This is a genomic window from Enterobacter chengduensis (genome assembly GCF_001984825.2).
In the GTDB taxonomy this organism is placed as follows: Bacteria; Pseudomonadota; Gammaproteobacteria; order Enterobacterales; family Enterobacteriaceae; genus Enterobacter; species Enterobacter chengduensis.
Window position 1 is genome coordinate 1,087,749 of the sequence record NZ_CP043318.1, and the last position, 222,026, is coordinate 1,309,774.

General features: G+C 55.1%; 235 protein-coding genes, 1 other RNA gene and 11 pseudogenes (2 of these 247 cut by a window edge). 141 read left to right on the forward strand and 106 right to left on the reverse strand.

The genetic code is table 11. The annotated features are described in order from the left end of the window. The 37 genes from FY206_RS05270 to FY206_RS05455 all read left to right on the forward strand — a co-directional run. Nucleotides 1-278: the 3' end of a methyltransferase domain-containing protein gene (locus tag FY206_RS05270; protein WP_077064302.1), read on the forward strand. 337 nt of this gene lie to the left of the window's left edge; only the last 278 of its 615 coding nucleotides appear in the window; the start codon falls outside the window, past its left edge; the stop codon is at nt 276-278. A gap of 116 nt (nt 279-394) precedes the next feature. Further along, nucleotides 395-793, forward strand: a complete 399-nt coding sequence (locus tag FY206_RS05275) for a putative holin (protein ID WP_032666047.1) — start codon at nt 395-397, stop codon at nt 791-793. Further along, nucleotides 790-1,065 (forward strand): phage holin family protein, encoded by a 276-nt coding sequence (locus FY206_RS05280; protein ID WP_063217305.1) that lies wholly within the window; start codon nt 790-792, stop codon nt 1,063-1,065. Before FY206_RS05275 ends, FY206_RS05280 begins: the two co-directional genes overlap by 4 nt. Beyond that, nucleotides 1,066-1,680 (forward strand): glycoside hydrolase family 19 protein, encoded by a 615-nt coding sequence (locus tag FY206_RS05285; protein WP_031275085.1) that lies wholly within the window; start codon nt 1,066-1,068, stop codon nt 1,678-1,680. 207 nt (nt 1,681-1,887) lie between these two features. After that, nucleotides 1,888-2,232, forward strand: a complete 345-nt coding sequence (gene lysC, locus FY206_RS25520) for an Rz1-like lysis system protein LysC (RefSeq protein ID WP_421632439.1) — start codon at nt 1,888-1,890, stop codon at nt 2,230-2,232. Beyond that, on the forward strand, nt 2,213-2,398 hold the full coding sequence (locus FY206_RS05300; protein ID WP_077064299.1) for a hypothetical protein: 186 nt from the start codon (nt 2,213-2,215) through the stop codon (nt 2,396-2,398). The genes lysC and FY206_RS05300 overlap by 20 nt, the downstream gene beginning before the upstream one ends. A gap of 54 nt (nt 2,399-2,452) precedes the next feature. Continuing rightward, nucleotides 2,453-3,073 (forward strand): putative metallopeptidase, encoded by a 621-nt coding sequence (locus tag FY206_RS05305; RefSeq protein ID WP_077064298.1) that lies wholly within the window; start codon nt 2,453-2,455, stop codon nt 3,071-3,073. A gap of 31 nt (nt 3,074-3,104) precedes the next feature. Beyond that, nucleotides 3,105-3,578 (forward strand): DUF2280 domain-containing protein, encoded by a 474-nt coding sequence (locus FY206_RS05310; protein ID WP_000729396.1) that lies wholly within the window; start codon nt 3,105-3,107, stop codon nt 3,576-3,578. Nucleotides 3,579-3,580: 2 nt separating this feature from the next. Continuing rightward, nucleotides 3,581-5,203 carry a TerL protein gene (locus FY206_RS05315; RefSeq protein WP_063217301.1) on the forward strand — a complete coding sequence of 541 codons (1,623 nt, stop codon included), beginning with the start codon at nt 3,581-3,583 and terminating at the stop codon, nt 5,201-5,203. Further along, nucleotides 5,203-6,672, forward strand: coding sequence for a DUF1073 domain-containing protein (locus FY206_RS05320; protein WP_077064297.1), 1,470 nt, complete (start codon nt 5,203-5,205; stop codon nt 6,670-6,672). Before FY206_RS05315 ends, FY206_RS05320 begins: the two co-directional genes overlap by 1 nt. Before the next feature lie 13 nt (nt 6,673-6,685). Continuing rightward, the gene (locus FY206_RS05325) at nt 6,686-7,294 is read left to right on the forward strand and encodes a phage head morphogenesis protein (RefSeq protein WP_001435593.1); all 609 of its coding nucleotides are present in this window, start codon (nt 6,686-6,688) and stop codon (nt 7,292-7,294) included. A gap of 14 nt (nt 7,295-7,308) precedes the next feature. Then, nucleotides 7,309-8,541 carry a DUF2213 domain-containing protein gene (locus FY206_RS05330; RefSeq protein WP_077064296.1) on the forward strand — a complete coding sequence of 411 codons (1,233 nt, stop codon included), beginning with the start codon at nt 7,309-7,311 and terminating at the stop codon, nt 8,539-8,541. Between the two features lie 4 nt (nt 8,542-8,545). Further along, the gene (locus FY206_RS05335; RefSeq protein ID WP_077064295.1) at nt 8,546-9,049 is read left to right on the forward strand and encodes a structural cement protein Gp24; all 504 of its coding nucleotides are present in this window, start codon (nt 8,546-8,548) and stop codon (nt 9,047-9,049) included. An 11-nt stretch (nt 9,050-9,060) separates the two neighbouring features. Further along, on the forward strand, nt 9,061-10,002 hold the full coding sequence (locus tag FY206_RS05340) for a DUF2184 domain-containing protein (protein WP_044702584.1): 942 nt from the start codon (nt 9,061-9,063) through the stop codon (nt 10,000-10,002). 41 nt (nt 10,003-10,043) lie between these two features. Next, nucleotides 10,044-10,433 carry an STY1053 family phage-associated protein gene (locus FY206_RS05345; RefSeq protein ID WP_077064294.1) on the forward strand — a complete coding sequence of 130 codons (390 nt, stop codon included), beginning with the start codon at nt 10,044-10,046 and terminating at the stop codon, nt 10,431-10,433. Continuing rightward, entirely contained in the window at nt 10,399-10,806 is a 408-nt protein-coding gene (locus FY206_RS05350; RefSeq protein WP_077064293.1) for a DUF4054 domain-containing protein, read from the forward strand. The genes FY206_RS05345 and FY206_RS05350 overlap by 35 nt, the downstream gene beginning before the upstream one ends. After that, the gene (locus tag FY206_RS05355; RefSeq protein ID WP_077064292.1) at nt 10,803-11,357 is read left to right on the forward strand and encodes a hypothetical protein; all 555 of its coding nucleotides are present in this window, start codon (nt 10,803-10,805) and stop codon (nt 11,355-11,357) included. Before FY206_RS05350 ends, FY206_RS05355 begins: the two co-directional genes overlap by 4 nt. Continuing rightward, nucleotides 11,344-11,733, forward strand: coding sequence for a head-tail adaptor (locus FY206_RS05360; RefSeq protein ID WP_077064291.1), 390 nt, complete (start codon nt 11,344-11,346; stop codon nt 11,731-11,733). The genes FY206_RS05355 and FY206_RS05360 overlap by 14 nt, the downstream gene beginning before the upstream one ends. Next, on the forward strand, nt 11,723-12,271 hold the full coding sequence (locus tag FY206_RS05365) for a phage neck terminator protein (RefSeq protein WP_421632438.1): 549 nt from the start codon (nt 11,723-11,725) through the stop codon (nt 12,269-12,271). Before FY206_RS05360 ends, FY206_RS05365 begins: the two co-directional genes overlap by 11 nt. A gap of 3 nt (nt 12,272-12,274) precedes the next feature. Next, nucleotides 12,275-13,435, forward strand: coding sequence for a DUF3383 family protein (locus FY206_RS05370; RefSeq protein ID WP_077064289.1), 1,161 nt, complete (start codon nt 12,275-12,277; stop codon nt 13,433-13,435). Nucleotides 13,436-13,445: 10 nt separating this feature from the next. Beyond that, nucleotides 13,446-13,886, forward strand: a complete 441-nt coding sequence (locus FY206_RS05375) for a DUF3277 family protein (protein ID WP_000257257.1) — start codon at nt 13,446-13,448, stop codon at nt 13,884-13,886. Between the two features lie 3 nt (nt 13,887-13,889). Further along, nucleotides 13,890-14,315 (forward strand): phage tail assembly chaperone, encoded by a 426-nt coding sequence (locus tag FY206_RS05380; RefSeq protein WP_000393957.1) that lies wholly within the window; start codon nt 13,890-13,892, stop codon nt 14,313-14,315. Between the two features lie 59 nt (nt 14,316-14,374). Further along, the gene (locus tag FY206_RS25525) at nt 14,375-14,503 is read left to right on the forward strand and encodes a DUF6889 family protein (protein ID WP_085980100.1); all 129 of its coding nucleotides are present in this window, start codon (nt 14,375-14,377) and stop codon (nt 14,501-14,503) included. After that, complete coding sequence (locus tag FY206_RS05390) at nt 14,493-16,574, forward strand: transglycosylase SLT domain-containing protein (protein WP_077064288.1); 2,082 nt, start codon at nt 14,493-14,495, stop codon at nt 16,572-16,574. The genes FY206_RS25525 and FY206_RS05390 overlap by 11 nt, the downstream gene beginning before the upstream one ends. Then, nucleotides 16,574-17,176: a phage baseplate protein gene (locus FY206_RS05395; protein ID WP_077064287.1), complete on the forward strand. Its 603-nt coding sequence runs from the start codon at nt 16,574-16,576 to the stop codon at nt 17,174-17,176. Before FY206_RS05390 ends, FY206_RS05395 begins: the two co-directional genes overlap by 1 nt. A gap of 1 nt (nt 17,177) precedes the next feature. Beyond that, complete coding sequence (locus FY206_RS05400; protein ID WP_001160174.1) at nt 17,178-17,483, forward strand: phage baseplate plug family protein; 306 nt, start codon at nt 17,178-17,180, stop codon at nt 17,481-17,483. 2 nt (nt 17,484-17,485) lie between these two features. Then, a complete protein-coding gene (locus tag FY206_RS05405) occupies nt 17,486-18,550 on the forward strand; it encodes a hypothetical protein (RefSeq protein WP_077064286.1) in 1,065 nt (354 codons plus the stop codon). After that, a complete protein-coding gene (locus tag FY206_RS05410; protein WP_059365109.1) occupies nt 18,550-18,918 on the forward strand; it encodes a hypothetical protein in 369 nt (122 codons plus the stop codon). Before FY206_RS05405 ends, FY206_RS05410 begins: the two co-directional genes overlap by 1 nt. Next, on the forward strand, nt 18,918-19,355 hold the full coding sequence (locus FY206_RS05415) for a hypothetical protein (RefSeq protein ID WP_131825683.1): 438 nt from the start codon (nt 18,918-18,920) through the stop codon (nt 19,353-19,355). Before FY206_RS05410 ends, FY206_RS05415 begins: the two co-directional genes overlap by 1 nt. A 34-nt stretch (nt 19,356-19,389) precedes the next feature. Next, complete coding sequence (locus FY206_RS05420) at nt 19,390-20,130, forward strand: phage baseplate assembly protein V (RefSeq protein WP_077064327.1); 741 nt, start codon at nt 19,390-19,392, stop codon at nt 20,128-20,130. Further along, nucleotides 20,130-20,483: a contractile injection system sheath initiator gene (locus tag FY206_RS05425; RefSeq protein ID WP_016239889.1), complete on the forward strand. Its 354-nt coding sequence runs from the start codon at nt 20,130-20,132 to the stop codon at nt 20,481-20,483. Before FY206_RS05420 ends, FY206_RS05425 begins: the two co-directional genes overlap by 1 nt. After that, complete coding sequence (locus FY206_RS05430) at nt 20,484-21,683, forward strand: baseplate J/gp47 family protein (protein ID WP_077064285.1); 1,200 nt, start codon at nt 20,484-20,486, stop codon at nt 21,681-21,683. It abuts the gene before it with no gap. Beyond that, nucleotides 21,680-22,360 (forward strand): baseplate wedge 1 family protein, encoded by a 681-nt coding sequence (locus FY206_RS05435; RefSeq protein ID WP_077064284.1) that lies wholly within the window; start codon nt 21,680-21,682, stop codon nt 22,358-22,360. The genes FY206_RS05430 and FY206_RS05435 overlap by 4 nt, the downstream gene beginning before the upstream one ends. After that, the gene (locus FY206_RS05440; protein WP_243144151.1) at nt 22,342-23,481 is read left to right on the forward strand and encodes a phage tail protein; all 1,140 of its coding nucleotides are present in this window, start codon (nt 22,342-22,344) and stop codon (nt 23,479-23,481) included. The genes FY206_RS05435 and FY206_RS05440 overlap by 19 nt, the downstream gene beginning before the upstream one ends. Then, nucleotides 23,481-24,071, forward strand: a complete 591-nt coding sequence (locus tag FY206_RS05445; RefSeq protein WP_077064283.1) for a tail fiber assembly protein — start codon at nt 23,481-23,483, stop codon at nt 24,069-24,071. Before FY206_RS05440 ends, FY206_RS05445 begins: the two co-directional genes overlap by 1 nt. A gap of 347 nt (nt 24,072-24,418) precedes the next feature. Then, nucleotides 24,419-25,624, forward strand: coding sequence for a tyrosine-type recombinase/integrase (locus tag FY206_RS05450; protein ID WP_077064282.1), 1,206 nt, complete (start codon nt 24,419-24,421; stop codon nt 25,622-25,624). A gap of 225 nt (nt 25,625-25,849) precedes the next feature. Beyond that, on the forward strand, nt 25,850-26,785 hold the full coding sequence (locus FY206_RS05455; RefSeq protein WP_023303127.1) for a hypothetical protein: 936 nt from the start codon (nt 25,850-25,852) through the stop codon (nt 26,783-26,785). A gap of 75 nt (nt 26,786-26,860) precedes the next feature. Here FY206_RS05455 and FY206_RS05460 read toward each other — a convergent pair whose 3' ends face one another. The 3 genes from FY206_RS05460 to FY206_RS05470 are packed head-to-tail and all read right to left on the reverse strand — an operon-like array spanning nt 26,861 to nt 29,768. Then, nucleotides 26,861-28,564 (reverse strand): DUF2326 domain-containing protein, encoded by a 1,704-nt coding sequence (locus FY206_RS05460; protein WP_023303128.1) that lies wholly within the window; start codon nt 28,562-28,564, stop codon nt 26,861-26,863. Then, on the reverse strand, nt 28,565-28,858 hold the full coding sequence (locus FY206_RS25805; protein WP_023303129.1) for an ABC-three component system middle component 6: 294 nt from the start codon (nt 28,856-28,858) through the stop codon (nt 28,565-28,567). It abuts the gene before it with no gap. After that, complete coding sequence (locus FY206_RS05470) at nt 28,821-29,768, reverse strand: ABC-three component system protein (RefSeq protein ID WP_077064325.1); 948 nt, start codon at nt 29,766-29,768, stop codon at nt 28,821-28,823. The genes FY206_RS25805 and FY206_RS05470 overlap by 38 nt, the downstream gene beginning before the upstream one ends. Before the next feature lie 85 nt (nt 29,769-29,853). Here FY206_RS05470 and arsR point away from each other — a divergent pair. Then, nucleotides 29,854-30,108 (forward strand): annotated as a pseudogene (gene arsR / locus FY206_RS05475) (As(III)-sensing metalloregulatory transcriptional repressor ArsR); the annotation flags it as partial. A 140-nt stretch (nt 30,109-30,248) separates the two neighbouring features. Here the strand turns inward: arsR and FY206_RS05480 are convergent. From FY206_RS05480 to FY206_RS05540, 13 genes are all read right to left on the reverse strand, one after another. Further along, nucleotides 30,249-30,689, reverse strand: coding sequence for a YgiW/YdeI family stress tolerance OB fold protein (locus tag FY206_RS05480; RefSeq protein WP_135702047.1), 441 nt, complete (start codon nt 30,687-30,689; stop codon nt 30,249-30,251). Between the two features lie 162 nt (nt 30,690-30,851). After that, nucleotides 30,852-31,988 (reverse strand): nickel/cobalt efflux protein RcnA, encoded by a 1,137-nt coding sequence (locus tag FY206_RS05485; RefSeq protein WP_023303132.1) that lies wholly within the window; start codon nt 31,986-31,988, stop codon nt 30,852-30,854. 12 nt (nt 31,989-32,000) lie between these two features. Next, complete coding sequence (locus tag FY206_RS05490; protein WP_023303133.1) at nt 32,001-32,270, reverse strand: metal-sensing transcriptional repressor; 270 nt, start codon at nt 32,268-32,270, stop codon at nt 32,001-32,003. A gap of 104 nt (nt 32,271-32,374) precedes the next feature. After that, nucleotides 32,375-33,661 (reverse strand): MFS transporter, encoded by a 1,287-nt coding sequence (gene ncrA / locus FY206_RS05495; RefSeq protein WP_023303134.1) that lies wholly within the window; start codon nt 33,659-33,661, stop codon nt 32,375-32,377. Between the two features lie 235 nt (nt 33,662-33,896). Continuing rightward, complete coding sequence (locus FY206_RS05500; RefSeq protein ID WP_023303135.1) at nt 33,897-34,655, reverse strand: hypothetical protein; 759 nt, start codon at nt 34,653-34,655, stop codon at nt 33,897-33,899. Nucleotides 34,656-34,708: 53 nt separating this feature from the next. Beyond that, nucleotides 34,709-35,629, reverse strand: a complete 921-nt coding sequence (locus FY206_RS05505; protein ID WP_023303136.1) for a class I SAM-dependent methyltransferase — start codon at nt 35,627-35,629, stop codon at nt 34,709-34,711. A gap of 63 nt (nt 35,630-35,692) precedes the next feature. Further along, nucleotides 35,693-36,055 (reverse strand): hypothetical protein, encoded by a 363-nt coding sequence (locus FY206_RS05510; protein ID WP_223826472.1) that lies wholly within the window; start codon nt 36,053-36,055, stop codon nt 35,693-35,695. A gap of 149 nt (nt 36,056-36,204) precedes the next feature. Next, nucleotides 36,205-36,894 (reverse strand): hypothetical protein, encoded by a 690-nt coding sequence (locus FY206_RS05515; protein WP_023303138.1) that lies wholly within the window; start codon nt 36,892-36,894, stop codon nt 36,205-36,207. Nucleotides 36,895-36,907: 13 nt separating this feature from the next. Then, nucleotides 36,908-37,645, reverse strand: a complete 738-nt coding sequence (locus FY206_RS05520; RefSeq protein ID WP_023303139.1) for a HupE/UreJ family protein — start codon at nt 37,643-37,645, stop codon at nt 36,908-36,910. Nucleotides 37,646-37,689: 44 nt separating this feature from the next. Further along, nucleotides 37,690-38,067 (reverse strand): hypothetical protein, encoded by a 378-nt coding sequence (locus FY206_RS05525; protein WP_223259293.1) that lies wholly within the window; start codon nt 38,065-38,067, stop codon nt 37,690-37,692. A gap of 140 nt (nt 38,068-38,207) precedes the next feature. Next, the gene (locus FY206_RS05530) at nt 38,208-38,603 is read right to left on the reverse strand and encodes a putative zinc ribbon protein (protein WP_080297790.1); all 396 of its coding nucleotides are present in this window, start codon (nt 38,601-38,603) and stop codon (nt 38,208-38,210) included. A gap of 99 nt (nt 38,604-38,702) precedes the next feature. Beyond that, the gene (locus FY206_RS05535) at nt 38,703-39,347 is read right to left on the reverse strand and encodes an inovirus Gp2 family protein (RefSeq protein ID WP_023303141.1); all 645 of its coding nucleotides are present in this window, start codon (nt 39,345-39,347) and stop codon (nt 38,703-38,705) included. 357 nt (nt 39,348-39,704) lie between these two features. Beyond that, nucleotides 39,705-39,941 carry a helix-turn-helix transcriptional regulator gene (locus FY206_RS05540; RefSeq protein WP_023303142.1) on the reverse strand — a complete coding sequence of 79 codons (237 nt, stop codon included), beginning with the start codon at nt 39,939-39,941 and terminating at the stop codon, nt 39,705-39,707. A 429-nt stretch (nt 39,942-40,370) separates the two neighbouring features. Between FY206_RS05540 and FY206_RS05545 the strand changes: the two genes are divergently transcribed. The 7 genes from FY206_RS05545 (at nt 40,371) to FY206_RS05580 (ending at nt 46,052) form a co-directional block, all read left to right on the forward strand. Further along, a complete protein-coding gene (locus FY206_RS05545) occupies nt 40,371-41,636 on the forward strand; it encodes a hypothetical protein (RefSeq protein ID WP_077064281.1) in 1,266 nt (421 codons plus the stop codon). Between the two features lie 308 nt (nt 41,637-41,944). Further along, nucleotides 41,945-42,379, forward strand: a complete 435-nt coding sequence (locus tag FY206_RS05550; protein ID WP_048212526.1) for a hypothetical protein — start codon at nt 41,945-41,947, stop codon at nt 42,377-42,379. A 58-nt stretch (nt 42,380-42,437) separates the two neighbouring features. Then, the gene (locus FY206_RS05555; protein ID WP_023303145.1) at nt 42,438-43,277 is read left to right on the forward strand and encodes a hypothetical protein; all 840 of its coding nucleotides are present in this window, start codon (nt 42,438-42,440) and stop codon (nt 43,275-43,277) included. A 689-nt stretch (nt 43,278-43,966) separates the two neighbouring features. Further along, entirely contained in the window at nt 43,967-44,788 is an 822-nt protein-coding gene (locus FY206_RS05565; protein WP_023303146.1) for a DUF932 domain-containing protein, read from the forward strand. 65 nt (nt 44,789-44,853) lie between these two features. Beyond that, the gene (radC, locus tag FY206_RS05570) at nt 44,854-45,324 is read left to right on the forward strand and encodes a RadC family protein (protein WP_023303147.1); all 471 of its coding nucleotides are present in this window, start codon (nt 44,854-44,856) and stop codon (nt 45,322-45,324) included. A gap of 12 nt (nt 45,325-45,336) precedes the next feature. Beyond that, entirely contained in the window at nt 45,337-45,663 is a 327-nt protein-coding gene (locus FY206_RS05575) for a type IV toxin-antitoxin system YeeU family antitoxin (protein ID WP_023303148.1), read from the forward strand. A gap of 20 nt (nt 45,664-45,683) precedes the next feature. After that, entirely contained in the window at nt 45,684-46,052 is a 369-nt protein-coding gene (locus tag FY206_RS05580) for a TA system toxin CbtA family protein (protein WP_023303149.1), read from the forward strand. A 578-nt stretch (nt 46,053-46,630) separates the two neighbouring features. On the opposite strand, the gene ykfI is transcribed toward FY206_RS05580, so the two are convergent. From ykfI to FY206_RS25535, 15 genes and pseudogenes are all read right to left on the reverse strand, one after another. Then, nucleotides 46,631-46,972, reverse strand: coding sequence for a type IV toxin-antitoxin system toxin YkfI (gene ykfI, locus FY206_RS05590; RefSeq protein WP_000854680.1), 342 nt, complete (start codon nt 46,970-46,972; stop codon nt 46,631-46,633). A gap of 20 nt (nt 46,973-46,992) precedes the next feature. Further along, on the reverse strand, nt 46,993-47,310 hold the full coding sequence (gene yafW, locus FY206_RS05595; protein ID WP_023336793.1) for a type IV toxin-antitoxin system antitoxin YafW: 318 nt from the start codon (nt 47,308-47,310) through the stop codon (nt 46,993-46,995). 18 nt (nt 47,311-47,328) lie between these two features. Continuing rightward, nucleotides 47,329-47,550, reverse strand: coding sequence for a DUF987 domain-containing protein (locus tag FY206_RS05600; RefSeq protein ID WP_000691994.1), 222 nt, complete (start codon nt 47,548-47,550; stop codon nt 47,329-47,331). A gap of 8 nt (nt 47,551-47,558) precedes the next feature. Then, nucleotides 47,559-48,035: a JAB domain-containing protein gene (locus FY206_RS05605; protein WP_023336794.1), complete on the reverse strand. Its 477-nt coding sequence runs from the start codon at nt 48,033-48,035 to the stop codon at nt 47,559-47,561. 15 nt (nt 48,036-48,050) lie between these two features. After that, on the reverse strand, nt 48,051-48,509 hold the full coding sequence (locus tag FY206_RS05610) for an antirestriction protein (RefSeq protein WP_000211838.1): 459 nt from the start codon (nt 48,507-48,509) through the stop codon (nt 48,051-48,053). A 97-nt stretch (nt 48,510-48,606) separates the two neighbouring features. Next, entirely contained in the window at nt 48,607-48,846 is a 240-nt protein-coding gene (locus FY206_RS05615) for a DUF905 domain-containing protein (RefSeq protein WP_000194654.1), read from the reverse strand. 76 nt (nt 48,847-48,922) lie between these two features. Beyond that, a complete protein-coding gene (gene ykfB / locus FY206_RS05620; RefSeq protein WP_001581459.1) occupies nt 48,923-49,390 on the reverse strand; it encodes a protein YkfB in 468 nt (155 codons plus the stop codon). Nucleotides 49,391-49,413: 23 nt separating this feature from the next. Beyond that, on the reverse strand, nt 49,414-49,857 hold the full coding sequence (locus FY206_RS05625; protein ID WP_000824223.1) for a YfjS/YafY family lipoprotein: 444 nt from the start codon (nt 49,855-49,857) through the stop codon (nt 49,414-49,416). Beyond that, nucleotides 49,857-50,093 (reverse strand): protein YpjK, encoded by a 237-nt coding sequence (gene ypjK, locus FY206_RS05630; protein ID WP_001144031.1) that lies wholly within the window; start codon nt 50,091-50,093, stop codon nt 49,857-49,859. The genes FY206_RS05625 and ypjK overlap by 1 nt, the downstream gene beginning before the upstream one ends. A gap of 40 nt (nt 50,094-50,133) precedes the next feature. Further along, nucleotides 50,134-50,835, reverse strand: coding sequence for a DeoR family transcriptional regulator (locus FY206_RS05635; RefSeq protein WP_006812588.1), 702 nt, complete (start codon nt 50,833-50,835; stop codon nt 50,134-50,136). A 216-nt stretch (nt 50,836-51,051) separates the two neighbouring features. Further along, nucleotides 51,052-51,873, reverse strand: a complete 822-nt coding sequence (locus FY206_RS05640; protein WP_000197389.1) for a DUF932 domain-containing protein — start codon at nt 51,871-51,873, stop codon at nt 51,052-51,054. Between the two features lie 91 nt (nt 51,874-51,964). After that, a complete protein-coding gene (locus tag FY206_RS05645; RefSeq protein WP_001065553.1) occupies nt 51,965-52,828 on the reverse strand; it encodes a GTPase family protein in 864 nt (287 codons plus the stop codon). A 154-nt stretch (nt 52,829-52,982) separates the two neighbouring features. After that, a pseudogene (locus FY206_RS05650) lies at nt 52,983-53,564 on the reverse strand (IS3 family transposase); the annotation flags it as partial. Beyond that, nucleotides 53,522-53,950: a hypothetical protein gene (locus FY206_RS25530; protein WP_032638336.1), complete on the reverse strand. Its 429-nt coding sequence runs from the start codon at nt 53,948-53,950 to the stop codon at nt 53,522-53,524. The gene FY206_RS25530 and the pseudogene FY206_RS05650, both read right to left, overlap by 43 nt. A gap of 48 nt (nt 53,951-53,998) precedes the next feature. Further along, a pseudogene (locus FY206_RS25535) lies at nt 53,999-54,216 on the reverse strand (PadR family transcriptional regulator); the annotation flags it as partial. Between the two features lie 239 nt (nt 54,217-54,455). Between FY206_RS25535 and FY206_RS05660 the strand changes: the two are divergent. After that, nucleotides 54,456-55,226, forward strand: coding sequence for a siderophore-interacting protein (locus FY206_RS05660; protein ID WP_007372176.1), 771 nt, complete (start codon nt 54,456-54,458; stop codon nt 55,224-55,226). A 103-nt stretch (nt 55,227-55,329) separates the two neighbouring features. Here the strand turns inward: FY206_RS05660 and FY206_RS05665 are convergent, their stop codons facing one another. From FY206_RS05665 to dhaK, 4 genes are all read right to left on the reverse strand, one after another. Beyond that, a complete protein-coding gene (locus tag FY206_RS05665; RefSeq protein WP_007372177.1) occupies nt 55,330-56,979 on the reverse strand; it encodes a glycerone kinase in 1,650 nt (549 codons plus the stop codon). A gap of 74 nt (nt 56,980-57,053) precedes the next feature. Continuing rightward, a complete protein-coding gene (gene dhaM / locus FY206_RS05670; RefSeq protein ID WP_023336797.1) occupies nt 57,054-58,472 on the reverse strand; it encodes a dihydroxyacetone kinase phosphoryl donor subunit DhaM in 1,419 nt (472 codons plus the stop codon). Between the two features lie 10 nt (nt 58,473-58,482). After that, a complete protein-coding gene (dhaL, locus tag FY206_RS05675) occupies nt 58,483-59,115 on the reverse strand; it encodes a dihydroxyacetone kinase subunit DhaL (RefSeq protein WP_023336798.1) in 633 nt (210 codons plus the stop codon). Nucleotides 59,116-59,125: 10 nt separating this feature from the next. Beyond that, nucleotides 59,126-60,196 (reverse strand): dihydroxyacetone kinase subunit DhaK, encoded by a 1,071-nt coding sequence (gene dhaK / locus FY206_RS05680; RefSeq protein WP_020077889.1) that lies wholly within the window; start codon nt 60,194-60,196, stop codon nt 59,126-59,128. Nucleotides 60,197-60,751: 555 nt separating this feature from the next. Between dhaK and FY206_RS05685 the strand changes: the two genes are divergently transcribed. Both FY206_RS05685 and dhaR read left to right on the forward strand, forming a co-directional pair. Beyond that, on the forward strand, nt 60,752-61,849 hold the full coding sequence (locus tag FY206_RS05685) for a glycerol dehydrogenase (protein WP_023336799.1): 1,098 nt from the start codon (nt 60,752-60,754) through the stop codon (nt 61,847-61,849). A gap of 101 nt (nt 61,850-61,950) precedes the next feature. Continuing rightward, a complete protein-coding gene (dhaR, locus tag FY206_RS05690) occupies nt 61,951-63,876 on the forward strand; it encodes a dihydroxyacetone kinase operon transcriptional regulator DhaR (RefSeq protein ID WP_023336800.1) in 1,926 nt (641 codons plus the stop codon). Here dhaR and FY206_RS05695 read toward each other — a convergent pair. Genes FY206_RS05695 through FY206_RS05710 form a run of 4 tightly spaced genes read right to left on the reverse strand, consistent with a single transcriptional unit; the run spans nt 63,854 to nt 66,372 of the window. Then, nucleotides 63,854-64,384 carry a cob(I)yrinic acid a,c-diamide adenosyltransferase gene (locus FY206_RS05695; protein WP_004210508.1) on the reverse strand — a complete coding sequence of 177 codons (531 nt, stop codon included), beginning with the start codon at nt 64,382-64,384 and terminating at the stop codon, nt 63,854-63,856. The genes dhaR and FY206_RS05695 overlap by 23 nt on opposite strands. Continuing rightward, the gene (locus FY206_RS05700; RefSeq protein WP_002917678.1) at nt 64,385-64,738 is read right to left on the reverse strand and encodes a glycerol dehydratase reactivase beta/small subunit family protein; all 354 of its coding nucleotides are present in this window, start codon (nt 64,736-64,738) and stop codon (nt 64,385-64,387) included. Nucleotides 64,739-64,758: 20 nt separating this feature from the next. Beyond that, a complete protein-coding gene (dhaT, locus tag FY206_RS05705; RefSeq protein ID WP_023336801.1) occupies nt 64,759-65,922 on the reverse strand; it encodes a 1,3-propanediol dehydrogenase in 1,164 nt (387 codons plus the stop codon). 21 nt (nt 65,923-65,943) lie between these two features. Continuing rightward, complete coding sequence (locus FY206_RS05710) at nt 65,944-66,372, reverse strand: GlcG/HbpS family heme-binding protein (protein WP_014599267.1); 429 nt, start codon at nt 66,370-66,372, stop codon at nt 65,944-65,946. A 413-nt stretch (nt 66,373-66,785) separates the two neighbouring features. On the opposite strand from FY206_RS05710, the gene FY206_RS05715 reads away from it, so the two are divergent. The 5 genes from FY206_RS05715 to FY206_RS05735 are packed head-to-tail and all read left to right on the forward strand — an operon-like array spanning nt 66,786 to nt 72,171. Continuing rightward, nucleotides 66,786-68,453 (forward strand): propanediol/glycerol family dehydratase large subunit, encoded by a 1,668-nt coding sequence (locus FY206_RS05715; protein WP_002917676.1) that lies wholly within the window; start codon nt 66,786-66,788, stop codon nt 68,451-68,453. Nucleotides 68,454-68,465: 12 nt separating this feature from the next. Then, complete coding sequence (locus FY206_RS05720; protein ID WP_002917672.1) at nt 68,466-69,050, forward strand: propanediol/glycerol family dehydratase medium subunit; 585 nt, start codon at nt 68,466-68,468, stop codon at nt 69,048-69,050. A gap of 2 nt (nt 69,051-69,052) precedes the next feature. Beyond that, nucleotides 69,053-69,478 carry a glycerol dehydratase small subunit DhaB3 gene (locus FY206_RS05725; RefSeq protein WP_002917670.1) on the forward strand — a complete coding sequence of 142 codons (426 nt, stop codon included), beginning with the start codon at nt 69,053-69,055 and terminating at the stop codon, nt 69,476-69,478. 12 nt (nt 69,479-69,490) lie between these two features. Continuing rightward, nucleotides 69,491-71,314, forward strand: coding sequence for a diol dehydratase reactivase subunit alpha (locus FY206_RS05730; protein ID WP_002917661.1), 1,824 nt, complete (start codon nt 69,491-69,493; stop codon nt 71,312-71,314). Nucleotides 71,315-71,367: 53 nt separating this feature from the next. Then, on the forward strand, nt 71,368-72,171 hold the full coding sequence (locus FY206_RS05735; RefSeq protein ID WP_023336802.1) for an MIP/aquaporin family protein: 804 nt from the start codon (nt 71,368-71,370) through the stop codon (nt 72,169-72,171). A 51-nt stretch (nt 72,172-72,222) separates the two neighbouring features. Here FY206_RS05735 and hdeB read toward each other — a convergent pair whose 3' ends face one another. Then, nucleotides 72,223-72,552 carry an acid-activated periplasmic chaperone HdeB gene (gene hdeB, locus FY206_RS05740; RefSeq protein WP_032642469.1) on the reverse strand — a complete coding sequence of 110 codons (330 nt, stop codon included), beginning with the start codon at nt 72,550-72,552 and terminating at the stop codon, nt 72,223-72,225. Between the two features lie 34 nt (nt 72,553-72,586). On the opposite strand from hdeB, the pseudogene FY206_RS05745 reads away from it, so the two are divergent. Both FY206_RS05745 and FY206_RS25760 read left to right on the forward strand, forming a co-directional pair. Continuing rightward, nucleotides 72,587-73,567: pseudogene (locus FY206_RS05745) on the forward strand (IS5-like element ISKpn26 family transposase). After that, nucleotides 73,549-73,803, forward strand: a complete 255-nt coding sequence (locus FY206_RS25760) for a hypothetical protein (RefSeq protein ID WP_305955147.1) — start codon at nt 73,549-73,551, stop codon at nt 73,801-73,803. Before FY206_RS05745 ends, FY206_RS25760 begins: the two are co-directional and overlap by 19 nt. Here the strand turns inward: FY206_RS25760 and FY206_RS05750 are convergent. Further along, nucleotides 73,705-73,950 (reverse strand): annotated as a pseudogene (locus FY206_RS05750) (dihydrodipicolinate synthase family protein); the annotation flags it as partial. The gene FY206_RS25760 and the pseudogene FY206_RS05750 sit on opposite strands and share 99 nt — an antisense overlap. Nucleotides 73,951-73,970: 20 nt before the next feature. Beyond that, nucleotides 73,971-74,666: a B3/B4 domain-containing protein gene (locus tag FY206_RS05755; protein WP_023336806.1), complete on the reverse strand. Its 696-nt coding sequence runs from the start codon at nt 74,664-74,666 to the stop codon at nt 73,971-73,973. Between the two features lie 43 nt (nt 74,667-74,709). On the opposite strand from FY206_RS05755, the gene FY206_RS05760 reads away from it, so the two are divergent. Then, complete coding sequence (locus FY206_RS05760) at nt 74,710-75,312, forward strand: helix-turn-helix domain-containing protein (RefSeq protein ID WP_001581470.1); 603 nt, start codon at nt 74,710-74,712, stop codon at nt 75,310-75,312. Nucleotides 75,313-75,374: 62 nt separating this feature from the next. Beyond that, nucleotides 75,375-75,820: pseudogene (locus FY206_RS25455) on the forward strand (GNAT family N-acetyltransferase); the annotation flags it as partial. A gap of 568 nt (nt 75,821-76,388) precedes the next feature. On the opposite strand, the gene FY206_RS05770 reads toward FY206_RS25455, so the two are convergent. The 5 genes and pseudogenes from FY206_RS05770 to FY206_RS05795 form a co-directional block, all read right to left on the reverse strand. Beyond that, nucleotides 76,389-77,009 carry an inovirus Gp2 family protein gene (locus FY206_RS05770; RefSeq protein ID WP_023336807.1) on the reverse strand — a complete coding sequence of 207 codons (621 nt, stop codon included), beginning with the start codon at nt 77,007-77,009 and terminating at the stop codon, nt 76,389-76,391. Nucleotides 77,010-77,471: 462 nt separating this feature from the next. Next, nucleotides 77,472-78,236: a hypothetical protein gene (locus tag FY206_RS05780; protein WP_006809977.1), complete on the reverse strand. Its 765-nt coding sequence runs from the start codon at nt 78,234-78,236 to the stop codon at nt 77,472-77,474. 135 nt (nt 78,237-78,371) lie between these two features. After that, complete coding sequence (locus FY206_RS05785; RefSeq protein WP_003847740.1) at nt 78,372-78,593, reverse strand: helix-turn-helix domain-containing protein; 222 nt, start codon at nt 78,591-78,593, stop codon at nt 78,372-78,374. Further along, nucleotides 78,590-79,039 (reverse strand): hypothetical protein, encoded by a 450-nt coding sequence (locus FY206_RS05790; protein ID WP_124053099.1) that lies wholly within the window; start codon nt 79,037-79,039, stop codon nt 78,590-78,592. The genes FY206_RS05785 and FY206_RS05790 overlap by 4 nt, the downstream gene beginning before the upstream one ends. 105 nt (nt 79,040-79,144) lie before the next feature. Further along, nucleotides 79,145-80,544: pseudogene (locus FY206_RS05795) on the reverse strand (tyrosine-type recombinase/integrase). 309 nt (nt 80,545-80,853) lie between these two features. Here FY206_RS05795 and FY206_RS05800 point away from each other — a divergent pair. Next, nucleotides 80,854-81,201, forward strand: a pseudogene (locus FY206_RS05800) (Arm DNA-binding domain-containing protein); the annotation flags it as partial. Between the two features lies 1 nt (nt 81,202). Here the strand turns inward: FY206_RS05800 and FY206_RS05805 are convergent. Further along, nucleotides 81,203-81,421 (reverse strand): annotated as a pseudogene (locus FY206_RS05805) (ATP-dependent helicase); the annotation flags it as partial. 32 nt (nt 81,422-81,453) lie between these two features. Between FY206_RS05805 and FY206_RS05810 the strand changes: the two are divergent. Then, complete coding sequence (locus FY206_RS05810) at nt 81,454-81,768, forward strand: hypothetical protein (protein ID WP_045889991.1); 315 nt, start codon at nt 81,454-81,456, stop codon at nt 81,766-81,768. On the opposite strand, the gene FY206_RS05815 is transcribed toward FY206_RS05810, so the two are convergent. The 7 genes and pseudogenes from FY206_RS05815 to FY206_RS05845 form a co-directional block, all read right to left on the reverse strand. Continuing rightward, nucleotides 81,765-82,034, reverse strand: coding sequence for a PDDEXK family nuclease (locus tag FY206_RS05815; RefSeq protein WP_032638351.1), 270 nt, complete (start codon nt 82,032-82,034; stop codon nt 81,765-81,767). The two genes, FY206_RS05810 and FY206_RS05815, sit on opposite strands and share 4 nt — an antisense overlap. Further along, on the reverse strand, nt 82,034-82,516 hold the full coding sequence (locus tag FY206_RS05820; RefSeq protein WP_032638353.1) for a class I SAM-dependent methyltransferase: 483 nt from the start codon (nt 82,514-82,516) through the stop codon (nt 82,034-82,036). The genes FY206_RS05815 and FY206_RS05820 overlap by 1 nt, the downstream gene beginning before the upstream one ends. Further along, entirely contained in the window at nt 82,506-82,727 is a 222-nt protein-coding gene (locus FY206_RS05825) for an ANR family transcriptional regulator (protein WP_077064280.1), read from the reverse strand. Before FY206_RS05825 ends, FY206_RS05820 begins: the two co-directional genes overlap by 11 nt. A 10-nt stretch (nt 82,728-82,737) precedes the next feature. After that, nucleotides 82,738-82,935, reverse strand: a complete 198-nt coding sequence (locus FY206_RS05830; RefSeq protein ID WP_032638357.1) for a hypothetical protein — start codon at nt 82,933-82,935, stop codon at nt 82,738-82,740. Continuing rightward, the gene (locus FY206_RS05835) at nt 82,932-83,144 is read right to left on the reverse strand and encodes a hypothetical protein (RefSeq protein WP_032638359.1); all 213 of its coding nucleotides are present in this window, start codon (nt 83,142-83,144) and stop codon (nt 82,932-82,934) included. Before FY206_RS05835 ends, FY206_RS05830 begins: the two co-directional genes overlap by 4 nt. Nucleotides 83,145-83,149: 5 nt before the next feature. Then, a pseudogene (locus FY206_RS05840) lies at nt 83,150-85,215 on the reverse strand (DNA polymerase). Nucleotides 85,216-85,218: 3 nt separating this feature from the next. Continuing rightward, nucleotides 85,219-85,407, reverse strand: coding sequence for a hypothetical protein (locus tag FY206_RS05845; RefSeq protein WP_032638360.1), 189 nt, complete (start codon nt 85,405-85,407; stop codon nt 85,219-85,221). Here FY206_RS05845 and FY206_RS05850 point away from each other — a divergent pair. Further along, complete coding sequence (locus FY206_RS05850; RefSeq protein WP_045889989.1) at nt 85,406-86,092, forward strand: DUF4145 domain-containing protein; 687 nt, start codon at nt 85,406-85,408, stop codon at nt 86,090-86,092. The two genes, FY206_RS05845 and FY206_RS05850, sit on opposite strands and share 2 nt — an antisense overlap. Nucleotides 86,093-86,134: 42 nt before the next feature. On the opposite strand, the gene FY206_RS05855 is transcribed toward FY206_RS05850, so the two are convergent. Together FY206_RS05855 and FY206_RS05860 are read right to left on the reverse strand one after the other, a co-directional pair. Beyond that, the gene (locus tag FY206_RS05855) at nt 86,135-86,683 is read right to left on the reverse strand and encodes a DUF2815 family protein (RefSeq protein WP_032638362.1); all 549 of its coding nucleotides are present in this window, start codon (nt 86,681-86,683) and stop codon (nt 86,135-86,137) included. 14 nt (nt 86,684-86,697) lie between these two features. Beyond that, a pseudogene (locus FY206_RS05860) lies at nt 86,698-87,069 on the reverse strand (DUF2800 domain-containing protein); the annotation flags it as partial. A gap of 46 nt (nt 87,070-87,115) precedes the next feature. Between FY206_RS05860 and FY206_RS05865 the strand changes: the two are divergent. The 5 genes from FY206_RS05865 (at nt 87,116) to FY206_RS25765 (ending at nt 89,837) form a co-directional block, all read left to right on the forward strand. Then, nucleotides 87,116-87,355: a hypothetical protein gene (locus FY206_RS05865; protein ID WP_032638364.1), complete on the forward strand. Its 240-nt coding sequence runs from the start codon at nt 87,116-87,118 to the stop codon at nt 87,353-87,355. Beyond that, entirely contained in the window at nt 87,355-87,672 is a 318-nt protein-coding gene (locus tag FY206_RS05870; protein ID WP_032638367.1) for a S24/S26 family peptidase, read from the forward strand. The genes FY206_RS05865 and FY206_RS05870 overlap by 1 nt, the downstream gene beginning before the upstream one ends. Nucleotides 87,673-88,218: 546 nt before the next feature. Next, complete coding sequence (locus tag FY206_RS05875) at nt 88,219-89,283, forward strand: hypothetical protein (protein WP_045889987.1); 1,065 nt, start codon at nt 88,219-88,221, stop codon at nt 89,281-89,283. Then, nucleotides 89,280-89,579 (forward strand): DUF6966 domain-containing protein, encoded by a 300-nt coding sequence (locus FY206_RS05880; protein ID WP_025912594.1) that lies wholly within the window; start codon nt 89,280-89,282, stop codon nt 89,577-89,579. Before FY206_RS05875 ends, FY206_RS05880 begins: the two co-directional genes overlap by 4 nt. Nucleotides 89,580-89,660: 81 nt before the next feature. After that, nucleotides 89,661-89,837 (forward strand): thermonuclease family protein, encoded by a 177-nt coding sequence (locus FY206_RS25765; protein WP_322934276.1) that lies wholly within the window; start codon nt 89,661-89,663, stop codon nt 89,835-89,837. Nucleotides 89,838-89,907: 70 nt separating this feature from the next. Here the strand turns inward: FY206_RS25765 and catA are convergent, their stop codons facing one another. From catA to FY206_RS05905, 5 genes are all read right to left on the reverse strand, one after another. Continuing rightward, nucleotides 89,908-90,585 (reverse strand): type A chloramphenicol O-acetyltransferase, encoded by a 678-nt coding sequence (catA, locus tag FY206_RS05885; protein ID WP_032638369.1) that lies wholly within the window; start codon nt 90,583-90,585, stop codon nt 89,908-89,910. 63 nt (nt 90,586-90,648) lie between these two features. Further along, a complete protein-coding gene (locus FY206_RS05890; protein WP_032638371.1) occupies nt 90,649-92,580 on the reverse strand; it encodes a putative bifunctional diguanylate cyclase/phosphodiesterase in 1,932 nt (643 codons plus the stop codon). Between the two features lie 17 nt (nt 92,581-92,597). Continuing rightward, entirely contained in the window at nt 92,598-93,092 is a 495-nt protein-coding gene (locus FY206_RS05895; protein WP_032638373.1) for a putative pterin-binding protein, read from the reverse strand. Nucleotides 93,093-93,474: 382 nt separating this feature from the next. Further along, nucleotides 93,475-95,259: a diguanylate cyclase gene (locus tag FY206_RS05900; RefSeq protein WP_032638375.1), complete on the reverse strand. Its 1,785-nt coding sequence runs from the start codon at nt 95,257-95,259 to the stop codon at nt 93,475-93,477. A gap of 119 nt (nt 95,260-95,378) precedes the next feature. Next, nucleotides 95,379-96,488 (reverse strand): AI-2E family transporter, encoded by a 1,110-nt coding sequence (locus tag FY206_RS05905; protein ID WP_032638376.1) that lies wholly within the window; start codon nt 96,486-96,488, stop codon nt 95,379-95,381. Nucleotides 96,489-96,852: 364 nt separating this feature from the next. Here FY206_RS05905 and mmuP point away from each other — a divergent pair, with 364 nt between their 5' ends. From mmuP to tauD, 7 genes are all read left to right on the forward strand, one after another. Continuing rightward, a complete protein-coding gene (gene mmuP / locus FY206_RS05910) occupies nt 96,853-98,253 on the forward strand; it encodes an S-methylmethionine permease (protein ID WP_032638378.1) in 1,401 nt (466 codons plus the stop codon). Next, on the forward strand, nt 98,240-99,172 hold the full coding sequence (gene mmuM / locus FY206_RS05915; protein WP_032638380.1) for a homocysteine S-methyltransferase: 933 nt from the start codon (nt 98,240-98,242) through the stop codon (nt 99,170-99,172). Before mmuP ends, mmuM begins: the two co-directional genes overlap by 14 nt. A 232-nt stretch (nt 99,173-99,404) precedes the next feature. Then, nucleotides 99,405-100,547 (forward strand): IS481 family transposase, encoded by a 1,143-nt coding sequence (locus FY206_RS05920; RefSeq protein ID WP_032638743.1) that lies wholly within the window; start codon nt 99,405-99,407, stop codon nt 100,545-100,547. Nucleotides 100,548-100,921: 374 nt separating this feature from the next. Then, nucleotides 100,922-101,884, forward strand: a complete 963-nt coding sequence (gene tauA, locus FY206_RS05925) for a taurine ABC transporter substrate-binding protein (RefSeq protein ID WP_032638382.1) — start codon at nt 100,922-100,924, stop codon at nt 101,882-101,884. Nucleotides 101,885-101,894: 10 nt separating this feature from the next. Next, complete coding sequence (tauB, locus tag FY206_RS05930) at nt 101,895-102,662, forward strand: taurine ABC transporter ATP-binding subunit (RefSeq protein WP_032638384.1); 768 nt, start codon at nt 101,895-101,897, stop codon at nt 102,660-102,662. Further along, nucleotides 102,659-103,486 (forward strand): taurine ABC transporter permease TauC, encoded by an 828-nt coding sequence (gene tauC / locus FY206_RS05935; protein WP_032638387.1) that lies wholly within the window; start codon nt 102,659-102,661, stop codon nt 103,484-103,486. Before tauB ends, tauC begins: the two co-directional genes overlap by 4 nt. Further along, a complete protein-coding gene (tauD, locus tag FY206_RS05940) occupies nt 103,483-104,334 on the forward strand; it encodes a taurine dioxygenase (protein ID WP_032638389.1) in 852 nt (283 codons plus the stop codon). Before tauC ends, tauD begins: the two co-directional genes overlap by 4 nt. 55 nt (nt 104,335-104,389) lie before the next feature. Here the strand turns inward: tauD and olsF are convergent, their stop codons facing one another. The 3 genes from olsF to ampH all read right to left on the reverse strand — a co-directional run bounded on the left by olsF (nt 104,390) and on the right by ampH (nt 108,475). Then, complete coding sequence (olsF, locus tag FY206_RS05945) at nt 104,390-106,105, reverse strand: bifunctional ornithine lipid synthase OlsF (protein WP_032638392.1); 1,716 nt, start codon at nt 106,103-106,105, stop codon at nt 104,390-104,392. A 72-nt stretch (nt 106,106-106,177) separates the two neighbouring features. Continuing rightward, entirely contained in the window at nt 106,178-107,152 is a 975-nt protein-coding gene (hemB, locus tag FY206_RS05950) for a porphobilinogen synthase (protein ID WP_032638394.1), read from the reverse strand. Nucleotides 107,153-107,314: 162 nt separating this feature from the next. Next, nucleotides 107,315-108,475 carry a D-alanyl-D-alanine-carboxypeptidase/endopeptidase AmpH gene (gene ampH / locus FY206_RS05955; RefSeq protein WP_032638396.1) on the reverse strand — a complete coding sequence of 387 codons (1,161 nt, stop codon included), beginning with the start codon at nt 108,473-108,475 and terminating at the stop codon, nt 107,315-107,317. 382 nt (nt 108,476-108,857) lie between these two features. Here ampH and sbmA point away from each other — a divergent pair, with 382 nt between their 5' ends. Together sbmA and FY206_RS05965 are read left to right on the forward strand one after the other, a co-directional pair. Continuing rightward, complete coding sequence (gene sbmA / locus FY206_RS05960) at nt 108,858-110,078, forward strand: peptide antibiotic transporter SbmA (protein ID WP_032638398.1); 1,221 nt, start codon at nt 108,858-108,860, stop codon at nt 110,076-110,078. A 14-nt stretch (nt 110,079-110,092) separates the two neighbouring features. Further along, entirely contained in the window at nt 110,093-111,190 is a 1,098-nt protein-coding gene (locus FY206_RS05965) for a DUF1615 domain-containing protein (protein ID WP_077064115.1), read from the forward strand. On the opposite strand, the gene FY206_RS05970 is transcribed toward FY206_RS05965, so the two are convergent. Then, nucleotides 111,187-111,486, reverse strand: coding sequence for a DUF2755 family protein (locus tag FY206_RS05970; protein WP_032638402.1), 300 nt, complete (start codon nt 111,484-111,486; stop codon nt 111,187-111,189). The two genes, FY206_RS05965 and FY206_RS05970, sit on opposite strands and share 4 nt — an antisense overlap. Nucleotides 111,487-111,734: 248 nt before the next feature. Here FY206_RS05970 and FY206_RS05975 point away from each other — a divergent pair, with 248 nt between their 5' ends. Continuing rightward, nucleotides 111,735-111,971, forward strand: coding sequence for a DUF2754 domain-containing protein (locus tag FY206_RS05975; protein WP_032638404.1), 237 nt, complete (start codon nt 111,735-111,737; stop codon nt 111,969-111,971). On the opposite strand, the gene ddlA is transcribed toward FY206_RS05975, so the two are convergent. Beyond that, nucleotides 111,968-113,068, reverse strand: coding sequence for a D-alanine--D-alanine ligase (gene ddlA, locus FY206_RS05980; RefSeq protein ID WP_032638406.1), 1,101 nt, complete (start codon nt 113,066-113,068; stop codon nt 111,968-111,970). The two genes, FY206_RS05975 and ddlA, sit on opposite strands and share 4 nt — an antisense overlap. Before the next feature lie 103 nt (nt 113,069-113,171). Here ddlA and FY206_RS05985 point away from each other — a divergent pair, with 103 nt between their 5' ends. From FY206_RS05985 to adrA, 6 genes are all read left to right on the forward strand, one after another. Further along, a complete protein-coding gene (locus FY206_RS05985) occupies nt 113,172-113,855 on the forward strand; it encodes an extensin-like domain-containing protein (RefSeq protein WP_032638408.1) in 684 nt (227 codons plus the stop codon). A gap of 168 nt (nt 113,856-114,023) precedes the next feature. Continuing rightward, the gene (locus FY206_RS05990) at nt 114,024-115,238 is read left to right on the forward strand and encodes a multidrug efflux MFS transporter (RefSeq protein ID WP_032638409.1); all 1,215 of its coding nucleotides are present in this window, start codon (nt 114,024-114,026) and stop codon (nt 115,236-115,238) included. A 210-nt stretch (nt 115,239-115,448) separates the two neighbouring features. Next, nucleotides 115,449-115,709, forward strand: coding sequence for an anti-adapter protein IraP (iraP, locus tag FY206_RS05995; protein WP_032638411.1), 261 nt, complete (start codon nt 115,449-115,451; stop codon nt 115,707-115,709). A 99-nt stretch (nt 115,710-115,808) separates the two neighbouring features. Then, nucleotides 115,809-117,224, forward strand: a complete 1,416-nt coding sequence (gene phoA, locus FY206_RS06000) for an alkaline phosphatase (RefSeq protein ID WP_032638413.1) — start codon at nt 115,809-115,811, stop codon at nt 117,222-117,224. Nucleotides 117,225-117,313: 89 nt separating this feature from the next. Beyond that, the gene (psiF, locus tag FY206_RS06005; protein ID WP_032638416.1) at nt 117,314-117,634 is read left to right on the forward strand and encodes a phosphate starvation-inducible protein PsiF; all 321 of its coding nucleotides are present in this window, start codon (nt 117,314-117,316) and stop codon (nt 117,632-117,634) included. A 103-nt stretch (nt 117,635-117,737) separates the two neighbouring features. After that, nucleotides 117,738-118,841: a diguanylate cyclase AdrA gene (gene adrA, locus FY206_RS06010; protein WP_032638418.1), complete on the forward strand. Its 1,104-nt coding sequence runs from the start codon at nt 117,738-117,740 to the stop codon at nt 118,839-118,841. A gap of 14 nt (nt 118,842-118,855) precedes the next feature. Here the strand turns inward: adrA and proC are convergent, their stop codons facing one another. Next, on the reverse strand, nt 118,856-119,665 hold the full coding sequence (gene proC, locus FY206_RS06015; RefSeq protein WP_032638420.1) for a pyrroline-5-carboxylate reductase: 810 nt from the start codon (nt 119,663-119,665) through the stop codon (nt 118,856-118,858). Between the two features lie 97 nt (nt 119,666-119,762). Here proC and FY206_RS06020 point away from each other — a divergent pair, with 97 nt between their 5' ends. The 5 genes from FY206_RS06020 (at nt 119,763) to ppnP (ending at nt 122,400) form a co-directional block, all read left to right on the forward strand. Then, nucleotides 119,763-120,221 (forward strand): YaiI/YqxD family protein, encoded by a 459-nt coding sequence (locus tag FY206_RS06020; protein ID WP_010428006.1) that lies wholly within the window; start codon nt 119,763-119,765, stop codon nt 120,219-120,221. A gap of 144 nt (nt 120,222-120,365) precedes the next feature. Next, entirely contained in the window at nt 120,366-120,890 is a 525-nt protein-coding gene (aroL, locus tag FY206_RS06025; protein WP_032638422.1) for a shikimate kinase AroL, read from the forward strand. A gap of 44 nt (nt 120,891-120,934) precedes the next feature. Next, the gene (gene yaiA, locus FY206_RS06030; RefSeq protein WP_032638425.1) at nt 120,935-121,126 is read left to right on the forward strand and encodes a protein YaiA; all 192 of its coding nucleotides are present in this window, start codon (nt 120,935-120,937) and stop codon (nt 121,124-121,126) included. A 237-nt stretch (nt 121,127-121,363) separates the two neighbouring features. Beyond that, nucleotides 121,364-122,041 (forward strand): AroM family protein, encoded by a 678-nt coding sequence (locus tag FY206_RS06035; RefSeq protein ID WP_032638427.1) that lies wholly within the window; start codon nt 121,364-121,366, stop codon nt 122,039-122,041. Nucleotides 122,042-122,112: 71 nt separating this feature from the next. Continuing rightward, a complete protein-coding gene (ppnP, locus tag FY206_RS06040) occupies nt 122,113-122,400 on the forward strand; it encodes a pyrimidine/purine nucleoside phosphorylase (protein ID WP_025756214.1) in 288 nt (95 codons plus the stop codon). A 47-nt stretch (nt 122,401-122,447) separates the two neighbouring features. Here ppnP and rdgC read toward each other — a convergent pair whose 3' ends face one another. After that, entirely contained in the window at nt 122,448-123,362 is a 915-nt protein-coding gene (gene rdgC / locus FY206_RS06045) for a recombination-associated protein RdgC (RefSeq protein ID WP_032638429.1), read from the reverse strand. A gap of 123 nt (nt 123,363-123,485) precedes the next feature. On the opposite strand from rdgC, the gene mak reads away from it, so the two are divergent. Further along, complete coding sequence (mak, locus tag FY206_RS06050; protein ID WP_032638431.1) at nt 123,486-124,391, forward strand: fructokinase; 906 nt, start codon at nt 123,486-123,488, stop codon at nt 124,389-124,391. Nucleotides 124,392-124,488: 97 nt separating this feature from the next. Here the strand turns inward: mak and sbcC are convergent, their stop codons facing one another. Together sbcC and sbcD are read right to left on the reverse strand one after the other, a co-directional pair. Further along, on the reverse strand, nt 124,489-127,620 hold the full coding sequence (sbcC, locus tag FY206_RS06055; RefSeq protein WP_032638433.1) for an exonuclease subunit SbcC: 3,132 nt from the start codon (nt 127,618-127,620) through the stop codon (nt 124,489-124,491). Next, a complete protein-coding gene (sbcD, locus tag FY206_RS06060) occupies nt 127,617-128,822 on the reverse strand; it encodes an exonuclease subunit SbcD (RefSeq protein WP_032638435.1) in 1,206 nt (401 codons plus the stop codon). The genes sbcC and sbcD overlap by 4 nt, the downstream gene beginning before the upstream one ends. A gap of 187 nt (nt 128,823-129,009) precedes the next feature. Here sbcD and phoB point away from each other — a divergent pair, with 187 nt between their 5' ends. The 7 genes from phoB (at nt 129,010) to FY206_RS06095 (ending at nt 140,269) form a co-directional block, all read left to right on the forward strand. Continuing rightward, on the forward strand, nt 129,010-129,699 hold the full coding sequence (gene phoB, locus FY206_RS06065; RefSeq protein ID WP_008503265.1) for a phosphate response regulator transcription factor PhoB: 690 nt from the start codon (nt 129,010-129,012) through the stop codon (nt 129,697-129,699). A gap of 21 nt (nt 129,700-129,720) precedes the next feature. Then, the gene (gene phoR, locus FY206_RS06070; RefSeq protein ID WP_032638437.1) at nt 129,721-131,016 is read left to right on the forward strand and encodes a phosphate regulon sensor histidine kinase PhoR; all 1,296 of its coding nucleotides are present in this window, start codon (nt 129,721-129,723) and stop codon (nt 131,014-131,016) included. Between the two features lie 409 nt (nt 131,017-131,425). Further along, complete coding sequence (gene brnQ / locus FY206_RS06075) at nt 131,426-132,745, forward strand: branched-chain amino acid transporter carrier protein BrnQ (RefSeq protein ID WP_032638439.1); 1,320 nt, start codon at nt 131,426-131,428, stop codon at nt 132,743-132,745. 81 nt (nt 132,746-132,826) lie between these two features. Then, on the forward strand, nt 132,827-134,200 hold the full coding sequence (gene proY, locus FY206_RS06080) for a proline-specific permease ProY (protein WP_032638441.1): 1,374 nt from the start codon (nt 132,827-132,829) through the stop codon (nt 134,198-134,200). Between the two features lie 161 nt (nt 134,201-134,361). Further along, entirely contained in the window at nt 134,362-136,179 is a 1,818-nt protein-coding gene (malZ, locus tag FY206_RS06085; RefSeq protein ID WP_032638443.1) for a maltodextrin glucosidase, read from the forward strand. 86 nt (nt 136,180-136,265) lie between these two features. Continuing rightward, the gene (locus FY206_RS06090) at nt 136,266-138,887 is read left to right on the forward strand and encodes a DUF2339 domain-containing protein (RefSeq protein ID WP_077064114.1); all 2,622 of its coding nucleotides are present in this window, start codon (nt 136,266-136,268) and stop codon (nt 138,885-138,887) included. Continuing rightward, a complete protein-coding gene (locus FY206_RS06095) occupies nt 138,884-140,269 on the forward strand; it encodes a DUF3999 domain-containing protein (protein ID WP_032638447.1) in 1,386 nt (461 codons plus the stop codon). Before FY206_RS06090 ends, FY206_RS06095 begins: the two co-directional genes overlap by 4 nt. Nucleotides 140,270-140,312: 43 nt before the next feature. Here the strand turns inward: FY206_RS06095 and FY206_RS06100 are convergent, their stop codons facing one another. Both FY206_RS06100 and acpH read right to left on the reverse strand, forming a co-directional pair. After that, nucleotides 140,313-140,915 carry a peroxiredoxin gene (locus tag FY206_RS06100; protein WP_013095829.1) on the reverse strand — a complete coding sequence of 201 codons (603 nt, stop codon included), beginning with the start codon at nt 140,913-140,915 and terminating at the stop codon, nt 140,313-140,315. Nucleotides 140,916-141,042: 127 nt separating this feature from the next. After that, entirely contained in the window at nt 141,043-141,624 is a 582-nt protein-coding gene (gene acpH, locus FY206_RS06105; RefSeq protein ID WP_032638448.1) for an ACP phosphodiesterase, read from the reverse strand. A gap of 92 nt (nt 141,625-141,716) precedes the next feature. Between acpH and queA the strand changes: the two genes are divergently transcribed. From queA to FY206_RS06140, 7 genes are all read left to right on the forward strand, one after another. After that, nucleotides 141,717-142,787 (forward strand): tRNA preQ1(34) S-adenosylmethionine ribosyltransferase-isomerase QueA, encoded by a 1,071-nt coding sequence (gene queA / locus FY206_RS06110; RefSeq protein WP_032638450.1) that lies wholly within the window; start codon nt 141,717-141,719, stop codon nt 142,785-142,787. Nucleotides 142,788-142,840: 53 nt separating this feature from the next. Further along, the gene (gene tgt, locus FY206_RS06115) at nt 142,841-143,968 is read left to right on the forward strand and encodes a tRNA guanosine(34) transglycosylase Tgt (protein ID WP_003859110.1); all 1,128 of its coding nucleotides are present in this window, start codon (nt 142,841-142,843) and stop codon (nt 143,966-143,968) included. A gap of 22 nt (nt 143,969-143,990) precedes the next feature. Continuing rightward, the gene (gene yajC / locus FY206_RS06120; RefSeq protein WP_003859109.1) at nt 143,991-144,323 is read left to right on the forward strand and encodes a preprotein translocase subunit YajC; all 333 of its coding nucleotides are present in this window, start codon (nt 143,991-143,993) and stop codon (nt 144,321-144,323) included. A 27-nt stretch (nt 144,324-144,350) separates the two neighbouring features. After that, on the forward strand, nt 144,351-146,198 hold the full coding sequence (gene secD, locus FY206_RS06125; RefSeq protein WP_072001190.1) for a protein translocase subunit SecD: 1,848 nt from the start codon (nt 144,351-144,353) through the stop codon (nt 146,196-146,198). A 10-nt stretch (nt 146,199-146,208) separates the two neighbouring features. After that, nucleotides 146,209-147,180, forward strand: a complete 972-nt coding sequence (secF, locus tag FY206_RS06130) for a protein translocase subunit SecF (RefSeq protein ID WP_032638454.1) — start codon at nt 146,209-146,211, stop codon at nt 147,178-147,180. Nucleotides 147,181-147,322: 142 nt separating this feature from the next. Beyond that, complete coding sequence (locus tag FY206_RS06135) at nt 147,323-147,688, forward strand: VOC family protein (RefSeq protein ID WP_032638455.1); 366 nt, start codon at nt 147,323-147,325, stop codon at nt 147,686-147,688. Nucleotides 147,689-147,702: 14 nt separating this feature from the next. After that, nucleotides 147,703-148,383 carry a helix-turn-helix transcriptional regulator gene (locus FY206_RS06140; RefSeq protein ID WP_032638457.1) on the forward strand — a complete coding sequence of 227 codons (681 nt, stop codon included), beginning with the start codon at nt 147,703-147,705 and terminating at the stop codon, nt 148,381-148,383. Nucleotides 148,384-148,503: 120 nt separating this feature from the next. Here the strand turns inward: FY206_RS06140 and FY206_RS06145 are convergent, their stop codons facing one another. Continuing rightward, the gene (locus FY206_RS06145) at nt 148,504-149,388 is read right to left on the reverse strand and encodes a nucleoside-specific channel-forming protein Tsx (protein WP_032642482.1); all 885 of its coding nucleotides are present in this window, start codon (nt 149,386-149,388) and stop codon (nt 148,504-148,506) included. 270 nt (nt 149,389-149,658) lie between these two features. Further along, entirely contained in the window at nt 149,659-150,198 is a 540-nt protein-coding gene (locus FY206_RS06150; RefSeq protein WP_032642483.1) for a SadB/YajI family lipoprotein, read from the reverse strand. Between the two features lie 152 nt (nt 150,199-150,350). Here FY206_RS06150 and nrdR point away from each other — a divergent pair, with 152 nt between their 5' ends. The 5 genes from nrdR (at nt 150,351) to thiL (ending at nt 153,956) form a co-directional block, all read left to right on the forward strand. Next, on the forward strand, nt 150,351-150,800 hold the full coding sequence (gene nrdR, locus FY206_RS06155) for a transcriptional regulator NrdR (protein ID WP_008503337.1): 450 nt from the start codon (nt 150,351-150,353) through the stop codon (nt 150,798-150,800). Nucleotides 150,801-150,804: 4 nt separating this feature from the next. Then, nucleotides 150,805-151,908 (forward strand): bifunctional diaminohydroxyphosphoribosylaminopyrimidine deaminase/5-amino-6-(5-phosphoribosylamino)uracil reductase RibD, encoded by a 1,104-nt coding sequence (gene ribD, locus FY206_RS06160; protein WP_032638459.1) that lies wholly within the window; start codon nt 150,805-150,807, stop codon nt 151,906-151,908. Nucleotides 151,909-151,995: 87 nt separating this feature from the next. After that, nucleotides 151,996-152,466, forward strand: coding sequence for a 6,7-dimethyl-8-ribityllumazine synthase (gene ribH, locus FY206_RS06165; RefSeq protein WP_006176874.1), 471 nt, complete (start codon nt 151,996-151,998; stop codon nt 152,464-152,466). Nucleotides 152,467-152,487: 21 nt separating this feature from the next. Beyond that, nucleotides 152,488-152,907 (forward strand): transcription antitermination factor NusB, encoded by a 420-nt coding sequence (nusB, locus tag FY206_RS06170; RefSeq protein WP_006809908.1) that lies wholly within the window; start codon nt 152,488-152,490, stop codon nt 152,905-152,907. A 77-nt stretch (nt 152,908-152,984) separates the two neighbouring features. Beyond that, entirely contained in the window at nt 152,985-153,956 is a 972-nt protein-coding gene (gene thiL, locus FY206_RS06175) for a thiamine-phosphate kinase (RefSeq protein WP_032638461.1), read from the forward strand. A gap of 62 nt (nt 153,957-154,018) precedes the next feature. Here thiL and FY206_RS06180 read toward each other — a convergent pair whose 3' ends face one another. The 4 genes from FY206_RS06180 to xseB all read right to left on the reverse strand — a co-directional run bounded on the left by FY206_RS06180 (nt 154,019) and on the right by xseB (nt 158,087). Next, nucleotides 154,019-154,993 (reverse strand): aldo/keto reductase, encoded by a 975-nt coding sequence (locus FY206_RS06180; RefSeq protein WP_032638463.1) that lies wholly within the window; start codon nt 154,991-154,993, stop codon nt 154,019-154,021. A 64-nt stretch (nt 154,994-155,057) separates the two neighbouring features. After that, nucleotides 155,058-156,920, reverse strand: a complete 1,863-nt coding sequence (gene dxs, locus FY206_RS06185; protein ID WP_032638465.1) for a 1-deoxy-D-xylulose-5-phosphate synthase — start codon at nt 156,918-156,920, stop codon at nt 155,058-155,060. Between the two features lie 24 nt (nt 156,921-156,944). After that, nucleotides 156,945-157,844, reverse strand: a complete 900-nt coding sequence (gene ispA / locus FY206_RS06190; protein ID WP_032638467.1) for a (2E,6E)-farnesyl diphosphate synthase — start codon at nt 157,842-157,844, stop codon at nt 156,945-156,947. Beyond that, nucleotides 157,845-158,087, reverse strand: a complete 243-nt coding sequence (gene xseB, locus FY206_RS06195; protein ID WP_008503331.1) for an exodeoxyribonuclease VII small subunit — start codon at nt 158,085-158,087, stop codon at nt 157,845-157,847. It abuts the gene before it with no gap. Nucleotides 158,088-158,278: 191 nt separating this feature from the next. Here xseB and thiI point away from each other — a divergent pair, with 191 nt between their 5' ends. Next, complete coding sequence (gene thiI, locus FY206_RS06200) at nt 158,279-159,727, forward strand: tRNA uracil 4-sulfurtransferase ThiI (RefSeq protein ID WP_077064112.1); 1,449 nt, start codon at nt 158,279-158,281, stop codon at nt 159,725-159,727. Between the two features lie 67 nt (nt 159,728-159,794). On the opposite strand, the gene yajL is transcribed toward thiI, so the two are convergent. Then, nucleotides 159,795-160,385 carry a protein deglycase YajL gene (gene yajL / locus FY206_RS06205; protein ID WP_032638471.1) on the reverse strand — a complete coding sequence of 197 codons (591 nt, stop codon included), beginning with the start codon at nt 160,383-160,385 and terminating at the stop codon, nt 159,795-159,797. Next, complete coding sequence (gene panE / locus FY206_RS06210) at nt 160,348-161,259, reverse strand: 2-dehydropantoate 2-reductase (protein WP_032638473.1); 912 nt, start codon at nt 161,257-161,259, stop codon at nt 160,348-160,350. The genes yajL and panE overlap by 38 nt, the downstream gene beginning before the upstream one ends. Nucleotides 161,260-161,380: 121 nt before the next feature. Here panE and FY206_RS06215 point away from each other — a divergent pair, with 121 nt between their 5' ends. After that, nucleotides 161,381-161,872, forward strand: coding sequence for a YajQ family cyclic di-GMP-binding protein (locus tag FY206_RS06215; protein ID WP_023334701.1), 492 nt, complete (start codon nt 161,381-161,383; stop codon nt 161,870-161,872). 31 nt (nt 161,873-161,903) lie between these two features. On the opposite strand, the gene FY206_RS06220 is transcribed toward FY206_RS06215, so the two are convergent. The 8 genes from FY206_RS06220 to FY206_RS06255 form a co-directional block, all read right to left on the reverse strand. Continuing rightward, nucleotides 161,904-163,265, reverse strand: a complete 1,362-nt coding sequence (locus FY206_RS06220) for an MFS transporter (protein WP_032638475.1) — start codon at nt 163,263-163,265, stop codon at nt 161,904-161,906. 149 nt (nt 163,266-163,414) lie between these two features. Next, on the reverse strand, nt 163,415-164,302 hold the full coding sequence (gene cyoE, locus FY206_RS06225) for a heme o synthase (protein ID WP_013095848.1): 888 nt from the start codon (nt 164,300-164,302) through the stop codon (nt 163,415-163,417). Between the two features lie 11 nt (nt 164,303-164,313). Continuing rightward, nucleotides 164,314-164,640, reverse strand: a complete 327-nt coding sequence (locus FY206_RS06230; protein WP_006176899.1) for a cytochrome o ubiquinol oxidase subunit IV — start codon at nt 164,638-164,640, stop codon at nt 164,314-164,316. Beyond that, entirely contained in the window at nt 164,640-165,254 is a 615-nt protein-coding gene (locus tag FY206_RS06235) for a cytochrome o ubiquinol oxidase subunit III (protein ID WP_008503324.1), read from the reverse strand. Before FY206_RS06235 ends, FY206_RS06230 begins: the two co-directional genes overlap by 1 nt. Beyond that, nucleotides 165,244-167,235, reverse strand: coding sequence for a cytochrome o ubiquinol oxidase subunit I (gene cyoB / locus FY206_RS06240; RefSeq protein WP_014168864.1), 1,992 nt, complete (start codon nt 167,233-167,235; stop codon nt 165,244-165,246). The genes FY206_RS06235 and cyoB overlap by 11 nt, the downstream gene beginning before the upstream one ends. 16 nt (nt 167,236-167,251) lie before the next feature. Beyond that, the gene (gene cyoA, locus FY206_RS06245) at nt 167,252-168,199 is read right to left on the reverse strand and encodes a cytochrome o ubiquinol oxidase subunit II (protein WP_014882770.1); all 948 of its coding nucleotides are present in this window, start codon (nt 168,197-168,199) and stop codon (nt 167,252-167,254) included. 478 nt (nt 168,200-168,677) lie between these two features. Further along, nucleotides 168,678-170,153, reverse strand: a complete 1,476-nt coding sequence (gene ampG, locus FY206_RS06250; protein ID WP_045889971.1) for a muropeptide MFS transporter AmpG — start codon at nt 170,151-170,153, stop codon at nt 168,678-168,680. A 45-nt stretch (nt 170,154-170,198) separates the two neighbouring features. After that, nucleotides 170,199-170,777, reverse strand: a complete 579-nt coding sequence (locus FY206_RS06255; protein WP_028017643.1) for a lipoprotein — start codon at nt 170,775-170,777, stop codon at nt 170,199-170,201. A gap of 305 nt (nt 170,778-171,082) precedes the next feature. On the opposite strand from FY206_RS06255, the gene bolA reads away from it, so the two are divergent. The 11 genes from bolA to FY206_RS06320 all read left to right on the forward strand — a co-directional run bounded on the left by bolA (nt 171,083) and on the right by FY206_RS06320 (nt 182,159). Continuing rightward, the gene (bolA, locus tag FY206_RS06260; protein ID WP_013095855.1) at nt 171,083-171,400 is read left to right on the forward strand and encodes a transcriptional regulator BolA; all 318 of its coding nucleotides are present in this window, start codon (nt 171,083-171,085) and stop codon (nt 171,398-171,400) included. 330 nt (nt 171,401-171,730) lie between these two features. Next, nucleotides 171,731-173,029, forward strand: a complete 1,299-nt coding sequence (tig, locus tag FY206_RS06270) for a trigger factor (RefSeq protein ID WP_032638481.1) — start codon at nt 171,731-171,733, stop codon at nt 173,027-173,029. A 260-nt stretch (nt 173,030-173,289) separates the two neighbouring features. Next, nucleotides 173,290-173,913 (forward strand): ATP-dependent Clp endopeptidase proteolytic subunit ClpP, encoded by a 624-nt coding sequence (clpP, locus tag FY206_RS06275; RefSeq protein ID WP_008503317.1) that lies wholly within the window; start codon nt 173,290-173,292, stop codon nt 173,911-173,913. 126 nt (nt 173,914-174,039) lie between these two features. Continuing rightward, nucleotides 174,040-175,314: an ATP-dependent protease ATP-binding subunit ClpX gene (gene clpX / locus FY206_RS06280; protein ID WP_032638483.1), complete on the forward strand. Its 1,275-nt coding sequence runs from the start codon at nt 174,040-174,042 to the stop codon at nt 175,312-175,314. A 182-nt stretch (nt 175,315-175,496) separates the two neighbouring features. Beyond that, on the forward strand, nt 175,497-177,851 hold the full coding sequence (gene lon / locus FY206_RS06285) for an endopeptidase La (protein WP_023334706.1): 2,355 nt from the start codon (nt 175,497-175,499) through the stop codon (nt 177,849-177,851). 210 nt (nt 177,852-178,061) lie between these two features. Continuing rightward, nucleotides 178,062-178,334 (forward strand): nucleoid-associated protein HU-beta, encoded by a 273-nt coding sequence (gene hupB, locus FY206_RS06290; RefSeq protein ID WP_002444653.1) that lies wholly within the window; start codon nt 178,062-178,064, stop codon nt 178,332-178,334. 212 nt (nt 178,335-178,546) lie between these two features. After that, the gene (ppiD, locus tag FY206_RS06295; RefSeq protein WP_032638484.1) at nt 178,547-180,418 is read left to right on the forward strand and encodes a peptidylprolyl isomerase; all 1,872 of its coding nucleotides are present in this window, start codon (nt 178,547-178,549) and stop codon (nt 180,416-180,418) included. Nucleotides 180,419-180,566: 148 nt separating this feature from the next. Next, nucleotides 180,567-180,947 (forward strand): helix-hairpin-helix domain-containing protein, encoded by a 381-nt coding sequence (locus FY206_RS06305; RefSeq protein ID WP_032638486.1) that lies wholly within the window; start codon nt 180,567-180,569, stop codon nt 180,945-180,947. A 99-nt stretch (nt 180,948-181,046) separates the two neighbouring features. After that, nucleotides 181,047-181,445, forward strand: a complete 399-nt coding sequence (locus FY206_RS06310) for a YbgC/FadM family acyl-CoA thioesterase (RefSeq protein ID WP_024906822.1) — start codon at nt 181,047-181,049, stop codon at nt 181,443-181,445. A gap of 47 nt (nt 181,446-181,492) precedes the next feature. After that, the gene (locus FY206_RS06315; RefSeq protein ID WP_077064111.1) at nt 181,493-181,858 is read left to right on the forward strand and encodes a type II toxin-antitoxin system RelE/ParE family toxin; all 366 of its coding nucleotides are present in this window, start codon (nt 181,493-181,495) and stop codon (nt 181,856-181,858) included. Beyond that, nucleotides 181,830-182,159 carry an addiction module antidote protein gene (locus FY206_RS06320; RefSeq protein ID WP_032638493.1) on the forward strand — a complete coding sequence of 110 codons (330 nt, stop codon included), beginning with the start codon at nt 181,830-181,832 and terminating at the stop codon, nt 182,157-182,159. The genes FY206_RS06315 and FY206_RS06320 overlap by 29 nt, the downstream gene beginning before the upstream one ends. Nucleotides 182,160-182,161: 2 nt before the next feature. On the opposite strand, the gene queC is transcribed toward FY206_RS06320, so the two are convergent. Both queC and FY206_RS06330 read right to left on the reverse strand, forming a co-directional pair. After that, on the reverse strand, nt 182,162-182,857 hold the full coding sequence (queC, locus tag FY206_RS06325) for a 7-cyano-7-deazaguanine synthase QueC (protein ID WP_032638496.1): 696 nt from the start codon (nt 182,855-182,857) through the stop codon (nt 182,162-182,164). A 66-nt stretch (nt 182,858-182,923) separates the two neighbouring features. Then, nucleotides 182,924-184,624, reverse strand: a complete 1,701-nt coding sequence (locus FY206_RS06330) for an SgrR family transcriptional regulator (protein WP_032638498.1) — start codon at nt 184,622-184,624, stop codon at nt 182,924-182,926. A gap of 101 nt (nt 184,625-184,725) precedes the next feature. Between FY206_RS06330 and cof the strand changes: the two genes are divergently transcribed. Beyond that, nucleotides 184,726-185,544, forward strand: coding sequence for an HMP-PP phosphatase (gene cof, locus FY206_RS06335; protein ID WP_032638500.1), 819 nt, complete (start codon nt 184,726-184,728; stop codon nt 185,542-185,544). 41 nt (nt 185,545-185,585) lie between these two features. Here the strand turns inward: cof and FY206_RS06340 are convergent, their stop codons facing one another. Then, entirely contained in the window at nt 185,586-186,632 is a 1,047-nt protein-coding gene (locus tag FY206_RS06340; RefSeq protein ID WP_032638502.1) for a PLP-dependent cysteine synthase family protein, read from the reverse strand. 115 nt (nt 186,633-186,747) lie between these two features. On the opposite strand from FY206_RS06340, the gene FY206_RS06345 reads away from it, so the two are divergent. The 5 genes from FY206_RS06345 to amtB all read left to right on the forward strand — a co-directional run bounded on the left by FY206_RS06345 (nt 186,748) and on the right by amtB (nt 192,667). Continuing rightward, nucleotides 186,748-187,206 carry an Lrp/AsnC family transcriptional regulator gene (locus FY206_RS06345; protein WP_032638504.1) on the forward strand — a complete coding sequence of 153 codons (459 nt, stop codon included), beginning with the start codon at nt 186,748-186,750 and terminating at the stop codon, nt 187,204-187,206. A 30-nt stretch (nt 187,207-187,236) separates the two neighbouring features. Further along, nucleotides 187,237-189,009, forward strand: coding sequence for a SmdA family multidrug ABC transporter permease/ATP-binding protein (locus tag FY206_RS06350; protein ID WP_032638506.1), 1,773 nt, complete (start codon nt 187,237-187,239; stop codon nt 189,007-189,009). After that, entirely contained in the window at nt 189,002-190,783 is a 1,782-nt protein-coding gene (locus FY206_RS06355) for a SmdB family multidrug efflux ABC transporter permease/ATP-binding protein (RefSeq protein ID WP_032638508.1), read from the forward strand. The genes FY206_RS06350 and FY206_RS06355 overlap by 8 nt, the downstream gene beginning before the upstream one ends. A 220-nt stretch (nt 190,784-191,003) precedes the next feature. After that, nucleotides 191,004-191,342, forward strand: coding sequence for a P-II family nitrogen regulator (gene glnK / locus FY206_RS06360; protein ID WP_008503304.1), 339 nt, complete (start codon nt 191,004-191,006; stop codon nt 191,340-191,342). A gap of 35 nt (nt 191,343-191,377) precedes the next feature. Next, nucleotides 191,378-192,667 carry an ammonium transporter AmtB gene (gene amtB, locus FY206_RS06365; protein WP_032638510.1) on the forward strand — a complete coding sequence of 430 codons (1,290 nt, stop codon included), beginning with the start codon at nt 191,378-191,380 and terminating at the stop codon, nt 192,665-192,667. A 95-nt stretch (nt 192,668-192,762) separates the two neighbouring features. Here the strand turns inward: amtB and tesB are convergent, their stop codons facing one another. Continuing rightward, the gene (tesB, locus tag FY206_RS06370) at nt 192,763-193,623 is read right to left on the reverse strand and encodes an acyl-CoA thioesterase II (RefSeq protein ID WP_032638513.1); all 861 of its coding nucleotides are present in this window, start codon (nt 193,621-193,623) and stop codon (nt 192,763-192,765) included. A 203-nt stretch (nt 193,624-193,826) separates the two neighbouring features. On the opposite strand from tesB, the gene FY206_RS06375 reads away from it, so the two are divergent. After that, nucleotides 193,827-194,354 carry a YbaY family lipoprotein gene (locus FY206_RS06375; protein ID WP_032638515.1) on the forward strand — a complete coding sequence of 176 codons (528 nt, stop codon included), beginning with the start codon at nt 193,827-193,829 and terminating at the stop codon, nt 194,352-194,354. Between the two features lie 34 nt (nt 194,355-194,388). Here the strand turns inward: FY206_RS06375 and FY206_RS06380 are convergent, their stop codons facing one another. Then, complete coding sequence (locus tag FY206_RS06380; RefSeq protein ID WP_032638518.1) at nt 194,389-194,700, reverse strand: MGMT family protein; 312 nt, start codon at nt 194,698-194,700, stop codon at nt 194,389-194,391. A gap of 169 nt (nt 194,701-194,869) precedes the next feature. On the opposite strand from FY206_RS06380, the gene ffs reads away from it, so the two are divergent. The 3 genes from ffs to FY206_RS06395 all read left to right on the forward strand — a co-directional run bounded on the left by ffs (nt 194,870) and on the right by FY206_RS06395 (nt 195,691). Beyond that, nucleotides 194,870-194,966: signal recognition particle sRNA small type (ffs, locus tag FY206_RS06385), an RNA gene on the forward strand. 261 nt (nt 194,967-195,227) lie between these two features. Further along, nucleotides 195,228-195,479 carry a hypothetical protein gene (locus tag FY206_RS06390; protein WP_032638522.1) on the forward strand — a complete coding sequence of 84 codons (252 nt, stop codon included), beginning with the start codon at nt 195,228-195,230 and terminating at the stop codon, nt 195,477-195,479. Next, a complete protein-coding gene (locus tag FY206_RS06395; RefSeq protein WP_008503298.1) occupies nt 195,476-195,691 on the forward strand; it encodes a hypothetical protein in 216 nt (71 codons plus the stop codon). Before FY206_RS06390 ends, FY206_RS06395 begins: the two co-directional genes overlap by 4 nt. An 84-nt stretch (nt 195,692-195,775) precedes the next feature. On the opposite strand, the gene yczR is transcribed toward FY206_RS06395, so the two are convergent. Next, nucleotides 195,776-197,197, reverse strand: coding sequence for a MocR-like transcription factor YczR (gene yczR, locus FY206_RS06400; RefSeq protein ID WP_077064110.1), 1,422 nt, complete (start codon nt 197,195-197,197; stop codon nt 195,776-195,778). Nucleotides 197,198-197,283: 86 nt separating this feature from the next. On the opposite strand from yczR, the gene yczE reads away from it, so the two are divergent. The 3 genes from yczE to FY206_RS06415 all read left to right on the forward strand — a co-directional run bounded on the left by yczE (nt 197,284) and on the right by FY206_RS06415 (nt 202,236). Then, entirely contained in the window at nt 197,284-197,895 is a 612-nt protein-coding gene (gene yczE, locus FY206_RS06405; RefSeq protein WP_032638525.1) for a membrane protein YczE, read from the forward strand. Nucleotides 197,896-197,971: 76 nt separating this feature from the next. Then, complete coding sequence (locus tag FY206_RS06410; protein ID WP_032642485.1) at nt 197,972-199,042, forward strand: LacI family DNA-binding transcriptional regulator; 1,071 nt, start codon at nt 197,972-197,974, stop codon at nt 199,040-199,042. 104 nt (nt 199,043-199,146) lie between these two features. After that, nucleotides 199,147-202,236 carry a beta-galactosidase gene (locus tag FY206_RS06415; RefSeq protein WP_032638527.1) on the forward strand — a complete coding sequence of 1,030 codons (3,090 nt, stop codon included), beginning with the start codon at nt 199,147-199,149 and terminating at the stop codon, nt 202,234-202,236. A gap of 38 nt (nt 202,237-202,274) precedes the next feature. On the opposite strand, the gene FY206_RS06420 is transcribed toward FY206_RS06415, so the two are convergent. After that, on the reverse strand, nt 202,275-203,102 hold the full coding sequence (locus FY206_RS06420; RefSeq protein ID WP_032638529.1) for a nickel/cobalt efflux protein RcnA: 828 nt from the start codon (nt 203,100-203,102) through the stop codon (nt 202,275-202,277). A 133-nt stretch (nt 203,103-203,235) separates the two neighbouring features. Between FY206_RS06420 and FY206_RS06425 the strand changes: the two genes are divergently transcribed. After that, nucleotides 203,236-203,508, forward strand: a complete 273-nt coding sequence (locus FY206_RS06425; protein ID WP_020885193.1) for a metal/formaldehyde-sensitive transcriptional repressor — start codon at nt 203,236-203,238, stop codon at nt 203,506-203,508. Here the strand turns inward: FY206_RS06425 and FY206_RS06430 are convergent. After that, on the reverse strand, nt 203,501-205,066 hold the full coding sequence (locus FY206_RS06430) for an EAL domain-containing protein (RefSeq protein ID WP_032638532.1): 1,566 nt from the start codon (nt 205,064-205,066) through the stop codon (nt 203,501-203,503). The two genes, FY206_RS06425 and FY206_RS06430, sit on opposite strands and share 8 nt — an antisense overlap. Nucleotides 205,067-205,285: 219 nt before the next feature. Here FY206_RS06430 and FY206_RS06435 point away from each other — a divergent pair, with 219 nt between their 5' ends. Both FY206_RS06435 and ykgO read left to right on the forward strand, forming a co-directional pair. Then, nucleotides 205,286-205,546, forward strand: coding sequence for a type B 50S ribosomal protein L31 (locus FY206_RS06435; protein ID WP_032638534.1), 261 nt, complete (start codon nt 205,286-205,288; stop codon nt 205,544-205,546). A 2-nt stretch (nt 205,547-205,548) separates the two neighbouring features. After that, on the forward strand, nt 205,549-205,689 hold the full coding sequence (ykgO, locus tag FY206_RS06440; RefSeq protein WP_003859006.1) for a type B 50S ribosomal protein L36: 141 nt from the start codon (nt 205,549-205,551) through the stop codon (nt 205,687-205,689). Here ykgO and FY206_RS06445 read toward each other — a convergent pair. Then, a complete protein-coding gene (locus FY206_RS06445) occupies nt 205,686-206,396 on the reverse strand; it encodes a GNAT family N-acetyltransferase (protein ID WP_032638536.1) in 711 nt (236 codons plus the stop codon). The genes ykgO and FY206_RS06445 overlap by 4 nt on opposite strands. Nucleotides 206,397-206,497: 101 nt before the next feature. Here FY206_RS06445 and pdxR point away from each other — a divergent pair, with 101 nt between their 5' ends. Further along, complete coding sequence (gene pdxR, locus FY206_RS06450; RefSeq protein WP_032638538.1) at nt 206,498-207,958, forward strand: MocR-like pyridoxine biosynthesis transcription factor PdxR; 1,461 nt, start codon at nt 206,498-206,500, stop codon at nt 207,956-207,958. Here the strand turns inward: pdxR and FY206_RS06455 are convergent. The 6 genes from FY206_RS06455 to acrA form a co-directional block, all read right to left on the reverse strand. Further along, nucleotides 207,930-208,397 carry a YlaC family protein gene (locus FY206_RS06455; RefSeq protein WP_032638540.1) on the reverse strand — a complete coding sequence of 156 codons (468 nt, stop codon included), beginning with the start codon at nt 208,395-208,397 and terminating at the stop codon, nt 207,930-207,932. The two genes, pdxR and FY206_RS06455, sit on opposite strands and share 29 nt — an antisense overlap. A gap of 117 nt (nt 208,398-208,514) precedes the next feature. Continuing rightward, entirely contained in the window at nt 208,515-209,066 is a 552-nt protein-coding gene (gene maa, locus FY206_RS06460; RefSeq protein WP_032638542.1) for a maltose O-acetyltransferase, read from the reverse strand. A 206-nt stretch (nt 209,067-209,272) separates the two neighbouring features. Next, nucleotides 209,273-209,491: an HHA domain-containing protein gene (locus FY206_RS06465; RefSeq protein ID WP_008499287.1), complete on the reverse strand. Its 219-nt coding sequence runs from the start codon at nt 209,489-209,491 to the stop codon at nt 209,273-209,275. 27 nt (nt 209,492-209,518) lie between these two features. After that, nucleotides 209,519-209,893 (reverse strand): Hha toxicity modulator TomB, encoded by a 375-nt coding sequence (gene tomB, locus FY206_RS06470; RefSeq protein WP_020885187.1) that lies wholly within the window; start codon nt 209,891-209,893, stop codon nt 209,519-209,521. A gap of 510 nt (nt 209,894-210,403) precedes the next feature. After that, complete coding sequence (gene acrB / locus FY206_RS06475) at nt 210,404-213,550, reverse strand: multidrug efflux RND transporter permease subunit AcrB (protein ID WP_077064109.1); 3,147 nt, start codon at nt 213,548-213,550, stop codon at nt 210,404-210,406. Nucleotides 213,551-213,572: 22 nt separating this feature from the next. Next, nucleotides 213,573-214,766, reverse strand: a complete 1,194-nt coding sequence (acrA, locus tag FY206_RS06480) for a multidrug efflux RND transporter periplasmic adaptor subunit AcrA (RefSeq protein WP_023310601.1) — start codon at nt 214,764-214,766, stop codon at nt 213,573-213,575. 140 nt (nt 214,767-214,906) lie between these two features. Between acrA and acrR the strand changes: the two genes are divergently transcribed. After that, on the forward strand, nt 214,907-215,560 hold the full coding sequence (gene acrR / locus FY206_RS06485; RefSeq protein ID WP_032638545.1) for a multidrug efflux transporter transcriptional repressor AcrR: 654 nt from the start codon (nt 214,907-214,909) through the stop codon (nt 215,558-215,560). Nucleotides 215,561-215,673: 113 nt separating this feature from the next. After that, nucleotides 215,674-219,030 (forward strand): mechanosensitive channel MscK, encoded by a 3,357-nt coding sequence (gene mscK / locus FY206_RS06490; protein WP_077064108.1) that lies wholly within the window; start codon nt 215,674-215,676, stop codon nt 219,028-219,030. 38 nt (nt 219,031-219,068) lie between these two features. Here mscK and rsmS read toward each other — a convergent pair whose 3' ends face one another. Both rsmS and priC read right to left on the reverse strand, forming a co-directional pair. Next, nucleotides 219,069-219,242 (reverse strand): pleiotropic regulatory protein RsmS, encoded by a 174-nt coding sequence (gene rsmS, locus FY206_RS06495; protein WP_032638549.1) that lies wholly within the window; start codon nt 219,240-219,242, stop codon nt 219,069-219,071. A 14-nt stretch (nt 219,243-219,256) separates the two neighbouring features. Then, nucleotides 219,257-219,784: a primosomal replication protein N'' gene (priC, locus tag FY206_RS06500; protein ID WP_032638551.1), complete on the reverse strand. Its 528-nt coding sequence runs from the start codon at nt 219,782-219,784 to the stop codon at nt 219,257-219,259. 50 nt (nt 219,785-219,834) lie between these two features. Here priC and FY206_RS06505 point away from each other — a divergent pair, with 50 nt between their 5' ends. From FY206_RS06505 to dnaX, 3 genes are all read left to right on the forward strand, one after another. Next, nucleotides 219,835-220,212 (forward strand): DUF454 family protein, encoded by a 378-nt coding sequence (locus tag FY206_RS06505; protein ID WP_032638552.1) that lies wholly within the window; start codon nt 219,835-219,837, stop codon nt 220,210-220,212. 152 nt (nt 220,213-220,364) lie between these two features. Continuing rightward, nucleotides 220,365-220,916: an adenine phosphoribosyltransferase gene (gene apt, locus FY206_RS06510; RefSeq protein ID WP_032638554.1), complete on the forward strand. Its 552-nt coding sequence runs from the start codon at nt 220,365-220,367 to the stop codon at nt 220,914-220,916. Between the two features lie 87 nt (nt 220,917-221,003). Continuing rightward, nucleotides 221,004-222,026, forward strand: the 5' portion of a protein-coding gene (dnaX, locus tag FY206_RS06515) for a DNA polymerase III subunit gamma/tau (RefSeq protein WP_032638556.1). 906 nt of this gene lie beyond the right edge of the window; the window shows 1,023 of its 1,929 coding nt (coding positions 1-1,023); its start codon is at nt 221,004-221,006; its stop codon lies beyond the right edge, outside the window.

A 222,026-nucleotide genomic window follows, 5' to 3' on the forward strand; every position in this document is an offset into this window, starting at 1 on the left:
CGCTGACGATGTGGGATGTACTGGAGCACATCGACGAGCCGGAGCTGGCGGTACAGCAGGCTACAGAGTTTGTTTTCGTGTCGATCCCCATTTTTACCGATGCCGGAGACATTCTTCGCTCGCACCATTTCAGGAAGAACGAGCACATCTGGTATTTCACTGACGATGGTATTAAGCGCTGGTTTGCTGAGCAGGGCTTTGAATGCGTGGAACACAACAATATCGAGTGTGAGCTCGGGCGCAAGGGTGTTGGCACTTACGCTTTCAGGCGTACTTGAGTTAACCCTCATTCTGCCCGCTTCGGCGGGCCTCTTTTTCAGGCTACGGGAATCATCCTCGACGTGCTTTGTGTTAAATCCAGCCCGATAGCCTGAACCCTACACACGGAAATCATATGTCTGATCCATTAACTGTAGCTGGTGGGTTTGCTGCCGGGACTGTGGGGGTGACGCTTGCCACTCTATTTCCCGAAGCCACTCCCGGCGTAATGCTTTTCTCCCTCGGAGGTGCTGCGCTCTATGTGTTGACGTCTGAGCCGCACCAGATATGGAAACAGGCGGTATTCGCGATTATTTCGTTTCTTGGCGGCGTCTCGTTCGCGGTGCCTATGGCGACCATCATGGCTGGCGTTATTAACTCTGCACTGAGTTTGCTGACACCACCAGTGACCATCGAAGTATCACCAAATATCGGCGCGCTGGTCGCCGCATCCATTTCGGTCGCTATCCTCCTTCGCATTTTGTCCAAATCCAAAAACGGGAGCCTTCCCGGACTGGATGGGGGTGATGAATGACATGGGATTCGCTGATGCTTCACGCAAACGCAGTGGTTTGCCTGCTGATAATGTTCCGTCTGATGTTCTTCAATAAGACGGGGAAAGCGTATCGGCTTGGCGTCTCATTGTTTGCGTACCTGATTATTCTTTCAGCCGGATATACCGCATTCCGGATTATCCATGGCGATTACGTACAGGTCGACCCTGGTGAATTCATGCTGAATGCGACTGTTTGCGTTGCGGTATGGGTGGCTGGCGGGAATCTGGCAAAATTTGTGAGAGCAACATAGATGAATCAATCTCAATTTCAAATGGCGGCTGGTATCAGCGCCGGGTTGGCTGCGCGCTGGTTTCAGCCAGTAGATGCGGCGATGAAAGAATTTGGCATTACAGCACCTGCGGATCAGGCCATGTTCATCGCTCAGGTAGGTCATGAGTCTGGTGGCTTTAGCGCTGTAGTTGAAAATTTGAACTACACGCCATCGGCGCTGGTGGCGACCTTCGGAAAGAGGATCACACAGCAGCAGGCTGATGCGCTTGGCAGAACAACCGAACACGCAGCCCGCCAGGATGCCATCGCCAATCTGGTGTATAGCAACCGCCTGGGTAACAAAGCGCCCGGCGACGGCTGGAAATATCGCGGCAGAGGGTTAATTCAAATCACTGGCCTCGACAATTATCGCACCTGCGGGGCGGCGCTGAAGTTAGACCTCGTTACTTCACCTGAACAGCTCGAACAGGAACTTCAGGCAGCACGCTCTGCCGCCTGGTTCTACACATCCAAAGGGTGCATGGCCTACGGTGCCGATATTACTCGTGTTACGCGCATCATTAACGGCGGCCTGAATGGCATTGATGACCGCAAGATCCGCTACAACAAAGCGCGGGCGGCGCTGCTGGTATGAAAATGAGTTATTGGGTGCTCATTGTGACGTTTATCGCCTGTATTGCAGGCGGTCTTGTCTGGTCAGCGGATCACTATCATGGAAAGTTTCTGGAGGAACAGCGTCGCGCTGACGATGCAGAACAGCGTGCTGATTCCTCTGAGACCATCACCGCGAATGTCCTGCGCACCGTGGCAATAACGAACATCATTCTGGAGACAAACCAACATGCCAAGCAGCAGATCGCACTGGAGTCACAGAGAGCCGAGAACGATATCAAAGCTGCTGTTGCGGATGATGATTGTGCTGTTCGTGTTGTGCCTGCTGGCGCAGTTAAGCGGATGCACGAATACGCGAATGGTCTACGTTCCGGTTCCGGTAGTTCCGTTACCAGCCAGCCTGACGGCTGAAACACCCCAGCCAGATTTACCCGACCCGTTTACGTGGGGAGCAAGTCTTAACCTGAATGTCGCGTTGCTGTCAGCGCTGGCGCAGTGCAACAGGGATAAGGCTGATATCAGGACTTTCGAGAACAACAGGGCAGCACAAACCGATGGCACGATTAAACGTTGAAGTTATCCCACCAGACAGCGAGGCGCTGAACGGGATTTTTGCAGAGATTGAGCGCAAATATGCGCTTCAGCCGCTGACGCGAAAAGTAATTGATGAAATGCAACGCGAAGCGACGCGCCTTGTACGGCGAATGATAACCACAAAGGTTACGTTCGTCCGGGACTGACATTACAGAAGCCCTTCACTGAGGGGCTTCGATAATGGAGCACTGGAATTATTCATGAACAGACCACACCCACCAGCGCATTTTACGATGCCACCTGACCCGAAGCCGTACATCAGCATAATGCCCGCCAGTGACGTTGGCGAGTGGATGAATCAGCACATCCTGAGCGATGAGGGTGATCTCTACAACCCTGACCACCAGCATTTGCTTGAAGCGGATCTGTGCTTTCTCTGGGCATCGAACGCTTTCGAGAAGAAAGGGCGCTCCGTGCTGGGGCAGGCGGAAGAAGTGGCAATGCGGGCAGGAGGCTGGCAGAAAGCGCGGATGGAGCAGCAGATGTATGAGTGGTTCGGCAGGGTGCCGCAGTTCATCATCACGCTGGCCGCCGATTACTGCTCGCAATGTTCCGATCTGGAATTCTGCGCGCTGATAGAGCACGAGCTTTATCACATCTGCCAGGCGACAGATGAATTTGGCGCGCCGAAGTTCACGCAGGAAGGGCAGCCAAAGCTGAAGCTGCGCGGCCATGACGTGGAAGAGTTTGTGGGCGTGGTTCGCCGTTACGGTGCAAGCCGGGACGTGCAGGAAATGATTGATGCGGCGAATCAGCCAGCGGAGGTTGCTCATCTCGATATTGCCAGAGCGTGCGGGACGTGCATGCTGCGACTGGCTTAAATACTGGACTGTATAAGACGAATGGTGATTTATGGCTGCATTAAAACCTGATGTGAAAGCCTTCATCATTCAATCGCTTGCGTGCTATGACACGCCATCGCAGGTGGTCGAGGCTGTCCAAAAAGAATTCGGGATCAAGATCACCCGCCAGCAGGCTGAATCTCACGACCCCACGAAGGCCAGCGGTAAGACGCTCGCCAAGAAGTGGATCGAGATGTTCCACGCTACGCGCGAACGGTTCCTGACCGAAACCAGCGACATTCCGATCGCGAACAAATCCTATCGCCTCCGCGTGCTTGACCGCATGGCAACCAAAACCGAGGGGATGAAAAACTTCTCCCTGACGGCGCAGCTGATTGAACAGGCCGCGAAAGAGGTTGGCGACGCTTACACCAATAAGCTGAAGGTTGAAAGCACTGGCAAGGATGGCGGCCCGATCAAGACCGAGACGACCAACCTCACCGCAGATCAGGCCGCAGAGCTTTACCGCAAGATGATGGGGTGATCATGCCTCTACCGTTTGAATTCGATTTCAGGAACCCTGATTACCAGATGGTTTTTGAATGGCGGATGGAACGCCTACAGCGCATTCGCCAGAACCCCGAAATGCTGCCAGCGCTAAAGCAGTTTTACCGCACCAACCCCGCCCAGTTCATCATCGACTGGGGCATGACGACAGACCCGCGAAACATCGATTATGGCCTGCCGGTCACCATCCCTTTTCTGCTGTTCCCGAAACAGGAAGAGTGGATTCACTGGATCATGGAGCGGCGCGAACGGCTGGAGAACGGCATCACCGAAAAGAGCCGCGAAATGGGGCTCAGCTGGACGGCGATCGGGCTGGCTTGTTCGCTCTGCCTGTTCAACAAAGAAATGGTTATTGGCTTCGGATCCCGTAAAGAGGAATACGTCGACAGCACCGGTGACCCGAAAGCGCTGTTCTGGAAGGCGCGCAAGTTCGTGGAAACGCTGCCCGTTGAGTTTCGCGGTTCGTGGGACGAGAAGAAGCACGCACCGTACATGCGCGTTGAGTTTCCCGATACTGGCGCGGTCATCAAAGGTGAGGCTGGCGACAATATCGGTCGTGGTGACCGTACCACGCTCTACCTGGTGGATGAGGCTGCATTCCTCCAGCGTCCTCTGTTGATTGACGCGGCGCTGTCGCAAACCACCCGCTGCCGTATCGACCTGAGTTCGGTTAACGGCATGGCGAACCCGTTCGCGCAGAAGCGTCACGGCGGGAAGATACCGGTATTCACATTCCACTGGCGAAACGACCCGCGCAAGGATGAAGAGTGGTATCGCAGGGAATGCGAGAAAATCGACAATCCGGTGGTGGTGGCGCAGGAACTTGACCTGAACTACAGCGCATCAGCGGAAGGCGTCCTGATCCCGTCCGACTGGGTACAGGCTGCCGTCGACGCGCATATCAAGCTGGGCATCCAGCCAACGGGCAAACGGCTTGGCGCGATGGACGTCGCCGACGAAGGCCGGGACAAAAACGCCTTTTCGACCCGTCACGGCTTCCTCCTGGAGAACGTCCGGGAATGGTCCGGCGTGGGCAGCGACATTTACCAGTCCGTTGAGAAGGTCTTCGGCTTTTGCGAACAGGACAACCTCGAAGAGTTTCGCTTCGACGAAGACGGTCTGGGCGCTGGCGTTCGCGGCGATGCGCGCGCCATCAACGAACTGCGTAATGCTGCGCGCCGACCGTCAATACTCGCTACACCGTTTCGCGGTAGCGGCGCGGTGTTTGATCCGGACGACGAAGCGGTGCGCGGTGACAACGGACAGGCCGCCCGACTGAATAAGGACTTCTTCGCTAATGCCAAGGCCCAGAGCTGGTGGCGGTTACGCAAGCTTTTCCAGAATACCTATCGCGCCGTGGTTGAGGGCATGGCCTACAACCCGGACGAAATCATCTCAATCAGCAGCGCCATGGCGAGCAAAGACAAACTCATCATCGAGCTGTCGCAGCCGACCTACTCCATTAACGGCGTGGGGAAAATCGTTGTTGATAAACAGCCTGACGGCACCAAGTCGCCGAACCTCGCCGACTCGGTGATGATCAGCTACGCGCCAATGAATTCAGCCCTGAACATCTGGGAGCTGCTAGGGAGACAGGCCTGATGGCACGAAACAAGCAAGCCTCTCAGCGAACGGCGCAGGCCACCGCTGATGGCTATGAGAACTTTGTCGCCCGCGTGGGGATGCAGACGCCTAACCAGCATTCAGCATCGACCTACCGGGCGAACTTCACCAGCCGCAACCGCATGCTGGTGGAATGGTCCTATCGTTCGTCCTGGATCATCGGCGAGGCGGTCGACGCTATCCCGGACGATATGACCCGAAAAGGCATTCGCATCACCTCGGAGATTGACGCCAAAGACCGTGGCACCCTGGAAGCGCAGCTGGATGAGTTGCAGATCTGGGATGCGCTGAACGACGTGCTGAAATGGTCGCGCCTCTACGGCGGCGCGGTCGGCTTCATCATGATCGAGGGGCAGGCACCAATGACCCCGCTGCGGCTCGAAACCATTGGAGAAGGCAAGTTTAAGGGCATTCTCCCGCTCGACCGCTGGATGATTAACCCGGTCCTGACCCGCCGCATTAAAGAGATGGGGCCGGATCTCGGCAAACCTGAGTTTTACGACGTGGTGACCACTGCCACGGGCATTCCAGCCTGGCGCATCCATCACAGCCGCCTGATTCGCTTCGACGGGGTGACACTGCCATTCCAGCAGAAGATGACCGAAAACGAATGGGGAATGTCGGTTGTAGAGCGTATCTGGGATCGGCTTACTGCGTTCGACAGCGCCACTGTCGGCGCGGCGCAGTTGGTCTACAAAGCGCATCTGCGTACCTACAAAGTGAAAAAGCTCCGTGAGCTTATTGCGCTGGGTGGTCCCGCGTTCGAAGCGCTGCTGAAGAACATCGATCTGATTCGCCAGTTCCAGAGCAATGAAGGCATGACGCTGATGGATTCCGAAGATACTTTCGAAACCCACCAGTACAGCTTCAGTGGTCTGGATGACATTCTTTCGCAGTTCGCTGAGCAGATCAGCGGTGCCGTTGGTATCCCGCTGGTACGCCTGTTCGGTCAGTCCCCGAAAGGCTTCTCAACTGGTGACGCAGACCTCGCCAACTATTACGACCGGGTGAGCTCGTTGCAGGAACGCCGCTTACGGCTGCCGATGCGCCGGATACTGGACATTATGCACCGCTCGGAACTAGGTAAGCCGCTGCCGGACGATTTCACGTTTGAGTTTAACCCGCTATGGCAAATGTCTGACGTTGACCGCTCAACGGTGGCCGTAAACACCACCAACGCGATCAGCACCGCGCTGGGCGACGGATTGATGACGCGTAAGGCGGCAATGACCGACCTGCGCGAAAACTCTGACGTCACTGGCATCGGAGCATCCATTACCGACGAGGATATCGAGAATGCCGAAGACGAAGCGCCGCCAGGCATCGGCGAACTTGGCGACAAACCGCCAGAGTCGCCAGGCGGAGATCCGATATCGAACGAGCCTACGGCAGATAGCGCGGGCGGTCGGGGATATCGTAAATGGTCGCTACGATGGTTCAAACGATAGCGTCACCGAAATAATGGATGCGCTGGAGCGCTACAGCGAAATCATCACCCCCTGGGCGACGAAGGTTGCTGAGAACTTTACCGCCGACATTGCGCGCCAGAATGAAAAGCAGTGGCGTCAGCACAGCCGGAACATCAGCGCAGAGCTGCGCAATATGGTCGACCGCGCCCCGGTAGGCCAGGTGATGAAATCCATCGTCGCCGAGCAAATTAAGTACATCAAATCGCTGCCTCTTGAGGCCGCCGATCGGGTGTATGACATTCAGAACAAGGCCATCGAGGCCGTTGTGACTGGTGGCCGCGCTGAGCCATTCGCGAAAGAGATAGCTGCGTCCGGTGACGTGTCACGCTCACGAGCGAACCTTATCGCCCGTACCGAGCTTGGACGCGCAACCGGCGCGCTGGATCAGGCGCGTGCGCTGTCAATCGGCTCGAATGGTTATATCTGGCGTACAGCCGAAGATGGCGACGTCCGGCATTCTCATCGGGAGATGGAAGGTAAATTTGTCGAATGGGGCCGACCCCCAACGCTTGACGGCATGACCGGTCACGCTGGCGAGCTCCCGAACTGCCGCTGTTACAAAGAGATCGTCTTCCCCAACCCTCATTCTTATCTCGCCTGAATCGCAGGTAAACCATGAAATATTTTTTCAATACCCGGCTGGGGGAAACCCGCTATCAGCTGGCTGACAGCTCTCTGTTGTGCAAAGACGTGCCGATAGGTCGAACGGGTAAGCAGCTCTACGGCGCTGCCGATCTGCCAAACCTCAAACCCGACAAACTCGGTGAGATAGTCGTAACGCGCTCTCCTGAGCAGGTATTCCATCCGGCCACGCTCGCCTCATTCGAAGGGATGAGCATCACGATCCTGCATCCTGAAGATGAAAACGGGAATGTGCGGCTGGTAAATCCCGAGAACTGGAAAGAGCTTGCTGTCGGGCATCTTCAGAACGTGCGGCGCGGGACTGGTAACCAGTCTGATTTGATGCTGGCTGACCTTATCGTCAAAGACGAAAGCGCCATTCAGCTTATCGAAGATGGCCTGCGCGAAGTGTCGTGCGGCTATGACGCGGAGTACGAGCAGACCGATCCAGGTAAAGCCGAGCAGGTCGATATTACCGGAAACCATGTGGCTCTTGTCCCTAAAGGCAGAGCCGGAAATCGTTGTGCAATTGGAGACAGAGACACAATGGCAAATCAAAAGAAAAGCTGGTGGACCCGCATGCGCACGGCCATCAAAACGGGTGACGCTGACACCATGAACGAACTGCTGGACTCTGCGCCAGCGGCTGTAACGGGTGATGAAGGGGATCTGCCGAGCGGCGTTAACCTCAACATTAACCTTTCACCGCAGCAACCATTGCCGGACAAAAAGCCGGAAATGGGCGGAGAGCCAACCGGCGACGGCGAGGACGATATCAAGACCTTGCTCAAAGCCCTGCTGGCTAAGCTGGAAGGAAATGCGACGGGCGATAACGACAATAAGCCTGACGAAAAAGACAAAAAAGATCCGACCGGCGACGGCGAGGACGACGAAGAGGAAACCACTATTACCGGTGACTCTGCCTATCGTGCCGAGGTTATCGTCCCGGGTATCGATCTGAGCCGTAAGGTGAAACCGACCGCGTTCAAACGTGATGTGCTGGCTGCCGCTGACAAAACACTGGTTCGCCAGGTTGTCGGTGATGCGGATATCCGCAAATTGCCCAAGCAATCGGTAGATATGGCGTTTAACGCCGTGTCAGAGATTGCCAAAGGGCGAAACACCCGCACCACCACGGGCGATGCACAACGCCAAAATATGGGCATGACCAGCATCGCTTCCCTGAACAAACAAAACGCCGACTTCTGGTCTAACCGCAAAGGATAATCCAATGACTGCATATCTGTACCGGATGCCTGTTGGCATTGCCGGGGCTATCTCTCGCCCGCAGGACTTAACCGTCGAACCGGTGATCCTTAAATCCGATAACGCCTTCGCTGCCTATGGTCTGGCTGGCAAATACGACGCTGACGGCTTTTTCGTGCCGCTGGCGGACGGTGACACCGCCGACAAGGTGAAGGGTATCTACGTTCGTCCGTATCCGACCACATCGCAGCCAGACATGGTTCGCCAGGTGGGGACGGATAAGAACTTCCCGGGCGATGCCATGAAGCGTGGCTACATGACCGTTAACCTCGGATCTGGCTTCGATGCCAGCACCATCAAAAAAGGCGCGCCTGTCTACGTGGTTGTTTCGCTCGATTCGACCATTGACGTGCCGCTGGGCGGCTTCATGTCCACGTCCGTCAGTGGCAAAAACGTGGCGCTGACCAACGCCGAATTCACAGGGGCCGGTGACGCTAACGGCAATGCAGAAATCTCCTGGAAGATTTAAGGAACAGACGAATGATTACTTTTGATCAGGCAACCGTTGATAGCTCTGGTGCCTTTCTCATCGGGGAGCTGGAGCGACTCGACCAGACGCTGAACCTGCCGCTGGTGGGTTACACCTGGACCCGCGATATTCAGCTGCGTGAAGACGTTTCTATCGCGGATGACATTTCCAGCTGGACTAACACCAGCTTTGGCGCTGCGGGTACTGGCGCAAATCCGAACGGTAAAAACTGGGTAGGCAAAGATTCCACTGCTATTGCTGGCGTGAACGTTGATATCGGCAAAGACGGCAATCCGCTGAACCTCTGGGGCATGGAACTGGGATGGACCGTTGTAGAGCTGGCAGCAGCTCAGCAGGTAGGCCGCCCGATTGATACTCAGAAATACGACGGTATGCAGCTCAAATGGCAGATGGACAACGACGAGCAGGTTTACATCGGTGATGATGCGCTCGGCCTGAAAGGTCTGGCAAACCTCATCGGTGTGACGCTGAACAATGCGCCGAAGACCTGGGCGAACTCCACCAACGACGAGATCCTCGATAGCGTGAACAGCATTCTGTCGAATGCCTGGGCTGCTTCCGGCTACTCCGTCGTGCCTTCAGATCTGCGCATTCCGCCAGAGCAGTATTCACTGCTGGCAAGCCGTAAGGTTTCCGAAGCGGGTAACCAGTCACTGCTGACCTATCTGGCCGTGAACACTATCGCTTTCCACCAGAACGGCGTTCCGCTGGAAATCAAAGCGGTCAAATGGCTGAAAGGGCGCGGGGTTGGCGGTAAAGACCGTATGGTCGCCTACACCAACGACAAGAAATACGTGCGCTATCCGCTGGTGCCGTTGCAGAGCGTTCCTATCCAGTATCGCGGTCTGTACCAGATTGCGACCTACTACGGCAAGCTCGGTGCGGTTGAGCCAGTGTACAAAGAAACCCTGTCCTACGTGGACGGTATCTGATAACCAGAACGGCCCCGAAAGGGGCCAGAAGGAAACTGAAAATGGCGAAAGAAAAGCTGGTTACCATCCATGTTCACACTCCGTTTACGCTGACGCTCGGCGATCAGTCAAAACAGGAGTTTGGCCGGGGACGGCATAACGTGCCGGAAGAGGTCGCGTCGCACTGGTTCACCCAGGCGCACTCTGAGCTTTCCGAAAGCGTGATTAGCGACACCGATGATCTGCAATCCATTATCGACAGCCTGCAAGCGCAGATTGCTGACAAAGATAAGCAGATTGTCGATAAAGATCAGTTGATCGCCGATCTGAAAGAAGCGCTGCTCAAGCTGCAAGAGCAGAACGACAGCCTGCAAGCGCAGATTGCTGCCGCCCAGACTGGCGGTAATGGGGCGAAAGATGCCAAAGAATCAAAGTCTGCCAACAGTAAGTGATTTTCGCCGCGACTTCCCGCAGTTTGCTGACCCTGCCAAATATCCCGACGCCCAAATCCAGTTTCGTCTGAATCTGGCCGATGTGCTGCTGAGCGAAAACGTCACCGGCAAAGAGTTGTTTCCGTACTTTGCCGAGTTGTTCGTGGCGCACTATATGACGCTCTGGGCGGCAGACAGCCGGGCAATGCTGGTTGGTGGCCCGGGCGGTTCAACCAATGGTGTTCAATCCTCCAAGTCCGTTGACAAGGTAAGCGTCAGCTATGACACCAGCGCGACGCTAAACCCTGACGCAGGCTTCTGGAATAACACCAGATATGGCGCTGAATTTTATCAGCTGATCACGATGTTCGGTGCGGGCGGTCGCCAGCTATGAGTTTCAAAAGCGGTGTAACAACGAGGGTGGATAACGCTCAGGCCATCCTGGATGCGCTCAGGTCGCTAACCAAAAAGGATGTGTTGGTCGGTATCCCTTCGGAAGACAGCGAGCGTGAAGATGTTCCGTTTGGTAATGCCGGGATCGGTTACGTCAACGAATACGGCTCACCAGCGCAAAACATCCCCCCACGCCCGCACCTGATCCCAGGCGTTAAATCGGTAGAGGAACAGACGGTGCCGCAGCTAAAAGCAGCGGCGCAGGCTGCGCTTGATGGAAATGCGGCGGGTGCGGAAAGGGCGCTCAACCGCGCCGGAACGCTGGCCGCTAATGGCGTCAGGCGTTACATGACTATTACCGGCTTTACACCGCTTGCTGATAGCACCGTTGAAGCCCGTGCGCGTCGAGGGCGTAAAGGGGCGAAAGCGGAGCTTGCCCGACGCGCTGCTGGCGAGTCCCCCGGAACCGATCTGGTGAAACCGCTAATCGACACCGGGCAATATCGCAGAGCCATTACCCATGTTGTGAGGGATAAAGATGCCGACTCTTGATGTAACAGACGTGCTTTTTGACCCCGATTTTTGCGACTTTAACCTGTGGGTAACACGTCGCGCGCAAACGGTGGACGATGACGGGATCGGCAGCGACAGCGAAGTTAAAACGCAGTTTGCCGGAGTTGTTACCGTTGACCGCTCTCTTGAAAACCGCCGCATGCAGGCCGGTCAGGTTATCAGCGGGGCGATTCTTATCGTGACGACTGAGCGACTCACGCAGGGGCAGACTGGCCGTGATGCCGATATCGTGACGTATCAGAACCGTGATTATCGTGTGACGTTCGTCGACCCGTATACCGCTTACGGTGCTGGCTTCGTCCAGGCGCATTGTGAATTACTGCCGTTTGATGGGGGAACTCCCGTTGAGCAATAACACCAGCACAGAGCGCGGCTGGCTGACACCCACCAGCGGCGATCCGGATTATGACGAAGCGCTCGACAGGCTGTTAAGCCAGTGGATGCGCAACGTTTCCGGCTTGCCTGCTGGGATGGTTCGCCCGCGCTGGCAGAAAGACCAGCCGCCACTGCCACCCGTTGAAACGAACTGGTGCGCGTTCGGCGTTACCGGATGGCCCATTGATAACAGTCCTGCATTCACCAGGAAGACCGATGAGGGCGCTCAGCTCTGGCGACATGAAACGTTCGAGTGCATGGCGTCGTTCTATGGTCCGGCTGGTATGTCTTATGCGTCCCGTTTTCGCGATGGCATATCTGTCCCGCAAAATAACGCTGAGCTGAACGCGCTCGGTTTATCCCTGGGCGACTATACCGGTCTGACCCCTTTCCCCGAGCTTATCAACCAGCAATGGGTTCGCCGCTACGACATGACGGTGCGCCTGCGCCGGAAGGTTGTGCGCGAGTACGGCATCAAATCGCTGGTGGAAGCGCCAGTCACCTTTTTTGGAGAATAAACTATGACGCAGGGCTTACCTGTATCCAACGTTGTAAACGTTGATGTGATCATCTCGCCGAAAGCGGCTACTGGTCGTAACTTCGGCGCGCTGCTGATCCTCGGTTCTTCCACTGTCATTCCGGTGCAGGAGCGCGTTCGCCTCTATGCGTCCGTTGAGGACATTGGCGAGGACTTCGGAGTCGACAGCCCGGAATATGAAGCGGCGCAGGTTTTCTTCAGCCAGTCGCCGAAGCCGACGCAGGTTTATGTTGGCCGCTGGGCGAAGACGCTGACTTCTTCCGAAGGTGGAAGCGTGGAAACCATTGTGCAAGCTGTTAATGCCTGCCTGCAATATACCAACTGGTATGGGCTGGTTGTCGCTGATGAAGTTGCTGATGGCGGTGATGTGCTTGATGCTGACGACGTGATTGAGGTTGCTAAACTCATCGAAGCGTCCAGTCTTAGCCGCATTTTCGGGGTAACATCTGCCGACGCCGAGATTATCAGCACGACTTCGACGACCGATGTTGCGTCGAAATTAAAGGCTGGCAAGTATGCCCGTACCTTTATTCAATATTCCACCAGCAGCCCTTATGCAGCTGTTTCAGCTTTTGGTCGCGCCTTTACTGTCAATTTCAACGGCAGCAATACCACCATTACCCTGAAATTCAAACAGGAACCAAGTGTAACCTACGAAACGCTGACGGTAGGACAGGCGGCGGCTGTGGATGCGAAGAATGCGAACGTGTTCGTGTACTACGCCAACGACACGGCGATCCTGCAACAGGGTGTCATGGCGAACGGTGACTTCTTCGACGAGCGCCACGGGCTCGACTGGTTGCAGAACTACGTTCAGACCAACCTCTATAACCTGCTTTACACCAGCACCACCAAAATTCCGCAGACTGATGCCGGTGTGACCCGTCTGCTTTCCAACGTTGAACAGTCCATGGATCAGTCCGTCACGAACGGTCTGGTAGCGGCTGGCGTGTGGAATGGTGGACCTATCGGACAGCTGAATTCAGGCGATACGCTGACCAAAGGTTATTACGTGTATGCGCAACCTCTGTCAGAACAGGCGCAGGCCGACCGAGAAGCTCGCAAAGCACCGTTAATTCAGGTGGCCTGTAAGCTGGCTGGCGCAGTTCATTATGCCGATGTGCAGATCAACGTGGTTCGCTAAGGAGCGATAAATGGCAACTTATTCTTTTCTCGATGTAACCGCGTCGCTCACCGGGCCGACCGGCGTTATCGATCTTGGTCAGGGTTCTGCGAACTCTGAGGAAGGTATCACCCAGACCATGGGCGGCAACAAGAACACCATGACCATTGGTGCCGATGGCGAAGTGATGCACAGCCTGCACGCCGATAAGTCAGGCACCATTACGGTGACGCTGCTGAAAACCTCCCCGGTGAACAAGAAGCTGTCTCTGGCGTATAACGCGCAAAGCCAGTCCTCTGCCACCTGGGGCAATAACGTGATCGTCATTCGCAACACGGCATCGGGTGATATTTCTACTGCGCGTTCGTGTGCATTCCAGAAACAGCCTGATTTCAATAACGCCAAAGAGGGTGGAACTGTCGCCTGGGTATTCGATTGCGGCAAGATTGACCAGCTGCTCGGGGAGTTTTAACGCATGGAATTCGAAATTAAAGGCGTGAAATATCGCACCGCAAAGCTCAGCGTTTTCGAACAGCTGAAGGTGTCCCGCAAGCTGTTGCCGGTGCTGGCCGGGATGGTTTCTGACTTCCGGAGCGTTCAGGAGAAGATCAGCAGCAAAGACACCGAAGGCGCGATGGCTACCATCCTGCCAAAAATTGCCAATGCTGTGTCCGATCTGAGCGATGGCGACGTGGACGCGATCCTGTTCCCCTGCCTTTCCGTCGTTTCACGCGAGCATATGAAAGGCTGGGTGCCAGTCTGCCAGCATGGCGAAATGGCGTTTGACGATATCGACCTGCTGACCATGCTGCAACTGGTGGCGCGGGTGGTCGCCGACTCGCTGGGAAATTTTTTGCAAGGACTCCCTACCAGCGAGACGCCCACCCCGCCAGCGGAATAACCTTCAACAGCCTGCCGGGCGGTGAAGATTTTATTCTTCGTCCGGCTCTTGCCTTCCATATTGACCAGAAAGACCTTAACAGCGGTGCGGTAGACCTCTGCCGCATCGCGCTTCTCAATGACTACCTCGACATGCGCGAGGATAACGACGCCCGGGTAGATAAATGGAGAGCGGCCAATGAGCGGTAACGCAGATACGATTAAAGATTTCCTTGTTTCGCTGGGATTCGATATCGATCAGGCTGGCGCTAATAAGTTTGAAGCCGTGCTGAAAGGCGTTACCGCGAACGTTCTGAAGGTCGGCGCGGTGGTGGAAGGCGCAGCGCTGAGCATTGTCGGATTTACCACCCAGATCGCGAATGGTCTGGATAAAATTTACTGGGCATCCCAACGGACGGGGGCCAGCGTCCAGGGCATCAAAGCGCTGGGCTATGCCGCATCGCAAAGCGGTGCCAGCGCTGAGTCGGCCATGTCCTCCCTCGAAGGGCTGGCCGGTTTCATGCGTAGCAATCCGGGGGCGGAAGGGTTTCTGAACCGTCTGGGTGTCCAGACCCGTGATGCCAGCGGAAAGATGCGTGATACTGCGGCCATTTTTACTGGCGTTGGGCAAAAGCTCAACAACATGCCGTATTACCGCGCGAAGCAATACGCGCAGATGCTCGGCATCGATGAAAACACGCTGATGGCGATGCGGCGCGGCATGAATGGCTTTACCGCCGATTACCAGTCGATGCTGCAAAAGACGGGTTTCAACGCTGATAAAGCGGCTGTTCAGTCCAACAAATTCATGACCTCCATGCGCGGGCTTACGTCGCTGTTCGGCATTATGCGGGACAAGATCGGCTCAAATCTCGCTGGTGGTCTGGCTGGTTCGCTGGACAGCCTGCGGCGGCGCATCCTCGACAATTTCCCGAAGATTGAAGAGACGCTGACAAAAGTTATTAAGGGCGTGATCTGGCTTGCAAACGCCTTCACACGAATGGCGTGGCGGGTGATACAGGCTGCTGGTTCTGTCATTGAATGGTGGAAAAAGCTGGACGATGGCAGCAAAAAGTTCCTGATGACCATCGGCGCAATCCTCATCGCCTGGCGTTTGCTCAATGCTGCATTTCTGAAATCCCCTATCGGCCTGATCACCACGTTGATTCTGGCGATCGGATTACTCTATGACGATTACCAGACGTGGAAAGAGGGCGGTAAAAGCCTGATTGACTGGTCTAAGTGGCAGCCAGAGATTGAGCAGGCAAAAAAGGTATTTAAATGGTTACGCGATAAGTTTCTGGAGCTCAAGGACAACCTGGGCGGCTGGAAAAATACGCTCACCATCCTGTTTGGCTTTCTGGCCGGTGCGAAGCTGGTCTCCATGCTCACGGGGATCGGGCGACTTGTCGCCGGATTTATGGGCCTCGGTAAGGCAATTGGCGGCTCTATTGGTGGGTTGGGTAAGCTGGCGCAGGGGATCGCGCAGCTGGCAATCAAGAATCCCTGGTTGCTTATGTTCATTCCTGCCAACAATACGCCGACCACCAGCGAAGAAATGGCGTCGATTGGCGGTATAGGTAGCAATATCGTACCTGAAAGGCAGCAGGCATATGAGGCGCTGAGAAAGGAAAACCCCGGCAAAGACTTTTTCACTGATGAGCAAATCCAGCGAAAAATTCAGGATATGGGACTGGAGCCAGAGCAGCGAGCGCAGTCTGTTAAGCGACCTCAGGCGACAGCCCAGGGCAAGGTATTGCTCGACTGGATGGGGCCAATGTTCAATAAACTGGAGTCGCTTTATCAGCTGCCAGCTGGCCTGTTGAAAAGCGTGGCGATCACCGAGTCGGGTGGTAACCAGTTCGCCATGTCCGGCGCAGGCGCGAAAGGACTGTTTCAGTTTATGGATGGCACGGCGCGCGACATGGGCCTGCGTGGGAATGATGTATTCGACCCGGAAAAGTCAGCTCAGGCAGCCGCTAAGTACCTCAGCCAGCTGTTGCGGCAGAACGGAGGAGACCTTAGCAAAGCACTGGCATCTTATAACTGGGGGATCGGCAACGTTCAGCGTTATGGAATGGGGCTAATGCCGCAGGAAACGCGCAACTACATTCCGAAAGTAATGAGCAATATGCCCACCAGCGCCCCGGTGATTCAGCAGGAAACGAATATTAACATCCACGGCGTTTCCGATCCGCGCGAGGCTGCCCGTTTGACTGTTGACCGTCAAAAGGGCGTGAATTCACAGTTAACCCAGCAACTCCCCGCAGGACCGAGATAATGGATATTTTATCAGCGATTTTTCGCCAGCAATCCCGGCGAATTGGCCTGCTGATCCCCAGCGTGGTCGTCTCCGAAAAGCATTCTGATGCGCTCGAAATTACTGAGCATCCGGTGGAGAAGCCAACAACGAATAGCGCCTCGGGTTTCATCGCCGATCATGCCTATAAGCGCCCCAGCGAAGTCACAATGGAATGCGGCTTCGCTGGGGGCGGTTCGTTGCTGGACTTCATTGATACATCTTCAATCGGCCTCAGTGCCGGACTGAGCCCGAAAGAGATCTATCAGCAACTGCTGGATCTCCAGTCCTCTCGGGTGCCGTTCGATGTAGTGACCGGAAAGCGGGTGTACAGCAATATGCTGGTGCGCGCCATCGAAGTGACAACGGACAAAACCAGCGAGAACGTGCTGAACTGCACGCTTACCCTGCGTGAAGTGATCATGTCGCAAACGCAGAGCGTTAGCGTTGCTGATAAATCAGATATGCAGGATGGCGTCAGCACATCGGCGGTGCAAAATTCCGGGACGAAATCCACTACACCACCAAACGAATCATTGCTGAGCCAGCTGGGCGGAAGCGTTACATCAGCATTCGGGGGATGATATGCAGTTTAACGAAATACCGCTTTCTCCTGACAATCAGCAGTTCCGCGTTTTGCTGGGCAATACCACGTATACGCTCAGGATCATCTGGCGCGATGCGGCTGGCTGGATCATGGACGTGATGGATAGCGGCGGCGCTGCGCTTCTTTCTGGCGTACCTCTCCTGACCGGCGTGAACCTATTACGACAATATCCACAGCTTGGCATTGATGGCGCGCTGGTGGTGGCGACCGATAAGGGCGCACCAGACGAGCCAACCAAAACCAACCTCGGCACATACAGCCACCTCATTTTCGTACAGGAGTAGAAATGTCACTTAACTGGATGCGCCATTTTGAGCTGCAACTGTTGGACCAGAACGGGCAGGGCGTTTCCCTGTCTGACTTTAAGGTCACGTTCCAGATCGAGTGGGCAGACACGCGCTGGCCGCGCGTGGCTAACGTGAAAGTCTATAACCTTTCACCCACCACTACTAATAAGATCCTTGGGCAGGAGTTTGCCAAAATTCGCATTATTGCCGGGTATGACGGCATAGCGCCGGATGTTGATGCGAGCCAGGTTGGTGTCGCCCGTGAGATTTCACCAGACCAGATAGGGCAGGTGAATGGTCAGAACTACGGCCTGATCTTTGACGGTGATATTCGCTTCACCGTCACCGGGAAGGACAACATTACGGATTCCTGGGTACTTATTCAGGCCATTGGTGACCACGAAGCGTTCCTTTACGCGACTACCATCACCACGCTTGCAGCCGGTTATACTGTTGCCGACCTGCATCGGGCGACGATGCAGGATTTCAACGCGTTCGGCGTGACGCAGGGCATTACCGGCGACTTTCCTGATACCGTGTTTCCTCGTGGCCGCGCGATTTATTCATCCACCCGTAATGTGATGGATAACATTGCTGCGCAGTGTAAAGCGACATGGCAACTGGTGGATGGTCAGGTTCAGATGGTGCCGGAGGACAAATACATTCACGAAGCCATTGTGCTGAATGCCGATACTGGTCTGATCGGTATGCCACAACAGACGATGGGCGGCGGCGTAAACGTGCGGTGTCTGATAAACCCCAACATCCGCATTAATGGCCTTATCCAGCTCGATCAGGCTTCGGTGTACCGTACCGCACTCGGTAATAGTGAGATAGCGCAGTCGCCCGGGCGCATCACTGAAACGGAAGAGAACGGCAACCGCGTGCTCACAGGCACTACGTCACAGGCTGCCAGCATTGCGACAGATGGCGTTTATATCGTCAAAGCTATCGACTATACTGGCGACACCAGAGGTCAGGCGTGGTACATGGATTTAATGTGTTTTGCGCGTGGAGCTTCTACCCTGATTAATGATTCGACTTTGATGAAAACGGGTGCCTAATGAAAAGGATAATCTCAGGAATATTTTCTGGCTTAATTTGCTTAACAGCTGTTGCTGGTGCAAATGCAGCAGGAAAAGTCTATATGAAGTGCGGTGATTTCACTTTCTCAACGAGTGGTACTAATGACGGCTTTCCTCGCATAAATGGAGCAAAGCCCGAGTATCAGAAATTGACATTTCTGAAACAAAAAGAAGACTACGATAATATAAAAATGGATTGGCGTATGGCCACAAACCAACCGGGGAGATGGGTTGGTCTTGAGTACATCAAGCGAAACGGAAAAGCTATCCTCAATGCTCAGTGGCTGCAAGCCAGCATGGACGCACCAAGACAATATGCAACTTATGATTGCGTAAAGGTTAAATAATGGAACCTGCATATATTATTATTTTATTCGTAATTGCTTTTGCATTTGTTAAATATTTAAAATTTAAAAAGCGCAGAAATGAAGACGCAATTATTAAATCATACAATCGAAATAAACGGGTTGCTTACCAAAAATCAAAGCCAGCAAATGGGAGGCGTCGAAGTAAAGAAGAAATTGAGAAGGATAACGCGCGCTATGCTGAACACCTCGCCGAAAACAGCCGTCGTCACTCCGAGGCAGAGAGGATAAAGCAATCTCGCTTGGGTATTAAACGTTATATTTGGCGCTCCTGCGAGGATGGTGACGAGTGTGCAGAATGCGCTAAAAATAATGGGAAAACATTTTCGTGGAGTAAGCCGCCTAAAAGTGGTCATCCCGGGGAGGGAAAGTGTTGTCCTGATGGTCGCTGTAGATGTTATCCAGAAGCAAAATTATAACCCGCAACTGAGCGGGTTTTTTTATGGGGTTTTTATGCCAATTCCAACTCAATCACAGATTGGCGGTGAGCAGCAGACCGCGCAGGCCATTGCCGATTCGGTGTCTACCCAGATGCGCGTAGCGATGCCTGGCATCATTCAGTCGTTCGATCCTGACGCTGTTACCTGCACTGTAGAGGTGGCGCTTCGCGGTGTTGTTGGCGATGGCTCCACCGAATTAAAACCGCTGGTGGATGTGCCGGTCATCTTCCCGCGCGGTGGCGGTTGCACGCTGACCTTCCCAGTTAAAGAGGGCGATGAGTGCCTGCTGATCTTTGCCGACCGTTGCATCGATTTCTGGTGGCAGAGCGGCGGCGTTCAGGAGACCGTCGACCCGCGCCAGCATGATTTATCTGATGCGTTCGCCATCGTTGGCCCGCAGTCTCAGGCACAGAAAATCATCGGTATCAGTACCAGCGCCGCGCAACTGCGCACCGATGATGGCGCGGCGTTCGTAGAGGTCGCAGCAGGACATAACATCACCGTTAAAACACTAGGCCAGCTTACGGCTACGGCTGAGGGTGGAACGACAATTACATCCCCGACCATAACGCTGAACGGCAACGTAACGATTAACGGCAACCTGTCTCAGGGAATGGGTGAAAGTGGCGGTACTGCGACGATGCTTGGGCCGGTGACGGTAACAAATGACGTAAAAGCTTCTGGTGTCAGTGTCGCCACGCATAAACATGGTGGAGTACAAACTGGCGGGGGAACTACTGGGGGGCCGCAATAATGCGATACCGTCGCGAAGATGCTGACGGCGATTACACTTTCGGGCAGGGTGATGACACCTTCCTTATCGACAGTCCGGAGTGTGTCGCCCAGGCCGTAAAAACTCGGTTTGAGCTGTGGCGCGGTCAGTGGTTTCTCGATCTGACGGAAGGAACGCCGTATGTTCAGTCAGTGCTTGGTAAACAGCGATCTGACGTCTATATCCTGGCTATACGCGAACGCATACAGGACACGCCGGGCGTTCTGTCGATTCTTTCCTTCGATACCAATTATGACGGCACCAGCCGCCGCGTCACCTTCACTTCCTCCATTGACACAATCTACGGCCAGACGACTGTAACAAGCGAGGCATAAATGGCTTTGAACCTCGACACGCTGGGGCTATCGGCAACGGTAACCGCCCAGGGGATTAGTGCGCCTGATTACCAGACAATCCTTGATACACTGACCAGCTATTTCAGGCAGATTTACGGTAGTGATGCCTACCTCGAACCAGACAGCAAAGATGGGCAAATGGTTGCGCTGGTGGCTCTTGCCGTGCATGACGCTAACAATACCGCTATCGAGATCTATAACTCGTTTTCACCGACGACAGCGCAGGCCGCAGCGCTTAGCAGCAATGTGAAAATTAACGGGATCACGCGAAAAGTCGCAACAAACTCTACTGCCGATCTGCTGTTGACCGGTGCAGCAGGCACGACTATCACAAATGGCTCCGCACGGGATAAAAACGGCATTATCTGGAATTTTCCCGCGAGTGTAGCGATCGGCGTTGATGGTACTGTGCTGGTGACGGCTACATGTGCGAATGGTGGTTCTGTTGCGGCTTTAGCCGGGACAATCACCACCATTAACACACCGACTCGCGGCTGGGTATCAGTTACAAACCCAGCTGCGGCTACAGTCGGTTCACCTGCTGAAACCGACGCAGAACTACGCATCAGGCAGGGGCAAAGCGTCGCTCTGCCATCACTCACACCGTTTGAAGGTGTCGACGGTGCGATCGCCAACGTTGCAGGCGTGACACGTCACAAGCTCTACGAGAATGATACTGGCACAACCGACAGCAACGGGCTGCCGCCTCATTCCATTTCCGCCATCGTTGATGGAGGTGATGTTACCGAGATAGCCCAGACAATCCGGGGGAACAAAGGGCAGGGAACGGCAACTTACGGGACAACCTCTGTAACTGTACCGGACACCTACGGCAATCCACATGTGATCAGCTTTTCGCGGTCTACTGATGTCCCGATTTATGGGCATATCACCCTGAAAGCCTTTACGGGCTACACGTCGCAAATTGGCGTACAGATTCAGCAGGCCGTCGCGGATTATATCAACGGGCTGACCATCGGCGACGATGTGCTGCTGAGCAGGATTTATTCTCCGGCGAACCTCGGCGTAGTGAGTGGCGGCAATGCGCGCTACTACGACATACAGGAGCTGCTGATTGGAAAATCAGCCGGTAGCGTAGCGGCGGCAAACATCATTATCGCCTACAACGAATCCGCGTCGTGTAAACCCGAAAACATTGTTCTAACGGTGACGTCATGAGCAAGTACACGGACTTAATCACCAACTACCATGCCACAAAACCGAAATACTTTGATCACATCGACCTGAGCACGCGGCCACTGATTGATATCACTGGTGCCACCTGGAGGCTGGTAAGCGCATTCGATATTGATACCGCTGTCGGCGTCCAACTCGATACGCTCGGCCTCTGGATTGGCCGCAGTCGCATCGTCGGCCAGCCGATAAGCGGCGTTTATTTCAGCTGGGACACTGACGGGCTCGGATATGACCAGGGCGTATGGCAAGGCCCGTATGATCCAGATGCAGGATATACCACGCTGAGCGATACAACCTATCGCATCGTTCTTAAGGCAAAAATCGCTATCAACAACTGGGATGGCCGCAATGATTCGCTGCCACCCATCCTTGACGCTGCAACTGCTGGCTCTGGCCTCAAGATGCAAATCGTCGATAACCAGGACATGACGATCTCGGTCTGGGTATTTCCCGAGACTGACATTTCTGATGTGTCTCTCGAACTGATCGCCGCCATCAAACAGGGCTATCTCACCATTAAAGCAGCTGGCGTATGGGCCGGTGACATTGAAACGCCTTCGGTAGAAACACCCTCAGAAGGCACTAAATTCTTTGGTTTCGACATGGAAAATGAATATATCGCCGGATTAGATGATGGCGCATGGGGGAAATTACTGTAATGGCTAAAAATGACTTTAAATCTTTCGCGACAGCAGCAAATGCTAACGTGATGGCCCAGGCTGACTGGGAAGCGCTTCCGGCCCTGCTCTCTGGTTTCACCGCAGGTAAGGCAGCCAGCGCAGAAGTAAATAAAGCAATTCGGCAGGCCAGCTTTATCGCGTCAGCGCTGGCGCAGTACACCGCCAACAAAAGTGGGCAGGATGTGCTTGATGATGCTGATTTGAATGGGTTCATTACTAAAATGACAACCGCGTTCGGTAAGGATTTCCAGGCGCTTGATGCAACACTGACAGCACTTGCCGGCCTCGCTACAGGAGCTAACAAGCTTCCGTATTTCACAGGGACGGACACTGTATCACAGACGGATCTTACTTCAGTAGGGCGCGATATTATCGGGCAGACAGACCTGACTTCTCTTATTAGTTACCTCAGTTTGCAGGCTTTCGTTTCTTCACCATCTTCTGTTGCCAACGCGTTCTCGAGCGTTCATTCCCCGGATGATAGTAAGTATTTAGTTATTGCTAATAATGGAGACTGGGGTGCGCAGGACGAAAGCGGGAATGGCATACCTTTGCCCATTAACCGGGGAGGTACTGGGGACGCTACGACAGCGGGCGCACGCGATAATCTCGGCCTATCTGCTGGTCTGCCGCCAATCGGCATTCCTTTCTTCTGGCCGTCTGCTGCTATGCCTAACACCGTCATGCCTGAATGGTCTGACATGGTGTTTTTGAAGTTTAACGGGGCGACGTTCTCCGCAGCTACTTATCCAAAACTTGCGTTAGTTTGGCCAGGCCTGAAATTAACCGAGTCACGTGGGGAGTTCGTGCGTATTTGGGATGATGGACGCGGTGTTGACGGCGGAAGGACACTTTTAAGCGCCCAGGGTGATGCTCAGCAGGCAATTACAGGTCAGTTTGTAGATGTGGCAATGGGTGTGAACGCATCGGCGTCTGGTGCATTTGAAATGACGCAACTGATTCCAACTGGTTTAACTGCGGGTCAAGCAAGCGACTTCAACCAAAAAAATATCTATTTTGACTCTTCAAAAGTTAACCGCACCGCCGCAGAAAACCGTCCCCGCAACATCGCATTTAACCTGTTAGTAAGGGCAAAATAATGAAACCTGTTTTTGATAAAAATGGTCTGGCTACAGAACCGGGCGAAATTCGCTGTTTTTATTACGATCCCGATACCGGGGAATATACCGGCTGGTCTGATGAATACATTAACCCTGGTGTAAGCATGCCTGGGCATTCAACAGACATTGACCCCGGTGATGAAGTTGCGGGAAAAGTAGCCGTATATAAAAATGTAACCTGGAGTCAGGAAGAAGACCACAGGGGCGAGATTGTTTACTCAACCACTGATGGAATGAAATCCACCATTGATTATATTGGCTCTGTACATGATGGTTACACTACCACCGAGCCTTCAGGCCCGTATGATAAATGGGATGGTGAGAAGTGGGTAACGGATACTGATGCTCAGCACGCAGCTGATGTTAAAGCTGCGGATCAGCAAAAGGCCGCATTGCTGACAGAAGCAAAAGAGACAATCAGCTTCTGGCAGACTGAGCTACAGTTAGGCATTATCAGCGATGAAGATAAAGCCAGCCTGATCGCCTGGATGAACTACATCAAAGCGGTACAGGCGGTGGACACGTCGAAAGCGCCGGATATCACCTGGCCGACGCCACCAGCGGCTTAATCTCATTTTGGCGATGTGCCAGATTTGTGTCATACATGGTAAATCGCCTTCCTCTTTCTTACATCATGTGCCATTGAGTTGCCTGATGTGAATGCGGCAATGTGTATGCAAAACAGCTAGTTAAATGTGATTCTACTAATTCGTAATGCGAAGGTCGTAGGTTCGACTCCTATTATCGGCACCATTTCAAACTCTTCTCAAGTCTACCGAAATCAACTTAAAGCCCGTATAATGCGGTTTCTAGCCCGTATCTTATCTCCTGTTATCAACTGGACTCAACCGGAATCAAGTTACAGTTGGGGGCATAAGTGGGGGCATTCTGTGTTCGGTCCAGGGAGATGCCCCCAATGAAGCTAAATGCACGGCAGGTAGACGCCGCTAAACCCAGAGAGAAGGCCTACAAGCTGGCAGATGGTGCTGGCTTGTATCTTGAGGTTGTTCCCTCTGGTTCCAGATATTGGCGGATGAAGTATCGCTTCAATGGAAAAGAGAAGCGTATGGCTTTTGGTGTCTATCCAGCAGTGTCCCTTGCACAAGCGAGGGCACTACGAGATGAAGCCAAGAAAAAACTGGCCGAGGGTATCGATCCATCGTTTGCTAAGAAAGAAGAAAAGTTGGTTCGCGATGTCCAGCTCAATAATACGTTTCAGGCAGTGGCGCTTGAATGGCACGGAACGAAGGTGAGCCGATGGTCAGAAGGGTATGCTTCTGACATTATCGAAGCCTTCAATAAAGATATTTTCCCCTATATCGGCCAGCAGCCGGTGAATGATATCAAACCTTTGGTTCTGCTGAAAGTGCTACGTCGAATGGAAAACCGTGGCGCGACAGAGAAGGCCAAGAAGGTTCGCCAGCGCTGCAGCGAAGTTTTTCGTTACGCCATCGTCACCGGTCGTGCGGAATACAATCCTGCAGCGGATCTAACCAGCGCGATGTCAGGGCATGAATCGAAGCATTATCCCTTCCTTACTGTTGAGGAGTTACCAGACTTCTTTAAAGCTCTCGCAGGCTATACAGGAAGCCCGTTAGTTGTTCTTGCAGCACGTCTGCTGATTCTTACGGGAGTACGCACCGGTGAGCTCCGAGGTGCTTTCTGGAGTGAGTTTGATCTTGAAAAAGCGGTGTGGGAAATTCCTGCCGAACGAATGAAAATGAAGCGGCCCCATCTTGTGCCTCTCTCTACCCAAGCGCTGGAAATCGTACAGCAACTCAAAGTTATGTCAGGGCAATATCCGCTGGTGTTCCCAGGGCGTAATGATCCCCGCAAGTCGATGAGCGAAGCGAGTATTAATCAGGTATTCAAACGGATTGGGTATACGGGGAAGGTAACGGGGCATGGTTTCCGTCACACGATGAGTACGATTTTGCACGAGGAAGGGTTCAATACGGCATGGATCGAAACCCAGCTTGCGCATGTTGATAAGAACGCGATTCGAGGGACGTATAACCATGCGTTGTATCTAGAAGGGCGAAGGGAGATGATGCAGTGGTATGCAGATTTCATCGGTCAAGTAGGCAAATTCCAGCTAACCCCTAGCTTATGCAGCTATTAGCTTGATTGCTTGATAGAGTGGTAAGGGGCAAGTAGAGCCTCTTCTCATCGAAGAGGCTGAACCAACGTGAGTTTATTTTTTGCCTTCGAAGTTAATGCTTTACGCAAATTTTTTGTTGTACCGTAGGATGTGAAGATCTGCGGAGGTTAGAGATGAAAATCATGCTATGTTAGTCACTGAGGAGTGAGTCAAAATGTTATAACTTTTTCAAAGAGGCGTTGTATCGTGAAAGTTGTCTTTAATGTTAATGGTAAAAAAGTCCCGCTCGAATCTCTGCAATATATAAGTAAAGCAAATCAACTTGAAGTTATGCGGAATTGGTTTTTTGAAAATTTCGAAGATCCCGCAAACTCTTGTCCGTATGAATCCCGTGAAGGCGGATATGCTTACATTTATGGTGGCCCATACGAAGCAAGTGAAGAGTTGCAAGCGATGTTTGAAGGGTACGTGAAATTTGATTATATCCAAGAACTAGTTAATGATTTACAAGAACAGTGCTACGAGTGGTCAGGTAATTCAAATAATATTAATGATTGGTACGACGAAGACTTGTACGATGCTGTTACATCTTCCGAACAACCCTTTTCTAAGTTCGTTGAAAGCATTGATGGAATAAAAATGCTGGCTAAAGGCGAATTTAAAGATAAGCAAAAAGAACATCTGCTTAGCATCTTATACATTAACGTCATTACAGCTTTGGAAACTCTTTATGTTGAGTTGTTTATTAACTCCATAGATAAAAATGACTCATACCTTAAAGATTTCATAGAAAAAGGTAAGACGGAATTTAAGGTAAGTAAAGAAATATTGGCTTTGCCATTCAAAGGAGAATCTATTGAAAACATGAGGGCGGAATTGATTAAAGCAATCAAAGAACATCTGATTAGTGCAAGTTGGCATAGTACAAACAAAGTTGTAGGTCGTTATAAAGCTACATTTGATATTAATGTACATAAAGAGTGGCCAATAGATGCGATAGAAATAGCTACACAAAAGCGTAATCATTTAGTCCATCGTGGCGGAAAAGATAAAGAAGGTAATTCGGTAGTGATCACCGAACAAGATTTAGAAATGTTGCTGGATCACGCACAAGCTCTTGGAGAAAAATTGTTTGATAGCCTTGGTGTGGCATTACAGAAAAAAGATGAGAGTGAATTTTGAGTCTCGAGGTCGGTTAATACTGCTACCGATAACGAGCAAGCAACTGATACTCGGCAGGCAGTGCCTGCCTGAGGATTACTTTTTACTTCCAAATTGAATGCCGAGAAGTTTATTCTCTGCTTTATCACCACGAAGAGTAAGGACAATTTTTGATTTCAGTTCTAACATTTCGATTTCAGATAAAGTTGTTTCCATAGCATTAAAGTTTTCAGTATTTAAAGATGCTATATATTGCTTTCCGCTTCGTTTTAATGACTGATTGACAAAAGAGAACCATCTTGCGCGAACACCTGGATCTATATCGGCAAAAAGACGATTATCATGCCATAGCATATCCATGGCATGGTTTTCGCCACATGTAAATACTAACCAGTCAAAGCATAATATCCTAGCATCATTGATCCCATCCGAATCATCACCCTCGATTTGGATGCTTAGATCATAACGGATTTTGTTGTCACCAGTATTAACATCTAAAACTATTCCTGCTGGTACCCTCGGGTACATTATTTCTGCGAGTTCAGCAAAAAATTTATCATATTCTGAAAGAGGATTTGTAGAAGCATAGTTCACCGCTAATCTGTCTTGTTCAACTTTTCTTTCTCTTAGATTTTGAGCTTTCTTTTGAAGGTTAATAGAGAAATTTAAATAATCATGCAGCCTTTCTTTTTCTTCTTTAAATTCAGCCAGTTGTCTCGCTATGACTGCGTATTCATCAAATGCTTTCTTGCCTTGCAGGGATTCCAAATATGAATCACGTAATGCCGAAATATCATTAATGTCAATTTTAAGAGATTCAATTTCTAACAAAAGTTTTATTTTATCATTTTCAAGTCTTTTCTTTCTGTTAAAAGATAATGATTTGTGAAAATTTTCAACTGACTCAAAATGGGCCAATGTTTCTGGCTTGAAAATCTCTTGTAAGCCATTGTACAGTTCAAGAAGATCTTCTCTTGAAATATCAGGGTGTGATAATAAAGTTTTTTCTATATTACTAACTTTAAATTCAGCTATATTTTTATTTTTTTCAACTTCTCGTAATTTTATAGTTAAACTGTTTGTTTCATTCTCAATAGCTCTGTATTGCTCGTGAACTTGAAATGTATTAAGTTCATCTTGCAGTCTTGGGATCTCTCTTTCTAGCCATTCATAGCGTACTTTAGGTTGAGAGCCTGCTCTAAACATGTCTTTAAGAATATCATCGTCTTGCCAATTTTTTAGGGATTGACTTACTTTATCCAGTTCTTGCTTATTATTTCTTTTGGATAATATTAAATTATGATCTATGCCGAGAAGAAATGCGGTGCGAAGCAATGCTTCAAAGTCTTGCTCCTTTTTTGTCCTAGTTGGACTGATGCAGTCATCTCTGGTATATCGCGAAAAACGCTTAAATAAAGATCTAAATGATAAATACGGAATGTTATTCTCAAGATTAAATATCCCTATTTTGTCTAATAGATCTTTAAATGCTTTTAGAGATATTGTTTTGTCATTTAATAATAATTTTTTCCCATTTCCCGTTCTAGATATTAAGTATTCAACTCCATTATGAGAAAAAAGTAACGAGAACCACCAATCTGGAACTGCTGAAGTTAATTTTTTATCAGCATTAGCGCCTAAGCAATGTTGAACGAGGCCGAGAATAAGTGTCTTGCCGACTCCGTTACTACTGCCTTCTTTTTCTTTAGAGCTATCACCAATAATCAACGTTAGCCCTGTGTCATTGAAATGCACTGGATGAAAGGTTGGCTGATCGCAAGTTAAGCGAATTAACTTCATTTAACTTTCCTTATTTTGTAATTTGTCATCAATGCTGCATATTGGCATTATTCTGTTTTCGTTATCTAGCATTATTTGTTTGATGCAAAAAAGAATGTCTACGGCAAGCATAAATTGTGTAAAAGAGGGCGTGATTATCGTTGATTTATTTTTTCGCTCTACTTTTGTCCATAGTTCTTCTATGGATACCGGTCCATCAATTAACGAACGGGTGTATCCTGCAATCGCAATTAGGGAGTTACTAAACCTAACATGCTTATGTGGCAGAAGCATTGCTTGGATGTTCATAAGCATCACATGTCTCAAAATATTTAGCTAAAATTAACTCTGCTGCAAATCGATAACTCGCGACCGCACTTGTGGTAACTTGAGGGGGAAGGAGTTTATCTATCATCCAAGTGTATCTTAAATCTGCATAATTGTGGTTATCTTCAGTTATCGCCAATTTGCTTTTTGCATAAGTTTCTTTAACTTCTTGAGCTATAGTTTGTTCAAGACCGCTATCAACAGAATCTAAAAATTCATTTATCAAATATAGTTGATAACTAAAAGATTCCAGCCTGCTCTTTATTGGTTTTGTAATACCATTTATTTTTATTTTATCTTCGAAGTCCGGGGCGGTTTCACTTAAAAAATTTATGGGTGAAGAAGATTTTTGTGCTAAAAAAGTCAACACTTCGCCAACAGCTCGACTATCTGTAAAATCCAAATCAACCTCAGGAATGAAACCTACAATATCTTGCTTTTCACCCTCAGATAATGACATAAATTTTTGAAGGAGCTCCATCCCGCCCATTGCACCTGCGTGATTAAGACTTTTACTGATTGCAAGCGAATTTAATGAAAGTCCAACAGGTGCTGGAATACCCTTAAAATAATCATTCATTACAAAAGTATATTTTGATACTTTCCCCCATTTGGCGACTAATTTATCAAAGTCGCCAATCGATTTATTAACAGCTTCTAGCTCTTTGGTTTGATTTGAAGGTTTAGGCCCATAAATTTGGAAGTAATGAGCTTCATGAGCAATCCACCCATCATTCCCGCCATCTCCCCAGTTTCCCCAAGGGGAAACAGCTTGAAAGCCAGGAGTTGCGTATTGCATAACCTTCGAAAAGAGCGCCTGAAAACTGTCTCCCATACATTCGTGTACTTTTAACCGAAAGAACTGTCTGTAGAGGTAATCTTGCTGTGTCGAACTCATTTTCCTCTCATCCATGATGAACACTCTTAGTGATAATATCCTCTCATTCATTGTTGTAAACCTATGATTAGCAAAATTGGAGATGATTTCACTTTGCACGGCGCTGGAACAGTCGCAGCCTAAGATCTCTCGTCATCTGGCGATGCTTCGGGAAAGTGGCCTATTGCTGGATCGCAAGCAGGGCAAGTGGGTTCACTACCGCTTATCTCCGCATATTTCTTCTTGGGCTGCTCAGGTAATTGAGCAGGCTTGGTTAAGCCAACAGGACGACGTACAGGCCATCGCCCGTAAGCTGGCATCAGCAAACTGCTCGGGTAGCAGTAAGGCTGTTTGTATTTAAAAAATTTGCCTGTACATATGTGTTTATTCAAATGTGAGGTATTAGAATGAAAGCGTTAATGGTATTTGAACTGGCATATGCTGCTATAAAGATAGCGTTCCATCGACCCGTTGAACTCACAGTTCTAATGACTCTTCACATTAAGGCTTTTTAATCACTTCAACATTAACGCTCGTGGTGCCATTCTCACGGCTTATCTGCCCGCTCACCCGCACCAGATCCTGCGCATCGAAGTGCTGCCCGTTCCAGACTTTCTGCGGAATACGAACTTTGATGGTTCCGGTTGGATCGCGGAAGGTGTACCACTCTTCCTGCTGCTGGCTGATGACATTGCCTTCCAGCGTGATCCACGCCCCTTCGTGCATTGACGACACGGCCTGAATGCGGCTTTGACTGTTTTCCTGCTGAACCTTATGACCGGCATACATGCGCTCAGTGGCGACTGGATCTTTCTCTGCGGAGAAACCGCCTTGCGCTGCCAGGGCTGGAATGGCGATGGATGAAGCGAGCAATACGCCGGTGACGTTGACGAACTGGCGACGAATATGACTGAAGTATTGTTTTTGCATAGCAGGTTCCATTTATGATTTCACATCCTCCCAGGGGGGATAACTTAATCATAAATGAGCGTCTATAAAAGCTCAATTGCTATCCCCTGCGGGGGGATAAAAATGTGACAGGCTTCAGAGATAAAAAAACCCACCGGTCGGTGGGTTCAGGCATGTGGCTTTTACAAGAGAAAATCAGCGGGTAACGCCGATCCAGCCATGGTAGCCCATGTAAATGCCGACAAGGGCAATCAGTACGCTTGAGAAGTATGGGGCTCGGCGTGCCAGAGTATCCAGACCGCTCCAGCGTTTGGTTGCCTGGCGAACGCTAAACGCCGCCGCTGCACCCACAGAAACCAGCGTAATCGCCAGGCCGATACTGAAACACAGTACCAGTGCAGCGCCGAGCGTAAATTCCTTCACCTGGATGCACAGCAGCAGAACGGTGATGGCCGCCGGGCAAGGAATGAGTCCACCGGTTAGCCCAAACAGGATAATCTGCCCTGTGGTTACGCTGCGATTGGCAAAACGTTTTTTGATGTCGTTAGCATGGGCTTTTTCGTGAGCGTCCTGGTATTCGCGGGAATTAACATCCAGCCCCTCCAGCGCGGAGTGGTCATGGTCGTGACCGTGCTCATGCTCGCGAAACTCCACATCATAATCGTGTACATGCCCACGATGGCCTAAAGACAGGCGCACATCGAAACTGTGTGGCTCAGGGATTGCCAGGACTGATTCCATAAACCCGTCTTTTTCAACGAAGTCGAAAACCTGAGAATACGTTCCAGTCCCCCGCCTTGTGGCCACAGAGATATTGCTGGCTTCCCATTTCCTGCCGCTGAGTGTGCGTAAACGCCAGTGAGGCGGTTGCCCTTCCTCGAAAATAGAGAGTTCAACGCTGCCGTGGCCGGTATCGATTATGCGGGTTTCGTCATGTTCGTGATGGCCGTGGCCATGTTCCTCTTCCTGCTCCATTTTCCACAGTTTTTCACCGCGCCAGGTGCGCCAGAACATCCATGCCGCCGTGACAAGAATGATGATGGCTGAAATCAGCTGGAACCAGGGTTCAGCGGACTCGGCGGTGAATTTCTGACTGATGTACATCCCGCCCATAGCAATGAGCCAGACCACAGACGTATGAGAAATGGTCGCGGCAAGCCCCAGTAATACGGCTTGTTTCACCGTTCCCCTGATAGCCACAATAAACGCGGCCATCATCGTTTTGGAGTGTCCCGGCTCCAGTCCGTGAAGCGCACCCAGCAGGATCGCACTGGGGATGAACAGCCAGGCATTCGCCACGCCTTGCTGTAAAAGAGCAGAAAAATCAGTCATGTTTCGCTTGCCTTAAAGATATTTAGTTATCTCTTTAAATTCGCTAAGCGTGTTATCAGACTCACTGTGGTCGGCATGAAGGGCGTCCTCCAGGCAGTGATCCAGATGGTCATGAATTAAGGTACGCTTCGCATTCGTTATCGCCTTTTCCACTGCGTGCAGTTGCTGGGCGATATCCAGACAGGCTCTTTCATCTTCGAGCATCTGGATGGTACTTTTCAGGTGCCCTGCGGCACGTTTAAGTCTTTTAATAATGTCAGGGTGTGATGCGTGAACGGTCATGATTTATCCTCTCCAGGTGGAGGGGATAAGATAATGTGTATCAACGCCAGGGTCACACTTTTTATCGGCTTATCCTCTCCTGATTCTTTGTCTTTTTGGGTTAATTACTTATCTTTCTTCGGCCATGACGGATGTTCATCGTCGATGACGAAATCATGCTCATGGGTTGTGTCTGAATCGGTATGACGGTGAATCTGAGCGTAAGCTTCATGCTCAGGACGCCAGATCAGTACGGCGGCAAGCAGCGACAGCACGGCCACAATAGTCAGGGCGACAAACGAAGCCTGTGTTCCCCATGTGGCACCTACCCACCCGGCCAGCGGATAAGTGACCAGCCAGCAGGAATGCGACAGTGCAAACTGGGCAGCAAACAGCGCAGGTCTGTCTTCAGCCGTTGATGAGCGGCGCAGCAGGCGACCACTTGGCGTCTGAGAAAGCGAATAGCCCACACCCAGCAGCGCCCACAGCACAACCAGCGTGACGTAATCCTTCAGGAAAATACCCAGCCCAAGTCCAATCACTAAAAGCGCGGTCCCCACAAGCATCGGCATGCGGTCGCTCATTTTGTCGAGGAGTTTTGGGAGAACCAGCGCCGACACCATGGAACCCACACCGAAGAAGGCCAGAGCAATGGCGGTAGATCGCTGTGAGAAACCAAAATCAGCCTGAACCAGAACAACGGTGTTGACGATAACCATCGCGCTCGCCGCTGCTACGGCCATGTTGAGTGCCAGCAGGCCACGCAGTCTTGGTGTTTTCAGGAAGATACGCATGCCTCGCGTCGTTTTGTCATAGATGCTGCGTTTAACCGTTAACGCTTTCATCTTTGGTAATGTGACGGAAACAACCAAAGCCGCAGAGGCGAGGAACCCGACCGCCGTCCCGGCAAACAGATTGTGGAAGCTCATGACCGTCAGCAGCGCCGCCGCCAGCATTGGGCTGATAACGCTTTCCAGATCGTAGGCCAGACGCGACAAAGACAGCGCCCGCGTATATTCGCGTTCGTCAGGAAGAATATCCGGGATAGTTGCCTGGAAGGTTGGCGTGAACGCCGCCGAGGCAGACTGAAGTACGAAGATCAGAATATAGATTTCCCAGATCTGGGTGACGAACGGCAGCGCAATAGCCACCAGAGCGCGAACCAGATCCAACGTCACCAGCATAGTGCGACGCGGGAATTTGTCGGCAAAGGCTGCCGCCACCGGCGCAACCAGAATATAGGCGCTCATCTTGATCGCCAGCGCGGTACCCAGCACAGCACCGGCCCTGTCTCCGGCGAGATCATAAGCTAACAGACCCAGCGCGACGGTCGCCAGACCGGTGCCGATAAGGGCGATAACCTGTGCCATAAACAGGTGGCGATAGGTACGATTAGATAGAATATTGAGCATCAGGAATTCTCTTGGCTTAAATTTATATCCCCCTGGGGGGGATATTGAAAGCATAGAGCGACCTGAAAAAAATGACAAGCATTATCCTGGTGGGGAGGATAGGAAGTTGACCAATCATCTGATATTTAGAATAAAAAAAGCTTCAGGTATCCCAGCGTTATACCTGAAGCAGCATAAAGAGTGTCGAAGGTGTTATCACCGCTTCCTTGCGAAGCCCCTTCTGACGAGAAAGGTGTTAACTCAGAAGTCCCAGGCAGGTTTTCAGACTCAGCCGCGTGGCTTCAACATCGCTATGGACGATGGTGCACCAGTCATCACGGTTAGCCCGAACGTCGTCCAGCCAGCTATTCAGCGCCTGATTGAAGGCCATGGTTTTCTCGCGCTGAGGCCAGCTCATCTGGTTAGCGCTGTAAATATCCTGACCGGGCTGTGGCATCTGTACGGTTTGCTGCGTCGACATCCGGGAGGTCACCGACCAGGTATCAGAGTTGCCATCCCAGGAAGGCATCACCGGGAAGCCCGCGCCGCGCAGGGCGATATCCCAGGTGGCATCAAACAGGCAGGTTTTCCCGTTTAACTCAAAAGTTACTGTGTCATGAAATCCCTGGGTTTGCGGCAAAATAGCCAGTATTTCCGGAGGAACGGGTAAATCAGCCCAGTCAAACTGCACCAGTTTTCTCTTCGCCGTAATCCCACCGGCAACCAGCAATCGTTCGGCCGCGGCGGCTTTATGACGACAGTCGCCAAAACCCTGCTCAAACAGGCTCATGCTTTGGTTATTCCATGACCCAAGCTGATAGGGCACGCGCCTGACCAGTTCAAAAATGGCTCTCCGCAGTTCCGTTGAGCCCGGCTGAAGCCCGAGCGACTGCAAAATCCAGCCCGGCGTTATCGTCTCCTTAGCAGTGCGGCGAGCAATAATTCTTTGCCATGTATCACTGACTTTTTCGGCCAGAGAGGCTGCCAGGGTTTCCCCCGGCAGTAATGTTGTCATCAGCAACGCTCCTGTGGTGGTGAGAAAATGTCTGCGCGTCAACATATCGGGCGTTACACCTCCACGCTGCGACGAAGTGCCGACATAACCAGTGATTCACAGACCACTTCATCGTCCTGTTCCCGGTTTACGCCGGGGAAAACCATTTGACTCACTGGGGATGAACGAAGCCGGTGATAACGGGCAATCGCGCCATTCATTCCGCCCATTTGCTTACGTCTGACCAGCCGCAGTCCGTGCTCCCACGCGACTTCATCCATCGCGCTCGCCAGAACAGGATCATGGTTGAAGATTAAGACGCCATCCCCTTTCAGCAGACGGGCTGCGCTGCGAAGGAACGTTGTGTAGTCCTGCTCGAAATAGGCTGCGGCCTGGGAATAAATAATATCGACCCCACCGGCCTGAACGCCGCGATTTTCCAGTGCGCAGAGACCGGCTGCCGTCACGTAGGGATGCTCAGTCACCCCCTTTGGCAGCGATTCGTGCCATGGCGTGAGATTGGTGAAATGCAGGAATGCACTCTCCCCAAGCTGCTCCCTGAAACTCTGGGCAAGCCCGGAAATCGTCGCCTGATGGCTGGTCGCTTCTTCAGCACGAAAACCTGCCCAGGCAGCACCAATTTCAAGGAAGGTGACGGTACCGTTTTTGTGGTGAATATTTTTCGCATGGTGGGCAATGTCGAACCCAATTTCTCGCGCCAGACGAAAAGAACCACCGCTGGAGGTCCAGGGACCATCGAAACCAAAAGCAAGAATAGCTTTCAGCATCGAACCCGTTTCTTTGTGCATCATTTTCAGGAACGGAATGACCTTACGCCGCGAAGGAACAGGGACGTTCGGACGCAGTTTTTTGGCCTGGAGATCGCGATTCACGCCCATGCACAGTGTCTGCCAGTGCAGAGGGTTAATGCGATAATTAAGTTCAGTAAAATTACGCGCAATCTCACGACGCGCCTGTATGGAGTCTGTGTACATAGCTTCTCCGCTAAATCTGAAGTTGGTAAACGCCAGGCAGCAAACTGCTACCGGCAACAGCGATCAGATCTTGCGGGTGCTTGGAGGGCGGTAAATTATGTCCGTAGCCTTAACCGGGCTGCGAAGATCGGCGAGCGGCAACCATCTGTCTGCTATAGGAGAGAGGGTGATCTCCACAGAGGGCGGCTGCTGAGGGGTTTCATGGAAATGGTCTGTCTGATGATGGCCTGCGTGACCAGACTGAGGGATATCCGAGTCGTGGGAGTGATCCTGCACTGTCATGGTGACTTCTGCATCATGCAGATTCATCTCGTAACCTGTCAGGCCGTTGGTACCGTGTGACGCAAACGTGCCCATCGACGACATCATCATGCCAACGGCCATGATGACAATCATCAGAATATAACGGGGTGAACGTTTAAACATCAGGTACATCGCTGAGTGCTTCTCTCAATGGACAGTGACAACGGTTTAAAAATATTAGCATCCCCCTGGGGGGGATGTAAGAGGCTGGAGTGTAAAGTCTTGTATTGCCGAAGTGTGTAAAAAGGCCCGCATAATGCGGGCCTGATTAATCAGATTACGCGCTTAATGCTCTGGTATTCGCCATTGGTATCAAGCTGGATAGTAATCGTTTGTGAACCACGATTTCGCCAGAACCAGCCGTGCTTACCGTCAAAGGCGGCCTGCAACACACCATCCCTTGAGGTTATCTGCCGGTCCTTACCATAGCCGTGGTAAAACCCTTTCGGTGCGTTAACCGGATCGCCGTGTGCATCCACGTTGACAGGTCCAGAGCTTGTCCACTGGTAAGTCACCCGGGCATCCTTACGCATTTCCATCTTAACTTCAGCCGCCTCATTCGGTTTCAGAGTAATTAACAGCTGATTGCGCTGAGAACCGGCAGTTGGGGCTTCTGGCGCACGAGTTGTCGCCGGAACGCTCAGCTCCGGATAGTTGTTTTGCGTGATTGTCGGCGGGTTATCCGGCACCGGACGTTCATTCACCGGAGTGGTTGACTGTCCCCACTGGCTCGTACTCGCCTGTTTGTCCGTGGCGGCTTCCTCCGCCAGCTGCGTTTTGATTTCGCCCATCTGTTTAAGGCCCAGCAGACGGCCAACGCCCGTTGGATCGATACCGTATTCTGAAGGCATCACGATGGTTATCAGCAGCGTCAAAGCGACGATAGCCGCCAGAATAGTGGACTGCATCAGCTTCATCGCAGACGGCAGCTCTGCGCGGGTCGGTAAATCGGTGTTATACATTCTCTTTTCTCCCTCAGGCTAAAATGTAGCCACAAATCTGGTAACTCATTAACAGGAAACCGGCGCTCATCATCACTACGTTGGCGGTGTAGGCATGGCGGAAAAAGCTCGCCGTCTGCCGCCAGTAACTCATGATGATAAGGATGGCGCTCAGCGCCAGAAGCTGACCTATCTCGACCCCGACATTGAAGGCAATCAGGTTGACGAAAAGGCCATCGGGGGAAATTTCGAACTCCTTGATTTTGGTCGCCAGGCCAAAGCCATGGAAGAAACCAAAGATAAGCGTAGCCATCTTCGTATTAGGCTGAAAGCCAAACCAGCGCTGGAATGCGCCAAGGTTATCAAGGGCTTTGTAGACCACGGACAGTCCGATAATGGCATCAATGAGATAGGCGCTGACGCTGATATCAAAGAACGTACCAATAAGCAGCGTCGTGGAGTGCCCGATAGCAAACAGGCTGACGTACAGCCCGATATCACGCATTTTGTAGAGAAAGAAAATCACGCCGAACAGAAATAGCAGATGATCGTAGCCGGTGACCATGTGCTTCGCGCCAAGGTAGATAAACGGGATGATGTTAATCCCGGTGATTTCCTGAATGTACCCTTTGTCGCCTTCGGCTACGCCATGTGCGGCCGCACCCTGGCTGTAGAAAAGCAATAACAATAAGAAAAACAGACAAGCCGAACGCGCCTGAGTCGAAAACAGGCCACCGCTCAACCGGCCTTGTAAATTAAGGCAGGTGTTCATACAAAATCCTTACAGTTTGAATAATAACGAATTAACAGCAGTTATTACGCAGACAGGGATCTCGGAGGGCGTTCGGGGGTGGCCTGTGGCATTCGCAGAATTTGTTCTGAACTCAGTGCAAACGTCGCGCGCATACCTGCGTTCCAGGCCTGCAAGGCAGTCAGAGTGAAGAGCTTGTTCAGATCGTGGGAATGATCGGCATTGAGGTGATGCACATTACCGTGCGAGTGGAACAGTAGCGGATCGTGTTCATTCAGCGGCTCATCGCTGTCGTGCTGATGCTCACTGACAGACGTTGTATCCTGAACGTTATACATAGCCTGTGGTTTTGCCATAAGCGAACTGCTCAGCACGGCAACAGCCATGATGATAAGCACGATTCTGGAAATGACTTCACGGCTAAAAAACACAGTCAACGACATCCTGGTGATACAAGGTAACAACGTGCGTAATGTATCTGTTTTGCTGACCGCATTTCAATAGGTCTTTTGGAGCCGGATGTTGTTTTAATAATTACTTGGCATAACTTCCGCTTTTTGGCGTCAAGCAATCGATACAGCTCTTACACATCAGTTGCATAGATCCAGTCAGCACATTGAGGACATATCTTCTCTCCATGCCAACAAACATGGCACCAGCAGCATCGCCATTGCCTTATCTTCGTGTTGGTAGGTCGAATGGGCTTTTCCGAAGTTGGGATGATTTTTAGCGAGGTTTGCTCTGGTGCTGTTTGTAGCTTGTTAAATCGACATGTTTTGAGCCGAGCAACATTGTTGATATGTCCCGGTAGGTGCACAAACGTTTTTGTAGATGTCAGTGGATCAACTTGAACGCCGATCTGCAGTTTGCAGTAAATACAATACATTGAATCAAAATCAACCTGTTGAACAGATTCTGGTGTAACCCATTCGCCCTTTGCGGTGACGGCATGAGTGGCTAAAACGAAGTAATTCATCATGAACTCCGGAGAAAAATAAAAAAGCCAGCATGGTTAGCTGGCTTTGTGTTTGGTTGAGAGATGTGGCTGGCGGTAACACCCTGACCAGCCCCTGTTCGATCAAGACTGGCTACAGCCAAATGACCGTTCCTCATTGCTGTATACTTTCGTACGTTCCTTTGCCAGATAGCTAAGGCGGTACATTAAACCGTTATATGACTCAGAGTAGGCTGGAGGATTATTGATATTCAGGTGATAACAGGGATTATCAGGGAAGTGAATCAGCGTTAAATATTCAGTAGCTAAAGGTAGCTTTAAAGCGCTCAACCATGCAGCCTGAATCATAGAGGCCACGTTATAATCATTCCCCGTATAATCACCGAGACCGAGAAAGGCATCCTTATTGAGGAATAACACCACATGCCAGTGTGGTTTATCACTTTTATCTTTATCAATTTCTTTAACCCAGGCGTAGCGTAAATGGCACGGATAGACTCTCATGCCATTTTTACTTTTGTTCTTCAGGAATATCTGTATACGGGCATCAAGTGCTTCAATAAAACGGGACATGAGTCCTTTATTCATATCGATGATGCAAGAAATGCTATCACCGGTATCTTTATAATTGGGTACATGAAGGTCAACACGAATGGCTGTTGTTCTTGGATGTTCACGCACAGCGTTATGAATGACATTCGACAATCGATGTAAGTAATGAGTGTTGAATGGTGCATGGTTCATATTGAGTGTATAGATATTATTCATTGTTTCTTTTCTCAGAATGAAGAGCATCATTGCTGATGCCATAATGTTTTAAAGGATGGGAGTGATATCACTTCAGATTGTTAGAGTGTAGATGCCATGTTTAACTGATAAACGTATCGGACATATATCACTGATGTGATATTAATGAAGTTTATGTGGTAATTATTGTTGCTTATTTTAGTGTGATACTTGGTGTTGATGTTTATATTACGCATGTATAGCAGGTATGTACTGATGAGTATATATTACCATACCAACACAACTGGTGTATTAAACGACCGCTGAATTCCAGGAGATATTCACATTCTATATTTAGAATTCACTCCGAAGTTAGCTGGTTTTTCATAAGGAAAGGGCTTACTTGTTTTCCTCATTAAAGATTACAATAGAACCAGAACGCGATAATTTAATCCTCTCCTCGATCCACTCTTTTACTTCACTTTCAATCCAGCGGGAGCTGCGACCAAACTTCACCGGCTTTGGAAACTTACCTTCATGCACCAGCTTATAAAACCATTTATCAGATAACCCTGTCAGTTCAGTAATGAACTGCATGCTAACGAATTTATCTTCGTGAATATTAATAGTGCTCATGACATGTTTCCGTAATTTATCAGGAGGACACCGGTCGGCATCCTTTCATGTCATTGGTCGCGTATGTACGATTTTACATTCCCAGTGATCTGGGCAGCATTTGAAAAGCTGCAACCTTTTACTGCAGATGCTCAGAAGTCACCCTGTCGTCACACTTTGATAAACTGGAAGCAGAAATCCATGCTGAAATCACATCCATAAATATGGTAAAAGCCCTGACGTTACGAGACTTACAGGCCAGTCATGTACTACATTTTTTACTACATAAAAAACTACGTTTATAGCTATGAAAATAACTAGTTTTCACTCTTCTTTTTTGACTATTTTTATACCTGACCTTATGATGATTGAAATTTAATCGAAACGTATTACAGGACGTAACTTGTGGAAAATTCACTGCACAGTGCAATAATAAATAACAGGAGGGCCATGAGATTATTCTTGTGGTATCTATCTGATCAGGATCTGGCCATACTGACCAATAAACTGGCATCAACTAAAAACATTTACAATGCAGATGACATATTTGGCAGTAATATTGAAATCGCTGAAGAGGCAATTAATCAGGCTGTGCGACTGATAAAATATAATGAGGTTAAGAGGATCTACACAATAGATTTTAATGAGTTTAAATCACTCCAGATACCCACATCTGAATTTTCTTGGGTAAAAAAATCACCTGATGCTTGCTACTTCACATGGCTGTTTATCAAAAGCCAGATACACGATTCATTCAAATTGCTTGAGTTGGACGTTTTTATAGTTGGTAGAATAAGGAACCAACGCTATCCCAATATACATGATTCCCTTTACAATAAACTGGAACTGGATGCTTACCCTGTCGATAATAAAGAGCGTCTATCAGTTATAGAGGATTTTTTTGACCGTGCACCTGCGACCCTTAAAGCCAGGCTCGATCTGATGCGCCAGATTCGTAACAAGTGGGAGGAAATTTATCCTTCGAGTATAAATTTCCCTCTTTCACCAAAAAGCAAGAAAAAATGCGACTGGGCATGGAAATACATTCAGAAAGATAGAAGTCGAATGAATACCCGGAGAAAAGACCGTGAGGGGCATTATACAGGAGAAACCAATCCGGCACCTTTTACTAACAGCAGTATGCTGTCCATGCTGAGGCCGTCAGGCTCCTTTGAAAAATACATGGCTGTTAAGTTTTATTTTTTGTTCATTTATTTGTTTTTAAAAGATGAACTATTTATGCAACGTTTTAAAAAGGCATGGCAGGTACATCAGTACAGAGCAACTTCTGATACCAGAGAAAGAAAAGCATCTTTGCGTGCCCGGATAAAGAATAAAACATCCGCGCCCAATCCCGTTTCTGAACCATTTACAGTCACAACACTTACCGAGCTTGCTACTATCAGTAACATGTCCTTCATACCGGAAATACAGTCCTATAGCCAATATGCTCCGGTCAATGAAATAACGGAAAAGGAAGAAAAGGACTGTCAAACTCATAATGCAACGGTACTGCACGCCTCTCCTACTGATAATTCCAGCGATGGCCAGGTTACGCATATTTCCATTGGGGAAGCTCTGAAACGTATGGGGAAATTACCTCGCAGTGATGAACACTCAGCACCGATGCCAGATAAAAATCCGGGCTCAACCTCAAAAAAAATCTGGACGAGGTTGCAAAAAGCGATGATGGAAGGTGACAAGGACGAAGACTGAGCATCCCCGCGTTCTGACGCATCCCATTTTTTTTCAGACCTGTATTACCACGGTGAGATCATTCCGGACAGATTCTGGAGTGTCTCACCGCATTGATCTGCAACACCGATCGATACTTCAAATAATGATAGTCACTACCTATCGATAGTGAATTATTGATCGTTATTTGCATAGATAATAACGATCAATTCCTGGTAACTGATCAGTAATAACGATTATCCCGCCCCGGACAAAATGCATACGATCGAATGGCCCTTTGTACTACAAAAGGCCATTTTTCGTTTGTAAAACAATAGTAAGGAATTTCTATGTTGAAGATCACATCTGTACTTCTTTTCGGTGCAACATTGTTTAGCTGTGTTGTGCACGCCATGGGCCAGGAGCAGCAATGGGGCAACTGGTTTGGCACTGTCAATGCGATGGAGTTTGAACTTAACGCCGACAATAGCGCCGGAGAACGTATGACGATCACCTGCCGGGACAGCAATTTGATAGTGAGCTACAGCGGGTCTGATAAGGAGCCAATGGATATACCAGATAATGGACAAGAATCCATGGGAATCAATATCAACGCTGTTCATTACCCGCTAGATGAGACGGCTTTTATAGCGCTCAAAAACACAGGCAACCATGGGCAAATTGAAATCACCCGGATGAATAAACCCGTATCTCACCCGTTCAAAACCGCAGGGCTCAGGGACGCTCTGTCGGACCTCAACTGGGAAGACTGCATCAGCCATTAATCACCCCTTCCAGTAACTCATGCTCCCACATTGTTAATCATCAGTAAGGATATCTTTTATGGCGACATTCATTTCACGCCTGGTTTTAGTCTGCACCCTTTCGCTCCCGGCATTCAGCTCTGCTATCACTATTCAGGGGAACATTCATCCTGAGCGCTATACCTTCTTTCTGACAGAAAAAGGCGGCGAAATGCTGCGGGACATGAACAACGAGGCCGTGAACGTAAAACATAGCGGAAAGGCCAGTGCTTCGGTTGATGCGCAAAATAAGGCTGCGGCTGCAAACATATCGCCCCTGCTGTACCCGGGTGCACCGCTGGAGCAAAACTTTATCCGCTACGACGGTAAGCCAGTGAAAGCTCTGACCTGCCTTATTACCACCCGCACCATGCCGGGCCAAAATAAAGACTATGCATGGGAGGAAACTTACTGCCTGGATGAAACTGGTGCAGCCTACATTGGCACTAAAGGCTGGCCGTCTCGTACTATTTTCAGTAAGAGCTGTGCAGTGGGCGCTGCTGACTGCCCTGTTTACCTGAGCATGAACAACGACCCGCCAACCATGCGTAACGACGCTGTTCAATATGTTCCTTACAGCCGCGAGCGCGTAAGTGGGCAGACAGGACGTAGCCCTGAGCCAAAACTAACGACGACTGAAACCGTCGCTGAGCAGGACGGTTATGTAGTGAGTTTTGTTAAAGCCAGCAACTGTGCAGACAATAAACTGATTGTGAAAAATAAAAACTCAGGGAAAACTGCTGCAATTGCAGGATTAAATGGTTGCACTTTTGATCCGAAGAATAATGCAGTAATTATCTTCCCTCTAAATGAATACGTCGGCGTTTACAGTGGTCCCACAAACGCTTCTGAGGAAATAGCTTCCGTCGATCTCCCCTAATTATTTACCCGGTCCGGTATACGCTACCCGCGATACCGGACGTATTATGGACAGTCCTATGAAATACCCGAAATTCCCTGACGATATAGATACACAATCACTGGATCTGACCTGGCCCGTTGTTTTTAGCGTTGCAGGACTCACTCTGCTAAGGAGTAAGTCGGTCGTATGCCAAACATTGGGAGCCAGCCTGATGACCCTTAGCCTGATAAGGCTCATAAAAAAACTCGCCACTCTTGCCTGAAAAAGCCCCTATCTGGCAACACGGTTTGTGTGCAAGCTCCTGGATCACACGTACTATCGCCTTCCGACGTTCACCTGAAAGCTAATTCTCGACAAAAGCTGAAGCGCTCCTTTATCAAAGGGCTGGCTGCAATAGCAGAGGACAGAATTAATGATGATGCCTTTGTTTTATCGGTGTGCAGCAAAGCGTATGAACGCTTGCCTCTGATCATAAGGCGAGTCGTGAAGTACGAATGGTGTCTTCGATACTTCCAGTACAGTAAACCCTTTATTCTGCAGCGATTACAACATTACCAGATCGACAAGCTAACTCCGCCGACATTACCTGACAGTGAACTGTCGCCACAGCAAGACCAGCCACCAGCTTCTCCCTGAATAATTTATCTTCCATCCGAAGCCACTCCAGTGGAGTGGCTTTTTTATGCCCATTTTTAAAGGAATTAACTATGACACGTTTAGCCAGCCGCTTTGGTGCAGTCAACCTTGTACGTCGTGACCGCCCATTAACCCGCGACGAACTGGCCCATTATGTGCCAAGCGTCTTCAGCGAAGAAAAGCATGAATCCCGGAGCGAACGCTACACCTACATTCCCACTATTACTTTGCTGAATAACCTTCAACGTGAAGGGTTTCGTCCGTTCTTTGCCTGCCAGACCCGCGTCCGGGATGAAAGTAAACGAGAGCACACGAAACACATGCTTCGTCTGCGCCGGGAAGGACAAATTACCGGCAAACAGGTGCCAGAAATTATCCTGTTGAACAGCCATGATGGTTCCAGCTCTTACCAGATGCTGCCGGGGTTATTTCGTGCCGTATGCCAGAACGGGCTGGTATGCGGGGAGAGTTTCGGTGAGGTGCGGGTGCCGCACAAAGGCAACGTAGTCGAGAAAGTCATTGAAGGAGCCTACGAAGTACTGGGGATATTTGACCGCGTAGAAGAGAAACGCGATGCCATGCAGTCGCTTTTGTTGCCGCCACCCGCACAGCAGGCAATGGCGAAAGCAGCATTAACCTATCGCTTTGGTGAAGAGCATCAACCGGTGACGGAATCGCAGATACTTTCGCCACGTCGCTGGCAGGACGAGAGCAACGACCTGTGGACCACTTACCAGCGTATTCAGGAAAACCTGATTAAAGGTGGTCTTTCGGGGCGCACGATCAGCGGTAAGCGTGCTCATACCCGTTCGGTAAACGGTATCGACGGAGATGTGAAGCTCAATCGTGCTCTGTGGGTGATGGCCGAGAATATGTTGCATCTCGCGTCATGAAACTTTTTATCATTCTTCAGGCCCCGCTAAAAAACCAGCGGGGCCTTTTGTTTTAAGGAACCATTATGTCTGTATCCAATTTATCGCCGGTGTTTCCGGTAAACGAGCAGCGCGTAATGCGAAGGGCATTACGACTGGTTGAGAAATACCTGCGTCAACCGAGTGAGTCATTTACCTCCACCAGCCTCACAAAAACCTGGCTGCAACTGCAGATGGCGCACCTGGAGAGGGAAGTCTTCATCGTGATGTATCTCGATAATCAACACTGCCTGCTGGGACGAGAAACACTGTTTACCGGCACGCTCAGCCATACCGAAGTGCATCCCCGCGAAGTGGTTAAATCAGCCCTGAGACATAACGCTGCTGCGGTCATTCTGGCTCACAACCACCCGTCTGGTACGACAGAAATCAGCCAGCAGGATAAACATATTACTCAGAGGATTATGAAAGCGCTGGCACTGGTGGAAGTGCGCGTGCTGGATCATCTTGTAATCGGAAACGAGGTGGTGTCTTTTGCTGAACTTAGTTTGCTTTAAAGGAAGGTTTTCATGTCATTAATACCAGCCCATGAATGGGGGATAAAAAGCGATATTGTTCCACGGCTTGGAGTCAGATTAGTTCAGGAAGGCAACCGGCTGCACTATCTGGCTGACCGGGCTAGTATCACCGGTAAGTTCAGTGACGCCGAATGCCTGAAGTTGGATATCGTATTTCCGCATTTTATCCGTCAGATGGAATCGATGCTGACCACTGGTGAAATGAATTCTCGCCATGCCCACTGTGTCACTCTGTACCACAACGGTTTCACCTGCGAAGCCGATACCCTTGGTAGTTGCGGCTACGTATACATCGCCATTTATCCCACTCAACGCTAACAAATTTCACGAGAGCAAACATGAAAAATCTACCTGCTACAATTTCGCGGGCGGCGAAGCCCTGCCTGTCGCCCGTTGCAGTCTGGCAAATGTTACTTACTCGTCTGCTTGAACAGCACTATGGTCTGACACTGAACGACACGCCGTTCAGTGATGAAACTGTAATTAAGGAACATATTGATGCTGGGATTATCCTGGCCGATGCAGTCAACTTCCTGGTAGATAAGTACGAACTGGTTCGCATTGATCGCAGAGGATTTAGCTCACAGGGACAAGTACCATATTTGACCGTGACAGATATCCTTCATGCCAGAAGAGCATGTGGATTAATGAAAAGTTGCTCTTATCGGGAAGTAAGTAATATTGTTCTTAGTCATTCGCGGCAGTGAGGGGGTCTTCAAGAGCCGAGAAGATTTGCACGGTTTGTGAAGAAACTGGTGAGATTGGCGACTCAATGAAAACCTCATCGAGTCGCATGAAAAACAAGGTGGGGGCACAAAAGGGGGCATTTATAAAGATGAAACAAGAAAATATGTATATTTATCAATGGTTGGATGGGTTGTGTTATGTTCCTATTATCGCACCATTAAAATCAAATTGTTACGTAAGATCTTATCATTCTCCCACCAAAAAATTATCTTAATGTAACAGCTGGTGTAAGTAAATTCTATCAACGAAGATCAATCTTATCTACTGACCAAAAAGGCCTGATAGGGCTTCGCTCACTATACATCCTTGGCTGCAGGTTTAGTTGTACACCACTCCTAAATTTAATGTGTTGGCAATGTGTTCAATAAAGCTCGAACAAATTAGCTCATTATGATCGGTTAATACTTCAACTTCTGGTTGCATGATTGTTTGTCCGTAAAAAGATAACGCGCCTGCCGGGTAGTAGCAGGCGCATTACGCAATAGGTAAACAAGGGAGGAAGTTCAGAAATGTAAATCGGGAAGGTTGTACGCAATGTTCATCGTACTACGTTGTTACGGCTTTGCCGCAACAAGCCAGTTGCCTGCCGCGCTCGCAGAATGTCTGCAGCCCGGAGATAAGGAGATTGTTCCTGCCAGCTAAATCCCTTCCTGTCGATACGAACCAGCTCGTATTTTTCTACCAGAAAATTCACGGCATCGGCTAGGGTGATACCGGCATCGATGTGTTCCTTAATCACAGCCTCGTTGCAGAATGGCGTGTCGTTTATTGTCAGACCATAGTGCTGTTCCAGCAGACGTGTCAGTAACATTTGCCAGACAGCCACGGGTGACAGGCAGGGCTTCACCGCCCGCTGAGTTGTTGCAGGTAAAGTTTTCATGTTTGCTCTCGTGTAGGTAATTAACGCTGAGTGGGGTAAATGGCGATGTATACGTAGCCGCAACTGCCAAGGGTGTCGGCTTCGCAGGTAAAATCGTTGTGGTACAGGGTAACGCAGTGGGCATGGTGGGGGCTGAGTTCACCGGTGGTCAGCATCGATTCCATCTGGCGGATAAAGTGCGGGAATGTTTCATCCAGCTTCCGGCATTCGATGTCACTGAACTTGCCGGTGATGCTGGCCCGGTCAGCCAGATAATGCAGTCGGTTGCCTTCCTGCACCAGACGGGCTCCCAGGCGCAGTGTAATCTCCCGCTGCAGGCCCCTGGTAGGGTTGCTCATTACAGTTCTCCACTATTGTCAGTTCAGGGTGATGCTCATCAGGCAGGTATAGGGCCCATTGCGGTCCTGGCGGCGTTCGGCGTATACCGCGAGGACTCCGGCGATATCCGGAACGTCCCTGCCGGTGTAATGACAGACGCTACCGTGCCACTGGTATTTGCCGGTGCAGTAGCGAAAGATTCGGGACTCAGGATGCTGGCGGTATATCGTCATTGCCCTGCGTTTACTGATAATTTTCATGTAATACCTCAAAGCAGACCGTGTTCTGCGAACGAATAGATTTGCCTGCCACCGACAATCAGATGGTCAGGGACACGGATATCCACCAGCTGAAGCACCTGAAACAGTCGCTGCGTGAGGGTTTTGTCGGCCTGGCTAGGTGTCGTCTCGCCGGAAGGATGGTTATGCGCGAGTATCACCGCCGCCGCGTTGAAGTGCAGAGCACGTTTGACCACCTCCCGGGGATGCACCTCGGTGCGGTTAATCGTGCCGGTGAAGAGCGTTTCATGGGCAATCAACTGATTCTGGTTGTCCAGATACAACACCCGGAACTCTTCCCGCTCAAGCGCGGCCATATGCAGTCGCAGCCATTCACGTACGGCGTGGGTAGAGGTGAAGGCTACGCCGGGCTCATGCAGGTGGCGGTCCAGAGCCCTGAGCGCCCGCTGAATGAGACGCCGGTCCTGTGGCGTCATCTCGCCGGGTAAAAAGGAAAGCTGTTTCATCTGTTGCTCCTTCGGTCAGTCGATAATACGCAGAATGGCGTGAGCCTCTGGATGTTGCATGGCATACTCCCGCAGGCGGTAATAGTGTGCGGTCATCGCGTCACATTCTGTACGGCAGGCATGGTGGCTATACGCAATCAGGCAGACAGCAATACCTGCTGCTTCTGCACTCATTTGGGCATCGTTACCGTTCAGGCAGTTAAACAGACGCCATGTCTCATCGTTGTCAGGCTCGGGGGACATAAATGCGCCGCCATTGCTGAGGGTGTAGAACGACCAGATACCACCGCTGTAGCCCTCACAGAAGCGGTCCATCCAGGCGAAGATATGCGGCTCCAGGAGTAGCCACTGCGGGATAGCGCCAAAGTACTGTGGCCAGAAATCGATACGCTGTTCATCGGGGACCGGCGTGACGGTCAGTTCAAATTCGGGTTGGTTAGCGGGTGCGAGGTCGTGCTGCGTCTGTGTTGTCATGGGTATGTCTCCGTCAATAAAAACGCCAGCGGCGATGGCTGGCGTATGGGGATATAAAGTGTGTTCGGGGAGGTGAATGCGGGTAAATGCTTCGCGATCAGCGGGTGGCCGTGTCTGTACGGATGCCTGAGGTGCGGATATAGCGGTTAAGACCTTCACCGGCATCCGGCTCAAAGTTCCATGCCCGCCAGACCATCCGGCCTTCAGTATCACGAACCACCAGACGGAAGTGACTGCCCTGGTCGTCTTCGAGTGTGATATTGCTGTACGTGGTAGTGACCGCTTGCGCTTGTCTCCGGGTGAAAGGCCCCGGTGGCAGCAACACGGATTGGGTCATTTTCGGGCTCCTGATAAAAGAAAACCCCGGCAGCCTGCTAGCTGTCGGGGTGGATTTGCTGGGGAAGATACTACTATCAGTCGTTGCTGCAGTCTCCGAGAGTGGACAGAACTTTCTCAGCGTTCTTCCGGTCCGCAGTGAAGGTCCCTGCTTTGTGGTCATTGACGTAGACGTCGAACTGCCCGGCCTCAGAGATATTGCTGATGAAGTCAAACCAGGCGTTATCGCCGTTACGCCAGCCCAGGCTGGACGGAATAATGTACTGCTGGTGATCCATCACTACGGTGATAGTAGTGTCGTCATCGTGCGAACTGACCATCTTGTCATCGGCAAGGGTAAGAAAGACTGAATGCTGATAAAAACCATTCTGGTCCGGGTTACCTGTGCAGTTGATGGTAAACGTCTTCCCGCTGGCTTCGGTCACACTGTATTCCGTATTGCCCTGACCGTAACCCTGCTGCCAGAACCCCGGGATAGCAGAGGCATTAAAGCTCGCGAGCAGTACACCCACCAGCACAAACCGACTTAGTGAACGTATTGTCATTTCTGTTTCCTTTATCGTTGTTTTTATTCCTGATTGTCAGGGTTCGAGGGTATCAGTAGCTGCCCCATCAGTTTGCCGTCATGGGCGTACTCAAAGTATTTTTCTTTGGTATACGGGTCCGTCACCTCCTGGTATTCCAGTTTGATGTTATCGGCAATACACAGCGCATTCATCAGTGGCTGGACGGTTTTTTCCTGCATATCCACGAGGTAGTAGTAACTGCCATCCTCGCAGCCATCGGGCGACTGGCGGGTACGTAAAACCTGCAAGGTGGGACCGGATAAGTAGTCAACCTGTGACCATTCTTCGCTGACATCATCCTGGTGGCTGACCACATCACTGAAACGCGGTGGGGTGAGGTCCTTAAATTTACTGATGGCCTTCAGGTCATCACTTCTGTCATCGCATGCGATGAGAAACAGAGTGGTGGCAACCAGCGCCAGCAGAGGCAGTGTTTTACGTTTCATTATTTTTTTCCTGAAATCAGACGAACCACTTTGGCAAAGACATAAATGCCCACGAAAATACCCACCGGCACGCCGACGAACGGTGTTAGCGCGACACTGGCAGCACCGGCTGCGCCACCTCCCGTCAGCAGTGCGGCAACAGTGGCAAGGGTCAGGGCCGCGAGACTGTCGGACACCCCGGTTTTGTTCAGAATGATGACGATGACAACAATGGCGATAATGGCAATAACGGGCATAGGGCTCCTCCCTGTTGCCGGGTTGATAACAACGCTTGCGCTATTCTGGTGAGCTGTTGGCCGGAACAAACGTAAGCAGTGACTGCTGGATAAAGCGAAAATGGGGTAAGGACTGAATAAAGCCCGGGTCTTCAACAAGACGACACAGACTGTCGTTACGCCGGAAAGTCTCCTGCAGGGGCTGAACCAGATGGATTTCATCCAGGGAGAATACGGCGATATGTCCGTCGTGCTCTGCCACCAGATACCAGGCCTGCTGGTGGATAAGTAACCGGCAGGGAGCCAGCCGCTCACAGCGCTGCCCCTCGGCAATCAGAGTCACCCGCCTGCGCCCGGTAATGGCCTGAATCAGTCGCCAGAAAGACAATGCGCCTGATGGCGAAGGAGCCGGACTGGCGGGTGCGATTACGCAGGGAGACTCATCGCACATCAGCAGTGCGTTTACCAGACGACGGTCAAAGCCAGGGAAAAGACCGGCCATCCCGCTGCGGTGGGCAAAGATAAGCACGTCGGGCACCATCTGCGTCTCACTGCCCGCAGTGCGTAAGCGGCAATATCCGGACTGATACTCCAGGTCCAGATACATCAGCCGCTCACGAAAATCACGCCGCAGCGTGCGCACCGACACACCAAACTCAGCGGCAAGCTTACGCACACTCAGCGTTTCCCCTGCCACCAGACGGCTGATTATCAGTGACAGCCTGACAGCCAGCCGGTCATGGCGGCGTTCTGCCTGTGTCATGAGACGTTCTCCGTGAAAGTTAACTGACTGAAAATGATGTGATTACTTTAAAGAGGGGGTCGGACAGGGTATGGACACCACAGAAACTATTTTTCATTTCTGCAAAAGCCAGAGGCAGCGGGGGTTACAGGCCTTCCCTCGGTGAGTGAGGACCGTCAGCACGGTGCGATGCGGACAGGTGGTGTCCGATATTAACAAAGCAGCAACATTAAACGGTCACTGCAGTTGCGTGAGCAGGGCTTCCGCCATCACCCACAGTGCCCGGTTAAGTTTCACGTCCCCGTCGATACCGCGAACGGCACGGGTATGTGACCGTCCTCCTTTGGCATTACGGCCACTGAGCCCGCCCTTAATCAGGTTCTCCTGAATACGCTGGTACGTGGTCCACAGGTCATTGCTCTCATCCTGCCAGCGGCGAGGGGAGAGGATCTGCGATTCAGTCACCGGCTGGTGGTCTTCACCAAAGCGGTATGTGAGGGCGGCTTTTGCCAGTGCCTGCTGTGCCGGGGGTGGCAACAGCAACGACTGCATGGCATCCCGTTTCTCCTCCACCCGGTCAAAAATCCCCAGCACCTCATACGCGCCTTCAATCACCTGACTCACCACGTCCCCCTTGTGTGGCACCCGCACCTCGCCAAACGACTCACCGCAGACGAGCCCGTTCTGACAAACCGCACGAAATAGTCCCGGCAACATCTGATACGAACTGGTTCCATCGTGAGAGTTGAGTAGAATAATTTCCGGCACCTGTTTACCGGTGATCTGCCCTTCCCGCCGCAGACGCAGCATATGCTTTGTATGTTCACGACGACCCGGGTCACGCACTCGGGTCTGACAGGCAAAGAATGGCTGGAAGCCTTCTCGCTGTAGGCTGTCGAGCAGGGAGATGGTGGGTATATAGGTATAACGCTCACTACGGGACTCGTGTTTGTCCTCACTGAATACACTGGGCACTACGCGAAACAGCTCTTCACGGGTTAACGGACGGTCGCGACGGATAAGGTTTGCTGCGCCAAAGCGCGAAGCCAGACGGGTCATAAGCAGACTCCTCATAACGGGAAAACAAATAAAAGGGATCCCCGTCGCATCGGCGACAGGGGCAGGGAAGTAACAGGGATGGGTTAAATACTCAGAAGAAGAAATCCCAGACGGCGCGGGCCACTGACACCACCGTGGTGCGCACGGCCTGAATGACGGCCCGCACCGGGGCGGGTATCAGGGGAAAGGCACTGATGCTATCGAGTACGGCCCCGACGGTTTCACCAAAATCGCTACGAGCCTGTTCCCGGACTACCGTCGTGCGAAAGGAAGGATGGAGTTGCGACACCACCGGGCTGGTGGCCTCACGTGGCAGGCACTTAATCATCCGCTCGGCCATCACCTTAAGCCCCCATTGTAGACGGACCGACACAGCACACACCGGATGGACGGGCTGGAACAGCTCATGCAGCAGGCAGATTTTGCGGCTGATATTCTGCTTCTGCGCCGTGGACAACTGTCCCCCACCGCTGGTAGGTTCGGCCTTATCCGACTGGCTGATAACAAACAGCACCTTATGCCGGTATACCTCTCCAATCACCTGATGATAAAAATGTTCATCCACCGTCAGCGCCCGGTCATCGGCCTTAATCAGCCACAGTACCAGGTCGAGGCGAGGAAGCTGTTCGCGGTACAGCGCAGCATACTCGGTATCGCGAGCGCCACTTTCGCCCACGCCGGGCAGATCCATCAGCGTTATATAGCGGTCGCCGACTTGCAGGCGAAAGCGCAGTGGCTCACGTGTACAGGCCGCCACATCGCTGACCGGTGATATATCTCCGGCAAACAGGGCATTGCACAGACTGCTCTTCCCAACACCGGTTTTACCCATAATGCCGATCACTGGCTCGTAGTTAGTTAACTGGTTAATTTGCTGCAGAAGCCGCTCTGATACCCATTGCGGCAGATCAGCAAGCGATTGCTGAAACGACTTCAAACCTTCAGAATTATTCATCACTACTCCTCTGAAAAATAATAAAAAACGGTAGAATCGTGAGATTCCGCCGTTAATTGCGTATGTTCAGAGTGATGATATATATCTGAAGATTTTTTCAATCCTCTGCGCTTGAGGCAGCTGCGCGACTGCTGGCTGAATCGCCACGGATAATTTAGACACTTCCGAGCCGTTGATAATACTGGTTTTCATATTCTGTCGGTGACATCTGATCGCTGGAACCATGCCGACGCTTACTGTTATAAAACATTTCGATGTAATCAAAAATATCGCTGCGGGCTTCTTCCCGCGTTCCGTAGATCTTTTTCTTTATCCGTTCGCGTTTCAACAACTGGAAAAAGCTTTCTGCAACCGCATTATCATGGCAATTACCGCGACGGCTCATACTGCCCTCCAGCCCGTGTGATTTCAGGAACGACTGCCACTCATAGCTTGTGTACTGACTGCCTTGATCAGAATGAACCAGCACCTGCTTTTGAGGATTACGTCGCCACACGGCCATCAGAAGTGCATTCAGGACAATATCCTTTGTCATCCGGGGCTGCATTGACCAGCCAATAACTTTGCGCGAGAACAGGTCAACAACAACAGTCAGATACAGCCAGCCTTCGTGAGTCCGGATGTAGGTGATGTCCGTTACCCAACGCTCATCCGGTGCTTCCGGGTTGAACTGCCGCTGGAGCCTGTTGGGCGTCACGATGCTGGTTTCACCCTTACGTGCCCGTGGGCTACGGTATCAATGGCTTCAATGAATGGGGTTGCTTGGTCTACATCTAGCAGTAGACCGTACGCATCGGTCACTTCCCATCCTTTAGTAGGTATTTTTTCAATACGTTCGCCGCGCGCACCCGCGCGTAGCCATAGCAACGGCGCAATGCGAACAAAGGCCAAGTTGTGGCTAACCGACTTCTCAGCTTCGTAGGTCAGAGTGAAAAACTCGGCATTTTCCTCAAAACCGTCAGACATTGGGAACTCGTCTGTAAACCTATAATTGCCCTTAATCGGTTGTTCATTCGGCGTTTTGCCTGTGATAGCAGCTTGTACACGTGGTTTGGTGATATAATCACAGATCCCCCACTTTTCCCAATCAGGATCTCCAGGCCTTAAGCCCTGTTCGCGCAATTTTTTCTGTTCGTCGGCAGCGACTTCGTTGTTAGTGACGGAGATGCACTGGCGACGACCACCACCTCCGCCGCGACCGTGGCGGCGTCCGCACCCTGTTCGTGGTGATGTTCCTGGTGACAGCCTGCGTGGCGATGCTCTTCACTTTTGCAGCAGCCTGCATGGTGCTCACTGTGGCGGCTTTCGTGGTGATGTCCTTCACCCTTGCAGCAGCCTTCGTGTTGGTGCTCTGTATGTTTACAGCAACCTTCATGATGGTTTTGCATCATCGTCTCCTGATGTTATTTAGATATATCTAATTTATATCTAAAGTTTATCGACTTGCAAGTCTATAAAATAATTTTTGTTTAATTTGATGATTATTAATGGTTTTTATGGATTGCTGATAGCTGTTTAATCTCAAGCTGACTATATCAAAAAAGTGCTTGCAATCTTTTTGATTAGCAATCATTATCATTTAAAAATAAATTTAGATATATCGTATTATCTTCACGAAGGCGAAAAAATGACAAAAAACACCTCACGCTACCCACAGCGCGTGCGTAACGAACTACGTTTTCGCGAATTAACCGTGCTGCGCGTTGAGCGTATCGGCCAGGCGTTCCAGCGGATCGTGCTGGGGGGCGAGGCGCTGGATGGCTTTGTTTCACAAGGTTTTGACGACCACACCAAACTGTTTTTCCCGCAGGCGGGCAGCGTATTTACGCCGCCGGAAGTGACCGACGAAGGCATTAACTGGGGCGAGGGCGTGCGCCCGGCGACCCGCGACTACACGCCGCTGTACGATGCCGAACGCCACGAGCTGGCTTACGATTTTTATATCCACGATGGCGGTATTGCCAGCCGCTGGGCGCTGGAAGCCAACATCGGCGATAAGCTGGTGATCGGCGGGCCGCGCGGCTCGCTGGTGGTGCCGGAAGATTACGCCTGGCAGCTTTATGTCTGTGACGAGTCGGGCATGCCGGCGCTGCGCCGTCGCCTGCTGGGATTACGTCAGCTGCCGGTGACGCCGCAGGTGACGGCCATCGTCACCGTCGCGGATGCTTCGTATAAAGATTATCTGGCGGATCTCGACGGCTTTAATATCGAATGGGTGGTAGGCCACAACCCGGCGTTCGTCGCCGAGCGGCTGGCTCAGGTCAAGGTGCCGTCAGAAGATTATTTTATCTGGCTGACCGGAGAAGGCGGCGTGGTGAAATCGCTGCTGGCGCGCTTTGAGGAGCCGAGTATCGATCAGCAACTGGTGCGTTCGCAGGCGTACTGGCATAGCAAATAATCGGCAGTGTGGTAAACCCGGATGGCGGCGCGTTGCGCCTTCTCCGGGCTACCTTTCAATGGTGTTATGTCGCCCCGGTAAGCGCAGCGCCACCGGGTGAGGCTTAGCGTTCCGCCAGCGCCTTAAACACCATCGCCACCGCGTGGGCGCCGGGGTCCATATTGCCGAGCAGGCTCTCGCTATTGAGATAGGAGGCGCGTCCGGCGCCGGCTTTGCTCGACTGGCAGGTGCGATCCGCGCCGGCCTGCGCCGCGGCGAAAGCGGCCTGCAGATTATCCGGTTCGGCCAGCAGCGCCGCCAGCGCCGGCTGTAGAGCGTCAATCATCGTCCGGTCGCCCTCATCGGCGCCGCCGTAAAATTTCATCTGCCCCAGACCGGCGTTCAGCGCTTCCGCCATGCTGGCGCCTTGCTCCAGCTTCTGCCCGGCGGCGGTGAAGAAAATCGACATCAATACGCCGCTGGAGCCGCCCATCACCACCGTCAGGCGTTCGCCAATTAGCGCGAACAGCGTGGGTAAATCATTGAGCGGCAGTTGCTGGCGTTGCAATAGAGCGGCAATCTCACGCGCGCCAGCGGCGAAAGTGGAGCCGGTATCGCCGTCGCCCACTTTGGCGTCAAGCGCGTTGAGATGGGTTTCGAGGCCGGAGAGGGTGCTGGTCACCTGCGCCACGTAATCGCCCACCTGCGGGTTGGCCGATGGCGTAAAGGCGACGCGTGCGCTGGCGAGCGCGGACGGCATGATATTAACAGCCCGCGGCTGCACCGGCTTCTGCCAACTGGCGGTTTCGACATCCGACAGCAGCGCCTTTTCAATGCTCTCTTCCAGCACGATAGTGGTCAGCGAGAAGCCTTTCATATCCAGCGCCGTTACCAGCGAAGCCGGGCCAATCAACCAGTCAACGCGCGCATGGAGTGGGGTGTTGGCCAGCTCGCGGGTCAGAATCGCCATCTCGGCCACCGACACGCCGCCGAGATTATTGAGCATCACCGCCAGGCGGCCGGTTTCAGGTAGGGCGGCGGTCAGCTTCTCTACCATAATCTGCATGATTTCCGCGCTGTTATGGGTCGCGATCGTCGAGGCTCCCGGTTCGCCGTGGATGCCCATCCCCAGCTCGGCGTGGCCGGGCTGATGGCGCGGCGCGCTTTCCGCTTCCTGCGGCAGGTGACAGCTGGCCAGCGCCACCCCGATGCTGGCGGTATGGTTGGCGGCGTATTGCGCTTCACGCAGGACGGTGGCGAGGTTGAAGCCGCGCTCGGCGAAATAGCCCGCCACCTTATGCACAAGAATAGTCCCGGCGATACCGCGCGGCTGTTTGTTATCCGGCAGCGAAATATCGTCGCCGACGATCAGCATCTCTACGTTATAGCCAAGACGGCGCGCTTTCTCCGCCGCGAGGCCGAAGTTAAGCCGATCGCCGGTGTAGTTTTTAACGATCAGCAGACAGCCCGCCTCGCCGGTCACCGCCTGAATCGCGGTGAGTACCGCATCGACGCTCGGCGAGGCGAACAGATCGCCGCAGACCGCGGCGGTCAGCATGCCTTTACCAATAAAGCCGACGTGCGCCGGTTCGTGTCCTGAACCGCCGCCGGAAATCACCGCCACGTTGTTTTTATTCAGATCGCGGCGTACCACTACACGGATCGCCGGGTCGCTCTCCAGGCGGGCGAGGTTGTTCCACGGGCTGGCAATAATGGTTCCCTCGATCACGTCGTTAACGAGGCTGGCGCGCTGGTTAAAAAAGAATTGAGACATAGTGGTTCCTGATCAGTAAGCGAAAACTCACCCTCCGGAGGCGGGCCCCCGGAGTGGTAACGGTCAAAGTGGATTTAGCGACGAATAAGACGTTGCAGACGCATATCGAGCGTGATGGCTTCGCCAGGCTGAATATCATTCAGCGCTTCGCCCTGCTGGCATAGCCAGGCGATCCCCGCCGCGCGGGCGATAATCGCGCCGTGGGCCTGTTCGCTGCCGTCGCGCAGGCACAGGCCGGTGACCTTGCTGGCATCCAGTTGGAGTACAGTCGAGGGATAAATATTGTCGGCGATAATAATCGTCGGCTCACTGGCGAATGGCAGCGTCTCCTTAATACCCTGCAGATGGCGCAGCGTGCGCTGCAGAATATCGTCGACATCGATATAACGGGCCTGCAGATAGGCGTCATCCAGCTGACGATACTGCTGGCTGAGCTCCATCAGCACTTGATGCCACGCCCATTCCGCCGAGCACTGTTCGGTGAGCAGGCGATCGTTGGCGGCATCAAACAGATCTTCATCGTCGAGCAAGGTGTGATGACCGGCGAAGATCGCCGCGATATCGGCGTTAAATTTGTGTTCCGCCAGCTCGGTGAGCGCATTGAGATCGGCCAGCGTCTGGTCGATCGCCTGGCGCAGGCGCTGCTGCTCGCGGGCGATGTCGGCGGCGGCGGGGAGCGCCGGTTGGATCGGCGCCTGCGGATAAAGCATCGCGGCGCCTTCAACACGCGCAGGTATGGCGGGTTCCGCTGTCGGCTGCGCCTCCGGCGACTCGCCGAAGTTATCGGCGGCCAGCGCCTGAAACGCCGCCAGCGCCGCATCGGCGTCCGGACCGCGGGCCAGCAGGCGCAGCTTATCGTGGCGGCGCACCTGTAGCAGAGCGATTTGATTCAGACTGTCCGGGGTGACGCATTTGCCGTTTTTCTCCAGCACCAGGTCGGCGTTAAAACCCGCCAGCGCGGCGACCAGCTTTGATGCCGGACGCACGTGCAGGCCGTTGTGATTGTTAATAATGACTGAAACCGATTTAGCATCGCCGTCGTCAGCAAGCGTTGGGGCGGCGGCGTCAGGCGTGTGCGAAGGTAAACCCAGCTGAACCCGCTTGGCTTCCAGGGCGTTCATGGCATCGGCGATAACTTTGTCGATCCCGGCGCCGGAGGCGGCGCTGACGGTGGCCGCCAGCGTCCCTTCGACCAGCGGCGCGGCGCACAGCCGCACCTTTGCCGCCATCGCCGGATCGAGCAGATCGAGGGCGGTTTCGGCGCTGAGCAGGGCGCTGCCGATATCCATCATCACCAGAACATGGTCGGTATCGGCGACGGATTCGATCGCCTCCATGACTTTAATCGGATCGGTGCCGATCGGGCTGTCGGGATCGTCGATCCCGGCGGCGATCGCCAGCTTACAGCCATCGTTCATTAACATCTGCCGGGCCAGTTCTCCGACACCTTCGCCCAGCCGGGCGCTATGAGAAACAATAACCAGGTTTACCATCGCGATTTCCTTACTCTTTGGCGGCGGCAGCCAGCATCTGAACCATAAACAGCACCGAGGTCGCGCCGGGATCCTGATGCCCGATGCTGCGCTCGCCGAGATAGCTGGCGCGGCCTTTACGCGCCTGCATGGTGATGGTGGCGTGGGCGGCGCGCTCGGCCACTTCGCAGGCGGCATCCAGCGCGGCAGGGATAGACAGATGTTGCTCGCTGGAATGACGCAGGGATTCCACCACCGGCAGCCAGACGTCGCACATCGTCTTATCGCCCGGCTCCGCTTTACCACGGTTGACGACGCCGTCCGCGCCTTCGCGGATCATCTGATAAAGCTCGTCGAGGGTCAGGCTCTGATGCGCCTGGGTGACCTGGGCGGCGCGGATAAAGAAGGTGCCGAACAGCGGGCCGCTGGCGCCGCCGACGTTGGAAAGCAGCGCCATCCCGGTATTCTTGAGAATAAAACCGATGTCTTTATCGGCGATCGACGGCAGCTTTTCGACCACTTTGCTGAAGCCGCGATGCATATTGAGGCCGTGGTCGGCGTCGCCGATCTCTTTATCAAGGCCGGTGAGAAAATCGCTCTGTTTGGTGAAAATGTCGCCACAGCGGTACAGCCAGTCGACGATTTGCGTTCTGTTCAGTGACATGTCGTGCTCCTTATTTTCCCCAGTTCAGCGCTGGGGTATGGACCGGGGCGTCCCATAACGCCAGCGTGTCATCATCCGCTTTCAGCAGGGTGATGGAGAAACCCGCCATATCCAGCGAGGTGCAGTAGCTGCCGATGAGGTTGCGTTCAATCACAATGCCGGACGCTTCGCAGCGCTGGGCAAGGCGGTTGTAAACGCCGTACAGTTCGGAAAGCGGGGTGGCGCCGAGGTTATTGACCAGCGCGATAACCCGATCGCCGTTTTGCAGCGCGGTTTTGCTCTGTTTCACTTCCTGCCACGCTCCCTTGACGTTATCCCACTGGCGCAGCGTGCGGCTGTATGCGCCGTTTTCCAGCAGGGTATCGAACATCTCATCGACGGTTTGGTCGAGCGAGCTGAAGCGGCGGCGGTCGATACCCGGCTCGCCATGGATGCCGACGCCGAACTCCATCTCATCATCTTTCAGGGTAAAGGAGGGCTGTCCGGCGGCCGGTACGGTGCAGGCGCCCAGCGCGATGCCAATCGAGTGACCAAGGTTATTTAAACGGCGGCCCAGTTCAGCGCAGGCTTCCAGCGAGTCGCCGCGTTCGGCGGCGGCGCCGACCAGTTTTTCAATCAGCACGGTATTGGCGACGCCGCGGCGTCCGGCGGTATAGAGGCTGTCTTTTACCGCCACGTCGTCATCCACCACGACGGTGGTAACCTTAACGCCACTTTCGTGCAGCAGCTCGGTGGCGGTCTCAAAATTCAGGATGTCGCCGGTATAGTTTTTGATAATCAGCAGGACGCCTTCGCCGCCGTCAATCTGCATCGCGCATTCGAACATTTTGTCCGGCGTCGGCGAGGTGAAAATTTCCCCCGGACAGGCGCCGGAGAGCATGCCCTGGCCGATGTAGCCGCAGTGCATCGGTTCGTGTCCGCTGCCGCCGCCGGAGAGCAGCGCCACTTTGCCGGCGACCGGTGCATCAGCGCGGGTGACATAGACCGGGTCCTGGTGCAGCGTCAGTTCAGGATGCGCCTTCGCCAGGCCGATAAGCTGTTCACTCAGTACATCTTCCACACGGTTAATCAGTTTTTTCATTGTTTATGCTCCGTAGGGTAGGGGGAGGTCGCCTGTCTATAAGGGTAGCCCGGCGATGTAGTGATTCTGGCTGAGCGGGCGCAAAATAAAATGCCGTCAAAATTGATTCCATAACGGAACGTAGAAAAGAATTTTTGTTCCTTTATGGAACATTAATTGCCGATAAACAGGAGAAATGCGAGCCAGCGCTAATAATTTGTCCGTTTTTTTCTGCTATCAGAAATGGGGCAAGGATGATTTTTTTCGCCATTGTGCCGCATTGAGGCAATTTTCTGCGTTAAAGAGGGGAGACGATAGCGGCTTTTTTGCCAAAATGATCCGATCGCGATCGCAATCCCATCGCTTTCTCAGTCACATTGTTTCAATGTGAAACGCATTATTTTTTTATCTGTTTCAGAACAGAACAAAAAGGGAAAAATTTTTTTCGCCGCGGCTCGCCCTACAGTGGATGCATCGCTCCGGCAGCGTGGCTGTAAGCGCCATTGATATCAGGCGCCGCGGCATGACGGCCTGGGCTCACGTGTCAACATACGCACTTATTTGAGGGTGAAAGAAATGCTAAAAGTTATTCAATCTCCAGCCAAATATCTCCAGGGACCTGATGCCGCCATGCTGTTTGGCGAATACGCTAAAAACCTGGCCGACAGCTTTTTTGTTATCGCCGATGACTTCGTGATGAAGTTGGCGGGCGACAAAGTATTGAACGGCCTGCATAGCCACAATATTAGCTGCCATGCGGAACGGTTTAACGGCGAGTGCAGCCATGCGGAAATCAACCGCCTGATCGCCATTCTTAAGCAGCACGGCTGCCGCGGCGTGGTGGGTATCGGCGGCGGGAAAACCCTCGATACCGCGAAGGCGATCGGCTATTATCAGAAGCTGCCGGTGGTGGTGATCCCGACAATTGCCTCAACCGATGCGCCGACCAGCGCGCTGTCGGTTATCTACACCGAGGCGGGCGAGTTTGAAGAGTATCTGATCTACCCGAAAAACCCGGATATGGTGGTGATGGACACGGCGATTATCGCCAAAGCGCCGGTACGCTTGCTGGTGGCCGGGATGGGCGATGCGCTCTCCACCTGGTTTGAAGCCAAGGCCTGCTTCGATGCGCGAGCCACCAGCATGGCGGGCGGGCAGTCCACGGCGGCGGCCTTGAGCCTGGCGCGCCTGTGCTATGATACGCTGCTGGCTGAAGGCGAAAAAGCACGCCTGGCGGCTCAGGCTGGAGTGGTGACCGATGCGCTGGAGCGTATTGTCGAAGCCAACACCTATCTGAGCGGTATCGGTTTTGAGAGCAGCGGCCTGGCCGGCGCGCACGCGATTCACAACGGTTTCACCATCCTTGAAGAGTGCCACCATCTGTATCACGGTGAGAAAGTGGCCTTCGGTACCCTGGCGCAGCTGGTGCTACAGAACAGCCCGATGGACGAGATTGAAACGGTGCTGGGCTTCTGCCAGCGCGTCGGCCTGCCGGTGACGCTCGCGCAGATGGGCGTCAAAGAGGGGATCGACGAGAAAATCGCCGCGGTGGCGAAAGCCACCTGCGCGGAAGGGGAAACCATCCATAATATGCCGTTTGCGGTGACCCCGGAGAGCGTCCATGCCGCTATCCTCACCGCCGATCTGTTAGGCCAGCAGTGGCTGGCGCGTTAATTCGCGGTGGCTAAACCGCTGGCCCAGGTCAGCGGTTTTTCTTTCTCCCCTCCGGCAGTCGCTGCCGGAGGGGTTCTCTATGGTACAACGCGGAAAAGGATATGACTGTTCAGACTCAGGAAACCGGGAAGGTGGTCTCTTCCGTCATCGCCCAGTCATGGCACCGCTGCAGCAAGTTTATGCAGCGCGAAACCTGGCAAACGCCGCACCAGGCCCAGGGCCTGACCTTCGACTCCATCTGTCGGCGTAAAACCGCGCTGCTGACCATCGGCCAGGCGGCGCTGGAAGACGCCTGGGAGTTTATGGACGGCCGCCCCTGCGCGCTGTTTATTCTTGATGAGTCTGCCTGCATCCTGAGCCGTTGCGGCGAGCCGCAAACCCTGGCCCAGCTGGCTGCCCTGGGATTTCGCGACGGCAGCTATTGTGCGGAGAGCATTATCGGCACCTGCGCGCTGTCGCTGGCCGCGATGCAGGGCCAGCCGATCAACACCGCCGGCGATCGGCATTTTAAGCAGGCGCTACAGCCATGGAGTTTTTGCTCGACGCCGGTGTTTGATAACCACGGGCGGCTGTTCGGCTCTATCTCGCTTTGCTGTCTGGTCGAGCACCAGTCCAGCGCCGACCTCTCCCTGACGCTGGCCATCGCCCGCGAGGTGGGTAACTCCCTGCTTACCGACAGCCTGCTGGCGGAATCCAACCGTCACCTCAATCAGATGTACGGCCTGCTGGAGAGCATGGACGATGGGGTGATGGCGTGGAACGAACAGGGCGTGCTGCAGTTTCTCAATGTTCAGGCGGCGAGACTGCTGCATCTTGATGCTCAGGCCAGCCAGGGGAAAAATATCGCCGATCTGGTGACCCTCCCGGCGCTGCTGCGCCGCGCCATCAAACACGCCCGTGGCCTGAATCACGTCGAAGTCACCTTTGAAAGTCAGCATCAGTTTGTCGATGCGGTGATCACCTTAAAACCGATTGTCGAGGCGCAAGGCAACAGTTTTATTCTGCTGCTGCACCCGGTGGAGCAGATGCGGCAGCTGATGACCAGCCAGCTCGGTAAAGTGAGCCACACCTTTGAGCAGATGTCTGCCGACGATCCGGAAACCCGACGCCTGATCCACTTTGGCCGCCAGGCGGCGCGCGGTGGCTTCCCGGTGCTGCTGTGCGGCGAAGAGGGGGTTGGGAAAGAGCTGCTGAGCCAGGCTATCCACAATGAAAGCGAACGGGCGGGCGGCCCCTACATCGCCGTCAACTGCCAGCTATATGCCGACAGCGTGCTGGGCCAGGACTTTATGGGCAGCGCCCCTACCGACGATGAAAATGGTCGCCTGAGCCGCCTTGAGCTCGCCAACGGCGGCACCCTGTTTCTGGAAAAGATCGAGTATCTGGCGCCGGAGCTGCAGTCGGCCCTGCTGCAGGTGATTAAGCAGGGCGTGCTCACCCGCCTCGACGCCCGGCGCCTGATCCCGGTGGATGTGAAGGTGATTGCCACCACCACCGTCGATCTGGCCAATCTGGTGGAACAGAACCGCTTTAGCCGCCAGCTGTACTATGCGCTGCACTCCTTTGAGATCGTCATCCCGCCGCTGCGCGCCCGACGCAACAGTATTCCGTCGCTGGTGCATAACCGGTTGAAGAGCCTGGAGAAGCGTTTCTCTTCGCGACTGAAAGTGGACGATGACGCGCTGGCGCAGCTGGTGGCCTACTCATGGCCGGGGAATGATTTTGAGCTCAACAGCGTCATTGAGAATATCGCCATCAGCAGCGACAACGGCCACATTCGCCTGAGTAATCTGCCGGAATATCTCTTTTCCGAGCGGCCGGGCGGGGATAGCGCGTCATCGCTGCTGCCGGCCAGCCTGACCTTTAGCGCCATCGAAAAGGAAGCTATTATTCACGCCGCCCGGGTGACCAGCGGGCGGGTGCAGGAGATGTCGCAGCTGCTCAATATCGGCCGCACCACCCTGTGGCGCAAAATGAAGCAGTACGATATTGACGCCAGCCAATTCAAGCGCAAGCATCAGGCCTAGTCTCCTCGATACGCGCCATGGAGAACAGGGCATCCGACAGGCGATTGCTGTAGCGTTTGAGCGCGTCGCGCAGCGGATGCGCGCGGTCCATGGCCGTCAGCAGGCGTTCGAGCCGACGGGACTGGGTGCGCGCCACGTGCAGCTGGGCAGAGGCGAGATTCCTCCCCGGGATCACGAACTGTTTTAACGGGCCGCTCTCGGCCATATTGCGGTCGATAAGCCGCTCCAGGGCGGTGATCTCCTCTTCGCCGACCGTCTGGCTCAGGCGGGTCAGGCCCCGCGCATCGCTGGCCAGTTCAGCCCCCAGCACGAACAGCGTCTGCTGAATATGGTGCAGGCTTTCCCGGAGCCCGGCGTCGCGGGTCGTGGCGTAGCAGACGCCCAGTTGGGATATCAGTTCATCGACGGTGCCGTAGGCCTCGACGCGAATATGGTCTTTCTCGATGCGGCTGCCGCCGTACAGGGCGGTGGTGCCTTTATCCCCGGTGCGGGTATAGATACGATACATTCAGTTTCTCTCACTTAACGGCAGGACTTTAACCAGCTGCCCGGCGTTGGCGCCGAGCGTACGCAGATGATCGTCGCTATCGGTGACGTGTCCGGTAGCCAGCGGCGCGTCCGCCGGCAGCTGGGCATGAGTGAGGGCTATCTCGCCGGACGCGCTGAGCCCTATACCCACCCGCAGGGGCGAGCTTCTGGCCGCCAGGGCGCCCAGCGCAGCGGCGTCACCGCCTCCGTCATAGGTTATGGTCTGGCAGGGGACCCCCTGCTCCTCCAGCCCCCAGCACAGCTCATTGATGGCGCCGGCATGGTGCCCGCGCGGATCGTAAAACAGGCGTACGCCTGGCGGTGAAAGCGACATGACGGTCCCCTCGTTAACACTCAGAATGCCTGGCGGAAAATCGCGGCAATCTCCTGCTCGTTGCCTTTACGCGGGTTCGAGAACGCATTGCCGTCTTTCAGAGCCATCTCAGCCATGTAGGGGAAGTCGGCCTCTTTTACTCCCAGATCGCGCAGATGCTGCGGAATACCGATATCCATCGACAGACGCGTGATAGCGGCGATGGCTTTTTCCGCCGCGTCGAGAGTGGACAGTCCGGTGATATTTTCGCCCATCAGTTCAGCAATCTCGGCGAATTTCTCCGGGTTGGCGATCAGGTTGTAGCGGGCCACATGCGGCAGCAGGACAGCGTTGGCCACGCCGTGCGGCATGTCGTACAGGCCGCCCAGCTGGTGCGCCATGGCGTGCACGTAGCCGAGGTTGGCGTTATTGAAAGCCATCCCGGCCAGCAGAGAGGCATAGGCCATGTTTTCCCGCGCCTGCAGATTGCTGCCGAGGGCCACGGCCTGGCGCAGGTTGCGGGCGATGAGGCGGATCGCCTGCATGGCGGCGGCGTCCGTCACCGGGTTAGCGTCTTTGGAGATATAGGCCTCTACGGCGTGGGTCAGGGCATCCATCCCGGTCGCCGCGGTCAGGGCGGCCGGTTTACCGATCATCAGCAGCGGATCGTTGATAGAGACCGACGGCAGGTTGCGCCAGCTGACGATCACAAACTTCACTTTGGTTTCGGTGTTGGTCAGGACGCAGTGGCGGGTGACCTCGCTGGCGGTGCCGGCGGTGGTATTGACCGCGACGATAGGCGGCAGCGGGTTGGTCAGGGTCTCGATTCCGGCATACTGGTACAGATCGCCCTCATGGGTGGCGGCGATGCCGATGCCTTTGCCGCAATCGTGCGGGCTGCCGCCGCCCACGGTGACGATGATGTCGCACTGTTCGCGGCGAAACACGGCGAGGCCGTCGCGCACGTTGGTGTCTTTCGGGTTCGGCTCGACGCCGTCAAAGATCGCCACCTCGATCCCGGCCTCCCGCAGATAATGCAGGGTTTTGTCCACCGCGCCATCTTTAATTGCCCGCAGGCCTTTGTCGGTGACCAGCAGGGCTTTTTTCCCCCCCAGCAGCTGGCAGCGTTCGCCGACTACGGAAATGGCGTTGGGGCCAAAAAAGTTAACGTTTGGCACCAGATAATCAAACATACGATAGCTCATAATATACCTTCTCGCTTCAGGTTATAATGCGGAAAAACAATCCAGGGCGCACTGTGCTAATAATTGATCCTGCTCGACCGTACCGCCGCTAACGCCGACGGCGCCAATTACCTGCTCATTAAAAATAACTGGCAGGCCGCCGCCAAAAATAATAATTCGCTGTTGGTTGGTAAGCTGCAGACCGTACAGAGATTGTCCTGGCTGGACCGCTGGCGTAATTTCATGGGTACCTTGCTTCAGGCTGCAGGCGCTCCAGGCTTTATTCAGGGAAATATCGCAGCTGGAGACGAAGGCCTCGTCCATCCGCTGGATAAGCAGCGTGTTGCCTCCGCGGTCAACCACGGAAAACACCACCGCCACGTTGATCTCAGTGGCTTTTTTTTCCACCGCCGCCGCCATTTGCTGGGCGGCGGCCAGGGTGATTGTCTGAACTTGTTGGCTCTTGTTCATCATTCTCTCCCGCACCAGGATAACGCTGGCGCGAATAGTCAGTAGGGGGCGATAGTAAAAAACTATTACCATTCGGTTGGCTTGCTTTATTTTTGTCAGCGTTATTTTGTCGCCCGCCATGATTTAGTCAATAGGGTTAAAATAGCGTCGGCAAAACGTAATTAAGGGCGTTTTTTATTAATTGATTTATATCATTGCGGGCGATCACATTTTTTATTTTTGCCGCCGGAGTAAAGTTTCATAGTGAAACTGTCGGTAGATTTCGTGTGCCAAATTGAAACGAAATTAAATTTATTTTTTTCACCACTGGCTCATTTAAAGTTCCGCTATTGCCAGTAATGGCCGGGCGGCAACGACGCTGGCCCGGCGTATTCGCTACCGTCTGCGGATTTCACCTTTTGAGCCGATGAACAATGAAAAGATCAAAACGATTTGCAGTACTGGCCCAGCGCCCCGTCAATCAGGACGGGCTGATTGGCGAGTGGCCTGAAGAGGGGCTGATCGCCATGGACAGCCCCTTTGACCCGGTCTCTTCAGTAAAAGTGGACAACGGTCTGATCGTCGAACTGGACGGCAAACGCCGGGACCAGTTTGACATGATCGACCGATTTATCGCCGATTACGCGATCAACGTTGAGCGCACAGAGCAGGCAATGCGCCTGGAGGCGGTGGAAATAGCCCGCATGCTGGTGGATATTCACGTCAGCCGGGAGGAGATCATTGCCATCACTACCGCCATCACGCCGGCCAAAGCGGTCGAGGTGATGGCGCAGATGAACGTGGTGGAGATGATGATGGCGCTGCAGAAGATGCGTGCCCGCCGGACCCCCTCCAACCAGTGCCACGTCACCAATCTCAAAGATAATCCGGTGCAGATTGCCGCTGACGCCGCCGAGGCCGGGATCCGCGGCTTCTCAGAACAGGAGACCACGGTCGGTATCGCGCGCTATGCGCCGTTTAACGCCCTGGCGCTGTTGGTCGGTTCGCAGTGCGGCCGTCCCGGCGTGTTGACGCAGTGCTCGGTGGAAGAGGCCACCGAGCTGGAGCTGGGCATGCGTGGCTTAACCAGCTACGCCGAGACGGTGTCGGTCTACGGCACTGAAGCGGTATTTACCGACGGCGATGATACTCCGTGGTCAAAGGCGTTCCTCGCCTCGGCCTACGCCTCCCGCGGGTTGAAAATGCGCTACACCTCCGGCACCGGATCCGAAGCGCTGATGGGCTATTCGGAGAGCAAGTCGATGCTCTACCTCGAATCGCGCTGCATCTTCATTACCAAAGGCGCCGGGGTTCAGGGGCTGCAAAACGGCGCGGTGAGCTGTATCGGCATGACCGGCGCTGTGCCGTCGGGCATTCGGGCGGTGCTGGCGGAAAACCTGATCGCCTCTATGCTCGACCTCGAAGTGGCGTCCGCTAACGACCAGACTTTCTCCCACTCGGATATTCGCCGCACCGCGCGCACCCTGATGCAGATGCTGCCGGGCACCGACTTTATTTTCTCCGGCTACAGCGCGGTGCCGAACTACGACAACATGTTCGCCGGCTCGAACTTCGATGCGGAAGATTTTGATGATTACAACATCCTGCAGCGTGACCTGATGGTTGACGGCGGCCTGCGTCCGGTGACCGAGGCGGAAACCATTGCCATTCGCCAGAAAGCGGCGCGGGCGATCCAGGCGGTTTTCCGCGAGCTGGGGCTGCCGCCAATCGCCGACGAGGAGGTGGAGGCCGCCACCTACGCGCACGGTAGCAACGAGATGCCGCCGCGTAACGTGGTGGAGGATCTGAGTGCGGTGGAAGAGATGATGAAGCGCAACATCACCGGCCTCGATATTGTCGGCGCGCTGAGCCGCAGCGGCTTTGAGGATATCGCCAGCAATATTCTCAATATGCTGCGCCAGCGGGTCACCGGCGATTACCTGCAGACCTCGGCCATTCTCGATCGGCAGTTCGAGGTGGTGAGTGCGGTCAACGACATCAATGACTATCAGGGGCCGGGCACCGGCTATCGCATCTCTGCCGAACGCTGGGCGGAGATCAAAAATATTCCGGGCGTGGTTCAGCCCGACACCATTGAATAAGGCGGTATTCCTGTGCAACAGACAACCCAAATTCAGCCCTCTTTTACCCTGAAAACCCGCGAGGGCGGGGTAGCTTCTGCCGATGAACGCGCCGATGAAGTGGTGATCGGCGTCGGCCCTGCCTTCGATAAACACCAGCATCACACTCTGATCGATATGCCCCATGGCGCGATCCTCAAAGAGCTGATTGCCGGGGTGGAAGAAGAGGGGCTTCACGCCCGGGTGGTGCGCATTCTGCGCACGTCCGACGTCTCCTTTATGGCCTGGGATGCTGCCAACCTGAGCGGCTCGGGGATCGGCATCGGTATCCAGTCGAAGGGGACCACGGTCATCCATCAGCGCGATCTGCTGCCGCTCAGCAACCTGGAGCTGTTCTCCCAGGCGCCGCTGCTGACGCTGGAAACCTACCGGCAGATTGGCAAAAACGCCGCGCGCTATGCGCGCAAAGAGTCACCTTCGCCGGTGCCGGTGGTGAACGATCAGATGGTGCGGCCGAAATTTATGGCCAAAGCCGCGCTATTTCATATCAAAGAGACCAAACATGTGGTGCAGGACGCCGAGCCCGTCACCCTGCACGTCGACTTAGTAAGGGAGTGACCATGAGCGAGAAAACCATGCGCGTGCAGGATTATCCGTTAGCCACCCGCTGCCCGGAGCATATCCTGACGCCTACCGGCAAACCATTGACCGATATTACCCTCGAGAAGGTGCTCTCTGGCGAGGTGGGCCCGCAGGATGTGCGGATCTCCCGCCAGACCCTTGAGTACCAGGCGCAGATTGCTGAGCAGATGCAGCGCCATGCGGTGGCGCGCAATTTCCGCCGCGCGGCGGAGCTTATCGCCATTCCTGACGAGCGCATTCTGGCTATCTATAACGCGCTGCGCCCGTTCCGCTCCTCGCAGGCGGAGCTGCTGGCGATCGCCGACGAGCTGGAGCACACCTGGCATGCGACAGTGAATGCCGCCTTTGTCCGGGAGTCGGCGGAAGTGTATCAGCAGCGGCATAAGCTGCGTAAAGGAAGCTAAGCGGAGGTCAGCATGCCGTTAATAGCCGGGATTGATATCGGCAACGCCACCACCGAGGTGGCGCTGGCGTCCGACGACCCGCAGGCGAGGGCGTTTGTTGCCAGCGGGATCGTCGCGACGACGGGCATGAAAGGGACGCGGGACAATATCGCCGGGACCCTCGCCGCGCTGGAGCAGGCCCTGGCGAAAACACCGTGGTCGATGAGCGATGTCTCTCGCATCTATCTTAACGAAGCCGCGCCGGTGATTGGCGATGTGGCGATGGAGACCATCACCGAGACCATTATCACCGAATCGACCATGATCGGTCATAACCCGCAGACGCCGGGCGGGGTGGGCGTTGGCGTGGGGACGACTATCGCCCTCGGGCGGCTGGCGACGCTGCCGGCGGCGCAGTATGCCGAGGGGTGGATCGTACTGATTGACGACGCCGTCGATTTCCTTGACGCCGTGTGGTGGCTCAATGAGGCGCTCGACCGGGGGATCAACGTGGTGGCGGCGATCCTCAAAAAGGACGACGGCGTGCTGGTGAACAACCGCCTGCGTAAAACCCTGCCGGTGGTAGATGAAGTGACGCTCCTGGAGCAGGTCCCCGAGGGGGTGATGGCGGCGGTGGAAGTGGCCGCGCCGGGCCAGGTGGTGCGGATCCTGTCGAATCCCTACGGGATCGCCACCTTCTTCGGGCTAAGCCCGGAAGAGACCCAGGCCATCGTCCCCATCGCCCGCGCCCTGATTGGCAACCGTTCAGCGGTGGTGCTCAAGACCCCGCAGGGGGACGTGCAGTCGCGGGTGATCCCGGCGGGCAACCTCTACATTAGCGGCGAAAAGCGCCGCGGAGAGGCCGATGTCGCCGAGGGCGCGGAAGCCATCATGCAGGCGATGAGCGCCTGTGCTCCGGTACGCGACATCCGCGGCGAACCGGGCACTCACGCCGGCGGCATGCTTGAGCGGGTGCGCAAGGTAATGGCGTCCCTGACCGGCCATGAGATGAGCGCGATATACATCCAGGATCTGCTGGCGGTGGATACGTTTATTCCGCGCAAGGTGCAGGGCGGGATGGCCGGCGAGTGCGCCATGGAAAATGCCGTCGGGATGGCGGCGATGGTGAAAGCGGACCGTCTGCAAATGCAGGTTATCGCCCGCGAACTGAGCGCCCGACTGCAGACCGAGGTGGTGGTGGGCGGCGTGGAGGCCAACATGGCCATCGCCGGGGCGTTAACCACTCCCGGCTGTGCGGCGCCGCTGGCGATCCTCGATCTCGGCGCCGGCTCGACGGATGCGGCGATCGTCAACGCGGAGGGGCAGATAACGGCGGTCCATCTCGCCGGGGCGGGGAATATGGTCAGCCTGTTGATTAAAACCGAGCTGGGCCTCGAGGATCTTTCGCTGGCGGAAGCGATAAAAAAATACCCGCTGGCCAAAGTGGAAAGCCTGTTCAGTATTCGTCACGAGAATGGCGCGGTGGAGTTCTTTCGGGAAGCCCTCAGCCCGGCGGTGTTCGCCAAAGTGGTGTACATCAAGGAGGGCGAACTGGTGCCGATCGATAACGCCAGCCCGCTGGAAAAAATTCGTCTCGTGCGCCGGCAGGCGAAAGAGAAAGTGTTTGTCACCAACTGCCTGCGCGCGCTGCGCCAGGTCTCACCCGGCGGTTCCATTCGCGATATCGCCTTTGTGGTGCTGGTGGGCGGCTCATCGCTGGACTTTGAGATCCCGCAGCTTATCACGGAAGCCTTGTCGCACTATGGCGTAGTCGCCGGGCAGGGCAATATTCGGGGAACAGAAGGGCCGCGCAATGCGGTCGCCACCGGGCTGCTACTGGCCGGTCAGGCGAATTAAACGGGCGCTCGCGCCAGCCTCTCTCTTTAACGTGCTATTTCAGGATGCCGATAATGAACCAGACTTCTACCTTAACCGGGCAGTGCGTGGCCGAGTTTCTTGGCACCGGATTGCTCATTTTCTTCGGCGCGGGCTGCGTCGCTGCGCTGCGGGTCGCCGGGGCCAGCTTTGGTCAGTGGGAGATCAGTATTATCTGGGGCCTTGGCGTCGCCATGGCCATCTACCTGACGGCCGGTGTCTCCGGCGCGCACCTTAATCCGGCGGTGACCATTGCCCTGTGGCTGTTCGCCTGTTTTGAACGCCGCAAGGTGCTGCCGTTTATTGTTGCCCAGACGGCCGGGGCCTTCTGCGCCGCCGCGCTGGTGTATGGGCTCTATCGCCAGCTGTTTCTCGATCTTGAACAGAGTCAGCATATCGTGCGCGGCACTGCCGCCAGCCTTAACCTGGCCGGGGTCTTTTCCACGTACCCGCATCCACATATCACTTTTATACAAGCGTTTGCCGTTGAGACCACCATCACGGCAATCCTGATGGCGATGATCATGGCCCTGACCGACGACGGCAACGGAATTCCGCGCGGGCCGCTGGCGCCGTTGCTGATTGGCTTGCTGATCGCCGTGATCGGCGCGTCGATGGGGCCGCTAACCGGCTTTGCGCTGAATCCGGCGCGCGACTTCGGCCCAAAACTGTTTACCAGTCTGGCCGGGTGGAGCTCGATCGCCTTTACCGGTGGGCTGGCGATCCCTTACTTTCTGGTGCCGCTGCTGGCGCCGGTGGTGGGGGCGATTATCGGGGCGTTTTTGTATCGCAAGCTTATCGGCCGCCTTCTGCCGTGCGAATGCGGTATCGATGAGTAAAGCGGGACCCGCCGCAGCGCGGCGGGTTTCCCCGGCCTGATGCCGGGGGGGTTATTTTTTGATGACCGCGCTGAGATCGCCAAGTTTAGCGGCGGGGTTCTTGTGGCACTCCTGCAGCATTTTCGGTACCGAAACGGTCTCGACTTCATGCCAGTCAACATAGTCGCCGCCGCTAAAGTCGGTGTTGCGATTCACTACCCAGAAGGCCACCGGGGTCATGCTTTTTGGGTTCATATCCATAAATTCCTGACAGGTCATATTCTGCGGCGTGGTTTCCTCAACCGCGAACGCCGGGCTGGTCATCAGACAGAATGTGGTAGCCGCCACGGTCAATACGAGTGCTTTAGGGAAGGTGCGAACAAGTTCCTGATATGAGATCATCATATTCATCCGGAGCGCATCCCAGAGGGACATCATGAGCCATCAACTCACCTTCGCCGATAGTGAATTCAGCACTAAGCGCCGTCAGACCAGAAAAGAGATTTTCTTGTCCCGCATGGAGCAGATTCTGCCATGGCAGAATATGACCGCTGTCATCGAGCCGTTTTATCCCAAGGCGGGCAATGGCCGACGGCCCTATCCGCTGGAGACCATGCTGCGTATTCACTGCATGCAGCATTGGTACAACCTGAGCGACGGTGCCATGGAAGATGCCCTGTACGAAATCGCCTCCATGCGCCTGTTTGCCCGATTATCCCTGGATAGCACCCTGCCGGATCGCACCACCATCATGAATTTCCGCCACCTGCTCGAGCAGCATCAACTGGCCCGTCAATTGTTCAAGACCATCAATCGCTGGCTGGCCGAAGCAGGCGTCATGATGACCTAAGGCACTTTGGTGGATGCCACCATCATTGAGGCACCCAGCTCTACCAAGAACAAAGAGCAGCAACGCGATCCGGAGATGCATCAGACCAAGAAAGGCAATCAGTGGCACTTTGGCATGAAGGCCCACATTGGTGTCGATGCCAAGAGTGGCCTGACCCACAGCCTAGTCACCACCGCGGCCAACGAGCATGACCTCAATCAGCTGGGTAATCTGCTTCATGGAGAGGAGCAATTTGTCTCAGCCGATGCCGGCTACCAAGGAGCGCCACAGCGCGAGGAGCTGGCCGAGGTGGATGTGGACTGGCTGATCGCCGAGCGTCCCGGCAAGGTAAAAACCTTGAAGCAGCATCCGCGCAAGAACAAAACGGCCATCAACATCGAATACATGAAAGCCAGCATCCGTGCCAGGGTGGAGCACCCGTTTCGCATCATCAAGCGGCAGTTCGGCTTCGTGAAAGCCAGATACAAGGGGCTGCTGAAAAACGATAACCAACTGGCGATGTTATTCACCCTGGCCAACCTGTTTCGGGTGGACCAAATGATACGTCAGTGGGAGAGATCTCAGTAAAAACCGGAAATAACGCCAGAAATGGTGGAAAAAATAGCCTAAATAGGCTGATTCGATGTGTTTGCGGGAAAAAAATCGGCCCAGATCCGCGAAATTTTAATCAGCGAGTCAGCTTGGGAAGAAATGACCTGCTTATTCGCACCTTCCCTGACTGCCCCCACACACACCATAACAGGGATATCCCCAGCAACCTGTTTTGCCAGAGTCGCGACACGTTTGCGCTGCTCCGGGGTTAGATAGGCGTAGCTACCGGTAGACCCCAGAATACCCATTGAATCCACCCGTGCCGTCGTAAGGCGGGCCAAAATATTATTGAATCCCTTTTCATCGACGCCGTTGGCGGTAACAGGGGTCATTGGGAAAGCAGACAAGCCGGTGAACATGGTGTTTCTCCTCAATGGTATTACGGTTGTTGCTCTTCAATGAGAGTTACGTCAACCCGCAGACCTGGCGTCATTGCTTCGAGGCCATCGGTCAGCATCTTCCCGGCTTCGTGAAGTTTTTCCAGTGGCATTTGCGGCAGACTCTCCAGAATAAACCACATGTGCTGTGCTTCCACATCTAAGCGGGTTCTGACTCCTTGTCGCCAGTTCCAGCGACGGCAGGTCACACCGGCATCATCACGCCAGATAACTTCACCTTGCGAAGGATATTCAACGGCGATTTCACCCTCTTTTACCGTATCAAACGGCTCAGTGCCTGTTGCCACAACGAGGCGTGGTAGCCCCTGATAGGCAGCAATGTTCTCGCCCCCCACCGGCACGGCGTAGCGAAGGCTAACGGCATTATAGAGATCAACGATGGGGTCAAGTGCTGGCATCGCGCCGTCACGTAATACACGCTTACGTAACGCATCAGCTGAACAAGGGGTGCGTTTAGGCTTAGCGCCAAACGTCTGAAAAATCTCAGCCCATGCAGCTAAATGCGATTCTGCCCACTCAGGCTCACCGACAAGAACCGCTTCACAAGCTTCTCTCAGCGCTGTTTCACCAATATCAGGGTTCAGCACCGGCGCAGCGTTTACATAGATACTGAGTGCCCGGAAACCGGGTGCAATACGATAAATTTCAGGGGCAATTGACGGAGATACTGTTAACACGGAATAATCCTGTAATGACCAATTTAAATCATGATAATGACCAATGACTAAAAAAGTCAATTTAATGACCGATGCTGGTTCGATTGCCAGCACAGTAAATGAAGCTGTATCTCAGCGGATTAAGCTGTATCGCAAACAAAAAAAAATCTCCCTTGATGAACTCTCCCGCCGGGCGGGCGTCAGCAAGGGTGCACTGGTTGAAATTGAGGGGTGCCGGGCAAATCCCAGTATTGCTCTGTTGTGCCGCCTGGCCGTCGCGATGGGGGTTTCGGTGGCAGACTTTGTGGATGTCAGTTCGAAACCAACGGTGCATCTCATCGCTGAAGAGGAAATCCCCGAATTATGGCAAGGCGAAAAAGGCGGACGAGCCAGACTGCTTGCAGGATCAGGTGGCCCTGATATGACCGAGATGTGGATGTGGGAAATGCAACCGGGGGAAAAGTTTGCTTCCCCCGGCCACACAGATGGAACGCTTGAATTGTTTTACGTCCAGGAAGGCACACTCACACTGGGTGTACAAGATCACCTGTATCAAGTGAACACCAACTGTTCGGCAACCGCGAGAACAGACGTTGCGCATTGCTATGAAAACCGAGGAGCGAGCCCATTGGTGTTCATCATGACGGTACATGAGAAATCATCCTGAGAGTTACCCAACATACCGTTCGGTCCTGTCTCGTCACATATTCGTTTACAAGGAGTTAATCAGTGGATAACCCGCATCTCAGTTTTACTAAAGACCTGTTTACGGTCACAACCGATCCCGCTTTTTTGAGCTGGAAGCCATTCATGATTACCTTTCGCAATCGTCCTGGGCTCCTGGTATTGATATAGAAACGGTCAGTGTATCTATCCAGAACAGCCTTTGTTTTGGCCTACTGGATGGCACAAGACAGATCGGTTTCACCCGTCTGGTGACAGACTTTGCCACTTTTGGTTATTTGTGCGACGTCTACGTGCTGAACGACTATCAGAAAAGTGGCCTCGGTCGTTGGTTGATTGAATGCTGTCACGCCCATCCATTGATGTCACGCCTGCGACGGATAATGCTGGTCACTGACAGCGCCCCTTGGCTATACCAGAAAATGGGGTATCTCCCGTTGAACCGACCAGACTTTGTCTGGCAGATCAACCGACCAGACATGTATCGTAAAACCGAAGGTACTGTAACAGTTGAAAAAGTAGGGGCGGCATTTGCATTGATCAAATGCCACCATAGGCCTGAAGCAGAATATGAATTTACTGGTGAGTTTCTCGGGCTTTCACACGAGCTGAAGTTTGCAGGGAAGAATTTACGAGAACTGAGAGAAACTGGCTGTTCTATTTATGGAATTTATCAGGATGAATACGGCATGACCTTACTTCCTGATCATCCCGGCATTAAACTGGCCGAAATACTAGCGGTATCAAATATAGGACTGAATAAATTTTCGGTTTACATGGGATGTCGCGAGCAAGAGATAGTTGAATTGTTGAACGGTTCAGTTTCACTGACGAAAGCTATGGCACTCCGGTTATCGCATGTAGTCGGTGGAAGTTGGTCGAAGTGGATGTTAATTCAAGAGCAGTTTGAATTACAGTTGGCACAACGAGAGATTAAAGAATTAATGATTTTGACTAATATCGGGGATGAGGTCGTTGGATTATAGTAAAACAACCATCTTTAACTGATGGGTTTGGCCTTTCCATCCATAAGAAAGGCCATTTCTGTAAAAAAATAAATTACCCGCGACTGCAGCCGAAGCTACGGTCGCCATCTCCGTATACTTTTGTATCAAGTTTAGCCAGGTAGTCAAGACGATTCAGTAATTTATTGTATTCTCCTTCAAAGTTAAAATCATTGACGTCTAATATATAACGACAATTTTCAGGGTAGTGAGCCAATCCCGGATAATCATCCAGTTCCAATCCCAGTGCGCTATACCATGCTCTTACAATCATCATCCTTAAATTGCTTTCAGCCTCATAATCACCTAAATGGTAATAAGCATCTTTGTTAAAAAAAAGACCAATATGAAAATGACATTTTCCCTCTTCGGAAAACTCCCTTACCCAAACATGACGAACTCGGTTTGGATATATTCTTTTACCGTTGGCGGCTCTGGCTCTCTCATTGGCCTCCAACATGGCATTTAATGCATTACGGAAACGGGATATGGCACCAGGCTCTAGATTAGGAAAACAGCAAACAGTATCACCTCTGTCTAGAATGGGGGGGTAATGTACATCAACACGTAATGCCATTGTTCTGGGGAATTCACTGAGTGCATCATTGACGACTCGTTCAATATTTTTTTTATAGGCGAGCACATGCTCACCATGTGAACCATGATATAATTCCATGTTTCGATCCTGTAGCTAGTCCTACGGCTTTCGATAGCCGTATATAGTAATATGATAAGACATAGTTGAATGTCTGTAATTAGTTATGTTAATTAACTGTTGGTAGTAATGATTGCTTTATAATACCTTTCCAACAATAAAACTTGTTATCAACCCATTACCCGTGCAGTAAAATACTTAAAAAGTAACTCTGCAATTATGATCATCCAAAGATACCATTATCCCAGTATCTTTTTACCGTGGAAATGCTTATTCCTAAGATCTTTGCCACCTTGGATTGAGAGTAATGCTTAGCCTTCTCATTCTGAATTAGATAAGAATATTTACTTCCTTCAGGTCTTCCCTGCATTTTCTTTGGTTTTGTTTTGTTAGTAGGCATCTTTTGCTCTCATCTAGCTATTAGGCAATAACTCCATACTGTCGAGATGTATGTAAACTAAGTGGTTATGCTTAACATTGGTATCAGAATGTATGGTTTACTTCACCGTTAAAGGGATTAATAATGATGGCATCTCCTCCTTTCATCGCCTTTTGAGGTGTATCGCCTTCGGCAATTACCGGAACCATTACCGCTAGATCATTTGTGTAATAAATTGGTATCCAGCAATAGCATGATTGTTTAGGGGGAGTTTTATTTCTTTTCAATACTGCCTCAACTCCAAATGTAATAAGTTCAAAGATTGGCATAATCACAATGCTGCTCAAATCAAAAAAACAACCATCGTAGACTGTGTCCTTTATCAGTATGATATTAGATAACCCTCCTGCAATGAGATGTTTGCGGTTCACGCGCCGATCTGTGTAAATAAAAATTGCTTTTTTTACATTGAAACTTTTTATAATGTATGAGAGCTTTTCATGAATTAATTTTTTTTCGCTCTTTCCCATCTTATCATGTGGTATTTTGTGCGCATAAAAATCTTGATCGACAACCTCGTTCCGGTGTCGAATGTGAGTGTTCCAGACGGAATAAAAAAACTCTTCGTAAGTTAATTTTGGCTCACCCCGTGCGATTGAGGGGGCCTTCTCTTCAAAAATACAGCCTAATGTTGACTCCAAAGTTTGAGCTATATGATATTGCGATGTTATTTTATTCAATGCTGGGGCTGTGGCGTTTAACAAAAATGATATCACCTCTGACCTAGAGTATCCTTTTGCATTGCTATAGTCGTCGATTGCATCAATAGTTGATTTTTTGTTTGCGCTGAAAGTGATGCGTTTTTTCATATGTATCCTTGACTTTCGTTAATGTAAAATGTGATAAACGGTGGTGATTTAGTATCTTTTATTGACGGATTGTTTCTGTTAATTAAGCCAGCTATTCTTTAGAATAGCTGGGGAGTTATGATTTTGAGGCTGCTGTTAATTACAATATACTGAGAAGGTTAATAGGAACCTATCAATGTCTTTGCGTAACCAATAATGTCGGCTGTTAATTTTCTTTGGGCGTGGTAAACCATTAGGCAGCTTGTCTTGGCAAAGCCATTTTCGAATTGTTTGGGCTTTAAGGTTTAATAGATGTGCTAACTCACTTGTGGAAACAAGTTCAGATAAAGATGTTCTGGATTGCTCATATATGCTCATGCTACCACCTCAATGATTGAGATGCAGGCATATACAAAAAGTAATGAAATTAGAAGGGAAAGAAAGGACCAAAAAGAAAACGAAAAAGCCAAGCTTGAATAAGCTTCAGGGTCAGGGTCACTACCTTCGCTTGAGCCGGATGAGGTACTTTTAGTTGATTTAGACGCATTACCTTGCGAGTTTTCGGCCAGATTTTTGTGCGAGATGATACGTGCAAAAAAAACGCCCAAAGTTTTATGTCGATTGTTTTTATTGTATAAAGAGTTTTTTTCATTGAGGTGTCCAAGAGCAGCTCGAATCCTGATGTTCATCTGTCTTTCCTGAAATATGGACTCAGCACAGGTTTGTCGCTGCTTACTAGAACGAACAACTTTGATCTTACCCACGACCCGTACTATTCGAGCCTTTGAGCTAGTTTGCGCAGAACTCATCAAAGAATTAGACATAATGCTTTATCTCCTGATTTAAAAGTGGACGATGGAATTTAAACCTTAAAATACACTTATGTCAACGATGGATGTTGTTCTGTAATCTATTGATATTAAATGAAATCAACGCATATCAACGGTTATTTTTTTACAATATTTGCTTGCTGTAAGATCCACCTCTCAATTTTTTCATGCCATTTGCGCAACAGATCTAACGGACGACGGCGGTAGTGTTTTTCCGCCAGTGCACTTGGTTTGTGTCCCATAATTTGAGCAACAATACCTGTTGGCACTTCAACCCATTCAGCAAGAGTGCCAAAACTACGGCGTAAGCCGTGAAGGCTGATATGTGGTAACTCAGCTCGAGCTAACGCTCTGTTGTGTCCTGAACGCGGTTCAATAATTTTGCCACTTTTGCTGTTACTTCTGAAAACCCAACCCTCCTTATTTACGTCAGAATTTGGGAATTGCGCTAGCGCACTTAACAGCTCAGAAACATAAGGAGTGAGAGGGATGATACGTTCGCCTTCGATCTTGTCTTTAATCCTCATGCTTGACCATTTGAAATCTACGTCAGACCACCGAAGTGACGCAATTTCTTCACGCCGTGCACCGGTGAGCAAAAGTACTTGGAGATAGGCCGATGCAATGGGATTATTGAGGCTACGTACGGCACTGAACCAGATTTTTAACTGTTCTTTTTGTAAGCAATCTCCCGCTTTACTCGCTGATACTGGAACCACTTTTCTCACGTTATGATCTTGTGCAATATCGCCATGGATTATTCCCTGATATTTTTTCTGGTAATTAGCCCATTTGATAAATGCACGCAACAGCCGGTAGGCATGAGCAGTGACGGTAGGCCGATTTTGTCTCTCTGTACTTAGCCATGCGGCAATGTTCTCTGGTGTTAGTTCCGATAACGGTAGGTCGAGTAAGCTAGCCAATGGTCCAGCCGAGGTTGGGCCCCGGCCTCTTTTTTTACTTACCCCTCCACGGCTGGACAAGTTAATGTGATCGGCAATGTATCGAGTAGAATATGGGCGTTTAGTTTTTGCGCTGATTCCGGTTCTCAATTCTTCAAGGTAATCTTCCCAAGCGCTTGTGAAGGTTACCTTCGTTTTACGAGATTCAGCCTGCTGTGATTCCGCTTCAGCAATTTTTTCTGCCTTAGCTATACGCGGATCTATTCCAGTATCGATTAATGTTTGCAGCCGCCTGGCTTCGGCCCTGGCATCATCAATCCTCCAATCGTTAATGTTGCCAATGGTCATGCGAAGGGTTTTTCCCGCATATACGCTTTGGAACACAAAAGCTTTTGTTCCGCGAGTTGCCCGACATGCCAGGGAAGTTACGTCCGCATCCCAAAGAAATGCCTGGGTTTTTCCTTCAGATAAAGCAAATTTTCGAATGCGCTCGAAGGTGAGTTTTTGTCTTGGAAGTGCCATTTTGGGGCTCCAGATGAGAAATGTTACATCACCATAATGTAACTGCTGGTGTAAGTAAAATGGGGGAATAAACATCAACACCTGTCAATTTTTATCAACAGGTGTTTTTAATAACACAATGTTTTATAATGAATTACTTGTTTTAAGAGTAGGTTTTTAAAGGGGTAAAAATATAATAACGTCGCATTCGTAATGCGAAGGTCGTAGGTTCGACTCCTATTATCGGCACCATCTTTTCATCCAGTACCATCCCCAGTCGTCCATTTTTCCTTGTTTTTCGAGGTGTTGGCTGTTTTGTTTGTCCGCCGTTATCCACCTTTTACCGTTGCAATCCAAATTTAAAACGGGTACATAATCGGGTATCTGAGTTTGAGGCGGGTACCTATGAAACTAAACGCGCGACAGGTCGAGACGGCAAAGCCTGCGGAGAAAGACTACAAGCTGCCGGACGGTAACGGGCTTATTCTGCTGGTGAAAACCAGCGGGGCGAAATACTGGCGTTATCGCTATACCTTCGCCGGTAAAGAAAAGATGCTGGCGCTCGGTGTGTACCCGGCTGTTTCGCTGGCGGCCGCTCGGGAAAAGCGAGATGAGGCCCGGCGTAACGTTGCGGCAGGTGTTGATCCAGTAAAAGCCAAAAGCCATGTTGCAGCTGCGGCAGCAAAGACGATCACGTTTAAAGAGATTGCCACAGAATGGCACGAATTCAAGAAGCCGCGCTGGTCGCCTGGGTAACCGCTTCATCCGGCCAGGTGCTGGCCGCCACGCGCAACGGCGCGAGCACCAGCGCGGGCTGTGTCTCTGCGCCCGCCATAAATAGATCTTCCAGAGTGGTGAGCGTCGCCACGGTTTTACCCATGCCCATGCCGGCCCATACGTTGCAGCGCAGAATGTCGATTTCGTGGTTGATAATTAGATCTTGATAGGGGCGTGGCTGAAAAGCTTTTGTCATAATGCCTTTCCACTTTAAAAGGACGTAGCTAAATGAAACTAATTACTCAAAATCTAACGCCAGACGACTTCTTCGCTAATGGCGGTACCATCGAATATGAAGTCGACGCGAATGAGGTTGATGAAACCAATCCTAAATTTTATGAGTTGCCAACAATAAAGCCGAAATTGCATACAGGATTTGAATTGCCTCCATCCACCGTAATTCATGAGCCAAATACAGCACGCTTGATTACAGCTGCCGGAAATAACTGGACTCGCTTTATTGCTAAAGTTTATCGAAAGAATGGGAAAATTATTTATACCCAAATAACTCAAGATCTATATCGAGCTGTTTGTACAATTTAAATAATCCCCTCCAGATTTTTGCTATCCAGCACCACCACGGTAAAACCCAGCGCGCGCAGCCGTTCGTGCTCGCGCAGTTGGTCGGGGCGTGGTGGTTTGCCGGGTGCTTTGCATTCAACAAAGACGAGACGGCCGCCGGGTAGCAGAACAATGCGATCCGGTACCGAGCGGCGACCAGGTGACACGAACTTAAAGGCAACCCCTCCAGCCTTTTTCACTTCGGCGACGAGGTGCTTTTCGATAAGGCTTTCACGTTCGTAGACCATCATTTCCCACCTTTGACGAAAATTACCCAGTGGGTCTTGTCAGCTTTGCCAGTGCGCTGCCAGATGATCGGCTTCTCGTCGGTTAGTGCCAGAACATTGCTTACCGGTATTTGCGTTTCGTTCCATTTGAAGATCAGTACACCGTGTGGCCGCAATACCCTGAACGCTTCAGCGAAACCGGCGCGCAAATCATCGCGCCATGTCTCTTTGTTGAGCCGCCCGTACTTTTTACCCATCCACGCGTTATCACCGACACGCTCGAGGTGAGGCGGATCGAACACGACGACAGGGAAAGTTTTATCGGCAAAGGGAAGGGCGCGGAAATCAGCAATAAGTTCCGGGTTGATAACCAGCTGGCGGCCGTCGCAAAGCTCATGCTGCTCAGCGCGGATATCACTAAATACCGCGCGCTTGTCCTGCTTGTCGAACCAGAACATGCGAGAGCCGCAGCACATGTCAAGAATGGTCTGCTCATACGCCATCGTCCACCGCCTTACTTTTTTCGCGCATGTTCTGCATCAGGCAAAAATCAGCCCGGCGTTCGCTCCAGTCCTGATTAAGTTCGTTACGTGATTCGCGGTTGGCTTTGGACCAGACTTTCGCCGCCCGGTCATATTCACCGGACTGCTCAAGGCGTAAAGCCTCCCGCGCAGTCCGGTAATAAAGCGGACTGTCCCGATATTTAAATGACATAGGGGTTACCTCAGGATGAGAACGCGTCGGTGTCAGGCTGCAACTGGATCATATCGTCGATAGGCATCATGGTGATTGGCCTGTCGCTCAGTGCGCCCAGGGTGAGCTTCGCAAAAAGCCGCTTTTGCTCTTTGGTCAAAAAGACCTGTTTTGTGCCACCGTTCACCAGCACGATGATGGCGAAATTCTGAATATTGCCCTGAGTCATTGCTGTTGGTCCTCCATCTTTTCGATCGGGCGGATGCTGCTCAGCACCAGACGAGTACGGACACCGACGGCACCACCGCGGCGGCCTGTAACTTTGTAGTAATACTCTTTGGGGCCACCCACCCACGTTGTCGGGTTTTGATGCAATTGCACCTGCTTTTCACCGGTGCGGGTAATAACCGTTCCGGTATGCGTTTTTATTACAGCCATAGCGATTAATCCTTACGGTAGTGGTATGCCTCAAAGCCACCAGCGTTCAGCGGGATATCGGGCGCCCATACGGGGTTAGTGGAGAGCAGCGCGGAGAGCGCCTTGTCGTTGAAATCGTCAGTGTCCGGCGCTTCGGTGATCACTTCATCGTGTACAGTCAGCACAATGCTGTAACCGGCATCCTCGATCAGCGGCATGTTTCCGGCCAGAACGTCACGGGCAGCCGCCTGGGTGACGTTTTCCACCAGCTTTCCGCCGTAGGTTTTGAGCCGCTGCCATTTGCGCGAGTAGGAGTTAACGCCCTGATAGGTGATATTCCCCTTCTCGATGGACGGGGATGGGTAGCAGAGTGCGCGCCCGGACGGCAGCTGGATGCGCAGCCATGCACCATCGCGGCGGACTTTCAGATAGCCGCAGTACAGCGTTTTTTGCGGTGTGGCGATGGCGGTGCGGACGGTGCGCTCAAGTTCATACCAGAAATCGCAGGTCGCGGGATGCGCCCGGCGCCACAGGCGCTTGAGCGAGTCACATGCGATGAATACACGCTCGGACAGGCCAAAGGTCGACTTACGTTTAACCGATTCGTCGTACCAGCTTTTTGCCTCGCGGATTACATCGCGGGGGATATTAGGCAGCGCGGCGTTCGCCAGCTCGTCAAGGTCGAGGCCGTAAACCAGGGCGAAGGTAAGAAACGCCGCAACGCCACCACCAAAGCCGAGGCCCAGCTCCATCACCTTGCCGATCTGACGCTGGTATTTATCGACATCGTCCGGTGAGATATTGAATGCGCGGGCGTAGGCCAGTTTATACAGGTCTGGCCCGGTCCCCTCGTCGTACTCACGAAACGCGTCCAGCTTCCACTGCTCGCCGGCAAGCCAGGCCAGTTTTCGCCCTTCGATGTTCGACAGGTCGCTAACCACCAGCTTTTTGCCTTCTGGTGCCATGATGCAGCCGCGCAGCGCTGAGCTGGTCAGCTCCATGATGTTATCGAACAGCAGATCGGCGCATCCGGCTTTCAGCGCCTCGATGCCCTCATCTATCTGGTCCTGCTCAAGAGAAGGGCGGGGCAGGTTCTGAGGCTGGAATAATCGTCCGGCCCAGCGCCCCGTTCGCGATGCGCCGCAGAACTGCAGCGTACCGCGCAGACGCCCGTCACTGCTAACACCCTTCATCAGCGATTTGTACTTACTGGTGCTGGTGGTGCTGGCCTGCAGTCGGATAGCCAGCAGTTCTTTCACCGCCGACGGCAAATCAGGATCCGCCATACGGCGCTCCAGCGTGCTGCGCTGGATGTCCGGCAGCTCCACCCCGTACGATTCAACAATGTGCTTAATCAGCGCATCGCGCTGCGTGGCCGCCTGCACTTCGCCGTCGGTCATTACCTGCGTGCGTTTCGCCAGGCGTTTTGCTCCTGGTCTACTGCCTCGATCGCTGCCTGCGCCAGCTGCACATCCATGCAGACGCCGCGGTCATTGATCTGCTGGTCGCGATGCCAGAGCGCCAGCTCTGTGCCCTTATAATTCCACTTCGGCAGACGCTTATGCACTTCGCGCATAGCCTCGATAACCAGCCCGGCGTAAGCAACAAAGCGCCGCCATTCTTCCGGGTGGGTTTTGCTGGTGGCCCGGCGCAGTTTGCTGTTCTTTGGCCGGGGCTTACAGAACAGCTGGATCAGCGCCTTACCTTCTTTGTCCTTCGCCTTGTCCTGCGGGACGCCCAGCACTTCGCAGAGTGCGCCCAGCGCGCCGGGGAGGCCATGCGCAAGCGCCTGCACCATCGTGTCGCGCCAGCGTGTTACATCAGGAGCAAGCCGCGGTATTGCATGGCGCAGCACCGTGCGGTCGAAATGGGAATTATGGAAATAAAGCAGGGTGTCGGGGTCGGCGATAGCCTTCTGAAGCCTGCCGAGGATAGGTTCGCCATCTGTCAGATCCCAGACGCTAACCGGTTCGTCGCCGATGGCCCAGGCAAACAGCATCACCTCGACACCTTCCGCATAAGCGTGCGTGCCGTTCGTGATGGGTATCTCGCAGTAGGTTTCCAGGTCGCCCCAGAGAATGGTTTCAGACATAGTTCAACCTTTTGAACGGTAGGAAGAAAGTCTCTTGTTCTGCTCGATCAGTTTTCCTATCATTGCAACAATGAATCTCTCTTTTTCTTTTTCAATCATGGTTTCAATAAGTTGATGGAGTTCTATTTCGGGGTGAAATGAATTATTCAACTTATCCTCAATAACAGACAGAAATGGAGTTAAATTACTCATGGCAATGGTTTCCTTAGTTAATATCCCGTGTCCTCACTGTAACCGTGAGAATGCAGTGTTAGAGGTAGAGGGAGAGACATATCAATCCTTAAAGGGTACGCATGCACTTATGGCGATTTGTCGGAGTTGCTCAGGAGGCGTCATTGCAGAAGTACATCCGAATGCACAGGTTGCAAGAAATAATGGCTTTCTGAACTATTCAAAGAGTTATCAAAGAGACATGCTTTTGGACTGTCGGCCTTATTACAGTAGCGAATTCGGGCGTGTTCAATGTACATACCCGGTTGCAGCCTCGTTTCAAGCGCCTGATGCTACCCCCGACAGGGTGGGAAAGTTTTTTGTTGAAGCAAAAGAAAATTATTCTCGGGGAAACTACGAAACCTGTGGGGCTCTGTGTAGAAAAGTGATTGATTTGGCTACTAAGCAAATGGCAATTGCTGAGGATATCTCTGCTTGGAAACTGCAAAAGCGCATGGAGCAACTTAAAGCTAAAGGAGCTATAACCCAAGAAATGTTTGATTGGGCTGATATAGTCAGATTAGATGGCAACGAGCAGACCCATTCAGAGGACGAATTTGATTCTCATAGCGCCAAAGCGGTGATGGATTTTACAGAAACTTTTCTTCTATATGCATTCACATTACCTGCAATGGTTCAGGCAAAAAGAGCAGAATCTGAAGATTAATAGTGTTAAATAGACGCTCGGCCATGCGCCGGGCAGTACGGATTAGATCAGTTCCCCAGCGTCAGCACCTTCGCTGATGTCGTCGAAGTCGTCCGGTGCGGCAACACCTTCGCCAGCGAACGCGTCACCATCACGCAGGAACTGGACGCCACCCAGCGATGCGTTAACGCGTTTGCCGAAGTTGTTGTCCTGCGCCCAGATATCGATTACCGCGTTGACGTAGCAACCAGCATAAGGACGCCCATCAGCCTGGATGAGTGGCGAACGGTCGCGGTCAATGACCGCCGGGCGCGCTTTGTTGGCAGCGTTCAGGAAGAAGTTGCCCGGGAAGCCTTCGTATTCGGCTTTCTCATCACCGTCATGCAGGCAGAGATTGAGCTTTTTCTCCAGCTGGCCGTAAATGGTTTCCCACTTCTCGCCCCATTTTTCCTTCGCTACCTGTTTCAGCGCTTTGCGGACTTCTTCCAGTTGTGGATGTTTCGGATCCATCAGGAAAACAGCAGAGAAGCGCGGGTCGCCTTCGCCGTTCACGGTTTTTGCTTCGAAAAGAGCAGGGAAGGCCAGGCGGACGTTGTTCAGTTTAATTTTCATGGGTATTTCCTTAATCAGATGAGGTCAGCGGCGAGCGCGTCGTCGGACACGTCGTCGAAATCGTTAACAGGGTTGATATTGAGCGCCGGGCGCGGGTCGGATTCGGGGGCGACGGTGGGCTTACCGTCAGCGCGGGTGATCAGCGCTTCGACTTTCGTCCAGCGGCGAGGGCTATCGACCTTAAGCAGATCTTCAGCCTGTGAGGGAGTGATCACCTTCTGGCTATACATTTGTTCTTGCTTAAGTCTGAACGATTTAAGCAATTCTTCGGCTGCTGACTCATCGCTCCATCCGTCGTCTCCTTGAGGAGCACTAACGAGTTTGAAACCCGGTACCGATCCTCTTAAAAGTGAAACATGCCTGCGCTTGATCTGATTCTGTAAAAATACCACTGCATATACATACAGCCAATAAGTGATCAAAGGTGCGTTTATGCCTCGTCAACCGGATATTCGTGCTGCTTTTATTGCGGCTTTACAGCAAAACCCTAAGGGCTATCTCTGCCTGCATACAGACAAATTCATAGCTGAGCTGCAGGAGAGGTACTGGCATTTCAGCCAGGCGGATGCCAATTCATGGATCGAGCGATACCAGCCTGACTTTGCCGATAAGACAACAAACGGAAGCGAGAACCGATACTGGATCCTTCGTAACATGGGGAGGGTTTTCTAATGGGATTTCCATCGCCAGCCACGGATTATCAGGAGCAAAGGATAACCATCGATCTGGTATGCGGGATTGATGGAAACTGCCGGGTGATAGAAACGTCATGTGGTTGGGCCGTGATTAACGTCAGTCTGAAGCCAGAAAGAGGGGATACGTTGCTGGTTAGCATGGACGGTAGAAACCAGTTTGTGAAGCTAATGGGCCAGGCACTGATCACTCAAGATGGTGAAGCGATAGAAGGGGAAGCTCTGAATGATGTAATGGTTTACGGCGTTCTTACACATACGCTGGACCGAGTTAGCGATGATAGAGGTGTCATTTGATAGACGTTTGTTTTACTGAGAAAACACCTGTCATGCTTATACTGTCAACCAACTTGTTTTGTTCCTCAATCGGGAGCGAAATCAAAACGGGTATCAATTCGGGTATCTATCTCATTTGTAAAAATAAAACACAGCAAATACATGTGGTTATTTGCTGTGTTTTACTCCTATTATCGCACCATCTCAACTTCCCCAAACGTCCGTATTCATCCATAAACACCTTGCTTTATAACGATTTTATTTCTTTTTAGTCCGTCGCTGACCGTAACCATCCAGTAGAATCCGATACGGAATGTGTATATGTTCCTGTTCGGTTTGCGCCGTCCGTGGTTAAACAACAAACAGATCTTCGTCATCATTTGCGTTCGGATGGGGCGCTAATGTGGGCAGTCTGTTATCTTCCGCAAGCAGTGTGCTTTCTTCTCTGCGTACAGAACCTGTTGCTTACAGCCACACAACTGGCCATTACCTGCTATATTCGTGTCTTTGCCAGGCTTCTGGAATGAGCGATAATGTAGCACATAACGGCAGCGTAAAAGGGGCAACATGCTTCATCACAGCCAGGCAATGTCACTGGATGACATCTACCTTGAGGACATTCCTCACATTATTCACCCGGATACGGCGGCAGGAGACCTCGCAGATACTGCAAGGCCTAACCGCATCATTCAGGACTGGAATTTGCCACAGGGCTACACCCGGTTTGTCAGCCGGTATCAACTGTACCACTGGCAACATCCCTGGATGGCATACCGTGACACGCTCGACGACATCAAATCCGGTAAGCTCGTTCTGCTGAAAAAAGACATCACCGGCAATGCGATTTCGGGCGTGCTGACGACATCCGGTGACCTTCGCAATGACCTGCCTCTGTTCCTTCAAACTCGACTCCGACACATCCTGTCCCGGCAACTGAAACGCCCGAGATATCAGATCCGCCATGCGGCACCGGTGCAACATGCCCAGGCCGCAAAAACCATCAACAGCAAAACTGCCGGTCGGTTGCTGGCCGCGGGCGGGATCTATAATGGCAATATCGAGGGATTCCGTCAGACCGCGCAGCAGCTCGGTGGTGATGCACCGGCGGGTTACGATCAGGTAATGGATAATAAAGGGCTGATTATCGCTGGTGCTTCTGTTGCTGCGGGCCTTGGCCTGGGCAGACTGGGAACGGCGAGTGAGCTTAGCAATCTTCATGTTCTGGGAAAAGTCGAGGGTGAATACTCGATGATAAAACCCGGACCACTACCTAAAGAGCTGGCCGAAACTTTCTCCAGTGGTACATATAAAGAGATCACACTATCAACAGACACGAGCTTCTACAGAGGTGGTATTGAGGGCCGACCATTAGGTCAGTTTTTCGGATATGAACAACCTCAGGGAGTGCTTCAGACCAGAATAGATAAGGCTCTGCTCCCCAAATGGCCTAACGGAAGTGAATCCCCTCTTGATAGCTATCACAAGATACAAATACCCGCAGGAACGAAAGTATATGTTGGAGAAGTTGGCTATCAAACAGACCTTTTTTCCGGTGGCTCTGAGCAAGTTGTGATACCTACCCCGTGGAAAATACCTGGCGTTAAGATACTTGGAAGTGGTGGTTTGAAATGAAAAATGAAATAAAGAAAACGGTAACTGATATCATCAAAATACTCTCCTCAAATGATGAGGATTCATGGGCAAAAACATTCGAAAAACTAGCCATCGAGCTCGATGTTGATTGTGAGTCATCCATTTACTCGTTGAAAAAACTCTACGGCGGGATGGGATCATTTAACGATATTGTTCTTCATAAAAATGGCATACCTCTCATTCGGGAAAATGACGAGTTAGACGATTTGAGACACAAACTCTACAAGCAGCTTGACCATGCAATCGTTTTGTTAAAAGCAGGTGATTTACCATAGCGTTAGTTTCCGGCGCCGCCAGTAAATTATTGGGTACGCCTCCAGCCTGACAGGGGAAGCGCAGAACCTTACAACAGCCTCATGTGTGTTCGTCTCGTCAGCATCGATGTCCCCGAAAAGAACCTGCCCTTTGGGCAGCGTTCCCGGCAGACATTCTCATCGATAGTGGCGCAGTGTGCCGTCTCCATAACGTGCTGGAACGCAGATTTCTATGGTCCTCTACTGGATACGGTGTGGCCTCACATGGAAAGCGCATAAAATAATGAAAGGCCGGTAGGCTTCTCGCACTCACTCCTGCCAGATGGAAACCATCAGCACTTCTTAAGCATCATGCGCCAGGTTCATCTGACAGCTCCGACAACCCATCGCACATCGCCTGCAACTCATTAAACATCCTTGCCACATGAAAACCATCGCACACCGAATGATGGACCTGCACCGCGAGCGGCAGCAGCACTTTTCCATCCTGCTCGTAGTACTTTCCAAAGGTGAACATCGGTGAAAAGAAGTTCTTCATGTGCGCAATGTTCATCGTAAAGTTGGTAAACGTTACCCACGGAATCGACGACACGAAAAAGACATTTTCCCGTGATTCTCCCTTAGGCCAGTAAGACAGGTTATTGCCATAGCGGGCCGTATCTTCTGCATACGTCTTCTGAAAGTGGTGAATATTGCCATCGTAATGGCTCCACAAGGACGAAAACGTCTCCGTTTCAGGATGGAAAATAGTGTAGCTCGGATGAATTTCATTCCATATAACAAGCTCATTGTCCTTCATGGCCATACGGAACTCAGAATGCCTGTTCATGATTTCAGAAAGGAGAAAAATAATCGTCGGGTAAAACTTCCAGCCGACCTCTTTGATATGTTTTCGCAGCGCGGTGATGTCTATCAGAACCGTTTGGTTAATGGTGCACTCGGCAAACGACTGGAATACCTCGAAATGCTCCTTCCTGGCCCAACGAGATAAATCAACAGGCGTATATTCCGGGACTGCGTTTTTCATTTTTTAACCTTTGATTCGCTATCACAATAATAGTGTTGGGCCAGAAAAAACCGCAACACCATTTCAACCGTATCTAATCTTGCTGTCAATCGCAGGTTGGGGTTTTCCGAACAGGTATCCCTGGACCAGATCGCAGCCAAGCGCCTGAAGACGTTCAAGCTGCGCTTCGGTTTCAACGCCTTCTGCAATGACGCTCATATTGAGGCTCTTGGCCATACCGGTAATCAATTTAACGATATTAAGCGCATCGTCTTGCGTGGATATCGGATTCACAAAGGATTTGTCGATTTTGATTTTATCAAAATTGAGTTCACTCAGCCTGGAGAGCGACGAATACCCCGTCCCGAAATCATCGATGGAAATTTTGACACCCAGCGATCGGAGCTTTTTGAGGATCGTGATCGGCATATTGCTGTCACTGAACAGTGAAGACTCTGTCACCTCCAGCTCAAGTCGGCTAGCCGGTAACCCTGTCTCTTTCAGGATAGTCTGCACCATCGTGGTAAATGATTTATTACCCAATTGAATAGGAGAGACGTTCACCGAGATCCTCGCCGGAACCGCCCAGGACACCGCTTCCCGGCAGGCTAGCTCCAGCACGATTTTGCCGATTGCATTAATCATCCCGGTTTTTTCAGCGACAGAAATAAAGTAATCAGGCGACAGCATCCCTTTTACCGGGTGCATCCAGCGAATAAGTGCCTCATAGCCGTAAATGTCATTGCTGAACGAATCAACAATAGGCTGGTAATAGACAACAAACTCATTGTGATCGAGCGCCAGGGCCATATCATGCTCAAGGGTTCTGCTTTCCTGCAACTTTTGCAGCATCCACTGACGGAAGACTTTAATCTGCTGTGAACCCTCTTTTTTGGCTTCGTAGAGAGCCAGATCGGCAAATTTATACAGGTAATCAGAGCGTCGTTCGTTATCAGATAAAACGATACCCACACAGGTGGCAATTTTTATCAGCTGGTTATTAATGGTGTAGGGTTGGCCGATCCGATCGCTGATTTCCTTGGCACGCGAAACGGCCGCGGTTTCCGTCAGTCCGCTGGAGAGAAGCGCGAACTCGTCTCCGCCCAAACGGTAAAACGTATCCGTGGCGCTGCTCATTGAGGTCAGTCGTCGGGATACCTGATTCAACAGCAAATCGCCCGTGTCATGGCCATAGGTATCGTTGACCTCTTTGAAGCGGTCTAAATCAAAAAGCATCACCGTGACGGGAGTATGGTTTTTATCCGCCTGAAGGTTAATTTTGTTGAGATCGTCCCAGAAGAACAGGCGGTTTTTCATACCGGTGAGGGAATCATGATAAACATCATATTCCAGCTTCGCGTTTTGAAGCTGCAGCGTTTCTTTTGATACCTGAAGCTCGTCAGCAAGGCTTTTCACCTGCATGTGTGCTTTAAGAATATTTTTATTCTGGTAGATCATTAAGAAACCAAGGATGAAGCTTAATATTACCAGGAGTAACGAAAGTGCCGAATAAATATAATAAAGGATTTGTATTTTGTTATTTGATTCATTAACTGTATTAATGTCTTTTGTTAATGCTGTGGCAGAAAGCTGGCTAAGCGGTGCATCAAGATCATGCATATCTTTCAGGTATGCCTGTAACTCCGTATGCGTCATTTTTTCAAGATGGCTGTCCAGATAGGCCAGTATCTTTTCTAAGCGTAAAGCAATTTCTTGATGCGTTTTATCGCTGTCAATGTAGCGACCCAGGTCGCCTCCTTTCATTAAATCGCTCTGGCTGAGCATAATTTCAAGACGCATGCGGACCTGGTCTATCGTAACGTCATCGGTATCGGTTGCGTATAGACCAAGCCATGATTCAAAACGGTAATACTCTGATACCAGTTGTGCCACGGACCAGGACTCGGTGTATTGAGTCAGTTTTTGCAATTCCTGCTGACGATCGTAAACAAGGTATGCAATATATCCTGTCGTGATAAAAAGAGAAAAAATGATACCAACCAGTATCCTGTTCATTATGTTCTCCTGAACGGCTACTCAATCTTCATTTTGCTAACCTGCCATGCCGATCGCGAGTAATAAATCTGATTATTCAACTCAGGAAGACTGTCATAGGGGTAAACAATAAATGAGGGGCCTTTATCGCGAATGCGCATATACTCGCCATTGACTTTTAGGGCCAGTATGGCGTTGTATTTTTTAAAGTCACTGAGCGGGATCACGGTAGAGTAATCGTTGAGCGCAATCACATTCACGTTTGTTCCTTTTGCGCCCACATAATCCATGAGCTTACTCATGGGGACACCCTCAAACTTAGTGCGGCCATTATACCAGGGGGATGTCGTCTCGAAACTCACCATGCCCAGTTTTTCAAGGCTGGCGAGATCAAACACTGCTTTTCCCTCTTCGTTGGTATTTTCTATATTACCGTAAATCGTCAAAATAGGTTTTCCAACGGGCTTTGGCAGTTCACCTGCCCAGGCTAAACTCTGTACCAAACAGCATGCCAGCATTAGGATTATTCGCATCTTAGCCTCCACTTTTTAACAGAAGTATATGAATTATAATTTAGTTATCCTACTAGTTTATATATTTTGTTAAGCAGTCGTGGTTTTAGCGCCTTTTCTTTGTTAAACTCATTAAAATCAATAAGTTGATTGTTTTGAGTTATCGCGTATGTGTGAGTTAAATGAGTCCTCACTTTTTTAAGGCCAGCGAAGGAACGGTAATAGCGTTTCTTTCGCTTAAAAAATGTTCGCTTGCTACCGCCTGTGGTGAAAATGTACAGGCGAGTGGGCACAGAAAGGACAAATCGACTTAAAAATATGCGATCGCCTTCCTTGATGGTTTTTTAAAATATGAACATTACATAGGGACTGCTTTTATTCTGCTGGGGATTCGTTTATCGGGCTAACCTGCCTCCAGCATCCCAAAACTCACGATCCTCGCCCGGCCCAGCTCTTTCGCCCGGTACAAGGCCACATCCGCAGCGCGCAGCAGGTTGTCATTCTGAGCATGCTCTGGATAGCTGGCGATACCAACCGAGACGTCCACCGGCCCAATCTCGTTAAGCCCGTAACGAAGCGACAGATCGTGCACGCCGTCGTAAATCTTCTGCGCACAGGCGTGGGCCTCTGCTTCATCGGCGCCGGGAAGCAGGACCAGAAACTCCTCCCCCCCGTAACGGAATGCCAGACCGCTGTCATGCATCGCCCGCTGAACAATTGACGCCACGCTTTTGATCACCTGATCCCCCGCCTCATGGCCGAAGCGGTCATTAATCGTCTTGAAGTGGTCGATATCGATCATCAGGCAGCTAACCGGTTCATCGTTACGCATGGCCTGCGACAGTTGGGTTTGCAGGGTATCTTCCAGATGATGGCGGTTACGCAGGCCGGTGAGCGGGTCAAACAGGGCTTTTTCGAGCAACGCGTCGCGCAGACGCTGGTTGGCCAGCGCCAGCCCGAGCGCTTCGGCCATCAGTTCCAGATACGCGCGGGAAGGGGCATTGTCCGCCGTGATATTCTGGAAGGAGAGCAGGCCAATAGCCTCCCCCTGGGCGATAAGCGGCACGCACAGCGCACTTTCGGCCTGGGATGCCGGAAGATGGTAGCAGGCGATATCGGGTTCTCCGTTCACCGGAGGATGGCTCTGACCGCGCCGCACGGCCCAGCACTCGTCAGGGTGGAACGTGGTTTCTTCACCGATCGGCGAAAGCCATTGTGCGACGCAGCGCATCTGCCAAGGATCGCGGTCGAGCACGTAGAGCCGGCCCGCTATCCCCGGCGCGATATTCGGCGCAAACAGCTCCGCCACGTTAATCACATCGTTCACGTTCTCACACCCCTGCAGCCGCTGGGTCATGCGCGCCAGCAGCTCGCGGATGGCCCAGTCAGCATCGCGCTCTTTTTCCAGACGCTGGCGCGCAAGGCCGTTTTCACGGAATATGCGGATGGCCTGCGCCATATCGCCGATCTCATCAATCTGGTTGAAGTTGGGCGTTTCCACCGCGTAATCCTGGGATGCAAGACGATGCACCACGTCGCTCAGGCGCACCACGGGGCGCAGCACGCGGCGTTTTAAGATAAAGCCAAGCACAAACAGGAACAGCAGGGCGGTCAGGCCGACCATCAGTTCAGAGGCCGTCCGCAGCGCTTTCGATTTTTTTGTCGCGTCTTTTACGGAGCCGATAACGCGTTTGTCGAGTATCTGACGAAAACGATCGATCTGGTTTTGCGCGCGCTCCAGCTCCTTCTCGTACGGTGCGCCATAGAGCAGGGCAACGGCCTGCGCGTCTTCCCCTTGCTCAACGCTGTTCAACGCGGTTTGTTGTTCGTCCTGCAGCTCATCGATGATTTTTATCCCTTCACGCAGCAGGGAGAGCTCATCATCCGATGCGCCGTTATCGCGCAATTTTTCCAGCCGTATCTCAATATTCTTCAGGCCACTCTCTGACTGATCGTATTCCTTTAACGTTTGGGGATCTTTTTTGATGACGTAAAGGCGCGCTAAATCGGACTGTGCCCATGCGTCAGTCTCGACATCTTCCGTAAGCCGATCGAATCGCTGGCGTTGTTCAACGGCGTTACGCTCTGCCGTGTCAGCATTGGATGCCAACAGCATGATGATGCCGGAGGCGAGGGTCAGGCAGACCGTGGCACCATAGGCCCAGTTTGTTATCGTCGCGATTCGCACCAGATGATCCTTTTACGACATGAGTAGGATGGCGTTCTTCAAATTATAGAAAACGTTTGATTTAAGGCGAAAAAAAAGGCGGCACGGTGCCGCCTGGTGTGTTCTTTATCGTCACGCTCTTACAAATCTGGAGGATTTCTTCCTTCTTCAATGAAGTCGGGATCCAGCTCTTCGGCGTTCCCGGCGTGATCGCGTCCCGAGAAGAGGTTCCAGCAGGCGATAAACAGCGCGGCAATCAGCGGCCCAATGACAAAGCCGTTAATGCCGTACAGCTCCATGCCGCCGAGGGTGGAGATCAGAATCAGGTAGTCCGGCATTTTGGTGTCTTTACCCACCAGCAGCGGACGCAGGATATTGTCCACCAGCCCGACGACGATCACGAAGAAGCCGACGATGAACAGCCCTTGCCAGATTTGGTGAGTGGCGAACAGGAAGATAGCGGCGGGCACCCAGACGATCGCCGAGCCGATGGCGGGCACCAGGGAGAGGAATGCCATCAATGCGCCCCAGAGCACGCTGCCGTCAATACCTGCAATAGCAAACGCGATCCCGCCGAGGACGCCCTGAACCACGGCCACCGCCGCCGTGCCTTTTACCGTGGCGCGCGAGACGCCGACAAATTTGGCGAACAAATGCTGCTTGGCGAAATCAGACAGCGGCAGGGAGTCGAGGATCTGGCGCACCAGATAGGGGCCGTCTTTCAGCAGGAAGAACAGCAGATACAGCATGATGCCGAAGCTAATCGCAAAGCCAAACGTTCCTTTGCCGATCAGGAACGCGCTGCCCGCCAGATACTGCCCGCCCTGAAGAGCGACGTCGGAGAGTTTTTTCTGGATTTGCGCCGCGTTGTTCAGGTTGTGATCCGCCAGGAAGCCGCTGGCCCAGTCCGGCAGGTGGTTGAAGATGCTCGCCACCACTTCCGGGAACTGGGTGTTGTTCTCCTGCAGTTTGGTGTAAACCACGTTCAGCTCAATGGCGAGCGAGGAGAGGATCACCATCAGCGGAATAAAGACGATCAGGCAGATAATACCGATGGTCAACAGCGAGGCCAGCCCGTTGCGATCCCCCAGCGCGGTGCGCAGCTTGTTTTTTACCGGGTTGAAGATGACGGTCAGAATGGCGGCCCACAGTATCGCGGAGAAGTAGGGCGACAGCACGTCGAAGAAGGCCCAGGTCACAAGGGCGAGAATGAAAATAAAGAAACCTTTAGTCAGTCCGTTAAAGCGCATCAGTCAGTCCTGGTTACTAAGAAACTGTGACGACTATAGAACTGATTCTGAGAATTACCAACCCTCGCGCCGGGCGGCGGCTGCGCCTTACCCGGCCTCGGGGCACTATTGCGGTATGAATCCGCTATTCACGGATACCACTTTCGACTGACCGAAGTTCGCCCTCATCCGCACCATGCTGTAAGTATCTGCCTGCGGAGGTGCTTATGGCCTGGCGTCCGATTCTCTACGTGATCCTCACCACCCACCCCAGACTCAGCGCGCGGCGCGCCCGTTTGCGTCTGGTCATCTAGCTTTTTATTAACAATCGCGGTATAACACACCTTCTTTGGATGTTTAGATGTCCATACGTATAGAAGGTAATATGCAAACACAACAAGAAAATGGGCAGCTTAAGCGCACCATGAAAACACGCCACCTGATTATGCTCTCGCTGGGCGGCGTGATTGGGACAGGGTTATTCTTCAATACCGGATACATCATTTCCACGACCGGGGCGGCGGGCACGCTGCTGGCGTACCTGATCGGCGCGCTGGTGGTCTGGCTGGTGATGCAGTGTCTGGGCGAGCTTTCCGTGGCGATGCCGGAAACCGGCGCGTTCCACGTCTATGCTGCCCGCTATCTTGGCCCGGCGACGGGCTACACCGTGGCGTGGCTCTACTGGCTTACCTGGACGGTGGCGCTCGGGTCGAGCTTCACCGCCGCAGGCTTCTGCATGCAGTACTGGTTCCCGCAGGTGCCCGTCTGGGCGTGGTGCGTGGTCTTCTGCGTGGTGATTTTTGGCCTCAACGTCATCTCAACGCGCTTCTTTGCGGAAGGCGAATTCTGGTTCTCCCTGGTGAAGGTCATCACCATCATCGCCTTTATTATTCTTGGCGGCGCGGCGGTCTTTGGCTTTATCCCGATGCAGGACGGTTCGCCCGCGCCGGGCTTAAGCAACATCACCGCCGAGGGCTGGTTCCCGCACGGCGGCCTGCCGATTCTGATGACCATGGTGGCGGTGAACTTTGCCTTCTCCGGCACCGAGCTTATCGGCATTGCGGCGGGCGAAACGGAAAACCCGCACAAGGTGGTTCCGGTGGCGATCCGCACCACCATCGCGCGCCTCATTATCTTCTTTATCGGCACCGTGTTTGTGCTGGCGGCGCTGATCCCGATGCAGCAGGCAGGGGTGGAAAAGAGCCCGTTCGTGCTGGTGTTTGAAAAGGTCGGTATTCCTTACGCGGCAGATATCTTTAACTTCGTGATCCTGACGGCGATCCTTTCGGCAGCGAACTCCGGGCTGTATGCCTCCGGGCGCATGCTGTGGTCGCTCTCGAATGAGAAAACGCTGCCGCGCTGCTTTGCCCGGGTGAATAAAAACGGCGTGCCGCTGACGGCGCTCTCGGTGTCCATGCTCGGCGGCGTGCTGGCGCTGTTCTCGAGCGTTATCGCGCCGGATACGGTGTTTGTCGCGCTCTCGGCGATTTCCGGCTTTGCGGTAGTGGCGGTCTGGATCAGCATCTGCGCATCACACTTTGTCTTCCGCCGCCGTCATCTGCAGTCCGGCCAGCCGCTCTCTGCGCTGCAGTACCGGGCGCCGTGGTATCCGCTGGTGCCGGTGCTTGGGTTTATCCTCTGCGTGGTGGCCTGCGTCGGCCTGTGGTTTGACCCCAGCCAGCGCATTGCCCTTTATTGTGGGATTCCGTTTGTCGCCCTGTGTTATGGTGCCTACTACCTGACCCGAAATATGACATCGCAGGAGCCTGAACATGTCGCAGAATAATCCGCTTACCGCCATCCTTGAAAAACAGCCGTTTGTGGTGCTGGATGGCGCAATGGCGACGGAGCTGGAAGCGCGCGGGTGTAACCTTGCAGACAGCCTCTGGTCTGCCAAAGTGCTGATGGAAAACCCGGAGCTTATCCGCGAAGTGCACCTCGATTACTACCGCGCAGGGGCGCAGGTGGCGATCACCGCCAGCTATCAGGCCACGCCGGCGGGCTTCGCGGCCCGCGGGCTGGACGAGGCGCAGTCTCGTGCGCTGGTTGGCAAAAGCGTGGAGCTGGCGCGTAAGGCGCGCGAAGCGTATCTGGCTGAAAATCCGCAGGCGGGGACGCTGCTGGTGGCGGGGTCCGTGGGGCCGTACGGCGCATATCTGGCGGATGGCTCGGAGTATCGCGGCGACTACGTGCGCGGCACCGAGGAGTTTACCGCCTTCCACCGCCCGCGCGTGGAAGCGCTGCTGGACGCGGGCGCTGACCTGCTGGCCTGCGAAACGCTGCCGTCTTTTGCAGAGATTAAGGCGCTGGCGGCCCTTCTGGCGGAGTATCCCCGCGCCCGGGCGTGGTTCTCCTTTACCCTGCGGGACAGCGAGCACCTGAGCGACGGTACGCCGCTGCGCGAGGTGGTCAGCGCGCTGGCAAACTCGCCGCACATTGTCGCGCTGGGCATCAACTGCATCGCGCTGGAAAACACCACCGCGGCGCTGAAGCACCTGCAAAGCCTGACGGCGCTGCCGCTGGTGGTCTACCCCAACTCGGGCGAGCACTATGACGCGGTGACCAAAACCTGGCACCACCACGGCGAAGCGTGCGAGACGCTGGCGGGGTATCTGCCCCAGTGGCTGGACGCCGGAGCGAAGCTGATTGGCGGCTGCTGCCGCACCACGCCGAAGGACATTGCTGAGCTGAACGCGCAGCGCTGAGTTTTTTTGCCTGGTGGCGGCTGCGCCTTACCCGGCCTACGTGAGGGGTTCGTGCGCTGATGCCCTCACCCTGACCCTCTCCCACAGGGCTGAGGAATGCCCACAAATAATACCTGCACGGACAACCCCCTCTCCCTTGAGGGTGTACAGTCCGGGGACATAGTGAACACTTGTTCGGGGACATGGTAGACACTTACAACTAAGGCATAAGAACCCGTTTATGGAGTCGCTTATGCCGTGGGATGCGAGAGATACCATGTCATTACGTACCGAGTTTGTTTTGTTCGCCTCGCAGGACGGGGCGAACATCCGTTCCCTCTGCCGTCGCTTCGGCATTTCACCTGCTACCGGCTACAAGTGGCTTCAGCGCTGGGCTGTCGAGGGCGAACCCGGCCTGCAGGACCGCCCCCGCACGCCGCATCATTCCCCCAACCGCTCGTCTGACGACGTCACCGCCCTGCTGCGCATGGCACATGAGCGTCATGAACGCTGGGGCGCCCGCAAGATTAAGCGCTGGCTGGAAGACCAGGGACACCGTATGCCTGCCTTCAGCACTGTCCATAACCTGATGGCCCGTCACGGCCTGCTGCCCGGCACGGCTCCGGGTATTCCGGCCACCGGACGGTTCGAACATGACGCCCCGAACCGGCTCTGGCAGATGGATTTTAAGGGGCACTTCCCCTTTGGCGGCGGCCGTTGCCATCCGCTCACCCTGCTCGACGACCACTCCCGTTTTTCCCTGTGCCTCACACACTGTACCGATGAACGGCGTGAGACCGTGCAGCAACAGCTGGTCAGCGTCTTTGAACGCTACGGCCTGCCGGACCGGATGACGATGGATAACGGCTCACCGTGGGGCGACACAACCGGCACCTGGACGGCGCTGGAGCTGTGGCTGATGCGCCACGGTATCCGGGTGGGCCATTCCCGGCCTTATCATCCGCAGACGCAGGGCAAGCTGGAGCGTTTTCACCGCAGCCTGAAGGCGGAAGTGCTGCAGGGGAAATGGTTCGCGGACAGCGGCGAGCTGCAGCGTGCCTTCGACCACTGGCGGACGGTCTATAACCTTGAACGCCCGCACGAGGCGCTGGATATGGCGGTCCCGGCCTCACGCTATCAGCCGTCTGCGCGGCAGTACGGCGGCAGCGTGACGCCCCCGGAATATGATGAAGGTGTGCTGGTCAGGAAAGTGGATATCAGCGGGAAGCTGAGCTTACAGGGAGCCAGTCTGAATGCAGGAAAGGCGTTCAGGGGAGAACGGGTGGGGCTGAAGGAGACGCAGGAGGATGGCTGCTATGAAGTGTGGTGGTACAGCACGAAAGTGGGGGTGATCGACCTGAAGAAAAAGTCGATCACCATGGGTAAAGGATGTTAAAAAGTGTTCACCATGTCCCCGAACACCTGTCTACCATGTCCCCGGACCGTACAGAGGGAGAGGGCTGGGGTGAGGGGGAGCATACGGCTGAAGTGGTCATTTCGTTCACTTTATGTTCCTTGCTACTCTGTAAGGACATGGCCGGGCTCCCGGCGGTAAATCGCCGCTTCCTGAAGTCACATGCATCGCTTCAGGTATAAAATTGCTGGAGATTCCTCACCCCACGGGGAGAGGGAAAATGAACCGCACAAAACCGACTATCCTTTCCCGCTTTTTATCTAAAAACGAATCGTTATGAGCGATGCGTTTTTATTCCTTTATCAAAATTCCCGCGTTGGAAATACTGCCCTCATAACAACAGGGGAGCAGGCACTATGGCTATTTCATCGCGAATCACACTTCTCGGCGCGCTGGCGCTGTGGGCATTTCAGGCGCAGGCGGTGGACGTCACCGTCGCGTATCAAACCTCCGCAGAACCGGCGAAAGTCGCGCAGGCGGATAACACCTTTGCCAAAGCGAGCGGCGCGAACGTCGACTGGCGCAAGTTCGACAGCGGCGCGTCCGTCGTGCGCGCGTTAGCCTCCGGCGACGTGCAGATCGGCAATATCGGATCCAGCCCGCTGGCGGTTGCGGCCAGCCAGCAGGTGCCGATTGAGGTTTTCCTGCTCGCCTCGCAGCTCGGGAACTCTGAAGCGCTGGTGGTGAAGAAAAACATCTCTAAACCGGAAGATCTTATCGGCAAGCGCATCGCCGTGCCGTTTATCTCCACTACCCACTACAGCCTGCTGGCGGCGCTTAAGCACTGGGGCATCAAGCCGGGCCAGGTGCAAATTATCAACCTGCAGCCGCCGGCGATTATCGCGGCCTGGCAGCGCGGCGATATTGACGGGGCCTACGTCTGGGCACCGGCGGTGAACGAGCTGGAAAAAGACGGCACCGTGCTGACCGATTCCGAAAAGGTGGGCCAGTGGGGCGCGCCAACGCTCGACGTGTGGGTGGTGCGCAAAGACTTTGCCGAGAAGCATCCTGAGGTGGTGAAAGCCTTCGCGAAAAGCGCGATTGACGCCCAGCAGCCGTACATCAGCAATCCGGATGAGTGGCTCAAGCAGCCCGCCAACCTGGAAAAACTCTCCCGCCTGAGCGGCGTGCCGGAAGCGGACGTGCCGGGGCTGGTGAAAGGCAACACCTATCTGACCCCCGCGCAGCAGGTGCAGCAGCTGACCGGGCCGGTGAACAAAGCGATTGTCGATACCGCCACCTTCCTGAAAGAGCAGGGCAAAGTGCCCGCGGTGGCGGCGGATTACAGCCAGTACGTGACCGATCGTTTTGTGAAATAAGGAGCTCGCCATGCTGAATATTACGAACCTGTACGCCGATTACGGCGGAAAACCGGCGCTGGAGGACGTCAACCTGACGCTGGACAGCGGCGAACTGCTGGTGGTGCTCGGCCCGTCCGGATGCGGAAAAACCACGCTGCTGAATCTGATCGCCGGGTTTGTTCCTTATCAGCATGGCACCATTCAGCTGGAAGGCAAAAAGGTGGAAGGCCCGGGCGCCGAGCGCGGCGTGGTCTTTCAGAACGAAGGGTTGCTTCCCTGGCGTAACGTGCAGGAGAACGTGGCGTTTGGGCTACAGCTTGCGGGCATCGGTCGCGAACAGCGGCTGGAAACGGCGCGGCAGATGCTGAAAAAAGTGGGTCTCGAAGGGGCGGAAAAACGCTTTATCTGGCAGCTTTCCGGCGGCCAGCGACAGCGCGTCGGGATTGCCCGCGCGCTGGCCGCCAATCCGCAGCTGTTGCTGCTGGACGAGCCGTTCGGGGCGCTGGATGCCTTCACCCGCGAGCAGATGCAAACCCTGCTGCTGCGCCTGTGGCATGAGACGGGCAAGCAGGTGCTGCTGATTACCCACGATATCGAAGAGGCGGTGTTTATGGCCACCGAGCTGGTGCTGCTCTCGCCGGGGCCGGGCCGCGTGCTGGAGCGCTTGCCGCTGGATTTCGCCCGCCGCTACGTCGCGGGGGAAGCGGTGCGCAGCATCAAGTCCGATCCGCGGTTTATCGAACAGCGTGAGTACGTCTTAAGCCGCGTGTTTGAACAGCGGGAGGCCTTCTCATGAGCATCGTCTTCAGTGAAAAAACGCGCCGCACGCGTCTGGCGCCGCGCTGGCCGTTCTCGCGCCAAATCACCCTGAGCGTCGGTACGCTGCTGGTGCTGCTCGCGGTGTGGTGGGCGGTTGCTGCCCAGCAGTGGATCAGCCCGCTGTTTCTGCCGCCGCCGGGGCAGGTGCTGAGCAAACTCATCGCCATCGCCGGGCCGCAGGGCTTTATGGACGCCACGCTCTGGCAGCATCTCGGCGCAAGCCTGACGCGTATCCTGGTGGCGCTGCTGGCGGCGGTGATTATCGGCATTCCCGTGGGGATTGCGATGGGGCTGAGCCCGACGGTGCGCGGCATTCTCGACCCGCTGATTGAGCTTTACCGCCCGGTGCCGCCGCTGGCCTATCTGCCGCTGATGGTGATCTGGTTCGGCATCGGTGAAACGTCAAAAATCCTGCTGATCTATCTGGCGATTTTCGCCCCGGTTGCCATGTCGGCGCTGGCGGGCGTAAAGAGCGCTCAGCAGGTGCGGATCCGCGCGGCGCAGTCGCTGGGGGCAAGCCGGACGCAGGTGCTGCTGTTCGTGATTTTACCGGGCGCGCTGCCGGAGATTTTAACCGGGCTGCGCATCGGCCTCGGCGTGGGCTGGTCCACGCTGGTGGCGGCAGAGCTGATTGCGGCCACGCGCGGCCTCGGGTTTATGGTGCAGTCGGCGGGAGAGTTCCTGGCGACTGACGTGGTGCTGGCAGGGATCGCGGTTATTGCCGCGATTGCCTTTGGATTAGAGCTGGGGCTGCGCGCGTTACAGCGCCGCCTGACGCCCTGGCATGGAGAAATACAATGAGTGAACGTCTGACTATTACCCCGCTGGGGCCGCACATTGGCGCGCAGGTGTCGGGCCTGGACGTGGCCCGTCCGCTGAGCGATAACCAGTTCGAGCAGCTGTACCACGCGGTGCTGCGCCATCAGGTGGTGTTCCTGCGCGAGCAGGCGATCGCTCCGCAGCAGCAGCGCGCGCTGGCCCTGCGCTTTGGCGATCTGCATATTCATCCGGTCTATCCGCACGCGGAAGGGGTAGAGGAGATTATCGTTCTGGACACCCACAACGATAACCCGCCGGATAACGATAACTGGCATACCGACGTGACCTTTATCGAGACGCCGCCCGCCGGGGCCATTCTGGCGGCGAAGCTGCTGCCGGAAACCGGCGGCGATACGCTGTGGGCCAGCGGGATTGCGGCATACGAGGCGCTTTCCGCGCCGTTCCGGACGCTGCTGAGCGGGCTACGGGCGGAGCACGATTTCAAAAAATCGTTCCAGGAATACAAGTACCGTAAGAGTGAAGAGGAACACCAGCGCTGGCAGGAGGCGGTCGCGAAGCATCCGCCGCTGCTGCACCCGGTGGTGCGGACCCATCCTGTCACGGGCAAGCAGGCGCTGTTCGTGAACGAAGGGTTTACCACGCGCATTGTGGACGTGACGGAAAAAGAGTGCGAGGCGCTGTTACGCTTCCTGTTTGCGCACATTACCAAACCGGAGTTCCAGGTGCGCTGGCGCTGGCAGGAGAACGATCTCGCAATCTGGGATAACCGCGTGACGCAGCACTATGCCAACGCGGACTATCTGCCGCAGCGCCGGATTATGCAGCGGGCGACGATTTTGGGGGATAAGCCGTTTTACCGTGCGCCTTGATCCCCTCACCCTAACCCTCTCCCCAAAGGGGCGAGGGGACTGCCCGGTGCGGTTTTCACTGGGGTGAGGGTATTAAATGTGCCTCTATATACCGCTGATAGCGGTTCGCCTTCAGGTAACACAAATCCACCAGCACCAGCCCGTCAACGCAGTTGTTGAACGCCGGGTCGCTGCCAAAATCGATAAACTGCACGCCGCCGGGTTCACATAGCTCCGAATACTGCTTGTAGAGCGGCGGAATGCCGCAGCCCAGGTTGCCGAGCAGGGATTTGAGCTTCGTCAGATCGTCCACGTAATCCACGCCGCCGAACTGCGCGAGCACGTCCGGCAGCGAGGCGGGATAGGGCTGGCGTGACGCGGCGAGCGGGTGGGTCGCGGGGAACCACAGGCGGTAAAAGGCGACCAGCAGATCCCGCGCCGCAGGCGGTAAGCCGCCGGAAATGGACACCGGGCCAAACAGGTAGCGATAGTGCGGATAACGCGCCAGATAGGCCCCAATGCCTGACCAGAGATAATCCAGACCCCGACGCCCCCAGTAGCGCGGCTGAATAAAGCTGCGCCCCAGCTCAATGCCGTGCTCCAGCACGTCCTGCATTTTGTCGTCGTAGTGGAACAGGCTGTAGCTGTATAACCCGTCCAGCCCGCAACGCTCAACCTGCTTTGCGGTGGGCATAAAGCGATACGCCCCGACGATCTCCAGATCCTCATCATCCCACAGGATCAGGTGCAGATAATCGTCATCGTAACGGTCGGTGTCCCGGCGCTTGCCGCTCCCTTCTTCGACTGCGCGAAACGCAATTTCGCGCAGGCGGCCCAGCTCGCGCAGCAGCGGAGCCTCTTCCTGACCGTTGCGCTGCCACAGGTAGATGATTTTACCGTCGCTGGTGTTGCCCAGGCATTCGGCCTGCGCCAGCGCGCGTTTCAGGGTGGCCCGGTCTTCCGGGCGGGCAATAGCGCACTGGGTTTTAAAGACGCCAGGCACTCCCTTGCCAAGACGCATCACGTGCTGACGGCACTGCTCGGCCATCTCACGCGACGAAAGGGTGGCGCTGTGCCAGTGATGCCAGGCGATCTGCTGGCCGATTTTTATCGGCAGCTGGCTGTGGCGGCGGCGGAACATCTGCTGCATGAGCAGCAGCATCGACAGCGTTGGCGACACCAGCGTGCTGGCATAAAAGAGCAGGCTGTTGTGCGCCTGAATATGCACCGGCAGCAGCGGTACGCGCAGCTTGCCAGCGAGCTTAATAAAGCCAGAGTGCCATTTTTTATCGCGAATGCCTTTGCGCGTGGGGCGGGACACTTCGCCTGCCGGGAAGAAGATCAGCACGCCCGCGTTTTGCAGGTGCTGCTCCAGCTGCACCAGCGACGATTTCGCCGTCCTGCCGCCCATATTGTCCACCGGAATAAACAGCGAACTGAGGGGCTCAAGGTGGGTCAGCATCCGGTTGGTCACGACCTTCACGTCGCGACGCACGCGGGAGACGGCGTACATCAGCGCCAGCCCGTCAAGGGTGCCCGTCGGGTGGTTGGCAATAATGACCAGCGGGCCATGTTCGGGGATTTGTTCGAGATCGCGGGCGGAAACGGAGCAGAGAATATCAAGGTGTTCCAGAACTTGCTCCACCATATCCAGTCCTTTCAGGTGGCGGTGAGCTGCGGCAAACTGCTGAAATTCGTCTTCGTAGAACAGTCTTTTTAACAGACTTTTTTGCCAGGGTGCAGGCCTCGCCTGAGGCCAAAGATCGTCGAGAACGCTATCGAGGCTAAACATGGTTACTCCTCCTGCCGTCTTGCGAAGACAGTAGAAGGAGCAGATGTCGGTTGTATTGCAGTTTGGTGAAGATTAGCGGAGGATTTTTTTCTCGGCCAGATCCAGCGCGAAGTAGCTGAAGATCAGATCCGCGCCCGCGCGTTTGATCGCGCCCAGGCTTTCAAGGATCACTTTCTCTTCGTCAATCGCTCCCGCCAGCGCGGCGAATTTGATCATCGCGTACTCGCCGCTCACCTGGTAAGCGCCCAGCGGCAGCTCGGTGCGCTCGCGGATGTCGCGCAGGATATCGAGATATGCCCCAGCCGGTTTCACCATCAGGCAGTCCGCGCCCTGGGCTTCATCAAGCAGGGATTCACGAATCGCTTCGCGGCGATTCAGCGGGTTCATCTGATAGGTTTTGCGATCGCCTTTCAGCGCCGTACCGGCCGCTTCACGGAACGGACCGTAGAACGAAGAGGCAAATTTGGTGGAGTAGGACATGATGGCGGTGTCGGTAAAGCCTGCGGCATCCAGCGCCTGACGAATCGCCTGAACCTGCCCGTCCATCGCCGCAGAAGGGGCGATGAAATCAGCCCCTGCAGCGGCCGCGACAACGGCCTGCTTGCTAAGGTTCAGCAGGGTGGCATCGTTATCCACGCCGTGGTCGCACAGCACGCCGCAGTGGCCGTGAGAGGTATATTCGCAGAAGCAGGTGTCTGACATGACGACCATTTCCGGCACGGTCTCTTTGCAGATGCGGGACATGCGGGCGACGAGGCCATCTTCTTTCCACGCGTCGCTGCCGGTGGCGTCGGTATGGTGGGAGATGCCAAAGGTCATCACCGAGCGGATCCCCGCGTTGGCAATGCGTTCAATTTCGCGCGCCAGATATTTCTCCGGAATGCGCATGACGCCCGGCATGGCTTCGATGGCTTTGTAGTCATCGATCTCTTCTTCAACAAAAATCGGCAACACCAGATCGTTTAAGGTCAGGGTTGTCTCTTCAAACATAGCGCGCAGTGCGGGTGACTTGCGCAGGCGGCGGGGACGTGCAATTAAATCGGTCATAGTATGCCTGATGTTTGTGGAACAAAGAGGGCTAGTGTACCCGAAAGCGTCGCGAGGTGTTTATTAAAGAGGGCGGTTTAGGGGACGATAGCAGGCCTGCGACGATGCCCAGATGCGGGGCAAACGGTTTTGCGTCAACCGCTTGCCCACGGAATATTGAGATCAGTTAGAGGCGGTGAGAACCTGGGCTTTATTGGCGCTCAGTTCAGCCACCAGGTTATTAATCCCGTCACTCATATTGACGAAACGCGTATGCGGGGAGCGGGTGACCACCACAAACGCGCCCACGTTTGACTGCGGGATCATGGCCATATAGGTGATGAACCCGCCACCGCCGCCGGTTTTCTGAATAATACCCGGACGGCCATTTTTCGGTGCCATATAGACCCAGCCCATGCCGAGCGCGTCGGCTTTACCCGGTACGTCCATCCCGATGACCCGATGCAGCTGAGTACGCTGATAAATCAGGGTCTGCATACGATCGGCCTGGCTGCTGCGCGAGTAGAAATCTGAGGACAGGAACTGCTGCATCCAGCGCATCATGTCGCCAGGCGTGGAGTAAACGCCGCCGCTGCCCACGGCCGCCAGCGTGTTATTACAGGGGCTGGCGCCTTTTTCCGCCACCATCAGGCGACGGCACTGGTCCGGGGACGGGGTAAACGTGGTGTCTTTCATGCCGAGCGGACGGGTGATCTGCTCTTCAAACAGCTGCGTGTACGGTTTGCCAGCCGCCGTTGAGAGGGCATCCGCCAGCAGGTCGAACGCCAGGTTTGAATAAGAGGCCTGCGAGCCCGGTGCCGCCTTCAGCGTGGCGGTACTCAGATAGCTCCAGCGCTGGTCGCGCGTTGGCCAGACAAACACGTCACGATGCGCCGCCCCGCCTGGCTGCTCACGCGGCAGGGCGCTGGTGTGGGTGGCAAGGTTCACAAGCCGGATCGGCGTTCCCTGATAGGTTGGCACCCGGGCGCCCGGGGGCGCGTATTTACTGAGCGGGTCGTCGAGCTTTACTACGCCCTGGTCGAGCAGTTTCACCAGCATTTCGCTGGTCATCAGCTTGGTTAAGGACGCGATGCGGATAACGGAATCCAGCTGCGGGTGAATGTTATTTCCCGGGCGCGTTTCGCCAAAGCTGCGGAACACGCGCTGGTTGCCGTCGATGACGACCATCGCCATCCCGGTCGCGCCGCTGCCGTAATAGATAAGGTTCGCGTAACGATCGGCAATGTCTGAAGCTAAAACGGGCGCCGTCAGCGGTTGGGCTGCCTGGGCGGTAGAAAAGCTCACCGCACACAGCGCGGCAAAAGAGAGCAGACAACGTTTCAACGAAAAGCATCCATGAAGTGAATGAAGAAAGTAATGGGTATTTATACTACTAATCGGTACCGTGCAATGCCCCGAATTGCATAACGATAGCGAGAAAAACGTAACCATGGGTAAATATGAACAATTTACCTGCGAGCCATCTCCCATTTTGTGACATCGGGCTTATGATAGGCACCGGTGTCACTCAATTTTACGGAGAACGGTATGTCTGAGAGGCCTGCGGTGAAACGCACCGAAACAATTCTCGAAAACTGGAAAGCGAACTAATAATTAACCCTCGGGTCTGACCTTTTTGCCTGCGCCGGGAGGCTGGCTCAGGCGCGTTTTTCGTGTGGTAACGTGGTGTGCACAGCAACCACCATAACAACAAGAAGGAAGCATTATGTTTAAGTCTTTTTTCCCAAAGCCGGGGCCTTTTTTCCTGTCGGCATTTATTTGGGCACTGATCGCCGTCATTTTCTGGCAGGCGGGCGGCGGGGCCTGGCTGACCCGCATCACGGGCGCGACAGGCGAGGTGCCGATTAGCGCGGCGCGCTTCTGGTCGCTCAGCTACCTGCTGTTTTATGCCTACTACACGGTGTGCGTGGGGCTGTTTGCGCTGTTCTGGTTTGTCTATTCTCCGCACCGCTGGCAGTACTGGTCGATCCTCGGCACGTCGCTGATTGTCTTTGTCACCTGGTTCCTCGTGGAGGTGGGCGTGGCGGTTAACGCCTGGTATGCGCCGTTCTACGATCTGATCCAGACCGCGCTGAGCTCGCCGCACAAGGTGACCATCAACCAGTTTTACCATGAGGTCGGGATCTTCCTCGGTATCGCCCTGATTGCGGTAGTCATCGGCGTGATGAACAACTTCTTCGTCAGCCACTACGTTTTCCGCTGGCGTACCGCAATGAACGAACATTACATGGCGCACTGGCAGCACCTGCGCCATATCGAAGGCGCCGCGCAGCGTGTGCAGGAAGACACCATGCGTTTTGCCTCCACGCTTGAGGACATGGGCGTAAGCTTTATCAACGCCATTATGACGTTGATTGCCTTCCTGCCCGTGCTGGTCACGCTCTCGGCGCACGTGCCGGATCTGCCGATTGTTGGCCATCTGCCGTATGGCCTGGTAATTGCCGCGATCGTCTGGTCGCTGATGGGGACGGGCCTGCTGGCGGTGGTGGGGATCAAACTGCCGGGTCTGGAGTTTAAAAACCAGCGCGTCGAAGCCGCTTACCGTAAGGAGCTGGTTTACGGTGAGGATGATGCCAGCCGCGCCTCGCCGCCGACGGTCCGCGAGCTGTTTGGCGCCGTGCGTCGTAACTACTTCCGACTCTATTTCCACTATATGTACTTCAACATTGCCCGTATTTTGTATCTGCAGGTGGATAATGTTTTCGGTTTGTTCCTGCTGTTCCCGTCGATTGTTGCGGGTACGATTACGCTCGGTCTGATGACGCAGATCACCAACGTTTTCGGTCAGGTTCGCGGGTCGTTCCAGTACCTGATCAGCTCCTGGACCACGCTGGTGGAGCTGATGTCCATCTACAAACGTCTGCGCAGTTTTGAACGTGAGCTGGACGATCGTGACCTGCAGGAAGTGACCAACACATTCAGCTAATACAGGGAGTTGCTATGCCTTTTGCCGTACCGCGCGCGTTACCGTTGTCCCTGCTGGCCGCTCTTGTGCTGGCAGGCTGTGCCGAAAAAGGGGCTGCTCCGCTCAAAAAGGGGGAGAAGCCCGTTGACGTGGCGAGCGTTGTGCGGCAGAAAATGCCCGCCAGCGTGAAGGATCGCAATGCGTGGGCAGACGCGCTGGCAAAAACCTTTGAAAGCCAGAAGATTGCCCCGACCGAGGAGAATATCTGCTCTGTGCTGGCGGTGGCGCAGCAGGAGTCGATGTACCAGTCGGACCCGGTGGTGCCGGGTCTGAACAAAATCGCGTGGAAAGAGATCGACCGCCGCGCGGAGTCCATGCACATCCCGGTGTTCCTGGTACACACCGCGCTTAAAATCACCTCGCCAAACGGTAAAAGCTACAGCGACCGGCTGGACACGGTGAAAACCGAAAAACAGCTCAGCGCCATTTTTGATGATTTCATCAGCATGGTGCCGATGGGGCAGAAGCTGTTCGGCTCCCTGAACCCGGTCCACACCGGCGGTCCGATGCAGGTGAGCATCGCGTTCGCAGAGAAGCATACCGACGGCTACCCGTGGAAAATCGACGGTACGGTGCGCCAGGAGGTCTTCTCCCTGCGCGGCGGGCTGTGGTTCGGCACGTATCATCTGCTGAACTATCCGGCTAACTACAGTGAGCCGCTGTACCGCTTTGCCGACTTTAACGCCGGCTGGTATGCCAGCCGTAATGCGGCATTCCAGAGTGCGGTTAGCCGCGCAAGCGGCGTTAAGCTCGCGCTGGACGGCGATCTCATTGCTTACGGCAGCAGCGAGGCGGGAAGCACCGAGCTGGCCGTACGGAAATTATCGACAGCGCTTGGTATGAGCAACAGCGATACCCGCCGTCAGCTTGAAAAAGGCGACAGCCTGGCATTCGAGAAAACGGAACTGTACAAAAAGGTGTTTGCGCTGGCGGAGCAGAAAAGCGGAAAAGCGTTACCGCGGGCTATCCTGCCGGGCATTCAGCTGGAAAGCCCGAAGATCATGCGTTACCTGACCACCGCATGGTTCGCAAAGCGCGTGGACGATCGCCGGGCGCGCTGTATGGGGCTTTAGCGGCGACGGCGTAAGCGCAGCACTAATGCCACCACGCCCAGAACCATACATCCCGCGAGGAAGGGAATCAGGCCGAAGAGGGTACTGACGCCAAATCCAATCTCCACTCGCGGGCGTCCGTTATCCTGCACCTGCATCAGGTGTTCATAAACGCCCGGGGCGTGGACCAGCATATTCAGCAGCTGTGAGCCGGCCCAGAAGCAGAACAGGACAAACAGGGCATAAGCGATATTACCCGCCGTGGAGGTTTTTGGTTTGCCGCCAAAAATCGGTTTCGACAATGTAAAGTCAGCCATATGACCTCCCGAAATATCACTCTGTTTCAATACGCGTCTTACAGAGTGAGTTTGACAGGTCATCGCATTTGTCAATATCAGAATCGTGGTAATTTACCCGCCGGAATCCTCCTGGATTGTCGATTTCTGCAGCACATCACAATTTCGTCACTTAAGTGAAATTGCGTCGCGTTTCAGAATTTCCGTATCTGCCACAGACCTGGCCATAAAACTGTGAGAGGATGTCTTTTTTTCCTGCCGGAGTTGTTATGAAGCTCACGTCCAAACTACGCCGTGACTGGCACTACTACGCCTTTGCCATCGGGCTGATCTTTATTCTTAACGGTGTCGTGGGCCTGCTGGGGTTTGAAGCAAAAGGGTGGCAAACGTATGCCGTCGGGCTGGTGACCTGGGTAATCAGCTTCTGGCTGGCGGGGTTGATTATCCGCCGTCGCCCTGAAGAGACGACAGCGGATGAGGCGGAGTCGGCGAATCGCGCCGATTAACCGTTTACGGAACTTTTAAGCGCGCCGTCGGCGGCGTGACGCTCCAGCGCCAGTTCGATCAGGCGGGTGATCAGCTCCGGGTAGCTCAGCCCGCTCGCCTGCCACAGCTTCGGATACATGCTGATGTTGGTGAATCCCGGCAGCGTGTTGATTTCGTTGATCACCACCTCGTTTTCCGGGGTCAGGAACACGTCCACGCGCGCCATGCCGCAGCAGCCGAGCGTCTGATAGGCGTGAACGGCGATCGCCCGGATCTTATCGTTAATCGCCGGATCGAGATCCGCAGGAACGACAACCTGCGCGCCGTGGTCATCAATGTATTTGGTATCGTAGGAGTAGAAGTCGCTGTTTAACACCACTTCGCCGCAGGTACTCGCCTGTGGAAAATCGTTGCCCAGCACGGCGCACTCAATTTCACGGCCCTTGATCCCCTGCTCAACCACCACTTTATGGTCGAATTCGAACGCCAGGCGGACGGCCTGGGTGAACTCTGCTTCGCTGGTCACTTTGCTGACGCCCACGGAGGAGCCCTGGTTGGCAGGCTTCACAAACAGCGGCAGCCCCAGTTGATCGCTAACCTGCGCGAAGCTGTGCTTGTCGCGGTTGGCGCGGGTGAGCGTCACGAACGGGGCAATATTCAGCCCGGCGTCGCGCAGCAGGCGTTTGGTGACGTCTTTATCCATGCACGCGGCAGAGCCGAGGACGTCCGAGCCGACGAACGGCAGGTTGGCCATGCGCAGCATTCCCTGCAGGGAACCATCTTCCCCCAGCGTGCCGTGAACGATGGGGAAGACAACGTCGATCTGAGCGAGAGCCTGCGCATTGCCGGCGTCGATGAGTTGCCCCTTCACGACGCCGGGAACGGTCGCGACGCTCACTTCTGAAGGATTCAGGGCGATGTGTGCCGGGTCGTGCGCGTTAAGCAGATACTGGCTGGCGTCGTTGACGTGCCACTGGCCCTGTTTATCAATGCCCAGCAGCACCACGTCAAAACGGCTTTTATCGATCGCATCAACGATATTTTTGGCCGATTGCAATGATACTTCGTGCTCCGCTGATTTTCCCCCAAAGACAATACCTACGCGCTGCTTAGCCATCTCACTCTCTTCCAGTCTGACGAAAAGCCAATAACATACCACGATGCCCGGCGGGTTTCGCGGCCTTCTGCCATACTATTTTGGGGAATGCTAAGGGGGGAGAGTGAAAGGAAAAACGCTGCTGACCGTTTTTATAATTGTGGCCGCTGCAGCGGCGGGCTACCGCTGGTTGCCGTCCTACTACAACCCGTTCAAACCGCTGACCCTGGACGATCCGCCAGGCCGCATCACCCAGTATAAGCTTCGGCGCTTAACGCCCGAGGCGTGCGCAAACCTGCTTGCGCAGGCTAATCAACGCGATCTTATCCGCACCCAGCCGGTCGCTGACAGCGCCGGTGAATGCCCGCTGAGCAACGTGGTGCGCGTGCGCGACTTCGGCCCGGTTGGCCTGAACGGCAGTTTTCTTGCCAGCTGTCCGCTGGCGCTCAGCACAGCCCTCTTTATCAGCCAGCAGGCGCGACCGCTGACAAAACGCTATACCGGCAGCGACCTGGCGCGTATCGACCACCTCGGCAGCTTTGCCTGCCGCAATATTTACCACCGCCCTGACGCGCGCCGCAGCGAACATGCCACGGCCGAGGCGCTGGATATCGCCGCTTTTCGTCTTGTGAACGGTGAACGCGTCACGGTGCTGAACGGCTGGAAGGCGGCAAACACCCAGCCCTGGCTGAAGGCCATGCTGGCGGCAAGCTGTGGCTACTACGGGAACGGCCTGGGGCCGGAGTACAACGCGGCGCATGCCAATCATTTTCATCTGGGCATGCGCGGCTTCGGGCTTTGCCGCTGAAGCATAATATTCCGCCAGAAAATGGATAAATTGTGACTTGTTTCACAAATATGATGACTGGGAAGATAAAACACCAAAGTCAGTCAGGCCGCACCTCTGGTGCGACGTCAAAATGCGTAACTTGCTAATCTGTCGGCGAATTCGCCTAAAAATGAAGACTATTTCTTTATGGAATCCTGGAAAGTTAATCTCATCTCGGTCTGGTTCGGCTGCTTCTTTACCGGGCTGGCCATTAGCCAGATCCTGCCGTTCCTGCCGCTGTACGTCTCGCAGCTGGGGGTCACCTCGCACGAAGCGCTCTCCATGTGGTCCGGCCTGACGTTTAGCGTCACGTTTCTGGTCTCTGCGATTGTTTCACCCATGTGGGGCAGCCTGGCGGATCGGAAGGGCCGTAAGCTGATGCTGCTGCGCGCCTCGCTCGGGATGGCGATCGCCATTCTGCTGCAGGCCTTCGCCACCAACGTCTGGCAGCTTTTCTTCCTGCGGGCGGTGATGGGGCTGACGTCCGGGTACATTCCGAACGCCATGGCGCTGGTTGCCTCTCAGGTGCCGCGCGAGCGCAGCGGCTGGGCGCTGAGTACGCTCTCAACGGCGCAGATCGGCGGCGTCATCGGCGGGCCGCTGCTGGGGGGCTTTCTGGCGGACCACGTCGGGCTGCGCGCGGTATTTATCATCACCGCGATCCTGCTGGTGGTCAGCTTTCTGGTGACGCTCTTTCTGATCAAAGAGGGAGGCCGCCCGGTTATCAGTAAAGCTGAACGCCTGAGCGGCAAGGCCGTCTTCGCCTCGCTGCCTTATCCGGGGCTGATGATTAGCCTGTTTGTGACCACCATGGTGATCCAGCTCTGTAACGGGTCGGTCGGTCCGATTCTGGCGCTGTTTATCAAGTCGATGGAGCCGGAGAGCACGAATATCGCTTTTCTGAGCGGCATGATTGCCGCCGTGCCGGGCGTATCCGCCCTGATTTCCGCGCCGCGTCTGGGAAAACTGGGGGACAGGATCGGCACGGCGCGCATCCTGATGGCGACGCTGATCGTTGCGGTCGTCCTCTTCTTCGCGATGTCGTTCGTCACGTCTCCGCTTCAGCTTGGCGTACTGCGATTTCTGCTCGGCTTTGCTGACGGCGCCATGTTGCCTGCGGTTCAGACCCTGCTGGTTAAATATTCCAGCGACCAGGTAACGGGGCGTATTTTTGGGTATAACCAGTCATTTATGTATCTGGGGAATGTTGCCGGCCCGCTTATAGGCGCATCCGTTTCCGCAATGGCCGGTTTTCGCTGGGTATTTGCGGCCACGGCCATTGTCGTGTTAATCAATATTATCCAGCTGGCTATTGCGCTGCGTCGCCGCAGACAAATGGCGGAGGCCAGGTCGGCGAGATAATTGTTGGGCTGATGCATTATATATTCTTATGGTAGCCGCATTTTTATATAACAAAATGCGGCGTTTTTATATAGAAAAACGTTTCGCTGAAAATGCCAGCGCCCTAATTTGGCGGCGATCTCACTTTTGCATAAGATAATAATTTTCTCCGCTTTGCATATTGCATTCCTGGTGTTAATTTCAGGGGAAACCCCATAAGGAAATAGCACGATGAAGAATCTCATTGCTGAGTTGCTGGTTAAGCTTGCACAAAAGGAAGAAGAGTCAAAAGAGCTGGTTGCCCAGGTCGAAGCGCTGGAGATTGTTGTTACCGCGCTGCTGCGTCGGATGGATACCTCCGATCAGCAGGCATTAATTGACAGCATCGAAGGCGCCCTCGATAAAGCGCGGCCCGATACCCAGGTCCCCCCCGAGGATGCCGATCTGCTTCAGCAATACGTAAAGAAGCTGTTAAGGCATCCGCGCAGCTAAACCGTCACAGTACGTAACGACGTGTCATAGAATTGTCATGCAGGATGCCTATAGTCGCTCTGTTTTTATTTTTATGTATTTGTACATGGAGAAAATAAATTGAAACAGAGCGCACTTTTCATCGCATTACTTCCCCTGTTAATTACCCCTGCCATTTATGCTGACACCACGCAAACCAGCGTGCTGGACAATCGTGCGGCAAAAGGGGATATCACCCAGCCCGGCGGCGCGCGCCGTTTATCAGAAGATCAAACGGCCGCTATTCGCGCTTCGCTAAATGATAAGCCGGCGAAAAATATTATTCTGCTGATTGGCGATGGAATGGGTGATTCCGAAATCACGGCGGCGCGAAATTACGCCGAGGGGGCGGGCGGCTTTTTTAAAGGTATCGATGCATTACCGCTGACCGGACAATATACCCATTACGCGCTGGATAAAAAAACCGGTAAACCCGATTACGTAACGGACTCCGCGGCCTCTGCCACGGCGTGGTCCACGGGCGTGAAAACCTATAATGGCGCGCTGGGCGTGGATATTCACGAAAAAGATCATCAAACCCTTCTCGAGATGGCAAAGGCGGCGGGCCTGGCGACCGGCAACGTCTCCACCGCTGAGCTTCAGGATGCGACGCCCGCGGCGCTGGTGGCGCACGTGACCTCGCGTAAATGCTACGGTCCGTCAGTGACCAGCGAAAAATGCCCAACCAACGCGCTGGAAAAAGGCGGCAAAGGGTCGATTACGGAACAGCTGCTCAATGCGCGTCCTGACGTGACCCTGGGCGGCGGGGCGAAAACCTTTGCAGAAACCGCGACGGCGGGCGAGTGGCAGGGCAAAACGCTGCGCGAGCAGGCGCAGGCGCGCGGCTATCAGCTGGTGAGTGACGCCAGTTCTCTTGCCGCCATCACCGATGCGAACCAGGACAAGCCGCTGCTGGGGCTCTTCTCTGAGGGCAACATGCCCGTGCGCTGGGAAGGTCCAAAAGCCTCGTATCACGGCAATATCGATAAGCCTGCGGTGACCTGTACGCCAAACCCGAAACGCACGGACAGCGTGCCGACGCTGGCGGCGATGACCGATAAAGCGATCTCTCTGCTGAGCAAGAGCGAGAAAGGGTTCTTCCTGCAGGTAGAAGGCGCGTCAATCGACAAGCAGGATCATGCGGCGAATCCGTGCGGCCAGATTGGTGAAACCGTCGATCTGGACGAAGCGGTGCAGAAGGCGCTTGAGTTCGCGAAAAAAGACGGCAACACCCTGGTGATCGTCACCGCCGACCACGCGCACGCCAGCCAGATTATTCCGCCAGATACCAAAGCCCCGGGCCTGACGCAGGCGCTGAACACCAAAGACGGCGCCGTTATGGTGTTGAGCTACGGCAACTCTGAAGAGGAGTCCATGGAGCATACCGGCACCCAGCTGCGCATTGCCGCCTACGGGCCGCATGCGGCAAACGTGGTCGGCCTGACCGACCAAACGGATCTGTTCTATACCATGAAGGCAGCGCTGGGGCTTAAGTGATAAAACCCCGGCGGAAATCACATCTGCCGGGTGGTTTTTTTCCTGTCACGAGCCAGACTTACAGGGAACGTTCACAAAAGGATGGTGCAATGAAAACAACATTACTGGTTACTCTGCTCTCCGGCCTGTTCCTCATCTCCTCGGCGAATGCTGAAGAGAAAACCTTAACGCCGCAACAACAGCGTATGACCACCTGTAATCAACAAGCGACGTCTCAGAGCCTGAAGGGCGACGCCCGCAAGACCTACATGAGCGACTGCCTCAAAAACGGCGCCTCTAAGCCAGCTGAAAAAAGCCTGACGCCGCAGCAGCAAAAGATGCGCGAGTGTAACGCGAAGGCCACCGAACAGTCCCTGAAAGGGGACGACCGCAGCAAGTTCATGAGTGCCTGCCTGAAGAAAAAAGTGTAGTTCTAACGGGTGAGCGGCTTCGGCGGCTCACCCGAAATTTCATACTTTCCCCGCAGACCCCCTCTCTATAATTTGGGAAAAATGTTTCAGAATATTCCCAAAAATGATGAATGATGAAACCTATTACAACAAAAAGCGCATTCGGGAAGAGTGGAATTTAACCCTTTCTCAGGATGACCCTCACCGCGCCGGCATTCAGTTTGCCCGGCGAGTTCGGCTGGCGCGCGCCGTCGGGCTGGCGGCGATGTTTTTCCCGATCGCGGGGATGCTGGTCACCCATTTTTTAGCCGGAGGCTGGTGGCTTTTGCTGGTGGGCTGGGCCTTCGTCTGGCCCCACTTTGCCTGGCAGCTATCCTGCCGGGCCGCGTCACCGCATCAGCAGGAAATTTTCAATCTTAAAATCGATGCCATTATCGCCGGGCTCTGGATAGGCGTGATGGGGATGAGCGCGTTACCCACGGCAGCGCTGTTGATGATGGTAGGGATGAATATGATGGGCTCCGGCGGCTGTCGTCTGTTTATCCCGGGGATCGCGTTGACCCTGCTTTCCGCGCTGGTGGTGCTGCCGCTGTTTGGTCGCCTGGCCGTCTTCAACCCCGACCTCCTGGAGTGGGGCTTAACCCTTCCCGTGCTCGTGCTCTATCCCATGCTGTTTGCCTGGCTCAGCCACCGTACTGCCGTCAGGCTTGCCGAGCATAAGCAGCGGCTGGAAATGATGAGCACTCGCGACGGCATGACCGGGGTCTTTAATCGCCGACACTGGGAAATGCTGCTGCGAAATGAATTTGAGCATTGTCGGCGCAGCCACTGCACGGCCACGATTTTGCTGATTGATATCGACCACTTTAAAAATATTAACGATACCTGGGGGCACGATGTGGGCGACGAGGCGATCGTCGCCATTACGCGTCAGCTCCAGCTGTCGGTGCGCTCAGGTGATGCGATTGGCCGGTTTGGTGGGGACGAGTTTGCGGTGATCATGTCGCAGACCGCGGCGGAAAGCGCCATCGCCGTCATGTCCCGGGTGCATGAGCGGCTGGAAAACCTCTCGTTACCGTGCGCGCCAAAGGAGGCGCTGCGCATCAGCGTGGGCGTTGCCCCCTGGGGACCGCAGTTTGGGCATTATCGTGAATGGCTCAAGGCGGCTGACGTGGCGCTGTACAGGGCGAAAAATGCCGGGCGCAGCCGCACCGAAGTGGCCGCCTGACGCCCGACTTCCCATCAGGATTTACTCAGCTTCTCTGATTTTTCCATGCATTTTGCCATCGCTTCAATGACGGCCGAGCGGAACCCGCGCTCTTCCAGCACCCGCACCGCTTCGATGGTCGTACCGCCCGGGGAGCAGACCATATCTTTCAGTTCACCCGGATGTTTGCCGGTTTCCAGCACCATTTTGGCGGAGCCCATCACGGCCTGCGCGGCGAACTTATACGCCTGCGCACGCGGCATCCCGCCAAGCACGGCGGCATCGGCCATCGCTTCTAAAAACATGAAGACATACGCAGGGGCAGAACCGCTGACGCCGACCACCGGATGGATCATCGCTTCGGCAATCACTTCAGCTTCACCGAAGCAGCGGAAAATGTTCAGTACATCAGCCACTTCTTCAGTCGTCACCAGCGCGTTAGGCGTGACGGAGGTCATACCGGCGTTGACCAGTGAAGGGGTGTTGGGCATTGCGCGGACGATTTTACGGTCGTGACCCAGCGCGCGCGCCAGCTGATCGAGCGTGACGCCCGCGGCAATCGACACCACCAGCGTCTCTTTATTCAGGCTGGAGGTGATATCACTCAGCACTTTGATCATGATGTTCGGCTTGACGGCGCCAAAGACGATATCGGCAACCTGGGCCACTTCCTGCGCGCTTTCGGCGGCATTGATCCCGTATTCATCGCGCAGCGCGGCGACTTTGTCCGGTGACGGGGTATAGACCCAAATCTGACCCGGCAGCACCTGCCCGCTGGCGATCAGGCCGCCCAGGATGGCTTTGCCCATGTTACCGCAGCCGATAAACCCGATTTTCTTGTCCATCACGATTCTCCGTCATTATGCGTTGTTTTCTCTGATAGATAGCTTAACAACGAAATGCAGGCGACAATAGTCGGCAGAGTCATTATGGGGAGACAACATGGCGATTTGGGTTGATGCGGACGCGTGTCCGAATGTGATTAAAGAGATTTTATTTCGCGCCGCCGAGCGCGTTCAGATGCCGCTGACGCTGGTGGCGAACCAGAATATACGCGTACCGCCTTCGCGCTTCATTCGCTCATTGCGCGTGCCGGCGGGGTTTGACGTCGCGGATAACGAAATTGTTCGCCTGTGCAGCGCGGAGGATCTGGTGATCACGGCGGATATCCCGCTGGCGGCAGAGGTGTTGGAAAAAGGGGCGGCGGCGCTCAACCCGCGCGGTGAGCGATATTCGCCTTCTACCATTCGGGAAAAACTCACAATGCGCGACTTTATGGATACGATGCGGGCCAGCGGCGTGCAGACCGGCGGGCCGGACAGCCTGTCCCAGCGCGATCGCCAGCAGTTTGCGGCTGAACTGGATAAATGGCTGCTGGAAGTGAAGCGCCGCACAGCGTAATGATAATTATTGTCAATGTGTGGTACAGTTTGGCCTCCACAGGGTTGTCATCCCGTACCGCTTTGCAGTAAAGTAATCGACACATCTTCTGCAATAATTTCTTTACACTCTTCAGCCATCCGGCATCAAGGGGAACACCTGGCTATGACCCAACCCATCTTTTTAGTTGGCCCTCGCGGCTGTGGGAAAACCACCGTTGGCCTCGAGCTGGCACGCGTGTGTCATCGCCAGTTTGTAGATACCGACCACTGGCTGCAAACCGAGGCCGGAAAAACCATCGCTGAGATTGTTGAGCATGAGGGATGGGAAAGCTTTCGCGCTCGCGAAACCGCCGCGCTGAAAGCGGTCACCACGCCTGCAGCCGTGATTGCGACCGGCGGCGGCATTGTTCTCGCCGAGTGTAATCGTCATTTTATGCGCGAAAAGGGGATTGTGATTTATCTCAGCGCGCCGGTATCCGCTCTGGTGGGGCGTCTGGAAGCCTTCCCGGAAGAGGGGCAACGCCCTGCGCTGACCTCCAGACCGCTCAGCGAAGAGGTGAGCGAAGTGCTGGCCGAGCGCGATGCGTTATACCGCGAGGCGGCTCACCACGTGGTGGATGCGTCCGCCTCTCCCGAAGACGTTGTAATTCAGATTATTACCGCCCTGCGTTTGGCTTGTGCCAGCTAACCGGCGTCTATACTGATAGCTCAGACAGAAAAAAAGGATGAGCTATGCCAACCAGACCTCCCTATCCGCGTGAAGCGCGCATTGTTACCGTTGAAAAAGGCCAGACGGGTCATACCGTGACCTGGTACCAACTGCGTGCCGACCACCCTAAGCCGGACTCGCTGATCAGCGAACATGAGACTGAACAGGAAGCGCTGGATGCGAAGCGGCGCTACGAAGATCCCGATAAAACCTGAATGTTTTCCTAAACGCTCCAGGATCGTGCCTGAATCACACTTTTTACTCACCGGAAAAGTTAAGCAGGAGTTAATATTTAGTTATTACAAGTCACCCCGGTATCGGCAGGCGATCTTTACATTTTGATGTCGCGATCGCCTGCTACGCTTGGTGCTGTTTTGTTGAAAAAATGAACTGTGCAGCGTAGTGAGCCTGTACCTGTGTGCACGATGTTGGAGTAATGGAAGGCGAAAAAGATGAAGGCAACGTTGGCGATCCTCACCATTGGTGTGGTCCCTGTAAGCGAAGTGTTACCGCTCTTAACCGAGCATGTATCTGAACAACAGATAACGCATCTGAGCCTGCTGGGGAAGATGAGTCGGGAAGAGGTCATGGAAGACTACGCTGTCGAGGCGGGGGAGGATCCCCTGGCGACGTTATTAAGTGACGGTAAACTGGCGCACGTTTCCCGCCAGAAGATCGAGCGCGCGCTGCAGGGCGTGATAGAAGTGCTCGATAATCAAGGCTATGACGTTATTTTGCTGATGAGCACCGCACCCATTAAGGGCCTCACGGCACGTAATGCGATTTTGCTGGAGCCGATGCGGATCATTCCGCCGCTGGTGGCCTCTATCGTTGATGGTCATCAGGTGGGGGTGATTGTCCCTATTGAGGAGCTCATGGATAACCAGGAGGCAAAATGGCACGTGCTGGAAAAAGTCCCTTTGTATGCGCTGGCCAATCCGTTCTGGGACAGTGAGGCAAAGCTGATTGCTGCCGGTAAGGAGCTGCTGGAGAGAGGCGCCGATGTCCTGATCCTGGACTGCCTGGGTTTCCATCAGCATCACCGTGATTTGCTGCAAAAAGCGCTGGATGTGCCCGTGCTGTTATCCAACGTTCTGATGGCGCGTCTGGCCTCGGAACTGCTCACGTAATGATTTTGCGTGACAGGCGATGAGCATGGCCCCTATAGTGAATTTTTATCTAAAAATATAAGGGCCAGTTCATGCTTCAAAGTAACGAATACTTTTCCGGTAAAGTGAAATCCATTGGTTTTACCAGCAGCAGCACTGGCCGCGCCAGTGTCGGCGTTATGGCGGAAGGGGAATACACCTTTGGCACCGCGGAAGCGGAAGAAATGACGGTCGTCAGCGGCGCGCTGAACGTGTTACTGCCGGGCGAAACGGAGTGGAAAGTGTATGCTGCCGGTCAAGCTTTCAACGTGCCTGGCCACAGCGAATTTCATTTGCAGGTGGCTGAACCGACCTCTTATCTGTGCCGCTACCTGAAATAAAAAAAAGCCGGGTGGCGCTATCGCTTACCCGGCCTGCGTTTTGCCCGTTATCTCTGCGCTTCGCCGCCGAGACCTTCCACCAGATTCTGAATCAGCGCGGCCAGCTCGCCGGTCATCAGGATGAAGTCCGCGTCAAAACGCTGGGCGTAATCTTCCCTGTCGATATCTTCGTTCTGATCGCGCAGCTCGTCGCAGAACTTCAGACGCTTTACGGAGCCGTCGTCGCACATCACGAACTGAATACGCTGCTGCCAGTCGAGCGCCAGCTTGGTGACCACTTTGCCCGCTTCTATGTGGACGGCGATCTCGTCGCTCACCAGATCCTGCTTCTTCGCGCGGATCACGCCGCCGTCTTCCAGCAACGCTTTCAGCTCGGCTTCATCCAGGATCTGGAAGCCCTGTGCCGCTGCACCGCTGCGAACCCATTCGGTCAGGGTCAGCTCAATCGGCGTTTCCAGCGCCAGCGGAACGACCGGTAAAGATCCGAGGCTTTTGCGCAGCAGGGCCAGCGTGTCTTCTGCTTTTTTGGCGCTGGCGCAGTCGACCATGATCAGCCCGTTAACGGTGTCGATCCACATCATCGTCTGGCTGAAGCGGCTGAAGGCGCGCGGCAGCAGGGAATGCAGAACTTCATCTTTCAGCGAATCTTTTTCGGTCTTTTTCAGCTTGCGGCCCTGTTCGGCTTCCAGCTTGAAAATTTTCGCCTCAAGCGCCTGCTTCACCACCGGCGTCGGCAGGATTTTCTCTTCTTTACGGGCGCAGACGATGATTTGACCCGTGCTGCTGGCGTGGGTCAGTGCATCGCTTTGTGAACCCATTGGCGGTACCCAACCGGTTTTTGCCATGTCCTGGCTACCGCAAGGGGAAAAGGTATAAGCGGCTAACTGTTTTTCCATCTCTTCTGCACGCAGCGAAACGTCGCGGCTGAGACGGTAAACCATCAAATTTTTGAACCACAGCATGATAATTTCCACGGCCTTGTCGTTAAATCAGCGGGCATGATAACGAATTGTCGCATCGCTTGCATTGCTAATCGGGAAGCGTGCTTCTACTCTGTTGATAATCAAAATAATGAGGAGAGTCTTGTGCGTATTGGGATTGATTTGGGCGGCACCAAAACAGAAGTTATCGCGCTGAGCGAGCGGGGGGAGCAGCTGTTCCGCCATCGTCTGCCGACGCCGCGCGATGATTATCACCAGACTATCGAGACGATTGTTCAGCTGGTCGAGATGGCCGAGCAGGCCACGGGGCAAACCGGCAGCGTCGGGATGGGGATCCCGGGGTCGATCTCGCCGTATACCGGGGTGGTTAAAAACGCCAACTCCACCTGGCTCAACGGTCAGCCGTTTGATAAAGATTTAAGCGCGCGCCTGAAGCGGGAAGTGCGTCTGGCCAACGACGCCAACTGCCTGGCGGTCTCTGAGGCCATCGACGGCGCGGCGGCCGGTGCCCAGACCGTGTTTGCCGTCATCATCGGTACCGGCTGCGGCGCGGGCGTGGCGTTCGGCGGGCGCGCCCATATCGGCGGAAACGGTACCGCCGGCGAGTGGGGGCACAACCCGCTGCCGTGGATGGATGAAGATGAGCTTAAATACCGCGCTGAAGTGCCGTGCTACTGCGGTAAACAAGGCTGTATTGAGACGTTTATCTCCGGCACCGGTTTTGCGACCGACTACCACCGTCTGAGCGGCCAGCCGCTCAAGGGGAACGAGATTATGCGTCTGGTCGAAGAGCAGGATCCGGTGGCCGAACTGGCCCTGAGCCGCTACGAAATGCGGCTGGCGAAATCCCTGGCGCACGTGGTGAATATTCTCGATCCGGACGTCATTGTGCTCGGCGGCGGCATGAGCAACGTCGACCGGCTGTACGCCACGGTACCGAACCTGGTGAAGCAGTGGGTCTTCGGCGGCGAGTGTGAAACCCCGATCCGCAAAGCCGTCCACGGTGACTCCAGCGGCGTGCGCGGCGCGGCGTGGCTGTGGCCGGAATAAAAGCAAAACAGCAGCGCAAGTTGCTGTTTTTGGTGTTTGTACCCTCTCCCTGTGGGAGAGGGCTAGGGTGAGGGCACCAGACCGCTCCGACCCCCATTTATTCCACCGCAAATTCCCTATCCAGCCTGCTATACCCCAGCCCGTTAATCTTCTTCACTTTGATCTGCACCGGAATGCGCTCTTTCATCGCCTCTACGTGGCTGATCACGCCGATGGTTTTCCCGGTGGCGTTCAGCGCGTCGAGCGCATCCAGCGCGGTATCCAGCGTTTCGCTGTCGAGCGTGCCGAAACCTTCATCCAGGAACAGGGAATCGATCCGCGTTTTATGGCTCACCAGGTCAGAAAGGGCCAGCGCCAGCGCCAGGCTGACGAGGAAGCTCTCGCCGCCGGAGAGGGTCCGGGTATCACGCACCGCATCCGCCTGCCAGGTATCGACCACTTCCAGCTCCAGCGCGTCGCTGGCCTTGCGCTGCAATAAATAACGCCCGTGCAGACGGTTAAGCTGCTGGTTAGCAAGCCAGACAAGATTGTCCAGGGTCAGTCCCTGGGCGAACTTACGGAACTTGTCGCCGGTGCTGGAGCCGATAAGCGCATTCAGATAACCCCAGTCGTCGGCCTGGCGCGCGGCCTCTTCAATTTGCTGCATCAGCGCCAGCCGATGCTGACGGTTATCGCTGTCCTGCTTAAGCTGCTGGCGGATCTCACCCTGATGCGTCGTGTTCTCGCGAAGCCGCTGCGCCAGCTGCTGCAGCCGGCTTTGCAGCGCAGGGGCATCGGCGTCGAGGCCTTCCGGCCGCAGGGCCAGATGCGCCTGCAGCTGCTGGTTAGCCTGGCCGCACAGCGCCGCGGCCTGCTGGGTCTGGTTTTCGAGCGACTGCTTCATCTGTTCGAGGTGGCGAATGGCGCCGTCATCCAGCAGGGCGGCAAGGAACGCGTCCCGATCGGCAAAGCAGCTCGCCGCGAGCGCCGCGGTGAACTGCGTCTGTGACTGATGCAGGCGCTCTTGCTCCAGCTTTTCCTGCTGCTGCTGCGCGGCGAGCTGGCTTTGCAGCGACACGCATTCGTCGTGGACGTCGCGCCAGCCGTCAGGAATGGCCGGTTCGGCTTCTTCGCCGTTCGTTGCCGGAAGCGTGTCGAGCAGCGGCTTCAGGGCGCCTATACGTTCCTGCAGCACGCCGTGCTGGGTTTGCTTCTCCTGCCACTGCGCGAATTCCGCTTCGCGGGCGTGCAGCCAGGCGGCTTCGCTCCCCGCTTCGGGAACGCTAAGCGACAGCGCGAGCAGGGTGTGCTCCAGCGCCTGGCGCGTGGCCGCCAGCTGCTGCTGGTGCTGCCGCGCCTGCGCCTCCTGCTCGTGCAGCTGGTTTTGCAGGGTGAGACGCTGGCTAAGCTGATAAAGCTGACGTTCGTAGCGTTCCTGTTCGTTCATCCATGGCGCAATATCTTCCTGAATATTAAGCGCTATATTCAGAGAGGCGCAGGCCGCCATCCACTCTTTAGTGAGCGCTTGCTCTTCCTGAGAGAGCGTCTGCGCGTCGTCTGTCTCGCGCTGAATTTGCTGGGTCAGGGCATTCACCTGTCCCAGCACCAGCAGGCCTTCCTCTTTAAGCGCGGCCACCTCTTTTTCCAGGGCATCTCGCCGACGCTGGTTATCCGTCAGCTCAAGCGACTGATACTGCTCAACGGCGGGATGCTCGCTGGAGCCGCACAGCGGACAGGGTTTGCCTGCCTCAAGCCGGGAACGATAGCTTTCCAGATCTTTAATCGTCGCTTCACGTTCGCACAGGGCCTTCAGGTCCAGATAGTGCTGGTGTTTCTCTTTGTACTGCTGGCGGCGTAGCGTCAGCGTTTCATTAAGCGTGTTCTGCTCCGCCCGAGCTTTCTGCACGCTTTCACCGCTCTGGCGCAGGCGCTTTTGCAGCGGCTGATAGCGGGCATGCAGCGACGTTAGCCGCTGGCGCAGCGGGCGTGTTTCGGCCTGCTGCTCCATGGCCGCGCTGACCTCATCCGCCGTCAGGGTCAGCGTATTTTCCGGCATCTTTGCCAGCTTGTGACGTAATTCATTCATCCGCGCAGCAAGCGAGGCCAGCTGCGCGTTATCGCGGTTCAGCTGCGAGAACTGGGCGCGCCAGCCGGCAATCTCCTGGCCCAGCAGGCGATAGCGTTCGTGCTCCGCCAGCCACTGCGCGAGCGCCGTCAGTTCGGCCTGAAGCTGCTCGTGGTCACGCAGGGCGGTATTGCGGATACGCGAACGCAGTGCGGTTTTGGCCTGTAAGCGAGTATTTACTTCAACAATTCGCTGCCGTGTTTGCGCCAGGCGCGCGGTTTGCTCCTGCTGATGTTCCCAGAGTGGACGAAGCTGGGCGGTGGGCAGCGCAAGCTGGAGCTTTGCCAGCTCTGGCGCCGCGTTCGTCAGCGCCTGCTGCGCCTGCTGCTGCATCGCGGTAACGCGCTGTTGCTCCAGCACGAGCTCATCATGACGCGTAAGCCACTGAAAATGTTTCTGTTGGCTTTGCTGCTGTTCCAGCAGGGTTTTCTCTTCGTCAGTAAGTGCCTGCAAACTTTGCTGTAACTGCTGCTGCTGTTCTTCGCTGAGCAGCACGACGCCCGCCGCCTGCGCCTCGCACTTTTCCAGCACGCTGCGGGCCGCTTTGTGTTTTTCAAACACCATGGCGGAAATCTGGCCGTAGATTTCGGTGCCGGTCAGCTCTTCCAGCAGCTCGGCACGATCGCTCGGTTTGGCGTTGAGGAAGGCGGCAAACTGCCCCTGGGAGAGCAGCATCGAGCGGGTAAAGCGGCCATAGTCCAGCCCGGTGAGCGCGGCGGTTTGCTCCAGTTTGTCCGTCACCTTATCGGCCAGAATTTTGCCGTCTTCGCAGCGCGCCAGCTCCACGCGCGGCGCCTGCAGGTTCCCGTCCGGCTGGTTGCGCGCCCGGTTCTGGCTCCAGAAGGCGCGATAGGCGGTGCCTTTAACCTCGAACTCCACCTCCGCCAGGCACTCGGCGGTGTCGCGCGTCATCAGGTCGTTTTGCGCCTGAGAGACCTTCTGCAGCCGCGGCGTTTCGTGATAAAGCGCCAGGCAGATGGCGTCGAGCAGGGTGGTTTTGCCTGCCCCCGTCGCGCCGGTGATGGCAAACAGACCGTTGCTGGCAAACGGCTCGGCGGTGAAGTCAATTTTCCACTCGCCCTTGAGGGAGTTAAGATTTTTCAGGCGCAGGCTCAGAATTTTCACGCGTTTTCTTCCTCATCATTGAGCGCATGCAGGGTATGGTTGAACAGTTCGCTAAGCCTTGCGCGCTTCGCGTCGTCAATTTCCTCCTGCGAGAGCCTGCGTTCAAATACCTCTTCCACCCGCAGTTCGCTGAGCGTTTCCCGCTGGGCGCTTAACAGAATTTTCTCGCGCTGCTCGCGGCTGCGGCGCACCAGTAACACCTCTACCGGCAGGTCTTCGGTCAGGGCCTGGATTTTTCGCTGCATATCGTGCAGGTAGTCGTCGGTGGTGATTTCGATATCCAGCCAGACGGGCGGGTTAAGCGATGCCCCGCGCCACTGCTCAAGCTGGGCGGTAATGGCGTCGAGATCGCCTTTCAGCACCGCCAGCGGCTGGGTAACGGGCACCTCCAGCGTCTCGACGGCGGCGAGTTTGCCCTCGCTGAAGCTCACCAGATGGACGGATTTGGCTTTGCCCGTCTCGTCAAAGCTGAGCGAAATAGGGGATCCGCAGTAGCGAATGTGCTCGCTGCCGCCGATAACCTGGGCGCGGTGAATATGCCCCAGCGCAATGTAGTCCGCTGGCGGAAAGTTTTGCGCCGGAAAGGCGTCCAGCGTGCCGATATAGATGTCACGCACGGCGTCACTTTTACTGGCCCCGACGGTGGTGAGGTGCCCGGTTGCAATCACCGGAATTGGCCGGTCGCCCCGCAGGGCACAGGCATCGGCGTGCTGCTGGCGATAGTAGTCGGTGATGGCCTGTAATAAATGCTGCTGCTTTTCCGCGCCCGACAGCCCGGCCTGGCTTTGCACGATATCGCGCGGACGTAAAAACGGGATGGGACACAGCACCGCACCCGGCGAGCCGTCGCGCTTTTTCAGGATCTGCGGAGGGTGCCCGGCGCTGGCCACTACGGTAGTATTGAGAAATGCCAGGATGTCGCGGGACTCGTTGAGCGTCGCGACGGAATCGTGGTTGCCCGCGACAATCACCAGATGACAGCCGGTTTGCTGCAGATTCACCACGAAGCGGTTATACAGCTCCCGCGCATAGCTGGGGGGAGAGCCGGTATCAAAGATGTCACCCGCCACGATAATCGCGTCCACCTCGTGCGTCTGTGCCGTTTCCAGCAGCCAGTTCAGGAACGCTTCATGTTCAGCCGCACGGCTTTTGCTGTAAAAATTTTGGCCCAGATGCCAGTCCGAGGTGTGAAGTATACGCATAGCGGTTCCGTGGCAAAAAAGAGAAAGCAGGATTATAAACGTTCAGAGAAGGGAAAATAACCGCTGTAATAAAACAACAGTTTGCCCGCTAACGTGGTACTGTTTTTCATAAATCTGTCATAAATCTGACGCATAATGGCGCCGAATTACAAACTTGTAACGTAAATAAGATAAGACAGGGCAAAGTATGGCGAGACGTATTCTGGTCGTAGAAGATGAAGCTCCAATTCGTGAAATGGTGTGCTTCGTGCTCGAGCAAAACGGCTTCCAGCCGGTTGAAGCGGAAGATTATGACAGCGCTGTGAACCAGCTGAATGAACCCTGGCCCGATCTGATTCTGCTGGACTGGATGTTGCCCGGCGGCTCCGGACTGCAGTTTATCAAACACCTCAAGCGTGAAGCGCTGACCCGCGACATTCCGGTTGTGATGCTTACGGCGCGCGGAGAAGAAGAGGATCGCGTGCGCGGTCTGGAGACCGGCGCGGACGATTACATTACCAAACCGTTCTCCCCAAAAGAGCTGGTGGCCCGCATTAAAGCCGTGATGCGCCGCATTTCGCCGATGGCGGTGGAGGAGGTGATTGAGATGCAGGGACTGAGCCTTGACCCCACGTCGCACCGCGTGATGACCGGCGAAAATCCCCTCGACATGGGGCCTACCGAATTTAAGCTCCTGCACTTCTTTATGACCCACCCGGAGCGCGTGTACAGCCGCGAACAGTTGCTGAATAACGTCTGGGGAACTAACGTGTATGTCGAAGACCGTACGGTTGACGTCCACATCCGCCGCCTGCGAAAAGCGCTGGAACTGAGCGGCCACGATCGCATGGTGCAGACGGTCCGCGGCACGGGTTATCGTTTTTCGACCCGTTTCTGAACAATGACAGGAGTGTGACGCGTGCTGGAACGTCTGTCATGGAAAAGGCTCGTCTTTGAACTGATCTTATGCTGTATTCCGGCCTTCATTCTGGGGGCTTTTCTTGGGCACCTGCCGTGGTTTCTGCTGGCGTCGGTCACCGGGCTGCTGATTTGGCATTTCTGGAACCTGCTGCGCCTCTCGTGGTGGCTATGGGTTGACCGAAGCATGACGCCGCCGCCGGGAAGCGGCAGCTGGGAGCCGCTGCTGTACGGTCTGCACCAGATGCAGATGCGTAATAAAAAGCGCCGCCGCGAGCTGGGAAGCCTGATTAAACGCTTTCGCAGCGGCGCGGAGTCGCTGCCGGATGCGGTGATCCTGACCACCGAAGAGGGGACGATCTTCTGGTGTAACGGCCTGGCGCAGCAGCTGCTGGGCCTGCGCTGGCCGGACGACAATGGTCAGAACATCCTCAACCTTCTGCGCTATCCCGAGTTCACGCTGTATCTGAAAAAGCGTGATTTTAGCCGCCCGCATAACCTCAAGCTCAATAACGGTCGTCATCTGGAAATCCGCGTGATGCCCTACAGCGATAAGCAGTGGCTGATGGTGGCGCGCGATGTCACCCAGATGCACCAGTTGGAAGGGGCGCGTCGCAACTTCTTCGCCAACGTCAGCCACGAGCTGCGTACCCCGCTGACCGTGCTTCAGGGCTACCTGGAGATGATGCAGGAGCAAACGCTGGAAGGCGCGCCGCGTGAAAAAGCGCTGCACACCATGCGCGAGCAAACGCACCGCATGGAAGGGCTGGTCAAGCAGCTGCTGACGCTCTCGAAGATTGAGGCGGCGCCTACGCTTGCGCTGAATGACACGATAGATGTGCCGATGATGCTGCGGGTCGTGGAGCGTGAAGCGCAGACGTTAAGCCACAAAAAGCATCACCTGACCTTTGAGGTCGACAGCACGCTAAAGGTGCTGGGCAGCGAAGATGAACTGCGCAGCGCCATTTCTAACCTGGTGTATAACGCGGTGAATCATACCCCGGAGGGGACGGAGATCGTGGTGCGCTGGCGCCATACCTCAACGGGAGCCGAGTTTAGCGTGGAAGACAACGGGCCGGGGATTGCCCCTGAGCATATTCCGCGCCTGACCGAGCGTTTCTACCGCGTGGATAAAGCGCGATCGCGGCAGACGGGCGGAAGCGGCCTGGGGCTGGCGATTGTGAAACACGCGGTTAATCACCACGAAAGCCGTCTCGATATTCAGAGTACGCTGGGGAAAGGAACCCGCTTCAGCTTCGTTATCCCGGAACGTTTAATTGCCAAAAAGATCGCCTGACGGCAGGCGTGTCATTTTACCTTTCCACGGGTCAGCCATCGCTGGCCCGTTTGCTTTGCAGTCAAGCGAAACGCGAATGAATTTTATACGGCTGACCGTTTTTTGTTCGCATGATTAGCCATGGGTTTTTCTTATAAATAGCGTATTGTTCTGGTGCGTATTTTCATGCTGGCATATTGTTCTGGTTTTGCGATCCCACCTTGCCTTTAAACGTTATAAGCGTTTAAATTGCGCCCCAGATACTGTCAGACCGACTGTATTTGCGTGGTAAATCGAAAAACTATTCTTCTCCACGCCAGGACGGGAGCATATCCCGCTGAAATTGAGCAAATTTTCGGCTGTATCGTCCCGTCAGGGATATCGAAAATCTCAATGTTTTCAACACCACATCCACAGGCAGTAAGGTTTTATGACCCATCACTTAAAATCGCGTGACATCATCGCGCTGGGCTTTATGACATTTGCGCTGTTCGTTGGCGCAGGCAACATCATTTTCCCTCCAATGGTTGGCTTACAGGCGGGTGAACACGTCTGGACCGCCGCGTTTGGTTTCCTGATTACTGCCGTGGGTCTGCCTGTGCTGACCGTCATCGCGCTGGCGAAGGTCGGCGGCGGCGTGGATAGCCTCAGCACCCCGATTGGCAAAGTGGCTGGCGTTCTGCTGGCAACCGTCTGCTATCTGGCCGTAGGCCCGCTGTTTGCCACCCCGCGTACCGCGACCGTCTCCTTCGAAGTGGGTATTGCTCCCCTGACCGGTGACGGCGCGATGCCGCTGTTTATTTACAGCCTGATCTACTTCGCGATCGTGATTCTGGTTTCCCTCTATCCGGGCAAACTGCTGGATACCGTGGGTAACTTCCTGGCCCCGCTGAAAATTGTCGCGCTGATTGTTCTGGCGGTAGCGGCCATCGTCTGGCCAGCAGGCCCGATCAGCGACGCGATGGACGCCTATAAAAACGCCGCGTTTTCTAACGGTTTTGTGAACGGCTATCTGACGATGGATACGCTGGGCGCCATGGTGTTTGGTATCGTTATTGTTAACGCCGCGCGTTCCCGCGGCGTGACCGAAGCGCGTCTGCTGACCCGCTATACCATCTGGGCTGGCCTGATGGCCGGCGTGGGCCTGACGCTGCTGTATCTGGCGCTGTTCCGTCTGGGGTCCGATAGCGCCATGCTGGTCGATCAGAACGCCAACGGTGCGGCTATCCTGCACGCCTACGTCCAGCACACCTTCGGCGGTGCGGGCAGTATGCTGCTGGCGGCACTCATCTTCCTGGCCTGTCTGGTGACCGCGGTTGGCCTGACCTGCGCCTGTGCAGAGTTCTTTGCACAGTATCTGCCGCTCTCTTACCGCACCCTGGTGTTTATCCTCGGTATCTTCTCTATGGCGGTGTCCAACCTCGGTCTGAGCCACCTGATTCAGGTCTCTATTCCGGTACTGACGGCGATTTATCCGCCTTGCATCGTGCTGGTGGTGCTGAGCTTCACCCGCCCGTGGTGGAACAACTCCTCACGAATTATTGCGCCAGCCATGTTTATCAGCCTGATTTTTGGTATCCTTGACGGGATTAAAGCATCAGCTTTCGCTGGAATTCTGCCAGCCTGGACACAGCGTCTGCCGCTGTCCGAGCAGGGCCTGGCCTGGCTGATGCCTACCGTTGTTGCGCTGGTTCTGGCGATTATCTGGGACCGTGCTGCAGGGCGTCAGGTTGCATCGAACGCGCATTAATCAACGGCAACAAACTGTTTAACCACGGGGCTTAAGGCCCCGTGGTTTTTTGTTTTTTTCGTGTTGAATGGCAAGATTTAAATGGAAAGCACTAACAAACTTAAACGTGGATTGAGCACGCGCCACATCCGCTTTATGGCGCTGGGCTCTGCTATCGGCACCGGTCTTTTTTATGGCTCGGCAGATGCCATCAAAATGGCCGGTCCCAGCGTGCTGATGGCGTACATCATCGGCGGCGTGGCGGCGTATATCATCATGCGCGCGCTCGGCGAAATGTCGGTTCACAACCCGTCCGCCAGCTCATTCTCCCGCTATGCGCAGGAAAACCTCGGCCCGCTGGCCGGATTTATCACCGGCTGGACCTACTGCTTCGAAATCCTGATTGTCGCCATTGCCGACGTGACGGCGTTCGGCATCTATATGGGCGTCTGGTTCCCGGCGGTGCCGCACTGGATATGGGTGCTGAGCGTGGTGCTGATTATCTGCGCCGTCAACCTGATGAGCGTGAAGGTGTTCGGCGAGCTGGAGTTCTGGTTCTCCTTCTTCAAGGTCGCCACCATCATCATCATGATTGTGGCCGGTTTTGGCATCATTATCTGGGGTATCGGCAACGGCGGGCAGCCGACCGGTATTCACAACCTCTGGAGCAACGGGGGCTTCTTCAGCAACGGCTGGCTCGGGATGGTCATGTCGCTGCAGATGGTGATGTTCGCCTACGGCGGTATTGAGATTATCGGCATCACCGCCGGGGAAGCGAAAGACCCGGAGAAATCCATTCCGCGCGCCATCAACTCGGTGCCGATGCGTATTCTGGTGTTCTACGTGGGTACGCTGTTCGTGATCATGTCCATCTACCCGTGGAACCAGGTCGGCACCAACGGTAGCCCGTTTGTTCTGACCTTCCAGCATATGGGCATCGCTTTTGCGGCCAGCATTCTGAACTTTGTGGTGCTGACCGCGTCGCTCTCCGCGATTAACAGCGACGTCTTTGGCGTGGGCCGCATGCTGCACGGCATGGCGGAGCAGGGCAGCGCGCCGAAGGTGTTCGCCAAAACCTCGCGCCGCGGCACGCCGTGGGTGACCGTTGTGGTGATGGCCGTGGCGCTGCTGTTCTCGGTTTACCTGAACTACATCATGCCGGAGAACGTCTTCCTGGTGATTGCGTCGCTGGCGACCTTCGCGACGGTGTGGGTGTGGATCATGATCCTGCTGTCGCAGATTGCCTTCCGCCGCCGCCTGTCGCCGGATGAGGCGAAAGCGCTGAAGTTCAAGGTCCCGGGCGGGGTGGCAACCACCGTCGTCGGGCTGATCTTCCTGGTGTTCATCATCGGCCTGATTGGCTACCATCCGGACACCCGCATTTCGCTGTACGTGGGCTGCGCGTGGATCGTGCTGCTGCTGGTGGGCTGGGTGTTTAAATGCCGCCGCGACCGCCAGCTTGCGGAAGTGCAGTAACATCTTTTTCCCTCTCCCTGTGGGAGAGGGTTAGGTTGAGGGCATCAGGCCGCACTGATCCCTCATCCCCCGTCCTCCTCCCCCAATAAATCCCTTCATGGTGAGCTATCCTTAACCACCCTGTGGCAAGGTGACGTCAATTTCATCAAAGGGGATTCGTGATGTTAAACGCCTGGCACCTTCCGGTTGCCCCATTTGTTAAGCAAAACAAAGACAACCTTGTGATTACGCTCTGGCTGGCGGGGGAAAATCAGCCTGAACGCGTGACGCTCCGCGCCGAAATCGATAACGAAGAGACCGGGCTGAAAATGCACAAGCTGCGCAGCCAGCCGCAGCCGGGGATCACGGCGTGGCGGGCGAATATCGACCTGAATAGCGGACAGCCGCGCCGCCGCTATAGCTTCAAACTGCTGTGGAATAACCGCCAGCTGTGGTTTACCCCGCAGGGGTTTAGCCGTTTCCCGCCTCCCCGGCTGGAGCAGTTCGCGGTTGATTACCCGGACAACGGCCCGCAGTGGGTTAACGATCAGGTCTTTTACCAGATTTTCCCGGACCGTTTTGCGCGCAGCGAAAAGCGTACTGCCGATCAGGATAAGGTCTATTACCACCATGCGGCAGGTCATGACATCATTCTGAAGGCGTGGGATGAGCCGCTGACCGCCCAGGCGGGGGGATCGACCTTCTACGGCGGCGACCTCGACGGCATCAGCGAAAAGCTGCCGTACCTGAAAAAACTCGGCGTGACGGCCCTGTATCTCAACCCGGTGTTTAAAGCCCCGAGCGTGCACAAATACGATACCGAAGATTATCGCCACGTTGACGCGCAGTTTGGCGGCGACGAGGCGCTGCTTCGCCTGCGTAAGAACACGCAAAACGAAGGCATGCGCCTGATTCTGGACGGCGTATTTAACCACAGCGGAGATTCGCACGCCTGGTTTGACCGGCATAACCAGTCGATGGGCGGGGCGTGCCATAACCCAGACTCGCCGCAGCGCGACTGGTACAGCTTTAACGAGGAGGGACGCGCGCTGGACTGGCTGGGCTACCCGAGCCTGCCGAAGCTGGATTTCCAGTCGTCAACGCTGGTGAATGAGGTTTACGGCGGCGAGGACAGCATCGTCCGCCACTGGCTCAAAGAACCGTGGAATATGGACGGCTGGCGTCTGGACGTGGTGCATATGCTCGGCGAGGCGGGCGGGGCGCGCAATAATCTTCAGCACGTCGCCGGGATCGCGCGCGCGGCGAAGGCGGCCCGGCCGGAGGCGTTCGTCTTTGGCGAGCACTTTGGCGACGCGCGCCAGTGGCTGCAGAATGATGCGGAAGATGCGGCGATGAACTATCGCGGCTTTACCTTCCCGCTGTGGGGGTTCCTCGCCAACACCGATATCTCCTACGATCCGAATCACATCGACGCGGAAACCTGCATGGCGTGGATGGAGAACTATCGCGCCGGCCTGTCCCATCAGCAGCAGCTGCGGATGTTTAACCAGCTCGATAGCCATGATACCGCGCGCTTTAAGTCCCTGCTCGGCAAGGACGCGGCCCGCCTGCCGCTGGCGGTGACCTGGCTCTTCACCTGGCCGGGCGTGCCGTGCATCTATTACGGCGACGAAGTGGGGCTGGACGGCAACAACGATCCGTTCTGCCGCAAAACCTTCCCGTGGGAACCTGAGAAACAGGACAAGGTGCTGTTCAGCCTGTATCAGCGGCTGGCGAAGCTGCGTAAGCAGAGTCTCGCCCTGCGCTTCGGCGGCTGTCAGGTGGTGTACGCCCACGATAACGTGGTGGTGTTTGCCCGCGTCTATAACCAGCAGCGCGTGCTGGTGGCGATTAACCGGGGCGAGGCCTGCGAAGTGGTGCTGGATGATTCCCCGCTGCTGAAGGTGGCTGGGTGGAGGAATAAGGAGGGCAAGGCGACGATACAGGACGGCGTGCTGGCGCTGCCTGCGATATCCGCGACGATCTGGCTCGGCAGCTAACCCGCGAATGTTTCCACCTTTTAAGATGGCGCAAATGCAACCATTTGTGTCAATCTTAACGGATCGTTTACGGTGAAGGTGGAAACATGGACGAGCTTTACATCCTTGGCTGTTTATTCCTGGTTTTTGCGCTGCTGGTTGCGCCCGTGCTTGCGGTTATAGGGTTTAACCGAAGTACGGCAGCGCGGCAGGAGATTGCCCGGCTGCGCCAGCGCATAGAGGCGCTTGAGCAGCGCGGCGCGGCTTATAACCCGCCGGAACCGGTGCAGCCCGCCGCCTCGAATAGTGTGACCGCGCCGGTGGTCGAGGACGTTCCCGCGCCGGTCGACCCCTGGCGGCCTGATATTCCCGCTGCGGTGGCAGAACCCGCGCCTTCCCCGGTCCCGGCACCTGCGGCAAAACAGCCGTCTGCCTTTGGCGGCATCCTGACGTCGCTGGCGCGCTGGTTCATGCAGGGGAATCCGCTGGCGAAGCTTGGGATCCTGCTGCTCTTCCTCGGCCTCTCCTTCCTGCTGCGCTATACCGTCGAACATTCCCTGTTCCCGCTTGAGCTGCGCCTCGTGGCAGCGGCGCTGTTTGCCATCGTTCTGCTGGCGGTCGGGTGGCGGCTGCGGCACAGGCAGCGCGTCTATGCGCTGATCCTGCAGGGCGGGGCGACCGGCGTGCTCTACCTGACGGTGTTTGGCGCGTTTCGGCTCTGGCAAATGCTGCCGATGACGCTCGCCTTTGCGCTGCTGGTGGTGATTTGCGCGGCGAGCGTCGGGCTGGCGGTGCTGCAGAAGGCGCTGAGCCTTGCCATGCTGGCGAGCCTTGGCGGGTATCTTGCGCCGCTGCTCTTATCTACCGGGGGCGGCAGCTTTGTGGCGCTGTTCTCTTTCTATCTCCTGCTGTCCATCGGCATTCTCGCTATCAGCATCTGGCAGCACTGGCGCGAGCTGAATCTCCTCGGGCTGCTGTTCACCTTCGGCGTGGGCGGCCTGTGGGGGCTGAATGACTACCAGCCGGAAGACTATGGGGTTTGCCAGCTGTTCCTGATTGCCAATACGCTGATCTTCGGCGTGCTGAGCGTGGCGCTGTCGCTGCGGGCGCAGGAGAAAGGGAAGCAGATCGTTGACGGTGTGCTGCTGTTTGCCCCGCCGCTGATCGGCTTCGGGATGCAGTACGGCATGACGCAGCACTGGGTCTACGGCCCGGCGCTGAGCGCGCTGGGATACGGCGCATTTTATCTCACCCTCGCGTTCCTTGCGCTGCGGCGCTATCCCTCCCTCGGACGGCCGCTGGTCATGGCGGCGCTGGCGATCGGCGGCGGATTCGCGACGCTCGCCATTCCTCTGGCGCTGTCGGCGCGCTGGACGGCGATGGCCTGGGCGCTGGAAGGGCTGGGTATCCTCTGGCTGGGCGTGCAGCAGCACCAGCGCCGCATGCAATACAGCGGGACGGCGCTGCTGGTGCTGGCGCTCGGCAGCGCGCTGTGGGCGCAAACGAGCGGCGTGACGTCGCTGAGCCTGCTCCTTATCTTCGCCATTCTCAGCCTTTGCTTGCTGGCCGCGGCCTGGCTGTGGCGGGCTCTCTTCCTGCCGGCCAGCCGGGCGCTGCTGGCCGGCGGGCTGCTTTTCTGGCTCGTGGCACTCCTGGGCGCGTCGCAGCTGGCGCTGACGAAACAATTACCGGTTCTGGCGGGCGTGCTGGCGCTGACGGCGGCGTCGGTCTGGGGCTGGCAGCAGGTGGCCGCGCGTCTGGCGTGGCGAGAGCTGGATGCCAGCAAATGGCTGCTGTGGCCGATTATGCTGCTGATGGTGGGGTATCAGATCTGGCATCAGCAGATCGTTGCCGCCGGCTGGGTAAACCTGGCCTGGTGCGTTGCGCTTCCCGCCGCGCTGATGCTGCTGCGGCGCGACGATGTACGGCTGCTGCCGCGCATCGCGATGGGGCTGCATCTGTCGCTGTTCTGGATGATTTTACTGGCGCTGGCCGCCGAGCTTTACTGGTTTGCCCGGTCTCTGCCGTGGGGCATGGCGGCCTGGGGCAGCGGATTAGCGCTGGCCGCAGGCGGCGGGGTAATTATGGCGCTTTCTGCTGCGGTACGGCGTCGCGTGTGGCCGTTCCGGGAGTGGCCTGCGCTCTACGCCTGCCTGGCACCGATCCCCGTGGTCGTGGCGCTGCTGGTACTGCTGGTTTTGACCAATTTCCAGGACGGCGTGGTCTATCGCCAGACCTGGCTGCCGCTGGTGAATCCGCTTGAGGAAGGTGCCGCGTTCGCGTTGCTGGGGCTGGTGGTCTTTTATCTCGCGGTGAAGCGCTACTACCCGGCATTGCCTGCGCAAGCGCGCCCGTGGCCTGCCGTCGTGCTCATGGCGTTTGGCTTCTGGTGGCTAAACGGCGCGCTGATGCGCGCCCTGGCCTGGTACGGCGACGTGGCCTGGAATATGGCATCGCTATGGGATTCGCGGCTTATCCAGACCAGCTTTGCTCTGTTCTGGATGCTGAGCGCGCTGGTGTTGATGATCCATGCCACCCGCCGGGCTTCCCGGCAGGAGTGGCTCTGCGGTGCCGCGCTGCTAGGCGTGGTGATGGTTAAGCTGATGCTGGTGGACAGCGCGGGCGGAGGCGGTCTGTCGCGCGTGGTGGCGTTTATCGGCGTGGCGATACTGGTATTGATCGTGGGCTATTTCTCACCGCTGCCGCCAAAAACAGGAGATGAAAAATGAAATGGATGAAAGCGATAGCGTGTACCGCGCTGCTGGCGCTTTCCGGCCCGGCGCTCAGCGACGAGGGACAAACGGAATCGCCCCGGGACTATGCCTTTGGGCGTTCACTGGATACGTCTGCTCCTTCCCAGTGGTATCGGGTGATGCTGCCGCTCGCCGTCTATGCGCAAAGCACGTCACCGGACCTGCATGACGTTCGCGTCTTTAACCGGTCGGGCGAGCCGGTTCCCTTTAGCCTGATCGCCGCGACGCGCCCGCAGGCGTCAGTGCAATCCACGGCGCTTCGCCTCTTTCCGCTGGACGCCTCGCCGCTTGCGCCTGCGTCAGACGCCGGTGACAGCGATAAGATCCTGCTTCGTTCCCGAAACGGCGTGGAAATTGTGCTGGAGGGGCAAAAAGCCGCGGCAGCCGGGCAACATTATCTGCTGACCTTGCCGGAGCAGGCGTCGGGCGAGCTGGCTGTATCCCAGCTGCAGCTGCTCTGGGATACCCCTCAGTCGTCGTGGCAGGGAACGGCGTCGGTCTATTACAGCGAGGATCTTAAGCGCTGGTATACCCTGGGCGAGGATATGCCGCTGCTGGACGTCGCCAGCGGGCAGGATCGCCTTAAGCTCGATCGGATCGATACCGAGACGGTGTTATCTCCCGACGCGAATCGCTATCTCATGGTGGTGCTGAATGCGCAGAGCCAGGGGGTAACCCTGACCGGCGTGAACGCCATCAGCGCACCTGCGCAGGCGGACCCGGAAGAGATCAACCTTGAGGGGGAAGGGGAGCCGCTGTCGGCAAGCGAAGCGATGTGGCGCTGGGCGCGTCCCCAGCCGCTGCGTGCGGTCAGCATCTCGCTGAACGGCGACGGTGTCCTTCCCGTGGATATCGCGTGGCGGAGTTCGGAAAAAGACGCATGGCACCCCCTGAAAAAAGAGGTTATTTACCGTCTGGAGGGGAAAACGTCCGGACCGGTTTCGCTGGGCGGGGGCCTGGTGCAGGCCGTGAAAATCACGACGCTGAATGCGCGTCTGCCTGAATACCTGCCGGGGGTTACGGGACATCGCGACCGCTACGACCTGGTGTTCAACGCGCAGGGGAAAGCGCCGTTCGTGCTCGCCTGGGGCAACGGCGCTGCAAAGCCAGCAAACGTCGAGCCCGATATGCTGATCCCCGCCGAGCTGCGCAAAACCTATGATATGGCGAACCTGCCGCAGGCCGACGTTGTGGATGATGTTGCGTTAGGCGGCGAGGCGCGTCTGACCGCCACCTCTGCGGCCGATCGGGAGAGCAGGAGGAACACCCTGCTGGTGTGGGGCGTGCTGATTGCGGGCGTGATTCTGCTGGCGGGCATGGCCTGGCGCATCTGGCGAGAGGTGCAGCGTAAGGCATAAAAAAAGGCCCGCATGTGCGGGCCTTTCTCGTAAACCGTGCCGATTACAGGCTGGATACGTTCTCAGACAGGTATTTCGCCACGCCGTCTGGGGACGCAGACATACCTTCTTTACCTTTTTCCCACTGAGCCGGGCACACTTCGCCGTGCTCTTCGTGGAACTGCAGCGCGTCAACCATGCGCAGCATTTCGTCGATGTTACGACCCAGCGGCAGATCGTTCACAACCTGGTGACGAACGATGCCGTTTGCGTCGATCAGGAAAGAACCGCGCAGCGCAACGCCAGCGTCCGGATGTTCGATACCGTAAGCCTGCTGGATTTCGCGTTTGATGTCCGCAACCATTGCGTATTTCACCGCACCGATGCCGCCTTTGTCGACAGGGGTGTTACGCCATGCGTTGTGTACAAACTCAGAGTCGAAGGAGACGCCAACCACTTCCACGCCACGCTTCTGGAATTCTTCATAACGTTTGTCGAACGCGATCAGCTCAGACGGGCAAACGAAGGTGAAGTCCATTGGCCAGAAGAACAGAACGGTCGCTTTGCCGTTGGTGTGCTGTTTGAAGTTGAAGTTTTCAACGATTTCACCGTTGCCCAGAACTGCTGCAGCCGTAAAATCCGGAGCCGGACGAGTTACCAGAACCATATGATTCTCCTGTAGATACTAAGGTTATTTGGAACGCAACGCGAGCCAGTATAGAGAGTGTTCATGGATAAGACAAAGAGGTGGTGACAATCGTTCCGCCAGCTTTTACCTATCAATGTGAATTCTGTTACAGCTGTTTGTTTTTCGCCTGCGCCATCATGCGCGGATAGAACTGCCAGAATTGCGTCTCCAGCGCGTCATAGTGTGCCTCCAGGTCATACCAGGAGTCGCGCAGCGCATCCAGACGCGGTCGGCGGCTGGCCATGCCGTTCAGGACGTTCTGGATAAAATCCATCTCACCATAGCGCTCCAGCCAGCGTTCTGACCACAAATAGTTGTTCAGATTCACAAAGCGCGGCGGCGAGTCGGGCAAAATTACCGACACCTGCGCATGGGCGTAGCGCACAAACTCTGGCAGCGGTAGCGACGGCGAGAGCTGTTCCCAATGGCGCGACAGAAAGTGGTCCCACATCACGTCGAGCGTAATCGGCGCAACGCGGCGCGTTTCAGGGCGGAACCACGCTTTGGCTTCCGTGACCTCGGGCAGGTTATCGGTGATGACATCAATGCGGCGGTGCATAAAGATGCCGTCGACAACCTCAGGGGAATAGTCTTCTGCAGGGTTGCCGCGCACGAAATCGGCCAGCAAATTGCCGGAAAGGGAGCTGTCGGCGAGGTGAGCGAGATGCAGGTGAGCGAGAAAATTCATGCGTTTTATTTGTCCGGGGGCGGCTAGTTGTTGCAGCAAAAGGGTGTGAGCACTAGACTATGCCGCCTGTTTTTAAGTCACGAGTATACGTCATGCGCGTCGCCGATTTCTCCTTTGAACTACCTGAATCCCTGATTGCTCACTATCCCATGCCTGAGCGCAGCAGCTGTCGCTTACTGTCGCTGGATGGGCCAACGGGCGAGCTGACGCACGGTACTTTCACCGATTTGCTCGACAAGCTCAATCCTGGCGATCTGCTGGTCTTTAACAATACCCGCGTGATCCCGGCGCGCCTGTTTGGCCGCAAGGCCAGCGGCGGCAAGATTGAAGTGCTGGTCGAACGTATGCTCGATGATAAACGTATTCTGGCACATATTCGCGCATCCAAGGCGCCGAAGCCGGGCGCTGAGCTGCTGCTGGGCGATGATGAGAGCATTAAGGCGACCATGACCGCGCGCCACGACGCGCTGTTCGAAGTGGAATTCAACGACGAACGCACGGTGCTGGATATCCTGAACGCCATTGGCCACATGCCGCTGCCGCCGTATATCGAGCGTCCGGACGAAGAGGCCGACCGCGAGCTGTACCAGACCGTCTACAGCCAGAAGCCTGGCGCGGTCGCGGCCCCAACGGCAGGCTTGCACTTTGATGAGCCGCTGCTGGAAAAACTGCGTGCGAAGGGCGTGGAAATGGCGTTCGTGACGCTGCACGTCGGCGCGGGCACCTTCCAGCCGGTGCGCGTGGACAGCATTGAAGATCACATCATGCACTCTGAGTATGCCGAAGTGCCTCAGGACGTCGTGGACGCGGTGCTGGCGGCGAAAGCGCGCGGCAGCCGCGTCGTGGCGGTCGGTACGACGTCGGTGCGTTCACTGGAGAGCGCCGCGCAGGCCGCGAAAAACGATCTTATCGAGCCGTTCTTTGGCGATACGCAGATCTTTATCTACCCGGGCTACCAGTACAAAGTGATTGATGCGCTGGTGACCAACTTCCATCTGCCTGAATCGACGCTGATTATGCTGGTCTCCGCATTCGCGGGTTATCAGCATACGATGAATGCCTACAAGTCTGCGGTAGAACAAAAATATCGCTTTTTTAGCTACGGGGACGCGATGTTTATCACGTACAATCCGCTGGCTTTGAATGAGCGTGTCGGGGAATAAGTCCGCGGCACCGTTTTACAACGTTGGACTGTTTTTCTGACGTCGGAGAAAAAATGAAATTTGAACTCGATACCACCGACGGCCGCGCGCGTCGCGGTCGCCTGGTGTTTGATCGCGGCGTGGTGGAAACCCCCGCGTTTATGCCTGTGGGCACCTACGGCACCGTAAAAGGGATGACGCCGGAAGAAGTGGAAGCCACGGGCGCACAGATTATCCTCGGCAACACCTTCCACCTGTGGCTGCGTCCGGGCCAGGAGATCATGAAGCTCCACGGCGACCTGCACGACTTTATGCAGTGGAAAGGCCCGATCCTGACCGACTCCGGCGGCTTCCAGGTCTTCAGCCTGGGCGATATCCGCAAGATCACCGAGCAGGGCGTACACTTCCGTAACCCGATCAACGGCGATCCGATTTTCCTCGATCCCGAAAAATCGATGGAGATTCAGTACGATCTCGGTTCCGACATCGTGATGATCTTCGATGAATGCACGCCGTATCCGGCCGACTGGGACTACGCCAAGCGTTCTATGGAAATGTCCCTGCGCTGGGCGAAGCGTAGCCGCGACCGTTTTGACTCCCTGCAGAACAAAAATGCGCTGTTCGGCATTATTCAGGGCAGCGTTTACGAAGATTTACGCGATATCTCGGTTAAAGGTCTGGTAGAGATAGGTTTTGATGGCTACGCTGTCGGCGGTTTGGCTGTGGGTGAGCCGAAGGAAGACATGCACCGCATTCTGGAGCACGTCTGCCCGCAAATCCCGGCGGATAAACCACGATACCTGATGGGCGTGGGTAAACCAGAAGATCTGGTTGAAGGCGTACGCCGCGGCATTGATATGTTCGACTGCGTCATGCCAACCCGCAACGCGCGTAACGGCCATTTGTTCGTTACCGATGGCGTGGTGAAAATCCGTAACGCGAAGCATAAGAGTGACACCAGCCCGCTCGATTCCGAGTGCGATTGCTATACCTGTCGCAATTATTCTCGCGCGTATCTGCATCATCTCGATCGTTGCAACGAGATTTTGGGCGCGCGTCTCAATACCATTCATAATCTTCGTTATTATCAGCGCTTAATGGCTGGTTTACGTAAGGCTATCGAAGAGGGTAAATTAGAGAGCTTCGTGACCGATTTCTACCAACGTCAGGGGCGGGATGTTCCACCGTTGAACGTTGATTAATTTTAATAATGAGGGAATTTGAATGAGCTTTTTTATTTCTGATGCGGTAGCGGCAACAGGTGCTCCAGCGCAGGGCAGCCCGATGTCTCTGATTCTGATGCTGGTTGTGTTCGGTCTGATCTTCTACTTCATGATCCTGCGCCCACAGCAGAAGCGCACCAAAGAGCACAAAAACCTGATGAACTCCATTGCGAAAGGCGATGAAGTGCTGACTAACGGTGGTCTGGTCGGTCGCGTAACCAAAGTGGCTGAGAACGGCTACATTGCGATCGCCCTGAACGACACCACTGAAGTGGTCATCAAACGTGACTTCGTAGCTGCCGTTCTGCCGAAAGGCACCATGAAGGCGCTGTAATCCCAACTTTTCCCAAAGGGAACTGCCGTGTTAAACCGTTATCCTTTGTGGAAGTACATCATGCTGGTCGTCGTGATTCTCGTCGGCCTGCTGTACGCGCTTCCCAACCTGTATGGTGAGGATCCGGCTGTTCAAATCACTGGCGCGCGCGGTGTCGCCGCCAGTGAGCAAACGCTGATCCAGGTCCAGAAAACGTTACAAGAAGAAAAAATTACCGCTAAGTCTGTGGCTCTGGAAGAGGGTGCAATTCTTGCTCGCTTCGACACCACCGACACGCAGCTCCGCGCTCGCGAAGCGCTGATGGGCGTGCTGGGTGATAAATACGTCGTGGCGCTTAACCTTGCGCCTGCAACCCCGCGCTGGCTGGCTGCGATGAACGCAGAGCCGATGAAGCTGGGTCTTGACCTGCGTGGTGGCGTTCACTTCCTGATGGAAGTGGATATGGATACCGCGCTCGGCAAGCTGCAGGAACAGAATATCGACAGCCTGCGCAGCGATCTGCGTGAAAAAGGCATCGCTTACACCACCGTGCGTAAAGAAGATAACTACGGCATGAGCATCACGTTCCGCGACAGCGCGGCGCGCGATCAGGCTGTAGATTACCTGACCCAACGTCACCGTGACCTGGTGATCACCTCTCAGGGCAGCAACCAGCTGCGCGCGGTGATGACCGATGCGCGCCTGAAGGAAGCGCGTGAATATGCCGTTCAGCAGAACATCAACATTCTGCGTAACCGTGTAAACCAGCTGGGCGTGGCTGAGCCGCTGGTACAGCGTCAGGGTGCTGACCGTATCGTGGTGGAACTGCCGGGTATTCAGGACACTGCGCGTGCGAAAGAGATTCTGGGTGCGACCGCCACGCTGGAATTCCGTCTGGTCAATTCCAACGTCGATCAGTCCGCTGCCGCAGCAGGCCGTATTCCGGGTGACTCCGAAGTGAAACAGACCCGCGAAGGTCAGCCCGTTGTGCTGTACAAACGCGTGATTCTGACCGGTGACCACATCACCGACTCCACGTCGAGCCAGGACGAATACAACCAGCCGCAGGTTAACATCTCGCTGGATAGCGCGGGTGGTAACATCATGTCTAACTTCACCAAGGACAACATCGGCAAACCGATGGCGACCCTGTTCGTGGAGTACAAAGACAGCGGTAAGAAAGATGCAAACGGCCGTGCGGTGCTGGTGAAAGAGGAAGAGGTGATTAACATCGCCAACATCCAGTCTCGTCTGGGTAACAGCTTCCGTATTACCGGTATTAGCAACCCGAACGAAGCGCGTCAGCTCTCTCTGCTGCTGCGTGCCGGTGCGCTGATTGCGCCGATTCAGATTGTTGAAGAACGTACCATTGGTCCAACGCTGGGGATGCAGAACATCCAGCAGGGTCTGGAAGCGTGTCTGGCCGGTCTGGTGGTCTCTATCCTCTTCATGATCTTCTTCTATAAGAAGTTTGGTCTGATTGCGACCTCCGCGCTGATTGCCAACCTGGTGCTGATCATCGGCATTATGTCCCTGCTGCCGGGGGCGACGCTGACCATGCCGGGGATTGCGGGTATCGTTCTGACCCTTGCGGTGGCGGTCGACGCCAACGTACTGATTAACGAACGTATCAAAGAAGAGTTGAGCAACGGTCGCTCTGTCCAGCAGGCGATTGACGAAGGCTATAAAGGTGCGTTCAGCTCCATCTTCGATGCGAACGTAACAACACTGATTAAGGTTCTTATCCTGTATGCAGTGGGTACTGGCGCGATCAAAGGCTTTGCGATTACAACCGGTATCGGTGTCGCAACGTCAATGTTTACCGCTATTGTCGGCACCCGTGCCATCGTGAACCTGCTGTACGGCGGCAAGCGCGTCAAAAAGCTGTCTATCTGAGGAGTGCATTGTGGCACAGGAATATACTGTTGAACAATTGAACCACGGCCGTAAAGTCTGGGACTTTATGCGCTGGGACTACTGGGCCTTCGGCATTTCAGGTTTACTGCTGATTCTGTCCATCGTCATTATGGGCGTGAGGGGCTTTAACTGGGGGCTCGATTTCACCGGTGGTACGGTGATTGAGATCTCCCTGGAAAAACCGGTCGATATGGACCAGATGCGTCTGTCTCTGCAGAAAGCGGGCTTTGAAGAGCCGCTGCTGCAGAACTTCGGCAGCAGCCGCGACATCATGGTGCGTATGCCGCCGGTGCACGATGCCAACGGCAGCCAGGAGCTGGGCAGCAAGGTTGTGAGCGTGATTAACGAAACAACCAGCCAGAACGCGGCGGTTAAGCGTATTGAGTTCGTCGGCCCAAGCGTGGGAGCTGACCTGGCGCAGACCGGTGCGATGGCGCTGCTGGTGGCGCTGATCTCCATCCTGGTGTACGTCGGTTTCCGCTTTGAGTGGCGACTGGCGGCCGGTGTGGTTATCGCTCTGGCGCACGACGTGGTGATCACCATGGGCATACTGTCGCTGTTCCACATTGAGATTGACCTGACGATTGTGGCATCCCTGATGTCCGTTATCGGTTACTCACTGAACGACAGCATCGTGGTATCTGACCGTATTCGTGAAAACTTCCGTAAGATCCGTCGCGGTACGCCGTACGAAATCTTTAACGTGTCGTTGACCCAGACGCTGCACCGTACCTTGATTACCTCCGGTACCACCCTGATGGTGATCCTGATGCTGTTCCTCTTCGGTGGTCCGGTACTGGAAGGCTTCTCGCTGACCATGCTGATCGGTGTCACCATCGGTACGGCATCGTCTATCTACGTTGCGTCCGCGCTGGCGCTGAAACTCGGCATGAAGCGCGAGCACCTGCTCCAGCAGAAAGTCGAGAAAGAAGGGGCGGATCAGCCGTCCATTCTGCCGTAAGGCGACGTTTAGCGCGTTATCGAAATCCCGGTCGGTTGACCGGGATTTTTTTTATCTGCTCCTGACAAACACTCCTGACAGTATGCTGTCAGGAGCCCTGTCGTAGACTCCTTCTGAACCCAAACAACAGGCAGGAGGATGTATGAAAAGCGTCATTAACTGGTTTGAAATTCCGGTCTCGGATATGGAACGCGCCATCAATTTTTATGAGCCGGTGATGCAGCTCTCGCTGCGCCGCGAGAAAATGGACTGCGTGGAGCTGGCGGTTTTCCCGCATGAGGATCCGGCCACCGGCGGCGCGCTGGCAAAATTTGACGGCGTTACACCGTCTCTGCAGGGCGCTATTATTTACCTGCATACTGACAATCTGGCGGCCACGCTCGATCGCATTGCCTCTGCGGGCGGCGAGTGCGTGTTTGGCCCGCTGGAACTGCCGCAGGGCATTGGCACTATCGCATTGTTTACCGACAGCGAGGGCAACCGCGTCGGCCTCCATCAACCTGCCTGAGAGCGGATTAAGAGATGACCCGACGCGCTGACCGTTTGTTTCAGATTGTGCAGATCCTGCGGGGCAGGCGTCTGACAACGGCAGCGCATCTGGCGGAGCGGCTTGGCGTGTCCGAGCGCACGGTCTACCGCGATATCCGCGACCTGTCGCTTTCCGGCGTGCCGGTGGAAGGTGAGGCGGGAAGCGGATACCGGCTGATGTCGGGTTTTGATCTGCCGCCTTTGATGCTGACAAATAAGGAGTCAGAGGCGCTGATCGTCGCCATTCGCCTGCTCAAAACCTGGGGAGGGGAATCGCTGTCGCGCGAGCTGGAATCGGCCCAGGAGAAGGTGCTGGCGATTCTGCCCGACGAGAGTCGTCGAAAGGCGGAGCAGGCGCGGATCTACGCCCCGGATTTCTGCATGCAAAGCCACTCCCGCAGCGATTTTGACAGGATTCACCAGGCAATTTCCGCCCAGCGGGTGCTGGCGTTGCATTACCGTGACGAAGCCGGACAGCTCTCTAAGCGCGAGGTTCAGCCGCTGGGGCTGTTCTTCTGGGGAGAGCGCTGGCTGCTGGCGGCGTGGTGTGAGCGGCGCGATGACTATCGCTGTTTCCGGCTCGACCGGTGCCTCAATATTGCGCAGACGGAGAGACGGTTCAGCGAGAGCGCGGACAGGTCGTTGGCCGATTTTTTGCGCAAGGTGAGGCAGTAAAAAGCCGGGCGGCGAGGTAAAAGCAAAACGGCAACGTGCGTTGCCGTTTTTAGTGTTTGTTCCCTATCCCTGTGGGATAGGGTCAGGGTGAGGGCATCAGCCCGCACAATCCCGCACTGGTTAGAAGTTGTAACCCACAACCAGGTAACCACCCCAGCCGGTAGAACGAACGCTGAAATCGCCGTTGCCGAAGTTCAGGCTCGCGTCGTCGTTCCACTGGCCACCGTTGTGCCAGTAACGCGCAACCACGGAGTAGTGCCAGTGATCGTAGTTCAGCGCCAGGATGTGGCTGGACGCGATGGAATCGTTGGTACGCGCTTTTCTGCCGTTCAGGTCACGGAAGTCGTTATCGCCCAGGTCTGAGCCCCAGTCAAAGTTGGTGAAACCGATATAGCTCAGGTTACCGCCCCACAGCTGGGTAATTGGCACGAAGTATTTCACTTTGAAACGGTAGCCGTCCCACTCGTTTTCGTTCGCGGCGCCGTAGTTCTGCCACTGATATTTCGCGTAGACGTTCATAGACAGGCTCATTGGCAGGCCAGTGTCGATGTCCGTACCCAGACCCATGTACCAGGTGCTCTGGCGACCGGACTTGTTGCGGCCCATGTCGTAGATGTAGTTGTTCGCGAAGTACCACTCTTTGAACGGACCAAACGCCAGGCTAGTGCCGGTCAGCTTGTCGATGGAGAAACGCGGTTCGATTTCCATAAACAGCGGAGAACCGTGGTTCCAGATACCTTTCGCATCGGTGTTACCGCCGAAGAAGACCGGCGCATCCATATAGCCATAGAAATCAAACCAGTCTTTCTTGGCGAACGCTTCGTACTCCAGGTAGGTATCGTTGCGGATCTGTGGTCCGAAACGGGTGTGGTAGCTGCCGACCACGTTAACGCTCTGGTGCCACCAGTCGGAGAGGTATTGTGGTTTGTCGTTTTCCGCTGCGTTAACAGTGAAAGAGGAAGACAGTGCCAGCACGGCGCCAGCTGCGAGTAATGTTTTTTTCATAATCATGCCACTGATTGAAATTCCCTTCCGGGAGTGAAAAATGCGCGAATTGCGTTTCTAAATATTTCGTGTTTCTGCGGTGCCTATTATAGGAATCCCTGCTCACAAAAATATGTGTTGTTTCACATATCTCTCACACGCGTAATCGATTGCGTTCACGTTTGCGTACTTTAAACGGCCGGGATTGTAGCGGCAATCATTTATGTTGCCAATCCATACGAAATGTAAATGTTAGCGGAGTGACATTTCACTCCGCTCAGAAGGAAGGATTTACTGCGCGGCGGGTTGGATGTCGTGAATGCGGATAAAGCCTAACTGTTCCGGCGTAAGGCCGCTTAACTGCAGCGGAATATCCACATCACTCGGCGCTAAAACGCTGGCCGGGGCGGTGAAGAGCTGGTTCTTCACGTTCACCTCCTGGTAATTCTCCGTGGTGCCCTGGATCTGGCCCCATTCGACGGTGCCGCTGAAGGCCGGGAGCGGATTGTTGGATTCTCCCTGGATGCGTAATGTTGCGCGCGTACCATCTGCATTCGCCGCCACATTCACCAGCGACATTTTCAGCGTGCCAACCTGGCTGTTGAGGCGCGCAGGCGTATTCGCACCCGGTAACAGGTAAACCCCGCTGCTGGATTTGGCGTTCAGCGCGTTTTGCTGGGTAATCTTCACCGTTTCTTTGTTCAGTTTGTCCATTGCCGTATTGAGCGTATTCACGCTCTGTTTCATCTGACGGACTTCGGTTTGCTGTGCACAGGCGCTAAGGGTGAACAGGCTCCCCACCAGCAATATTTTCAGGTAACGTCTTGTCATTGCGTTTAATTCCTTGAAATAACGGATCGCACTTATGGTAGCCAGCATCATCGTTTAAGACATAGATCCTTTGTCTCAAAAAGCTCTTCCTTTGTTGTCAGGCGAGATCAGGGTAAAATGAAAATCAGTTAACCAGATAACAGGGATACCGTATGCATTGCCCATTCTGCTCCGCTGTGGATACCAAAGTCATCGACTCTCGTCTCGTGGGCGAAGGGTCATCCGTGCGCCGTCGTCGGCAGTGTCTGGTGTGTAACGAGCGTTTTACGACCTTTGAGGTGGCAGAGCTGGTCATGCCGCGCGTGGTAAAAAGTAACGATGTGCGCGAGCCGTTTAACGAAGAGAAGCTGCGCAGCGGGATGCTCAAGGCCCTCGAAAAACGTCCCGTTAGCGCGGATGACGTTGAGATGGCGTTAAACCACATAAAATCTTACCTTCGTGGCCTGGGCGAACGTGAAGTGCCAAGCAAAATGATCGGCAACCTGGTGATGGAACAGCTGAAAAAGCTCGATAAGGTCGCCTATATCCGCTTCGCCTCCGTCTACCGCAGCTTCGAAGACATCAAAGAGTTTGGCGAAGAGATCGCCCGCTTACAGGATTAAGCTTATGCAGGATGAGATTTACATGGCGCGAGCCATGAAGCTGGCGCAGCGCGGGCGTTTTACCACCCATCCCAACCCGAACGTGGGATGTGTTATCGTCAAAGATGGCGAAATCGTGGGGGAAGGTTTCCACTACCGTGCCGGCGAGCCGCATGCCGAGGTTCATGCCTTACGCATGGCCGGCGAGAAGGCGCGCGGCGCCACCGCCTACGTCACGCTGGAGCCCTGCAGCCACCACGGGCGTACGCCGCCGTGCTGTGAGGCGCTGATCGCGGCCGGGGTTTCACGCGTGGTGGCATCCATGCAGGATCCCAATCCGCAGGTGGCCGGACGCGGTCTGTACCGTCTGCAGCAGGAAGGCATCGACGTCAGCCACGGGCTGATGATGCAGGACGCGGAAGCGATCAACAAAGGCTTCCTGAAGCGCATGCGCACGGGATTTCCGTATATACAGCTCAAGCTGGGCGCCTCGCTGGATGGTCGCACGGCGATGGCGAACGGCGAAAGCCAGTGGATCACGTCGCCGCAGGCAAGGCGCGATGTGCAACGTCTGCGCGCGCAAAGCCATGCTATCCTCACCAGCAGTGAAACCGTGCTGGCTGACGATCCGGCCATGACCGTGCGCTGGGACGAACTGAATGCCGAGACCCAGGCGCTTTACCCGCAGGAGAACCTGCGTCAGCCGCTGCGTATTGTCATTGATAGCCAGAACCGCGTGACCCCAGATCACCGGATCGTCCAGCAGCCGGGGGAAACCTGGATTGCCCGCACTAAAGAAGATACTCGCGAATGGCCGGAAGGCGTGCGCAGCATCATGGTGCCGGAGCATAACGGGCACCTGGATCTCGTGGTGCTGATGATGCTGCTCGGCAAGCAGCAGGTGAACAGTATCTGGGTGGAAGCGGGTCCAACGCTCGCCGGTGCGCTGTTGCAGGCCGGGCTGGTGGATGAGCTGCTGGTATACGTTGCGCCTAAACTGTTAGGCCACGACGCGCGCGGCCTGTTTGTGCTGCCCGGCCTTGAAAAACTGGCCGACGCACCGCAACTCACATTCAGCGAGATTCGTCCGGTGGGTCCGGATGTCTGCCTCCACTTAACGACAGCGTAATTGCTCCCGAAATAGAGAAGCAGTACGCAAAGTATTATGATAAAATCCGCCCCCCTGCGGGGCCACATGAACCCGTAAAGGAAGAGTATGAACATTATTGAAGCTGCTGTAGCTACCCCGGACGCTCGCGTCGCCATCACCATTGCGCGTTTCAACAACTTCATCAACGACAGCCTGCTGGAAGGCGCGATTGACGCCCTGAAACGTATCGGCCAGGTTAAAGATGACAACATTACCGTTGTTTGGGTTCCAGGCGCTTACGAACTGCCACTGGCGGCGGGCGCGCTGGCGAAAACCGGTAAATACGACGCGGTGATTGCCCTGGGTACCGTTATTCGTGGCGGCACTGCGCACTTCGAATACGTTGCGGGCGGTGCAAGCAACGGTCTGGCACACGTTGCGCAGGATGCTGAAATTCCTGTCGCGTTCGGCGTGCTGACTACCGAAAGTATTGAACAAGCCATCGAACGTGCCGGCACCAAAGCCGGTAACAAAGGTGCAGAAGCTGCACTGACCGCGCTTGAAATGATCAATGTATTGAAAGCCATCAAGGCCTGATTTTTTTGTAAGGGGAATTCCGTGAAACCTGCTGCTCGTCGCCGCGCCCGTGAATGTGCCGTTCAGGCACTTTACTCCTGGCAGTTGTCCCAGAACGACATCGCTGATGTTGAATACCAGTTCCTGTCAGAACAGGACGTGAAAGACGTTGACGTTCTGTACTTCCGTGAACTGCTGTCGGGAGTGGCGACTAATAGCGCGTATCTCGATGGTCTGATGAAGCCATACCTGTCCCGTCTGCTCGAAGAGCTGGGCCAGGTAGAAAAAGCAGTGTTGCGTATCGCGCTGTTTGAGCTGTCTAAACGTGATGATGTGCCGTACAAAGTGGCCATCAACGAAGCGATCGAGCTGGCGAAAACCTTCGGCGCTGAAGACAGCCACAAGTTCGTAAACGGCGTTCTTGATAAAGCAGCACCTGCGATCCGTCCCCACAAAAAGTGATCCGCAAACCGGAGTCCTGCATTGCCCGACGGGCAGTGCGGCTCCGGTTTTTTCTTTTATTTGCTGAGGCATAACGTATGGCATGCGGCGAATTCTCCCTGATTGCCCGTTATTTCGACCGTGTCAGAACCTCTCGTCTTGATGTTGAAACCGGCATTGGCGATGACTGTGCACTTCTCAATATTCCCGAAAAACAGACGCTGGCAATCAGCACCGACACCTTAGTGTGCGGGCGTCATTTCTTACCGGATATCGATCCTGCCGATCTGGCGTACAAAGCTCTCGCGGTTAACGTCAGCGATCTGGCGGCGATGGGGGCCGATCCCGCCTGGCTGACGCTAGCCCTGACGCTGCCAGAGGTGGATGAAGCCTGGCTTGAAGCCTTTAGCGATGCGCTGTTCGAGCAGCTTAGCTACTACGATATGCAGCTGATTGGCGGTGATACCACGGCCGGGCCGCTGTCGATGACGCTGGCGATCCACGGCTACGTGCCGCTTGGCCGCGCGCTGAAGCGCTCGGGCGCAAAACCGGGTGACTGGATCTACGTGACCGGTACGCCGGGTGACAGCGCGGCAGGGCTGGCTATCCTTCAGCACCGTTTAGCGATTGAAGACGCTGACGATGCGGCGTATCTGGTGAAACGCCATCTGCGCCCGACGCCGCGCATTCTGCACGGCCAGGCGCTGCGCGAGCGGGCAAGCTCGGCTATCGATCTGTCTGACGGGCTGATCTCGGATCTCGGGCATATCCTGAAGGCCAGCGACGTGGGCGCGCGCGTTGACCTGGATCTGTTCCCGCTGTCAGAACAGCTGCTTCGCCATGTGGAACCTGACCAGGCGCTGCGCTGGGCGCTATCCGGCGGTGAAGACTACGAACTGTGCTTCACGGTGCCTGAACTCAATCGTGGCACGCTGGACGTGGCGTTAGCGCATCTCGGCGCGAAGTTTACCTGTATTGGTCAGATCATGCCGGAGAGCGAAGGGCTGAAGTTTGTGCAGGACGGTGCGCCGGTGACGCTCGACTGGAAAGGGTACGATCACTTCGGGTGAGTTTGTGCACTCCGTATTGCCGGGTGGCGGCTACGCCTTACCCGGCCTACAAAAGAGGGTGCTTATTTAAACCCCACCACAGGATGCGGCTGATACGGCGTCTCCAGCTCGGCAACCTGCTCCGGCGTCAGCGTGATATCCACCGCATTCAGCAGCTCATCCAGCTGTTCTTCCCGGGATGTGCCGATAATCGGCGCCGCGACGCCGCGTTTACCCAGCAGCCACGCCAGCGCCACCTGCGCGCGGGTTGCGCCGGTATCGTCGGCGATCCCAGCCAGGCGTTCGGCAATCAGCGCATCGCTGGCTTCCGTACCGCCATAGAGATTTTTTCCCACTTCATCCGAGACCAGGCGAGCCGTGGTTTCTCCCCACGGACGGGTCAGGCGACCGCGCGCCAGCGGGCTCCACGGGATGACCGCAATGCCTTCCTGATGGCACAGGGGCAACATCTCGCGTTCTTCTTCACGATAGATCAGATTGTAGTGATCCTGCATGGTGACGAAGCGCGCCCAGCCGTGCTGCGCCTGGAGATCCAGCGCCTGCGCGAACTGCGACGCGTGCATAGATGACGCGCCGATGTAGCGCGCTTTCCCGGCTTTGACCACGTCGTTCAGCGCTTCGAGCGTTTCCTCTATTGGCGTGTTGTAATCCCAGCGATGGATTTGCAGCAGATCGACGTAATCCATGTTCAGGCGGCGGAGACTGTCATCAATGGAGCGCAGGATCTGCGCGCGGGAAAGGCCCTCAGACAGGTCACCTGACGGGTAGTACACTTTGGTGGCGACGACGATATCTTCCCGACGCGCAAAGTCACGGAGGGCGCGGCCAACAATCTCCTCGCTGCTGCCGTCGGAGTAGCTGTTGGCGGTGTCAAAGAAGTTAATGCCGCCCTCGATGGCGCGTTGGATGATCGGACGGCTGCTCTCTTCCGGCAGCGTCCAGGCGTGATTACCCCGATCGGGCTCGCCAAAGGTCATGCATCCCAGACAAAGTCGGGAAACCTTAAGGTCCGTTTTTCCTAATGTTGTGTATTGCACGGTTCCGCTCCTGCTGTTTAAACACCAGGTTTAAGCATAGCAGGAGCGGAAAGGAGGGAAGGGGTCAGTCCAGCCAGGCGCGAATTTTGGCTTCGATCCCGGCGGCGTCCAGGCCAATCGCCGCGCGGGCTTCATCCTGGGTACCTTGCGGAATGAAATGGTCCGGCAGGCCGAGGTTTAGCACCGGCACGGCTTTGCGGTTTGCCATCAGCACCTCGTTCACGCCGCTGCCCGCACCGCCCATGATGGCGTTTTCTTCCAGCGTGACCAGCACGTCATGTGTCTCGGCCATGCTCAGGATCAGCGCGTCGTCGAGCGGCTTCACGAAGCGCATATCCACCAGGGTGGCGTTCAGCGTTTCAGCGACCTTCGCCGCCTCTGGCATCAATGTGCCGAAGTTCAGAATCGCCACTTTTTCACCGCGACGCTTCACCAGACCTTTACCGATCGCCAGCTTTTCCAGCGGCTTCAGCTCAACGCCAACCGCATTGCCGCGCGGGTAGCGAACCGCGCTTGGGCCGTCCTGATAGTGGTAGCCGGTAAACAGCATCTGACGACATTCGTTCTCGTCGCTTGGCGTCATGACAACCATATCCGGAATGCAGCGCAGGAACGACAGGTCAAATGCCCCCTGGTGCGTCTGGCCGTCGGCACCGACGATGCCCGCACGGTCGATAGCAAACAGCACCGGCAGCTTCTGGATCGCCACGTCGTGGATCACCTGATCGTAGGCGCGCTGCAGGAAGGTGGAATAGATTGCGACAACCGGCTTGTAGCCGCCAATGGCCAGGCCCGCTGCAAACGTTACCGCGTGCTGCTCGGCAATCGCCACGTCGAAATACTGGTCAGGATATTTTCTGGAGAACTCCACCATGCCGGAGCCTTCGCGCATGGCCGGGGTGATCGCCATCAGCTTGTTGTCTTTGGCGGCGGTTTCGCACAGCCAGTCGCCGAAGATTTTTGAATAGCTCGGCATGCCGCCGCTGCTTTTTGGCAGACAGCCGCTGGACGGGTCAAATTTCGGCACCGCGTGGAAGGTGATCGGATCTTTTTCCGCCGGTTCGTAGCCACGCCCTTTTTTGGTCATGATGTGCAGGAACTGCGGCCCCTTCAGGTCGCGCATGTTCTTGAGGGTGGTCACCAGACCCTGCACGTCATGGCCGTCAACCGGGCCAATATAGTTAAAGCCCAGCTCTTCAAACAGGGTGCCCGGCACAACCATGCCTTTGATGTGTTCTTCGGTACGCTTGAGCAACTCTTTAATCGGCGGTACGCCGGAGAAGACTTTTTTGCCGCCTTCACGCAGCGAGGAGTAAAGCTTGCCGGAGAGCAACTGCGCCAGATGGTTGTTCAGCGCGCCCACGTTCTCGGAGATCGACATTTCGTTATCGTTAAGAATAACCAGCATGTCCGGCTTGATGTCGCCCGCATGGTTCATGGCCTCGAAGGCCATCCCGGCGGTAATGGCGCCGTCGCCAATCACGCAGACGGTGCGGCGCTGCTTGTTCTCTTTTTCGGCGGCAACGGCAATACCGATGCCCGCAGAAATGGAGGTAGAGGAGTGGCCGACGCTCAGCACGTCATACTCGCTCTCACCGCGCCACGGGAACGGGTGCAGGCCGCCTTTCTGACGAATGGTGCCAATTTTATCGCGACGTCCGGTCAGAATTTTGTGCGGATAGGCCTGGTGGCCCACGTCCCAGATGAGCCGATCGAACGGCGTGTTATAGACGTAGTGCAGCGCCACGGTCAGCTCTACCGTGCCAAGCCCGGAGGCGAAATGGCCGCTGGAGCGGCTTACGCTGTCGAGCAGGTAGCGACGCAGCTCGTCGCACAGCTTCGGCAGGCTCTCTTTCGGCAACAGACGTAACTCCTGGGTGGAGTCCACTAACGCCAGTGTCGGGTATTTGGCAATATCAAAACTCATCAAAGGCTCATCGAGATATATAGTTTATTTATTACGCTGGATGATATAGTCCGCTAGCGCTTCCAGTGCCGAGGTATCCAGCGATTGCGCGGCCAGCTGATTCAGCGACTGGCGGGCATCGTCAATCAGATCCCGGGCTTTACGCTGGGCTTGCTCGAGGCCCAGCAGGGCGGGGTAGGTACTTTTGCCAAGCTGCTGGTCCGCACCCTGACGTTTACCCAATGTTGCAGTATCGCCCACCACATCCAGAATGTCATCCTGAACCTGGAATGCCAGACCGATACTTTCTGCGTATCTGTCCAGAATCGGCAGGGCGTTGCGCCCTCGTTCACCCGCGCTCAGCGCGCCCAGGCGAACGGCGGAACGAATCAGTGCCCCTGTTTTATGGCGATGAATACGCTCCAGCTGTTCCAGATTAACCTGACGTCCTTCCGCTTCAAGATCCAGCGCTTGTCCGCCGCACATGCCCGCCACGCCGCTGGCCATGGCCAGCTCGGAGATCATTGCCAGCCGGTCGCGATCGACCACTTCCGCCATCGGCGCATCGCTCAGAATCGAGAAGGCCAGCGTTTGCAGGGCGTCACCCGCCAGAATGGCATTCGCTTCGCCAAACTTGATATGGCAGGTGGGCTGGCCCCGACGCAAATCGTCGTCGTCCATCGCCGGTAAATCATCATGAATCAGCGAATAGGCATGGATGCACTCAACGGCGGCGGCCGGGGCATCCAGCGTGTTATCGCTGATGCCAAACATATTGCCGGTCGCGTACACAAGGAACGGGCGCAGGCGCTTTCCACCCAAGAGTGCGCCATAGTGCATGGCCTCAACCAGTGGAGTGTTCTGAAAAGGCTGTGGGGCAATAAAACGGCGCAGGGCGTCGTTGGCGCGTACGACACGCGCCTCAAGCTCGTTGGCAAAATCCATTTACTCGGCGTCCGGTGTAAAAGGCGTGGTCTTCGCGTCTTCGCTGTCGGAAAGCAGGATCTGCACGCGCTGTTCGGCCTGCTGTAGCTTGACCTGCCCCTGGCGCGCCAGCTGCACGCCACGCTCGAATTCGTTGAGCGCCTCTTCCAGCGGGAGATCGCCGCTCTCAAGGCGGGTAACAATTTGCTCCAGTTCACTCAGCGCAGTTTCGAAACTGGCCGGTGCGTCGTTCTTCTTCGGCATAGTGAATTGACTCTTATATTCTCAGCCCCGACATGGTAACGGACTCAGGGCAATTATCAAATAACGCGCAATGTGCACAGGAGCGGCGCGATGGTGGTATACTTGCGCGCCTGGATGCAGCCACGGGTGTGGGCTGCTGTACTCTTTTCCATTACAAGCCTTAATACGCTTGCCTAAGAAACATTGCCGCCATGAAGTTTATCATTAAATTGTTCCCTGAAATCACCATCAAAAGCCAATCTGTGCGTTTGCGCTTTATTAAAATTCTCACCGGGAACATTCGTAACGTATTAAAGCACTACGACGAAACCCTCGCCGTGGTGCGCCACTGGGACCACGTTGAGGTCCGTGCAAAAGACGAAAACAAGCGTCAGGATATTCGCGATGCCCTGACCCGCATTCCGGGGATCCACCATATCCTGGAAGTGGAAGACGTTCCGTTCAGCGATATGCACGACATCTTCGAAAAAGCGCTGGTTCAGTACCGCGACCAGATCGAAGGCAAAACCTTCTGCGTGCGCGTGAAGCGTCGCGGCAAGCACGAGTTCAGCTCCATCGAAGTGGAACGTTACGTTGGCGGCGGTCTGAATCAGCACGTCGAGTCTGCGCGCGTGCGTCTGACCCATCCTGAAGTGACGGTCAATCTGGAGATCGAAAACGATCGCCTGCTGCTGGTGAAAGGGCGCTATGAAGGTATCGGCGGCTTCCCGATTGGCACCCAGGAAGACGTATTGTCCCTGATCTCAGGCGGCTTCGACTCCGGCGTCTCCAGCTATATGCTGATGCGTCGCGGCTGCCGCGTGCACTACTGCTTCTTCAATCTGGGCGGCGCGGCGCACGAAATCGGCGTTCGTCAGGTGGCGCATTACCTGTGGAACCGCTTCGGCAGCTCCCACCGCGTGCGTTTCGTGGCAATTAACTTCGAACCTGTGGTCGGCGAAATCCTTGAGAAAGTCGACGACGGCCAGATGGGCGTCATCCTGAAGCGCATGATGGTGCGCGCGGCGTCCAAAGTGGCTGAGCGCTACGGCGTGCAGGCGCTGGTGACCGGCGAAGCGCTCGGTCAGGTTTCCAGCCAGACGCTGACCAACCTGCGTCTGATCGACAACGTGTCTGATACGCTGATCCTGCGTCCGCTCATCTCCCACGATAAAGAGCACATCATCGACCTGGCGCGTGAAATCGGTACCGAAGATTTTGCCCGCACCATGCCGGAATACTGCGGCGTGATCTCAAAAAGCCCAACGGTGAAAGCGGTGAAGGCGAAGATCGAAGCCGAAGAAGAGCACTTCGATTTCAGCATTCTGGAAAAAGTGGTGGCGGAAGCGTCCAACATTGATATCCGCGAGATTGCCCAGCAGACCGAGCAGGACGTGGTTGAAGTGGAAACCGTGAGCGGTTTCGGCCCTAACGATGCGATTCTGGATATCCGCTCGATCGACGAGCAGGACGACAAGCCGCTGCAGGTTGAAGGCGTCGAGGTGGTTTCTCTGCCGTTCTACAAGCTGAGCACGAAGTTTGGTGACCTCGACCAGAGCAAAACGTATCTGCTGTGGTGCGAGCGCGGGGTGATGAGCCGCCTGCAGGCGCTGTATCTGCGCGAGCAGGGCTTTGCGAACGTGAAGGTGTATCGTCCGTAGTTTCTTGCCGGGGAGTGCGGCCTGATGTCCTCACCCCGGCCCTCTCCCACAGGGAGAGGGAGAACACCTATTCGTAATAATTATAAATCCCCGCCGGCATCACCAATGACGATGCCACTTCGTAGGCCTTCTCGCGCCCGACCAGCAGGTCAATAATCTTCAATCCAAAATCAATCGCGGTGCCCGGGCCCTGGCTGGTCAGCAGGTTGACGCGCGGGTCCCAGACGACGCGTTTGTCCACCCAGTGCTTGTCCGGGATCGTATCCTTAAGCCCCGGGAAGCCGGTCATATTGCCGAGGGGGAAGATATCGTGCGGAACCAGAACCGTGCCCGCAGCGGCGCAGATGGCTGCGACGATACGGCCAGATAGATGAAACTGACGCACGGTTTCGACCAGCAGCGGGCTGTCGCGAAAACACTCCGCGCCCTTCAGCCCTCCAGGCAGGACGATGATGTCGTAATCTCCGTCAGCCACCTGCACCAGCGGGGCATCCGCGAGGATTTTCACCCCGCGTGAACAGGTGATGGCCAGATTACCGTCGCTGGCGACGCTGGCGGTGGTGACCTTAATGCCGCCGCGCACCATCAAATCAATGGCGGTGACCGCTTCCATCTCTTCGCTACCAGGGGCGAGGCATACCAGTGCTGACGCGCTCATATTCATTTTCCTTACGTTTAACCCGATCGTACAGGCGGGCGTTTTCCGGCACCGCGATACCGTGCGCACGGGCGCGCTTTAGCAGATAGCCGGTAATGTAGTCGATTTCGGTGTGGCGTAACGCCCGCACGTCCTGCAGCATTGAGGAGATATTTTCTGCAGTGCTATCAATCACCTGCTCAACATAATAGCGTAAATCATCCGCCGAGGTGTGTAAGCCCTCACGCTCAACGACCGAAGCCACTTCTTCGCACAGCGCCGCGATTTCCTGCGGATGTTTTTTTAGCGCGCCGTTTGGACAGTCCCAGAGCGCCGTCAGCGGGTTAATCACGCAGTTTACCGCCAGCTTGCGCCACAGCTGAGGGCGAATGTTGTTGTGCCAGGCGACATCCGGCAATACGTTCTGCAGCACGTCGGCGAGATAGCTGTAGTCGCCATCCTGCGTTCTGGCGGGGCCAATATGCGTCACGCCGCTGGCAACGTGCACGATAATATTGCCGTCGCGACGTGCGGCATGCGTCGTCGTCGCCATCAGCAGAGGCTGCGGGACGCTTTTCAGCTCATCAATGGTCCCCATGCCGTTATGCAGCAGCAGTATGGGCGAAGTGGGAGGGAGCTGCGCGGCCAGCGTCTTTACCGCGTCTGAGACCTGCCACGCCTTGAGCGTCACCAGCAGGAGGTCGCTTTTTGCCAGGAAATCGGGATCGTTCGCGGTGAGGGATTCGTTAAATATGCTTCCGTCTTCGCTAATCAGGTTTACACTGCAATAGGGCTGGGGCACGCGCAGCCAGCCCTGAACCTCATGTCCGTGCTTGCACAGCGCGGTCAGCCACAGCTGACCAAGCGCTCCGCATCCGAGCACCGTAATTTTCATTGTTCCTCCTCACCTGCAACTGCGCCAGGTGTTACAGCTTAATTATACAGCTAAGCTTCTGTTGAGTTATGCCTCGTAGCGGGTATTATGCAACGCAACAAAAGTGAAGGGAGAAGAAAAGATGCCATCTTTCGATATTGTTTCCGAAGTTGATATCCAGGAAGTTCGCAACGGCGTTGAGAACGCAACCCGCGAAGTTGAGTCACGTTTCGATTTTCGTGGCGTTGAGGCCTCGTTTGAGCTGAACGACGCAAATAAGACCATTAAGGTGCTGAGCGAGTCTGATTTTCAGGTGAATCAGCTGCTCGACATTCTGCGCGCTAAGCTGTTGAAGCGCGGCATCGAGGGGACGTCTCTGGACGTGCCGGAAGAGTTTGTGCACAGCGGTAAGAACTGGTTTGTCGAGGCCAAGCTGAAGCAGGGCATTGAGAGCGCGGTCCAGAAGAAGATCGTTAAGCTCATCAAAGACAGCAAGCTGAAGGTGCAGGCGCAGATCCAGGGCGAAGAGATTCGCGTGACCGGTAAGTCCCGCGATGACCTCCAGTCCGTCATGGCGCTGGTGCGCGGCGGCGATCTGGGACAGCCGTTCCAGTTTAAAAACTTCCGCGATTAATGCAATAAAGCCCGGTTCCACCGGGCTTTTTTCACGCTTTTATCGCCTGCTCGACCTCGAAGCGGTTGGTCACCTTGCTGTCTATTTTGACGTAAGCGCTGCGCTCTTCCGGGACAATCAACACCTCGGTCACGCCCTCTTTGACTTCCAGACGCTGTTTCAGCGCGTCGCTGATTTCCACATCCTCCGGAATTTCTACCCGCAGGCTGCTCACGTAGCGCGGCTCTTTCATGGTGCTGGCAACCAGCAGCCAGACCGTTGCCAGCAGCGCACCGGCGAGAAACACGGTTTGAGAGTCAAACAGACCGTCGACCCAGCCGCCAAGCGAGCCGCCAATCGCCACGCCGAGAAACTGGCTGGTGGAGTAGATGCCCATCGCCGTGCCTTTGTAACCGGCGGGGGACTCTTTGCTGATCAGCGACGGAAGCAGGGCCTCCATCAGGTTAAAGGCCAGGAAGAACAGCTGCACGCCGGCAATCAGCTCCCAGAAGTGCGGGCCGGCACCCCAGAGCACAATTTCGGCAATCAGCAGGATCGCCACGCATCCCACGAAGACGCGCTTCATTTTGCGCTTCACTTCGGCGTAAATGATGAACGGCACGACGGAGACAAACGAAATCAGCATCGTGACCAGATAAATTTTCCAGTGCTCAGACGCCGGGAAGCCCGCAGCGGCAAGCTGGCCGGGCAGGGCGACAAAGGTCGACATCAGCAGGATGTGCAGACACATAATGCCAAAATTGAGCTTGAGCAGGCGCGGCTCGACAATCACTTTGCTGAAGCAGCCTTTTACCATCCCCGACTCACGGTTGAGGACGTGGTTTTTGCTGTCCGGAACCACCCACAGGGTTAAGGCGATACCGATGGTGGCCAGCACGGCAATCATCCAGAACAGCGCGTGCAGGCCCAATGTGTGCGTAATAATGGGGCCAAGCACCATCGCAATCGCAAACGTCACGCCAAAGCTGACGCCGATAAACGCCATCGCTTTGGTGCGGTTTTGCTCGCGGGTGAGATCTGACAGCAGCGCCATAACGGCGGCGGCAATTGCGCCGGAACCCTGCAGGGCGCGGCCGAGAATAATGCCCCAGATGGAGTGGGAGAGGGCGGCAATCACGCTTCCGAGCACAAAGACCAGCAGCCCGCCGACGATCAGCGGCTTGCGGCCCACCCGGTCAGAGAGCAGGCCAAATGGGATCTGGAACACCGCCTGCGCCAGACCGTAAATGCCGATCGCGAGTCCAATCAGCGCCTCGCTGGCCCCCTGCAGCGCCATACCGTACGTGGTCAGAACAGGCAGGACCATAAACATGCCAAGCATCCGTAGCGAGAAGACAGTCCCTAAGCCCCAGGTCGCGCGAAGCTCGCCTGGCGTCATTTTATAATCGTTCATTACCACCTCAGTTCAAAAGCAGGCCATAGTGTAGTGCGGGGAAGGGGCGGGGTAAATAAAGGGTTATTTAACAAATATTACATGTGTTATTAATAAATTTCGTGAATAAAAAAGGGTGCCGAAGCACCCCTTTATTCACCTGTTGTGGCTTACCAGACGTAAGTCAGCAGGTTGTGCGAATCCGGCACCATGAAGTCTACGGACATCATCACGGACAGCGAGGTGATGGCAACAATCGAGAACACAAACAGCTTGCGTGCCCAGACTTTGTCATCTTCCACTTTGTAACCGCGCAGCGCCATACCGAGCCACCAGACGCTCACCGCAGCCGCTACCGCCAGATATTTATACCCGGCGTAACCACCCAGAGAGAGCATCAGCGTTGCCACGGCAAAGGCGATGATGTAGAGCGTAATGTGGTTCTTGGCAACGGAGATGCCCTTCACGACCGGCAGAACCGGGATGTTCGCTGCCTGATAATCCTTAAAGCGGAAAATCGCGATGGCATAGGAGTGCGGCATCTGCCACAGGCTAAAGATAGCCAGCAGGATCAGCGCACCGCTGTCGAACTCGTTCGTGACCGCGCAGTAGCCAATCACCGGCGGCGCAGCGCCGGAGAGAGAACCAATCAGCGTGCCGTAGACGGAGTGGCGTTTCATATACAGGCTGTAGACGCCCACATACACCACGAACCCCATCACCCCCAGCCAGCAGGCCAGCGGGTTAGCACCAAACCACAGCAGCATAAAGCCAGCAATACCCAGCAAGGTGGCGTACACCAGCGAGACGGAAGGGGCGATCAGGCCTTTCACCAGCACCCGATTTTTGGTCCTTTCCATCTTCTTGTCGATATCCATGTCGATGTAGTTGTTAAATACACAACCGGACGCAACAACCAGTGACACACCGACCAGCGTGTAAATAAAGAGGGTGTAATCGATGCTGCCTTTGGAGGCCAGCAGGAACCCTCCGATCACGGAGATCAGGTTGCCAAAGATGATGCCTGGTTTCGTTACTTGCAGGTATTGCTTAAACATACTCGCCGCTCTTAGTGAACCATCATGTTGTAGTTGAGGTTCCACATAATCCAGATGGAACCGACTACCAGGATAGCGATGATAATCACGGTAAAGATAAAGGCGGTCATATTCCAGCCTTCATCGGACTTGGTGTTCATGTGCAGGAAGCAAACCAGATGCACCAGAATCTGAATCACCGCGGTCACCAGGATTGCACCCAGGATAACCGGCTTAGACGCAGAACCGCTCATCACCATCCAGAACGGGATCACCGTCAGGATGATCGACAGGATGAAGCCTGTCATGTAGGTTTTTACGCTGCCGTGGGAAGCGCCATGATCGTTAGAATGACTCATTACATCGCCCCCATCAGATAGACAACAGAGAACACGCAGATCCATACCACGTCCAGGAAGTGCCAGAACAGGCTCAGGCACAGGATACGGGTACGGTTAGTGCTGGTCAGGCCGCGGCGGGAGATCTGGAACATCAGTACCGCCATCCAGATCAGACCCGAGGTCACGTGCAGACCGTGGGTACCGACCAGCGCGAAGAACGCGGACAGGAAGCCACTGCGATCCGGACCAAAGCCTTCCATAATCAGGTGATGGAATTCATAGATTTCCATCCCGATAAATCCAGCACCAAACAGCCAGGTCAACGCCAGCCAGGAGACAACCTGGCTCTTGTTGTTTTTGTACATGGCGATAGCCGCCATGCCGTAGGTGATGGAGCTGAATAACAGCAGTGCGGTTTCAACCAGAACGAACGGCAGTTCAAAGATGTCCTTGCCGGTCGGGCCGCCCGCCGTGCCGTTCACCAGAACGGCATAGGTCGCGAACAGACAGCAGAACAGAATGCAGTCGCTCATCAGGTAGATCCAGAAACCGAAGACTTTGGTCGGTCCTGTATCGTGGTGCGCATGCTCATGCGCGTGGGCAGTTGAGTGCGCCAGAGTATCAGTTGCCATTTTTCAGCCCCGCTTTAGAAATCTCGTCGAAATGCTGATTTTCCAGCTTCTCAACTTCACGGACTGGTACGTAGTAGTCCACGTCCTCGTCAAAGCTCTTCACAATCCAGCTGATTACGATGCCGGCGAAGCCAACAATCGCCATCCACCAGATGTGCCAGATCATTGCGAAACCAAATACCGTTGCGAAGGCGGCAATGACGATGCCCGCACCGCTGTTTTTCGGCATGTGGATCTCTTCGTAATGAGCAGGTTGCTTGTACGCTTCACCTTTTTCTTTCATTTCCCAGAATGCGTCGCGTTCATGAACCTGCGGCACGATGGCAAAGTTATAGAAAGGCGGTGGAGAAGAGGTTGCCCACTCCAGCGTACGGCCACCCCATGGGTCACCGGTCAGGTCACGGTTCTGGTCGCGGTCGCGAATAGACACGTAGAACTGAATCAGCTGAGACGCGATACCGCAGGCAATCAGCACGGCGCCGCCCGCTGCAACCATCAGCATTGGGTGGAACTGCGGATCGATCTGCTGGCTCAGACGACGGGTCATACCCATGAAGCCCAGCACGTACAGCGGCATAAATGCCACGAAGAAGCCGATGATCCAGAACCAGAACGCGCGTTTACCCCATTTCTCGTTCAGCGTGAAGCCGAACGCTTTTGGCCACCAGTAGGTTACGCCAGCGAAGCAGCCGAAGACCACGCCACCGATGATAACGTTATGGAAGTGCGCAATCAGGAACAGACTGTTGTGCAGAACGAAGTCAGCACCTGGTACCGCCAGCAGTACGCCGGTCATCCCACCTACGGAGAAGGTCACGATGAAGCCGATGGTCCACAGCATCGCTGAGTGGAACACGATACGGCCCTGGTACATGGTGAACAGCCAGTTGAAGATCTTCACCCCGGTCGGGATGGCGATAATCATGGTGGTGATACCGAAGAAGGCGTTTACGTTCGCGCCCGCACCCATGGTGAAGAAGTGGTGCAGCCAAACGATGAACGACAGAACGGTAATACACACGGTTGCCCACACCAGAGAGGTGTAACCAAACAGACGTTTACGCGAGAAGGTTGCCGCGATTTCGGAGAACACACCGAACACAGGCAGAACCAGGATGTACACTTCCGGGTGACCCCAGGCCCAAATCAGGTTGATGTACATCATCATGTTGCCACCCATATCGTTCGTGAAGAAATGGGTGCCCAGGTAGCGGTCCAGGGTCAGCAGCGCGATGGTGACGGTCAGAATTGGGAAAGAGGCAATAATCAGGATGTTGGCGCACAGAGATGCCCAGGTAAATACCGGCATCTTGAACATGGTCATGCCAGGGGCACGCATCTTGATAATGGTCACGAAGAAGTTGATACCGGTCAGGGTAGTACCGACACCGGAGAGCTGAAGCGCCCAAATCCAGTAGTCGACGCCAACGCCCGGACTGTACTCAATTCCTGACAGCGGCGGATAAGCCAGCCAGCCGGTCTGCGCGAATTCGCCCACGCCCAGTGACAGGTTAACCAGGATAACGCCGACAACCGTGAACCAGAAGCTCAGGTTGTTCAGGAACGGGAACGCCACGTCGCGCGCGCCAATTTGCAGCGGAACGACTACGTTCATCAGACCGATAACCAGCGGCATCGCCACGAAGAAGATCATGATAACGCCGTGGGCGGTAAAGATCTGATCGTAGTGGTGCGGCGGCAGGAAGCCGGCTTCACCCGCAGAAGCGAGTGCCTGCTGGCTACGCATCATGATCGCATCCGCAAAGCCACGAATTAACATGACGATACCGACGATGCAGTACATGATACCGAGTTTTTTGTGGTCAACCGAAGTCAGCCACTCGTTCCACAGGTAGCTCCACTTACCGAAGTAAGTGATCAGGGCCAGTAAGGCCGCGCCACCAATGATAATTGCAGCCACCGTAACCACGATAATCGGTTCATGGTAGGGCACTGCATCCAGTGTCAATTTTCCGAACATTTTCTTCCTCGGCCCCTTAGTGAGCGGTTTCCGCGTGGCTCATGTCCATGCCTTCCATACCTTCGTGCGCGCTGTGCTCGCCTTCAGGCTGGGTCATGTCCATGCTCTTGCCGTGATCCATAAATTTGCCAATAACGTCTTTGAACAAATCAGGTTTCACATTAGAGAAGTACTCCACCTTGTTGTATTCGCTAGGTGCAGCCACTTTTTCGAACGCCGCCATGTCAGACATGGTGTTTGGAGACTGCTTCGCTTTTTCAACCCACTGGTCGAAAGCGGCACGGTCTGGCGTTGCAATAGCTTTGAACTTCATACCTGAGAAGCCCGGGCCGCTATAGCTGGCGGAGATACCATCATAGGTGCCTGCTTCATTCGCGATCAGGTGCAGGTTGGTCTGCATACCGGCCATCGCGTAAATCTGGCTACCCAGACGTGGGATGAAGAAGGAGTTCATTACGGAGTTGGAGGTCACTTTGAACTGAACCGGAGTGTTCGCCGGGAAGGCGATTTCATTCACGGTAGCAATACCCTGCTCTGGATAGATGAAGAACCATTTCCAGTCCATGGAGACCACTTCAATGGTAATAGGTTTCTCATCGTGAACCAGCGGTTTGCTTGGCTCAAGTGCGTGAGTGGTTTTCCAGGTCAGCACGGCAAGGAACAGGATGATCAGGATAGGTACCGTCCAGACCACAGCTTCCACTTTATTGGAGTGTGACCAGTTAGGGCTATACTTCGCATCTTTATTGCTCGCACGATACTTCCAGGCGAAACCAACAGCCATCAAAATGGCAGGAATAACCACAATCAACATCAGGCCAAAAGCCGTCAGTATCAGTGAACGTTGTTCCAGTCCAATCTGTCCTTTGGGGTCTAGTAGTGCAGAATCGCAGCCACTGAGTAATACAGTGCCCGCGAATAATGACAACCATCCCAAACTTTTATTGTATTTCCCGAGTCTCATTTAACGACCTCAATTCCACGGAGTCTGGTGGCGTTTAAAGTGTGCGGGCATTTTACGGGAAGGTTACATTACTGTAAACATCATTAGGCCTGTGTCAGGAAGGTGTTACCGGGTTCTGCCGCACATGTCACAAGTGTTGCAAATTATGTCGGTTTTTATGACTGAAGCCGCATGGCGTGGGCTTTATAACGAAAGGACCCCTAAGCATACCCTAAAAGGGGCAATTGGTATAACCATTGTTAAAAATAAACAAAAAATTAACAATTAATTATCAATAAAAAGACATCTAAAAAACGAAAAATCAAACTATCGAATGCTGAATCGTTTAATGAAAAATAGCGTTTTGGAACTGGAGCCAATAATTTCCAAATCCTATCCCGCACAAAACAACAAATATTTTTTTTAGCGGTTGTTGGCTATTTCGCCGTTATAATTTCGGTTAGTGATTACAACGGGAAATAACCTTTCGCCTTTTTCTTCAGGTCATCTGCGTTTTACGCAACGCCATGAAATCGAGCAGTCCCCCGGTCAGGATCCCGGCAATAGCCAGCAGGGCGCCTGCATCCAGCAGCAGGGCTTCAAACGGGAGTGCCAGTGACGTGCTGGCGTTAATAATCAGCACCACAAGCCAGAGTGCCAGCGCTACGCAGCCCGCCATTAACAGACGTAACGCAAAACGGTAGGCGCGGTGATATTCGGTACGCGGCATAAAGTGTTCTGTCCGCTGGGTATATTCCAGCGTCCGGCGGCAGACCAGCAGCAATAAAATTCCCGGCACGGCAGCCACGACCGAGAAGAGGTAAAAGGTTGGCCAACCGTGGGCTTCCACGAACCAGCCGGCAATCGGGCCAACGTACACGCGGCCAACGGCGGAGAGCGCCGAGAGCAGCGCGAACTGGGTGGCGGAAAACGACTTGTTGCACAGGGTCATCAGCAGGGCGACAAACGCCGCAGTGCCCATGCCGCCGCAGAGGTTTTCGAAGAACACCGCCGCGGCCATGCTGACCGTATGTTTGTCGGTAATCGACAGCAGCCAGTAGCCCGCGTTAGAGGCGCCCTGAAGGATGCCGAAAATCAGCAGCGCGCGAAACAGCGTCAGGCGCTGCATCAGCACCCCGCCATACAGTGCCCCAACGATGGTTGCAAACAGCCCCAGCGTTTTGTTCACCACGCCCACTTCTCCGGCGTCAAAACCGACACCCCGGATCAGGAAGGTGGTGGTCAGGCTCATGGCAAAGGCATCGCCCAGCTTATAAAGGACAATGAGCAACAGGATAAGCCAGGCGTTGTTGCGGCCAAAGAAGTCGCGCAGCGGTTCGGCAACGGCCTGCTCCAGCGAGCGGGGTACCGGGATAACGTCGCTCGGCTCGGGCGCGAAGAGCGTTGCGATAATGCAGGGGATCAGCAGGGCGGCCATCAGCCAGTACATGCCCTGCCAGCCTAAGTAACGGTCTGCCAGCCACAGCGCCAGCCCGCCGGAAACCAGCATCCCAAGGCGATAGCCCAGCACGCTAATGGCGGCACCGGCACCGCGCTCTTCCGCAGGTAATACGTCCGTCTTCCAGGCGTCGAACACGATATCCTGAGAGGCGGAACAGAAGGCAATGACTACCGCAAGCGCGGCCATCCAGCGAAGCTGCGTGCTGGGTTCAAGAAAACCCATTCCCGCAATGGCCAGCAGCAGCAGGATCTGCGTCATCACCAGCCAGCCGCGTCGACGCCCGAGGAAAGGCGGCGTGTAGCGATCCATCACCGGAGACCACAGGAACTTAAAGACATAGGCCTGGCCCACAAGCGAGAAGAAGCCGATGGTTTTAAGATCGATATTCTCAACCGTCATCCACGCCTGAAGCGTACCGGAGGTGAGCGCGAGGGGTAAACCCGAGGCAAAGCCGAGGATCAGCAGAATCGCTGATTTCGGTTGCTGGAAAATGCGTAAGTAATGGCTGGACATGTTTTATAAAACTGACCCGGCGATGTACCGGGTCAGCTGGCAGGATTAGCGCGCGTTCTGCTTGATGAAGTCGTGAATGCTGGTGTCCTGCGCCATATCGGAAATGGTATCCGTCAGCACGCTGTTAACCGCATCAGCAATATTTTTATTCGAGGCCTGGAACGCGCCTTCGACAGAGTAGCTCGCACGATAGTTCTTGGTCATCTTGTTGCCGTTCTTCGCGGTGGCGATGATGGCGATATCCGCTTTAGTGGCGATGTTGTAGCGCACGTTACCCTGAGACACGTCAGCGTACAGGTTGTTCACGATGATCTGCAGATCCACCGCGCCGCTTGGGCCAACCATATAGCCACGGGAGGTCATCTGTTTCTCCAGCACTTCCTGCAGCAGGAAGCGCAGGTCGCGGGAAGCGGTCAGGGTCACCTGCTGGTTATCGCGGGTCACTTTTGCCAGGGCCTGATCCTGACGCTGATCGGCACCGTTAATGCTCACGGTAACGCCCATCAGGCTTGGATCCTGCTGAGGCAACGTGATTTTTGGTGAGACATCAATGGTGGTCGGCGGGGTAGCGCAGCCTGCCAGCATAAAAAGGGCTACCAACGGAAAGAAGAGTTTTTTTAACATTTTCGGGTTCTCAACGAATCGTAAGCATATAAAGAGAAAAATTGTCGCCATCATAACATCGCCAACGGCGAGGGGAAGTGGTCAACGCATGTAAATTCATCGCCTTGTCCGAAAACTGACCAGTTCCCCGTTTTTCCCAATCCGTGTGTGACAAAACGTATGAGTCACAGAGTGAACTTCATTCGTTTGAATGAGAAAATCAGACGAAAGCTAAATATTTGTTGTCAAGATGTAATGGAAACGGTAAAAGCGGCTAATATTTAAAGGGATGGGTGACATCCTGGCGTTGTCGGAGGAGTAATTTCATGATGATACGTGAGCAGATAGAAGATAAATTAAGGGCAGCGTTCAACCCTGTGTTCCTCGAAGTCGTCGACGAAAGCTATCGTCATAACGTGCCGGCAGGTTCTGAAAGCCACTTTAAAGTGGTTCTGGTTAGCGATCGCTTCACGGGAGAACGTTTCCTGAATCGACATCGCTTGATCTACAGCACCTTGACGGAAGAACTCTCCACGACCGTGCATGCGCTGGCACTGCATACCTACACCATTAAGGAATGGGAAGGTTTGCAGGATACGGTTTTCGCATCCCCGCCCTGTCGCGGTGCAGGCACTATCGCCTGATAAATCGGATTTGCAACGGCTGGAGCTTTTCCAGTATGTTGCTTACAGATTTCCTCAAAACGGCCTCCGGGCCGTTTTGTTTTGTCTGAGTTTTGAGCGGATGGTGCGATTTTAAGGCTAAAAATAGCCTTAAAGTGTGAAAAAAGCCGCAGCAACATGCCCCAACCGTTCTCGACTCACCTAAGTGATGCCGCTATAATGCCGCGTCTTATTGAATGTCTTCGGGATGATTCTGGCGACAGGGAATGTGAATCTGCACTAAGAGAGCATCCCGGTATAACAGACAGATTCAGAGTTGACCGAGCACTGTGATTTTTTTGAGGTAACAAGATGCAAGTTTCAGTTGAAACCACTCAAGGCCTTGGCCGCCGTGTAACGATTACTATCGCTGCTGACAGCATCGAAACTGCTGTGAAAAGCGAGCTGGTCAACGTAGCAAAAAAAGTACGTATTGACGGCTTCCGTAAGGGCAAAGTACCAATGAATGTTGTTGCTCAGCGTTATGGCGCTTCCGTGCGTCAGGATGTGCTGGGTGAACTGATGAGCCGTAACTTTATTGATGCGATCATCAAAGAAAAAATCAATCCGGCCGGTGCGCCAAACTACGTTCCAGGCGAATACAAACTGGGCGAAGACTTCACCTACTCCGTAGAGTTCGAAGTGTACCCGGAAGTTGAGCTGAAAGGTCTGGAATCTATCGAAGTTGAAAAGCCGATTGTCTCCGTGACTGACGAAGACGTTGACGGCATGCTGGATACCCTGCGCAAGCAGCAGGCGAACTGGAAAGAGAAAGAAGGCGCTGTTGACGCTGAAGACCGTGTCACCATCGACTTCACCGGTTCTGTAGACGGCGAAGAGTTCGAAGGCGGCAAAGCGTCTGACTTCGTACTGGCAATGGGCCAGGGTCGTATGATCCCAGGCTTTGAAGACGGTATCAAAGGCCACAAGGCTGGCGAAGAGTTCACTATCGACGTGACCTTCCCGGAAGAATACCACGCTGAAAACCTGAAAGGTAAAGCAGCGAAGTTCGTTATCAACCTGAAGAAAGTGGAAGAGCGCGAACTGCCAGAACTGACTGAAGAATTCATCAAGCGTTTCGGCGTGGAAGATGGTTCCGTAGCGGGTCTGCGTACCGAAGTGCGTAAGAACATGGAACGCGAGCTGAACGGTGCTGTGCGTAACCGTGTGAAATCTCAGGCGATCGAAGGTCTGGTGAAAGCCAACGACATCGACGTTCCAGCTGCCCTGATCGACAGCGAAATCGACGTTCTGCGCCGTCAGGCTGCACAGCGTTTCGGTGGCAACCAGCAGCAAGCGATGGAACTGCCTCGCGAACTGTTTGAAGAGCAAGCGAAACGCCGCGTTGTGGTTGGCCTGCTGCTGGGCGAAGTGATTCGTACCCACGAGCTGAAAGCTGACGAAGAGCGTGTGAAAGGCCTGATCGAAGAGATGGCCTCTGCATACGAAGATCCATCAGAAGTGATCGAGTTCTACAGTAAGAACAAAGAGCTGATGGACAACATGCGCAACGTTGCCCTGGAAGAGCAGGCTGTTGAAGCGGTACTGGCGAAAGCGAAAGTGACCGAAAAAGCGACCTCTTTCAACGAACTGATGAACCAGCAGGCGTAATTTCGCCCCAACGGTTTAAAGTTTGAACAGAAAACCCGTTGCCTTGCGGCAGCGGGTTTTTTTTATCGCAGCTTGAGCCCAGGAAGAGTGCTAAAACGCCCTTTCGGTGTTAGCGTAACAACAAAAGGTTGTTATGCTTGAAATAGGGCACTGCGAACCCCATAAGTACGTAATCATGATGAATGAGACTGGCTGATAATTCGTCCGTAAGGTTACAATCAGTACAGCAGGTGTTTTCAATTTTGATCCAGGAGACGGAAATGTCATACAGTGGCGAACGAGATAACTTTGCACCCCATATGGCTCTGGTGCCAATGGTTATTGAACAGACCTCACGTGGTGAGCGTTCTTTTGATATCTATTCCCGTCTGCTCAAGGAACGCGTTATCTTTCTGACCGGCCAGGTAGAAGACCACATGGCTAACCTGATCGTGGCGCAGATGCTGTTTCTGGAAGCGGAAAACCCGGAAAAAGACATTTACCTGTACATTAACTCCCCGGGTGGCGTGATTACAGCAGGGATGTCCATTTATGACACCATGCAATTCATCAAACCGGATGTCAGCACGATCTGTATGGGTCAGGCCGCATCTATGGGTGCCTTCCTGTTAACCGCAGGGGCGAAGGGCAAGCGTTTCTGCTTGCCAAATTCCCGCGTGATGATTCACCAGCCGCTGGGCGGTTACCAGGGGCAGGCGACGGATATTGAAATCCACGCCCGCGAAATTCTGAAAGTAAAAGCGCGCATGAATGAACTTATGGCGCAGCATACGGGTCAACCCCTCGAGCAGATCGAGCGCGATACCGAGCGCGATCGCTTCCTCTCTGCTTCAGAGGCAGTTGAGTACGGCTTAGTCGACTCCGTGTTGACCCATCGTAATTGATGCCCGCGACGCGAGTGTGCCGCTATACTAAGGTAGGGCGGCACGTTGCTGAATGCAGCTTGCGTCTTAGAATGGCATTTGCGTCGTCATGTGCGGCACAAAGAACTTAAAAAGAGGTTTGGACTCATGACAGATAAACGCAAAGATGGTTCGGGCAAACTGCTGTACTGCTCTTTTTGCGGCAAAAGCCAGCATGAAGTGCGTAAACTGATTGCCGGGCCGTCCGTGTATATCTGCGACGAATGCGTCGATTTATGTAACGACATCATTCGCGAAGAGATTAAAGAAGTCGCACCGCACCGTGAGCGCAGCGCGCTGCCAACGCCGCATGAAATTCGTCATCACCTTGACGACTACGTCATCGGTCAGGAGCAGGCCAAGAAAGTGCTGGCGGTAGCGGTCTATAACCACTACAAACGCCTGCGCAATGGCGATACCAGCAACGGCGTAGAACTGGGTAAAAGTAACATTCTGCTGATCGGCCCAACCGGTTCCGGTAAAACGCTGCTGGCTGAGACCCTGGCGCGTCTGCTTGATGTTCCGTTCACCATGGCAGATGCCACCACCCTGACCGAGGCCGGTTATGTGGGTGAGGACGTCGAAAACATCATCCAGAAACTGCTGCAGAAGTGCGATTACGACGTACAAAAAGCCCAGCGCGGGATTGTATATATCGATGAGATCGACAAGATCTCCCGTAAATCCGACAACCCGTCCATCACCCGTGACGTGTCCGGTGAAGGCGTGCAGCAGGCGCTGCTGAAGCTGATCGAGGGTACGGTTGCTGCCGTTCCGCCGCAGGGTGGTCGTAAACATCCGCAGCAGGAGTTCCTGCAGGTTGATACCTCCAAAATCCTGTTTATCTGTGGCGGCGCGTTTGCCGGTCTGGATAAAGTCATCTCCCACCGTGTTGAAACCGGCTCCGGCATTGGTTTTGGCGCAACGGTGAAATCGACGGCCGAAAAACCGAACGAAGGCGAGCTGCTGTCTCAGGTTGAACCGGAAGATCTGATCAAATTCGGTCTGATCCCTGAGTTCATCGGTCGTCTGCCGGTTGTGGCAACGCTGAACGAGCTGAGCGAAGACGCGCTGATCCAGATCCTGAAAGAGCCAAAAAATGCGCTGACCAAGCAGTATCAGGCGCTGTTCAATCTGGAAGGCGTTGACCTGGAATTCCGCGACGAAGCGCTGGATGCGATTGCCAAGAAAGCGATGGTCCGTAAAACCGGTGCCCGTGGTCTGCGTTCTATCGTTGAAGCGGCGCTGCTCGACACCATGTACGACCTGCCGTCTATGGAAGACGTGGATAAAGTGGTGATTGACGAGTCGGTCATCAGCGGTCAAACCAAGCCGCTGCTGATTTACGGCAAGCCGGAAGCACAGCAGGCATCTGGCGAATAATTCACCAAATCATACAAGCAGTTAATCAAAAAGGGGGGATTTTATCTCCCCTTTACTTTTTCCGTATTCATAGCGTTGAATGTGTGGGAAACATCCCCATATACTGGATACATGTTAATGGTTATGTGAAGCACAGTGACATGACCAGCTTACCTGGCGGACACTAACTAAGAGAGAGCTCTATGAATCCTGAGCGTTCTGAACGCATTGAAATCCCCGTATTGCCGTTGCGCGATGTGGTGGTTTATCCGCACATGGTCATACCCTTATTTGTAGGGCGGGAAAAATCTATCCGTTGCCTCGAAGCCGCTATGGATCATGATAAAAAAATCATGCTGGTGGCGCAGAAAGAAGCATCAACGGATGAGCCGGGTGTAAACGATCTTTTCACCGTCGGGACCGTGGCCTCTATTTTGCAGATGCTGAAGCTGCCTGACGGCACCGTGAAGGTGCTGGTAGAAGGGCTGCAGCGTGCGCGTATTACCACTCTGTCAGACGACGGTGAACATTTCTCTGCCAAGGCAGAGTACCTTGATTCGCCCGAGCTTGATGAGCGCGAGCAGGAAGTGCTGGTGCGCACCGCGATTAGCCAGTTTGAAGGCTATATCAAGCTGAACAAGAAAATCCCACCAGAAGTGCTGACGTCGCTGAACAGCATCGACGATCCTGCACGTCTGGCGGACACCATCGCTGCACACATGCCGCTGAAGCTGGCTGACAAACAGTCCGTGCTGGAAATGTCCGACGTTAACGAACGTCTGGAATACCTGATGGCGATGATGGAGTCCGAAATCGATCTGCTGCAGGTTGAGAAGCGTATTCGCAACCGCGTGAAAAAGCAGATGGAGAAGTCCCAGCGTGAGTACTATCTGAATGAGCAAATGAAGGCCATTCAGAAAGAACTGGGCGAGATGGACGACGCGCCGGACGAAAACGAAGCGCTGAAGCGTAAGATCGACGCGGCGAAAATGCCGAAAGAGGCGAAAGAGAAGGCCGAAGCGGAACTGCAGAAGCTGAAAATGATGTCTCCAATGTCGGCTGAAGCGACCGTCGTTCGCGGCTACATTGAATGGATGGTACAGGTTCCGTGGAACGCCCGCAGCAAGGTCAAAAAAGACCTGCGTCAGGCGCAGGAGATCCTGGACACCGACCACTACGGCCTGGAACGCGTCAAAGACCGCATTCTTGAGTACCTCGCGGTACAAAGCCGTGTGAACAAAATTAAAGGCCCGATTCTGTGCCTGGTCGGACCGCCGGGGGTGGGTAAAACCTCTCTGGGTCAGTCCATCGCCAAAGCGACCGGACGTAAGTATATCCGTATGGCGCTGGGTGGCGTACGCGATGAAGCGGAAATCCGCGGTCACCGCCGTACTTACATCGGCTCTATGCCGGGTAAACTGATCCAGAAGATGGCGAAAGTGGGCGTTAAAAACCCGCTGTTCCTGCTCGATGAGATCGACAAAATGTCGTCGGACATGCGCGGCGATCCGGCGTCTGCCCTGCTGGAAGTGCTTGATCCAGAACAGAACGTGGCGTTCAGCGATCACTACCTGGAAGTGGACTACGACCTGAGCGACGTGATGTTCGTGGCAACCTCCAACTCCATGAACATTCCGGCCCCGCTGCTGGACCGTATGGAAGTGATCCGTCTCTCCGGCTATACCGAAGACGAGAAGCTGAACATCGCCAAGCAGCACCTGCTGCCGAAGCAGATTGAGCGTAACGCGCTGAAAGCCAACGAGCTGACCGTCGAGGACAGCGCGATTATTGGCATCATTCGCTACTACACCCGTGAAGCGGGCGTGCGTAGCCTTGAGCGTGAAATCTCTAAGCTGTGCCGTAAGGCGGTGAAACAGCTGCTGCTGGATAAGAGCCTGAAACACATTGTGATTAACGGCGACAATCTGCATGCGTACCTGGGCGTTCAGCGCTTCGACTACGGTCGCGCGGACAACGAAAACCGCGTTGGCCAGGTGACCGGTCTGGCATGGACGGAAGTGGGCGGCGATCTGCTGACCATCGAAACCGCCTGTGTGCCGGGCAAAGGCAAACTGACCTACACCGGCTCGCTGGGTGAAGTGATGCAGGAGTCCATTCAGGCGGCGCTGACCGTGGTGCGCGCGCGCGCGGAGAAACTGGGTATCAACCCTGATTTCTACGAAAAACGCGACATCCACGTCCACGTGCCTGAAGGGGCGACGCCGAAAGATGGCCCAAGCGCGGGTATTGCCATGTGTACCGCTCTGGTTTCCTGTCTGACAGGTAACCCGGTGCGTGCCGATGTCGCAATGACCGGTGAAATTACGCTGCGCGGTCAGGTTCTGCCGATTGGTGGATTAAAAGAAAAACTGCTGGCGGCACACCGCGGTGGGATCAAAACCGTATTGATCCCTTATGAAAATAAACGCGATCTGGAAGAGATTCCGGACAACGTGATTGCTGACCTGCAGATCCATCCTGTTAAGCGCATTGAGGAAGTTCTTAGCCTCGCATTGCAAAATGAACCTTCAGGAATGCAGGTTGTAACCGCAAAATAGTGACCTCGCGCAAAGAGCGTCAATAAAAACAAGGCTGGTAAGTCATTTCGCACTTGCCAGCCTTTTTTTGTATAGCTAATTTAGATTGCTGATTAGGTCAGCCATCAACAACGGGTGTTGTAAGGTCATGGCAGGCCTGATATAACTGCTGCGCGGTCGCGTTGTGAAGGATTCAGGCGCGATATAAATTATAAAGAGAGGAAGAGAACAGTGAATAAATCTCAACTGATTGACAAAATTGCTGCTGGTGCTGATATTTCTAAAGCTGCAGCTGGACGTGCGTTAGATGCATTAATTGCTTCTGTTACTGAATCTCTGCAGGCTGGAGACGACGTTGCACTGGTAGGCTTCGGTACTTTTGCTGTTAAAGAGCGTGCTGCCCGTACTGGCCGCAACCCTCAGACCGGTAAAGAGATCACCATTGCTGCTGCTAAAGTGCCGGGTTTCCGTGCAGGTAAAGCGCTGAAAGACGCAGTAAACTGATTGCTTTCCCGTTTCAGGGAAGCCGGAAAGTACAAGGGCGCATCATTTGATGTGCCTTTTTTGTTTGTCCAGACCTGATTTGTGCGAGTTTATGCGAGTTGTGGGCTGACAATCGCCCCGTTTTCTTGTCACAATACGCCTTCACGCGCGACGGGCAGGATTTTCCGTCAGCGTCAGGTAACCAGTCACCTACAGCGGAGTGTTGTTACACCATGATGGACAGCTTACGCACGGCTGCTAACAGTCTCGTGCTCAAGATTATTTTCGGTATCATTATCGTGTCGTTCATATTGACCGGCGTGAGCAGTTACCTTATTGGCGGTGGCGCAAACTACGCCGCAAAAGTGAATGGCCAGGAGATCAGCCGTGGTCAGTTCGAGAATGCTTTTGCCGGTGAACGTAACCGTATGCAGCAACAGCTGGGCGACCAATTCTCTGAACTGGCGGCGAACGAAGGGTATATGAAGACCCTGCGCCAACAGACGCTGAATCGTCTTATCGACGAAGCGCTGCTGGATCAGTATGCCAAAAAACTGGGCCTTGGCATCAGCGACGAGCAGGTGAAAAAAGCGATCTTCGCCACTCAGGCCTTCCAGTCTAACGGGAAGTTCGACAACGCGCGTTACAACAGTATCGTCAACCAGATGGGGATGACGGCCGATCAGTACGCTCAGGCGCTGCGTAACCAGCTGACCACCCAGCAGCTCATCAATGCCGTTGTGGGCACCGATTTCATGCTCAAAGGTGAAACGGACGAACTGGCGGCGCTGGTGGCGCAACAGCGCGTTGTACGCGAAGCGACAATTGATGTGAACGCCCTGGCGGCGAAACAGCAGGTAAGCGACGCTGAACTGAACGCTTACTACGAGCAAAACAAGAATTCCTTTGTTTCCCCAGAGCAGTTCCGCGTGAGCTACATCAAGCTGGATGCGGCCGCGCTGCAGGAAAGCGCGTCTGACGCGGAAATTCAGTCTTACTACGACCAGCATCAGGATCAGTTCACACAGCCGCAGCGTAACCGCTACAGCGTGATCCAGACCAAAACCGAGGCTGAGGCCAAAGCGGTACTGGACGAGCTGAGCAAAGGCGCTGATTTCGCCACCGTTGCGAAAGCGAAATCCACCGACATTATCTCTGCGAAAAACGGCGGCGATATGGGCTGGCTGGAAGACGCCACCACGCCGGACGAGCTGAAAAATGCCGGTCTGAAAGAGAAAGGCCAGCTTTCAGGCGTGATTAAGTCTTCAGTTGGTTTCCTGGTCGTGCGTCTGGACGACATCACCGCGGCAAAAACCAAGCCGCTGGCTGACGTTCGCGACGATATCGCGGCGAAAGTGAAGCAGGAAAAAGCGCTGGATGCCTACTACGCGCTGCAGCAGAAGGTAAGCGATGCGGCCAGCAACGACAACGAATCGCTGGCAGGCGCAGAGCAGGCGGCGGGCGTGAAGGCGGTTGAGACCGGCTGGTTTGGCCGTGACAACCTGCCGGAAGAGCTGAACTTCAAACCGGTTTCTGATGCCATCTTCAACGGTGGTCTGGTGGGTGAGAACGGCACGCCGGGCAGTAACTCTGACATCATTACCGTCGACGGCGATCGCGCGTTTGTGCTGCGCGTCAGCGAGCACAAGCCAGAAGCGGTTAAACCGCTGGTGGACGTGAAGGATCGGGTTGTCGCTCAGGTTAAGCACAACAAGGCGGAACAGCAGGCGAAACTGGATGCTGAGAAGATTCTGTCCGATCTGAAAGCGGGTAAAGAAGACGCGCTGAAAGCGGCTGGCCTGAGCTTCGGTGAAGCGAAAACGCTGGGCCGTACCGGTCAGGACTCAATCAGCCAGGCCGCGTTTGCTCTGACTCTGCCTGCGAAGGACAAGCCAAGCTTCGGTACCACTACCGATGCGCAGGGTAACGTCGTCCTGCTGGCGCTGGATGAAGTGAAAGCCGGCACCCTGCCGGACGCGCAGAAGAAGGCGATGGTTCAGGGCATTACCCAGAACAATGCCCAGATTGCCTTCGAAGCCATGATGAGCAACCTGCGTAAAGAAGCCAAAATCAAGCTGGGCGATGTCATGACTCAGCAGCAGTAATTACGCGTCTGCTCGCAGATTTTCGTAACGCTCTGCAATAACTAAAGGCCGCCTTCGCGGCCTTTTCCATTTCTGCAATCTGCTGTTTGTGCCGGTTTTCGCGGGCGGCTATCGTGACGTGGCTGTCAACAAACAAGGAGAAAACAGCATGAAACGTGGAATCAAAGCACTGTTAATTACGCTGGCTATCGCCACCACCGGAATGAGCGCTGGCGCGCTGGCGGCGACGCCCGCCGCAAAGCCACAGGCTACGCAGAGCAGGTCCGACGCGGCAGCGCAGGTGCAGGGGCAAACCAAAGCGGCTGACGTCGGTAAAAATGCGGATGATGACGGTACGCGGGTCAGCATCAATTCGGCCTCTGCGGAAGATCTGGCCCGCGCGATGAACGGTGTCGGCCTGAAAAAAGCGCAGGCTATCGTCAGCTACCGTGAAGAGTATGGTCCTTTCAAAACGGTCGACGATCTCAAACAGGTGCCGGGCATGGGCAGCGCGCTGGTTGAGCGCAACCTCTCACACCTGACGTTGTAATTACGCAATTTCTTGCACTGCGGCAAAATTTTGCCAGGATAAAGAGGTCATACCAGTTATGACCTCTCATCCTACAATAACAGTAAAGGCTATTGCGCTATGCAGACAAAAATCAAAGTACGCGGTTTCCATCTCGACGTTTACCAGCATGTGAACAACGCTCGCTATCTTGAGTTTCTTGAAGAAGCGCGCTGGGACGGGCTGGAAAACAGCGAAAGCTTTCAGTGGCTGACCGCGCACAACATCGCGTTCGTGGTCGTCAATATCAACATCAACTACCGGCGCCCGGCCGTGCTGGGCGATGTGCTCACGGTAACCAGCCAGGTGCAGCAGATCAATGGCAAAAGCGGGGTGTTAAGCCAGGTAGTGACGCTCGATCCGGAAGGGCAGGTGGTCGCTGATGCGCTGATCACCTTTGTCTGTATCGATCTGAAAACGCAGAAAGCGCTGCCGCTGGAAGGGGAGTTGCGGGAAAAGCTGGAATTGATGATCGCTTAAAATTTTGTCTTTTATAAAAGACAGAAGGATTTTTCAGGGATAGAATAATGGACAGGGACTACGTTGTTGAACGTTACCGTACCCATGACGGAAAAGTGCCGTTTGAGGAGTGGGTGGCCAGAATGAAGCGAAAGGATCCGGAGTTAGTGTTTCGGATCCTTCTGCGAATTGACCGTGCTGAGAAAGGGAATTTCGGCGATTACCGATATCTCAGAGACGGGATCTGGGAATTGAAAATTGATTGTGGTCCCGGTTATCGAATCTATTTTGCGGTACAACATTGGAAGATCTTGTTGTTGCTGATTGGCGGTGACAAAAAGAGTCAAAAGACGGATGTGAAACTGGCAATAGATTACTGGAAAGAACATCAAAAGGATAAACCGGATGAGCAAGAGCCAACGAAAATTTTCTAGTTCCGTCAGCCATGATGAAGCCGTCGTAAAAATGCTTCGTGAAAACCCTTCATACGCTCAGCTATATCTGCAGGTTGCGTTGGATGAGATTTATGAAGAGCAGGGGATCCCTGCATACTTAATCGCGTTAAGACGTGTTGTCGAATCCCGAGGTGGCATAGGTGAAATCGCTGCTAAAGCAGGTCTATCTCGTCAGCAGCTATACAGAACCCTATCAGACAACGGCAACCCAACGCTGACGACGCTAATGAAAGTGACGCGTGCTGCCGGCGTAAAACTATTCGACAGCACGGTTAAGTAGCGTTATTTAAGCCCGGTCTTTTTCTTCATCGCGGCCATCACGCCGACCTTATCGGCAAAATAGTGATTCAGCCCGTTAGCGCGAAGATTACAGGCCGCGCACTGGCCGCAACCGTCGCCTTTGATGCCGTTATAGCAGGTGAGGGTTTCACTGCGAACCAGATCCAGCTTGCCCCAGTAGTCCGCCAGCGCCCAGGTTTCGGCTTTATCCAGCCACATGAGCGGGGTTTCAAAGCGCGTCTCTTTCGCCATGCCCAGATTGACGGCGTGGTTTAACGCTTTCACGAACTCATCACGGCAGTCCGGGTAGCCGGAGAAGTCGGTCTCGCATACGCCGGTGATCACCGCTTCGGCTTTTACCTGGTAGGCATAGATCGCCGTCAGGGTCAGGAAAAGAATATTACGGCCCGGTACGAAGGTATTTGGAATACCGCTGGCATCGGGTTCGTAGTCCGGAACGGGAATACTGTCCCGGGTGAGGCTGCTCACGGCCAGTTCATTTAGCAGCGTAACGTCCAGCACCTTGTGCGCGCGTGCGCCAAGTTTCAGGGCAAGTTCACGCGCAACGTCGATTTCAGCGCGATGACGCTGACCATAATCGAAAGTGACGCAGTGAACTTCATCGTATTGATGGAGAGCCTGAACCAGGCAGGTAGTAGAGTCTTGTCCTCCGCTGAACACGACGACGGCACGTTTCATAAATCATCTCGACTGTTACGGTAAAAACGTTATGTTACCGTCAGACCACGACGGCGACCAGCTTCTTCACGATTTGGGCGCGGGCAGCCAGGCCTCGGTGAAGTCAAACCAGCCGCGGGTGTTGAGGCGAATGCCGTTGACGCCCGGCGGGGCGCTGATTTGATACTGATAATTGAACAGGGGAGTGATCGCCGCCTTTTCCATGAGCCGGGAGAAGATGGCCCTAAGCCCGGCATCTCTGGCCCGTTCGTCGGCCTGAGTCTGTACCGCATCAAGGGTAGCCTGAAGATGAGCATATTGCGGAGCGCTAAGAACGTGGGGCCAGAGGGCATCACAGCGCAGCCACTGCTCAAGCGTATATTCCGGCGCTTCGCCAATCAGCCTGTCGCCCATCATGATGTCGGCGTCCGCCAGTTGCTGGCACCCGTCCCAGGTTTTTGCATCGTGAAAGATAACCGTAAGTTCGCAGCCCTGCTGTGCAAGGTACTGTTTTAGCTGGCGCGCCATCGTGTGTAACTCAACCGGTAAATGGTAAATCAGGGTTAGTTTCTTCGGCAGAGGGACATGAGCTAAATCTGGCCACTGAGGGATCGCCCAGCCGGGGAGCAACTCCTCTGTTGGGGTAATCAGCCCTTCATTAAGCGGAAGCGTATGCAGAAGCGTCGAGAGATGAATGATGTTGATGAGTCGACGAGCCTGCATGTCGCTCAGGCGCGGGCTTTGCTTCAGAGTGAGGTAGCAAAAGCCCAGACTGGTGCTGTTCGTCACCAGGCGCAGGCTCTTCAGTTCATCCGGCTCGCCAATGGCGATCTGCACCGGATGGCGACAGCTGGTCCCTAACCCTTGGTCAAACAGCGACGGCGTGATCCAGTACTCGATAGCCTTAAGCAGGGGATGGCTGAGGTGGTACTGTTCGTGGCTTTCCAGGCGAACCAGATCCGGCTCATACACGCTGAGTCTGAAAGGGCCGCTGCCCGTCATGGGCAGTTCGGGATGTGCAAGCCGGCTACAGTAGGTGGCCAGGCGGTGTGCCAGCCAGTAATCCGGCTGGTGCAGCGTAAAGGTCAGACACTGGGGGTGGGTAACGTCAACGCGTAACACGCTCTGGAACAGTTTGCGCAGGGCAGGCAAGGCAAAAAGCGCATTAAGGCTTTGCTGAAGCTGCCCGGTTTCGATTTTATCGCCGTTATGCCAGTGCAGCGTGGAACGAATGTAGAAATGCCAGCGCAGCCCGTCAGCGGAGACCTCCCAGTGATGCGCCAGGTCGCCGGTGGGTTCGCTGCTGTTACCGTTAAATCGCGTCAGTCCGGAGAAGACCTGTCCTGCCAGATGCTGCTCCGCCCGGCCGGGTAAAAACCCCGGCTGAAGCGGATCCAGCGAGCGGTAATAGGGAATGCGCAGCGTCGGCGTGTCGTTTTGCCACTGCCCGCCTAAAAACGGATGCAGCAACGACCGTAATTCAGCGGGGGCAAGCTGGGCAAGCTCAAGCGCGTTGTGCTGCTCGCCCCGCTTCAGCGCCTCCTCCATCATCGTATTGCGCAGAGACTCAGGCGCGACGTGGAACGTCAGCTCACCCCGCTTGCCGCGGCCAGACTGCGCTCGCCAGCTCAGCCAGCCCGCCTCCTGGGCCTGGCGCAGCAGCGTTCGGACATGACGCTCGCTGCAAAAACAGCGGGCGGCAAGTTCGCTGATGGTGACCTGTTGCGTTGCTCCCAGGGAAGGCTGCCACAGGCGGTGATACTGGTTGAGTCGATTGAGCTGGCGCATAAAAAACCCGGAACAATAATTATCATCTATTCACTATTACTTCCGTATATCTCACACGATACTGATGCACAAGTTAACCGCATCACATTTCGGGAGTAATCATGGCTCGGCTCGCTGCATTTGATATGGACGGTACGCTGTTAATGCCGGATCACCGTTTAGGGGAGAAGACCCTGAACACGCTGAAGCGCCTGCACGAGCGTAATGTCACCCTGACGTTTGCCACCGGGCGTCACGTGCTGGAAATGCGCCATTTGCTGGGCGCGTTTTCCCTCGACGCTTTTCTGATTACCGGCAACGGGACGCGAATTCACTCCGTAGAAGGCGATGTGCTGTACCGACAGGATCTCAACCCGGAGGTGGCGGACATCGTGCTGCACAGCACCTGGGACACGCAGGCCAGCATCCACGTCTTTAACGATCGGGGCTGGTTTACCGGTCATGAAATCCCGGATTTGCTGCACGCGCATGTTTACAGCGGCTTTAAATACCAGATTGTCGATCTGCGTCGGATCCCCGCCCATGCGGTAACCAAGATCTGCTTCTGCGGCGATCACGACGATCTCCGTCGCTTACGGATCCAACTGAATGAGGCGCTGAGCGACCGGGCACATTTAACCTTCTCGGCGGTGGATTGTCTGGAAGTGCTGCCGGTGGGCTGTAACAAAGGCTCCGCGCTGGCGGTGTTGAGCGACCATCTGGGCTTAACGATGCAGGAATGCATGGCGTTTGGCGACGCCATGAACGACCGCGAAATGCTGGGCAGCGTGGGCCGCGGTCTGATTATGGGGAATGCAATGGCGCAGCTGAAAGCAGAGCTTCCCCATCTGCCGGTTATAGGGCACTGTCGCAACGAAGCCGTGTCCCATTTTTTGACGCATTGGCTGGACAACAACAACCTCCCTTATTCCCCCGAATAGCGAGATCCTTCCAGCAAGCCAGGCTTCGGTCTGGCTTTTTTTTATTTCAGCAGCTGCGCAATCTGCGCTTTCCACGGTGAGATGTCGCCTATATTGGCCTGCACCCACTCCGCATTGTAGTAGGTCTCAAGATAACGCTCGCCGCTGTCGCACAGCAGCGTGACGATGGAGCCGGTGCGACCCGTTTCGCGCATACGTGCGGCAAGCTGCAGCGCGCCCCACATATTTGTGCCCGTCGATGCGCCCACCTTGCGCCCCAGCTGCGTTTCCAGCCAGTGCGCGGTTGCCACGCTGGCGGCATCCGGCACGCGCAGCATCTCATCCACAACGTCAGGGATGAAAGAGGGCTCCACGCGCGGGCGGCCAATCCCTTCAATTTTGCTGCCCACCGGGCTGCGCAGCCCGGCGTCGCGGTTTTGCCAGTAGTCGAGGAACACGGAGTTCTGCGGGTCAACCACCATCAGCTGAGTATCGTAGCCCTGACAGCGGATGTAGCGTCCAATGGTTGCTGACGTGCCGCCGGTACCGGCGCTCATGACAATGTACGACGGAACCGGGTGCGGCTCGTGGGTCATCTGGCGGAAAATACTGTCGGCAATGTTGTTATTGCCGCGCCAGTCCGTCGCCCGCTCGGCGAAGGTGAACTGGTCCATATAGTGGCCGTTGAGTTCACGGGCCAGCATTTCAGAGGCCGCGTAGATTTCGCAGGCGCTTTCCACGAAGTGGCAGCGGCCGCCGTAAAATTCGATCTGTTCGATTTTGCGTTTTGCGGTGCAGGACGGCATCACCGCGATAAACGGCAGGCCCAGCAGGCGGGCGAAATAGGCTTCGGACACCGCCGTAGAACCGGATGAGGATTCAATGATGGTGGTGCCTTCTTTGATCCAGCCGTTACATAAGCCGTATAAAAACAGCGAGCGCGCCAGGCGATGCTTCAGGCTACCGGTCGGATGGGTGCTTTCGTCTTTCAGATAGAGCTGAATGCCGTCAAATCCCGGCAGGGAAAGGCGAATCAGGTGCGTATCCGCCGAGCGCTGATAGTCGGCATTGATTTCGCTGATCGCATGTTTAACCCAAGTGCTATTCATCGTCGTTATCCGTTTGTCATTTTGTGCCCAGCATAGCGAAAAGCACAGAAAAAATTGTTGCTATCTGGCCTTTAAAATAGAATAGAGAGAGAAAAATTTTCTCTTTGAGGTGGCTATGCTAGATAAAATTGACCGCAAGCTCCTTTCACTGCTGCAAAGTGACTGTACCCTCTCTTTGCAGGTGCTGGCAGATGCCGTTAATCTGACCACCACCCCGTGCTGGAAGCGCCTTAAGAAGCTGGAAGATGACGGCATTCTTCTGGGGCGCGTCGCGTTACTCGATCCCGAAAAGCTGGGGCTTGGGCTGACGGCATTTGTGCTGATAAAAACGCAGCATCACAGCAGCGAGTGGTATTGCCGCTTCGTGACTCAGGTGTCTGAGATGCCCGAAGTGCTCGGTTTCTGGCGTATGGCCGGCGAGTACGATTACCTGATGCGCGTCCAGGTGGCCGACATGAAGCGCTATGATGATTTCTACAAGCGGCTGGTGAACAGCGTCCCGGGCTTATCGGACGTCACCTCAAGCTTCGCCATGGAACAGATTAAGTACACCACAGCCTTACCCATTGAATAACTACGTAAAATACCTTCAGGAACAAACCGCGTGCGATTATTTGCCCAATTAAGCTGGTACTTTCGTCGGGAGTGGCAACGCTACCTCGGCGCAGTCGCCCTGCTTATCATTATTGCCATTCTGCAGCTGATCCCGCCGAAAGTGGTGGGCTACGTCGTGGATGGCGTCACCGAACAGCATTACACCACCGCACGGGTGTTGATGTGGGTCGGCACGCTGGTGCTGACGGCGGTGATTGTCTATCTCCTGCGCTACGTCTGGCGCGTGCTGCTGTTTGGTGCGTCCTATCAGCTGGCCGTTGAGCTGCGTGAAGATTTTTACCGCCAGCTGAGCCGACAGCATCCCGAATTTTATCTGCGCCACCGCACCGGGGATCTTATCGCCCGCGCCACTAACGATGTCGACAGGGTAGTCTTTGCCGCCGGGGAAGGGGTGCTGACGCTGGTGGACTCGCTGGTGATGGGCTGTGCGGTGCTGATCGTGATGTCCACGCAGATCAGCTGGCAGCTGACCCTGCTCGCCCTGCTGCCGATGCCGATCATGGCGCTGGCGATCAATCGCTATGGCGAACAGCTGCACGAGCGCTTCAAGCTGGCGCAGGCGGCGTTTTCGTCTCTGAACGATCGCACCCAGGAGAGCATGACCAGCATCCGCATGATCAAAGCGTTTGGCCTGGAAGACCGGCAGTCTGCGCTGTTTGCGGCCGATGCCGCAGACACCGGTGCGAAGAACATGCGCGTCGCGCGTATCGACGCCTGCTTTGACCCGACGATCTATATCGCGATTGGCATGGCAAACCTGCTGGCGATTGGCGGCGGCAGCTGGATGGTGGTGCAGGGCACGCTGACCTTGGGGCAATTGACCAGCTTTGCGATGTATCTGGGGCTGATGATCTGGCCGATGCTGGCGTTGGCCTGGATGTTTAACATCGTGGAGCGCGGCAGCGCCGCCTATAGCCGCATCCGCGCCATGCTGGCCGAAGCGCCGGTAGTCATTGACGGTAGCGAGGCGTTACCGGAAGGACGCGGCGTCATGACTGTCGACGTCCGTCAGTTTAGCTATCCGCATACGGCGCATCCGGTACTGGAAAACGTGAGTTTTACCCTTCAGCCAGGGCAGATGCTGGGCATCTGCGGCCCGACGGGTTCCGGCAAAAGTACCGTGCTCTCTCTGCTTCAGCGCCACTTTGACGTCATCGAGGGCGATATCCACTTCCATGATATTCCCCTGACCAGGCTGCTGCTTGACGAGTGGCGTGGCCGCCTGGCGGTGGTCAGCCAGACGCCGTTCCTGTTTTCGGACACCGTGGCGAACAACATTGCCCTTGGACGCCCCGGGGCGACGCAGGAAGAGATTGAACACGTGGCGCGTTTAGCCAGCGTACATGATGATATTTTGCGTCTGCCGCAGGGCTACGAAACGGAAGTTGGGGAACGCGGCGTCATGCTGTCCGGCGGGCAAAAACAGCGTATCTCCATTGCCCGCGCGCTGCTGCTGAATGCCGAAATCCTTATCCTGGACGACGCGCTGTCCGCCGTGGACGGCCGTACCGAGCATCAAATTCTGCATAACCTGCGCCAGTGGGGCGACGGACGGACAATTATTATCAGCGCCCACCGCCTGTCCGCGCTCACCGAAGCCAGCGAAATTCTGGTTTTACAGCACGGCCATATTGCCCAGCGAGGGCAGCATGACGCGCTGGCCGAGCAGCCGGGCTGGTATCGCGATATGTACCGCTATCAGCAGCTTGAAGCGGCATTGGACGATGCGCCGGAGCAGGATGAGGAGGCCGCCAATGCGTAAGCTCGGAACGATGTGGCCGACGCTCAAACGTCTGCTGGCCTACGGCTCGCCGTGGCGTAAACCGCTCTCGGTTGCCGTGCTTTTACTCTGGATTGCGGCGATTGCAGAGGTGAGCGGTCCGCTGCTCATCAGCTATTTCATCGACAATATGGTCGCCAAAAGCTACCTGCCGCTCGGGCTGGTGGCGGGCTTAGGCGTGGCCTACGTGGGCTTACAGCTGACAGCAGCCGGGCTGCACTATGCCCAGTCGCTGCTGTTTAACCGGGCCGCCGTGGGCGTCGTTCAGCAGCTGCGTACGGATGTGATGGACGCGGCGCTGCGCCAGCCGCTCAGCGAGTTTGATATCCAGCCGGTCGGGCAGGTGATCTCGCGCGTCACCAACGATACCGAGGTGATCCGCGATCTGTACGTCACCGTGGTGGCGACCGTATTGCGCAGCGCGGCGCTGATTGGCGCGATGCTTGTCGCGATGTTCAGCCTCGACTGGCGCATGGCGCTGGTGGCAATCACTATCTTCCCGGCGGTGCTGATCGTCATGGTGATTTACCAGCGCTACAGCACGCCAATCGTGCGTCGGGTGCGCGCCTACCTGGCCGACATCAACGACGGCTTCAATGAAGTGATCAACGGCATGAGCGTCATCCAGCAGTTCCGCCAGCAGGCGCGCTTTGGCGAGCGGATGGGCGAAGCCAGCCGTTCGCACTATATGGCGCGGATGCAGACGCTTCGCCTGGACGGATTCCTGCTGCGACCGCTGCTGAGCCTTTTCTCTGCGCTGGTGCTGTGCGGGCTGCTGATGCTCTTTGGCCTGAGCTCAAACGGTACGATTGAAGTGGGCGTGTTGTACGCCTTTATTAGCTATCTGGGGCGCCTCAACGAGCCGCTGATCGAGCTCACCACCCAGCAATCGATGCTGCAGCAGGCGGTCGTCGCCGGTGAGCGCGTGTTTGAGCTAATGGACAGGCCGCGGCAGGCCTACGGCGATGACGAGCGTCCTCTGAAAAGCGGGGCTATCGCCTTTGATAACGTCTCGTTTGCCTATCGCGAAGACCGCCTGGTACTACAGGACATCACGCTTGACGTTCCGTCGCGCGGTTTCGTCGCGCTGGTGGGGCATACCGGCAGCGGCAAGAGCACGCTGGCCAGCCTGTTAATGGGCTACTACCCGGTTACGCACGGCGAAATCCGCCTCGACGGACGCCCGCTCGCGTCGCTTAGCCACACGGTGTTGCGCAAAGGCGTTGCGATGGTGCAGCAGGATCCGGTCGTGCTGGCCGATACTTTCTACGCCAACGTCACCCTGGGGCGGGACTATTCAGAGGCGCAGGTTTGGGCGGTGCTGGAAACGGTGCAGCTGGCGGAGCTGGCGCGCGGGTTCAGCGAGGGGATCAATACCAAGCTGGGCGAGCAGGGCAACAATCTCTCCGTGGGGCAAAAGCAGCTCCTGGCGCTGGCGCGCGTCCTGATTGAAACGCCGCAGGTGCTGATTCTTGACGAAGCCACGGCCAGCATTGACTCCGGCACCGAGCAGGCCATCCAGCAGGCGCTGGCTGCCGTGCGCGACCATACGACGCTGGTGGTGATTGCCCACCGCCTCTCCACGATCGTCGACGCGGATACCATTCTGGTGCTGCATCGCGGACAGGCCGTGGAGCGCGGCACGCACCGTGAGCTGCTGGAAGCAAAAGGGCGCTACTGGCAGATGTACCAGCTGCAGCTGGCGGGCGAAGAGCTGGCCGCCAGCGTGCGCGATGAAGAGTCGCTTAGCGCCTGATGCACTAAAATGAGGCGCCGCGCTAACGGTCATTCCTGTTGGTGCAAAACTGAAACGCACCCTGCACCGGCATGGTGCGTTTTTTTTCGCCTCTTCATCTATCAAGACCGTATAACGCTCATCGCATCGCTATTCCTTCCCGTTTTCATTTCTGGCACACCCCTTGCAATACCTTCTGCGTAAGCTGCGGCCATTACCGAATTCTGACTGGAGGGGATCTATGAAGCTGGTTACGGTTGTAATCAAACCATTCAAACTCGAAGACGTGCGTGAAGCGTTGTCTTCAATGGGTATTCAGGGACTGACTGTCACCGAAGTGAAAGGCTTTGGTCGTCAGAAGGGTCATGCCGAGCTTTATCGCGGGGCGGAATACAGCGTTAACTTTCTGCCAAAAGTAAAAATTGACGTTGCGATTGCTGACGATCAGCTTGATGAAGTGATTGATGTCATTAGCAAAGCGGCCTACACCGGCAAAATTGGCGACGGCAAAATTTTCGTTGCCGAACTGCAGCGCGTCATTCGCATCCGTACCGGCGAATCTGACGAAGCGGCACTGTAAGTTACTCCTGGCACACAGTGATAGGGATCGAGAAAATGAAGATAGCAACACTTAAAACGGGTCTGGGTTCGCTGGCACTGCTGCCGGGCCTGGCGCTGGCGGCTGCTCCTGCGGTGGCAGACAAAGCTGATAACGCCTTTATGATGATCAGCACCGCGCTGGTGCTGTTCATGTCTATTCCGGGCATTGCCCTCTTTTACGGCGGCCTGATCCGTGGCAAAAACGTTCTCTCCATGCTGACGCAGGTTGCCGTGACGTTTGCACTGGTCTGCGTGCTGTGGGTGGTTTACGGCTACTCGCTGGCGTTCGGCACGGGCAACGCCTTCTTTGGCAACTTCGACTGGGTGATGCTGAAGAATATTGAGCTGACCGCGCTGATGGGCAGTTTCTATCAGTACATTCACGTGGCGTTCCAGGGCTCGTTTGCCTGCATTACCGTCGGGCTGATCGTCGGCGCGCTGGCGGAGCGTATTCGGTTCTCTGCGGTCCTGATCTTTGTGGTGGTCTGGCTGACCCTCTCCTATGTGCCGATTGCGCACATGGTGTGGGGCGGTGGTCTGCTGGCGACGCACGGCGCGCTGGACTTTGCGGGCGGTACCGTTGTTCACATCAACGCCGCGGTTGCGGGTCTGGTGGGTGCCTACCTGATTGGCAAGCGCGTGGGCTTCGGTAAAGAAGCGTTCAAACCGCACAACCTGCCGATGGTCTTTACCGGTACGGCTATCCTCTACTTTGGCTGGTTTGGCTTCAACGCCGGTTCTGCAAGCGCAGCAAACGAAATCGCCGCGCTGGCCTTCGTGAATACCGTTGTGGCCACGGCGGGTGCAATCCTCTCCTGGGTGTTTGGCGAGTGGGCCGTTCGCGGTAAACCGTCACTGCTGGGTGCCTGTTCCGGTGCGATTGCCGGTCTGGTTGGCATCACGCCAGCGTGTGGTTATGTCGGCGTGGGCGGCGCGCTGCTGGTCGGCCTGGTGTCCGGTCTAGCGGGTCTGTGGGGCGTGACCGCACTGAAACGTCTGCTGCGCGTGGACGATCCTTGCGATGTGTTTGGCGTGCACGGCGTGTGCGGCATCATCGGCTGTATCATGACCGGTATCTTCGCCGCGAAATCGCTGGGCGGCGTGGGCTACGCGGAAGGCGTCACCATGGTGCATCAGGTGCTGGTGCAGCTGGAAAGTATCGCTATCACCGTAGTGTGGTCAGCCGTTGTCGCGTTCATTGGCTACAAGCTGGCGGACATGACGGTGGGTCTGCGCGTACCGGAAGAACAGGAACGCGAAGGTCTGGACGTCAACAGCCACGGCGAGAATGCGTATAACGCATAATAAACAGCAAAACGGCAACTTCGGTTGCCGTTTTTAATGTGTATTCCCTCTCCCTGTGGGAGAGGGTCAGGGTGAGGGCATCAGGCCGCACAACGTCAACCGCGATTACGCATCACCCCTTCCTGCACCGTCGAGGCGACCAGGACCCCGTCCTGGGTATAAAACTCACCGCGCACAAACCCGCGCGCGCTCGACGCCGACGTACTCTCCACGCTGTAGAGCAGCCACTCGTTCATGTTGAAGGGGCGGTGGAACCACATGGAGTGATCGATCGTCGCGACCTGCATCCCTTTTTCAAGGAAGCCGACGCCGTGCGGCTGCAGCGCCACCGGCAGGAAGTTAAAGTCAGACGCATAGCCCAGCAGATACTGATGGACGCGGAAATCTTCCGGCACGGTTCCGTTGGCGCGGATCCAGACCTGACGCTTTGGCTCGGCGGTGTGGCCTTTCATCGGGTTGTGAAACTCCACCGGGCGGATCTCAAGCGGCTTATCGCAGAGAAACTTCTCTTTGACCTGCGGCGGCAGCAGATGCGCCAGCGCGCGAGCGATATCCGTTTCCGATTTCAGATCGTCCGGGGAGGGGGCTGGAGGCATGATTTTCTGATGCTCATAGCCCGGTTCCGGCGCCTGGAAAGAGGCGGTCATGTAAAAGATCGGCTTGCCGCTCTGAATGGCCGCGACGCGGCGCGCGCTGAAGCTGTTGCCGTCTCGCAGCACTTCAACGTCATACACGATAGGTTTTGCGCTATCGCCAGGGCGCAAGAAGTAGCTGTGGAACGAATGCACCAGACGGTCTGCCGGGACGGTCTCCTTTGCCGCGTACAGCGCTTGTCCAACGACTTGACCCCCGAAGACCTGGCGCAAGCCTAAATCTTCGCTCTGTCCGCGATAGAGTCCTTCCTCGATTTTTTCCAGATTCAGTAATGTCAGCAGATTGTTCAGTGCCTGACTCATAGTTGTCCTCAATAAGCGCCGTAGCGAAAGATAGGCAGAGTATAACGCAGAAACGAAAGTGGTCCGATGGGTAGAATAATCTGAATATCGGCACGTTTTCAGGCATAAATCGGTGATCTGTGCCACACTTGAATACGTTATGTGATTGAAACGACATCGGATGGGATCGATCCCGCTGGTGCATTGATGATAAGGAGACTTCAATGAAACTCGTGCCTATGCTAAGTGGTGTGGCGATTGCGGTGGCGTTGTCCGCCTGTGCCGGTAAGAGCGCCCAGGTGCCAGTGCCCGTAGCAGACCCGAACGGGATTAATACCCTTTCGCAGCAATCCATTCAGCAGCCTAACGTTTCAGGTACCATCTGGATTAAGCAAAAAGTTGCGTTGCCGCCGGATGCGGTATTAACGGTGACGCTGTCTGATGCCTCTCTGGCCGACGCGCCGTCGAAGGTTCTGGCTCAGCGTGCCGTTCGTACCGAAGGCAAGCAGGCACCGTTTAGCTTCGTGTTGCCGTATAACCCGTCTGACGTGCAGCCTAAAGCCCGTATTCTGCTGAGCGCAGCGGTAACCATCAACGGTAAGCTGGTCTTTATCACCGATACGGTCCAGGAAGCGATTAACAACGGTGGGACTAAAATCGACCTGAACCTGGTCCCTGTGCAGCAGACCGAAGTACCGGTCGCACCGCAGACCAATCAGCCGTCCCTGCCAACGCCACCGACCCAGATGTGATACGTGCCTTTCCCCTCTCCTCCTGGAGAGGGGATCAGTACACCCAGCGAAACTTTTGCAAATCGATCTGACCCGACCCTGACACTTGTACCCCCTCTGAGAGTAACGCCTGACGCTGACGCTGGAGATCCGGTCCGGTGAGCGAGATGTCGCCATGACGGTTCACCACCCGATGCCAGGGCAACGTACTGCCTTCCGGCAGCCGTTTCAGGACGCCTCCAACCTGTCGCGCCGCGCGCGGAGAACCGGCCAGACGCGCGACCTCGCCATAGGTGGTCACATAGCCTTCCGGGATTGAGGCCACGATTTGCCATACGCGCTGTGGAAAGGAGTCGTGTTCGTCCATACCTTCACCTTGAGGAGTTGCTGGAAAGCTATGGTAAACGAAGATCGCCCTGATTGCTGCGCCGGTTTGCGCAAGAAACCAGCATCCGGTTCCGGGCGGCTTGCAATTGGGCCTTCGCACAGGGATAATGCGCCAGCGCGTTGGTTATCAACGCTCTCAATGGGGGCTCTGTTGGTTCTCCCGCAACGCTACTCTGTTCACCAGGTCAGGTCCGGAAGGAAGCAGCCAGGGCAGACGACGTGTGTGCCGGGATGTAGCTGGCAGGGCCCCCACCCATTTCTGCCCTCATCAGTTTCTCCCGCTTCGCCTTTCTCCTGAATCGCTATCCCCGCAATAATATTGTGCCTATATTCTGTAATATATATTTCATCGCACAGAAATATTAATGTCATAAACCTGTAATAATAGACTGTCATTTTATGATTGGACGGTTATTTTCTTCCATAACTCAAAAAAATATATATCTGGATAACATTGTTAACTTCGTGTATTAAATAAAGTACTTATTCCGAAGGGAAGTGACAAACATGGCTACAGCGGTATTAAACGTTAAAATTGATGACGCGCTAAAAGAAAGGCTTCGCCACTATGCGGAACTTAATAACGAGAATTTAAGCGTGACGACAGAGAAACTGCTGCTGCTGGCGTTCGAAGCAGTAGAAGAGGCGGGAGTATCGGAAGAGGATATTGATAATCAGCACACGGAAGAAGAGAGCGTTTCTCCTTTTACTCCTAAAGAAATCAAAGCTCTACGTAAACTTCTGAAGAAGAGAAAATGAAACAACAACTGTCAACTGCCAGCGACTACAAAGAGGCCTGCGATCTGTTGCGTTCAGGCTACGTGAAGCACGTTCGTCTTGGCTGGAATGTCGGAAGCGATGAGTTCTTTCGTATTGCGTCTGACTGGTGTGATACTGGCGCAAAAATAAAGAAAGACGGTGAAAACTTCGTTATTTCACTGAAAGGTTTTCCTATTCCTGCTCAGCACTAAATCCTGACGGGTGAAAACTGCTGACTGTCTCCATGACAGTCAGCAGTTTTTATTTTTTTATGATCTGCTTCAAAAATTTTAATATTAGATCACGCTGCGTTTCAATGATGGCACGTTTTTATTCAGGGCGATCCATAACGGTTTGATCCTCAGCAACGCCTCCTCAAGCTCTGCCGATTCAAGCGAGAAGGGCATCCGCAAATAGCGGTCAAACGCGCCGGATAAACCAAACCGCGTGCCGGTCCCCAGATTGATTCCCAGAATCTCAGCCCGCGCGGCAAGCTGCGTCGCCAGCATGCCCGGAAGTTCAATCCAGTAAGAGAGCCCGCCTTCTGCTTCATGGAATGTCCAGTCCGGGAAGTGTTCGCGCAGCAGTTCACCGCATCGATCCCGACGTTCCGCCAGCATCTTCCGGCGTGCGGGCAGAAACGTCTCGCTGTTGTTAATCAGCCACTCCATCGCCAGCTGTTCCAGCAGCGGCGAGCCTAAATCGAGCGTATCCCGCGTCTGGGCAAGCGTGGCGATCGTGCGCGAGGAAGCGCGGATCCAGCCGAGACGCAGCCCGCCCCAGAAGCTTTTGCCGCCAGAGCCTAAGGTGATGACGGTAGCCTGCGGGTTAAAGGCGGCCAGCGGTGGAGGGGGAGGGGCGTCAAACCAGAGATCCACCATCGTTTCATCCACCACCAGCGCCGTGCGGGTTTGGGCTGCAATATCCGTGATGGCCTGACGGGTGGCGATATCCATACAGCGCCCGGTAGGGTTGTGAAAATCAGGCATCAGATACGCCAGGCGCGGTGCCGTCTGGGCAAGCGTCGCCGCGAAGCCGTCCGTATCCCAGCCTGTTTCCGGCAGCGATACCCCCACCGGCCGACACTGCGCGCCCTGAATGGCGGCAATCGCCAGCGGATAGGTGGGATGATCGACCACGACGCGGTCCCCCGGCCCGGTCATCATCCGCAGGACCAGCGCAAAGCCGCTGACGGCACCGTTGACCACCATCACTTCGTCTGCGCGGGTGGGAAGACCCCGTTCGGTATAGCGTGCCGCTATAGCTTCCCGAAGCGCAGGCAGCCCAAGCTGGTCGTAGCCCGTCAGCGAGAGGTGCTGGGTAATAGCCGTCAGCGCATGGGCATAAGCCTGGTGGATCTCCGGCCCGGCATGGAGGGCGGCAGTGGAGAGATCCAGCGCGGCGCTCGCCGCTGAAAGGGTGGGAACGGCGCGCGTATCGGGGAGGATCACGCGCGACCCGCTGCCGTGGCGGCTTTCCAGGTAACCCTCCTCGCGCAGGTGGGCGAGGGCGCTGCTGACGGTGGTCCGGCTAACGTCCAGCGCAGTGGCGAGCTCGCGCTCGCCCGGCAGCCGCGTATTTAAAGCCAGACGTCCATCAAGAATGAGCAGACGCAGCGCGTCGGCCAGCTGTCGCCAGAGCGGTGTGCGGGATGAGGCCTGCTGCCAGTGGCCTAAAAGGCGTACCAGAGACTGGCTTCCAAAGCGACGTGATGACATATGCAGTCCACTATTTAAAAACTGGACATTAATCATAGTGCCATTTTAGGTCAGGATGAAAGCCTGGTTCACGGGAGAAGAAAAAAATGGTACGTCGTCTGCTACAACTGTATGTCGGTCTGGGGCTGTATGGTCTTTCCACCGCGATGTTTATTCGTTCCGATTTAGGGGTCGATCCCTGGGATGTTTTTCACCTGGGGGTGGGGATACAGCTGGGGATGACGATCGGGACGGTGATCATTGTGACCGGCGCAGCGGTACTGCTGCTGTGGATCCCCCTGCGTCAGATGCCGGGCCTCGGCACGATCAGCAACGTGATTTGCATCGGTCTGGCGGCGGACGCCAGCATGGCGCTTATCCCGGAACTGGATTCATTACCCGTTCGAATTGCTTTCCTGGTGTCGGGCATCGTGATGAACGCGATTGCGACCAGCATGTACATCGGCGCCGGTTTCGGGCCTGGCCCGCGCGACGGCCTGATGACCGGCATTCATGCCCGTCTGGGTTGGTCCATTCGCAGCGTGCGCACCTCAATTGAAGTGACCGTCCTGCTGATTGGGTGCGTGCTTGGCGGCTCCTTTGGGGTGGGTACCGTCCTGTATGCCCTGACCATTGGCCCGCTTATCCAGCTCTGCCTGCCCTGGTTCCGCCAGAAGCCGCGCATTGCTGAAATCGCCCGGCCGGAGCGGGTTGTTTAATTTTGCGAAGCGCTCACATGCTTTAGCGGCGTCGCTGTGCCAGAATAAGGGCACGATAAACGCGATGCCAGAATGCATGAAAGCTATCACCCTTTATGATGTCGCCCTCCTTGCGGGGGTCTCTTACCAGACCGTTTCCCGCGTCATTAACGACGCGGAGCATGTCTCTGCCCGCACGCGAGAAAAGGTGCAGCAGGCGATGGCGGAGCTGCACTACGTGCCTAACCTTCGGGCACAGCAGCTGGCGGGTAAACGCACCCGCACGCTGGGTTTCATCACGACCGACCTGGCCCTGCACGCGCCTTCGCAAATCGTGTCGGCGGTAAAATCCCGTGCGGCGGAACGGGGGGCGAGCGTCCTTATCTCCATGGTGGAACAGCCCCAGCAGTGTCAGGCCGCGCTTCAGGCGCTGCTGGCACAGCGGGTGGACGCGCTGCTGGTGAATGTGCCGCTTGACGATCCCCACGCCGAAGCGCTCAGGGCGCTGGCATCGCCGGTTCCGGTGCTGTTTCTCGATGTATCGCCCTCAGCGCAGGTAAACAGCCTCGTGTTTAACGCGGAGCAGGGGGCGCGTCTGGGCGTGGAGCATCTGCTTTCGCTGGGGCATCAGCGCATTGCCCTGCTGAGCGGGCCGGAAAGCTCGGTCTCTGCCCGGGCGCGCCTGGCGGGATGGAAAGCCGCTCTGGGACGCGCGGGGCATGAGGCCGCTGCGGTGGCCTGCGGTGACTGGAGCGCGGCCAGCGGTTATGAGAAGGGACATTTGCTGTTGTCTGCGGCGACGTTACCGGACGCGATTCTGGTGGCGAACGATCAAATGGCGCTCGGGGTGATGCGCGCCTGCGCGGAAAAAGGGGTAGCGATTCCGGGCCAGATATCGGTGGTTGGGTTCGATGATACGGCCGACAGCGCCTGGTTTTCTCCGCCGCTGACGACCGTTCGCCAGGCGTTTCGCGAGGCGGGTGAACGCAGCGTCGAGTGGCTGCTGGCTCCCACCGGGGACGAGGCGTGCTGGCAGATTCAGCTGCCGGTGACGCTGGTTACCCGTCATTCCAGCGCGCAACGCACGCCGCAGCAGGCCGAACGCGAGGAGCTGGCGCTGCAGCTCAGAAGCCTGGCGCTGCTGGCCGAGCAGCTTGCCCGACAATAAGACTTTTGTGATCTGACTCGCTACCCTGCGATGGAACGCTTTACCGCCGCAGTATGCCAGGGCATGTTAACCAAAAATTGTGAGCGCTTCGCAAAGAGGTTGATATGTCCAACATCCCCACGCTGACCCTCAGCGCCCTCCTGGCCCGTCGGGACTGGGAAAACCCCGGCGTCACCCAGTGGAACCGTCTTCCCGCACACGCGCCGCTACACGGCTGGCGCAGTGAATCTGCTGCCAGAGAGGACGCTGGCTCCCTTAGCCGGCACTCTCTTAACGGGCTTTGGTGGTTTAGCTACTTTACCGCGCCGGAGCAGGTTCCTCAGGCGTGGGTAAGCGAAGATTGTGCAGATGCCGTCGCGATGCCCGTGCCGTCTAACTGGCAGATGCAGGGGTTCGACACGCCTGTCTATACCAATGTCACCTATCCTATCCCCGTTAACCCGCCTTATGTGCCGCAGGAAAACCCGACCGGTTGTTACTCGCTCACATTTGAGGTGGATGAGGTCTGGCTTCAGAGCGGGCAGACCCGAATTATCTTTGACGGCGTGAACTCGGCGTTCCATCTGTGGTGCAACGGAGAGTGGATAGGCTATTCCCAGGACAGCCGACTACCCGCCGAATTTGACCTCTCGACGGCGTTACGCCCCGGGCAGAACCGCCTGGCGGTCATGGTATTGCGCTGGTGCGACGGCAGCTATCTGGAAGATCAGGACATGTGGCGCATGAGCGGCATCTTCCGCGATGTCTCCCTGCTGCATAAGCCGGAGACGCACATTGCGGATTATCATGTAGTCACCGATATAAATGCGGAGCTGGACCGCGCGGTGCTGAACGTGGAGGTCGCGCTGGCAGGCGCTGGCTACGCGGAGTGCGACGTGGCGATAACGCTGTGGCGCAACGGTGAACGCTGTGCCAGCGCGACACAACGGCCAGGCTCTGCCATCGTGGACGAACGCGGCAGCTGGGCCGAGCGGCTAGCGGTGGCGATCCCCGTCGAGCGCCCCGCGCTGTGGAGTGCTGAAACCCCGGAACTGTATCGCCTGACGATTACGCTTCTCAATCCGCAGGGAGAGGTGCTCGAGGCTGAAGCGTGCGACGTTGGCTTCCGCCGCGTTGAAATCAGCAACGGCCTGCTGAAGCTCAACGGTAAACCGCTGCTGATCCGCGGGGTTAACCGGCACGAGCATCATCCTGAAAACGGCCAGGTGATGGACGAAGCGACCATGCGTCGCGATATCGAAATCATGAAGCAGCACAACTTCAACGCCGTGCGCTGCTCGCACTACCCGAACCATCCGCTGTGGTACCGGCTTTGCGATCGCTACGGGCTGTACGTCGTTGACGAAGCCAATATCGAAACGCACGGCATGGTGCCGATGAGCCGCCTTGCTGACGATCCGCGCTGGCTGCCCGCGATGAGCGAGCGCGTGACCCGCATGGTGCAGCGCGATCGTAATCACCCCTCAATCATTATTTGGTCGCTGGGCAACGAGTCTGGCCACGGCGCGAATCACGATGCGCTGTACCGCTGGCTGAAAACCACCGATCCGACGCGCCCGGTGCAGTATGAAGGCGGCGGCGCGAACACGGCGGCGACCGACATTGTCTGCCCGATGTACGCCCGGGTCGACTGGGATCAGCCCTTCCCGGCAGTGCCTAAATGGTCAATCAAGAAATGGATCGGCATGCCGGACGAAACGCGTCCGCTGATCCTCTGTGAATACGCCCACGCGATGGGTAACAGCTTCGGCGGGTTTGCGAAATACTGGCAGGCGTTTCGCAGCCATCCTCGCCTGCAGGGTGGGTTCGTCTGGGACTGGGTCGATCAGGCCCTGACGAAGCAAGATGAAGCGGGCAATCCGTTCTGGGCATACGGCGGCGATTTTGGCGATAAGCCGAACGATCGGCAGTTCTGCCTCAATGGCCTGGTGTTCCCCGACCGCACGCCGCACCCGGCGCTTTACGAGGCGCAGCGCGCCCAGCAGTTCTTCACCTTTACGCGGGTCAGCGCGACTCCGCTGGTGATAGAGGTGCAAAGCGGCTACCTGTTCCGCCACACCGATAACGAGGTGCTGAGCTGGACGGTTGCCCGCGACGGGGAGGTGCTGGCTTCGGGCGAGGTAACGCTGGCGATGGCGCCTGAAGGCACTCAGCGTCTGGAGATCCCCCTGCCGGAGCTGAACGCCGGACCGGGTGAAGCCTGGCTGAACGTCGAAGTGCGCCAGCCGCGGGCAACGCCGTGGTCACCGGCAGACCATCGCTGTGCGTGGGAGCAGTGGGAGCTTCCGGCTCCCCTCTTTATTGCTCCGCCAGCCCAGGCGGGCGAGCCTCCGGTGTTAACGCAAAACGATCGCATCCTGGAGATCGCCCATCGTCAACAGCGCTGGCGGTTCGATCGCGCATCCGGAAACCTGAGCCAGTGGTGGCGAGATGGCGTGGAACTGCTGATTTCACCGCTGACGGATAGCTTCAGCCGCGCGCCGCTGGATAATGACATCGGCGTGAGCGAAGCGACGAAAATCGATCCGAACGCGTGGGTTGAACGCTGGAAAGCGGCGGGCATGTACGATCTCACCTCCCGCGTACTGTCTTTCGATGCAGAGCAGCTTGCTCGCGAGGTGGTGGTCAACACCCTGCATGTCTGGGAGTACCAGGGTAACGCGCTGTTCCTGAGCCGTAAAACCTGGCGGGTGGACGAGCAGGGCATACTGCATGGCGATATTCAGGTCGATGTGGCGTCTGATATCCCTGAACCGGCGCGGATTGGCCTGAGCGTTCATCTCGCCGAAACGCCAGAAGTCGTTTCCTGGCTGGGGCTGGGGCCGCATGAAAACTACCCGGACAGAAAGCTCGCGGCGCAGCAGGGGCGCTGGACGCTGCCTCTTGAGGCCATGCACACGCCGTATATTTTCCCGACGGAAAACGGCTTGCGCTGCGATACCCGCAAACTGGTACTGGGAACGCATCAGCTGAACGGCCATTTCCATTTCTCGGTGAGCCGCTATAGCCAGCGGCAGCTACGAGAGACCACCCATCATCATCTGCTGCGCGAAGAGCCGGGATGTTGGCTTAACCTCGACGCCTTCCATATGGGCGTAGGCGGAGACGACTCCTGGAGCCCCAGCGTTTCGCCGGAATTCATCCTGCAGACGCGCCAGCTTCGCTATGCCTTCAGCTGGCAGCAGAACCCTTAACTAACCGGGAGAGGCGGCCACCGGGCGTGGCCGCAGTCTTATGCCAGAATGCCGCTCAGGCCGTGCAGGCTCATGTAAATCCCTACCACGGTAATCAGCGCGGCAGAGATCCAGGGGGCTTTGCGGGAGAACTCGCTAAACCCGGGCCAGCGTTTTGTCGCGTGTTTGAGGCTTAAGGCGGCAATCGCGCCGGAAGCGACCAGGGTCAACGCCAGGCCAATACTGAAGCTGAACACCAGCGTCGCGCCGAGGGCAAAGTGCTTCAGCTGCAGGCAGATGAGCAGAACGGTGATGGAGGCCGGGCAGGGGATAAGCCCGCCGGTCAGGCCAAACATCACGATCTGTCCGGTAGTGACGTTTTGACCGCTGAAGCGCCGGTTAATATCCTGCGCGTGAGCGCGCTGGTGGGCGTCCTGCCACTCTTCTGCAATCAGCGTGTGCTCGTGGTGATGATGATCATGATGGTGGTCATGGTCATGGTCATGGTCATGGTGGTGATCATGGGCGTGATAATGATCGTGCGGCTGGCTCTCTTTCCAGGTTCGCCACGCCATCCACAGGGCGATCGCCACGATCAGTACGCCGGAGATCAGCTGGAACCAGGGTTCGGACGTATGCGCATCCCAGCCTCGACCAAACCACAATCCCGCCATCGCAACGAGCCAGACCACCGCAGTATGGGAGAGCGTTGCCGCCAGCCCGAGCAGCACCGCCTGTTTCAGCGTGCCGCGGATCGCCACAATAAAGGCGGCCATCATGGTTTTTGAGTGGCCCGGCTCCAGGCCATGTAGCGCGCCGAGCAGGATAGCGCTGGGAATAAACAGCCAGGCATTGCCCTGCTGAAGGAGTGAAGCAAAATCGGTCATGGGAAATTCCGGAGTGAAAAACGTGCGGAGATACTACTCCCCCCCAGTAGCAATATACTACCCCCCAGTAGAAAAATACTCAGGGGGAGTCGAGCGTGATATGCTTTAAAAGCTAAAAATAAGGGATGCAGAGATGTCACATACCGTTCGCGACAAGAAAATGTTATTGACTCGCCTGAAGAAAATTCAGGGGCAGAGTGCCGCGCTGGAAAAAATGCTTAACAGCGATCACGAATGTGCCGACGTATTACAGCAGCTCGCGGCGATCCGCGGGGCGGTCAATGGAATGATGATGCAGGTGATCGAAGGGCATTTAACCGATCATGTCGTGAAAGAGCCTGAAGAAGCGCAGCGTGAAGCCGATCTTGGCGTGGTGCTTCAGGTGATTAAATCCTATCTCAAGTAGCGTGCGTGGCGAGGTTATTTTCTGCCCAAAGTATAAATTCCGTTTTTGGCAGCGCTTTACTGTAGTACCAGCCCTGGCCGTACTGCACGCCGTGTCTGTGCAGCCAGGCGAGCTGTCCTTCAGTTTCAATACCCTCCGCCACCATCGCCAGCTTCAGCGACTTCGCCATTTCAATAATGTGCGGCGTCACGTTTTTATACTCCAGCGCATCCACGAAGGACTTATCAATCTTGAGCGTGTCGACGTCGAGATCCTGCAGATAGCTCAGGCTGGAATAGCCCGTGCCAAAATCATCAATATAGACGGGGTGCCCCGAACGGCGGAGTGCGGCGATAGCCGGTGCGCTGATTTTAGGATCGGCAAAGCCGCGCTCGGTGAGCTCAAGGGCAATTTGTTTCGGATGGACCTGCCACTTATTCAGCAATTGGCTCAGCAGCGGCGGCAGCGTGCCGGAGGTCAAATCGGCGGGCGCGAGGTTGATGGAGATGTGCCGATCGGCATGCAGATGCAGCCAGGCGCCCATGTCCTCGAACACCTTTTCGATGACGAGCTGCGTCAGCTGGGAGATCAGCCCGGTTTGTTCCGCAAGAGGAACAAAAATATCCGGTGAGAGGCTGCTTCCGTCCGGCTGGGGCCAGCGCGCCAGCGCCTCAGCCCCCATGATTTTACCGCTACAGAGCGCCACGATGGGCTGATAGTGAACCACAAAATCGCGGCTGTTAATGGCGTCCAGCAGGCGATGACGAGGCGACTGGATACGGCGCAGTATTCGCAGGACGAAGAGCGCGGCCAGCAGGCTTATCAACATGCCGAACGGTAACCAGAAGAGAAGCTGCCGGTGCCAGGTTTCAGCCAGGGGTTTGAGCGCTGCCCAGGTGACGATGGTAAACCCCAGCTCGGGGATGGGCTTCATGACGTACATTGAACCCTTGTACTCTATGCTGGTCATTTCCGTGCCTCCGATCGTGTCGCGAACGTGCGGATCGAGGGGATTGCTGCTGGCAAAGATGAGGTGCGTTGCGCTGCCTACCAGGGCGGCATCAACCGCGATATCCCCGAAGGGGATCACATCGACCAGCGAGGCCGGATCGACCATGACAAGGTAATGACCTTTTCCCAGCACGGTCATGTAGCGATGAAACCCAAGATCGTTTTGCGCGGTTAACCACGCGCTGTAGCCGTCCTCGGTAATGCGCATTGGCGGAGGGAAAGGGTTGGCATGGCTGGTTTGCTCCAGGGAGGAGCAGAGCGGTTGAAGGTTATCGATATAGATCACCTCCTGCACGTAGCGCCAGGAGAAAGCCGCCCGGCGCATCTCCCTTAACTGCAACGGGCTGCACGGTGCGCCCTGAAAGCCCTGCAGATGATTGAGCGCTTCTTTTGCCTGAGCCACGACCCGATCGGTTCGAATCTGCACGCGCGAGGCGTAGTTTTCCAGCGCATCGACAAAATCATCTTCCGCCTGGCGATGGGCCAGCCAGATGCTCAGGCAAATGGGGACCAGCACGGAAAAGATAAGTACGCCAGTCACCAGACTGACCAGATGTCGGGTTTTCATGCTGTCGTGTCCTTCCTCGTATACCCGTTCCTGGGCGCTGAGTTCCCTGCCTGAAGAGAAAGATTTTACCGCGAAATGATATAGTTATAGCACGCGGGGGGCGCGATTTTCATTTTATCTCCGACAAACCAGAAAATATCGTCAGACGAGAGGGGTTGTTTTTTCAACTTTGCCTGGATATTATTTTGTTATGTTATAACAAAACACAAAGGATTTACGATGAAACCCGATATCCACCCAGCCTATCGCACCGTGGTCTTCCACGACACCAGCGCGAATGAATACTTCAAGGTTGGCTCAACCATTAAGACCGACCGCGAAATTGAACTCGACGGTGAAACCTATCCGTACATCACCATCGAGGTTTCTTCAAAATCGCACCCGTTTTATACCGGTAAGCAGAAAACGTTCTCCACCGACGGCAGCGCAGCGCGCTTCCGCAAGCGTTTTGGCGGTTTTATCAATGCGAAGCGGGGTTAATCATGCAGGTACTTAACTCATTGCGCAGTGCAAAACAGCGTCACCCGGATTGCCAGATAGTCAAACGCAAGGGACGCCTGTACGTGATTTGCAAATCCAATCCGCGCTTTAAGGCGGTTCAGGGACGTAAAAAAAGGCGCTAGACGCGCGTTTCTCGCCAGCTTTCCAGGGTTCGTTTCTGTTTGCCATCGGCAGTAAAATTGTCGATGGCAAGCCAGCTTTCAAACGCGCTCGCCAGCGCCGGCCACTCTTTATCGAGAATCGAAAACCAGTCGGTATCCCGGTTGTGGCCTTTTATGACCAGCGCCTGGCGAAAGCGCCCCTCAAACTGAAAGCCCAGCCGCAGCGCTGCTTTACGGGAAGGTTCGTTCAGGCTGTTGCACTTCCACTCATAGCGCCGGTACCCCAGGGTATCGAACACATACCGCATCAGCAGGTATTGCGCTTCCGTCGACATTGGCGTGCGGCTTAAGAGAGGAGAGAAGTGAACGTGCCCCACTTCCACGACACCGTTTTTAGGATCGATCCGCATCAGAGCCAGCGTTCCGACCGGCGCCCGGGTCTGATTATCAATCACGGCAAAGTGCATCGGGTCAGATAACTCACTTACGCTCGCCACCCATTCGGCAAATGCCTCTGCGGTGGCATCGGGTTCACGCAGCAGCCACGTCCAGCTGCGCGTATCTTCGGCCAGGGAATACGCGGAGAACAGCGCGTGGGCATGCGCCGCGCGCAGTGGCTCAAGCCGACAATAGCGGCCTTCAAGGACCACACGGGACGGATGCGGGCGCGGTTGCCAGTCGTTTAAGGGGATACCGACAGGCTGTCCAAACTTATTGAATGTATTCATCTTTATTTCCATGACGTTGAAAAGATCTCCAGATTAGTGAATTGCTGGTTCCTTAAAAAGGACCACCAGGCTATGTTTTTCTGGTACCACAAGGAGGAGAGATGAACATACCGGGTGATGAGCTTTACGCTTTGCTCCATGCTGCGCTAAAAAAGCGTGGGCAAGAGACGCTCCAGCGCGCGCTCTATCATGCTTTGCGGGAGGCGATACTCTGCGGCAGGCTTCAGTCCGGGAGCCAGCTGCCCGGTTCGCGAACGCTGGCGCAGCAGATCTCGGTTTCCCGAAACACCGTCAATGCGGCGCTGGATCAGCTCACGCTCGAAGGCTATTTGCTGCGTAACCGTCAGGGGACACGGGTGGGGCAATTCGCTCATCGTACGGTTTCCCGGACGTTGCCGGATCCTGACGTCAGGCTGACAAAACGTGTCGCCCTGCTGCCCGCGGCCGTGCCGCGCGACACGCCGGTGATGGCGTTCACGCCGGGAACACCTGCCATAAACTATTTCCCCCTGCCGCTGTGGCGACGATTGTACGATCGTGTCCTGCGCGAGGAGGGGAGTGCCCTGTTAGGGTATGGCGACCCGGCTGGAGAACCGTCGCTGCGGGCCGCTATTGCCCGGCATCTTGCACTGTCACGCGGTATCGACTGCGACGCCAGCCAGATTGTCATCACGGAAGGGGCGCTTGAGGGCGTTAATCTCTGCACCCTGCTGCTGAGCGAGCCGGGGGACGTTGCCTGGGTAGAAAACCCCGGCTATAGCGGGGCGAAGAGTGCGTTTGTTAAAACCGGCCTGAGCATGACGGGGATCCCGATTGATGACGAGGGGATGCGCTGGGAGGGGCTGAATGCACCGTCTCCCACGTTAATTTTTACCTCACCTTCACACCAGTTTCCCTACGGAAGCGTGCTCAGTGCCCGACGGCGGCTGGCGCTGCTGGAGCTGGCCCGGCAGCACAACGCGTGGATCGTTGAAGACGATTACGACAGCGAATTCCGCTATGCCGGTGAGCCCGTACCGGCAATGCTGGGAATGGTCAACAATGCGCCCGTTGTGTATCTGGGGACGTTTAGCAAAACGCTATTCCCGTCGCTTAGAATGGGGTTCATGGTATTGCCGCCAGCGCTGGCGAAAGCGGCTCGCCCGGCCATCGGCTCGCTGCTGCGCGGCGGCCATCGTGCTGAACAGCGTACGCTGGCGCTGTTCATCGAGGAGGGTCACTATGCCCGCCATCTTGCCGCCATGCGTCGGCTTTACCGTAAACGCTACCGCCAGCTCCGGGAAGCGCTGGCCGCAGAGCTTCATTCCCCGCACCGTATTCTGGCCGGGGAAGGCGGGATGCACCTGACGCTGGCCATAGACGGTATTGACGATCGGAGGCTGGTGGAGCAGGCAAGGGCGTTTCAGCTGGCGCCTGCGGCACTGAGCGGGTATTACCTGGAGACGAAGCAGGGGCAAACCGGTCTGGTTTTAGGTTACGGCAATACCTCTGCTTCTCAGTTTGCGCCGGGGATCCGACGCCTGCAGGCGTTAATTACGCAGCAGCGGGGCGGGAAAGGGTAAAGACGTCATAGAAGGAGAGCTGACCTTTGGTAGAGACCATTTTCTGCAGCTTCTCTTTTTGCACGGTTTCAACGGCCGGAGAGTGCATGATGCTGTCGATCAGCTCCGCCGGCACGTAGCGCGTGTTATACCATTCGCCGTTATAGCAGACCCGGAAATCGAGGACATCGATATCTTCGTAACGGTAGCGCGGATTCACGTCAAAAAAGAAAAAGGCGTTAAAGACGACAAACAGGACAACCAGCAGCCAGACGGAGTCCACCAGCGTTTCAGACTTGAGCATCACAATCAGCGTCGCCAGCCAGGCGGCATACATGGCGACAAACAGTCCAGGATGTTTGCGGATAAAGCTAATGCTGAAGCGCGGGCGATTGTCGCGCTTTTCGCGGAGGTTAAGATCGTCGATGGTGGCGGTAAGCAGGCGCTGTATCTCGGTCATTTTTTGCCTTCATGAGAGTTGACAATACAGGGTGTCTGCCAATTTTAGGGGAGCCATCAGGCTGAAAAAAGTAACAGTCTGGCGCTAAAAGACCATAACAGTTGACTCCCCGGAACCTCACAGCGTTTTGATGATTTTTGCCGGGTTGCCCCCCACGACGACGTTAGCCGGGACGTCTTTCGTCACCACGGCGCCGGAGGCCACCACCACATTATCACCAATGGTGACGCCAGGGTTAATGACCGCCCGACCACCTATCCAGACGTTATTGCCAATGCTGACCGGTTTTCCAAACTCCACGCCGCTGTTGCGTTCCTCCGCGTCCAGCGGATGGGTTGCCGTGTAAATATGAACACCCGGCGCGAGCATACAGTTATCGCCAATATGAACAGGGCAGACGTCCAGCATTACGCAGTCGAAGTTAGCGTAAAAGTTTTTACCGAGATAAATGTTATATCCGTAGTCGCAGCGGAAGCTCGGTTCTATATATGCGCCTTCGCTTTTGCCCAGCAGTTCCGCCAGAATGTTCTGGCGTTCTGTTTGTTCATCAGGCGCGGTGTGGTTAAAGCGGTAAACCAGATGGCGGGCCCGCAGTCGGTCTGCCCGTAACGTCTCATCGCCGGGGCGGTAATGTTCACCGGCAATCATTTTCTGTTTTTCTAAGCTCATTGGAAACCTCGCTGGATGGGATTACCGCAGAGTAATCGGAACAGGCCAGGAGGGGAACGTTCCCGAAAGGCCGATGTGACTGGCGTCACAACATTGCTGCTGCTGAACACGTTTTACATGGATACCTGGCCTGAGCACAGGGAGCATAACGGGATAGGTAAAAAACGGAGAACGTGGCGTAGAACTCTACAGACACTCTTCAACGATTAACGGACAAATTTCCATACAGACGTAGGGATTTTGTCATACAGCTTATTCATGGTCAGTTCAGCAAGACGATGGTCAGCGGCTGAATAAAATACCGCCAGTTCATTATCAGAAAGCTCGTATTTATTCTTTTCAATGACGCGCTCGAGCGTGTCGATTGACTGACAACGTCGTAAGCGCATCAAATAATCGATCTTTGTGAGTGGTTTATCAGACATAAATTCACCTTAGTAATTGTAATACTTTTAACAGGAAAGACTAACCGGGTTAGCTCTGCTCACGTTGATGAAACAGCGGAATAGCCGGTTTCCCGATTTACGCCATTTTTGCAAATCCTGGGCGTTAATGCCGTAACTGCTGAACAACATAAAGGTGTCGTCCAGGTATTCATCAATTTGCTCAATGAGCTTATTATCTTCATTGTACTTAATTTTATAATTAAGTGCGAAGGTTGCGATATGCTCTATCAGCTCATTCAACTGTAAATTGATGGCAGACGTTGGGTCGTTTACCCAGCCATGGTTGCTTTCATCAAGATTGGCAAGGCAGTCATGGTACAAGGATTCGCAGAGAAATTTCAACTGCGCGATATCATGCCTTTTTGGCGAGTACTCGTCCATAGCGCATCCCCTTTTGAGTGATTTCTTACTCACCGAACATCATTGTCGGGATGGATACAACTGACTTAGCTACATGAGCGCTGTGTTCCTGATAACCTAACTATAAGCCACTCCTTCCTGGATTTCACCGCGCTATTACGAAAAATTACAAATAAAACCGTAGACTGCGAGCATGTACGCAAAGGGGCATCCTGAACTCAACTTTGTTAACCCAATTAATGCGCGCGTTTTATCGCTTCCTTACGTTTCATTGGTTTAGCAAAAATGATGAGAAAAGTACGGATTCAGTCTTTTCTTTGTAAGAACTTTTTATTAGGAATATTCCTAATCGCTTAAGCGGGGAAATGAAATTAAAAAAATCCTAAATTCACCGATTAAGTTATCAGTTAATTATGATATGTCTAATTAAGATGGCAGAAAATAAATAGAGCGACAATAAGCGTAATTTATGATTTTTTCTGAAAAAGAAAAAGGCCGCTAATGCGGCCTTTTTATCATGTGAAACCGGTATCAGTGAGGTTCTACCGAATGACTGTGTTCAACATCTTCATTCTTGCGGCTAAAGCGGCGGCGAACCACCACGAAGAACACCGGAACGAAGAAGATAGCCAGTACGGTCGCGGTAACCATGCCGCCCATCACACCCGTACCTACCGCGTTCTGCGCGCCGGAGCCTGCACCTGAGCTGATAACCAGCGGCAGTACGCCGAGGATAAACGCCAGTGACGTCATCAGGATTGGGCGCAGACGCATACGAACCGCCTCAAGCGTCGCCTCAATCAGGCCTTTACCCTCTTTCTCCATCAGATCTTTGGCGAATTCAACGATAAGTATCGCGTTCTTCGCCGACAGGCCAATGGTTGTCAGCAGGCCTACCTGGAAGTAAACGTCATTGGTCAGCCCGCGGAACGTTGCCGCAAGCAGCGCACCGATAACTCCGAGCGGTACCACCAGCATAACGGAGAACGGAATCGACCAGCTCTCATACAGTGCCGCCAGACACAGGAACACCACAATCAGTGAAATGGCGTACAGAGCAGGGGCCTGGTTACCGGACAGACGTTCCTGATAGGACATGCCGGTCCAGTCATAGCCGATACCCGCAGGCAGTTTACTTGCCAGCTCTTCCATCAGGTTCATGGCTTCACCGGTGCTCCGGCCCGGCGCGGCCTGACCGAGGATCTCCATGGATGGCAGACCGTTATAGCGCTCCAGACGCGGCGAACCGTATTCCCAGCGTGACGTTGAGAATGCCGAGAACGGTACCATCTGGCCATTGCTGCCGCGCACGAACCAGCTGTTGATGTCGTTTGGCAGCATGCGGTACTGCGCCTCTGACATCACGTACACTTTCTTCACGCGACCGCGGTCGATGAAGTCGTTAACGTAGCTACCGCCCCAGGCCGCGCCCAGCGTGGTATTGATGTCGCTGATGGATACGCCCAGCGCCTGGGCTTTCTCCTGGTCGATATCGATTTTGTACTGCGGGGTATCTTCCAGGCCGTTTGGACGTACGCCGACCAGCAGGTCAGGGTGCTTGGCCACTTCGCCAAACAGCTGGTTACGCGCCTGCGTCAGTTTTTCGTGACCCAGACCGCCCTGGTCAATCAGCTGGAAGTCGAAGCCGGTCGCGGTACCCAGTTCAACAATCGCTGGCAGGTTAAAGGCGAAGACCATCGCATCCTTAATCTGCGAGAAGGTGCCCATTGCACGACCGGTAATGGCCTCAACTTTGTTCTCTTCACCCGGACGTTCAGACCAGTCTTTCAGAGAAACGAAGGCGATACCGGTGTTCTGACCACGACCCGCAAAGCCAAAGCCGTTAACCGCGAACACGGATTCAACGTTGTCTTTCTCTTTGGTGAGATAGTAGTCAGTCACTTCATCCAGCACTTTCTGGGTACGCTCTTGCGAAGCACCCGCCGGAAGCTGGGCCATCGTCAGGAACACGCCCTGGTCTTCATCCGGCAGGAACGAGCTTGGCAGACGCACGAACAGGAAGGCCATGCCCACCACGATGATGATATAGAGCAGCAGGTAACGACCGGTGCTGCGCAGGATGTTGCCCACGCTGTCGGTGTAGTGGTGCGTGCTCTTATCAAACATGCGGTTAAACCAGCCGAAGAACCCTTTATGCTCGCCGTGACCGCCTTTCTGAATCGGCTTCAGCATGGTGGCACACAGCGCAGGCGTCAGGATCAACGCGACCAGCACCGACAGCGCCATCGCGGAAACGATGGTAATTGAGAATTGACGGTAAATTGCACCGGTTGAGCCCCCGAAGAAGGCCATCGGAATAAATACCGCCGACAGCACCATCGCGATACCGACCAGCGCGCCCTGGATCTGGCCCATTGACTTACGGGTCGCTTCCTTCGGCGGCAGACCTTCTTCCGCCATGACGCGCTCGACGTTCTCTACCACCACGATGGCGTCATCCACCAGCAGGCCGATGGCGAGCACCATCCCGAACATCGTCAGGGTGTTTATCGAGTAGCCGAATATCGACAGGATCGCAAAGGTCCCGAGCAGAACAACCGGCACGGCGATGGTTGGAATCAGCGTCGCTCGGAAGTTTTGCAGGAACAGGTACATTACCAGGAAGACGAGAATAATCGCCTCAACCAGGGTTTTAACCACTTCGTGAATCGAGATTTTAACAAACGGCGTAGTGTCGTACGGGTAAACGATTTTCAGACCTGACGGGAAGAAAGGTTCCATCTTCTTCAGCTCTGCGCGGATCGCCGTGGCGGTGTCCAGGGCGTTAGCGCCTGTCGCCAGTTTAATACCCAGACCGGAAGCCGGTTTACCGTTGAACTTCGCGATGATGTCGTAGTTCTCGCCGCCCAGCTCAACTTTCGCCACGTCGCGCAGGCGAACCTGCGAACCGTCCTGATTCACTTTCAGGAGAATTTTGCTGAACTCATCGGCAGAGGTCAGACGGGTCTGCGCGATGATCGAGGCGTTAAGCTGCTGGCCTTTCACCGGCGGCGTACCGCCTAACTGACCGGCTGCGACCTGGGCGTTTTGCGCTTTAATCGCGCTAATCACGTCAACCGGGGTCAGCTGGAAGTTGTTCAGCTTATTCGGATCCATCCAGATACGCATCGCGTATTGGGAACCGAACAGCTGCACGTCACCCACGCCGGAAGTACGGCTGATGGCGTCCTTCATGTTGGCGCCCACGTAGTCGGAAATATCCTCCTGCGTCATGGTGCCGTTGGTGTTGATAACGCCGACAACCATCAGGAAGCTGCTGGATGATTTCTCGACGCTCACCCCCTGCTGTTGTACTTCCTGCGGCAGCAGCGGCATCGCCAGCTGCAGTTTGTTCTGCACCTGAACCTGCGCAATGTCAGCATCCGTACCTGACTGGAAGGTCAGGGTGATCTGCACTGTACCGGTGGAGTCACTGTTTGAGGACATGTACATCAGGTTATCGATACCGTTCATGTTCTGTTCGATAACCTGGGTGACGGTGTCCTGCACCGTTTTCGCATCAGCCCCCGGGTAGGTTGCGGAGATGGTCACCGCCGGTGGCGCAATCGTTGGATATTGCGCGACAGGCAGCTTCAGGATCGCAAGTCCCCCTGCCAGCATGATGATAATGGCGATCACCCACGCAAATATGGGGCGATCGATAAAGAAATTAGGCATGTCTTAACGGCTCCTGTTTAAGTTAAGACTTGGTTTGTTCTGACTGGCCAGCGGCCGAAGCCTGTTGTTTATCGTCAGACTTCACTTCCTGTGCTTTAACCTGCGCGCCAGGACGAACTTTTTGCAAACCAGTAACAATCACGCGATCGCCATCTTTCAGACCTTCCGTCACAAGCCATTTATCGCCAATCGCCTGGGTGGCGGTGATATTGCGCGTTTCGACTTTGTCATCAGCCCCGACAACCAGCGCGCTCGCATCGCCGCGTGGCGTACGGGTCACACCCTGCTGTGGAACCAGAAGTGCGGTTGGGTTGGTACCTTCTTCCAGACGCGCGCGAACAAACATACCTGGCAGCAGATTTTTGTCAGGGTTCGGGAAAATCGCACGTAGGGTGATGGAACCGGTGGTCTGGTCAACCGTCACGTCAGAGAATTCCAGGGTACCTTCCTGCGGGAACTTGATACCGTCGTTGGTAATCAGCTCCACTTTGGCTTTGCCGTTTTCCTGTTTCAGTGTGCCGTTAGCCAGCTCCTGTTTCAGGCGCAGGAAATCATTGCTGGACTGCGTCACGTCAACGTAGATCGGATCGAGCTGCTGCACGGTCGCCAGCGCGGTGGTCTGACCGTTCTGCACCAGTGCGCCTTCCGTGACGGAAGACTTACCAATACGACCGCTGATAGGGGAGGTCACTTTGGTATAGGCCAGGTTAATGCGCGCGGTTTCGACGGCCGCTTTCGCTGCCACTACGGCCGCGTTAGCCTGCTGTGCATCTGCCAGGGCGGTATCGTAATCCTGTTGGCTGATGTACTTAGTACCGAGCAGTTTCTGGTAGCGGTTCAGCGTCAGCTGGGCGATTTTGGCTGCGGCTTGCGCCTTCGCCAGGTCGCCTTTCGCACTTTCATAAGATGCCTGATAGGTTGCTGGATCAATCTGATACAGAGACTCACCGGCCTTCACATCACCGCCTTCGGTGAAGTTACGCTTCAGGATAATGCCGCTAACCTGAGGACGTACTTCCGCAATACGGTAAGCATTTGTCCGGCCTGGTAATTCGGTGGTGATTTGTAGAGGTTCAGATTTGAGCGTCACGACGCCTACTTCTGGCGCCTGCTGAGCTCCTTGTTGAGCCGGTTTGTCGTCACATCCTGTTAGCGCTAAGCTGCCTGAGAGCATCAGAACGACCGCCAGAGGCGTTAACCCTCTGTTTTTGTTCATATGTAAACCTCGAGTGTCCGATTTCAAATTGATCAAGGGTCCTGAGTCTAAAACCCATTGCTGCGTTTATATTATCGTCATGCTATGGTACATACATTCACAAATGTATGTAAATCTGACTCCTGTAAATTCACCCACCTATGGCACGAAAAACTAAACAACAAGCGCTTGAAACCCGACAACACATACTTGATGTGGCAATACGTTTGTTCTCGCAGCAGGGTGTTTCTTCTACCTCGCTGGCACAAATTGCTCAGGCTGCCGGTGTGACGCGGGGCGCGATTTACTGGCATTTTAAGGACAAGTCAGATCTGTTCAGCGAAATCTGGGAGCTTTCAGAGTCCAGCATTAGCGATCTCGAGAGTGAGTATCGGGCAAAATTCCCTGACGATCCACTCTCAGTATTAAGAGAAATATTAGTATATATCCTTGAAGCGACGGTAGTTGAAGAACGTCGCAGATTAATGATGGAAATTATTTATCATAAATGCGAGTTCGTGGGCGAAATGGCGGTGGTGCAGCAGGCGCAACGCAGCCTCAGCCTGGAAAGCTATGACCGTATCGAACAGAACCTCAATCAGTGCATGCAGGCCAAACTGCTCCCGGCCAACCTCATGACCCGTCGGGCGGCAATCCTGATGCGCAGCTACATTTCAGGCCTGATGGAAAACTGGCTTTTCGCGCCACAATCCTTTGATCTCAAAGAAGAAGCCCGCAGCTACGTGGCGATTTTACTGGAGATGCTGCAGCTCTGCCCCACGCTGCGCAACGACGCGCCTTCGCTAACGGCCTGATCCCTCTCCAGGATTTATCTCAGAGGGTAACGTTCGCGCTATTCTGCTTTCGGCGAGCGTGATATTCTTCACGCCGGACTATTTTCGGTCATCTTCTGACATCATTCACAACTATGCTGCCCATCAATCGCTCGCAACATCCTGTTTTTGCATTGCTCCTTGCGATGCTGTTTTTCTTCGCCACGGCGCCGCTGACCTGGGCCCGCGCCGATAACAGCAATGATATTCCCTCGCGCGCCGATGTTCAGTCGCAGCTCGACTCGCTGAACAAGCAAAAAGAGCTCTCGCCTCAGGAGAAACTCACCCAGCAGGATCTGACGGAAACGCTGGAAACGCTGGATAAAATTGAACGCGTCAAAGCTGAAACCACCCAGCTTCGCCAGAAGGTGGCGCAGGCTCCTGAAAACATGCGTAAAGCGACGGAATCGCTGAATGCCCTGAGTGACGTTGATAACGACGACGAAACGCGCAAAACGCTCGCCACGCTCTCCTTACGCCAGCTTGAGTCGCGCGTCGCACAACTGCTCGACGACCTGCAAACGGCGCAGTCCGATCTCGCCACCTATAACAGCCAGCTTGTCTCTCTGCAGACCCAGCCCGAGCGCGTGCAAAACGCGATGTACGCCGCGTCTCAGCAGCTGCAGCAGATCCGCAACCGCCTCAACGGCACAACGGTAGGAGAGGGAACGCTACGTCCGACGCAGCAAACCCTGCTGCTGGTTCAGCAGACCTTGCTCAACGCGCAGATTGATCAGCAGCGTAAAAGCCTGGAAGGGAATACGGTGCTGCAGGATACGCTGCAGAAGCAGCGTGATTACGTCACCGCGAACATTAACCGTCTGGAACACCAGCTTCAGCTGCTGCAGGAAGCGGTCAACAGCAAGCGTCTGACGCTAACGGAAAAAACCGCCCAGGAAGCCGTATCCCCTGACGAAACCGCCCGCATTCAGGCCAATCCGCTGGTGAAGCAGGAGCTTGAGGCCAACCACCAGCTTAGCCAGCGCCTGATACTGGCGACGGAAAACGGCAACTCGCTGGTTCAGCAAAATATCAAAGTGAAGAACTGGCTGGATCGCGCGCTGCAGGCGGAGCGCAACATCAAAGAGCAGATCGCGGTCCTGAAAGGCAGCCTCCTGCTGTCGCGTATTCTCTACCAGCAGCAGCAGACGCTCCCGTCCGCCGACGAGCTGGAGGACATGACCAACCGCATTGCGGATTTACGTCTGGAACAGTTTGACGTCAACCAGCAGCGCGATGCCCTTTTCCAGAGCGATACCTTTGTCGCCAAAATTGAGGAAGGGCATTCCAGCGACGTGAATCCGGAAGTGCACGAAGCGCTGCTCCAGGTTGTCGATATGCGTCGCGAGCTGCTGGACCAGCTCAACAAACAGCTGGGTAACCAGCTGATGATGGCCATCAACCTGCAGATCAACCAGCAGCAGCTGGTGAGCGTCTCGAAAAGCCTGCAGGAGATCCTGACCCAGCAGATTTTCTGGGTGAACAGCAACAAGCCGATGGACTGGGACTGGATTAAATCCTTCCCTGAGACGCTGAAAACGCAGATCAAGAGCATGAAAATTACCGTGAACTGGGAGAAAGCCTGGCCTGCGGTAATGATTGCTTTGCTGGCCGGTTTACCGCTGCTGCTCATTGCGGGGCTGATTCGCTGGCGCCTGAAATGGCTTAAACAGTACCAGGCGAAGCTGGCCTCCGAAGTGGGTCAGCTGCGCAACGACAGCCAGCTCCATACGCCAAAAGCGATTCTGATCGACCTGATTCGCGCCCTGCCGGTGTGCCTGATTATTCTGGCCGTGGGCCTGATTCTGCTCACCATGCAGCTCAACGTCAGCGATCTGCTGTGGGCGTTCAGCAAAAAACTGGCAGTGTTCTGGCTGGTGTTTGGCCTGTGCTGGAAGGTGCTGGAAAAAGACGGCGTGGCGGTGCGTCATTTCAACATGCCTGCGCAACTGACCAGCCACTGGCGTCGTCAGATTGTGCGCATCAGCCTGGCGCTGCTGCCGCTGCACTTCTGGTCGGTTGTCTCCGAGCTTTCCCCGCTGCATCTGATGGATGACGTGCTGGGCCAACTGGTCATCCTGCTGAACCTGCTGCTGATTGCTATCCTGATGTGGCCGATGTGCCGCGACAGCTGGCGTGATAAAGAGTCCCACAATATTCGCCTGGCCACCGTGACGGTGCTGGCGATCATTCCGCTGGCGCTGATGGTGCTGACGGCAACGGGCTACTTCTATACCACGCTGCGCCTGTCCGGGCGCTGGATTGAAACGGTCTATCTGGTGATCGTCTGGAACCTGCTCTATCAGACCGTGCTGCGCGGCCTGAGCGTGGCGGCCCGCCGTATTGCCTATCGCCGCGCCATCGCGCGTCGTCAGCATCAGGTGAAAGAGGGGGCCGAGGGCGCGGAGCCGCAGGAAGAGCCGACCATCGCGCTGGAACAGGTTAACCAGCAGACGCTGCGCATCACCATGCTGGTGATGATCGCCCTGTTTGCCGTGATGTTCTGGGCTATCTGGTCCGATCTTATTACCGTTTTCGCCTATCTCGACAGTATTACGCTCTGGCAATACAACGGAACCGAAGCGGGCGCGGCGGTCATGAAAAGCGTGACCATGGGCAGCCTGCTGTTTGCGCTGGTGTCGTCGGTGGTGGCCTGGGCGCTGATTCGCAACCTGCCGGGCCTGCTTGAAGTGCTGCTCCTGTCGCGTCTGAATCTTCGCCAGGGGGCGTCGTACGCCATTACCACGATCCTTAACTACGTCATCATTATTGTTGGGGCGATGACGGTATTCGGTTCGCTGGGCGTCTCGTGGGATAAACTGCAGTGGCTGGCGGCGGCCCTGTCGGTCGGTCTGGGTTTTGGCCTGCAGGAGATCTTCGGTAACTTCGTTTCCGGCCTGATCATCCTGTTCGAACGCCCGGTGCGTATCGGCGATACCGTTACCATCGGCACGTTCTCGGGAACGGTCAGCAAGATCCGCATTCGTGCCACCACGATTACCGATTTCGATCGCAAAGAGGTGATCATCCCGAACAAGGCGTTCGTGACCGAGCGTCTGATCAACTGGTCGCTTTCCGACACGGTGACGCGCGTGGTGATCCGCCTGGGCGTAGCCTATGGATCGGATCTGGATAAGGTGAAAGAGGTGCTGCTCAAGGCGGCGTCTGAGCATCCGAAAGTGATGCACGATCCGGCTCCGGCGGTCTTCTTCACCACCTTTGGCGCGAGCACGCTGGATCACGAGCTGCGTTTATACGTGCGCGAGCTGCGCGACCGCAGCTACACGGTGGATGAGCTGAACCGCTCTATCGATCGCCTGTGTCGTGAAAACGATATCAATATCGCCTTCAACCAGCTTGAGGTTCACCTGCGCAACGAGAAAGGTGATGAGCATACGGAAGTGAAGCGCGAGATTAAGGGTGATGACCCTCACCCTAACCCTCTCCCTTGAAGGGAGAGGGAATAATCTGGTGCGGTCTGCTTTTGCTTTTACCCTCTCCCCTCAGGGGAGAGGGCAGGGTGAGGGGGAAGTTTCCCCTCAAAATCCCGCCGCACAATCTCCAGCGCCTTCAGCACCGTCTCCGTCGGGATCTCATGATTCTCCAGCAGCATAATCAAATCGACGGCCAGCTTGACCTCATCGGGTGCATTTTCCAGTGACATGGGTGTGGCTCCTGTTAGCGGGTCAAACGTTCAATGACGCGTTCAATCTCGTCCAGCGCCTGACGGCAGCGGACGATGCGTCCTTCCAGCGCGCTAATCTCGCGCATCAGTAATTGCTGTTCTTCCAGCGTTTCGCTGTTGTTCAGCCGCACTTCGCGCTCGCGCTTCATCTCAAACAGTCGGCGCTCAAACTCCTGGTTCTCCAGCCGCTTGCGCTGCCATTTGCCGAGCCCCGGCGAGGCGCTGTCCCAGGCGCGCAGCGGCCAGGCGGCGATTTCGCGATGCAGGGCGATGATCTGCTCGGTGAGATGCTCTGCAAGCCACGCCACCTGTTCCTGCTGTTTATTCTCAACCGCATGGCTAAGCTCGTCGAGGTTGGTCTGCGCTTCGGCAAGGTAATCCTGAAATACGGTGCTGCGGGTGCGAAAAAGCTGCCGGTCAAAGCGCGGTTTCAGCGTGGCGTGCCCCATCAGCGGCGTGGCCTGCGCCCGCAGAGCAATCAGCTGATTTTGCAGCTTCTCAAGAAGCAGTGCTGTTTTCAAGACGCTCTCCAGTGGTAAAGTAGCCGTTCAGTTTGATAACGATTCGCATTATGCAGCGTACTATTTTAATCATCATTGGCTGGCTGGCGGTAGTGCTTGGCACGCTGGGCGTGGTTTTGCCCCTGCTGCCGACCACGCCGTTTATCCTGCTGGCGGCCTGGTGCTTCGCCCGCTCGTCACCGCGCTTTCACCACTGGCTGCTCTATCGCTCATGGTTTGGCGGCTATCTGCGGCACTGGCAACAGCACCGGGCCATGCCGCCCGGGGCGAAGCCGCGCGCGATCGCGGTGATCCTCATCACCTTCGCCATTTCATTATGGCTGGTGAAAATGATGTGGGTGCGGATCCTGCTGCTGGTCATCCTGACCTGCCTGCTTATCTTCATGTGGCGGATCCCCGTGGTTGATGAAAAGCAACAAAAGCACTGAAGCCTTATCATGGCTGTTGCAATTATTGCGTACAGCCAGTAAATTCGACCGTTTTCGAGCACAGGCGCGCCCGGTTAAAGGTTAAACAATTGTTGCCTTTACCCACTACGTTGCGCGCCGTGAGTAACACTGTTTCATTTAGGCACAAACCGATGACCGCAACTGCACAGCAGCTTGAATATCTGAAAAACAGCATCAAAAGCATCCAGGACTATCCAAAGCCTGGCATTCTTTTCCGTGATGTCACCAGCTTGCTGGAAGACCCGAAAGCGTACGCGCTCAGCATTGAACTGCTGGTCGAGCGTTATAAAAACGCCGGGATCACCAAAGTAGTAGGTACCGAAGCCCGTGGCTTCCTGTTCGGCGCACCGGTTGCGCTGGCGATGGGCGTGGGTTTTGTGCCGGTGCGTAAGCCGCGCAAGCTGCCGCGCGAAACCATCGCAGAAAGCTACGAGCTGGAGTACGGCACCGATCGGCTTGAGATCCACGTTGACGCGATCAAGCCTGGCGACAAAGTGCTGGTGGTGGACGATCTGCTGGCGACCGGCGGCACCATTGAAGCGACCGTGAAGCTGATCCGCCGTCTGGGTGGGGAAGTGACCGACGCGGCCTTCATCATCAACCTGTTCGATCTCGGCGGTGAACAGCGTCTGGAAAAACAGGGCATCACCAGCTACAGCCTGGTGCCTTTCCCGGGTCATTAATCCCGGTTTCACAACCTCGCTCAATGGGTGAGGTTGTGATAGCATTCCCCTCCATAAATTCACCTTCCAGCGTTGCAGAGCCTGCCCATGAGTTATCAGGTGTTAGCCCGTAAATGGCGACCACAAACCTTTGCTGACGTTGTCGGTCAGGAACATGTGCTGACGGCCCTGGCGAACGGCTTGTCGCTAGGTCGCATCCATCACGCCTATCTTTTCTCCGGCACCCGCGGCGTCGGCAAGACCTCTATTGCCCGTTTGCTGGCAAAAGGCCTCAACTGCGAAACCGGGATCACCGCCACGCCGTGCGGCGTGTGCGATAACTGCCGGGAGATCGAGCAGGGGCGTTTTGTCGATCTGATCGAGATCGACGCCGCCTCGCGCACCAAAGTGGAAGATACCCGCGATCTGCTCGACAACGTGCAGTACGCCCCGGCGCGTGGCCGCTTCAAGGTCTACCTGATCGATGAAGTGCACATGCTGTCGCGCCACAGCTTCAACGCCCTGCTGAAAACGCTGGAAGAGCCGCCCGCGCACGTGAAGTTCCTGCTGGCGACCACCGATCCGCAAAAGCTGCCGGTCACCATTTTGTCACGCTGCCTGCAGTTCCATCTGAAGGCGCTGGATGTCGAACAGATCCGCGCGCAGCTTGAGCACATTCTTGATGAAGAGAAGATTGTCCACGAACCGCGCGCCCTGCAGCTGCTGGCCCGCGCGGCGGACGGCAGCCTGCGCGATGCGCTAAGCCTGACCGACCAGGCGATTGCCAGCGGTGACGGCAAGCTCTCCACCGAGGCGGTCAGCACCATGCTCGGCACGCTGGATGACGATCAGGCGCTGTCGCTTATCGAAGCGATGATTGCCGCTAACGGCGAACGCGTGATGTCGCAGGTGAACGCGGCCGCTGCCCGCGGTATTGAGTGGGAAGGGCTGCTGGTTGAGATGCTCAGCCTGCTGCACCGCGTGGCGATGCTCCAGCTTTCTCCGTCGGCGATTGGCGCGGATATGGCCGCCATTGAACAGCGGATGCGTGAACTTGCCCGCACCGTGCCGCCTGCCGACGTGCAGCTTTATTACCAGACGCTGCTGATTGGCCGCAAAGAGCTGCCGTTT

What these genes read in the sequence shown, in the direction of transcription:
- FY206_RS05275 (WP_032666047.1), top strand. Translation starts at nt 395, where the DNA reads ATGTCTGATCCATTAACTGTAGCTGGTGGGTTTGCTGCCGGGACTGTG.
- FY206_RS05280 (WP_063217305.1), top strand. Translation starts at nt 790, where the DNA reads ATGACATGGGATTCGCTGATGCTTCACGCAAACGCAGTGGTTTGCCTG.
- FY206_RS05285 (WP_031275085.1), top strand. Translation starts at nt 1,066, where the DNA reads ATGAATCAATCTCAATTTCAAATGGCGGCTGGTATCAGCGCCGGGTTG.
- lysC (WP_421632439.1), top strand. Translation starts at nt 1,888, where the DNA reads ATGCCAAGCAGCAGATCGCACTGGAGTCACAGAGAGCCGAGAACGATA.
- FY206_RS05300 (WP_077064299.1), top strand. Translation starts at nt 2,213, where the DNA reads ATGGCACGATTAAACGTTGAAGTTATCCCACCAGACAGCGAGGCGCTG.
- FY206_RS05305 (WP_077064298.1), top strand. Translation starts at nt 2,453, where the DNA reads ATGAACAGACCACACCCACCAGCGCATTTTACGATGCCACCTGACCCG.
- FY206_RS05310 (WP_000729396.1), top strand. Translation starts at nt 3,105, where the DNA reads ATGGCTGCATTAAAACCTGATGTGAAAGCCTTCATCATTCAATCGCTT.
- FY206_RS05315 (WP_063217301.1), top strand. Translation starts at nt 3,581, where the DNA reads ATGCCTCTACCGTTTGAATTCGATTTCAGGAACCCTGATTACCAGATG.
- FY206_RS05320 (WP_077064297.1), top strand. Translation starts at nt 5,203, where the DNA reads ATGGCACGAAACAAGCAAGCCTCTCAGCGAACGGCGCAGGCCACCGCT.
- FY206_RS05325 (WP_001435593.1), top strand. Translation starts at nt 6,686, where the DNA reads ATGGATGCGCTGGAGCGCTACAGCGAAATCATCACCCCCTGGGCGACG.
- FY206_RS05330 (WP_077064296.1), top strand. Translation starts at nt 7,309, where the DNA reads ATGAAATATTTTTTCAATACCCGGCTGGGGGAAACCCGCTATCAGCTG.
- FY206_RS05335 (WP_077064295.1), top strand. Translation starts at nt 8,546, where the DNA reads ATGACTGCATATCTGTACCGGATGCCTGTTGGCATTGCCGGGGCTATC.
- FY206_RS05340 (WP_044702584.1), top strand. Translation starts at nt 9,061, where the DNA reads ATGATTACTTTTGATCAGGCAACCGTTGATAGCTCTGGTGCCTTTCTC.
- FY206_RS05345 (WP_077064294.1), top strand. Translation starts at nt 10,044, where the DNA reads ATGGCGAAAGAAAAGCTGGTTACCATCCATGTTCACACTCCGTTTACG.
- FY206_RS05350 (WP_077064293.1), top strand. Translation starts at nt 10,399, where the DNA reads ATGCCAAAGAATCAAAGTCTGCCAACAGTAAGTGATTTTCGCCGCGAC.
- FY206_RS05355 (WP_077064292.1), top strand. Translation starts at nt 10,803, where the DNA reads ATGAGTTTCAAAAGCGGTGTAACAACGAGGGTGGATAACGCTCAGGCC.
- FY206_RS05360 (WP_077064291.1), top strand. Translation starts at nt 11,344, where the DNA reads ATGCCGACTCTTGATGTAACAGACGTGCTTTTTGACCCCGATTTTTGC.
- FY206_RS05370 (WP_077064289.1), top strand. Translation starts at nt 12,275, where the DNA reads ATGACGCAGGGCTTACCTGTATCCAACGTTGTAAACGTTGATGTGATC.
- FY206_RS05375 (WP_000257257.1), top strand. Translation starts at nt 13,446, where the DNA reads ATGGCAACTTATTCTTTTCTCGATGTAACCGCGTCGCTCACCGGGCCG.
- FY206_RS05380 (WP_000393957.1), top strand. Translation starts at nt 13,890, where the DNA reads ATGGAATTCGAAATTAAAGGCGTGAAATATCGCACCGCAAAGCTCAGC.
- FY206_RS05390 (WP_077064288.1), top strand. Translation starts at nt 14,493, where the DNA reads ATGAGCGGTAACGCAGATACGATTAAAGATTTCCTTGTTTCGCTGGGA.
- FY206_RS05395 (WP_077064287.1), top strand. Translation starts at nt 16,574, where the DNA reads ATGGATATTTTATCAGCGATTTTTCGCCAGCAATCCCGGCGAATTGGC.
- FY206_RS05400 (WP_001160174.1), top strand. Translation starts at nt 17,178, where the DNA reads ATGCAGTTTAACGAAATACCGCTTTCTCCTGACAATCAGCAGTTCCGC.
- FY206_RS05405 (WP_077064286.1), top strand. Translation starts at nt 17,486, where the DNA reads ATGTCACTTAACTGGATGCGCCATTTTGAGCTGCAACTGTTGGACCAG.
- FY206_RS05410 (WP_059365109.1), top strand. Translation starts at nt 18,550, where the DNA reads ATGAAAAGGATAATCTCAGGAATATTTTCTGGCTTAATTTGCTTAACA.
- FY206_RS05415 (WP_131825683.1), top strand. Translation starts at nt 18,918, where the DNA reads ATGGAACCTGCATATATTATTATTTTATTCGTAATTGCTTTTGCATTT.
- FY206_RS05420 (WP_077064327.1), top strand. Translation starts at nt 19,390, where the DNA reads ATGCCAATTCCAACTCAATCACAGATTGGCGGTGAGCAGCAGACCGCG.
- FY206_RS05425 (WP_016239889.1), top strand. Translation starts at nt 20,130, where the DNA reads ATGCGATACCGTCGCGAAGATGCTGACGGCGATTACACTTTCGGGCAG.
- FY206_RS05430 (WP_077064285.1), top strand. Translation starts at nt 20,484, where the DNA reads ATGGCTTTGAACCTCGACACGCTGGGGCTATCGGCAACGGTAACCGCC.
- FY206_RS05435 (WP_077064284.1), top strand. Translation starts at nt 21,680, where the DNA reads ATGAGCAAGTACACGGACTTAATCACCAACTACCATGCCACAAAACCG.
- FY206_RS05440 (WP_243144151.1), top strand. Translation starts at nt 22,342, where the DNA reads ATGGGGGAAATTACTGTAATGGCTAAAAATGACTTTAAATCTTTCGCG.
- FY206_RS05445 (WP_077064283.1), top strand. Translation starts at nt 23,481, where the DNA reads ATGAAACCTGTTTTTGATAAAAATGGTCTGGCTACAGAACCGGGCGAA.
- FY206_RS05450 (WP_077064282.1), top strand. Translation starts at nt 24,419, where the DNA reads ATGAAGCTAAATGCACGGCAGGTAGACGCCGCTAAACCCAGAGAGAAG.
- FY206_RS05460 (WP_023303128.1), bottom strand. Translation starts at nt 28,564, where the DNA reads ATGAAGTTAATTCGCTTAACTTGCGATCAGCCAACCTTTCATCCAGTG.
- FY206_RS25805 (WP_023303129.1), bottom strand. Translation starts at nt 28,858, where the DNA reads ATGCTTATGAACATCCAAGCAATGCTTCTGCCACATAAGCATGTTAGG.
- FY206_RS05470 (WP_077064325.1), bottom strand. Translation starts at nt 29,768, where the DNA reads ATGAGTTCGACACAGCAAGATTACCTCTACAGACAGTTCTTTCGGTTA.
- FY206_RS05480 (WP_135702047.1), bottom strand. Translation starts at nt 30,689, where the DNA reads ATGGAACCTGCTATGCAAAAACAATACTTCAGTCATATTCGTCGCCAG.
- FY206_RS05485 (WP_023303132.1), bottom strand. Translation starts at nt 31,988, where the DNA reads ATGACTGATTTTTCTGCTCTTTTACAGCAAGGCGTGGCGAATGCCTGG.
- FY206_RS05490 (WP_023303133.1), bottom strand. Translation starts at nt 32,270, where the DNA reads ATGACCGTTCACGCATCACACCCTGACATTATTAAAAGACTTAAACGT.
- ncrA (WP_023303134.1), bottom strand. Translation starts at nt 33,661, where the DNA reads ATGCTCAATATTCTATCTAATCGTACCTATCGCCACCTGTTTATGGCA.
- FY206_RS05500 (WP_023303135.1), bottom strand. Translation starts at nt 34,655, where the DNA reads ATGACAACATTACTGCCGGGGGAAACCCTGGCAGCCTCTCTGGCCGAA.
- FY206_RS05505 (WP_023303136.1), bottom strand. Translation starts at nt 35,629, where the DNA reads ATGTACACAGACTCCATACAGGCGCGTCGTGAGATTGCGCGTAATTTT.
- FY206_RS05510 (WP_223826472.1), bottom strand. Translation starts at nt 36,055, where the DNA reads ATGTTTAAACGTTCACCCCGTTATATTCTGATGATTGTCATCATGGCC.
- FY206_RS05515 (WP_023303138.1), bottom strand. Translation starts at nt 36,894, where the DNA reads ATGTATAACACCGATTTACCGACCCGCGCAGAGCTGCCGTCTGCGATG.
- FY206_RS05520 (WP_023303139.1), bottom strand. Translation starts at nt 37,645, where the DNA reads ATGAACACCTGCCTTAATTTACAAGGCCGGTTGAGCGGTGGCCTGTTT.
- FY206_RS05525 (WP_223259293.1), bottom strand. Translation starts at nt 38,067, where the DNA reads ATGTCGTTGACTGTGTTTTTTAGCCGTGAAGTCATTTCCAGAATCGTG.
- FY206_RS05530 (WP_080297790.1), bottom strand. Translation starts at nt 38,603, where the DNA reads ATGATGAATTACTTCGTTTTAGCCACTCATGCCGTCACCGCAAAGGGC.
- FY206_RS05535 (WP_023303141.1), bottom strand. Translation starts at nt 39,347, where the DNA reads ATGAATAATATCTATACACTCAATATGAACCATGCACCATTCAACACT.
- FY206_RS05540 (WP_023303142.1), bottom strand. Translation starts at nt 39,941, where the DNA reads ATGAGCACTATTAATATTCACGAAGATAAATTCGTTAGCATGCAGTTC.
- FY206_RS05545 (WP_077064281.1), top strand. Translation starts at nt 40,371, where the DNA reads ATGAGATTATTCTTGTGGTATCTATCTGATCAGGATCTGGCCATACTG.
- FY206_RS05550 (WP_048212526.1), top strand. Translation starts at nt 41,945, where the DNA reads ATGTTGAAGATCACATCTGTACTTCTTTTCGGTGCAACATTGTTTAGC.
- FY206_RS05555 (WP_023303145.1), top strand. Translation starts at nt 42,438, where the DNA reads ATGGCGACATTCATTTCACGCCTGGTTTTAGTCTGCACCCTTTCGCTC.
- FY206_RS05565 (WP_023303146.1), top strand. Translation starts at nt 43,967, where the DNA reads ATGACACGTTTAGCCAGCCGCTTTGGTGCAGTCAACCTTGTACGTCGT.
- radC (WP_023303147.1), top strand. Translation starts at nt 44,854, where the DNA reads ATGTCTGTATCCAATTTATCGCCGGTGTTTCCGGTAAACGAGCAGCGC.
- FY206_RS05575 (WP_023303148.1), top strand. Translation starts at nt 45,337, where the DNA reads ATGTCATTAATACCAGCCCATGAATGGGGGATAAAAAGCGATATTGTT.
- FY206_RS05580 (WP_023303149.1), top strand. Translation starts at nt 45,684, where the DNA reads ATGAAAAATCTACCTGCTACAATTTCGCGGGCGGCGAAGCCCTGCCTG.
- ykfI (WP_000854680.1), bottom strand. Translation starts at nt 46,972, where the DNA reads ATGAAAACTTTACCTGCAACAACTCAGCGGGCGGTGAAGCCCTGCCTG.
- yafW (WP_023336793.1), bottom strand. Translation starts at nt 47,310, where the DNA reads ATGAGCAACCCTACCAGGGGCCTGCAGCGGGAGATTACACTGCGCCTG.
- FY206_RS05600 (WP_000691994.1), bottom strand. Translation starts at nt 47,550, where the DNA reads ATGAAAATTATCAGTAAACGCAGGGCAATGACGATATACCGCCAGCAT.
- FY206_RS05605 (WP_023336794.1), bottom strand. Translation starts at nt 48,035, where the DNA reads ATGAAACAGCTTTCCTTTTTACCCGGCGAGATGACGCCACAGGACCGG.
- FY206_RS05610 (WP_000211838.1), bottom strand. Translation starts at nt 48,509, where the DNA reads ATGACAACACAGACGCAGCACGACCTCGCACCCGCTAACCAACCCGAA.
- FY206_RS05615 (WP_000194654.1), bottom strand. Translation starts at nt 48,846, where the DNA reads ATGACCCAATCCGTGTTGCTGCCACCGGGGCCTTTCACCCGGAGACAA.
- ykfB (WP_001581459.1), bottom strand. Translation starts at nt 49,390, where the DNA reads ATGACAATACGTTCACTAAGTCGGTTTGTGCTGGTGGGTGTACTGCTC.
- FY206_RS05625 (WP_000824223.1), bottom strand. Translation starts at nt 49,857, where the DNA reads ATGAAACGTAAAACACTGCCTCTGCTGGCGCTGGTTGCCACCACTCTG.
- ypjK (WP_001144031.1), bottom strand. Translation starts at nt 50,093, where the DNA reads ATGCCCGTTATTGCCATTATCGCCATTGTTGTCATCGTCATCATTCTG.
- FY206_RS05635 (WP_006812588.1), bottom strand. Translation starts at nt 50,835, where the DNA reads ATGACACAGGCAGAACGCCGCCATGACCGGCTGGCTGTCAGGCTGTCA.
- FY206_RS05640 (WP_000197389.1), bottom strand. Translation starts at nt 51,873, where the DNA reads ATGACCCGTCTGGCTTCGCGCTTTGGCGCAGCAAACCTTATCCGTCGC.
- FY206_RS05645 (WP_001065553.1), bottom strand. Translation starts at nt 52,828, where the DNA reads ATGAATAATTCTGAAGGTTTGAAGTCGTTTCAGCAATCGCTTGCTGAT.
- FY206_RS05660 (WP_007372176.1), top strand. Translation starts at nt 54,456, where the DNA reads ATGACAAAAAACACCTCACGCTACCCACAGCGCGTGCGTAACGAACTA.
- FY206_RS05665 (WP_007372177.1), bottom strand. Translation starts at nt 56,979, where the DNA reads ATGTCTCAATTCTTTTTTAACCAGCGCGCCAGCCTCGTTAACGACGTG.
- dhaM (WP_023336797.1), bottom strand. Translation starts at nt 58,472, where the DNA reads ATGGTAAACCTGGTTATTGTTTCTCATAGCGCCCGGCTGGGCGAAGGT.
- dhaL (WP_023336798.1), bottom strand. Translation starts at nt 59,115, where the DNA reads ATGTCACTGAACAGAACGCAAATCGTCGACTGGCTGTACCGCTGTGGC.
- dhaK (WP_020077889.1), bottom strand. Translation starts at nt 60,196, where the DNA reads ATGAAAAAACTGATTAACCGTGTGGAAGATGTACTGAGTGAACAGCTT.
- FY206_RS05685 (WP_023336799.1), top strand. Translation starts at nt 60,752, where the DNA reads ATGCTAAAAGTTATTCAATCTCCAGCCAAATATCTCCAGGGACCTGAT.
- dhaR (WP_023336800.1), top strand. Translation starts at nt 61,951, where the DNA reads ATGACTGTTCAGACTCAGGAAACCGGGAAGGTGGTCTCTTCCGTCATC.
- FY206_RS05695 (WP_004210508.1), bottom strand. Translation starts at nt 64,384, where the DNA reads ATGTATCGTATCTATACCCGCACCGGGGATAAAGGCACCACCGCCCTG.
- FY206_RS05700 (WP_002917678.1), bottom strand. Translation starts at nt 64,738, where the DNA reads ATGTCGCTTTCACCGCCAGGCGTACGCCTGTTTTACGATCCGCGCGGG.
- dhaT (WP_023336801.1), bottom strand. Translation starts at nt 65,922, where the DNA reads ATGAGCTATCGTATGTTTGATTATCTGGTGCCAAACGTTAACTTTTTT.
- FY206_RS05710 (WP_014599267.1), bottom strand. Translation starts at nt 66,372, where the DNA reads ATGAACAAGAGCCAACAAGTTCAGACAATCACCCTGGCCGCCGCCCAG.
- FY206_RS05715 (WP_002917676.1), top strand. Translation starts at nt 66,786, where the DNA reads ATGAAAAGATCAAAACGATTTGCAGTACTGGCCCAGCGCCCCGTCAAT.
- FY206_RS05725 (WP_002917670.1), top strand. Translation starts at nt 69,053, where the DNA reads ATGAGCGAGAAAACCATGCGCGTGCAGGATTATCCGTTAGCCACCCGC.
- FY206_RS05730 (WP_002917661.1), top strand. Translation starts at nt 69,491, where the DNA reads ATGCCGTTAATAGCCGGGATTGATATCGGCAACGCCACCACCGAGGTG.
- FY206_RS05735 (WP_023336802.1), top strand. Translation starts at nt 71,368, where the DNA reads ATGAACCAGACTTCTACCTTAACCGGGCAGTGCGTGGCCGAGTTTCTT.
- hdeB (WP_032642469.1), bottom strand. Translation starts at nt 72,552, where the DNA reads ATGATCTCATATCAGGAACTTGTTCGCACCTTCCCTAAAGCACTCGTA.
- FY206_RS05760 (WP_001581470.1), top strand. Translation starts at nt 74,710, where the DNA reads ATGACTAAAAAAGTCAATTTAATGACCGATGCTGGTTCGATTGCCAGC.
- FY206_RS05770 (WP_023336807.1), bottom strand. Translation starts at nt 77,009, where the DNA reads ATGGAATTATATCATGGTTCACATGGTGAGCATGTGCTCGCCTATAAA.
- FY206_RS05780 (WP_006809977.1), bottom strand. Translation starts at nt 78,236, where the DNA reads ATGAAAAAACGCATCACTTTCAGCGCAAACAAAAAATCAACTATTGAT.
- FY206_RS05785 (WP_003847740.1), bottom strand. Translation starts at nt 78,593, where the DNA reads ATGAGCATATATGAGCAATCCAGAACATCTTTATCTGAACTTGTTTCC.
- FY206_RS05790 (WP_124053099.1), bottom strand. Translation starts at nt 79,039, where the DNA reads ATGTCTAATTCTTTGATGAGTTCTGCGCAAACTAGCTCAAAGGCTCGA.
- FY206_RS05810 (WP_045889991.1), top strand. Translation starts at nt 81,454, where the DNA reads ATGAAACTAATTACTCAAAATCTAACGCCAGACGACTTCTTCGCTAAT.
- FY206_RS05815 (WP_032638351.1), bottom strand. Translation starts at nt 82,034, where the DNA reads ATGGTCTACGAACGTGAAAGCCTTATCGAAAAGCACCTCGTCGCCGAA.
- FY206_RS05820 (WP_032638353.1), bottom strand. Translation starts at nt 82,516, where the DNA reads ATGGCGTATGAGCAGACCATTCTTGACATGTGCTGCGGCTCTCGCATG.
- FY206_RS05825 (WP_077064280.1), bottom strand. Translation starts at nt 82,727, where the DNA reads ATGTCATTTAAATATCGGGACAGTCCGCTTTATTACCGGACTGCGCGG.
- FY206_RS05830 (WP_032638357.1), bottom strand. Translation starts at nt 82,935, where the DNA reads ATGACTCAGGGCAATATTCAGAATTTCGCCATCATCGTGCTGGTGAAC.
- FY206_RS05835 (WP_032638359.1), bottom strand. Translation starts at nt 83,144, where the DNA reads ATGGCTGTAATAAAAACGCATACCGGAACGGTTATTACCCGCACCGGT.
- FY206_RS05850 (WP_045889989.1), top strand. Translation starts at nt 85,406, where the DNA reads ATGGCAATGGTTTCCTTAGTTAATATCCCGTGTCCTCACTGTAACCGT.
- FY206_RS05845 (WP_032638360.1), bottom strand. Translation starts at nt 85,407, where the DNA reads ATGAGTAATTTAACTCCATTTCTGTCTGTTATTGAGGATAAGTTGAAT.
- FY206_RS05855 (WP_032638362.1), bottom strand. Translation starts at nt 86,683, where the DNA reads ATGAAAATTAAACTGAACAACGTCCGCCTGGCCTTCCCTGCTCTTTTC.
- FY206_RS05865 (WP_032638364.1), top strand. Translation starts at nt 87,116, where the DNA reads ATGCCTCGTCAACCGGATATTCGTGCTGCTTTTATTGCGGCTTTACAG.
- FY206_RS05870 (WP_032638367.1), top strand. Translation starts at nt 87,355, where the DNA reads ATGGGATTTCCATCGCCAGCCACGGATTATCAGGAGCAAAGGATAACC.
- FY206_RS05875 (WP_045889987.1), top strand. Translation starts at nt 88,219, where the DNA reads ATGCTTCATCACAGCCAGGCAATGTCACTGGATGACATCTACCTTGAG.
- FY206_RS05880 (WP_025912594.1), top strand. Translation starts at nt 89,280, where the DNA reads ATGAAAAATGAAATAAAGAAAACGGTAACTGATATCATCAAAATACTC.
- FY206_RS25765 (WP_322934276.1), top strand. Translation starts at nt 89,661, where the DNA reads ATGTGTGTTCGTCTCGTCAGCATCGATGTCCCCGAAAAGAACCTGCCC.
- catA (WP_032638369.1), bottom strand. Translation starts at nt 90,585, where the DNA reads ATGAAAAACGCAGTCCCGGAATATACGCCTGTTGATTTATCTCGTTGG.
- FY206_RS05890 (WP_032638371.1), bottom strand. Translation starts at nt 92,580, where the DNA reads ATGAACAGGATACTGGTTGGTATCATTTTTTCTCTTTTTATCACGACA.
- FY206_RS05895 (WP_032638373.1), bottom strand. Translation starts at nt 93,092, where the DNA reads ATGCGAATAATCCTAATGCTGGCATGCTGTTTGGTACAGAGTTTAGCC.
- FY206_RS05905 (WP_032638376.1), bottom strand. Translation starts at nt 96,488, where the DNA reads ATGCGCTTTAACGGACTGACTAAAGGTTTCTTTATTTTCATTCTCGCC.
- mmuP (WP_032638378.1), top strand. Translation starts at nt 96,853, where the DNA reads ATGCAAACACAACAAGAAAATGGGCAGCTTAAGCGCACCATGAAAACA.
- mmuM (WP_032638380.1), top strand. Translation starts at nt 98,240, where the DNA reads ATGTCGCAGAATAATCCGCTTACCGCCATCCTTGAAAAACAGCCGTTT.
- FY206_RS05920 (WP_032638743.1), top strand. Translation starts at nt 99,405, where the DNA reads ATGCCGTGGGATGCGAGAGATACCATGTCATTACGTACCGAGTTTGTT.
- tauA (WP_032638382.1), top strand. Translation starts at nt 100,922, where the DNA reads ATGGCTATTTCATCGCGAATCACACTTCTCGGCGCGCTGGCGCTGTGG.
- tauB (WP_032638384.1), top strand. Translation starts at nt 101,895, where the DNA reads ATGCTGAATATTACGAACCTGTACGCCGATTACGGCGGAAAACCGGCG.
- tauC (WP_032638387.1), top strand. Translation starts at nt 102,659, where the DNA reads ATGAGCATCGTCTTCAGTGAAAAAACGCGCCGCACGCGTCTGGCGCCG.
- tauD (WP_032638389.1), top strand. Translation starts at nt 103,483, where the DNA reads ATGAGTGAACGTCTGACTATTACCCCGCTGGGGCCGCACATTGGCGCG.
- olsF (WP_032638392.1), bottom strand. Translation starts at nt 106,105, where the DNA reads ATGTTTAGCCTCGATAGCGTTCTCGACGATCTTTGGCCTCAGGCGAGG.
- hemB (WP_032638394.1), bottom strand. Translation starts at nt 107,152, where the DNA reads ATGACCGATTTAATTGCACGTCCCCGCCGCCTGCGCAAGTCACCCGCA.
- sbmA (WP_032638398.1), top strand. Translation starts at nt 108,858, where the DNA reads ATGTTTAAGTCTTTTTTCCCAAAGCCGGGGCCTTTTTTCCTGTCGGCA.
- FY206_RS05965 (WP_077064115.1), top strand. Translation starts at nt 110,093, where the DNA reads ATGCCTTTTGCCGTACCGCGCGCGTTACCGTTGTCCCTGCTGGCCGCT.
- FY206_RS05970 (WP_032638402.1), bottom strand. Translation starts at nt 111,486, where the DNA reads ATGGCTGACTTTACATTGTCGAAACCGATTTTTGGCGGCAAACCAAAA.
- FY206_RS05975 (WP_032638404.1), top strand. Translation starts at nt 111,735, where the DNA reads ATGAAGCTCACGTCCAAACTACGCCGTGACTGGCACTACTACGCCTTT.
- ddlA (WP_032638406.1), bottom strand. Translation starts at nt 113,068, where the DNA reads ATGGCTAAGCAGCGCGTAGGTATTGTCTTTGGGGGAAAATCAGCGGAG.
- FY206_RS05990 (WP_032638409.1), top strand. Translation starts at nt 114,024, where the DNA reads ATGGAATCCTGGAAAGTTAATCTCATCTCGGTCTGGTTCGGCTGCTTC.
- iraP (WP_032638411.1), top strand. Translation starts at nt 115,449, where the DNA reads ATGAAGAATCTCATTGCTGAGTTGCTGGTTAAGCTTGCACAAAAGGAA.
- psiF (WP_032638416.1), top strand. Translation starts at nt 117,314, where the DNA reads ATGAAAACAACATTACTGGTTACTCTGCTCTCCGGCCTGTTCCTCATC.
- adrA (WP_032638418.1), top strand. Translation starts at nt 117,738, where the DNA reads ATGATGAATGATGAAACCTATTACAACAAAAAGCGCATTCGGGAAGAG.
- proC (WP_032638420.1), bottom strand. Translation starts at nt 119,665, where the DNA reads ATGGACAAGAAAATCGGGTTTATCGGCTGCGGTAACATGGGCAAAGCC.
- FY206_RS06020 (WP_010428006.1), top strand. Translation starts at nt 119,763, where the DNA reads ATGGCGATTTGGGTTGATGCGGACGCGTGTCCGAATGTGATTAAAGAG.
- aroL (WP_032638422.1), top strand. Translation starts at nt 120,366, where the DNA reads ATGACCCAACCCATCTTTTTAGTTGGCCCTCGCGGCTGTGGGAAAACC.
- yaiA (WP_032638425.1), top strand. Translation starts at nt 120,935, where the DNA reads ATGCCAACCAGACCTCCCTATCCGCGTGAAGCGCGCATTGTTACCGTT.
- FY206_RS06035 (WP_032638427.1), top strand. Translation starts at nt 121,364, where the DNA reads ATGAAGGCAACGTTGGCGATCCTCACCATTGGTGTGGTCCCTGTAAGC.
- ppnP (WP_025756214.1), top strand. Translation starts at nt 122,113, where the DNA reads ATGCTTCAAAGTAACGAATACTTTTCCGGTAAAGTGAAATCCATTGGT.
- rdgC (WP_032638429.1), bottom strand. Translation starts at nt 123,362, where the DNA reads ATGCTGTGGTTCAAAAATTTGATGGTTTACCGTCTCAGCCGCGACGTT.
- sbcD (WP_032638435.1), bottom strand. Translation starts at nt 128,822, where the DNA reads ATGCGTATACTTCACACCTCGGACTGGCATCTGGGCCAAAATTTTTAC.
- phoB (WP_008503265.1), top strand. Translation starts at nt 129,010, where the DNA reads ATGGCGAGACGTATTCTGGTCGTAGAAGATGAAGCTCCAATTCGTGAA.
- brnQ (WP_032638439.1), top strand. Translation starts at nt 131,426, where the DNA reads ATGACCCATCACTTAAAATCGCGTGACATCATCGCGCTGGGCTTTATG.
- proY (WP_032638441.1), top strand. Translation starts at nt 132,827, where the DNA reads ATGGAAAGCACTAACAAACTTAAACGTGGATTGAGCACGCGCCACATC.
- malZ (WP_032638443.1), top strand. Translation starts at nt 134,362, where the DNA reads ATGTTAAACGCCTGGCACCTTCCGGTTGCCCCATTTGTTAAGCAAAAC.
- FY206_RS06090 (WP_077064114.1), top strand. Translation starts at nt 136,266, where the DNA reads ATGGACGAGCTTTACATCCTTGGCTGTTTATTCCTGGTTTTTGCGCTG.
- FY206_RS06095 (WP_032638447.1), top strand. Translation starts at nt 138,884, where the DNA reads ATGAAATGGATGAAAGCGATAGCGTGTACCGCGCTGCTGGCGCTTTCC.
- FY206_RS06100 (WP_013095829.1), bottom strand. Translation starts at nt 140,915, where the DNA reads ATGGTTCTGGTAACTCGTCCGGCTCCGGATTTTACGGCTGCAGCAGTT.
- acpH (WP_032638448.1), bottom strand. Translation starts at nt 141,624, where the DNA reads ATGAATTTTCTCGCTCACCTGCATCTCGCTCACCTCGCCGACAGCTCC.
- queA (WP_032638450.1), top strand. Translation starts at nt 141,717, where the DNA reads ATGCGCGTCGCCGATTTCTCCTTTGAACTACCTGAATCCCTGATTGCT.
- tgt (WP_003859110.1), top strand. Translation starts at nt 142,841, where the DNA reads ATGAAATTTGAACTCGATACCACCGACGGCCGCGCGCGTCGCGGTCGC.
- yajC (WP_003859109.1), top strand. Translation starts at nt 143,991, where the DNA reads ATGAGCTTTTTTATTTCTGATGCGGTAGCGGCAACAGGTGCTCCAGCG.
- FY206_RS06135 (WP_032638455.1), top strand. Translation starts at nt 147,323, where the DNA reads ATGAAAAGCGTCATTAACTGGTTTGAAATTCCGGTCTCGGATATGGAA.
- FY206_RS06140 (WP_032638457.1), top strand. Translation starts at nt 147,703, where the DNA reads ATGACCCGACGCGCTGACCGTTTGTTTCAGATTGTGCAGATCCTGCGG.
- FY206_RS06145 (WP_032642482.1), bottom strand. Translation starts at nt 149,388, where the DNA reads ATGAAAAAAACATTACTCGCAGCTGGCGCCGTGCTGGCACTGTCTTCC.
- FY206_RS06150 (WP_032642483.1), bottom strand. Translation starts at nt 150,198, where the DNA reads ATGACAAGACGTTACCTGAAAATATTGCTGGTGGGGAGCCTGTTCACC.
- nrdR (WP_008503337.1), top strand. Translation starts at nt 150,351, where the DNA reads ATGCATTGCCCATTCTGCTCCGCTGTGGATACCAAAGTCATCGACTCT.
- ribD (WP_032638459.1), top strand. Translation starts at nt 150,805, where the DNA reads ATGCAGGATGAGATTTACATGGCGCGAGCCATGAAGCTGGCGCAGCGC.
- ribH (WP_006176874.1), top strand. Translation starts at nt 151,996, where the DNA reads ATGAACATTATTGAAGCTGCTGTAGCTACCCCGGACGCTCGCGTCGCC.
- thiL (WP_032638461.1), top strand. Translation starts at nt 152,985, where the DNA reads ATGGCATGCGGCGAATTCTCCCTGATTGCCCGTTATTTCGACCGTGTC.
- dxs (WP_032638465.1), bottom strand. Translation starts at nt 156,920, where the DNA reads ATGAGTTTTGATATTGCCAAATACCCGACACTGGCGTTAGTGGACTCC.
- ispA (WP_032638467.1), bottom strand. Translation starts at nt 157,844, where the DNA reads ATGGATTTTGCCAACGAGCTTGAGGCGCGTGTCGTACGCGCCAACGAC.
- xseB (WP_008503331.1), bottom strand. Translation starts at nt 158,087, where the DNA reads ATGCCGAAGAAGAACGACGCACCGGCCAGTTTCGAAACTGCGCTGAGT.
- thiI (WP_077064112.1), top strand. Translation starts at nt 158,279, where the DNA reads ATGAAGTTTATCATTAAATTGTTCCCTGAAATCACCATCAAAAGCCAA.
- yajL (WP_032638471.1), bottom strand. Translation starts at nt 160,385, where the DNA reads ATGAGCGCGTCAGCACTGGTATGCCTCGCCCCTGGTAGCGAAGAGATG.
- panE (WP_032638473.1), bottom strand. Translation starts at nt 161,259, where the DNA reads ATGAAAATTACGGTGCTCGGATGCGGAGCGCTTGGTCAGCTGTGGCTG.
- FY206_RS06215 (WP_023334701.1), top strand. Translation starts at nt 161,381, where the DNA reads ATGCCATCTTTCGATATTGTTTCCGAAGTTGATATCCAGGAAGTTCGC.
- FY206_RS06220 (WP_032638475.1), bottom strand. Translation starts at nt 163,265, where the DNA reads ATGAACGATTATAAAATGACGCCAGGCGAGCTTCGCGCGACCTGGGGC.
- cyoE (WP_013095848.1), bottom strand. Translation starts at nt 164,302, where the DNA reads ATGTTTAAGCAATACCTGCAAGTAACGAAACCAGGCATCATCTTTGGC.
- FY206_RS06230 (WP_006176899.1), bottom strand. Translation starts at nt 164,640, where the DNA reads ATGAGTCATTCTAACGATCATGGCGCTTCCCACGGCAGCGTAAAAACC.
- FY206_RS06235 (WP_008503324.1), bottom strand. Translation starts at nt 165,254, where the DNA reads ATGGCAACTGATACTCTGGCGCACTCAACTGCCCACGCGCATGAGCAT.
- cyoB (WP_014168864.1), bottom strand. Translation starts at nt 167,235, where the DNA reads ATGTTCGGAAAATTGACACTGGATGCAGTGCCCTACCATGAACCGATT.
- cyoA (WP_014882770.1), bottom strand. Translation starts at nt 168,199, where the DNA reads ATGAGACTCGGGAAATACAATAAAAGTTTGGGATGGTTGTCATTATTC.
- ampG (WP_045889971.1), bottom strand. Translation starts at nt 170,153, where the DNA reads ATGTCCAGCCATTACTTACGCATTTTCCAGCAACCGAAATCAGCGATT.
- FY206_RS06255 (WP_028017643.1), bottom strand. Translation starts at nt 170,777, where the DNA reads ATGTTAAAAAAACTCTTCTTTCCGTTGGTAGCCCTTTTTATGCTGGCA.
- bolA (WP_013095855.1), top strand. Translation starts at nt 171,083, where the DNA reads ATGATGATACGTGAGCAGATAGAAGATAAATTAAGGGCAGCGTTCAAC.
- tig (WP_032638481.1), top strand. Translation starts at nt 171,731, where the DNA reads ATGCAAGTTTCAGTTGAAACCACTCAAGGCCTTGGCCGCCGTGTAACG.
- clpP (WP_008503317.1), top strand. Translation starts at nt 173,290, where the DNA reads ATGTCATACAGTGGCGAACGAGATAACTTTGCACCCCATATGGCTCTG.
- clpX (WP_032638483.1), top strand. Translation starts at nt 174,040, where the DNA reads ATGACAGATAAACGCAAAGATGGTTCGGGCAAACTGCTGTACTGCTCT.
- lon (WP_023334706.1), top strand. Translation starts at nt 175,497, where the DNA reads ATGAATCCTGAGCGTTCTGAACGCATTGAAATCCCCGTATTGCCGTTG.
- ppiD (WP_032638484.1), top strand. Translation starts at nt 178,547, where the DNA reads ATGATGGACAGCTTACGCACGGCTGCTAACAGTCTCGTGCTCAAGATT.
- FY206_RS06305 (WP_032638486.1), top strand. Translation starts at nt 180,567, where the DNA reads ATGAAACGTGGAATCAAAGCACTGTTAATTACGCTGGCTATCGCCACC.
- FY206_RS06310 (WP_024906822.1), top strand. Translation starts at nt 181,047, where the DNA reads ATGCAGACAAAAATCAAAGTACGCGGTTTCCATCTCGACGTTTACCAG.
- FY206_RS06315 (WP_077064111.1), top strand. Translation starts at nt 181,493, where the DNA reads ATGGACAGGGACTACGTTGTTGAACGTTACCGTACCCATGACGGAAAA.
- FY206_RS06320 (WP_032638493.1), top strand. Translation starts at nt 181,830, where the DNA reads ATGAGCAAGAGCCAACGAAAATTTTCTAGTTCCGTCAGCCATGATGAA.
- queC (WP_032638496.1), bottom strand. Translation starts at nt 182,857, where the DNA reads ATGAAACGTGCCGTCGTCGTGTTCAGCGGAGGACAAGACTCTACTACC.
- FY206_RS06330 (WP_032638498.1), bottom strand. Translation starts at nt 184,624, where the DNA reads ATGCGCCAGCTCAATCGACTCAACCAGTATCACCGCCTGTGGCAGCCT.
- cof (WP_032638500.1), top strand. Translation starts at nt 184,726, where the DNA reads ATGGCTCGGCTCGCTGCATTTGATATGGACGGTACGCTGTTAATGCCG.
- FY206_RS06340 (WP_032638502.1), bottom strand. Translation starts at nt 186,632, where the DNA reads ATGAATAGCACTTGGGTTAAACATGCGATCAGCGAAATCAATGCCGAC.
- FY206_RS06345 (WP_032638504.1), top strand. Translation starts at nt 186,748, where the DNA reads ATGCTAGATAAAATTGACCGCAAGCTCCTTTCACTGCTGCAAAGTGAC.
- FY206_RS06355 (WP_032638508.1), top strand. Translation starts at nt 189,002, where the DNA reads ATGCGTAAGCTCGGAACGATGTGGCCGACGCTCAAACGTCTGCTGGCC.
- glnK (WP_008503304.1), top strand. Translation starts at nt 191,004, where the DNA reads ATGAAGCTGGTTACGGTTGTAATCAAACCATTCAAACTCGAAGACGTG.
- amtB (WP_032638510.1), top strand. Translation starts at nt 191,378, where the DNA reads ATGAAGATAGCAACACTTAAAACGGGTCTGGGTTCGCTGGCACTGCTG.
- tesB (WP_032638513.1), bottom strand. Translation starts at nt 193,623, where the DNA reads ATGAGTCAGGCACTGAACAATCTGCTGACATTACTGAATCTGGAAAAA.
- FY206_RS06375 (WP_032638515.1), top strand. Translation starts at nt 193,827, where the DNA reads ATGAAACTCGTGCCTATGCTAAGTGGTGTGGCGATTGCGGTGGCGTTG.
- FY206_RS06380 (WP_032638518.1), bottom strand. Translation starts at nt 194,700, where the DNA reads ATGGACGAACACGACTCCTTTCCACAGCGCGTATGGCAAATCGTGGCC.
- FY206_RS06390 (WP_032638522.1), top strand. Translation starts at nt 195,228, where the DNA reads ATGGCTACAGCGGTATTAAACGTTAAAATTGATGACGCGCTAAAAGAA.
- FY206_RS06395 (WP_008503298.1), top strand. Translation starts at nt 195,476, where the DNA reads ATGAAACAACAACTGTCAACTGCCAGCGACTACAAAGAGGCCTGCGAT.
- yczR (WP_077064110.1), bottom strand. Translation starts at nt 197,197, where the DNA reads ATGTCATCACGTCGCTTTGGAAGCCAGTCTCTGGTACGCCTTTTAGGC.
- yczE (WP_032638525.1), top strand. Translation starts at nt 197,284, where the DNA reads ATGGTACGTCGTCTGCTACAACTGTATGTCGGTCTGGGGCTGTATGGT.
- FY206_RS06410 (WP_032642485.1), top strand. Translation starts at nt 197,972, where the DNA reads ATGAAAGCTATCACCCTTTATGATGTCGCCCTCCTTGCGGGGGTCTCT.
- FY206_RS06415 (WP_032638527.1), top strand. Translation starts at nt 199,147, where the DNA reads ATGTCCAACATCCCCACGCTGACCCTCAGCGCCCTCCTGGCCCGTCGG.
- FY206_RS06420 (WP_032638529.1), bottom strand. Translation starts at nt 203,102, where the DNA reads ATGACCGATTTTGCTTCACTCCTTCAGCAGGGCAATGCCTGGCTGTTT.
- FY206_RS06425 (WP_020885193.1), top strand. Translation starts at nt 203,236, where the DNA reads ATGTCACATACCGTTCGCGACAAGAAAATGTTATTGACTCGCCTGAAG.
- FY206_RS06430 (WP_032638532.1), bottom strand. Translation starts at nt 205,066, where the DNA reads ATGAAAACCCGACATCTGGTCAGTCTGGTGACTGGCGTACTTATCTTT.
- FY206_RS06435 (WP_032638534.1), top strand. Translation starts at nt 205,286, where the DNA reads ATGAAACCCGATATCCACCCAGCCTATCGCACCGTGGTCTTCCACGAC.
- ykgO (WP_003859006.1), top strand. Translation starts at nt 205,549, where the DNA reads ATGCAGGTACTTAACTCATTGCGCAGTGCAAAACAGCGTCACCCGGAT.
- FY206_RS06445 (WP_032638536.1), bottom strand. Translation starts at nt 206,396, where the DNA reads ATGAATACATTCAATAAGTTTGGACAGCCTGTCGGTATCCCCTTAAAC.
- pdxR (WP_032638538.1), top strand. Translation starts at nt 206,498, where the DNA reads ATGAACATACCGGGTGATGAGCTTTACGCTTTGCTCCATGCTGCGCTA.
- FY206_RS06455 (WP_032638540.1), bottom strand. Translation starts at nt 208,397, where the DNA reads ATGACCGAGATACAGCGCCTGCTTACCGCCACCATCGACGATCTTAAC.
- maa (WP_032638542.1), bottom strand. Translation starts at nt 209,066, where the DNA reads ATGAGCTTAGAAAAACAGAAAATGATTGCCGGTGAACATTACCGCCCC.
- FY206_RS06465 (WP_008499287.1), bottom strand. Translation starts at nt 209,491, where the DNA reads ATGTCTGATAAACCACTCACAAAGATCGATTATTTGATGCGCTTACGA.
- tomB (WP_020885187.1), bottom strand. Translation starts at nt 209,893, where the DNA reads ATGGACGAGTACTCGCCAAAAAGGCATGATATCGCGCAGTTGAAATTT.
- acrB (WP_077064109.1), bottom strand. Translation starts at nt 213,550, where the DNA reads ATGCCTAATTTCTTTATCGATCGCCCCATATTTGCGTGGGTGATCGCC.
- acrA (WP_023310601.1), bottom strand. Translation starts at nt 214,766, where the DNA reads ATGAACAAAAACAGAGGGTTAACGCCTCTGGCGGTCGTTCTGATGCTC.
- acrR (WP_032638545.1), top strand. Translation starts at nt 214,907, where the DNA reads ATGGCACGAAAAACTAAACAACAAGCGCTTGAAACCCGACAACACATA.
- mscK (WP_077064108.1), top strand. Translation starts at nt 215,674, where the DNA reads ATGCTGCCCATCAATCGCTCGCAACATCCTGTTTTTGCATTGCTCCTT.
- rsmS (WP_032638549.1), bottom strand. Translation starts at nt 219,242, where the DNA reads ATGTCACTGGAAAATGCACCCGATGAGGTCAAGCTGGCCGTCGATTTG.
- FY206_RS06505 (WP_032638552.1), top strand. Translation starts at nt 219,835, where the DNA reads ATGCAGCGTACTATTTTAATCATCATTGGCTGGCTGGCGGTAGTGCTT.
- apt (WP_032638554.1), top strand. Translation starts at nt 220,365, where the DNA reads ATGACCGCAACTGCACAGCAGCTTGAATATCTGAAAAACAGCATCAAA.